The 164,765-nt window shown below is 44.7% G+C and carries 105 protein-coding genes and 4 tRNA genes (1 of these 109 cut by a window edge); 43 read left to right on the plus strand and 66 right to left on the minus strand.

Translation table 11 applies throughout. The annotated features are described in order from the left end of the window. The 14 genes from C7460_RS02805 to miaE form a co-directional block, all read right to left on the minus strand. A protein-coding gene (locus C7460_RS02805) for an SDR family NAD(P)-dependent oxidoreductase (RefSeq protein WP_115866562.1) crosses the window boundary here: on the minus strand, positions 1–383 show its 5' portion. Its footprint begins 382 nt before the window's first position; 383 of the gene's 765 nt are visible here — the first part of the coding sequence; it begins with the start codon at positions 381–383; the stop codon falls past the left edge of the window. After that, a complete protein-coding gene (locus tag C7460_RS02810; RefSeq protein ID WP_221409433.1) occupies positions 373–1,977 on the minus strand; it encodes a BNR-4 repeat-containing protein in 1,605 nt (534 codons plus the stop codon). Before C7460_RS02810 ends, C7460_RS02805 begins: the two co-directional genes overlap by 11 nt. A gap of 57 nt (positions 1,978–2,034) precedes the next feature. Continuing rightward, the gene (locus C7460_RS02815; protein WP_147302835.1) at positions 2,035–2,877 is read right to left on the minus strand and encodes a sugar phosphate isomerase/epimerase family protein; all 843 of its coding nucleotides are present in this window, start codon (positions 2,875–2,877) and stop codon (positions 2,035–2,037) included. A gap of 35 nt (positions 2,878–2,912) precedes the next feature. Further along, positions 2,913–3,671, minus strand: a complete 759-nt coding sequence (locus C7460_RS02820; RefSeq protein ID WP_115866564.1) for a phytanoyl-CoA dioxygenase family protein — start codon at positions 3,669–3,671, stop codon at positions 2,913–2,915. An 84-nt stretch (positions 3,672–3,755) separates the two neighbouring features. Further along, on the minus strand, positions 3,756–5,141 hold the full coding sequence (locus C7460_RS02825) for a SusD/RagB family nutrient-binding outer membrane lipoprotein (protein WP_115866565.1): 1,386 nt from the start codon (positions 5,139–5,141) through the stop codon (positions 3,756–3,758). 125 nt (positions 5,142–5,266) lie between these two features. Further along, entirely contained in the window at positions 5,267–8,722 is a 3,456-nt protein-coding gene (locus tag C7460_RS02830) for a SusC/RagA family TonB-linked outer membrane protein (protein WP_115866566.1), read from the minus strand. A gap of 156 nt (positions 8,723–8,878) precedes the next feature. After that, positions 8,879–9,907 (minus strand): FecR family protein, encoded by a 1,029-nt coding sequence (locus tag C7460_RS02835; RefSeq protein WP_115866567.1) that lies wholly within the window; start codon positions 9,905–9,907, stop codon positions 8,879–8,881. Between the two features lie 144 nt (positions 9,908–10,051). Continuing rightward, positions 10,052–10,705 (minus strand): RNA polymerase sigma factor, encoded by a 654-nt coding sequence (locus C7460_RS02840; protein ID WP_115866568.1) that lies wholly within the window; start codon positions 10,703–10,705, stop codon positions 10,052–10,054. A 143-nt stretch (positions 10,706–10,848) separates the two neighbouring features. After that, positions 10,849–12,522 (minus strand): alpha-L-arabinofuranosidase C-terminal domain-containing protein, encoded by a 1,674-nt coding sequence (locus C7460_RS02845; RefSeq protein WP_115866569.1) that lies wholly within the window; start codon positions 12,520–12,522, stop codon positions 10,849–10,851. 145 nt (positions 12,523–12,667) lie between these two features. Further along, positions 12,668–12,985: a hypothetical protein gene (locus C7460_RS02850; protein WP_147302836.1), complete on the minus strand. Its 318-nt coding sequence runs from the start codon at positions 12,983–12,985 to the stop codon at positions 12,668–12,670. Between the two features lie 266 nt (positions 12,986–13,251). After that, positions 13,252–13,325 (minus strand) — tRNA-Thr (locus C7460_RS02855). A 215-nt stretch (positions 13,326–13,540) separates the two neighbouring features. Continuing rightward, positions 13,541–15,502: a DUF349 domain-containing protein gene (locus C7460_RS02860; RefSeq protein WP_115866571.1), complete on the minus strand. Its 1,962-nt coding sequence runs from the start codon at positions 15,500–15,502 to the stop codon at positions 13,541–13,543. A gap of 55 nt (positions 15,503–15,557) precedes the next feature. Beyond that, on the minus strand, positions 15,558–16,136 hold the full coding sequence (locus tag C7460_RS02865) for a YqgE/AlgH family protein (RefSeq protein WP_115866572.1): 579 nt from the start codon (positions 16,134–16,136) through the stop codon (positions 15,558–15,560). After that, positions 16,136–16,720 (minus strand): tRNA-(ms[2]io[6]A)-hydroxylase, encoded by a 585-nt coding sequence (gene miaE / locus C7460_RS02870; RefSeq protein ID WP_115866573.1) that lies wholly within the window; start codon positions 16,718–16,720, stop codon positions 16,136–16,138. Before miaE ends, C7460_RS02865 begins: the two co-directional genes overlap by 1 nt. 138 nt (positions 16,721–16,858) lie before the next feature. Between miaE and pdxH the strand changes: the two genes are divergently transcribed. Further along, positions 16,859–17,503: a pyridoxamine 5'-phosphate oxidase gene (gene pdxH, locus C7460_RS02875; RefSeq protein WP_115866574.1), complete on the plus strand. Its 645-nt coding sequence runs from the start codon at positions 16,859–16,861 to the stop codon at positions 17,501–17,503. Next, complete coding sequence (locus tag C7460_RS02880; RefSeq protein ID WP_115866575.1) at positions 17,500–18,717, plus strand: glycosyltransferase; 1,218 nt, start codon at positions 17,500–17,502, stop codon at positions 18,715–18,717. The genes pdxH and C7460_RS02880 overlap by 4 nt, the downstream gene beginning before the upstream one ends. Here the strand turns inward: C7460_RS02880 and bshB1 are convergent. The 7 genes from bshB1 to C7460_RS02915 form a co-directional block, all read right to left on the minus strand. After that, positions 18,705–19,451, minus strand: coding sequence for a bacillithiol biosynthesis deacetylase BshB1 (gene bshB1, locus C7460_RS02885; protein ID WP_245986162.1), 747 nt, complete (start codon positions 19,449–19,451; stop codon positions 18,705–18,707). The genes C7460_RS02880 and bshB1 overlap by 13 nt on opposite strands. A 94-nt stretch (positions 19,452–19,545) precedes the next feature. Continuing rightward, on the minus strand, positions 19,546–20,502 hold the full coding sequence (gene trxB, locus C7460_RS02890; RefSeq protein WP_115866576.1) for a thioredoxin-disulfide reductase: 957 nt from the start codon (positions 20,500–20,502) through the stop codon (positions 19,546–19,548). Positions 20,503–20,599: 97 nt separating this feature from the next. Next, complete coding sequence (locus tag C7460_RS02895) at positions 20,600–21,463, minus strand: sigma-70 family RNA polymerase sigma factor (RefSeq protein WP_115866577.1); 864 nt, start codon at positions 21,461–21,463, stop codon at positions 20,600–20,602. Positions 21,464–21,529: 66 nt separating this feature from the next. After that, on the minus strand, positions 21,530–23,665 hold the full coding sequence (gene pnp, locus C7460_RS02900) for a polyribonucleotide nucleotidyltransferase (RefSeq protein WP_115866578.1): 2,136 nt from the start codon (positions 23,663–23,665) through the stop codon (positions 21,530–21,532). Between the two features lie 123 nt (positions 23,666–23,788). Next, the gene (rpsO, locus tag C7460_RS02905; RefSeq protein WP_115866579.1) at positions 23,789–24,058 is read right to left on the minus strand and encodes a 30S ribosomal protein S15; all 270 of its coding nucleotides are present in this window, start codon (positions 24,056–24,058) and stop codon (positions 23,789–23,791) included. Positions 24,059–24,138: 80 nt separating this feature from the next. After that, positions 24,139–25,806, minus strand: coding sequence for an LptF/LptG family permease (locus C7460_RS02910; protein WP_115866580.1), 1,668 nt, complete (start codon positions 25,804–25,806; stop codon positions 24,139–24,141). Positions 25,807–25,865: 59 nt separating this feature from the next. Continuing rightward, the gene (locus C7460_RS02915) at positions 25,866–26,261 is read right to left on the minus strand and encodes an START-like domain-containing protein (protein ID WP_115866581.1); all 396 of its coding nucleotides are present in this window, start codon (positions 26,259–26,261) and stop codon (positions 25,866–25,868) included. Between the two features lie 809 nt (positions 26,262–27,070). Between C7460_RS02915 and C7460_RS02925 the strand changes: the two genes are divergently transcribed. Together C7460_RS02925 and C7460_RS02930 are read left to right on the plus strand one after the other, a co-directional pair. Then, a tRNA-Met gene (locus C7460_RS02925) sits at positions 27,071–27,144 on the plus strand. A 97-nt stretch (positions 27,145–27,241) separates the two neighbouring features. Next, positions 27,242–27,844 carry a class I SAM-dependent methyltransferase gene (locus tag C7460_RS02930; RefSeq protein WP_115866583.1) on the plus strand — a complete coding sequence of 201 codons (603 nt, stop codon included), beginning with the start codon at positions 27,242–27,244 and terminating at the stop codon, positions 27,842–27,844. A 1-nt stretch (position 27,845) separates the two neighbouring features. On the opposite strand, the gene C7460_RS02935 is transcribed toward C7460_RS02930, so the two are convergent. The 18 genes from C7460_RS02935 to C7460_RS03020 form a co-directional block, all read right to left on the minus strand. After that, positions 27,846–29,195 (minus strand): MATE family efflux transporter, encoded by a 1,350-nt coding sequence (locus C7460_RS02935; RefSeq protein WP_115866584.1) that lies wholly within the window; start codon positions 29,193–29,195, stop codon positions 27,846–27,848. 1 nt (position 29,196) lies between these two features. Continuing rightward, positions 29,197–31,401, minus strand: coding sequence for a DUF5916 domain-containing protein (locus C7460_RS02940; protein ID WP_115866585.1), 2,205 nt, complete (start codon positions 31,399–31,401; stop codon positions 29,197–29,199). Further along, positions 31,398–32,837: a DUF3526 domain-containing protein gene (locus tag C7460_RS02945; protein ID WP_115866586.1), complete on the minus strand. Its 1,440-nt coding sequence runs from the start codon at positions 32,835–32,837 to the stop codon at positions 31,398–31,400. Before C7460_RS02945 ends, C7460_RS02940 begins: the two co-directional genes overlap by 4 nt. After that, complete coding sequence (locus C7460_RS02950; RefSeq protein ID WP_115866587.1) at positions 32,830–34,266, minus strand: ABC transporter permease; 1,437 nt, start codon at positions 34,264–34,266, stop codon at positions 32,830–32,832. The genes C7460_RS02945 and C7460_RS02950 overlap by 8 nt, the downstream gene beginning before the upstream one ends. Beyond that, complete coding sequence (locus C7460_RS02955) at positions 34,266–34,967, minus strand: ABC transporter ATP-binding protein (RefSeq protein WP_115866588.1); 702 nt, start codon at positions 34,965–34,967, stop codon at positions 34,266–34,268. Before C7460_RS02955 ends, C7460_RS02950 begins: the two co-directional genes overlap by 1 nt. A gap of 11 nt (positions 34,968–34,978) precedes the next feature. Continuing rightward, positions 34,979–36,436 carry a hypothetical protein gene (locus tag C7460_RS02960; protein WP_115866589.1) on the minus strand — a complete coding sequence of 486 codons (1,458 nt, stop codon included), beginning with the start codon at positions 36,434–36,436 and terminating at the stop codon, positions 34,979–34,981. Positions 36,437–36,454: 18 nt separating this feature from the next. After that, a complete protein-coding gene (locus tag C7460_RS02965; RefSeq protein WP_115866590.1) occupies positions 36,455–38,824 on the minus strand; it encodes a TonB-dependent receptor in 2,370 nt (789 codons plus the stop codon). Between the two features lie 118 nt (positions 38,825–38,942). Further along, entirely contained in the window at positions 38,943–39,857 is a 915-nt protein-coding gene (locus tag C7460_RS02970) for a hypothetical protein (protein ID WP_115866591.1), read from the minus strand. Positions 39,858–39,859: 2 nt separating this feature from the next. Continuing rightward, positions 39,860–40,336, minus strand: a complete 477-nt coding sequence (locus C7460_RS02975; protein WP_147302837.1) for a glycine-rich domain-containing protein — start codon at positions 40,334–40,336, stop codon at positions 39,860–39,862. Positions 40,337–40,727: 391 nt separating this feature from the next. Next, positions 40,728–41,822 carry a bifunctional histidinol-phosphatase/imidazoleglycerol-phosphate dehydratase HisB gene (hisB, locus tag C7460_RS02980; protein ID WP_115866593.1) on the minus strand — a complete coding sequence of 365 codons (1,095 nt, stop codon included), beginning with the start codon at positions 41,820–41,822 and terminating at the stop codon, positions 40,728–40,730. A gap of 47 nt (positions 41,823–41,869) precedes the next feature. Beyond that, on the minus strand, positions 41,870–42,877 hold the full coding sequence (hisC, locus tag C7460_RS02985; RefSeq protein ID WP_317127682.1) for a histidinol-phosphate transaminase: 1,008 nt from the start codon (positions 42,875–42,877) through the stop codon (positions 41,870–41,872). Continuing rightward, positions 42,849–44,204: a histidinol dehydrogenase gene (gene hisD, locus C7460_RS02990; protein WP_115866767.1), complete on the minus strand. Its 1,356-nt coding sequence runs from the start codon at positions 44,202–44,204 to the stop codon at positions 42,849–42,851. The genes hisC and hisD overlap by 29 nt, the downstream gene beginning before the upstream one ends. Continuing rightward, positions 44,204–45,061, minus strand: a complete 858-nt coding sequence (gene hisG, locus C7460_RS02995; protein WP_115866595.1) for an ATP phosphoribosyltransferase — start codon at positions 45,059–45,061, stop codon at positions 44,204–44,206. The genes hisD and hisG overlap by 1 nt, the downstream gene beginning before the upstream one ends. 308 nt (positions 45,062–45,369) lie before the next feature. Then, positions 45,370–46,224, minus strand: coding sequence for a universal stress protein (locus tag C7460_RS03000; protein WP_115866596.1), 855 nt, complete (start codon positions 46,222–46,224; stop codon positions 45,370–45,372). 72 nt (positions 46,225–46,296) lie between these two features. Further along, positions 46,297–47,196 carry a 1,4-dihydroxy-2-naphthoate polyprenyltransferase gene (locus C7460_RS03005; RefSeq protein ID WP_115866597.1) on the minus strand — a complete coding sequence of 300 codons (900 nt, stop codon included), beginning with the start codon at positions 47,194–47,196 and terminating at the stop codon, positions 46,297–46,299. 2 nt (positions 47,197–47,198) lie between these two features. Next, on the minus strand, positions 47,199–48,989 hold the full coding sequence (gene argS / locus C7460_RS03010; RefSeq protein WP_115866598.1) for an arginine--tRNA ligase: 1,791 nt from the start codon (positions 48,987–48,989) through the stop codon (positions 47,199–47,201). A gap of 169 nt (positions 48,990–49,158) precedes the next feature. Then, positions 49,159–50,091: a citrulline utilization hydrolase CtlX gene (gene ctlX, locus C7460_RS03015; RefSeq protein ID WP_115866599.1), complete on the minus strand. Its 933-nt coding sequence runs from the start codon at positions 50,089–50,091 to the stop codon at positions 49,159–49,161. Then, a complete protein-coding gene (locus C7460_RS03020; protein WP_115866600.1) occupies positions 50,088–51,002 on the minus strand; it encodes a dimethylarginine dimethylaminohydrolase family protein in 915 nt (304 codons plus the stop codon). The genes ctlX and C7460_RS03020 overlap by 4 nt, the downstream gene beginning before the upstream one ends. Before the next feature lie 145 nt (positions 51,003–51,147). Between C7460_RS03020 and C7460_RS03025 the strand changes: the two genes are divergently transcribed. Further along, on the plus strand, positions 51,148–52,542 hold the full coding sequence (locus tag C7460_RS03025; RefSeq protein WP_115866601.1) for a type III PLP-dependent enzyme domain-containing protein: 1,395 nt from the start codon (positions 51,148–51,150) through the stop codon (positions 52,540–52,542). 105 nt (positions 52,543–52,647) lie between these two features. Next, entirely contained in the window at positions 52,648–53,400 is a 753-nt protein-coding gene (locus C7460_RS03030) for a polyprenol monophosphomannose synthase (protein ID WP_115866602.1), read from the plus strand. Here the strand turns inward: C7460_RS03030 and C7460_RS03035 are convergent. Next, entirely contained in the window at positions 53,384–54,601 is a 1,218-nt protein-coding gene (locus C7460_RS03035) for an ABC transporter permease (RefSeq protein ID WP_115866603.1), read from the minus strand. The two genes, C7460_RS03030 and C7460_RS03035, sit on opposite strands and share 17 nt — an antisense overlap. Before the next feature lie 43 nt (positions 54,602–54,644). On the opposite strand from C7460_RS03035, the gene C7460_RS03040 reads away from it, so the two are divergent. The 10 genes from C7460_RS03040 to C7460_RS03085 all read left to right on the plus strand — a co-directional run bounded on the left by C7460_RS03040 (position 54,645) and on the right by C7460_RS03085 (position 69,615). Beyond that, entirely contained in the window at positions 54,645–55,805 is a 1,161-nt protein-coding gene (locus C7460_RS03040; RefSeq protein ID WP_245986164.1) for an exo-beta-N-acetylmuramidase NamZ family protein, read from the plus strand. A gap of 48 nt (positions 55,806–55,853) precedes the next feature. Then, entirely contained in the window at positions 55,854–56,303 is a 450-nt protein-coding gene (locus C7460_RS03045) for a hypothetical protein (protein WP_115866605.1), read from the plus strand. A 37-nt stretch (positions 56,304–56,340) separates the two neighbouring features. Then, the gene (locus C7460_RS03050; protein WP_115866606.1) at positions 56,341–60,279 is read left to right on the plus strand and encodes a CUB domain-containing protein; all 3,939 of its coding nucleotides are present in this window, start codon (positions 56,341–56,343) and stop codon (positions 60,277–60,279) included. Positions 60,280–60,398: 119 nt separating this feature from the next. Beyond that, the gene (gene fmt / locus C7460_RS03055) at positions 60,399–61,328 is read left to right on the plus strand and encodes a methionyl-tRNA formyltransferase (protein ID WP_115866607.1); all 930 of its coding nucleotides are present in this window, start codon (positions 60,399–60,401) and stop codon (positions 61,326–61,328) included. Positions 61,329–61,334: 6 nt separating this feature from the next. Continuing rightward, positions 61,335–61,835, plus strand: a complete 501-nt coding sequence (locus C7460_RS03060) for a dihydrofolate reductase (RefSeq protein ID WP_115866608.1) — start codon at positions 61,335–61,337, stop codon at positions 61,833–61,835. A 3-nt stretch (positions 61,836–61,838) separates the two neighbouring features. Further along, a complete protein-coding gene (locus C7460_RS03065) occupies positions 61,839–62,225 on the plus strand; it encodes a hypothetical protein (RefSeq protein ID WP_115866609.1) in 387 nt (128 codons plus the stop codon). Next, on the plus strand, positions 62,218–63,015 hold the full coding sequence (locus C7460_RS03070) for an SDR family oxidoreductase (protein WP_115866610.1): 798 nt from the start codon (positions 62,218–62,220) through the stop codon (positions 63,013–63,015). The genes C7460_RS03065 and C7460_RS03070 overlap by 8 nt, the downstream gene beginning before the upstream one ends. A gap of 4 nt (positions 63,016–63,019) precedes the next feature. Beyond that, positions 63,020–67,150: a S8 family serine peptidase gene (locus C7460_RS03075; protein ID WP_115866611.1), complete on the plus strand. Its 4,131-nt coding sequence runs from the start codon at positions 63,020–63,022 to the stop codon at positions 67,148–67,150. A 208-nt stretch (positions 67,151–67,358) separates the two neighbouring features. Beyond that, the gene (locus C7460_RS03080) at positions 67,359–68,528 is read left to right on the plus strand and encodes a T9SS type A sorting domain-containing protein (RefSeq protein WP_115866612.1); all 1,170 of its coding nucleotides are present in this window, start codon (positions 67,359–67,361) and stop codon (positions 68,526–68,528) included. A 58-nt stretch (positions 68,529–68,586) separates the two neighbouring features. Next, the gene (locus tag C7460_RS03085; protein ID WP_115866613.1) at positions 68,587–69,615 is read left to right on the plus strand and encodes an MBL fold metallo-hydrolase; all 1,029 of its coding nucleotides are present in this window, start codon (positions 68,587–68,589) and stop codon (positions 69,613–69,615) included. Here the strand turns inward: C7460_RS03085 and C7460_RS03090 are convergent. Both C7460_RS03090 and C7460_RS03095 read right to left on the minus strand, forming a co-directional pair. Beyond that, on the minus strand, positions 69,612–70,178 hold the full coding sequence (locus C7460_RS03090) for an EF-hand domain-containing protein (RefSeq protein ID WP_115866614.1): 567 nt from the start codon (positions 70,176–70,178) through the stop codon (positions 69,612–69,614). The genes C7460_RS03085 and C7460_RS03090 overlap by 4 nt on opposite strands. A gap of 23 nt (positions 70,179–70,201) precedes the next feature. Then, positions 70,202–70,909, minus strand: coding sequence for a DUF4197 domain-containing protein (locus C7460_RS03095; protein ID WP_115866615.1), 708 nt, complete (start codon positions 70,907–70,909; stop codon positions 70,202–70,204). 86 nt (positions 70,910–70,995) lie between these two features. Between C7460_RS03095 and C7460_RS03100 the strand changes: the two genes are divergently transcribed. The 6 genes from C7460_RS03100 (at position 70,996) to C7460_RS03125 (ending at position 80,869) form a co-directional block, all read left to right on the plus strand. After that, positions 70,996–72,243: a competence/damage-inducible protein A gene (locus tag C7460_RS03100; protein ID WP_115866616.1), complete on the plus strand. Its 1,248-nt coding sequence runs from the start codon at positions 70,996–70,998 to the stop codon at positions 72,241–72,243. Between the two features lie 53 nt (positions 72,244–72,296). After that, positions 72,297–73,610 carry a dihydrolipoamide acetyltransferase family protein gene (locus C7460_RS03105; protein ID WP_115866617.1) on the plus strand — a complete coding sequence of 438 codons (1,314 nt, stop codon included), beginning with the start codon at positions 72,297–72,299 and terminating at the stop codon, positions 73,608–73,610. Between the two features lie 120 nt (positions 73,611–73,730). Next, on the plus strand, positions 73,731–74,639 hold the full coding sequence (locus tag C7460_RS03110) for a YihY/virulence factor BrkB family protein (protein ID WP_115866618.1): 909 nt from the start codon (positions 73,731–73,733) through the stop codon (positions 74,637–74,639). A 137-nt stretch (positions 74,640–74,776) separates the two neighbouring features. Continuing rightward, positions 74,777–77,017, plus strand: coding sequence for a TonB-dependent receptor (locus C7460_RS03115; protein ID WP_115866619.1), 2,241 nt, complete (start codon positions 74,777–74,779; stop codon positions 77,015–77,017). A 60-nt stretch (positions 77,018–77,077) separates the two neighbouring features. Beyond that, entirely contained in the window at positions 77,078–77,860 is a 783-nt protein-coding gene (locus C7460_RS03120) for a tRNA pseudouridine synthase A (RefSeq protein WP_115866620.1), read from the plus strand. Positions 77,861–77,974: 114 nt separating this feature from the next. Continuing rightward, a complete protein-coding gene (locus tag C7460_RS03125; RefSeq protein WP_115866621.1) occupies positions 77,975–80,869 on the plus strand; it encodes a CHAT domain-containing protein in 2,895 nt (964 codons plus the stop codon). Between the two features lie 391 nt (positions 80,870–81,260). Here C7460_RS03125 and C7460_RS03130 read toward each other — a convergent pair whose 3' ends face one another. After that, positions 81,261–91,640 (minus strand): leucine-rich repeat domain-containing protein, encoded by a 10,380-nt coding sequence (locus tag C7460_RS03130; protein ID WP_115866622.1) that lies wholly within the window; start codon positions 91,638–91,640, stop codon positions 81,261–81,263. 377 nt (positions 91,641–92,017) lie between these two features. Between C7460_RS03130 and C7460_RS03135 the strand changes: the two genes are divergently transcribed. Beyond that, positions 92,018–92,701, plus strand: coding sequence for a class I SAM-dependent methyltransferase (locus C7460_RS03135; protein ID WP_245986166.1), 684 nt, complete (start codon positions 92,018–92,020; stop codon positions 92,699–92,701). 52 nt (positions 92,702–92,753) lie between these two features. On the opposite strand, the gene C7460_RS03140 is transcribed toward C7460_RS03135, so the two are convergent. The 4 genes from C7460_RS03140 to C7460_RS03155 are packed head-to-tail and all read right to left on the minus strand — an operon-like array spanning position 92,754 to position 98,655. Further along, a complete protein-coding gene (locus C7460_RS03140; protein WP_115866623.1) occupies positions 92,754–93,278 on the minus strand; it encodes a hypothetical protein in 525 nt (174 codons plus the stop codon). Continuing rightward, positions 93,275–93,967 carry an immunoglobulin-like domain-containing protein gene (locus tag C7460_RS03145; protein WP_115866624.1) on the minus strand — a complete coding sequence of 231 codons (693 nt, stop codon included), beginning with the start codon at positions 93,965–93,967 and terminating at the stop codon, positions 93,275–93,277. Before C7460_RS03145 ends, C7460_RS03140 begins: the two co-directional genes overlap by 4 nt. A gap of 9 nt (positions 93,968–93,976) precedes the next feature. Further along, entirely contained in the window at positions 93,977–95,449 is a 1,473-nt protein-coding gene (locus C7460_RS03150) for a SusD/RagB family nutrient-binding outer membrane lipoprotein (protein WP_115866625.1), read from the minus strand. Between the two features lie 8 nt (positions 95,450–95,457). Next, positions 95,458–98,655 (minus strand): SusC/RagA family TonB-linked outer membrane protein, encoded by a 3,198-nt coding sequence (locus C7460_RS03155; RefSeq protein ID WP_115866626.1) that lies wholly within the window; start codon positions 98,653–98,655, stop codon positions 95,458–95,460. Between the two features lie 317 nt (positions 98,656–98,972). Between C7460_RS03155 and C7460_RS03160 the strand changes: the two genes are divergently transcribed. The 6 genes from C7460_RS03160 to C7460_RS03185 all read left to right on the plus strand — a co-directional run bounded on the left by C7460_RS03160 (position 98,973) and on the right by C7460_RS03185 (position 103,604). Beyond that, positions 98,973–99,443 (plus strand): helix-turn-helix domain-containing protein, encoded by a 471-nt coding sequence (locus C7460_RS03160; protein WP_115866627.1) that lies wholly within the window; start codon positions 98,973–98,975, stop codon positions 99,441–99,443. 142 nt (positions 99,444–99,585) lie between these two features. Then, on the plus strand, positions 99,586–100,323 hold the full coding sequence (locus tag C7460_RS03165; RefSeq protein ID WP_115866628.1) for an AraC family transcriptional regulator: 738 nt from the start codon (positions 99,586–99,588) through the stop codon (positions 100,321–100,323). Between the two features lie 553 nt (positions 100,324–100,876). Next, complete coding sequence (gene era, locus C7460_RS03170; protein ID WP_115866629.1) at positions 100,877–101,761, plus strand: GTPase Era; 885 nt, start codon at positions 100,877–100,879, stop codon at positions 101,759–101,761. A 29-nt stretch (positions 101,762–101,790) separates the two neighbouring features. After that, positions 101,791–102,003, plus strand: a complete 213-nt coding sequence (locus C7460_RS03175; RefSeq protein ID WP_115866630.1) for an RNA-binding S4 domain-containing protein — start codon at positions 101,791–101,793, stop codon at positions 102,001–102,003. A 104-nt stretch (positions 102,004–102,107) separates the two neighbouring features. Continuing rightward, on the plus strand, positions 102,108–103,100 hold the full coding sequence (locus C7460_RS03180) for an LLM class flavin-dependent oxidoreductase (protein ID WP_115866631.1): 993 nt from the start codon (positions 102,108–102,110) through the stop codon (positions 103,098–103,100). Between the two features lie 27 nt (positions 103,101–103,127). Beyond that, positions 103,128–103,604 (plus strand): hypothetical protein, encoded by a 477-nt coding sequence (locus tag C7460_RS03185; protein WP_115866632.1) that lies wholly within the window; start codon positions 103,128–103,130, stop codon positions 103,602–103,604. A 60-nt stretch (positions 103,605–103,664) separates the two neighbouring features. Here the strand turns inward: C7460_RS03185 and C7460_RS03190 are convergent, their stop codons facing one another. The 9 genes from C7460_RS03190 to C7460_RS03240 all read right to left on the minus strand — a co-directional run bounded on the left by C7460_RS03190 (position 103,665) and on the right by C7460_RS03240 (position 112,712). Further along, positions 103,665–103,868 carry a hypothetical protein gene (locus tag C7460_RS03190; RefSeq protein WP_115866633.1) on the minus strand — a complete coding sequence of 68 codons (204 nt, stop codon included), beginning with the start codon at positions 103,866–103,868 and terminating at the stop codon, positions 103,665–103,667. A gap of 120 nt (positions 103,869–103,988) precedes the next feature. Next, positions 103,989–104,594 (minus strand): DUF998 domain-containing protein, encoded by a 606-nt coding sequence (locus C7460_RS03195; RefSeq protein ID WP_115866769.1) that lies wholly within the window; start codon positions 104,592–104,594, stop codon positions 103,989–103,991. A 249-nt stretch (positions 104,595–104,843) separates the two neighbouring features. Next, positions 104,844–105,332, minus strand: a complete 489-nt coding sequence (locus C7460_RS03200) for a DUF2628 domain-containing protein (RefSeq protein ID WP_170147861.1) — start codon at positions 105,330–105,332, stop codon at positions 104,844–104,846. Positions 105,333–105,552: 220 nt separating this feature from the next. Beyond that, positions 105,553–106,206: a hypothetical protein gene (locus C7460_RS03205; protein WP_115866635.1), complete on the minus strand. Its 654-nt coding sequence runs from the start codon at positions 106,204–106,206 to the stop codon at positions 105,553–105,555. A 199-nt stretch (positions 106,207–106,405) separates the two neighbouring features. After that, positions 106,406–107,116 carry an SIMPL domain-containing protein gene (locus tag C7460_RS03210; protein ID WP_115866636.1) on the minus strand — a complete coding sequence of 237 codons (711 nt, stop codon included), beginning with the start codon at positions 107,114–107,116 and terminating at the stop codon, positions 106,406–106,408. Positions 107,117–108,074: 958 nt separating this feature from the next. Then, positions 108,075–108,920 (minus strand): glycine zipper family protein, encoded by an 846-nt coding sequence (locus C7460_RS23955; protein WP_185148285.1) that lies wholly within the window; start codon positions 108,918–108,920, stop codon positions 108,075–108,077. A gap of 599 nt (positions 108,921–109,519) precedes the next feature. Continuing rightward, positions 109,520–110,698 carry an acetyl-CoA C-acyltransferase gene (locus C7460_RS03230; protein ID WP_115866639.1) on the minus strand — a complete coding sequence of 393 codons (1,179 nt, stop codon included), beginning with the start codon at positions 110,696–110,698 and terminating at the stop codon, positions 109,520–109,522. Positions 110,699–110,852: 154 nt separating this feature from the next. After that, positions 110,853–111,737, minus strand: coding sequence for a hypothetical protein (locus tag C7460_RS03235; RefSeq protein ID WP_115866640.1), 885 nt, complete (start codon positions 111,735–111,737; stop codon positions 110,853–110,855). A gap of 12 nt (positions 111,738–111,749) precedes the next feature. Beyond that, the gene (locus C7460_RS03240; RefSeq protein WP_115866641.1) at positions 111,750–112,712 is read right to left on the minus strand and encodes a vWA domain-containing protein; all 963 of its coding nucleotides are present in this window, start codon (positions 112,710–112,712) and stop codon (positions 111,750–111,752) included. A 249-nt stretch (positions 112,713–112,961) separates the two neighbouring features. Between C7460_RS03240 and C7460_RS03245 the strand changes: the two genes are divergently transcribed. The 5 genes from C7460_RS03245 to C7460_RS03260 all read left to right on the plus strand — a co-directional run bounded on the left by C7460_RS03245 (position 112,962) and on the right by C7460_RS03260 (position 115,455). After that, positions 112,962–113,048: transfer RNA gene (locus C7460_RS03245), tRNA-Ser, on the plus strand. 33 nt (positions 113,049–113,081) lie between these two features. Beyond that, positions 113,082–113,155, plus strand: a tRNA-Arg gene (locus tag C7460_RS03250). 1,693 nt (positions 113,156–114,848) lie between these two features. Further along, the gene (locus C7460_RS23990) at positions 114,849–115,004 is read left to right on the plus strand and encodes a hypothetical protein (RefSeq protein ID WP_221409434.1); all 156 of its coding nucleotides are present in this window, start codon (positions 114,849–114,851) and stop codon (positions 115,002–115,004) included. 77 nt (positions 115,005–115,081) lie between these two features. Next, the gene (locus C7460_RS24345; RefSeq protein ID WP_262511839.1) at positions 115,082–115,207 is read left to right on the plus strand and encodes a hypothetical protein; all 126 of its coding nucleotides are present in this window, start codon (positions 115,082–115,084) and stop codon (positions 115,205–115,207) included. A gap of 77 nt (positions 115,208–115,284) precedes the next feature. Continuing rightward, complete coding sequence (locus tag C7460_RS03260; protein WP_170147862.1) at positions 115,285–115,455, plus strand: hypothetical protein; 171 nt, start codon at positions 115,285–115,287, stop codon at positions 115,453–115,455. Between the two features lie 2 nt (positions 115,456–115,457). Here the strand turns inward: C7460_RS03260 and C7460_RS03265 are convergent, their stop codons facing one another. Continuing rightward, complete coding sequence (locus C7460_RS03265) at positions 115,458–116,015, minus strand: EF-hand domain-containing protein (RefSeq protein ID WP_115866644.1); 558 nt, start codon at positions 116,013–116,015, stop codon at positions 115,458–115,460. A gap of 121 nt (positions 116,016–116,136) precedes the next feature. Here C7460_RS03265 and C7460_RS03270 point away from each other — a divergent pair, with 121 nt between their 5' ends. The 3 genes from C7460_RS03270 (at position 116,137) to C7460_RS03280 (ending at position 117,957) form a co-directional block, all read left to right on the plus strand. Further along, entirely contained in the window at positions 116,137–116,436 is a 300-nt protein-coding gene (locus C7460_RS03270) for a hypothetical protein (protein ID WP_115866645.1), read from the plus strand. A 199-nt stretch (positions 116,437–116,635) separates the two neighbouring features. After that, positions 116,636–117,163 (plus strand): YdeI/OmpD-associated family protein, encoded by a 528-nt coding sequence (locus C7460_RS03275; protein WP_115866646.1) that lies wholly within the window; start codon positions 116,636–116,638, stop codon positions 117,161–117,163. Next, positions 117,163–117,957 carry a PhzF family phenazine biosynthesis protein gene (locus C7460_RS03280; protein WP_115866647.1) on the plus strand — a complete coding sequence of 265 codons (795 nt, stop codon included), beginning with the start codon at positions 117,163–117,165 and terminating at the stop codon, positions 117,955–117,957. Before C7460_RS03275 ends, C7460_RS03280 begins: the two co-directional genes overlap by 1 nt. Here the strand turns inward: C7460_RS03280 and C7460_RS03285 are convergent. Then, a complete protein-coding gene (locus C7460_RS03285) occupies positions 117,949–118,758 on the minus strand; it encodes a DUF3108 domain-containing protein (RefSeq protein ID WP_115866648.1) in 810 nt (269 codons plus the stop codon). The two genes, C7460_RS03280 and C7460_RS03285, sit on opposite strands and share 9 nt — an antisense overlap. A gap of 79 nt (positions 118,759–118,837) precedes the next feature. Between C7460_RS03285 and C7460_RS03290 the strand changes: the two genes are divergently transcribed. The 3 genes from C7460_RS03290 to C7460_RS03300 all read left to right on the plus strand — a co-directional run bounded on the left by C7460_RS03290 (position 118,838) and on the right by C7460_RS03300 (position 120,077). Then, entirely contained in the window at positions 118,838–119,056 is a 219-nt protein-coding gene (locus tag C7460_RS03290) for a DUF3820 family protein (RefSeq protein ID WP_115866770.1), read from the plus strand. Beyond that, a complete protein-coding gene (locus C7460_RS03295; RefSeq protein WP_170147863.1) occupies positions 119,053–119,460 on the plus strand; it encodes a rhodanese-like domain-containing protein in 408 nt (135 codons plus the stop codon). Before C7460_RS03290 ends, C7460_RS03295 begins: the two co-directional genes overlap by 4 nt. A gap of 77 nt (positions 119,461–119,537) precedes the next feature. Next, positions 119,538–120,077 carry a hypothetical protein gene (locus tag C7460_RS03300; protein WP_115866650.1) on the plus strand — a complete coding sequence of 180 codons (540 nt, stop codon included), beginning with the start codon at positions 119,538–119,540 and terminating at the stop codon, positions 120,075–120,077. A 124-nt stretch (positions 120,078–120,201) separates the two neighbouring features. Here C7460_RS03300 and C7460_RS03305 read toward each other — a convergent pair whose 3' ends face one another. From C7460_RS03305 to C7460_RS03340, 8 genes are all read right to left on the minus strand, one after another. Then, complete coding sequence (locus C7460_RS03305) at positions 120,202–138,243, minus strand: Ig-like domain-containing protein (protein ID WP_115866651.1); 18,042 nt, start codon at positions 138,241–138,243, stop codon at positions 120,202–120,204. 102 nt (positions 138,244–138,345) lie between these two features. Next, a complete protein-coding gene (locus tag C7460_RS03310; protein WP_115866652.1) occupies positions 138,346–139,644 on the minus strand; it encodes a hypothetical protein in 1,299 nt (432 codons plus the stop codon). 3 nt (positions 139,645–139,647) lie between these two features. Further along, positions 139,648–140,772: an outer membrane beta-barrel protein gene (locus tag C7460_RS03315; protein WP_115866653.1), complete on the minus strand. Its 1,125-nt coding sequence runs from the start codon at positions 140,770–140,772 to the stop codon at positions 139,648–139,650. A gap of 2 nt (positions 140,773–140,774) precedes the next feature. Next, positions 140,775–144,029, minus strand: coding sequence for an nSTAND1 domain-containing NTPase (locus tag C7460_RS03320; protein ID WP_115866654.1), 3,255 nt, complete (start codon positions 144,027–144,029; stop codon positions 140,775–140,777). Then, positions 144,029–145,534 (minus strand): DUF4062 domain-containing protein, encoded by a 1,506-nt coding sequence (locus C7460_RS03325; RefSeq protein ID WP_115866655.1) that lies wholly within the window; start codon positions 145,532–145,534, stop codon positions 144,029–144,031. Before C7460_RS03325 ends, C7460_RS03320 begins: the two co-directional genes overlap by 1 nt. Positions 145,535–145,564: 30 nt before the next feature. Next, positions 145,565–148,837 (minus strand): cyclic nucleotide-binding domain-containing protein, encoded by a 3,273-nt coding sequence (locus C7460_RS03330; protein ID WP_115866656.1) that lies wholly within the window; start codon positions 148,835–148,837, stop codon positions 145,565–145,567. 206 nt (positions 148,838–149,043) lie between these two features. Next, entirely contained in the window at positions 149,044–149,946 is a 903-nt protein-coding gene (locus tag C7460_RS03335; protein ID WP_115866657.1) for a histone deacetylase family protein, read from the minus strand. A 37-nt stretch (positions 149,947–149,983) separates the two neighbouring features. Next, positions 149,984–150,796 (minus strand): porin family protein, encoded by an 813-nt coding sequence (locus C7460_RS03340; RefSeq protein ID WP_170147864.1) that lies wholly within the window; start codon positions 150,794–150,796, stop codon positions 149,984–149,986. Between the two features lie 243 nt (positions 150,797–151,039). Here C7460_RS03340 and C7460_RS03345 point away from each other — a divergent pair, with 243 nt between their 5' ends. From C7460_RS03345 to C7460_RS23605, 3 genes are all read left to right on the plus strand, one after another. Further along, complete coding sequence (locus tag C7460_RS03345; protein WP_170147865.1) at positions 151,040–153,004, plus strand: PorP/SprF family type IX secretion system membrane protein; 1,965 nt, start codon at positions 151,040–151,042, stop codon at positions 153,002–153,004. A 1-nt stretch (position 153,005) separates the two neighbouring features. Further along, on the plus strand, positions 153,006–156,287 hold the full coding sequence (locus C7460_RS03350; protein ID WP_170147866.1) for an FG-GAP-like repeat-containing protein: 3,282 nt from the start codon (positions 153,006–153,008) through the stop codon (positions 156,285–156,287). 361 nt (positions 156,288–156,648) lie between these two features. Beyond that, a partial coding sequence (locus tag C7460_RS23605; RefSeq protein ID WP_221409435.1) for a LamG-like jellyroll fold domain-containing protein occupies positions 156,649–164,765 on the plus strand: 8,117 nt, incomplete at its 3' end.

A 164,765-nucleotide genomic window follows, 5' to 3' on the forward strand; every position in this document is an offset into this window, starting at 1 on the left:
TCTCTGGCGAGGATAAATGGGGCGTTGAGGTTTACATCGATCACCTCGCCCCAGTAGGCATCTGGATGGTCTGCTGCTGCAGCACGCCGGATAGTGCCCGCATTGTTGAGCAAAATATGCGGTGTATCGTGAGCTGCTCGCAGTTGTGCTATGAACTGTTGTAGACCTGCCCGTTCATTAAAATCACAGCTGTAAGCATCAAATCGCCTGCCCAGTGCGCACACTTGCCGAGCCACCTCATCATCAGGCTGCAAAGTGGCCGAGACCCCAATGATATCTGCGCCTGCTTCTGCCAGGGCAAGGGCCATAGCCTTACCTATTCCTCGCTTGCAGCCGGTCACTACTGCCAATTGACCGCTCAGATCGAATGGATTAGTTTTCATTTGCAATCGGGGTTTGGTCTAGTGGGTCTTCCAACAATTTCTGAGGTTTGGCCTCATCATCTTCCATATACTCCGGCAGGCCATATACACTGCCTTGTTTGTCGGCATAGTAAAGCCTGCTTTTTGATACTTCCCGCGCATGGCCATCTGCCCAAAAGGCATAAAAGTCTGGATGCGCATTCAATGGTTTGCGGACATACGTGTGGTTGTATGCACTGCCCGATGTGAGCGCTCGTTCGAGCTGCCAGGACTCGCCCTGGTCGGTACTCACATACATGCCTACTTCTCCTCCCGGATTGTATGCCTGTGCGCCCTTAAGTGTCGGTGCCATCACCACCCATCGGTCCTCGCGTTCGGTGTAGATGGAGCCCATGTCGTAGTTGTGGTCTGAAGTAGTGATCTGCGAGTGCAGCCACTTCTCACCATTCCATTTGGCCAGCCGCCAGGTACGGGGATCATTGTCAGGACCTGACTCATAGCCTCTACTGGTGAGGTACAGGATTGCAGGATTACCAGCTGCATCGTACACCATGTCTTTCATGTAGACCAGCAAACTATCCGCTTCGTAGGCCTTGACCAGCGCCGGGCTGTTGACGTCTGTTAGTGGCGTTTCTAATGGCTGACCTCCCACTGTTTTCCAGCTATTGCCAAAATCATCTGTCTCCATATAGTAGAGGTTGGTGCGGTAGTTGAGTCCCTGCTCAGGTAGTTTCTTCCGTGGGTGGTAGTTAAACGCCACCCCGGCCTTTTCTCCGTTTTGTGTACTGATGGGGTAGTGTCCTTCTCCTATGGCTCCGATGGTCTGCCACTCAGACCATGCGCTTCCGTTTTTGCTTGTCGCAAAGACTAACGTACGCTGTGCGGGGTTGCCATGTGGTCCCACAATGGTGCCGCCTGCATCCGAATAGCTGCTGAAGAAGGCCAAAAACCCTCGGTATTTTAGATGCCATGGCTGAAAATAGGAAAAGTTATCCATCGGTACTTCTTGCCCATTTTCCATTTTTACCGGACGAATCAGCTCGAACGAATCGATGGAGTAAGGTTTCTTGCTTTTGTGGATATACGCCGGTCGCCAGCTGCCATGCGCTGTACTAAATATCCAGATATAGCCGTCATCATCTATCGAGATGACCGGGTTGTCATGTGCATCGCCTGTCAGCTTGTCCAGCAAGATGGTAGGGCGTGGAACGGTACCCGTTTTGTGGTCAAAGTAGGAAACCATGTGCCAGAGGCGTTCATTGTTTGAGGGTGCTGCTCCTCCGTAAGTGAAAAATGTCTTTTGGGCCTCAGGACTGTAGATGGCAAGTGGGCGATGCTTGGCTGTATAGGTAGCCAGTCCTCCACTGTACTTGTATTTGTACTCGTTATCGAGCGGTTGGTTATGATCCCAGATACCCCGATATCCTGTGTCTTTGACATTGGCCGTAATGGTACCGGGATCCGTACGCGTATCGGTCTCCAGCCCTTCGATGGCATTGCCCTCATAGGTGAAGGTGTGCGGGTCAGGCAATTGCATTGGTCGCCGGACCTTGCTACATGCTCCTGCCACCAGCATTAAAATTGGGAGCAGTCTAAAAGTTGTTTTCCAGTTCATTTTTAAGTGCTTCGAATGTATCTTTTTCTATTTCTTAGCTGATAAAGGCTTCTTTATTCACTGTAAGGTTTTTTCTGAATTAGTCCGTTTCAAGTCGGAGAGAGGCAGCATACTTACCGCCTCTTTCATCTTCAAATTGAGCTCCCATTGATCAGCCAACGGCTGCCCTGTAAAAGGCACTTGTGCCATGTATGGTGCTGGCCCAAACTCCGGGGTGAGGGTAAGGTTTTGTCCCTTGAGGTGTAGAACCTGACTCCACCATTCCATGTGTACGCGTAGGGCTTCCTCGTTTTCGGGTAAGAAAGGATCCACTACCTGAGGACCATGCCGGTGGCCTACCCGCAAATGCAGATGATCGGTGCGTGAAAATGCCAGCTTCAGTGCTTCCGACTGGTCGTGTAGCCATGACTCACAGACGCACGCCCAGTGCGAAAAGTCACCCGCCAAACGCAACTCGGGGTACTTCTCCAAATAAGGTTGAGTTGCAAACGGCGCGAATGAAAACTTGCCCCTATGAGTCTCGTGCACGAGTGTTATTCCTGAGCGCTCAGACCATTCTGCTGCCATTTCCAGCAACTCACAGTTTTGGTCGAAAGTGAAGTAATCCTTCCCTGTTTGAGCGTTGACGAATATGGGCATCAACTCTTCCAATTCAGCAAGTTTACGCTGATAAAGCGATTTGTATTCATCGAAATGCATAGAGGGGGCATTCCAGGGTATGGCCACCTGAGCCACCAGCTGCAACTCATAGTAATCGAGAAGTTGTCGTAACTCAATATTTAACTTACTCCATGTTGGCACTGAAGTTTCTATACCCTTATAGCCGCTTTCTTTCACCAGGCGTAAAAAAGACTCTGGCTTTCGATCATGAAATCCCCATACTGTAGCGTAAAAATTCATTTCACTGGTTTTTATCGACACTGATCATTTAACTCTTAATGGCCATCTCGCCCACTCACCTCATCTGCCTGGATCTGAGTCACTCCATGGATGTCTGTCCATCTGGGATGATCCAATAGTTTCACACGCTGGCCATTTACCTCAGCTATTACATCATTGCGATGAAATTGTACCGCATAGGCCACTCGATTGTCGTTCGTATCGTTTGGACCGCTACCATGCACTGTCAATCTGTCAAATGCGACCACATCTCCTGGCTCCATGTCGAGCACCTGGAAGTCTTCAGGCTCAAAATCGAGTGTAAGGTGATGATCACCTTCACCTGCATTTACCGCTTGCAAGTCTCCCATTTTGTGCGATCCGGGAACCACCTGCAAAGCACCGTTTTTCTCAGAGGTAGTGACAAAAGGGGCCCATATATTGATGCCTGGTCCTTCGAAAGTTGTGTATTGATTGTCCTGATGAAAATGAAACTTACCTCCTCCTCCACCGCTTTTCACGGCCGAGAAAGGTAAATACATCGTAGCCTCACCTCCCATCAGTTGACTAGCAATGCTTTTTAGGAGTTGGCTATTGATGTAAGCATCCAATGTGGAGCCTTTGAGGTACTGCTGCGTTTGCCGCAGTTTTGTATGCCCCAGCCCGATGACAGACATGATATGATCAATGTCTGATTTAATATCCTGAGCCAGAGTTGAAGAAAACACAGTTCTGAGCACGACATATCCATGCTCCTGATAGTGCTTCAAATCATCAGCACTACAGGTGTAGGCAGAAAAACTAGAAGAGTTCATCCGTTGAAATTTTGTGATTAAATGAATTTTGGATTTGGGATATCGTGGGTGACAAAAACTAGCTCTTGTCACCCGCGGTATGAGCTATTTTGCCCACCAAACTTTATCTGCATTCGTTAGGCTTGTAAATGTTTGCCCTTCTAAATTGCTATTGATATCCGCCTCGCTATTAGGCAATGGGAACTTTACAGGTTGTTCTTCCTGATTTGCAGGTATACCCGTTCGCCGAATATCATTGTAGGCTTCTATGCCTTGATACACAAAGAATGACAAAAACTTTTGTCTCATGATATCCTCTAATGCTAAGGCGCTCGCACCAGGAAAAACTTCCGAAGCAGCTGCAAAGGTGGCAATAGCTGCTGCGTCTACCCCAAATGAGTTCATAGACGCGGTAACAGCAGCTTCATAGGCATCATTGGACGCTACGGTATTGCCCTGTCGGAGCAGTGTCTCAGCCTCTATAAATTTCAACTCACTAAAAGTTAACAGCGGCATAGGAGCAGCTGGCCCAAAGAAGGGTGCTTTTGGAGCCGAAAAGTCATTGTAAAGCCCCCCAGACTCTGCAAAACCTATAGCGCCTTTATAGGTATTATCATGAAGTGTCATCCATATTTCGGCACGTGGATCGGTAACACTATCACCGTTTTCAAATTGGAGAAGCGTGTTCACAAATGTACTATGAACTACCAGGTCCGCATTTAGATTGCCGATTGGATTTCGGTTATTTTCGCTGTAACCTGAAAAGACCAAATTGTCATCATTGCTCTGATAAGCTGACGCCAGCGCGGCAATGATCTGATCATCATGATCGCTTCTATTACTCAGCCGATTTAAGTATCGTGCCTTCAGTCCGTAAGCAGTTTTGAGCCAAAGTCCAATATTTCCTCCATAAAACTGATCTACACCAGCAAAATCATCCTCAGCACCTTTTCCTAAATCTGCAATTCCACCTTCTAGCAAAGCCAATACTTCTGCATAAATTGCTTCCTGGGTATCAACTTTAGGGTTTTGAATCTGAGTAGGCTTACCCGTTTCAGAATAAGGGATATCTCCAAACAAATCAGTTGCGACTGCCAGAGTATAGGCTTTCAGCACCTTTGCACACCCTGCAAAATTCCAACTTTCATTCGCTTCAGCACGGGTGATGATTTGCTCAAAATCATTGAGTGTATAGTACATCTGTACCCATGTAGGAGTAGCTGTAAAGTCTGCTCGATAACCATTGTTGGTGGAGTTTGACAGTAGCTCCGAAAATGTAGCGGCTGCCACAGCTGAAGTATTACCCATAACATTGGTCACCAGGCGCTCGGATGCAGCGACCCATACATTGACCGGCAGGACCTGCTGCGGGTTGAGTGCGTTTGGATCCGTATCTATTTCATTGAGCACTTCATCACTACAGCTCCATCCAAAAGTGCTCATACTAAGTATCAGAATGGATTTGATGATATTTTTATTGATCGAATTCATGTCGTTAATATTTTATAATGCGTGCCGAAGTAAGACATTGAAGTCATGAGCCAAACATTCATCCTTCAGGTGATCATGATGTCGAATGATTGAACTCATTACTTCAGGCATTTACATTTAGTTGGTTAAAAAACAAGCTTTAAGCCTCCACCAAAGCTCTTGGTCACCGGATAAGTACTGTACTCGATACCGAATGTCTCGCCTTCGGTCTGTCTCAGGTTTTCCGGATCTGAATTCGGGTAGTCCGTGATGAGTAGCAAGTTTCTCCCCACGATGTATGCCGAAATACCCGAAAACAGCGGTACATCAACCACCTTCGTAAGGTCAAAATCCAACCGCAGTTCACGTAATCGCACAAAAGACGTCTCATAAGTGTAAAACTCATTGTTGCCATCTACGCCACCTCTCCAGGGGGCATCAAAATATGCCTGACCTTTAACGATCGCTATATCGTTAGCCTCGCCGGTAGATACAATCTCCCCATCTACGACACTGCCTTTGACCCCATCTATCACTACTTCCGTTTCTCGATCTTCAGTAAAAGCAAATGTTCCTAAACGTCCTCCTAATCGATTTGGTCCTGAAAATTGATTTCCACCTTTTCTCCAGTCAATCTGAGCGGAAAGCGACACAAACTTGTAAGTAAACCGATTGATAAATGACATTTCAAAATCAATAGGCGCCTCTGCATAAGTTTGTGGGGTTATGGAAGTGAGAGGTATCCCAGTGGAGCTATCTACGATGATACGGCCTTGATCATCTCGTGCGTAGACTCGACCTCTGAGCGCTGGAAACCGCCTGCCTTCTTCCACTACCAGCGACATTCCATTAAAACCAGATTCATTGTAAGCGAGCCTCTTCACACCTGTTTCATCATCCGTTTCTACTCCTTCTGAGGTGATTTCAGTAACTACATTGTTATAGGAAGTAAAATTGGTGGTCAAATCCCAGCGAAAACCATTAGTCACTATCGGAGCTACTGTCAACGAAATTTCATGTCCATTACTTTCTACGGTAGCGGCATTTTCTAAAATGGAGGACGCAGTAGTAGAAGCAGGTAGCTGTCGCTCAATGATCTGATCTTCGGTTCGTGTATCAAAATAGGTGTAATTAAAATTGATTCGATCATTTAGGAAACCAAGGGCCAGATTATATTCCATTCCTTTTGTATTAACTGGGCGTAAATCTGATGCGACAATTCGTTGACCAGAATTGGAAGCCGTAGGTCTGGAAGGTAATACACTGTGCCAGTTTCCATTAAAGGACACCACAGGATTAAAGGTGGCCTGCTGTATGAAGGTATTGGATGGCTGTTGTCCCACTTCAGAGTAATTCAAAGCGATCTTACCGAAATTTAAAATACTTTCATTGAGATCTAGCACTTCCGTAAATACCACACCTGCCCCAATATTGCCATAATTAAACGTACGGTTTCCTTCTGGCATATTCGATAAGTAATCAGAGCGAATGGCTCCATTTAGGAAAAAAGCGTCATTATAATTGAAATCCGCATTGGCAAGAAAGCCTACGTTTCTACGGCGACCGTCATGGGTGGTGGCCCTACCTATCACGTCACCATCGGTGTTGCTTGCTTTGTGCAATCCAGCCACCAGCATTCCTCCATTTAGAGCCGTGAATTGGTTGATTCCGTCATCATGGATAAATTCATTACCTACCATAATGCGAGCGTTGAATCCCGTAAAAAGCTGTTTCTTAAATGTTAATCCGGCAAAAGAGTTGTATTGAATCTGGTTGCTGTTAAACTCTGATATGTAACCATTGTTAGTCAGCGTATTGACTCCATAGTGCAAATTATATTTCTCTCGAACAATAACTCCATTGTCGGCGGCTGAGTTGAAACCGAACCTTACTTGAAAGTCCAGCCACTCAGCAAAATCATATCGCAAATAGGCATTACCGAGGACATTGATCTGCGTATTATCATTATAACGGTTATTGGCCATCCAAATGTTATTTGGAAAGTTTCTCCACCCTGTAGGGCTATATGGCTCCCCAAGCATATGCTGTGAAATACCTCCAAGATCGTAAGAGGCAGGTTTGGAATTAATCAACGCCAAAGGATTGGTGTCGCTTGCCGGCCCTTGATCTATACTTCTTACCTCGCGATGAATGAGTGATACCAGTGTTCCTACTGTCAACTTATCCGTGAGATACAAATCACCAGAAACATTTAGGTTATACCGCTTCATGTAGGTATTCGGTACAATACCGTCTTGATTGGTGTAGGCAAACCCAATATTGACATTGCTGGATTGGCCCCGTTGTTCCAAATTTACACTGGTGTTTAGCGTGTGCCCATTTCTAAAGAAAGCTTCATAAGCATCATAAAATTGGGGCTGAACCTCGCCTCCCACATGATCTAGCGTATAAGCGCCCAGGGTATCCATTCGCGGACCATAGTTGAGACCACTGGTTTGAGAAAATGCCCCATTACTGCCCTGAGCATACGTTTTCTGAAAGTCTGGTGTAACCGCTATCCGATCAACCGTATAATTGGTATTGAAAGTAATTTTTGTGGACCCGATATCCGCTCCTTTACCGCGTTTGGTCGTCACCACGATCACTCCATTATTCGCTGCCACACCATAGAGAGCAGCAGCAGCTCCTCCTTTTAGTACATTGATCGATTCGATTTGAGATGGGTCCAAATTATCTGCATCACCACGAGCACCATCTATGATAAATAAGGGCTTGTTACTACCACCAAAGCTATTCTGCCCCCGGATGAGCACATTATTGAGCCCCCCTCCAGGCTGCCCACTACCCTGATTTACACTAACACCAGCGATTTTTCCCTGCAACGAATTTACCAAGTTTGGCTGAGCGCCTTTAGTAATTGTCTCAGAGTCTATATTCTGTGATGAGTAGGTCAGTGTTTTGGCGTCTTTTTCAATTCCAAATGCAGTTACAACAACCTCTTCCAGAGACGAAAGGTCAGCATACAGTGTGACGGAAACCTCAGAGCGACCTGCTAAGGCTACCTCCTGAGGGTTAAACCCTACAAATGAAATCACGATGACTGCCTCCGGACCTGATACACTAAGCTGAAATTTCCCTTCCAGATCAGTAATGGTGCCATTAGTGGTACCTTTTTCGAGTACCGTAGCACCTGGCAAAGGTTCACCGTCTGCATCATGCACTGTGCCAGACACTTCAGTATCTGGTGAAATGCCTTCCTCTACGGTTTCATGAGAATCATCTTTAGGATAGATGTGAATATTGTCATCTACTCGCTTAAAGCGCAAGGAAGTTTTCACAGAAATTTCTTCCAGCACTTTGCCTAGCGGGCGCTTTTTGGCATGCAAACTCAAACTTTTTTGAGTATCTATCAGGTCATTGTTAAAGGAAAAATGAAAAGGAGTTTTTTCCTCTAAGATGCCCAATACTTCAAGCACAGTGGCTTCTTTCACCGAAACAGACAATTCTATTTCGTAAAGGCTCTTTCCCTGAGCTTTGGTCTCAGACGCCAGGAGCAGACTTGCCGAAACAGTCTGGATTATCATGAGTATGAGTACAAACCTTGACATCCTGATTAGGTCATTCAGTACATAATTTTTCATTAATTTTACATGTTTAGTTAACAATAAGGTTGGCTAAATGCGTGTATTGGATTTTGGGTCGCCAAACTTTGAAATGCAATACACATACATCTGGTGCCGGTTTTCCGGCATCATTTGTTCCGGGCTATCCGGTATCTGGGGTCATCATCTCTTCCATCAGTTTTTGGTTATAATTACACGTTTATCTTCTATCTTATAAGCAAAGCGTGAAGTCACGCCCACACCTTGTAGTATTTTTTCAAGTGATGCATTTTGGTAGCGGCCTGTATATGCCCCTTCTGGCATTCCGTTCGGTAGTTCAAAACTTACCCCATACCATTGCTCTAATCTTTCAAATACCTCAGCTATTGGTGTATTGTTAAATACCATCAACCCATCTTTCCAACCAATCACCTGATCATAATGAAAGTTAGCAACCTTTATGGCGCTTTCAGGTGCGCGTAGAATGGCTTGCTGGGCAGGTAAGAGCGTAGCAGCGCTTCCAGCGCCTCCACTAACCTCCACTTTTCCGGTCACCACCGCTACAGATTCTACTACCTCTTCTGGATAACTTCTTACGTTGAATGAGGTACCCAACACCCGTGTGGTGATATTGGATGCATGGACCAGAAAAGGCTTTTGTTCGTCTCTGGTCACATCAAAAAACGCCTCCCCTGTAAGAAAAACATTTCGTTTTGCCCCAAATGGCTGCTCATATGTCAGCTTGCTTTCTGCATTCAGGATCACCCGTGTACCATCTGGTAGTTTTACTCTTAACTTTTGGCCTTTAAGCGTTTCCTTTACCACGTGTTGGCGCTGAAGTTGGGCTATATCAGAATTTCTCGTCGGCAAAACGTAAACGAGTACGAGAGTGGCACATACCAAAATAGCCAGTGCCGCAGCAGCAGCGAGCCATACTTTTTTGGTATTCGCTTCCTTCCCTGGGTTGGTGTGCTTATGGCGATGGTGAGCCACCACGCTGGTGAGCAATGTGCCATAAGTTTCCTCCGGCATTTGGTACTGGTGCTTATAGCTGGTGGCCTGAATAACATTTTTGGCTTTAGCTACAATCCTTCCCCTGCCTGGATCCTGCTCTATCCAACGTGCCCAATAGTGATCGGACTCTGGGCTGGGCTGGGTCACCCACTTGATAAAGTGCTCATTTTGGAGCAAATCAAGAAAGGTATCGTTTGAAGCGTTTGTCATAGTACCGGGTATTTGGTGCTATAGAGACAGCACTCCCCGAAATGACCATACCTATTTTTACTTTTTTTTGATTTATTTTTCAAAAAGCTACAAATACACCAAAAAACACAGCAAATAAGCTTTGCATTTGATCAATTTTACAATTTAAAGTGACGCTGATCTCAGCAACAAGAGTAAAACAAGTGTGTCTTTGAATGGGGCTAATCGCTTCTGAAGAGATTCTAACGCCCGGTAGGTAAGGGCCCGTGCAGATTTCACTTTGATATCCATGATTTCAGCTATTTCTGCATAGCTGAGGCCTTCGTAAAAATAAAGTAACAAGGCTTCCTTTTGCTGAACAGGCAGCTCGTTGAGGTGCTTTTCGAGTAAGGCATAGTCTTCAGACCGGTCTTCGCTGGTAGATGCCATGGCTAAACCGGCAAGGCTGATTTCGAACATTTCTTCATGCTCGCCCTGCAGCCACATGCGCTCCTCACGCTTTGCCTGCCGAAGCAATCGCCTGCGTAAGGAAACGAATAAATATCCTTTGATCGATTTTACTTCCGACAGTCGATCTCGCCGATCAATAAGATCAAAAAATAGCTCTTGAATGGTGTCAGTGACTAATTCCTTTTGCCTTACGAGCTGGCACCCATAATTATAGAGATGATTGGCATAATGATGATAGATGTAAATCAGGCTTTCTTCATCTCCATGCAAAAACTTTTTCCAAATAACAGACTCATCTTTAATTGGAATCTTTTCGCCATTCACGAGATGTGACGATTCAGAATAGTCGTATAAGGAAGAAACTTTCATCTGAACAACATTTGGGAGCCATATTCGGGCTAAAAAGCCAGAATATTTCACTCGGGTTTAGGTAGGACTTTCACCAATTTGCTGAATTTCAACCCAATAACCAAATGTTGCCTAACCGATTGAATGCTGAAGTCGTGCTATTTTTACTTCTCTCGATCAAAAACCAGTACGTTTACAGATTGAGGTAAGAGCGTGACTTGCTGGCCTGCGTCTAACTGACCAACAGCACTGCCCCATAGCGTACTTTTCCTTTGGGAGGCATCCCCGCTAATGGAATGGTGAGTATACGAATTGCCAAGGTCCATCGCGTCAAATTGGATTGCCAATGCAATCTTTTTGTCAAAATGCCGGTTGATGGCATGAATGTATACCTGCTTGTCATCTGCCGTGACTATCAAATCTACAAGAGCCACCCGCTCTGCAGGCAAAACACCGCTTACCTTGTATGGTTGCGTGTAAAATTGATTGTTTGACAACTCACTTTTCAGTACCACATTTCCGTGATACCGGGAGTAAAGCCCCGTCACCATACCTGATGGGAACAACTCGGGCTCCTTTGTGGCATCATCGATGCGGATGCTGTTGATGTCCCAGCTGTTGCCCACGAGCATCGATTGATTAGCGATTTTGATGTGATCGCTTGCACGCATAAAAGCATGTAAAAACCCAGCGGCCCCAAGGCCTTTGGCATGGAGGGACTCTACCAACTGCTCCTCCTGCACCTGATTGTTTTTTAATGCTAACCATCCATTCCAATTCCATTCGGTAATGGCGACTTGCACGCCGGCCTCTTTCAAATACTCAAAATCCGTATTGATGATTTCCGAAAATCCGGTGGAGGGATTGATTCCCGGCAATGCGATCCAGGCATAATAAAGTTCCTCTTGCGATAGTGCTACCTCCTCACCCTCAGCATTGTAAAAAGCCCTCATCTCCCACGGGTGGTAGATGTGGTGCGCCAGGTAGCTGAACTGACCTTGGAAATGCTGTAGTGCCGGCGCAGCAAACCCCCGTGTACTTCCTTCTAATATGAGCTCAATGCCCGGATCTACACGCTTCATTTCCTGAAGGTATTGAGTGACTGTTTTCACATAGTTTTCCTCTATATCAGCTGGCAATGGTGATTGGTTGTACCGTAGGCCCTCGTCCACATCAAACCAGTTGAGTTCATTCCCAATCTGAAAATAGCGGACGTTGTAAGGTGCTTGTCTGCCATTTTTCATTCGCAAAAGAACATATTGTTCATATTTTGGAGGCAGATGGTCAGAGAGCTGGCCATTGCAGTAAGCCAACAGGGCAGCAGCATATTCAGCACCTTGCATGATAGAAACACTATCAAATAGCGCAAGTTTTAGGTTGGTAACCAAAAGGGGCTCAAAGTCTAATTGCTCAGAAAGCTCCAGAAACTCATCAAGCCCGAGCTCATTATTGGATACCACCACCCCATTGCGGCCGTCATAGGGCGGCCGCTGCGGACTATCTCTATCAGGAGCATTGTCTATGAGCTCTGTCCAAAAGTAAGCATCCACATCGGTACCGCCGGGAAACCTCACAATGGTCACCTTCAGGGAGTCCATTAAGTCTACTACATCACTCCGAAAGGTATTGGCTTTCACATCCCACGCCAGGTCTGCACCAGACTCCCCTGACCAATTGCATTTTTCAAAAAAATGACCAAACACCCGGTCGTCGAGCGTTCCCACTGGCTCATCAGTAATCGTTAATTGCACTTGTGCTGGCAAAGTGGTGACCGTCAGCAGGCAAACTAGCAGCAAAAAACAGGACACTATATGGAGGAAACTTCCTTTTATCGTCATAGGTATGAAGTGATATTTAGCATAAAAATGTGATGATACGCTAAAATAAATAGTATGCTATCCTAGCTTATAGGGTGTGGATTGTCGTTACAGAAGTAGAAAGGGCAAGAATTGATCGCACAACTGTCGGACGCTGACAGTAATGCTATTGGTCTAATTCACGGAAAAACCAACGATGGTCGTTGGTTCGGTAAACGCCGTAAAACAAAAAACACTCCCAATTGCTTAGAAGTGTTTCCCTTATGAGCCCCCAGTCGGATTCTTCCGTAGGAATGCCTGCGGCAGAACCAAACGACCGGTCGTTTGGTTCGGTAAACGCCTTAAAATAAAAAAAACACTCCCAATTGCTTAGAAGTGTTTCCTTAATGAGCCCCCAGTCGGATTCTTCCGCAGGAATGCCCGTGGCAGAACCAACGATGGTCGTTGGTTCGGTAATCGTCTTAAACAAAAAAAACACTCCCAATTTCTTAGAAGTGTTTCCCTTATGAGCCCCCAGTCGGATTCTTCCACAGGAATGCCTGCGGCAGAACCAAACGACTGGTCGTTGGTTCGGTAAACGCCTTAAAACAAAAAAACACTCCCAATTGCTTAGAAGTGTTTTCCTTATGAGCCCCCAGTCGGATTCTTCCACAGGAATGCCTGCGGCAGAACCAAACGACTGGTCGTTGGTTCGGCAAACGCCTTAAAACAAAAAAACACTCCCAATTGCTTAGAAGTGTTTTCCTTATGAGCCCCCAGTCGGATTCGAACCAACGACCTACTGATTACAAGTCAGTTGCTCTGGCCAGCTGAGCTATGGAGGCTTCAATTATATTTTCCGCTTTCAGGATTCAGCATTTTCTTCGTTAAGAAATCGCTGTGCGTATCACCGCTCAGCTGCTGAGCCCTGCCTGCCGGCAAGGCAGGTATGGAGGCCTAACAAGCGATAAACCATCGCTGTGTCATTGTTGCTCTGTGTAAAAGCGAGTGCAAATGTAATCTTACATTTCAAAAATGCAAAGACACTCAAGAAAAAAAATCAAATTTCATTTAACACGTCCAATTGCTTCTTCAAGTCCTCTAGTTCTTGTTCCGCACGTGCGATTTTATCTTTGAAATCGTCTTTGAGCTGTTCTGCATTTTTACTCGCAGCAAAAAACTCCATATTCGTTTTCCAGGTAGCAATATCGTTTTCGATATTGGATATCTTTCGCTTGATAGCTCCTTCCTTACGATGAATCTTTTGTCCACTATGAGGGCTATTCTTCAGCTTGCTCACCTGCACATGCATCTCCAGGTCACTACGCTGACTGTCTGTCAGGTCTTCAAGTGCGATAAGCTTGTTGGTAATCTCATCATATCGAGCATGCATCTTTTTGATGGCATTGCGAGGCACAAAACCGATCGCAGCATACTGATCCAACAAATCATACACCTGATCCAGCTCAATGGTTTCGGAGTTGATATACGCCTCTAGTGCAGAGCAGATATCTTCCTTCTTTTTCAGGTTTACTTCAAACTCCTTGTTGCGGTCATTGTGCTTGGCCCTTCTGCGCTCAAAGAAATGATCACAAGCTGCTTTAAACTCCTTGTACACCTCATTTCTGAATTTTTCTGGCACCGGACCTATCTCACGCCACTGACTTTGTAGTTTCTTAAGTTCGTTGGCCGTTTTATCAAACTCTTCGCTTTCCTTCAGCTCTTCTGCTTTGGCTAGCAGCTCTTGTTTCTTTTTAAGATTTTCCTCACGCTGACCTTCCAGGGTTTTAAAGAAAGCACTCTTATTAGCAAAAAATTGCTTGAAATTTGACCAGAAATGCTTGTTGATGTCCTTTGCCCGATCTCGTGGAAGCCCCCCTATCTTATCCCAACGCTTTTGCAACTCAAGAATCTCCTTGGTCTTGGAGTTCCATTCGGTAATGCGATCAGAATTAAATGTTGCAAAATCGCTGGCTTCATCTCCAAGCGCCTGCTTTTTCTCTGCGTTTTCGGCCAGGTCCTTCTTTAAGTGTTCGAAATAATCTTTCCGCTTCGCGTAGATCTTGTCAGATGCAGCTTTGAAGCGTTGCCAAACCGGTTCCTGATCATCCTTAGGGATGGGGCCTATATGTTTAAATTCCTCATGAAGCTCATTGAGTTGGAAAATCGCATCTTTTAGATTTTCAAGCTCATCCAACGCCTCGGCTTTGGCACAGAGTTCTAGTTTGGACTCCAAATTCTTTTTACGATCCAGCTCCTTCAATTCGAAGTAAATACTTCTGTGATCATAGAAACGGTCGATCAGTGCGTTGTAGTTGGCCCACAGCGTCTTCACGTGTGCCCCAGGCACCTGCCCTATAGATTTCCATTCGTTTTGCAGCTCTTTTAGGGCATTGATAGATGCTGTACTTTCTTCACCATCTACTAGCTCACGAAGACGCTCCAGTAAATCTTCTTTTTTAGCAAGGTTTTCATCCTTGGTTTTCTCTAGTTGAGCAAAAAACTTTGACTTTTTAGACCTTAGTTTTTCGTACAGGTCAAAAAACTCTGTATCGATCGCCTCTCCTTTGAAATCAAAATCAGCAGAGTCATTGCCTTCTATGGCCACAAATGCCTCCAAGGCAGCTTCACGCTCCTTGTCGTATATTTTATCGTAATGAGGTCGGATTTCTTTGAGTGCCTTATCCACTACCCGCATATTTTCTACACTCTCAAACTTTTTGAGGGCATCGAAGAGCTCCTGCTTACTTGGGTCGTGAAAGTCTAATGTCTCCAACAGTTTCTGTTCCTCACTGTCGTGATCATCATGATCATCACTCTCTTCTTCGGTAGCTTCGCCTTCTGCGGATTCCTTTTCAGATTGAGCACTCACCTCTTCAGTGGGTTCTTCTGGTTCTTCAGCTGGTGCAGATGCTGCTTCCTGTGGTTTAGCTTCTTCCGTTGATTCAGCCTGGGGCTGAACATCCTCCTGAGTTTCTTTGGTTTCCAGATTCTCAGTCACTTTATTTTCCTTATCCTCCATCGTTACGATATCTTCTATGTTGGCAACAAACTATAAAATTAATAAATACCCGATACTAATTCAGTCGTGGATCAGTCGGATAATTAGAAATTACGCGGTATTTACCCCCCATGCTTTTGAGGGCCTCTTGCCAAAGCTCGTCAGGGTTTCTATTAAATACCAATTCTGGCGTGGCCTTTTTGTAAACTATCCAGCTTTTTGCTTCCAGTTCTTCCATCAGCTGCCCCGGAGACCATCCAGAGTACCCAATAAAGAATTTCACTCGATCTTTTTCCAACTGATGCGTATTGATGGCAGACAACAATCCTTCAAAATCTATCCCCCAGTAAACGCCATCTACAATTTCCTTATCACCTTTCAACGTGGCTGGTGTATGGTGCAAAAAGTGCAATGTATTCTGCTGCACAGGGCCTCCCACAAAGACCTCAGAGTCAAACCCTTCTGCTTCTTCCACAAGGTCTGGCAGTGAAGTTTGTGCTTTTTTGTTGAGCACAAAGCCAAAAGAGCCGTTTTCATCATGCTCACACAGCAAAATGACTGTTCGCTCAAAGTTTGGGTCCGGCAAATAAGGCTCAGAAATCAGCAAATCACCTCTTTCTGGAGCTATCAATTTATCTGTTGCAAAATAATCCATTAGTGCAGGGCGGGTTTTAGTGGTAAACTATTCAAAACAACAGCTTCATCAGCAGTCATCTCCTCTAGTCTTTTATAGACCGCCGATTCGTCGAAATAGTTGAGAGCCATCTTCACAAATACTTCGCCGTGTTTGGCCTCCGATGCCCACAACTGATGGTAAAATTGTTTTAAATCTGGATCCTCCAACGCTTCATATACCATGCGAAAGCGCTCGGCACCACGTGTTTCTACAAGAGATGCCAGCAGCAGGCGATCCATAAAGCGTTCTTCTCTACCACTGCGGCATTTGTCCAACAGCTGCTTTACATAGATATCCTGACCTATCTCATGAGTCAGCTGAATACCTCTGGATTCCATGATTTCATACACAGAACGAAAATGTTCCAACTCTTCTACTGCAGTATCAATCAGTTCGGGAATGATTTCCAGACGATCGGGATACTTGGCTACAAAGCTCATAGCCATCGCCGAAGCTTTTCGCTCACAATTGGCATGATCCTTTAGAAACTCATCAAAATCTGCCATCACGGTATCTATCCATTCCTTACTGCTGTCTACAGCCAAATCAATTCTCAACTTCATAAAATCCTCTTTCTATATTAAAATCCCTCTTCTTTTCGCGCTCAGTAAGCGTTGAGGTTTTTAGCGAATCTATAACTTTGGTTCAAAAACAAATAAAACAATTTTAAACCTTATTACTCCACGTAAATTTAAATAAGCATGAGTCTGGACATAGCATCTCTGCGAAACGAATACAGTAAGGCCTCACTAGATCTGGACTCTACCAGCAGCTCCCCCATAGAGCAGTTTCTGAAATGGTTTGAAGAAGCCCAAAAAAGTGAAATCACTGAACCAAATGCCATGGTGCTAAGTACTGCTGATCTAAAAGGATACACGACCCAGCGTACTGTTTTATTAAAAGCTTTTGATGAAAAAGGCTTTGTCTTTTACACCAACTATTCTAGTAAAAAGGCACAGCAAATCAGTGAAAACAATCAGGTCTCCTTGTTATTTCCCTGGTATCAGCTAGAGCGCCAGGTGATCATCACTGGAAGAGCCGAAAAAGTAAGTACTGCCGAATCGTTAAAATACTTCACCAGCAGACCTAGCGGCAGCCAACTGGGCGCATGGGTATCACACCAAAGTAAAATCATCACTTCGCGGGGTATTTTGGAGCAAAAGCTTAACGAAATCAAGGAAAAATTTAAGGACGGCAAAATACCTCTCCCCGATTTTTGGGGCGGATATCGTGTCATCCCAAACAGTATAGAGTTTTGGCAGGGACGCCCTAGCAGGCTGCATGATCGTATCTATTACTCATCAGACTCTGATAACAACTGGTCTAAACAGCGTCTCTCACCATGAGCAAAAACATCTACCTGGAGCGCTATGCCTCACCCACTATTCACCACAATGAAAAAATAAATTCGGCCGTAGAGCTTATAGTAGTGCTACCCGCATTCGCGGAAAAACACCTGGACAGAGCACTGGCATCACTACACGCTTGTTCTTTCCCCAAGGAAAAAGCCTGTGTGTTGGTGGTTATCAACGAACCTGAAAATGCCTCACCTTCCATTGTAGCCACCAATGATCACGCACAACAAGCTGCCGATGCTATCGATCAAAAGTTTCAGCAGCTTGTTGTCCGGCTAAAACTCCCCCCAAAAAAGGCGGGTGTAGGACTTGCCCGTAAAATTGGCATGGATGAAGCTGCCCGTTTTTTTGAAAAGCACAACAAAGACGGAATCATTGTCTGCTATGATGCCGATTGTCTGTGCGCTCCCAATTACCTGGAAGCAATCCACAGCTATTTCCAGCGAAAAGATCGTCTCGTAGGCCACCTTCACTACGAACACACACTCAACGGCCCACACCATCATGAAATCGTGCAATACGAGCTCCACCTGAGGTATTATGTAAATGCACTAAGGGTGATTGCGTATCCTCATGCCATCCATACGCTAGGGTCCTGCATCACGGTCACTAGCAAAGCTTACCAAAAGCAAGGGGGAATGAATACCCGAAAAGCCGGGGAAGATTTTTATTTTCTGCACAAAATGGCCCCATTGGGCGGCATGGGTGAAATCAATGGCACAACGATCTATCCTTCTGACCGCACCTCAGACCGTGTACCCTTTGGCACTGGCCACGCAATAGATAAAATCTTAAAAACCGCACAGTACGAAACCTACAACCCGAAAGTCTACGAGTGTTTGTCACCGATCAACGAGGACTTGCAAAGCTGGTTTACAGCACCGGCTTCTCAACTAGATAAGGTTTCAGTTTGTCTGGATGACTTCCTACAAGCCTCCAATTTTCAAGAAGAACTTGATAAGATTATTAATCAATCAGGAAGTTTTGAAAACTTTAGGCAACGCTATTATGCCTGGTGGGATGGATTTAAAGTATTAAAATACATTCACTTTGCCCGGGATCATCACTACCCTAACGTGGCACTACAAGAAGCGCTAGAATGGCTGGGGAAGCAAACAAAGCTCAATCTTCACAAACAGCCCGCCGAACAACAACTTGCCACGCTCAGAGCATATGATCGTACAGCCAATTATCAGATCAGGTGATACAGGTCTTTAACGCCAAGAAACTGCTTTGTAGTAAACCCCTCAGCAAACCTCACTCCTATCCTATGGCCATATTCTATTGCTCTGGCTTCTATCATCTGCATAAATTCAGGCTTTGAAATATAAGTCTGAGGTTCATTACTTTCAGGATTATAAAACTGAGATTTATAGGCTCGGATGGCTTCCATCTTTTTGGCATGAGCCTCGCTGATGTCTACAAAAAAGTCAGGATTTTGTGACACACTCTGGATAGCAAAGTATAGCTTTTTGGGGCGCCAGGCTGCTTGCTCATCACCGTTCTCATCTGTGGTTTTCACCATCTTCAGACCCGCTTTGAAACAAGCTTCTTCCACGAGCTGTGCACCTTTGCCATGATCGGGGTGTCGATCATAAGTAGCATTGGTAAGAACAACATCTGGCTGATATTTTCTGATTTTCTCCACTAAGGCCAATTGATGCGACTCATCATTCACAAAAAATGAATCACGAAAACCCATATTCTCACGTACTGATAGCCCCATAATTTCAGCTGCTGCTTGAGCTTCCTCCTGTCGTTGGGCTGGAGTACCTCTGGTACCCAACTCACCCTGAGTGAGGTCAATTATGCCCGTAGTATAGCCCCGATCGAGGTGACTGATTAGGGTACCCGCACAGGACAACTCCACATCATCCGGATGTGCCGCAATGGCTAAAATATTGATTTTTTGTTGCTCCATTTCGTTTTCCTGATCCATTTAAAATAATGAGCAGATCTCAAACAACCTGTAATAAAAAAGGTCCCGAACACGTCGGGACCAATTTGATTTTTGATTTTAGGGACAATATCTATTAAAGTGCAGCCTCTTGCAACTCCACTTCTTTTTCTGCGATAAACTTCTCAGCATCAAGAGCGCCCATACAGCCGCTGCCTGCAGCAGTCACTGCCTGGCGATAGATCTTATCTTGTGCATCACCTGTAGCAAAAACTCCAGGGATATTAGTTTTAGAAGTGCCTGGGATCGTTTTGATATATCCAGCCTCATCCATATCCAGATAATCTTTGAAAATGTCCGTGTTTGGTTTGTGACCAATCGCCACAAAGAAGCCCTGCACATCTAGCTCGCGCTCTTCTCCGGTCACGGTGTCTTTTAGACGCACACCACTCACTTCTTCGTCACCCAAAACTTCTACAGTCTCAGTATTCCAAAGCACCTCGATATTAGGTGAGTTAGCTACTCGCTGTTGCATGATCTTACTCGCACGCATTTCATCACGCCTTACGAGCATATACACTTTATTTACCAGCTTAGAAAGATAAGTAGCTTCTTCTGCAGCAGTATCTCCTGCTCCTACGATAGCTACATCCTGACCTCTAAAAAAGAAGCCGTCGCATACCGCACATGCGGAAACACCTTTCCCGTTGAGCCGCTGCTCGCTTTCCAAGCCTAGCCATTTAGCTGATGCGCCTGTAGAAATGATAACAGCCTCCGCTTCGATTTCTGTTTTGTTATCTACCGTCACTTTGTGTGGCCATCCGGAGAAATCTACTCCGGTCACCATTCCACTGCGAATATCTGTTCCAAAACGCTCAGCCTGTTTTTGAAAATCCACCATCATCTGAGGCCCCATGACACCTTCTGGATATCCGGGATAGTTTTCTACATCAGTAGTGATAGTCAACTGCCCACCTGGCTGACCTCCTTGATAGAGTACGGGTTTCATACCTGCCCGGGCAGCATAAACTGCCGCAGTAAATCCCGCAGGACCTGATCCGATAATTAGAACTTTTACTTTTTCGTTTGCCATTATATCTTACTCAAATTTCAAACCTCTATAACCAACGTTCAGAAAGACAAAAGGTCTCAATTATCTCCAACAAAAATCCAGAGTGTCTTCCAGATTACTATCCGAGATAGGTTTTGAGTGATTTTGACCTGGAAGTATTGCGCAGCCTGCGAATTGCCTTTTCTTTGATTTGGCGAACACGCTCTCTGGTAAGTTGAAATTTCTCTCCTATTTCCTCCAGAGTGAGTGCCTGACGACCATTGAGCCCAAAATACAAGGCTACCACATCAGACTCACGAGTGGTGAGTGTAGCCAATACACGCTGTACTTCACGCCGGAGCGAGTCACACAGCAGCACATTGTCTGGTGGCGTATCATCATCACTTTCCAGTACATCCAATAGCGTACTCTCTTCGCCTCCGGCGAAAGGAGCATCCATTGAAATATGTCTTCCTGAAATTTTTATAGTGTCAATGACTTCATCCTCTGACACTTCAAGCATTTCGGCCATTTCCACTGGAGATGGCTCACGCTCAAACTTCTGCTCAAGCTCCGAAAATGCTTTGGAAATCTTATTAAGTGAACCTACACGATTGAGCGGAAGTCGAACGATTCGAGACTGCTCAGCCAATGCCTGAAGTATGGATTGCCTAATCCACCAAACTGCATAGGAGATAAATTTAAACCCCCTGGTTTCATCAAAACGCTGGGCGGCTTTGATCAACCCGAGATTGCCTTCGTTGATTAGATCTCCCAACGTAAGCCCCTGGTTTTGGTACTGTTTGGCTACAGAAACCACAAAGCGTAAGTTTGCTTTGGTCAGCTTATCCAGAGCCAGCTGATCGCCTTCTTTGATGCGTTTAGCCAACTCCACCTCCTGCTCGGCGGTGATAAGTTCTACTTTTCCGATTTCTTGCAAATACTTATCGAGAGATTCACTCTCCCGATTCGTAATCTGCTTACTAATTTTTAACTGTCTCATTTATGGCGATGTTTTGTAAAGCTGTGCCTAAAAAGACACAGCTATCGCCAATAAATTTAATCAGCTTTATTTTGCTTTCTCCGGTTTAGGAAGTAAAACTTTTCGTGACAATCGGTATTTACCCGTTTTTTTGTCGATTTCGATAAGCTTCACTTTGATTTCCTCACCTACCTCAAGGATTTCTTCCACGTTTTCTACACGCTCCCATTTGATCTCTGAGATATGGAGTAGTCCGTCTTTTCCAGGTAGTATTTCCACAAAAGCACCGAATGGCATGATGGCTTTCACCTTGCCTTCGTACACTTCGCCTACTTCCGGCACAGCTACGATTGCTTTGATTCTACCTACAGCATCATCTAGTGAACTCTTGTCAGCAGCAAAAACACTTACCATGCCACCCTTTTCAGTTTCTTCGATGGTCACAGTAGCACCAGACTCACGTTGGATTTCCTGAACGATTTTACCTCCAGGTCCGATTACCGCACCGATCATATCACGCTCGATATTGATCTGTACCAGTCTAGGCGCATTGTCTTTCATCTCTTCTCTTGGCGCAGAGAGGGTCTTGTTCATCTCGTTAAGGATGTGAGCTCTACCTCTGTTTGCCTGAGCAAGGGCTTCTTTCAACACATCGTATGACAGACCATCGATTTTTATGTCCATCTGACAAGCGGTAATTCCTTTGTCAGTACCTGTTACTTTGAAGTCCATATCACCAAGGTGATCCTCATCTCCAAGGATATCAGACAGCACTGCGTATCGTCCAGTTTCGCTATCAGAGATCATCCCCATAGCTATACCCGACACCGGGCTTTTCAGGTTAATACCTGCGTCCATCATAGCCAAAGAGCCGGCGCATACAGTTGCCATAGATGACGAACCATTAGACTCCAGGATATCAGACACCACACGTATGGTATATGGGTTATCATCAGTAGGAATCATAGGTTTCAATGCACGCATAGCAAGGTTTCCATGTCCTACTTCACGTCTACCCGGACCTCTGTTTGGTCTTACTTCGCCAGTAGAAAACCCTGGGAAGTTGTAGTGTAGAATAAATTTATTGTATCCAGAGATCATCGCACCGTCGATCATCTGCTCGTCCATTTTAGAACCAAGCGTTACAGTAGTCAATGATTGCGTTTCACCACGTGTAAACACCGCAGAACCGTGCGCTGATGGCAACACGTCTACTTCACTCCAGATAGGTCTGATTTCTTCCAAATCACGTCCATCCAGACGTTTCTTGGTATCTAAAACACAGTTTCTTACTGCGTTTTTCTGTACTTCTTTGAAATACTTTCCTACCAGAAAGCCATCGAGTTCTTCCAATTCCTCCTCGCTGTATTGCGCCAGGAATGACTCTTTTACCGCGTCAAAAGCTTCGCTTCTTTCGGTCTTATTGGCACTTCCTTTCTTAGCTATATCATAGCATGCCTGGTAGCAATGCTCCTGAATCTTGGCTCTAAGCTCTTCATCAGATGGCTCGTGATCGTACTCACGCTTTGTGGTAGCGCCTACTTCCTCAGCAAGCTCCACCTGTGCCTGACACTGTACTTTGATCGCTTCATGAGCAACCTGAATAGCTTCAAGCATTTCCTCTTCAGAAACTTCTTTAGACTCACCTTCTACCATCATGATGTTGTCTAGAGTACCAGCAACGATCAGATCAAGGGTAGCTTCTTCCATTTGAGTAGGTGAAGGGTTAACGATGTATTCGTCTCCCACCTTCACTGTGCGTACTTCTGAGATAGGTCCATCAAACGGAATATCCGACACACTAAGAGCTGCAGATGCCGCCAATGCTGCTAGTGCATCTGGCATTACATTAGCATCGGCAGAGATAAGTGATAGCATTACCTGAGTATCCGCATGATAATCAGACGGGAACAAAGGCCTAAGGGCTCTATCTACCAAACGGCAGATCAGCACTTCATAATCAGAGAGTTTACCTTCTCTTTTCAAAAACCCACCAGGGATTTTTCCTGCTGCAGCAAATTTCTCCTGATAGTCTACAGATAGGGGAAGGAAGTCAACTCCTTCTTTAGCTTCTTTGCTGGAAACCACTGTAGCTAGAATCATGGTATCACCCATGCGTACTACTACAGAGCCATCAGCTTGTTTTGCCAGGCGACCTGTCTCGATAGAGATTTCTCTACCATCAGCCAGTGCCAGTTTCTTAACCGTGTATTGAGGCTTCATAAATGTTGTGTATTAAATAATGATGTGTTTTCAGGAGCCCCATATAATTACTGTCTTGACCAGGCGCCTGAGATAAAAAAAGGGAATCCTGAGTTGAATTCCCCCTTAAAATTGTCCTTAAAATTACTTACGGATACCTAGTTCCGCGATGATTTTTCTGTATCGCTCGATATCTTTATTGTACAAGTAGTCGAGCAATCTTCTTCTTTTACCAACCAATTTCATCAAGCCAAGACGTGTAGAGTGGTCTTGTTTGTTTTGTTTGAGATGTTCCGTGAGGTGGTTGATACGGTGGGTAAAAAGCGCGATCTGTCCTTCTGATGAACCAGTATCTTCTTTACCGCTACCGTATTTGGTGAAGAATTCTTCTTTCTTTTCCTTCGTTAAATACATTCTCTGTTGTTTTCTCTTAATTATCCCTTAAAATCAAAGCGCAAATTTAGCCGGGATTGTATATAAATACAATAATGTGATTATTTTTTCGAAAACCTCGTTTTGAGTTTATCTATCCAAACGTTATAAAAGTCGGTATCAAACAAACGAGCGTCGATTCTTGCCTGCCTTAAAAAGAACAAACCTATGGGCAACAAAGCCAGGTCGGCCACCCACACTGCCAAAACTGGGTCCATTACTCCTTCTTTTGCAGACTTTTCACAAATGATCCCAATTATGTAAAAGACCAAAAAGAATAAGATAGATACGATGACAGGCACACCCAACCCCCCTTTTTTGATGATAGCTCCTAAAGGAGCCCCTATCAGAAACATCACAATACAGGCAAATGCCTGACTGTACTTTTTCCATTTCTCGATGATCCACCTTCGATGGTCTTTTTCCAGGTTTTTCACTCTAGACACCACTGAGGTAAGGTTTACTTTCACATTCTGTGCCTGATTTTTTGCCGTCTGTAACACATCTATTTTCCGCTTGGCAAGTGTGCTGTGCAAGTACTCCCAACTCATAGTGTCCAGCTTTGGCTTGCCCAGCACCACACCATTTGCTAATGAATCTGCATCTATCGCTGTAAGTGTACTGTCCTGATCGTCTTTGATTACCTTCAGCTCAGTACTGGGCAGTTTTGCCTGTAGTCGCATTCCAGCGCCTTCCGGGTCCTTCGCAAGTTTCTTTTGAACGGGGTTTTGAGTCAAAAAACTTAACATAGAAGCCTCTACAACAGACTGCTCGGTGGTATCCGCCTTCACTTCTTCTTTGGCCGGTGGAGCATTAGGCACCTTTAGCTCAGATTCCTTTAAGTGATATGAAAAGAAGCCGCGGGCGTTGGTAATAAATCCTTGCTTCGAAGTGTAAATAGAGCGCCCGAGGGAATCTATATCTACCGTCAGCTCAGAAATATTTTTCATCTGCCGGTTGTTTTGAAACAACTCTTCTTTCGTTCTTTTCAGGTCAAAAGAGGATAGGTTGAACACCATATCCATCCGGTTAAATTTCGTCCGATAAAACTGATCAACGGGTTCTCGAGGTTTGGACTCTTCACTGTAATAGTTGCCATCGTACAGTTCTAGCTTGAGGTACTTGTCATTGTACATCATAAACATTCTACTAGAATCTGCCAGAATTACCCGATTGTTGCCTTTACCATCAGTATGGTCATAGATCAAAACATCTTTCAGCGTCTTATTATCGCTAAGCTTTTCTTTTACTTTGATGCTGTAGTCTGGTATGCCATTGTAAAACACCCCTTCTTTAATGTCCAATGCTGGCTTCTTATGCTTGATATCATACAGCAAGCTGTAGGCTTTTAGGTTGGCGGCAGGCACCACATGGTTCATAAACTGAAACGCCGCGAATGTGAGTATGATGACAAAAAAGAATATAGGCCGCAGGGCTCTCACCAAAGATATGCCTGCACTTTTGATGGCGGTTAGTTCGAAATTTTCCCCCAGGTTTCCGAAGGTCATCAGTGAAGACACCAACACCCCTAAGGGGAGTGCCGCCTGGAGCATGTTGAGACTAAAATAAGTCAGCAGCTCCGCGAACACATCGAAACCGAGGTTTTTACCGACAAAATCGTCGAAGTATTTGAGCATGTACTGTATGAGTAGCACAAAGGTGGCTACCACTGTAGTGAGTACAAATGGCCCAAAAAATGCTTTTAGAATTAACGTATCGAGCTTTCGCATAAACCCCGCAAATATGAAAAGAAATCCTCAAAGGAATACGCAAATAACCCGGGAGAAGTTTATCCTCCTACAATTTCCTTTAGATCATGAATCAAGCTATCATAGAGCTCTTGTTGCTCTTCCCGATCCATATCGCTGTAGTCAGTCACACGAATAAAAACCTCCTGAGTAAGCTCATTCATATCAAGCTTAAATTCCAGGTAGGTAGGGTCGTCATCTTCTGACTGACCTTCTTCATCCAAAAACTCAAAGCGTACGTGAGAGTTGGTACGGCTAGACACCATCTTCGCCTTATTCTCATCTCCATCCCACAAAAAAGTAAACACTTTATCCTCGTTGATATTGACATCATCAGCAAACCACTGGGCAAGGCCTGAAGCTGTACTGAAGTATGGATAAAGCATTTTCTTAGATGCGTTAATCGGATATTCTCCTATAAATTTTTCTTTCGGCATAGGTGAGGAATTTTAGGATAAGGTAAAAAAAAAATTGAAATCATCAATATGCTATGATAAAAAAGAAATCTTCTTACATTTGCACCTCTTTTGAAAGGCAGCGAGCCCCAAACGGGGTTTCGGAGCTGAAATTGAGAGCTGAAAAAAGAAGTTTTTCAGGCGGAATATAGTCAATGAAAGTGGATTATATTCAAGAAATTGAGATTCTAGGTAAGAAAAATTGGTGCAAGAACTTTTCCACCAGGAAGGTCGATTGTTGGATGAAATACTTCTGGTAAATATTACTAAAAAATTCATCTTGAGGATTGGCACCAAAAAAGAAAATACCATGTAATTTCGCCCAGCTTTTTGAGCCATTTATTTAATTCTCTGGCAACAAAGTTGGAAATGGTTAGAGCGTCGGATCGGCACGCGTAGTGTCATAACCCGGAGGTCTTAGCCAGGAAAATATTGTAAGAAGGAAATTTGGCGAGGTAGCCTACCTGCGGTAGGTAAACTCAGACAGATGATTTGAAAAATCGCCAAATGCTAAAAAAAAAGCATCAAATGGGTGCTAATAAATGGTTAGAGCGTCGGATCGGCACGCGTAGTGTCATAACCCGGAGGTCTTAGCCAGGAAAATATTGAAAAATGAAATTTGGCGAGGTAGCCTACCTGCGGTAGGTAAACTCAGACGGATGATTTGAAAAATCGCCAAACGCTAAAAAAAGCATCGAAAGGATGCTAATAAATGGTTAGAGCGTCGGATCGGCACGCGTAGTGTCTTAACCCGGAGGTCTTAGCCAGGAAAATATTGAAAAATGAAATTTGGCGAGGTAGCTCAGATGGTTAGAGCGTCGGATTCATAACCCGGAGGTCGGGGGTTCGACTCCCCCCCTCGCTACTAAAAAGCTCGCAGCAATGCGAGCTTTTTTTGTTTCTATCATTCCCTCAGATTGTGGCGAAGTTCCTGTAAATTCGTATTACACATACCGTGTAATATGAAAAGATCGTGGAACGAACATGTGGAGCTTTTTAATGGCAAGTCCACACCTCCAGCCGCTACCCTTACCAAGGCACTTGAATTACTAAAATCACAAACTGAAAATACTAGTAAACGAGCAATAGATCTGGGATGTGGTAGTGGGAGTGATACAATGGCCTTAATTCAGCAAGGCTGGCAAGTATTAGCAATAGATCAAGAAGCAAAAATCATCCAACACCTGGTTCAGCAGCTGCCTGCGCCACTCCCCTCTCTAACTACAAGATGCACCACCTTTGAAGCACTCGAAACATTACCACCCGCTGATTTGATCAATGCGTCTTTCTCCTTACCATTTTGCAATCCCGCTCATTTTGATCAACTCTGGGATACTATTACCTCCAGTCTGGTCCAGGGCGGTTACTTTGCAGGGCACTTTTTTGGTCCTGAAGACGACTGGGCACCCAACCCAAGCATGATCTTTCACGATACTATGGCTATAGAACAGCTATTCAGGGGTTTCAGAATAGCAGCACACAAAGAAGTAAATAAAACTGGAAAAACAATTTCTGGTGACAGCAAGCACTGGCATGTCCATCACCTGGTAGCCTGTAAACTATAGGTTAAGAAAAAGAGTAAGAAGTATAGGCCCTGGCCTCCCTGCGAAGTATCCATACTGCCAATAGCGCGTAGATAACGTTTTCCAAACCAAGCATATAGTAGATACCAAAACTTCCCCATACTCCTGTAGCAGCCAGCAAGGCAACAAACGGCAAGAATAGTATCACCTGCCTGCCAACAGGCAAAAAGCTTGCTATTTTACTTTGGCCAACGGCCTGAAAGTATATAATAGCGCTGGAGGCCAATGGTAAAAAAGGCAATACTCCAAAGATGACTCTCACGACTGTGCGCTCTCCAGCCATCAAAATTATGTCAGGAATCAACAATCCTACGAACCAGGATGGAAATAGCAATATGGGTGTAATAAGCAAACAAGCAAAAAGAACCCCTACACCTTGAAAGACTTTTAGCGCCTGCAAACACCTCTGCCATTCTCCTGCCCCGAAGTTTACTCCGATTACAGGTTGGAGGGGCTGCATTATGCCCAAAACTGGAACGGCAACAAAGGAAAACAGTCGATATGCAGCACTAAACACGATCAAATCATGAGCACTTCCATACCAGGTAACAAATCGGAAAACCACGAACTGTCGAAGTACATTGGCTAGCTGAAGCAGCAAGGAAGAAACTCCAACTTTGGCCACTTCCATCATCACCTCACGATCCAGGCTTATAGCTACTTTCCCCACCGAAAACAGGGCTTTGCCACATAAAAAGTAAGCATAAGTACCAGCCGAATACACTAACATCGCAACGATACTACTCCAGGCCGCTCCCTCCACTCCCATATTTAGCGTAGTGATAAAAAATGGAGTAAGTACAAGATTGATAGCCACAGCAACCACAGTAAACATCATAGCTTGTTTCATCTTACCCTCAGCACGTATGAGGGCATTGGCCGATAGCCCAAAGACACTAAAAAAGACCCCACAAGCATAAGTTTCGAGGTAAGCTACCCCAAACTGCCTAACAACACCCTGAGCGCCCATCGCATCCATTATTTCTCCCGCAAAGCAGTACCCAACAGCCATCACCAACCCCGAACAAATACAGGACGAGACGATGAGGTTTGGTAAAATCTTCTCTTGAGAAGGCACATCGCCTCTACCTATGGCTCGGCTAAGCATAGATGAAAACCCCACCGCTAGCAAACCAGTAAAACTGCTCACTATCAGTGTAAACGGGAACACCAATGACACGCCAGCAAAAGCTTCAGCACTAAGCAAGTTCCCCAGATAAACAGCGTCAACAAGGGAATTAATGGATAAGACCAACATACCAAGCATACCTGGTACCGAAAGACGTAAAAGGAGCCTGAAAGGAGAATCGCTCAGCAATCTTAAGTCTTTCATCTTAAAATTGCTTCAGAAAGGTGATTTTACCGATGACTTGTTGTTGGCGGTAGTTTCCTTCAAGCAGTTCAGCGTTGGTATCATTGAATACCAGATAAACGAACGATAAAGGACGGTACTCCCAACTACCTCTAACATTCCACCTCCCTTGTTTGTCGAATGAGTTGTACTGATAAAAAGCTGACAACTGAATTCGGGGGTTCAAGGCAAATCGTGCACCAAGTGTTGTCAAATTTGTCTTTAAGTTTTGAAATGACTCCCCCAGATCCTGAAGGTTGTTATACTCATGAGAAGCAGTAAATGCCACATGTGGTATGGGGGCATACCGAACGCCTCCAGTCACAGTCAGTCGTTTTCCATTGTAAAAGCCTCCCCAGCTTAGTTTTCCAGATATCGAAAATGACTTGGACTGATCCGTATTGTACGTGACCTGATGTCTGGTGTAGTAATAGCTATCCTGAGCTATGGGTATGCCTAAAGGTGCAAAATTGAAATTGATGTTTTGCCATGTGGGGTAAAGCGCATACTCAAAAAAACTTCCATCTGTAAAAATCAAATAGATTGGAAACAAATATATACTCGCCTGCTGGAAGTTTCCGGGATCATTGGCGTCATGGTAATAATTAAAAAATGCTCCTGGATCAAACCTCCGAATCCACGAAATGTGTTTTGGCCTGAAAATGTAGTACCCTCCGGGGTTATGCCAGATCACATTTTTTTGGAATACAAATCCCATATCAGGACTGTAATCTTTTGTCACAAAATTGGTGAGCCACCCAAGATAAAATCTATTGGCATTGTAACTGGCGAATACTTTACCAGCCAATCCAAGCGTATCATTTGAATTGTCACGCGAGCCTGACAGTAGATACGAAAATGTGAGCTCACTTTTGGGCCTTATCAGCCCATCCACAGTCAGTGTGGTGTTATTGCTTTGGGAGGTACCCAGCTCATCAGATGCTTCATCTAACCTGTGGGTAAGCATCACTCCTACATTATTTTCTTTAGCGTAGCTCTGCAAATACCTGCCTACTGCAAAGCTGGCCGCAGGACTATTTTCGGTAGCTGACTGATGTATATACAAACCGGCTACTGAGCGTTTGTCATCCCGCTGCGTATACCTCACCCCTGCATCTATTTTTGCGGGCTCAGCATTGAAATCACCCTGCAAGCCAATAGTGCGGCTAAAGAACGGAATCACTGAATAATCCCCCGCTCCAGCCCATAGACCAGAGTTTTCCAGGAAAAACTGCCTTCGTTCGGGAAAGAAAATATTGAAACGCTCCAGGTTATTCACTGCCCGGTCCACGTCTGCCTGTGCAAAATCCGTGTTGAAGGTAAGATCTAGCACCGAACGGGGATTAATTGCCCATTTCACATCTCCGCCAAACTTTACATCTCCATCAGCATTAGTCTGTCCATCACTTTTTACCTGCTCTTGCTGATATAGCAAGTAAGGCTCTACACGCACATTTGCACTGGGTGCAGGTAGTTTCAGGCCTTTGAGCTGCGCGGCATAGGTCATGCGATAAGGCGAGAAAGACTGTGGAATAGCTGGAAATACTGTTTGCTCATAAGCTCTGCGCGCCATACGCGTAAATGTCACTCCCCAGGTAACCGAATCCGGATGAGCTGCTTGCTCATACCTTATAGACTTGAAGGGTATAGCAAATTCCGCAAAATATCCTGTATCGGTCTGATGAGTGCGAACACTCCAGAGCGCATTCCAATTTACATCTGTATGGCTATCGTTGAAGTTTTGAAGGTCTCGTTGATTACCATACGGAGTGGCCTGAAAGGCTACGCAATATTGTTTCAGGTTTTGCGGATCTAACTGAATCCCAAAAACATCATTTTCACCCCATACAAAATCTCTTCGAAGGTCTTGCACCCGAACACCGTCTTTGCCAAGAGAGTCTCTACAATACACTCCCAGATAAAGATTTTTATGATCAAACAGCAGTTTTACCTCCGTCTCAAACTGATAATCTCCGCCTTGTCTTGGTTCGATTCGGAAGAAATCACGAATTATCTGAGCGTGATTCCAAACCGGCTCACTAAGTTTACCGTCAATTTTTACAGGACTGTTGATCGGCTCTGCATAAACATTTTGTGGATTTTCTGGTGGTGAAAAATTCTGAGCATGCTGACTTTTAGATAGGAAAGCAATGCCTAGCAACCCAAATAAAAGGAGACAATTTTTCATAAACACTCCTCTTTTTTGAATTTGACAAACCCGATAGAAAACACCAGAATGGCCGCACAGGCTATGGTAAATATGCCTTTAAAAATAGGAAACCATTTATTACCATTTTGCACCATAGAAAAAACAGGCAGTTGCTCATAGTCTTCCCTGGAAATAGGCCTGTTTTGAAACAGACGACTAAAATAAAAGTCACTGATTTGCTGATGAAAAGAGACCAACTGGTCCTGAAAATGGAGAAACTGCCCCAGGTCTGTATCCACCACTTTCACCAAAACTTCCTGCATATAGGCCGCCGGACTAAGCCATAGATAGTTAGCCGCCCACTGCTGACGTCTGATTACCCCCTCATAATACGCATCTACTTCTTGCCGATGATGAATATCTTTTAAGGATGTAAACGCAGCGTAAGCTTTAGGCAGGAGATTTTCTTCAAGCGCACTATCACTTTTTGCAAGCTCAGGTTTGTGTTCCAAAAACTCATTGATCACGGCCAGCGCTTCCTCTTTATCATCTTCATTTTCCAGCCCCGTTCTGCGAGTCAGATCAGCCAGTGCTACACTGTTTAGCGGGTAGCGTGTAGTCACTATAACGTTTAAGACGGCAGGGACTATAATCAAAAACAACAACCAACAACCTACAGCAGCTATCGCATTAAAAGAAGAGCTTTTGCGAAAGCTGACTATGGCAAACAACAACCCAAACCAAAAGGCACAATATACGATCACACACACCAACCAAACCAGCGCAGGCAACCAGTTTTGTGACTGCAACGGGTTTCCAGAAGTGTATAAGCCAATAATAGATAGCAAGAGACCAAGCCCTACCACAAGTGTGAAATAGCAAAGCATCCGAATCAATAGAACCTTATGAACACTCGTTGCTTGCACCTTTAAGAGCGCAAGGATGCCATGCTCCTTGTCTGAAGCATAAAGGCCATAACCAAATGCTATAATCAGTAGTGGAAAAAGATAAACCAGCACAAAAGCCAGGTCAAAATTTCCAGTAAGTAAATTTCCAGGGTTTGCTAACTCATTTTCAAAAAGCTGATAATACAAACTCATTGCAGTGAGCCGATAGTAATACCGATACAGGTCACGCTGGCCAATAGCCAATGCTGCAAAGTCATGAGGTGGTAAAACAGCATGATACCCATGTCTGTACCATGCATATGCAGGGCGTGATGCTACATCATGCGTTTGCTCCTGCTCCAATGTTTTCAACTCTTCCGTAAAACTGGACTTATATGCATCAAATTCGGACTGCTCCAGTTTCATCACGGCATTTATAGTATCGCGCTGATCAATTATTTCGGCTTGACCATGATAAATAGCATACAGACCAAACAAAAACAGGACCCCCAACATGAGCAGCTGGAATCGATTACGAATGAACACTTTCCATTCGTATTGGATTATTTTTCGTGTCGCCCTATTCATTTATTGGTTTCATTTTTCGGTTGGAATAATACACGAGCACACACAGCACTATCACCCAGGCAAGCAGCGAGATCAGTTCGAGCTTGTAGTACTGGACCACTTGCCATACTCCCGGAGTTTGGTAGGTAAAATCTTCTATTTCATCCCACAGGTCTCGCCCTGCCTTATATTCAAAGAACTTTCCATACGTTGAATTTTGAGCCATATCATGGTTCATTCGACGCACCAGCTCCCTGCGATAGTGCTCCACCTCATTTTCAAAATGAATAAATGTGTGCAGGTCCGTACCGGCCATTGCCATAGACAAGTGTCTGATGGCCAAAAATGGGTTTAACAAACTCGCAATGCTTGCCAGGTGGTTTTGACGATAAAAAAGCTGCCGCAAACGCTCTTGATGATGGTCATAAATTCTATTTCCAAAATCCTCACCAGCCTGCATGCTGATCCCTTCGAAGTTGAAGGGAAGCTGCTGCACATCGTCTACCTGATATTCCTCCAGGTAGCGCTGTTTTAGTTTTTCCTGACGTTCAGATTTTGTAGACTTTCCGTGGAGCCCGTGCGCTTTATCTTCTGCTATGGCTGCTCTAAACTCGCGCATGGAAGGAATTTCATAAATCCTTTCACTCACATTGGCCACAGTTTTTGGCATGAGCACAGTCAGTATGATCCAGCAAGACAGCAATACCAGCAGCGCATTTCTCCCCGAAGAAGAGCGCAATGACACCCAAATACTGAGCATCAGAAAAAAGAACAGGTAAATCGTATAACTCACTATGAGTAGTATACTCCTTAGTCCCAGGTCTGTCATCTTAGCCTGAGCATCACTCAAAAATGCCATAATGATCAATCCTACCACCACGGGTAAGAGTATGCTCAAAAGCAAAAATCCATGAGCAAGCAGCTTTCCCCATGTAATTTGCTGAAACGTAACCCCCTGACTAATTAGCAGCCGGAGTGTACCCGTCTCACGCTCTTGAGTAATGGTATGAAAACTCATAAAAATTATAAGCAGAGGCACCAGTACTTGCAGCACCAATGCGAGGCTGAGCTCTCCAAACCTGATCAAACTACTGTGGTCCTGTGCCGGACGAAACATAAACTCATGCTGATAATGAGCTTCTAAATAAACCGAAGTACCCGTATAGGCATCCAAACCAAAATCAAACAAACTCAAAAGTGTCTTTGGCTTGAATACATAAGTCCCATAATGTGCTGCTATGTGAGGGTGCTTGTCACCTTGCTCCAGCCACTCCTGTCTTTTCTCCTGCTGAGTCTGTACTATAGCCGAGTGCTGCTGTGCATAGACCAAATAACCTGTAACTCCCGCCACAGCTAACAGCACCCATACGATAGCACCCAGTACCAACACGCGTCGCTCTCGAAGTGCAACCAAAACCTCCTTTCTGGCAATAGTTCCGATTACAGACATTAGTTGTGCATGTGTTTGAGGTATAACTTCTCCAAATCCTGGAAGCTCACTTCGTCAGATTCAAACTGCTCGATCAACGTACCTTCTTTCATGATGCCAATATGTGTGCCGGTGTCTTTGGCCCGAAACAAGTCATGAGTAGCCATAAGTGTGGCCACACCTTTATTTTTGAGCTCTAGTAGCAGCTCAGAAAACTCATTACTCGCTTTTGGGTCGAGTCCGGAAGTAGGCTCATCGAGCAAAAGAACCCTGGCATCTCGCGCACGCGCCAAAGCTATTCCCACTTTTTGGCGCATGCCTTTAGAATACTTGCTCACCCGCTGATGAATAAAATCCCGCTGCAAGCCTGACTGAATGAGTAAATCCTCTAACTGGTCTTTGGTATGCGTACGCCCTCCGAGTCCACAAAAGAAATCGAGGTTTTCAATCCCAGTCAGATTTGGATACAGCTTCAGGTTTTCAGGAATATAGGACAGCAGTTGCCGGGTATCCTGTGCATGTTTCGACACGTCCATAGACTGAATTTTCGCAGTACCTGAGCTAGGTGCTATAAAATTCAGAAACAAGTTGATAGTAGTGGATTTTCCAGCGCCATTCGCACCAAGCAAACAAAAAATCTCCCCTTCCTTAACCGAAAGATTGAGCCCTTTCAAGGCAGTAAAATTTCCGTAGCTTTTTGTAAGATCTGTAGCTTCGAGCATAGCCTTATGTATTAGTAAACCTGTACCAGTCCAGTTACATATCCACTAGTGCTGGTGGTCTTTTTGGTCACATCCCCAGTGGAAAGTGAATAGCTATAAAGTGCATCTTCATCACTACCCGCTATTGGAAAAAATACCTCATCATCAGATACTTGCACAAAGAAAAGTGTCCGCGAACCAGCAAAGGTATTGGGCAGTGCAGCATCTAAGGCACCTTGATCTGTAGAGGTGGTAAGATCAAGCTTTCGATAGCTAAATGAAGGCTTATCACCATCGAAACCGAACCAGTTGTCATCATTTTCGGACAATGCCGTAAAAGCTACTCCACCGATAAGGTAAAGGCCGAAACAGGATCCGCCTACCTGATCGGTGAGGTTGAAAAAATAATCAGGATCAAACGCTGTTTCTCCCGCATTGATTCTCAGTATACCACTGGGCTTTCCGCTAAATAGTCCAGATGCCTGTATGTAGATATCTCCATTAGCATCACTTGCCATGATGGATGACGGCAATGTGCCAAACAAGGTGGCTGTACGATCATCAGTGATTACCTTCTGCAAGGTATTAGTTTGCAGGTCCACTACCGCCACTTTAGCTTCCCCACTACTACCAAAATCATTGAGTGCGATAAAAAGTGTCTGGTCACGAATAATCATGTCCGAATAGAACAGTCCATCGCCAGCTTCCGAAAGGTCAATTTCTCCTGTGATTCGCATGTCTGCAGGGCTAAACTGAACAGCCCGAGCCAGACCTCCACCTACGGTGGCATATCCCGTTTGCTCATCTACTATCAGCACTGAGGAAAATGAATTGGCTCCGGGCACAATTATTTCCTGAGTGAGTTCTGCTTCCCCTGCACTATTGAACTCGTACTTACCCATGGTAGCAGGAGCTCCAAACCCGGCCGTATACATAGCCTTTCCGTCTGAAAACAAAGCCGCATACTGAGCCAATTCTGTGCTATTACTGTTACTTACAGTTTCAGAGTTGATATCTACTACCCCATTGAGAAAAGTAGTAGTGACGTCACCCGCACCCGACACCAGAGCCATACCAAAGGAAACAGGCAAAAAGACTTCCACCTCAGCGTCCAGGCTGGATTCATTTCCCAGCTCATCAGTAACAGTAAGTGTAATGGTTTGATAGCCTGACGTAGCTGATGAAGGCTCATAACCAACCAGAACTTCTCCACTTGTAGCTCCCAAAATATCGTCGGAATTATCTATAGTGACTTCTCCTGCACTAGCGGTCACTTCCAGGTCTGCTATGCCTCCAGGTACTGCAACCGTAAACGACACTTCCAGGTGCTCACCACCTCTCACCGCCAACTCACCAGCAACATCGATGACAGGAGCGTCGGGATCGGGACCATCATCTTCCTGACAGGAGGCCAGTACCAGGCATAGTGAAACGAACAGAGACAACAAGATTCTCCCCGAATTGAAAAAATTGAGCATTGGCTTTTTCATAATTGAACGATTGAATTATTAAGGTTTTGTGATATGATATTTTACTTTGACGTGAAACGACCTACCTGGCTTTTGTACTCGAAAGTTGTCGTAAGCCAACACATCAAAAAGATTCTGAACTTCCAATGATAGCGTGAGCTGATCTGCTGCTCCTGTGTACGCCAAACCGATATGCTGCACCCATTGGCTTGGCACTGTTAGCTTATCCTCCTTTCGGCCGTCTATTTCCCAGTAGCGGAAAAATTCCTCTACATAATTAACTGACCACCAGGCCTGTAACTTATCATGGCTCCGAAACAAGTCATCAAAACGAGATTGCACCTCTCCATGACCAAAGAGATAGGGTCTGTTGGGCAACCGGGCTCCCAAATACCTATCGCTGCTCACCCCGGCACTGGCTTTCTCTGATTGATTTCTAATATCCTGGTAGGTCATGCTGGTGCTTACTGAGAGCCATTCAAACGGTGTGAAACTCAACTGACTTTCCACCCCAGCAATTTTGACACGAAGTAGGTTTTCATACTTACTCAGTACCGGTGGCGGTACCGCTTGTAGTATGATGATATCTCTAACCTTACGGTAAAATCCGTTTAACTCTACGCTCCAAAGATTCCTTTTATAGCGCCCACCAACATTTACATTGTGACTTGTTTCTGGCTTCAATGCCGGATTAGCATTGATAGCTGAGCTAAAATCTCCTAGTGACTCTACCCTACCAGGCATCCTGGTGGCGTATTCATAGGATGCTTTTGTCAGTAGGTATCTGCTTGCGTTCCACTTGACCAACTGGCTTATCCCAGGCTGAAACCTCTCCTGAGCTATTACCGAAGGTTCGTCATTTTCTATGGCAAACCCTTCTGACCGATAATGATAGGCCTTTACCGCTGACGCAGAAGTCAATTGCCCTTTAAAGAACTTCTGCTCTAAACTCAGGCCGCTTACCAGTTTTTCGATACGCACAGGCAGCTTGAAATAATCCTCACCATAAAAAGTCGCTGCTATAGGGTCTGTTCCCTTTCTATTAAACCGGCTCGCCATGGCATTGAATACCACCTTAGAAGTTGGAGATAATTTGTAAGTTAAGTTGACACGACTGGCTATATTCTCGCCATTATACTGTAGGTCGTTTTGCGACGTGGTGATCTCGCCACCGTAGGATTTGGTCCCGATTACCTTCCCTTGCCAGTCGTAGATATTACTGGTAGTATCTATAAAAGCTGTGCGAATCTTGTTTAACCCCAGGTATATACTTACATCTAACCTATCTATCAGCTCAGCCTTTTCATATTGGATAGCCGAACTATAACTGCTCGCCAGATTTAAGGCCTTCCCATAGGGTTGGCGCATTTCAAAATTATGTTGGATCTCATCGTATAGCCCCGCTGCTACAAAACTGACCTTCACCTCATCTGCCCACTTTTTATTGAGCAGGCCCAACTCTCCCTTTATCAAATGATTTCGAAAACGGTCGTGAAATTTGGTAGCCGAAATGATTTCTGGGTTTCCAAAGTCATTAATTATTTTTACTTCATCGAGTCGATAGTCGTTCTCCGAGGAAGCAAAGTAAGTGCTCACCGCCAATCTCACTCCAGAATCCCATCGTTTGGCAGCACTAAGGGTGGTTTGCCAGGTATTAAAAGAGCTATGGGCAGCTGTAACTTCTATAAAATCTTGAAATTCTTTTCGTGTTACAATGTTTATGGCTCCACCAAGTGCATCGGAGCCAAGTGATACAGGTACGGCCCCTTTATAGACCTCCATACGTTCGAGGTGGTTTACAGGCAGCATGGCCAAAGATGGTCCAAACCCTAGCTCATCCACTGGAAACAAAAGATCCATAGGAATGCCATCCACAAACATTTTAACCTGATTGCCTGTGAGGCCCTGAATAGACACCTCAGTATCATTCCCCATGCCTCCGCTTTGTCTGACACGTACACCTGGCACAGAATTGAGTAAATCGGGGGCATTGACAGAGCGACTGTGCAGCGCTTTGGCATCAATCAACGAAATGGATGCAACACTTTCTTTCAGCTCTGCATTGATAGATTTTCCAGAAACAGTGACTGTACGCAGCTCAGTAGGCGCTTCATGCAAAACAACTCGAGTGGACATACTTTCTCCAGGCTTTAGGTTCACAGCTTGTACATAAGCCTTGTACCCCAAGAAGCTCACCTGTAGTAGATATTCCCCCGGCTGTATGTTGGTAAATTCAAAAAAACCATCATTATCGGAAGTGGTCGCTTCATCAGACTGCAACTGAACAAACGCTCCGGGCACGACCTCTCCTGTTTCATCAAGCACTTGGCCAGCTAGTGACGAAGACTGACTATACCCCCAGTGAGAGGTGATGATTAAAAGAAAGATGGTTGGGATTCTTGCTTTCATTCTCTTTTATGCAACTTGATTGCAAGTATAGTCATTATAATTAATTGCAACATAATTGCATTATAGTTTCTTCGCTCCTTTTTATAGTTGGCAGAAACAGTGGACGAACGGTCTACTTTCAGAGTTTCAATTCTTGTATCAACCCTTCGGCTTGCAGTTCTTCCAGGACCTTCAGTTGTGGATCAGAAAGATGAGAATCAGTAAGCATACCATCGGCTTTTTTCCAAAGCTCAGCAGCGGCAGCAGTCAGCCTATACCCATCCTTATTACCATTGAGCAAAAACATGTCTCCATTTTGCTTTAGCAGCTGACTCACTTGCTGATTGCGGACGAAGCATTTTGCAGATTCCTGAAGTGGAACCACTTTGCGTTCTTCATTGTACAGCAGGTAGTTGTACGGCTTTAAGAGCAGAATCTTCTTTTCTTCGAAGCCTGCGAGTTCAAACACCTGTACATCCGTTTCCAGCTGTTCCCGTTTTAAATACGAGCAGGCCACAATTTTTACCGGTGTGGGCTCTGGGGAGTGATTCACCACTGTAGCTATTTTCCCCTCTGGCGAGGTATGAATGTCTTTGAGGCTCACATTTTCTACAAAGAAGAAATCATCCTGGGCGGTTTTGGAATGGCGTACCTCCCCACCATTGTAGACCTCTGACACCAGCGTATACCTGCCCAACGGAGCATCATCGGGCAAGGTGTAAGGGAAATAATAATGTCGCCCAGACTGTATGTTTTGTAGAATACCTGCCAGCTTTTCAGGTGAGTGCTGACCACTTAGGTATTCTGCAATGATCAGTAAAGGAAGGTTCTTATTAAGGTACTTTAGTTGATTTGATGGTTTATCAGGAGCGTTGGCAGGTGTAGGTATGCCCAATACATGTCCTTCGAAAAGCATGGTGACATGCCCAGTGGGAGATTTGACACCAATACGCACCCATGGGCATATGTGCACATCCGAGAGATGCGATATATTAAAATTCCAGTGAATCGTAACCGTCTGCCCAGGCAGTGCACGTTTGGGAAAAATACTCATGGCTACTTCCTCAATGCTTTAATTCGCTCTTTACTGTATTTCTCAGGGTATTCCTGAAACCATTTTTTCACTGTCTGTTCGCCCAAATGGTCATAGGTTATTGAAATCAATACTTCTAGTTTCTTCAGGTAATTTTGCCGTGCTGTATCAGCATCCACGGCTAATTGCTTTTTCCTCTCTTGTTTTTCTGCCTTACTAGCAGGAATGTGATGAAAATATCGCTGAAAATACCGCTCACTAAATTCATGATACTGGGGAGTGAATAAGATCATGTTGTGCCACATTTCATCGATAATGAGCAGATCATCTGGAATGAAAGTCCCCGGAATCTGACTGATATAGATAAATTTTAAGGTCTCCTGCATGATTTCCTGGGCCTCACTTTCATTCATCGCATACATGTCAGTGAAACGCGACAGCATGTCCTCATTTTCGTAACTCAACAAATCTTCTAATTGGTTGGGATCTGGCTGCATCATAGCTGATAGATTATGAATAGCGGCAACACTTGAGGTGCTGCCGCTCAAAAACATATTAAAGGGTGTTAGTGCAGTGACCACAGTTACTGCAATGTGAACCACCTACCGCACGCTGTGCTTTGTCAGCAAGAATTTGATTGATGAGGACTTCTTTGTTGGTTTTCATAATTGATTTGAATTAAAATGTATGCCAACACTTGTAAAAGGTAATTGGCTTCACCTTACTATTGCAACAGTGTTGCATATTTAACAAATCAATTATTTTAATGCAACTATATTGCATTTAATCATAATAAAAATCTTACACACCGCTAATGACCTACAGATGATAGCGCACAAAAAAACCCGCACGAAGCGGGTTTTATGTTACTTATCATTAAAAGGTATGTGCCTACAAGACACCCTTTGTACTTGGCAGACTGCTCATCTCCTCAGGGTTGCGCTTTACAGCCATTTTGATGGCCTTGGCCCAGGCTTTGAAGATGCCCTCTATCTTATGATGCTCATTGTCCCCTTCCGCCATGATGTTCAGATTGCTTTTGGAAGTATCTGAAAAGGACTTGAAAAAATGCATGAACATTTCAGTTGGCATCTCTCCTATTTTTTCTCTTTTGAATTCTGCATCCCATACCATCCAAGGTCTACCGCCAAAATCGATTGCCACCTGTGCGAGTACATCGTCCATCGGCAACAAAAAGCCATAACGATTGATGCCTTTCTTATCTCCCAACGCCTTTAAAAAGCACTCGCCCAGGGCCAGTGCTGTATCTTCGATGGTATGGTGCTCATCTATGTGCAAGTCACCTTTCACTTTTACCGTGAGGTCGATTCCACCGTGTTTGCCCAGCTGATCCAGCATGTGGTCAAAGAACCCAAGCCCGGTAGCTATGTCCGTTTTGCCGGCACCATCCAGGTTCACTTCTATGTCGATATCCGTCTCTTTGGTAGTACGCTTCACAGCAGCTTTTCGTGGCTTCAGGATTAGGTATTCATAGATTTCTTTCCAACTGCTGGTGGTGAGCTCCGCATCAGTCACTGCTTCATCAGCAATATGGATAGCCTGGCATCCAATATTTCTGGCAAGCTGAACATCTGTAGTGCGATCTCCCAGCACAAAGCTGTTTTTCAGGTCATAATCTCCCTTTAGGTACTCAGTAAGCATACCAGTACCCGGCTTGCGGTTGGGGTGGTTGTCTGCAGGAAAATGCTCATCGATGTGCACCGTATCAAACTTGATGCCCTGGCTTTCGAGGGTGCGCATGATCAGGTTGTGCACTGGCCAAAAGGTATCTTCAGGAAACGAATCGGTACCCAGCCCATCCTGGTTGGTAACCATAGCCAGCACATAATTGCTCTCTGCCTGTATTTTTCTCAGGTAGAAAAACACATCAGCCAAAAAACTTACTTTGTCAATGTGGTCTATCTGCTCATCTTCTGTCTCATGATTGATAGTACCATCTCTATCTATGAATAAAACTGGACGCATGCTATTTCTTATGGTTTAAGTATCTAAAAGTTCTTTTCTAGCGTTTACTAAGCGTAAAAATCATTGACTAATGTCAAGAAACGTTGGTTTTCTGCTGAAGTACCTACTGTTACACGCAGACAGCCTTCGCAGTGCAGCTCACGCGTACGATTTCGCACAATCACCCCGCGCTCTATCATGAAATGAAACAGCTCATCCGCACGATCAAATTCCACCAATAGAAAATTTGCTGCACTTGGTACGATCTTTCGCACCTGCTCTACACCCTCCAATGCGTGGATTAGTTTTTCGCGCTCGGCGAGCAGGGTCTGTACATGATTTTTTTGCTTTTCGTGATTGGCCATGGCCTCCAGTGCGAGCTGCTGATTGGCAAGACTCAGATTATAAGGAGGTTTGATTTTTTCCAACATGGCTATCACATAAGGATCGCCCATAGCTACCCCCACACGGATACCTGCCATTCCCCACGCCTTACTCAGCGTCTGTAGTACCACCAGGTTGGGGTACTTTTCCAATTCATCGATCCAGCTAGCTTCGGGCGAAAAATCAATATACGCTTCATCTACCACCACTATTCCTGGAAATGATTTGATCAGCTCATGCATATCTTGTCGCCTGAGCAAGTTCCCACTGGGGTTGTTCGGAGAACAGAGAAACAGCAGCTTAGCGTGCTCATCCCATGCAGAAGTAAGTGCAGGCATGTCCAGCTCAAAATCTGGCGTGAGTGGCACCAGCTTATTCTCCACGGCATTGATGGACGCACTCACTTTGTACATCCCATAGGTGGGTGGCAAAGTAATGATGTAATCTTTGCCTGGTTCGCAAAAAAGGCGAATCAATAAATCGATGGGTTCATCACTACCATTGCCAAAAAATATACGCTCCTGGCCTACCCCTTTGAGTGCACTCCACCGCTCCTTTAAGGCTTTGTGGTGCGGGTCTGGATATCTGTTAAAGTGTCCTGAAGCGGCCGAGCCCAACGCATTTTCATTGGCATCCAGAAAGACTTCTGCCTCTCCTTCAAACTCATCCCTTGCGGAAGAGTATGCTTTCACCGTCCTCAGGTGACTCCTTACTAAGTTTTCCAGAGATTCCATCTTCCCGAATTTTATTTAGTCTAACAGTTACCGCATTCTTGTGACCGTCTAGCAGCTCGGCTTCAGCCATACGCTCCACAGTAGGACCTAAAAGCATCAGTCCTTCCTGTGTGATGCGCTGGTAGGTTATGTTTTTTACAAAACTATCCACTGACACTCCGCTATAGGATTTGGCCCATCCATTGGTGGGCAGTGTGTGGTTGGTACCAGAGGCATAATCGCCGGCAGATTCTGGTGTGTACTCTCCCACAAACACAGATCCAGCACTAATCACTTTTTCTGCCAGTTTCTCAGCCTTTTCTGTGCTGATGATGAGGTGTTCAGGGCCATAACTATTGATGATGTTCAATACTTCTTTTCTGCCCTCAACAACTATTATGGAGCTTTCTCCCAAAGCCTTTTCGGCGATTTTCTTCCTACTTAACTTCGAAAGCTGAGCCTCCACTTCGGCATTCACTTCTTCAGCCTTCTTTTTGCTGGTAGACACCAGTACCACCTGGCTATCAGGACCATGCTCTGCTTGTGCCAACAGGTCTGAAGCAGCATAAGCGGCGTTGGAGTTTTTGTCTACCACCACCATTACCTCCGATGGGCCAGCCGGCATATCGATGGCTACATCCTGCTTGGCCAGCATTTGCTTAGCTACGGTAACGTACTGATTACCCGGACCAAAAATCTTATCCACTTTGGGTACCGTGTCTGTACCGTACCCCATCGCAGCTATGGCCTGCGCACCGCCCAGTTTGAGCACACGCTTTACGCCCACTAGCTGTGCCGTGTACAATACCACTGGGTTGATTTGCCCCAGCCTATTGGTAGGTGAAGAGATGATCACTTCGTGACATCCGGCTATCTGTGCAGGCACGGCCAACATCAGAACAGTGGAGAATAAAGGTGCCGATCCGCCAGGCACATACAGCCCCACCTTTTCGATAGGCACTTGTCTGCGGCTACACGTCACACCGGGCATTACCTCCATCACGGTAGGTGCCTGAAGCTGAGCCTCATGAAACTTCCTGATGTTTTGGTAGGCGATCTGAATGGACTCTTTGAGCGTATCCTGCACCTGACCACTTGCGGCTTCAAACTCCTCTTCTGTAACCCAAAGATCATCCAGCTCCACATGATCATACTCCAGTGCCAGTTTACGCAACGCCTTATCACCACCACGCTGCACCTTTTCCAATATTGGCTTCACGATCTTTTCAATTTTTGAAAAGTCATACGAAGGCCGCTGTAAGATTTGCGCCAGCTCGTTGGATGCTGGGTTTTCGTATATTTTAATCATTGAATCATTTTTTCGATAGGCACCACCAGAATACCTTCTGCTCCTGCCTCACGTAGTTTTTCAATATTGCCCCAGAAATCATCTTCGTTGATCACCGAATGAATGCTGCTCCACCCCTCTTGAGCCAAAGGAAGCACTGTAGGGCTGCGCATACCAGGTAAGAGGTCAATGATTCTATCTAAAGACGCATTGGGCGCGTTGAGCAGTACATATTTATTGTTTTTACCTTCCAGCACCGAATTGATTCGGAAAATCAGCTGATCGAGCAATGCCTTCTTGTCATCACTCATTTGCTTGTAGGCCACCATCACTGCCTCCGACTTCATGACGGTTTCTACCTCTTTGAGGCCATTGCTGAGCAATGTACTGCCTGAGCTTACGATATCGCAGATACCTTCGGCCAAACCAATGCCAGGTGCAATCTCCACTGATCCACTGATCATGTGCACTTCTGCATTTACTCCTTGATCCTTGAGGTAATTCTTTAGAATGGTGGGATATGAAGTGGCCAGGTTTTTACCTTCGAAGTACTGAATGCCTGAGTAATCCACCTCACGAGGCACAGCCAACGAAAGGCGGCACTTAGAAAAGCCCAGATGCTTCACTACGTCCACTTCTTTTTGGTACTCATCCTGCACGTTTTGCCCCACTATACCGATATCGGCTATGCCGTCTTCTACATACCCGGGGATATCGTCATCCCGAAGAAAGAGAAATTCGATTGGGAAATTGGAGGATTGAGCTTTGAGCTTTTTGGCTCCATTGTTAAACTTAATACCACATTCTTTGAAGAGCTTCAATGAGTCTTCGCTTAGTCTGCCTGATTTCTGTACGGCTACTTTGAGATTTGACATAAAAGGAAAATGAGTAAAGTAAGAGTGTAATATGAACTATAGCGTGCAATATGCTCGTGTCCCGGGGAGGGCTTGTGCTTAAGAGCAATGATGATGTAGATGATGATGCAGTGCTAGTTTCATATGTTTGAATCTTCGCGACAAATGTAAAACCGAAAACTTTATAATGTCAACCTTACAGTAAAAGAAATCTTAATTGAATAGAACAATCTTTTGCAGTGACAGCATCCTTCATACTGTTTGTTCGTCATACGTACTAGAAAATGAAAAATCCCGGAGAAAATTCCGAGATTTTTGATGTTTAGTATTTATTCCTCCTCTTCTAGCCCGTAAGTCCAGACTGGCCGCTTGGCATGGTTTACCACATCTTCGGCGATGCTTCCCGCCAGGAAGTGTCCAATGCCTCTTCGTTGGCGTGTACCGATAGCAATCATATCTGCGGATATATCTTCGGCATAGGCAATCACGCCATCTTCTTCATTGGAGTAGTTGTAGCTCTCGTAAGTACAGTTTTGTATACCAAACTCTTCAATAAAAGCTTCCATCTGCTTACGGTCATGACGGGTAGAGGTAAAACTTGCAGGTGTATTGATTTTTACCAGTCGCAGTTTAGCACCGAAAACCTGCTGCAACGCTTTCACCTTGTCTACAAACCCCTTAGGCACTTCTTGAAAGTTTGAAGCCATTACAATGTCATTGATACCGTCGGTACTGGCCGGACCATTCAAGGTGATCACCGGGCATTTGGCATAGCGAACCATGCGCTCGGCATTGGAGCCTACGAAAAACTCTTCAGCACCTGATGCCCCTGAGGTACCCATCACTACAAGCTCGATCTTTTCTGTATCGATCTCCTGAGCAAGTTCTTTGAAGGGGTTTCCTAAAACAATTTTGTAGCTCAGGTCTATGGATTTGTAGGTGGGGTCCGACATGAGGTCATTCATCTTAGCCTCCACCGTATCGATCATTTTCTTGATATACAGGTTTTCCATGGGGTCCGGATTGGTCACGCCCATGGTTTTAAATGTCTCCGGGCCGGGCTGTTCGATCACGTTGAAAACGGTGATTTTGGTGCCGGAGAGTTTTTGTGCAATGTCTGACGCGAAGTTGAGGGCATGGTGTGCCACCTCAGAAAAGTCGTAAGGTACGAGGATACGATTCATGATACGAGTTAAATTTTGGTTTTGTGTGATCCTAATATAAGCAAAAGCGGGATCAAAAACGCCACGTAAAAATTATCCCAAATACAAGCCCAGACCTACTAACAGCACAAAGAGAAGCGTAGTAAGTGCAAGCTGCTTCAGGTATGGATCTAACTCATTAGAAGTGGTTTTGGTTTTTACTGCCCAGGCATTGCGCCCTAATAGTGGCAAACACAGCAAAAACACATAGGACTCCCAACTCGCACGCTGGATCATAAAAAACACCACCATACAGACAACCGCCAGCGCCAGAAGCAACCACTGATACCAAACAGCCGCTGCTCGCCCAATTCGCACAGGAATGCTGTATTTCCCAGACAGTTGATCCGATTCGATATCACGGATATTGTTGACATTGAGCACACCTACAGCCAATAATCCGCAAGATGCTGCAGGCAAAAGCACTGCCCAATCCAGTGCGTGGGTATAGAGGTAATAGCTCCCTCCTACGCCCACAAAACCAAAAAACAACAAAACAAAAAAATCTCCAAATCCTGCATAGCCATATGGGTTTTTGCCTACCGTGTACTTAATGGCCGCAGCTACTGCAGCTATACCCAACACCACAAAAACACTCACCTGTGCCCACTGGTCACCAAAGGCCAAAAACGTAAGGTAAAATCCTGATGCTAATGACAAAACCGAAAACACAATTAGCGCTCGTTTCATTGCCTTTTTGGAAATAAGACCCGCTGAAACCGTACGCTTCGGTCCGGTGCGCTGGTCTCCATCTACACCTGAGGTGGCATCACCATAGTCATTGGCCAGATTGGAAAGCACCTGCAGAAATAATGTCGTGATCAGGCTCCAGGCCAGTATGACACCATCAAACATACCCTGACTAGAAGCCAGGAAGCTCCCCAAAAAAATTGAAGAAAATGCCAGAGGAAGCGTGCGCAGCCTAAAGGCCTGAATCCAAGCTTTTAACTCCATGCTTACATTCTTTCAGGGACATGTATTCCGAGCAACAGCATGCTTTTGCGAATGAGACGCGCTACCGACTGTGAAAGAGCAACTCTAAACTTCACCGCTTCTTTGTTGTCTTCGTTGAAGATAGGTACATCCTGATAGAAGCCATTGTAAGTTTTGGCCAACTCATAGACATACTGTGCTATCAGCGCTGGAGAGTACTCCTCGGCAGCCAGGTCCACTGTTTTGGTGTATTCGGTCAGCTTATGAATAAGCTCTAGCTCTTTCGGCAGCAGTGAGGTGATTTTAGCAGGGTCAAATTTTGTACTCACGTCAAGGCCTTTTGCTCTACGCAAGATCGCCGAAATCCGTGCGTGGGTGTATTGTATAAACGGTCCCGTGTTACCCTGAAACTCGATAGACTCCTGCGGGTTAAAAAGCATGCGCTTTTTCGGATCCACTTTCAATAAGAAGTACTTGAGTGCCCCCAAACCTAGAGTACGATACAGCTCCTGAGCCTCATCTTCTGTCAGCCCTTCGATTTTACCCAGCTCGCGCGTTTGCTTTTCGGCAGTATCAAACATCTCCTGCATCAGGTCATCTGCATCTACCACAGTTCCTTCACGCGATTTCATTTTGCCGGATGGCAGGTCTACCATGCCATAAGAAAGGTGATAAAGCCCATCAGCATAGTCTCTACCAAGTTTTTTCATGATAGAAAAAAGCACCTTGAAGTGGTAATCCTGCTCATTGCCCACCACATACACGGACTTTTCGAAAGGAAAATCCTGATGCTTCAAGTCGCAAGTACCCATATCCTGAGTGATGTAAACCGACGTACCATCACCACGGAGCACCAGTTTTTCGTCCAGCTTCTCTTTGGTGAGATCTACCCATACAGAGCCGTCTTCTTTTTTGAAAAACACCTCACTACCCAGTCCTTCTTCGATGATGTCTTTGCCCAGCAGATAGGTATCGGACTCGTAATAGATTTTATCAAAATCGATGCCCATGGTTTGGTAGCTGGCATCGAATCCATCAAACACCCAGCCGTTCATTTTTTTCCAAAGAGCGACCACTTCTTCATCACCGTCTTCCCACTTTTTGAGCATCTCCTGGGCCTGCAGCATGAGGGGAGCCTGTTTTTTGGCTTCTTCTGCCTCCATGCCCTGATGCACCAGGCCTTCAATTTCTCGCTTATATTCCTGATCGAACCGCACGTAATACTTCCCTATGAGGTGATCACCTTTCACGCCTGATGATTCGGGCGTTTCGCCCGCTCCAAAAAGCTGATAGGCCAGCATGGATTTGCAAATATGAATCCCCCGGTCATTGACCAGGTTGACCTTCATCACCTCGAATCCGTTGGCCTCCAAAATGCGCGACACGGCATCTCCCAGAAAGTTGTTTCTCAGGTGCCCCAGGTGCAATGGCTTATTCGTATTGGGAGAGCTAAACTCCACCATCACTTTTTGTCCTCGTGCTGGAAAGTCTCCAAAATTTTCGTTCTGAGCTATCTCATTCAGCACGCCAATCCACGCTGACTCGGCTACCGACAGGTTGAGAAAGCCCTTCACTACATTGTAGTCGGCCACCAGATCAGAAGATTCTTTGAGGTATTCTCCAATCATTTTACCCGACTCCTCAGGGCTTTTTCTGGTTTGTTTCAGGTAAGGAAATACCACCAACGTGTGTGTCCCTTCAAACTCTTTGCGCGTAGGCTGTAGGGAAAAACTATCTACCGAAAGTTCAAAATCAAACAGCTGTTGAAAGGCTTTGACAATCTCGGTTTTTAAGGCTGAATCTATGGTACTCATGAAAATTTTGTTCGCTTTTCGGAATTAGTCCACAAAAATCTCTTTTCAATCGGACTTAACCAGCGAATTTTCCTTTTTTGTGAAAATAGCGCGGCATTTTTATTCCTTCCAATCTGGCAACCGCCCCTTTTGGATCCCAACTCCTCACAATCAGGACTCCTAAATCCAGTTATTTCTTTGGCAAAAAGACTTCTGCCATCATACAGCGCGCACTACCACCTCCCAGGGCTTCGATCGTATCTAGTGAGCTGTAGAGCAGTTTCCCATGTTTGGAAAGCTGTGATTTCTGATCTTCATTAAGAGACTTATAGGCAGACTCAGACATAACCACCAGCTTATTACCATCCTTGCCAGCTACCTGTAGCATATTCCCGGCAAATCGTTCCTTTTGCTCCTCCGTAATGAAAATCACTTCTTTGCCGGTGGTCTCAAAGCTATGTATGAGGCGTTTTTTCTCCAGCTCATCATCAATACTCTGCGCACAAACCAGCGCAAACTCCTCACCCAGACACATCATCACATTGGTATGATAGATAGGTAGTCGCTCACCATTTACGGTTTGGTTTGCCGTAAAAGCCACCACATCGTATCCAGTACGCTTTTTGAAATCTGTAAGTACTTCAGGATTGGTACGCTCTGAGATAGCCGCATAGGCTATTTTGTTTTGCCTGTCCAGGATTAAACTTCCGGTGCCTTCGAGGTACTTTCCGTGATTTTCCCATTCGGTGAAACTAGCCACTCCTCCCACCTTTCTGTGGCTTTTGATAGCCTCTATTAGGTCATCACGACGCTCCAGCCGTCGGTTTTCGGCAAACATCGGATACAGCATGAGGCGGCCATCTTCGTGAAAGCTCACCCAGTTGTTAGGAAAAATAGAATCTGGAGTAGCCGGCTGGCGTGTATCGTCAAACACCAGCACCTCCACACCTTCGGCTCTGAGCTTGCGCACAAACTCATCAAATTCATATAGTGCCTGCCCTTGAATTTGCTCTTGAGAAAGCCCTTCCATTGTTTTTTGGTAATAGTTGTTGACTGCCGTCTGCTCGTTGCGGTGAAACGCCACCGGACGGATCATCATCAGGGTATCAGTGATTTGTTTCATTTTCTTCTCAGTGGTAAAGTAGAACATCTCAACAGGCCTTCCTGTTTGGCGATTTCCGCATAGGGTATTTCCTCCACGGTGATTCCCTGAGACCTCAGCCAGTCATTTAGACGCGTAAAGTTTCGCTCGCTCACCACTACATCTGGTGCAATGCTGAAAATATTGCTCATCATGTCGTACATCTCGTGCTTGGTGATATGAAAAAGGTTCTCTTCACCAAACAGCTCCACCAGGTACTGATAGTCCTTTTCTTGTCGGAATCCTTCCCTATGAATGATGGCTTTGCCCTCACCTACAGGCTGAAAACAACAATCAAGGTGCAGAGCATTGTCTTCTGCCACTGTATTGGATTTAGCCAGATCAAACTCTTTGACGATTTTATTCGGAAAAAACTCTTTGAGGAACTGCACCCCTTCGAGGTTGGTGCGGGCGGTGATGTAATCTGGGTAATCTTCGCCTTTGTAAGTGCCGATAAAGATGTGTTCACCATGTATCATCACATCTCCACCTTCTATGTGAACCTCCTCCGGCGGGGTAATCACTTTGCCTGGAGCGATCTTCTCTAGAATATAACCAATAGCTTCCAGCTCGGGCACCCTGTCTGGCAGGATATTGGATTTGAACAGGTAATCCTCAATCACAAATGCAATATCACGCGTGAAAATCTGATTGATATCGGTCATCAGTTCAGGGCGGTAGACGGTCACACCGTGTTTTTCAAACACAGCATTGAAAGCCTCCATCTCCTGGACCATATCTTCTTCCTTAGGGTAAGTCCCTGCTTTGATGTGTTCTGCCGATTTCGGATCGTAAGCCTCCTCGAGTTTTGGCGTACCTCCGCAGCTTTTGGCCGTACCGAGCACTACAGCTTCCAGCGGAGACATCTCGTCTTTTATATTGAGCTTAATCATGGGGTAATTTGGGTTAAAAATCAGAGCGCAAAAGTACGCGATCATTTCAATATTTATAAGCCTCAAAATATTAAACCAACTATCACTTGCATTTGTCTTTTTTTTGTGAACATTGCGGCTTTTACAACAGTGTGATTCGGAATCGATGAAGAGTTACTCAGACCTTATAGAACAAACCTTCTATTTTCCAACGAAAGAGTTTCGTGTGGAGAATGACCAGCTCAAATTTCATGATGTAGACCTGATGGAAATTATCCGTCAGTATGGCACCCCTCTTAAGCTCACCTATCTACCTAAGATCAGTGAGAACATTCAGTTTGCCAAGCAGATATTTGGTGATGCCATCAAAAAGCACAATTACGAAGGCAGCTACACGTACTGCTACTGTACCAAGTCATCGCATTTTCAGTTTGTACTGGCCGAAGCACTGAAAAACGACATCCATATAGAAACGTCATCAGCCTACGACATTCCTATCGTCCGACATTTGCATGCATCGGGGCTGATAGATAAAAACAAAATGGTCGTTTGCAATGGCTACAAGCGACCGCTCTATGTCCAATACATCGCCGATCTGATCAACGATGGGTTTAACAATACAATTCCTGTACTCGATAACCTCAACGAGCTGCAGTATTACCACGAAAACGTAAAAAAAGATTTCAAAGTAGGCATTCGCATAGCTGCAGATGAGGAGCCAAACTTTGCTTTTTATACCTCCAGACTGGGTATACGCTACCACGATATAGTGCCACACTACAAGGAAATGATCGCTGGCACCAAAGCGCGACTGAAAATGCTTCACTTTTTCATCAATACAGGCATTAAAGACACGGCGTACTATTGGAGCGAGCTGAGCAGGTTTATCTACAAATACTGTGAGCTAAAAAAGATCTGTCCGGATCTGGATACGGTAGATATCGGTGGTGGATTTCCAATTAAAAACTCACTAGGCTTTGAGTATGACTACTCCTACATGGCTGAACAAATCGTCAGCAACATCAAATGGATCTGTCAGAAAAATCACGTACCCGTACCGAACATTGTCACGGAATTTGGTTCGTTTACTGTGGGTGAAAGTGGTGCTACACTGTACTCAGTACTCGATCAAAAACTACAAAACGACAAGGAGCTGTGGTACATGATGGATGGCTCCTTTATCACCCATATGCCAGACGTATGGGGACTCAACGAAAAGTTTATCATGCTCCCCGTCAATCATTGGGACAACCCTCACCATAGAGTAAACATCGGAGGGCTAACATGCGATAGTCAGGACTACTACGATAGTGAAGCCCACATCGGAGAGGTATTCTTGCCGCGTATAGACGATGAAGAAACGCTGTATTTTGGCTTTTTCCACACGGGAGCCTATCAGGAGAGCCTCGGCGGGTATGGCGGCATACAGCACTGTCTCATACCTGCACCCAAGCACATCATCATCAGCAAAGACGAAAATGGGCAGCTTTCGTCCGAGCTTTTTGCTGAAGAGCAAAAAAGTGACGCCATGATGAAAATATTGGGGTACGCAAAAGACTAACCTGAACAGAAACTTGTTTTATTTGCGGTAGGCGGCAATGTTTTGTGAATTGACGCCTACCTGTTATTTTCACAAGTCCGAAGTGTCTTTTCCCAATAGAATACTGTGCATAGAAACCTTGTAATCATACCCACCTACAATGAAAGCGAAAACATCCGCGAAATCACTGCTGCGGTAATGGGGCTTTCCGTTCCATTTGAGCTGTTGATTGTGGATGACGGCTCTCCTGATGGCACCGCTCAGATTGTGCAAGAACTACAGCAGCAATATGAAGGGCGCCTACACCTTATTCAACGGGAGGGCAAACTAGGCCTGGGCACTGCCTACATTCGAGGGTTTCAGTTTGCTCTGGAAAATGGATACGATTATATTTTTGAAATGGATGCGGACTTTTCGCACAATCCCAACGACCTCATCCAGCTCTATCGGGCCTGTGTAGATCAGGGGGCGGACTTATCTATAGGTTCTCGCTATATCAAAGGAGTAAACGTGGTGAACTGGCCTATGGGCCGGGTGCTAATGTCTTACTTTGCGAGCATCTATGTGCGCCTGGTTACGGGCATACCAGTGATGGACACCACCGCAGGATTTAAATGCTACAGTCGCAAAGTACTGGAAACCATCGATCCCGAAAAAATCCGATTTATCGGCTATGCCTTTCAGATAGAAATGAAATTTACCGCATGGAAGCACGGCTTTAAGATTGTGGAGGTTCCGATTATTTTTACCGAACGAGCCAAAGGCAGCTCCAAAATGTCAAAAGGCATCTTTAAAGAAGCCGTATTTGGGGTGTTGGAAATGAAAATCCGAAGCTTGTTTAGAAAATACCAGCCCTACCGCCTTAGTCAAAGCGAATAGCCCGGATAGGCTTAATGCGAGAGATCACCCCAAGGGGTATAAATAGTGCCACTGCTGTAATTCCTACTACAAACAAATTGATCCACAGCACGGCCAGCAAGTCGAAGTTGATAGGCACATGATTCATGTAGTAGTTGGCCGGATCTAGCGGTATCAGTTTGAGGTACTTTTGCACAAGACAAAACCCCAAACCAAACAAGTTTCCCCAAAAAATTCCTTTGAGGATCAGGTTGAGGCCATTGAAAAAGAATATACGTCTCAAAAAACGATTGGCCGCTCCCAGGGCTTTGAGGGTGCCTACCATGTGCGTACGCTCCATGATGAGGATGAGCAAAATAGACACCATATTGAATGCAGCCACAAACAGGACCAGTGTGAAAAAGATGACCACATTGCGATTTACCAATCGTAGCCAGTCAAATATCTGAACGTATTTGTCACTGACCTTGTCTACATACAGATCAGAGCCTGTATTCTCAAAAACGAGCGTTTCGGCTTCATCCATATGGTCAGGATTATCCAAAAACACCTCTATTCCGCCTACAGTCGTCTGCCCCCAGCCATTGATGCGGCGGACGAGGTTGATGTCGCCAAGCACCACCTTCTCGTCAAAGTCTTCCAAACCAGTTTCGTAAATCCCAGTGATTTTTAGCTTTCGCCAGCGAGGCGGGTCTTGCACAAAAAACACCAACACCTCATCTCCTACTCCCAACCTCAGATATTTGGCAATCTTCTGACTAATGGCCACTTCAGTACCATATCCTTTTTCTGGAAATTGAGGAAAATAGCCTTCGCGCATGTGAATAGCAAAGGCAGTGGTATCAAAATGCCGATCAAGCCCTTTCACAATCACACCCTGCACCTCCTCGCCGGTCTTCAGCAATCCCGCCTTGTACGCATAAGTCTGCAGGTAATCCACGCCTGGCAACGCTGCGATGTTTTCCAGCAGCGAATCCTCCGCTATAATGGCTGTTTGTTCAAATGAAGTGGAAAGCGTGTATTTGCTGACAATCAGGTGACCACTAAAACTATAAATTTTTTGCTTGATGGTATCTTCAAAGCCACGGAGGATCATAAACGTACACAGCAGTGCTGCCAAAGCCACAGCAATGCTTACTACGGCAATTTTATTGATGACCGTAGAAAACGATCCGGCATCATTTTTTGTGATTCGCTTGGCTATGAAATACGGAAGATTCAAATATGCTTATTTTTGATCAGCGCAATATTAAATCATATATATCGTGAGACACTTTTTAAACTTAATCTTTTTGCTGCTGATCATCGGCTGCAACTCTCAAAAACCCACCAATCAATTGCTCACCGGAGCAGATCAAATGGACCGCTACCTTCCTCAACTGAAGGATCGGCAAGTGGGGCTATTTGTCAACCACACATCGCTAATAGGTGAAACGCACCTCACCGACAGCTTGCTTGCTCTTGGAGTCAACATCAAACGCGTTTTTAGTCCAGAGCATGGCTTTAAAGGCAATAAACCAGACGGTGAAAAAATCGATAACGAACAATCTGACAAATTTGAACTGGCTTCCCTTTACGGAAAAAACCGCAAGCCAACCGATGAGCAAATCTCAGACCTGGATGTACTGATTGTGGACATTCAGGATGTAGGGGTTCGCTTTTATACCTATGCCAGCACCATGACCTATCTAATGGATGCCTGTGCTCGACTGGACGTACCCGTGATTGTACTGGACCGCCCCAATCCCAACGGCAGCTATGTGGATGGTCCCATGCTTGATGAACAATTTAAATCCTTCGTAGGTCTACATCCCATTCCACTTGTGCATGGGCTCACCTTGGGGGAGCTGGCTCAGATGATCAATGGCGAAGGCTGGCTGGAATCCGGTCTGGCTTGCAATCTTGAAGTAATCCCGGTCACTAATTGGAGTCATGATCAGCCTTATTCTTTACCAGTACGGCCCTCGCCCAACCTACCCAATGACCTCAGCATTGCACTATATCCTTCCTTAGCACTCTTCGAAGGCACGGTGGTGTCCATTGGTCGTGGCACTGATTGGCCTTTTCAGGTGATAGGACATCCGGCATATGATAGCACGTCATTTACATTCACCCCTACACCTAACGCTGGCAGCAAATACCCTCCGCTGGAAGGTCAAAAGTGTTTTGGAGTTGACCTTACAAGCACTGCCCCTACTTATGCTTTCACCTTGAAATACATCCTCGATTTTCACCAAACCCTTAGTGCTAAAGAAATTGAATACTTCAATGCCTACTTTCCAAAACTGGCCGGTACTGATCAGCTCCAAAAGCAAATAGCTGCAGGTATGTCAGAAGATGAAATTAGAGCTACCTGGCAAGAAGACCTCTCTGCTTACAACGTGATGCGACGTAATTACCTGCTCTATCCATTGGAAAGCAAGTGATTCTTCCTAATTTGAAAATCCAATTTATATACCTCAAATAAACAACGAATGAAAAACATCCTAATGTGCGCAATGGCGCTTACTTCCTTACTAGCTTTCTCCTGCAAAACAACTAAATCCGGCAATGAACAAGCGGCCCTGCAAAAGGCCATCTGGTACAACTGGACAGGAGGCATAGCTGGTGTGGGTGGCACCAATTATGAAATCAGTTTTGAAATCCCGGATGGAGCATCCTACGAAGTGCTTTCTGCAACGATCGATGGCAATACAATCCCAGTAGATAAGGTATCAAAAGCCGAAAATGTACTTACGGTATTCCTATCCGAGAACCGCTCTGCCAATCAGCGAAGCAAAGACCAGCCAATGATCAATAACCCCACCCCTAATTACCGAACAGAAAATCCAAAATCTGGACAAATAGAGCTCCTATTCAATGATAAATCCGTGACCATAGAGGTCACCAATTTTGAAAAAACAGATAGTAAAAATTACAAGTAGCACAGCATGCTACCTTTATAGAATCAAAAACTCACATATGAAACGCCGCCTAATGACTACTCTGGCCCTCGGCACTGTGCTGCTGGGCTATTTTGTATTTACTACCCATGACCATGACAGGTCGTTTGCTGACTTTATTACCAATCACGAGTTTCATCCCAACAATAGATCGGTAGCCGAAGTAAACAATATACCCAAGCGGGATCGCCCGGATTTGGCATGGGAACAAAACTTCCTGATGACGCTGGACCCAGCGCTAAAACGCCCAGCTCCCGAAAGACTTTATGAAGCCCGAGCACAAATAAAGAAGCATTTTGATGCACAGGCGAAAGCCAGAACGGGTAGCAGCGAACACCCATGGATAGAGAGAGGCCCCAGCAAGGTAGGTGGACGTACTCGCGCCATCATGTGGGACCCCAATGATGCATCAGGTAAAAAAGTATGGGCCGGAGGAGTCTCTGGTGGGCTTTGGTACAACACTGACATTTATGACGTAAATGAAGGATGGCAAAAGGTAGATGATTTTTGGGGCAACCTGGCCATCACTTGTATAGCAGCTGACCCAAACGACCCCAAAACCTTCTATGTAGGCACTGGAGAGGGATACGCCGGTGCCAGCCGTGGGGCCGGCATATGGAAGTCCACCGATGCAGGACAGACATGGAAGCAGCTCAGTGCTACAGCCAACTATTACTTTGTGCTTGACCTGGTAGTAAGAAATGAAAACGGCTCAAGCGTCCTTTACTTTGGATGTCGTGACTATTACTACCAAGGAAAGTGGCACGATGCGCTCGATGGGCTGCTCAGGTCCACTGATGGCGGACTTACAGTATCACAAGTACTACCTATAGCGAATGGTTATATTGCTTACTCTGCCTCAGACATTGAACTAGATGCTAACAACAACTTATGGGTAGGCTCTATCGAAAACTCTTTCAATGGTGGAGGTGGCACCATCCTGTACTCTACCGATGGACAGAACTGGGAAATCAAAACCCAAAGGAGCAATGCCTCACGAATGGAATTAGCATGTGCACCCTCTGATGCCAACACCGTTTATGCACTGGTAGAGGGTAGCGGTCAGGTGAAAGAAATCATAAAATCCACCGATGGTGGCGACACCTGGCAGGCAGTTTCTAAACCAATTGACGCAGACGATGACATTGCCGCGGATGATTTCTCCCGAGGGCAGGCCTGGTATGATCTGATAGCGGCAGTAGACCCAAATGATGCCAACACCCTCATCGTTGGAGGTATCGATTTGTTTAAAAGCACAGATGCCGGAGCCAGCTGGACTCAACTGTCCCATTGGTATGGAGGCTTTGGTTTTCCATACGTACACGCCGATCAGCATGCTGTCGTTTTTAAACCTGGCTCCTCCACAGATGTCCTCTTTGGCCATGATGGCGGTATAGACCTGAGCACAAACATGACAGGCTCTACTCCATCATTTACCAACAGAAATAAAAACTATAACGTCACCCAGTTTTATGCGGCAGCTATTCACCCTGAAGCTGGAAAAGATTATTTTCTAGCCGGATCACAAGATAATGGCACGCAAAAATTCACCTTACCGGGATTTGGAAATACCACCGAGCCTACGGGTGGTGATGGTGCCTATTGCTTCATCGACCAAACCAATGGAGACATTCAAATCACCTCCTACGTTCAGAACGCCTACTACCTCTCCACAAATGGTGGAGCCACTTTTAACGAATTTGTCTACGATGAAAACAGCGGTCGATTTATCAACCCTGCAGCATATGACAGCCATCAGGGCATACTCTACACGGCGGTAAGCAGCTCTAAAGTTGGCCGCTTTACGGGTATCAAAACAGGTAATGTATCCAGAAATGACCTGGCAGCGAACATGTCTGACATGGCCTCTGCCCTCACCGTGTCACCTTACACCACCACTAGCACCACCCTGTTCGTAGGTACCGGGGCAGGTAGTCTTTACAAGATCACCCACGCGGATGAGAATGCAACTACGACCAACATCACGGGCAATAACTTTCCCGACGGTTATATCAACTGTATAGCTATGGGACAATCAGAAGAGCACCTTCTGGTGGTTTTTTCCAACTATGGTGTCAATTCTCTGTATGAATCCAAAGACGGAGGCAACTCCTGGAGCAGTAAGGAAGGAGACCTGCCAGACATGCCTATTCGCTGGGCGCTGTACAACCCCAACAACTACGATGAAGTGATACTCGCTACTGAGCTGGGTATTTGGCGGTCTACCAACTTCGACACTACTGCCCCTAACTGGTTACCTTCTAATGAAGGACTCGCTAATGTAAGGGTAGACATGCTACAAATACGGTCGTCAGATCATGAGGTCATAGCCGCTACCCATGGCCGAGGGCTATTTTCCAGCTCCGGCTTTTCCACTGAAGAATCACTTACTGCCAGCTTCACGGCATCTTCTACATCAGTCTTCTCTGGAGATCAGGTAACCTTTACAGACATGTCTACAGGAAGTCCTACTTCCTGGTCCTGGACCTTTGAAGGAGGCACGCCCGAAACCTCTTCCGAGCAAAACCCTGTAGTGACATACCAGGACCCGGGTCAGTTTGATGTAACCCTACAAGTAAGTAATCAAAGTGGTGGTACAGACACCAAAACTGTCACTGCTATGATCACTGCAACCCCAGACACTAACGTACCCAACCTGGCAGCTGTAGTACCTCAAGGATGGGACGATGAGATCACACTATATACGGAAGCAGAGGCATTTGGCACCAATGTAGATTTATCTATCAACGATGATGCGTTATTGGCCTACGCCCTAATCAATTCAGGAGTTAGTGATTTGAGCGCAGCTTTCAATGTAGAGATTCAATTAGATGATGAAGTGGTAGGCACTGAAAGTTGGGACGAGCAGATCAATACCAATGCCATCTGGTACAGCTACGACTTTTCGTTGGGACAGCTGAGCGAAGGAGAACATACCATCTCGGTAACACTAGATGTGGATGAAGATATCGAAGAGACCAATGAAAAGGACAATACAACTTCGAAAACCTTCTATGTGCAGCAATCTTGCACGGGCGACAATACACTGACAGAGCTAGAGGGCACCATCACTGATGGCAGTGGCTCAGCTATGTACCTCAACAATCGAAACTGCTCCTGGTCCATAGCACCCAAAAATGCCCGATCTATCACTCTTTCATTTAGCGAATTTGACACGGAAAAATCCGCGGATTTTGTAAACATCTACGATGGCAACAACCTTAACACTCCAATAGCTGAACTAAGTGGCACCGCGCTGCCTTCAGACATCACCGTAGATGCTGCAGAAGTGGTAGTAGAATTTATCACCAACAATACCGAGCGTAGTGATGGATGGACACTCGCCTACGAAACAGAAGTTTATAAACCCGACCTTATGGCGGAAATCCTCAGTGCTGAGCAAGTTTTAGACGAACTTGCCGTTTCTGTAAAAGTCACTAACGATGGGTTTGCTGACCTGGATGAAGCCGCAACTATCACGCTTTACTTATCCAAAGACAATGTGGTTTCTAGTAGTGATACCCAGCTGCATGCATTCAACAGCACTGCACTGGCTTCCAAAACAGACCAAATACTTTCTGCAAACATCTCGCTAACCCAGAGCCTGGAACCTGGAGCGTATTTTGTTATTGCTGTTGCTGATGAAGAAAACCTCATCGAAGAAGAATCTGAAGGCAACAACGAATCGGTCATTGCCCTGGACCTCATAGTATTAGGAAACAACTACTGGAAAGAAATCACTCTATACCCCAACCCGGCAAACAACTACCTCAACATCCGAACACCGGGACCGGAGCCTACTCATTTTGAGTTGCGAGACGTAAGTGGTAAGAAAATTAGTAGTGGTATTTTCTCGAGTAAATACCAGCTTGGAATGGCAGGTTTGCCCTCGGGGGTATACCTACTCAGCCTTTCCAACAACTACGGAAACCATCAGGTAAAAATCGTGAAACACTAACCATAGAATAGCACTATTTCTCCGGCTATCAGCCTCATTAGGTGATAGCCGGAGGGATTTTCACTCTTCCGAAGAATACATTGCTTTTGAAATAATCCTAAAGCACTAGTTTTGCCCCAATGGACAAAAAACTCAGAATCATCTTTATGGGTACCCCGGAGTTTGCTGTACCCGGGCTACAAAAACTAGTAGAAAATGGCTATCAGGTTGTGGCGGTGATCACCGCACCGGATAAGCCCAAGGGTCGTGGCAAAAAACTGGGCACCTCTCCAGTAAAAGACTATGCCGTGTCACAAGACCTGCCTATACTTCAGCCTACCAACCTTAAGGCTCCTGAGTTTTTGGAAGAGTTAAAAAGCTATGAGGCAGACCTCCAGATAGTCGTGGCGTTCCGTATGCTACCTGAAGCGGTTTGGAACATGCCGCCTTTGGGCTCATACAACCTCCATGCTTCACTCCTCCCCGACTACCGAGGTGCCGCACCGATCAACTGGGCCATCATCAATGGCGAAAAGGAAACCGGCGTGACCACCTTTAAGCTCAAGCATGAAATCGATACGGGAAACATCCTCTTTCAGGAAAAAGAACCGATCCACCCAGATGATACGGTCGGCAGCCTTTACGAAAGGCTCATGCACAAAGGCGCTGACTTGATCGTAAAATCAGTGGAAGCTATCAGTAAAGGAGAGGTAGATCTAAAACCTCAAATACTGCCAGAAAAAGAAAAACATGCGCCCAAGATTTTCCGGGAAGATTGCGAAATCAATTGGAGTCAGGATACTGAGACCATCCGAAATTTCACTCGTGGCCTGAGTCCCTACCCTGCTGCCTGGACAACATTGGATGAACTAACCTTCAAAATTTATGGAGCAGTAAAATCTACCGCCAACTATTCCAGTGTACCAGGTACGTTTGAGACTGATGGAAAGTCCTTTCTTGATGTAAAAACCGCCGATGGTGCACTGCGCCTAACCGAGGTTCAGCTACAGGGAAAGAAAAGAATGAAAACCGAAGACTTCCTCCGCGGTTATCAACTAAAAAATAGCTAATCGATTATGAAAATATCTATGATAGCGGCCATGGGAATCAACCGCACCATCGGGAAAGACAATGACATCCCCTGGCACCTGCCTGACGATTTCAAATACTTTAAAGACACTACGGAAGGCCACCACGTGATCATGGGGCGTAAAAATTTTGAATCACTACCGCCTCGATTTAAGCCCCTACCGAATCGCCCAAACATCGTGATCACGAGAAACGACAGTTACGATGCTCCGGGAGCCGAAGTAGTCAACAGCCTGGAGGAAGCACTGGAAATAGCCAAAAAGAATGGGGAACCAGAAGCCTTTATCATAGGAGGTGGTGAGATCTACAAACTGGGCCTGGATGTGGCAGAAATCATTTACCTCACCGAAATAGATGCTACCTTCAACGGCGACACTATCTTTCCAGAGTTTGACAAAAGGCAATGGCAGGAGGTCTCACGAAAGCATCACCCGGCGGACGATCGTCACCAATTTGCTTTTGATTTCGTAATATACAAGAAAAAGTAAGCCATGGACACTCACAAACGCCTCCTCAGCATCCTGCACATTGTGTACGGAAGCCTCCACATTTTATTATTCCTTTTGGGAGCACTGCTAGTCAACACTTTCCTGCCGTTCATCATGGCCGAGATAGCCGAGGCAGATGCCGATGCAGCTATGATCACCGAACTGGCAATCAACTTTGTTAGGGCTTTATTTTTCATTTTACTCTTTTTGATTCCTCTGCCTTCAGTGATAGGTGGATTTGCCCTGCTCAATGGTAAAAAATGGGGCCTCAACTGGCTCATGGCTTCTGGCTGTCTGTCCCTGATCAATGTGCCACTTGGTACGGGATTGGGCATCTATACGATCTGGGTGTTTGTAGAAGTACAAAATGCAAAAAAGAACAATGACTAAGATTAGCAACAATGTGGTAATGATCACCGGTGCCTCTTCTGGTATAGGCGAGGCACTAGCCTATGAGCTGGCAGCCAAAGGCGCCAGATTGATCTTGTCAGCAAGACGAAAGGAAGAGCTTGAGCGGGTAAAAGGCAACTGTGCGAATCAGGAAAATATCCGCATACTTTCGCTGGACCTGAGTGACAGTTTTGCCATAGGGCAAAAAGCCAAAGAGGCAGAATCGCTCTTTGGACAGGTAGATATCCTGATCAACTGTGGAGGAATCAGCCAGCGTGACAAGGTAATCAACACCCAGCTGGAAGTAGACCGCAAAATCATGGAAGTCAACTACTTTGGCACCATTGCACTCACCAAGGCGTTGTTGCCGGGCATGGTAAATAGAAAGTTTGGCCATCAAGTCGTAATCACATCCGCCACAGGAATCATCAGCACACCACTCAGATCATCGTATGCAGCCTCCAAACACGCACTGCATGGTTTTTATGATGCGCTTCGCGCCGAACACCACGATGATGGCCTTCGAGTAAGCATAATCCTTCCGGGCTACGTTCGCACTCAAATCAGCCTGAATGCCTTGATGGGCGATGGCAGCCAACAAAACAAAATGGACGATGCTCAGGATCAGGGCCTTTCTCCTGAAGCATGTGCCAAAAAAATCATTCAAGCCATTGAAAAGAACAAAGAAGAAGTCTACATTGGAGGGGTAAAAGAAGTGGCAGGCATCTACCTCAAACGATTCTTGCCCAGGCTCTTTTCCAAAGTAATACGTAAAGCCGCTGTGACCTAATCGTTTGAAAAGTCTATCGCTATATATCGTCCTATGCCTGGTTGGTTTAGGTCTGTTTGGCCAAAAAGCAAATCCCGTAGCGGGAGTAGCTTATGTAAAGCTAGCACCTACTGAAAGCACTAGTAGTAGTCGTAGGTCTGCTCCTACATTTAGTCTTTCTGATCAGGAAATCCTGAACTATACGCCTCTTAGAAAGCGCAGCACTACTTTGCGACAAAGCTCATCGGTACTCGACGGACTGTACAAAATAGAAGTGAGCAAACAGAAAGACATATTAGCTTTCTGTAACGAGCTGGAGGCTTATGGCAATGTAATTTATGCGGAACCTGTTTTTCAAGAAAAGCAGCTCTATATCCCCAATGACCCATCTGCCGGCAATGGAGATCAGGATTATCTGGAGATCATCAATGCCTATGATGCGTGGAACATTTCTCGTGGTGACAGTACCATTGTGATTGGCATCATAGATTCGGGCATCGACTTCACACATGAAGATATCGATGACAAAATCATCCTCAATGAAGCGGACCCTATCAATGGCATAGATGATGACAACAATGGCTACATTGATGACTATCGTGGATATGACTTTGCCGATGAAGACAATGACCCACAGGCAGACAAAAGCTTTCATGGCAATCGTGTAGGCGGTGTAGCTGCAGCCGAAACGGACAATGAAATCGGAATTGCAGGCGTGGGATTCCATTCCAAAATTGCCGCTTTGAAAATATTCCGCTCTGCGGACAACTTTTCGGGAGGAAGCTATGAAGCCATCGTCTATGCCGCAGATCTGGGCTATGACGTCATCAACTTATCCTGGGGCTCCATGGACTCTTACAATCAGGCTGCACAGGACATTATCACCTACGCGGCAGTAGAAAAAGACGTGGTAATAGTGGCCGCAGCAGGCAATACTCCGGGCAACAACCGCTTCTACCCCGCCAGCTACGATCACGTGCTCTCCGTAGCGGCCAGCAATAACGATGACAGCAAAGCCGGATTTACCAGCTACAATTATGACGTAGACCTCATGGCACCTGGCAGCAATATCTACTCCACGTTTAAAGACAATGGATATGCTACCGACCAGGGCACCAGCTATAGTGCTCCAATGGTAGCAGGTGCGGCTGCACTGGTGAGACATATCTATCCAGAGCTGAATGCCCTGCAGGTGATGGAACGCATCCGATCTACTTCCCACCCAGTGTATGATGTCACGCCTAATGCTGATTTTGAAGGCATGCTGGGCTATGGACGACTAGACATGTTTCAGGCGTTATCAGCCGACTCTGTAAAGGCTGTTCGGGTTTCAGACTTCTCATATTCCAATGGCAGTGGCCCGAATGCTTTTTATGGAGACTCTATCACTTTTGCTTTTAAGCTTACCAACTACCTCATGCCAACTTCTGACCTTAGGCTGCGATTTAGCTCGAGCTCAGAATACGTATCCTTCATTAAGGATGAAATAACCATTGGAAATATGGAAATGCTTGGTGAGCAATTTATTACCGAAAAGCTCTTTGCTCTAGCAGAAAACACACCAAGCCGTCATTCCATTACGGTCAAAATGGAGATTCAGGACGGTAACTATAGTGATTCCCATTATTTTGAACTCACTACCAACTCCGATTTGGTGGAGTTATCAAACGGCGAAGTAAGCGTATCCCTAACCAGTGATGGAAACATCGGGTATGTCAATGAAGGGTTTTCTGAAGGGAATGGCATGATCTACGAAAATCACATTGTTGCAGCAAATATGGGAGTACTGTTCTCAACAGATGGACAACATGTATCTGACAACTTACCAGGCCCCTCTACCAGTAGAGATAGAGATTTTATTGCGATCAACCCAATAAAACTTACTGCTCGGGAATCAGCAGACCATTTGGCTATTAGTACATTTTCAGATGACTCTTCTGCAGCAGCAATTGGCATCACAGTAGACCAGCGCACCATCATCAATGATGCTAGCAGCTACTTAATTTATGAATACAGGGTGATCAATACTGGTGAATCTACCATAGACAGCCTTCGCGGAGCACTATACATGGACTGGAGACTAAAAAATACCAACCTCAACCATTGCTATTTTGACAGCACCACCCATCGGCTAATTGGACTTACCAGTGACAGCTCCCTTTTTGCTGGTATGGAGTATTTTCAAACTACCCCTGGAGCTTATCAGGCATTGGACCTGGGAGGCAGCAACCCTGACGTGGCGTTTTTCAACGATAGTATAAAACACTCGCTCACCTACCAAACACAATTCGACAGTGCCGGATCAGACGCTGGAAATGATGTAGCAGCACTCCTGGCCAGCCCTACTGTATCACTCGCACCAGCTACAGATGTAAAAATGACTTTTCTGGTCGCCATTGGAAAATCACCTTCGGACCTAAAAACGCAGCTAGATAACGCCAGAAATGCCTATTCTACCTTTCGGCAGTCTCCACCTGTTTTAGAATATTTTACGAGTTGTTCGGGTGCATCTTTAGAGATAGACCCTGCTTCAGGTGACCTCTTCCGGTTTTACTCGGATCCTAACCGTGAGCATTTTTTAGAAGAAAATGACACACTCCACACCGGCGAGATCACTAGTGATACCGTGTTTTACGCCGTAAACATAGACAACTACCCAACGGAAGTTCAAAAGCTAGTTGTTCAGCTCGTAGATGATGTAGCTGATTTCAAAATATCCACAGATACTTTGTACTTAGACCATGATGTGAATCGCGTTCAATTCACAGACTTAAGTTTTGAGGCCAATACCTGGACGTGGGACTTTGGCAATGGCATTCAATCGAGTATTCAAAACCCTGCAGTAAATTACTCCGAGCCGGGCACCTACAGCATTACGCTTACAGTGACCAACGATCAAGGTTGTACTGGTACATTGAGCAAAACCCTCCACGTGGCCAACCGCCCTGCCAAACCGGTGATCGAGGCTCCTAGCGTATGTGCTGGAGAAGAGGTGACAATAGTCGCCAGCAACACCGATCATATCGCTCTGTACACGGATTTACAACAAACGAACCCGATAATATCCGGAGCCGAGCTAACAGTAGGTCCACTGAGCAGTGATACGGTGCTTTATTTTACTAACCTCCAAAACGGTTATGAGAGTTTAAAACAGGAGGTCTCCCTGAATATCACTACCATAAAAGCATCCTTCACCTATCTACCCAACCCCAACTCTACAGCTCATGAGGCCCTCTTTATAGCTACTGCTACCAATGCAACCAACTCAACGTGGGTTTTGGAAGGCAACACACACCATAAAGATACGCTCATCATAGAGGCTACTCCCGACCCATTCCAGATACAACTGATAGCTAGCAATAAGACCGGCTGTAGCGACACCTTACAGCGCACCATCAACTTCCGGAAGTCCCCTACTCCGACACTACCTGCCTCCATCGATGTATGTCCGGAAGACTCAGTGACCATTGTCCCCGAAGGTGGGTCAGCTTTTGGATTTTATGCGGATGCTGCACTCACCCGGCTTTTACAAAAAGGCAATACTATGACCCTCACCTCGACAGCAGCAGACACATTGCTTTATGTAGTAGGGCTGGACAGTATATTGCCTTCAGATCCTGTTATGGTAGCTATTGGTTTACACGATACTGCATTTGATATTGCTTTAGATCCCGACACTTTAATCCTTTCCCAGCAGCAAACTATTACACTTAGCTCGCAGGGAGTGGAGTTAGCTCAAATTGCGTGGTATCTAGACAGCATCTTTTTAGACACACACCCTTCACCGAAAGTGTTTTTTGATCAGGAAGGGGACTATACTGTTTCGGCTGTTGCCAAAACAATCCACGGATGCTCCGTCACTGCACAAAAGAAGTTGGTGGTCCGCAATGACCTCTCTCAAGAAGATCCATTGAGCAGCTCTCTCGGGCAGACTGTGATCTACCCCAATCCCACCCAAAACACGCTGACCATCCAGGTAAATGAACCGACCAAAGCCACCTTATTCACACTAGACGGTCAAAAGATTAACTCATGGGATATCAACGACTTAGCGAAAATAAATTTGTCGCAATTGCAAAAAGGCGTATATTTGCTTGTACTTGACGCTCCGGCATCAGGCACCCTCCAGCTACAAAAAATCATCCTCACTAACTAGCGCATTGCTTCCACTGCACTGAACCGCCATATTCAGGTCCGTCCCATTTTCCAAACTAGCAAGCAACAGGTTTCTATTCTACATCCATAAGAAAGAGCCATTACGTATGTAATACGCAAATTCTTAAGTCAACCTAGTAGGGTATTAGCCTTATTGACCGTTTTTCTCAAGAATTGTCCAAGTTAAAGTTAGAACCTGATTTCACCACATGAAAACTTCTTCCCAACATATCACTTTGATTACCCTGCTGTTAATACTAGCATTTGGCTCCCAGCTGCATGCTACTTCCATTCCCGGTTGCTCTGGAGGAACAGTCGAAAACAACGTAGAAGATGGCGTAGAAATCAAAAACGGAGACTGTGGCATACTGTCGTCCAATATTGGAACTATTGAAGGCAATATTGAGATTAAAGGCGGTGGAGAACTAACAATAGATGGTAATATCAACACAGTGGAAGGTAACATTACCATCTGTACTTCATGTACATTGATCATCAATGGAGATATATCTCAAATGGATGGAAGCATTACCAATAATGGCACACTGATCATCCGTGGAAGTGTGACATCAGAAGGTAAACTGGAGATCAAAGGCAAAGGAACTACTACACTGGACGGAGGAAGTTTTACCAGTACTAATGATACCGTAGAGCTCGGACCTCAATCTAATTTGGACCTTCAAAATGGCAGTTCTATAAGTGTATCAAAAGAAATTGTAAATAAAGGCACCATCACCTCCGATGAAACAGGCAACACTATCTCTGGAGGGATAGACAACTCTGGAGGTGGCACCTCTCCTACATTTACAGGATGTGGATCAGGTGAGTGTACCGATAATTCTACACTACCCATTACACTAGGAAGTTTCGAACTGACAGCTCAGCAGAATACCATTCTACTATCATGGACAACACTATCCGAAATAAACTTTGAATATTTCGAGATTCAACGAGCCAGCGCCGATGGGGATTTTGAAACGATAGCCACACTAGCAGGCAATGGCACCACTTCACAACCTGTAGCCTATACCTGGACTGATGAAGCGCCTCTATCAGGCATTAACTACTACCGCCTGATCAGCAACGATTACGATGGATACAGAGAAGTTTTTGAAGCGAAAGTGATTGAATTCAACGTGCAGTCAGCTAAGAATGAGTGGAAAATGTTCCCTTCGGTTATTTCTCCATATGAGCATGTTTCAATTACTGGCCTCAATATGGACGCTCAAATCGCAGTTTATTCCACACGTGGACAGGTCGTTAACCATCGTTTTGAAAACGGCCAAATAGAACTTACAGACCAAGTACAAGCTGGCGTATACATCGTAAGAGTTTCCAATAACGGAATCACTTCCACCAAACGCCTGGTTATTCGCTAAATTCCCTTCGAAAAAACTTGGTTATCTTCGTGGCGTTAACCTAATAGTGCGAAGAAGTATGCTTCTGTGGATTTTTGTGATATTCCTGCTGCTTGCAGGGGGCATTTTGCTCATTGGCTGGAGTTTTTCTACCCCAGGTCATCAAGGGCCAGCCACACCTCATTTTGATGGCAAACAATTTAGAAACAAGAGTGGAGCCAAAGCCAGAGGGTTTGCAGCTGTACTCCAATGGATCATCAAACGCGACCAGGGGCCATGGGCTAAAAACTACGAAACTACACAGGGAGAAGCACCCGTAAGCAGCTCTGACCAAATGCGGATCACATTTGTCAATCACAGCACTTTTCTCATTCAGTGGAACGATCTCAACATACTTACTGATCCGATATGGAGCGAGCGCTGTAGTCCTGTAAGTTTTGCAGGTCCTCAGCGCATGCGTCCCCCGGGCATACGCTTCGAAGACCTCCCCCCTATAGATGCTGTATTGATTAGTCACAATCACTATGACCATCTGGATATCCCATCGATCAAAAGAATTCAAAAGGAATTTGCGCCGGTATTCGTAGTGCCCCTGGGAGTAAAAAAGCATTTGGCTCAGCTCAATATTGAAAACACCATAGAGCTCGACTGGTGGCAATCTGCCCACATCGGAATGGAAATAAAAGCAGTACCTGCACAGCACTTTAGCGGTAGAGGCATGTTTGATCGTGACCAGACACTCTGGGCTGGATATGTGATCAGTGATGGTATCAAAAAAATCTATTTTGCAGGAGATAGTGGCTATGCCCCGTTGTTTAAAGAAATAGGCAAGAAAGAAGGCCCGATGGACGTATCGCTCATCCCCATTGGAGCCTATATGCCTCAGTGGTTTATGTCGCCCGTGCATATCTCTCCCGAAGAAGCCATTAAAGTTCATCAAGATGTGCGTTCGCGTCAGAGCATCGCCATGCACTTTGGCACCTTTCCCCTTGCAGACGAGGGACAGGGCAAAGCAGAAGAAGATTTGATTCTTTCACTTGCAGCGCACCAAATTCCTCAGTCTGAATTCATCATACCAGAAGAGGGGGAAGTTTGGACTGCTGATTAGTTTGAATTAGACTCCCAAAATCCAAACAGCCAGTTTCCTTTGGCATTTTCATCATCGCTACGGAAAAACTCCCGTATGGCCGAAAGCAGCTCGTCAGCGCTGATATAATCATCGTGATCTAAGTCCAGTTTAGTAAAAGCCTTTGCCGAATAGCGAATCTCAATCCTATAAGCCATAAAAAGGTCCACATATTCATTTAGCGAGATATATCCATCCTGATTGGTATCAAAAAAGCCAATAATTTCTTTCGCAAGCTTATTGATATGGCGTTCATAGAGTTCTTCATCTCCATTGACAATTACCTTATCGGCAAACTCTAGCCACTCCTCCATGGTAGCAGTGCTATCATATGGTTTTCCCATAAAATCACAGAAATCCTTCCAGGTACCTTCACAGCGATGCAAACAAGCAGTATATGCCTCGGTACCTTCACGAAACCCCCATAGCACACACAGGTTTTCACCGATATTGATAAAGTCATCACGTTCTAGCACTCCATTTTTATCAAAATCAAGAACATTGAAATAATGGGCTAGTTTTCGTTTTTGCAGGGAAGTCATCATATAGTTGGGAGTAAGGGTGTAAGTTAGTCTTGTTGGGCGAAAACCTTTTTGAGTAGCTCCGTGGTGCGTGCCACAGGATCCTGACGAATCTTCTTTTCCTCCTCAGCCACTAGCTTAAACAGTCCGTCTAGTGCCTGGGATGTTGCATAGTTCTCCAAATCAGGATCCACATCATCCGTAAAAGGTATCTTGTTATAAGTTTCAACAATATCACTATAATATTTCGTAGCATTGGTCTTTTTCAATGCCTGGCTAATTACAGGTTTAAACCTGGCCCTCAATTGATCTGAAGTTTTTTGCTTTAAATATTGAGTAGCTGCATCGTCACTGCCTTTTAAAATATTCCAGGCATCCTGGATTGTCATGGATCGTATCGCTGATACAATAATCGGTTTCGCTTCTTTGGCTGCCTCCTCTGCTCCTCTGTTGAGCGTTTTCAAAAACTTATCCACCTGTGCTCCCAGACCAATATCCCGGAGTTTATTTTCTACTTTTACCACATCCGGTGGAAAAGGAATTCTAATCGCAGGATTTTTCCAATATCCATCCAGCTGAGCGGCATTATTGGCCCCTTTGCTGATGCCCACTTCCAGTGCTTGCTTTAGCCCTGCTGCTACTTGCTCGGTGGTTAGCTGTTCACTATCCAGATAATCATCCAGTGTTTGTTGAATTTGCTGCACCGTGCAGGCACTTATCATGATCAGTACCAATATGAAAGAAACAAGTCGCATAAATTTCCAGATTTATTAGCGGGTTGATTACCTAAATCTAAGGGAATAACCCATAATTTTAAAAGTAAAAATTCAGTTCTTAAATAATGCCCACATACGCAGACATAATCTCCATCGGAGACGAATTACTTTACGGTCAAACACTCGACACCAACGCACACTGGATCAGCGGCCGCATGGATGAAATCGGCATCAAAGTAAAGCGAAGAATAACTGTAGCTGATGACGAAAGTGAAATTCTCAAAGCGTTTCAGGAGAGCGAAGACCGATCAGATATTGTACTCATTACCGGAGGCCTGGGCCCCACCAAGGATGATCTTACCAAACCACTTTTGGCCAGGTATTTCAACGTGAGCTGTATCCTCAACGAGTCGGCACTGGCAGATGTTACTGAATTTTTCAAAAAAGCAGGACGTGAACTTACAGAAGCCAACCGCCAACAAGCAGAACTACCCGCCAACTGCACAAAAATCACCAATAGAATGGGTACAGCTCCCGGCATGTGGTTTGACGAGCGCAACACCATCTTTGTCTCCATGCCTGGCGTGCCCTACGAAATGAAAACCATGATGGACGAAATCATCCTTCCAAGGCTCAAGCAAAAATTTGTAGGAGGAGTGATACACCACCGCATCATAAAGACCATCGGCATAGCAGAATCCACTCTAGCTGATAAAATAGCAGACTGGGAGGCTGCCCTACCCCCTCATATGAAGCTCGCATACTTACCCAGCCCCGGCCAGGTAAAACTGCGTATCACTACCATGGGTAATGACAAAGACTCACTTCGAGCGGAAACCAACCAACAGGTGGAACGGGTACTCCCCCTGATTGAGCAATATGTGTATGGATATGATAATGATGAAATTGAAAGTGTAATAGGCCAGAAACTTATCCAAAACGAAAAAACTCTGGCCATTGCAGAAAGCTGCACCGGGGGGTATTTATCACACATGGTCACGTCTATACCCGGGAGTTCTGCCTACTTCAAAGGCAGCCTCGTCTCCTATGCCAATGAGATCAAAGAAGGTATGTTGGGTGTAGATTCCCAAACTTTGGAGCAGCATGGGGCAGTGAGCGAAGAGGTGGTTTTGCAAATGGCAAAAAACATAAGAGCACAGTTCAACACGGAAGTAGGACTGGCCATTAGTGGCATTGCTGGCCCCGATGGAGGCACCGAAGAAAAACCTGTAGGTACCGTATGGATAGCATATTCTGACTCGCAAAAAACGACAGCTAAAAAATTTAATTTTTCCAAGAGCAGAGTACTCAATATTAAATTAAGCGCACTTAGTGCTTTAAATATGTTTAGAATTCACTTTTTCAGCAATTAGCGGAATTATTTATCTTTGTGTAACCCAAAAATGAACATCTAACAAAATATTCTATGGCTTTAGTGGAAATGGTAATGCCTAAAATGGGCGAAAGTGTAATGGAAGGAACTGTACTTTCCTGGCTTAAGCAAGTAGGCGATACAATAGAAGAGGAAGAATCACTGCTGGAAGTGGCTACTGACAAGGTAGACACGGATATCCCAGCATCTCACGCTGGTGTACTCAAAGAAATCCTGGCGCAAGAAGGAGATGTAGTAGAAGTTGGCAAGCCGATAGCACGAATAGAAACAACAGGTGAAGCGTCCACTGAAGCGCCTAGCTCCACTCCAGACCCTGAAAAAGAACCCGTAAAAGCTGCTGAGCAGTTGGTAGAAAATGCCATATCAACGGTAAGTGATGAGCCTATACCTGCCAAATCCGGCGACAAGTTCTTTTCACCTTTGGTCAGAAATATAGCTAAGGAAGAAGGTGTGACCGTGGCAGAGCTAGAAGCACTGCAAGGATCTGGCAAGGACGGCCGAGTAACCAAAAAAGACATCCTGGCTTATGTAGACCAAAAGAAAAGCGGGACTACTGCCCCATCTACCGCTACTACTAACGGCCAAACAGCGCAGACATCCGTTCCTAAAATGGAAGGAGTACCAGCCACCATCAGTGGTGAAGACGAAATCATTGAGATGGACCGCATGCGTAAAATGATTGCTGATCGCATGTTGGCATCCAAGCAAATATCACCACACGTTACCTCATTTGTGGAGGCGGATGTATCAGAGATGGTACAATGGAGAAACAAAATGAAGGGTGTCTTCAAGGAGCGTGATGGCCAGATACTGACATTTACGCCCATTATGATAGAGGCAGTGGTAAAAGCCATCAAGGACTACCCAATGATCAATGTACAGGTAGATGGCAATCGAATCATTCGTAAAAAACACATCAACATAGGTATGGCGGTGGCTCTACCCACAGGAAACCTCATTGTACCTGTGATCCATGACGCAGACCAGCTCAACCTCGTGGGGCTTACTCAAAAAGTAAATGAGTTGGCTCGAAAAGCCCGAGAAAACAAACTGAAGCCAGACGACCTGCAAGGCGGCACGTATACGGTGTCTAACGTAGGGTCATTTGGAAATGTAATGGGGACTCCCATCATTATGCAACCGCAAGTGGGTATTATGGCATTGGGAGCTATAGTGAAAAAACCTGCTGTAGTAGAAACTCCTCAGGGAGACTTCATCGGCATCCGTCATAAGATGTTCCTGTCGCATAGCTATGATCACCGCGTGGTAGACGGGGCACTTGGCGGCATGTTTGTGAGACGGGTAGCAGACTACCTGGAGCGATTCGACAAAGAACGAACAGTCTGATATCAGACTACCCTAATAAAAGATAGGCATTCGGGCTTCCGAATGCCTTTTTTGTTTCTCTGAAAATCAAAACAAAATGTAGTGCGGAGCCATTATTACCTCAACAAAGCGTTGATTTTCATGAAACATTCCTATCGGTCCATTCTCCTTTTGGTACGCAAAGCCATCACTAAATACATCAAAGACGATCCGATTAGACTTTCGGGTACCACAGCATTTTTTATGTTATTGGCCGTGGCACCCATCGTCATCATAATGACCAACATGGCAGGCATGCTAATAGACCAAAACCTTGTCACCGAAAAAGTACTGGCGCAAACCGAAGCGATGATTGGCCCTCAAGGCCGTGAGTACATACAGATGCTCATAGAAAGCTCAGGCAAATCAAAAGATCAATCACTGGTGAGAAGTCTCGTGGGAATCGGAATCTTTATAGGCATCAGCACCACGCTTTTTCATGTAGTGCAAAACGCCATCAACTACATCTGGCGAGTACGTAGCAAGCCTCAAAACAACCTCTTGCAAACCTTAAAAGACCGAACGCTATCCTTTGGACTGCTGCTAAGCATCGGGCTGATCATGCTCATTACCTTACTATTAGATGCCGGCATCTCCCTGTTAGATGACTACCTAAGCGCTACTTTTCCTACTGCGACGGTCATTCTCATTCGGTCCTTGCATTTGATCGTCTCATTTGGAGTAGCAACTCTTATTTTTGCACTTATTTACAGGTTTTTACCAGATGCTCGAATCAAATGGCACGTCACCTGGATTGGCGCATTGATTACTGCCGCACTTTTTACCATAGGCAAGTTCATCATTGGCGCATTGCTGGGCAGCAGTGGACTCGCTGATCTCTACGGTGCTGCAGGATCAATAGTCATCGTGTTGCTCTGGTTCTTCTATTCGTCCATCATCTTCTATTTTGGTGCCGAAATCACCCAACAGTATGGTGAAATCTATGCCAAGGACATTCAACCTCAAAATCATGCTGTTCGCATAAAGATCACCGAAGTATCTGACCAGTAAGGCTTTAAACATTCGCTTTTCACCTACACTTTAGCTTTCGCTAATTTTTAGATTAATCTAAATTTTGTTTGTGTTAAACCTAATTAATAGATTTGTATTACTTAACCATTTAATTAGGACCACAATAGACGAATGCAATGAAGAAATTCCTATTTTTAATTTGCCTCACCCCGTCAATACTTTGGGCCCAAAACAACATTGAAGGAACAATTAAGGGCACTGATGGCACCATCCCTGGCGCTACTGTACAGCTGCTCAAAACCTCGCATGCCACCATTACCAATGAAAAAGGTGAATTTGCATTCGACAATCTACCCAATGGGGCTTACGAAATGGAGGTTCGCTTTATTGGCTACAAGCCTCATGTAGAAAAGGTGAGCTTGCCCGGCACTACTTCCGTCGAAATAGCACTTCAAGAAAGCACACTTACAATAGATGAAGTGGTGGTAACCGGCACCATGAACCCCACGTTTGTATCGCAATCACCCGTAAAAATAGATGTAGTGACGTCCACACATCTCAACACTTATCTCCCCACAGCTGCCAGCAGTTTGGTAGAAGGTATTTCTCTAGTCAATGGCATACAGGAGGTAACTGCCTGCGGGGTATGTTTCACCAATAGTATTTCTATAAACGGACTTCCTGGCCCTTATACGGCAGTCTTGATGGATGGATCTCCAATTTATGGCAACCTCGCTTCCGTATATGGACTTAATGGCATACCCAGCATGATCATTGATCGATTTGAAGTCATAAAAGGCCCAAGCTCCACTTTATATGGATCAGAAGCGGTAGCGGGAGTTATCAATATCATTACTAAAGACCCTTCCAGACAGCCACTATTCTCCATAGACTTGATGGGTACCTCACACATGGAATCATTTGGAAACCTGGCCTTCGCACCGAAAATCGGAAAACACTCTGGATTTATTGGTGCCAATTTCGCATATATCAACGATTTTGATGATCGCAATGCTGATGGGTTTAGTGACAATGTCAATATGGATCGCATTTCGCTTTTCAGCAAATGGAACATTCACCGAAAATCTGGAAAGCAGTTTACCTTTTCGGCAAAATACTATTACGAAGACCGCAGAAATGGGGTTCAGGAATTTTTGAACGACCGTAACTATCGTCAATTACGCGGCAGCAGCTCGGTATACGGTGAAAGCATCTACACCAACAGGTTTGAAGCATTTGGAACCTACGAACTACCATATATCGCAAACCTCAAACTCGATTTTTCGGCAAGTACCCACAGTCAGGACAGCTATTATGGTGCGGACTACTATCAGGCCTCGCAAAACATCGTGTTTACCAACCTCGTTTGGAACAACACTTTTGGCAACCACCAGGTGATCTCTGGACTAACCAATAGACTACAGACTTATGACGATAATACCGTAGCCACCACTGAGGGGGCTGATCGGCAATATATTCCAGGAGTCTTCGCTCAGGATGAATGGGCTCTCACAGATAGGTTTAGCCTGCTGGGAGGAATACGCCTGGATCATTACAGAGATCATGGACCCATATTGGCACCACGCCTCAATGCCAAGCTCAAAGCTGATAAATGGACTACATTAAGAGCCAACTTTGGTACCGGGTTTCGCATAGTCAATCTGTTTACTGAAGACCATGCCTTCGTCACCGGCCAACGAGAAGTAGTGATCGCCGAAAAACTTAACCCTGAAGAATCCTTCAACTACTCCATGAATATCAACCACGTATACACCCTATGGAATGGACAAGGCATGGTGGATATAGATGCTTATTACACGTATTTTAGCAATAAAATCACACCAAACTACGACCAGCCAGAGCAAATCACCTATGAAAACAGTGACGGACACGCCACTAGTAAAGGGATAGGTATAAATATACAACACCAACTAAACATACCACTGAGCGCCAACCTGGGTATGAACTTTCAGGATGTAAGTGAAACAGAAAACGGCCGGAAGCGTGCCATAGAATTTTCGCCTCGGTGGTCTGGAGTGTTTACCGCCAACTACAATCACCGCCCCTGGAAAACTACAGTAGCTTACACAGCTCGGCTCACAGGGCCTATGGCACTACCCGAAGTGTACGACCTCAATGAGCAAGGCGAGCCACAACCCAACCCCAGACCTACTCTATCTGAGGCTTTTTCCATACACAACCTTCAAGTGCAAAAGGAACTAAATAACGGATTTTCAGTCTATGGAGGCATTCAAAACATCTTCGATTACATACAGCCATGGTCTCCTCTTGTAGGATTCAATGACCCTGGTGCCAACCCTGGATTTAGCGACAACTTCGATACAGCATATGCCTACTCTCCCATCCATGGACGGGAATTTTATCTTGGAATTACCTGGAATATGACTAGAAAATGACCTTTCCGGAGAATCAGGAAGCACAGTTCTGCTAGCTTTGTAATTTATAAAAGCTAATTAATGGGTCGCTGGAAGCATTTTTACATAGTTCGCATTCAATTTTTGGGGTTTCGCTATCATGGCTGGCAAAAGCAACCTGACGTAAAGAGTGTCCATGAAATGGTGGACAAAACCCTTGCTTATGCACTGGAAAACGATGCCTACAAAACCCTTGGGTGTGGGCGTACGGACGCAAAAGTTTCCGCCGAAGATTATGCTTTCGAACTATTCGTAGAGCGCCCTATTGCCGATGATTTTCTAACGGTATTTAATCACAACTTGCCTGCCGACATTCGGGGCCTGTCTGTACAAAAAACGGATGCATCTTTCAACATCATCCAACATACCAAAGTCAAAGAATACCGCTATGGGTTTTCATTTGGCGAAAAACCTCACCCCTTTACAGCGCCGTTCACACAGGCATTTGGCACATACCTCAACCTGGGTAAAATGAGCGAAGCTGCTGCACTGTATGAAGGCACGCATAACTTCCAGCACTTTGTAAAGAAACCAGGTGAAGGTACCATCCTCACAAGGGAAATTCTGCTATCCTCTATTGAACCTAACAACTCCGGTTGGCTAAGCGCATCAGGCGTTAACTCATTCATATACAGAGTAAAGTCGGCTGGATTTATGCGATACCAGGTGAGGCTTATGATGGGTGCGTTGATCCTGGTAGGAAAGGAAGAATGGACGTTAGAAGACTTTCAAAATACACTGCAAGGAGCTCCACCACCTACCACCCTACACCCTGTGCCAGCATCTGGACTCGTCCTGCATAAAATCTGGTTTGAAAACCAATAAACCACCTAACGAAATATAGACCGGCTAGCCGTGTGATCTGCCCGACTGAACGAGAAGCTCATCCACCAACACTACTCAAAACGTAGATTTATAAACAATTCATTAAAAATAGTGATGAAGCTCAAACTGATTATTGCAGGGATTCTATGGTGCAGTGGCACGCTCTTTACTCATGCTCAGGACTGCCTGGCAATACTCGAAGCTGCCAAAGAAGCCCAGGATACTGATATTGTTAAAACATCACAGCTACTTGACCAGCTCGTCGCACTGTTAGACTCCAATTCTTGCGAACTGGATATCGGTTATCCTCAAACATACAACAATGCGGCGCTTATCTACCAGCACCTCGACATTCAGAAGCGTGCACTCTATGCCTTTGAAATGGCCACAAAACTTCAACTCAAGAAGTCTGATAGTCTGGACATTGAGATGCTTCCCTATTACAATCATCTGTTCGATTATTACCGAACCAACAGAAAATATGGCCAGGCCAGCACTTATCTAAATCTGGGTTTTGATGTATTGAATGCTCACACCTGGGAAAATAAGGCCTACCTAAACCACCTGGTAAAAGCTGGGATATTTTTTAAAGAAATGGGCTGGCTAGACCAAAGCCTTGACAAACTCAATGAAGCAAAAAAGCTGGCAGAAAACTCTCAGGTCAGTGACTCAGTAAAAGGCAGTGTTCTGATCGAATCCGGCTCACTGCTCACCCTTATAGGCAACTACTCAGAAGCTGACCGGGACCTCAAAAGAGCCATTTCCATCTTGAGATCCAATCATCCGTTTCTTCATGCGCGTGCGGTGGACCGAATGGGCAAGCTGCTCCTGGAAAATGGTAACCTTCCAGATTCTGAAAGCAACCTACTGAGCAACATTCATTTTAAGAAAATGAATTTTCCCACAGACACACTTTTACTTGTAGAATCTCTCAACAACCTGGGCAATCTATATTTTCGCATCAATGACCTGATCAAGTCCTCAGAATATTTTGAAGAGCTAATAGCCATCGGTGTGAAATACCCAATGGTGCGCCCCTATGGCCTCAACAACCTCGGAGCCATCTATCTCAGACAAGGCCGACTACTCGACGCTGAGCGTTGCTTCAAAGAAGCTGCTGACTACTTTGCATCAAAGTTTGGCACACTACATCAGGACTATGTGAACACCCTTAGCAACCTGGCAGCCACAGAATATCAACGAGGACTTAATGATGTGGCTCTTTCTTTATATACCAGAGTACTGGATTTGGATAAAAACCTCTACGGAAGTAATCACCCCAAGGTAGCTACCAGCATGACCAACCTGGCGCATGTATACGCTGAAATGGGCTATCGCGAAATGGCCCTCAAACTGACCGAACAATCTGCAAAAATCAAACTTAACTCACTGGGGGAACATCATCACGAGTTAGCCAAAAACATGGACGACCTTGGACTCATGCAGCTTTCTCTGGGTGACACCACGGCCGCTCTAATGTCTTTTGACAGTGCGCTGGTGATCAATATCAAACACATCAAAAAAGTATTGCCAGTACTGACAGATGCCCAACGTGCCTTAGCCTTTAAGCAAATCAAGTACAACCTTCGAAGATTTTCGTCATTGGCATTTCAGAAAAACCGACTGAATGGCATTTGGGCAGAAAAAGCCCTTAATCATACCATTAGTACCAAGAGCATATTGTTTTACGCTTCAGACAAAACCCGTCGTGCTTTGGCCGAACTTAATGACCCGATTTTAAATGGGCTGTATTTTTTATGGAGAAGACAAACGGTCAAACTTGCCAAAGTCTACTTAATGACAAAGGCTGAGCGAGAAGCTCAAAACATCTCCATACATGACCTGGAATCAGAATACTACGACATAGAAAAACGCATCGCTCAAAAAATCAACCGCTTCTATGGCAACCGGGCTCAGAAATGGTCTACAAGTTGGCGCGAAATTTCAGGAGTACTTGAAAAGGGACAAGCTGTCGTAGAAATCATCGGCTATCAGCCATACGAATTACGTCTGGATAGCTCTGGAGTGACACAGGGCTTCACTTCCAATACGCGTTATGTTTGCTTTGTCATCAAACCAAATGGGCTTCTGGAAACCATCGACTGGGCTCCTGAAGTGGACTTTGAAAAGGCGTTTAGCTATTACAGAAATACGCTCAAATACAATATCAGTAACAACCAATCTTATGACCTGTTGTGGAAACCAATTGATCAGCACTTAACCGACATAAATCACATTTACTTTGCTGCTGATGGTGCATGGCATGAACTCAACCCACAGGTGCTGTATGATGTCACCAATCAGGAACATGTCATTGACAAATACCAAATAGTACGAATCACAAGTGGTAAAGACCTGACCGAAAGAAGAAAGGATCAGTTTTCAAAAAATGCCCTGATCTTTGGCAATCCAGATTTCAGTGCCCACAGCGAGGCAGATCTGGATGCTCTTCCGGGAGCTGAGAAAGAAGCTTTAGAACTCACCAAAATCATGAAAGCCTGGCAATGGAGGTCACAAGCATTGATCAATAATGAGGCAGATGAACGTACGTTTAAAATTCTAAGCAGTCCCGGAATTATCCATGTAGCGACTCATGGCTTTTTCACACAAGACAACCCTGACCAACCTCTTGTAAATAGTGGTATTTACTTAACGGCCAACAAGAACGAAGATGGAAAGCTTACAGCTTATGAAGCCATGAACATGGATTTGCACGAAACCTTGCTGGTTGTCTTGTCTGCATGTGAAACAGGTCTGGGAGAAGTAGAAAATGGTGAAGGCGTCTATGGACTTCAGAGAGCCATTCTCACGGCAGGCGCAGAAAACCTGGTAATCTCCCTGGTGAAGGTAGACGATGATGCTACGATAGACTTTATGCGATTGTTTTATGGTTTTCTGATGAAAACCGAGGACGTACAAGGGTCGTTTTTTGAAGCACAAAAGGTATTTAGGAAAATCTACACTAACCCCTTCAATTGGGGGGCATTTGTCTTGATATCAAAACATTGACGAACATGTAGCCATGCTCAAGAAGAATGTACATTCTTCTAATTCACACATTATTATCCGGGCAATAACCCTACAGGATAGATGTCATAGTTGCACCCCACCAAAAAATAAGGAAAGGGCAAAAAAAATGCTCCGAAGAAACTTCGGAGCATTTTTACTTACCTCTATTTTTTTCACCTAACCTAACCAATCTTAGAGGCAAGTCATTCACTATGAAAAAACCTGATTCAAAGATGGTGGCTTATCAGGTCTTAGCTAGGACATTCTCGTTCTAAGGATACGTCGCATCGCTGAATGACCTAAATCGCCCGATAACTGGTAGTGTATAAAAAAAATGCTGCTCCCTGACCAGGTCAGAGGCAGCATTTTCCTGATCGTGAATCATCAGACGTTATTCTTTACTAACCTTTATCTGATGGCGGAAGGTTCCCGCTTCATCTGTAAACTCAAGGAAATAAACACCTGTGGTATAGTTCGTCAGATCTATTTTGGCTTGATGTGTCCCCTGCTGATGTGCTAATGGCAGTTCAAATAGCTTGAGTCCACGAGCATCCAACACGTTCATCTTCAAATCATTCAACTTACGATAGACCAGAAAATCAGCGTACAGCACATCCGTTGTAGGGTTAGGGTATAGTACTACGTCCTTGATGTAAGGCTTTAGGCTAAATAGCACCTCCTCAGACTCCACCTGTATCCCATCTTCGGTGATTACCGCACTAATCTGGAAGAGCTGGTTTTCACGATCTCCACCGACTACAAACTCTACTGCCGAGCTGGTATCCATCGGCACTCCAGGGTATTCTATGTAAAGTCTGTAAGTACCCTCCTCAATGTCCGTGAAATTAAACCTTCCTTCATCATCGGACTCCACATATGCATATAGTTCATAAGTACCATCTTCCTGTCCAGATCTGCCTCTACGTACAAACCTCCTCATAGAGCAACCAGCCCTTTTCACCTTACGACGAGCATTTATTCTTGCCTCCTCATCCACCAAAGTATCTGTGATAGTCGTTTCCACGAACCCTTCAAAATCAGCTCCAGTTGGCTCTGGCTCTGGCTCTACATAAAAGATCATTTCAATATCTATCCCTTCTATTTTGCTTCGCACTTCTAGTGTGGTTGCACTGTCGTAGAACTCCGCCTTTTCATAATAAGTAGGAATAGTATTAGGGAATATGGATCTGTCTGGCCTGGTCTGAGCAATAAAATCCCCCAGCACCACATCTTCAAAGGAGTAAAACCCAGCTCCATCCAGAAGGGTGGTGTCCTCTGCCACATACGGACCTTCAGGGGTCTGACGATAGAGAATCACCTCTCCATCTGTCAATAGCGTACCGCTACCATCAGCGTATACCGTACCCGCGATTTCGGTATCTGCCCATATGTTACGGTTACGACTGGTGATGGTCAGCCCGGGAACTTGTGGGTGTGTGATCTCCACGCGATACGTTCCCATCTTAGCATAATCGATATTCTCAATGAAATAACGTCTGGAGTTGGCATTCGGAATATCTACCACATTGTTGTTGAACATTTGACCAGGTATAAATTGCCCGAATTTCCACTGATACTGCAGACCCGTGCCCGACATATTGATACTCACCACATAATCCTGACCGGCAGCCGTGGTGTCATTGATCGTGACATCATACCTGCGCTGAGGAGCATACACGATAGCCTCTCCAAGTCCCACATTGGGTACGATATCTCTAAATGCGAGTCGGTTATTGCTAATATCTACACTTGCTACGCTTGGCCAGTTGGAGATATTGGGGAATGACCTTAAGAAATTGTCTTTTAAGTTTAGTGTCTCCAATCCGCTCAAATCGACAAAAGATAGAGGCACTTTACCATCAAGAATTCTACTTTGATCTCCATCGCTTAGGTCGGTATCGATCACTGCGGGTAATGACAATTCTGTCACACGGTCATTCGTCACTGTTACACCTTCCCAGTCGCTCGTCAGTTCACTTTCCTCCGACCATCCAGAAGGTGCATATTTTACCGCTCTGGTGTCTACGGCTGCTATAAATTCCAACAAGGCCTGTTTGTCTCGCTCCAACGAAGACAACTTGAGGTTAAATGGTCGGGTCACCAACTTCATTCCCGGATATTCCGAATTAGTCACCGTCAGCACATACTCCCCTTGTTGCGGGGTATCTGGATTCGTAATGGTTATGATATCCTCAAATATATCCAGTCCATCTACTGAATCTGCCGGCTCTCCATTCAAAGTCCAACTGTAGGAGTTGAAGGCACCCTCCACTGATCGCACAATCTCAATAAACTGCCCCACCTCATGAAGGCTATCGATACGCATGTAAAGGGAATCTTGAGGGCTTACCAGAAGCCTGCCTGAGGAAATGAGGTAATCGTTACGCTCAAAATCTCCAAAATCAAAGGAATTGTAGCGCGCAAAGATCGTATCCGCAGAATTATCAAACAGATCAGATAGATCCACCAGGTTGTTATGATCCACATTTAGGTAGCGAATGGTGTCCAAATCCGCCAAAGGTGCCAACGAACCTTCTATTTGGTTGTTGGAGATATCTATATACTCTATCCCTGTCAAGCCACTAAGTGCTGCAGGCAATGTTCCTGTAAACTCATTGTTTTGAGCATGAAGCTCCAGCAGCTCGCTTAGCTGACTCAGCTCTGCCGGTAAGCTTTCGGTGAAATGGTTATTGTTTAAGCTCAAGATCCTTAAACTACTCATACCACCCAGACCTGCTGGCAGTGGTCCTTCAAAGTCATTGTGATCCAATCGTAAAATCTGAAGATTGGCCAGAGTACCAATCTCAGCTGGCACAAATCCAATAAACCCATTGTTTTGTATCTCAAACTGCCTCAAGGCAACCAACCCGCTGAATGTTCTGGGAAGTTCACCCTGAAAGTTGTTATTGAAAAGGTCAAGGTTTTCCAGCTTTGCAAGTGTACCTACAGTTGCCGGAATCGTTCCTTCCAGCATGTTGTCATTCATGGAGATGTTTACCAACTCGGTCATGGCTCCCATTTGAGCAGGTAGCGTTCCGGTAAGTTCGTTTCCACTAAGATCCAAAATTTTCAATGCAGAAAGGCTCGTAATGGTATCCGGAATTTGACCCTTGAGCCCATTATCATTCAAAATGAGTGATACCAGACGTCCATCTTTATTGAACACGGTTCCATCCCAGGTGAGTGGAGACTCTACCTTCCAGCCCTGCTGGCGCTCCCAGTTCACACCATCCAGCGAATCATAGAGAATCGCCAATACGGCCGAATCTAGTTCATTTACAGTAGGTCCGCTCGCTTCGGGCACCTCTACCATGGTAAACTGCTGATTAGCGGCCACATCCACCGCGTGGGTAACGAGTCCTGATGGCCACTGTACCGTAATACTATCCGCCTGAATGGCCGACCCTAGTCCAAACTCTGTATCGAGACTGTTTCCACTACTGATACCATTTTGTGTAACCACCGTTTGGTTTTGCCAACTACCATTGGCTTTCACCCATACCCTGGCACCGATACCGTAACTATTCGATTCGATGCCTTTCAGTTTCACTGTGATCCAGTTGTTGCTATTGCCATTGTTTAGATAAACAAAATTATGCCCATCAAAACGCTGGTTAGGTAAAAAGACATCCTGAAAGCCATCGTTATTGATATCTGCCACAGAAATATGAGAGAACCTGTTGGTAATTGGGAATGCTTGCTCATCTTCCATAATCGGCAAAAACCTCAAGTTTCCTTGATTCAATCCCAAATAAGCACGATCCTCAATGGTCCAGATGATATCTAGCCAACCATCGTTATCGTAATCCAGCGTGGTGATTCCTCGTCCGAAAAAGAGGTCCGATTCAGCGCCTTCTGAATTATCATCAGTAAGATCAGTCAGCATAATTAGCTCGTTCACTGGCACAAATCCAAAATCCAGGTTGCCTAGATTCACATAAAGTCCAAGACTACCATTTCGCCATTCACCTGTGATCAAATCCACTTGACCGTCATTATTAAAATCACCCCAGGTATAGCCTCTGCTACCTATTTCAGCATTAGATATCACGTTAGACTCATACATGTATCCGCCTGCCCCATCGTTGATAAAGAGCATATTTTCGGCGTTTGAAGTGATATAAATGTCCTGAAAACCATCATTGTTTACATCCACATTGCTGATGGTCCAAAAGTAATTTTCGTGGGCAGTGAGTGGTCCTAGAGGAGTTTCGAGGGTATCTCCCAGTGCTAATGCTCCCGAGCCATCATTGGTAAAAACAAATCCATTGGAGGTAACCAAATCCAGGTCTCCATCATTTTCGACATCTACCCACACTCCTGCTTCAGATGGGCTCCAGTCGTGCCTGGTATCAGATACGACGGTGTTGGTAATTTCAAAACTTCTACTTCCAGTATTGCGGTACACGCGATCGCCGTAATCCCTGCTACCCGGCACAAACAGGTCTAGAAATCCATCATTATCATAGTCTCCCCAAACAGCAGTTCGGGTAAAGCCAATCTCAGTAGTGGCCACAGTTCCTTTTACTTTAGTGAAAGTTCCATCTCCATTGTTTTCGTACAAAAAGTTAGCAGCTAGCTCAAAAGCATTTGACACATAGAGGTCGTCATCTCCGTCTCGATCAAAATCACCCCATGCACCTCCATAACTAGTACGGGTAATGTCGGTAGTTACTTCGTTTTGTACTGGCTCAAAAATTGGTTGCTGATGCTTCAAACTCACATCAATAGATGGGTAACTCTCACCCTGACTATTGGATGCAATGACCCTGTAGAAATAATTTTGACCATCCAAAGCATTCACATCGTTGTAAAAGAACTCACCCTGACCTACCGTATCAACGGTAGTGAAGACCGTGCCTGAACTGACGCTACGCTGTACAATATAACTTTCTAGAGCACTGCCACCTTCCCAATGAACCTGTACCTGACTGCTGCTTTGCAATTCTGCAATCACTTCCTCAGGTGCATTTGGACGAGACGTACCAAATCCACCCTCCTGCTCTCCAATCACGTAGAGTTTGGATAAACCATGGATCCCATTTCCGTCATCGTGCCAATCTATATACAAAGTATCTGAGGTATATTCCATCCTAAACCTACTTACCATGCTGTGATGTGGGTGTGTCTTAAAGGAGTCACACTTTTGTACAAACTCAGCGCCTTCTTCATGGTAGAAAAACATATCATACCATCCTGCCGTAATGTCACTGATAAAATAACGACCGTATTCTCCCCATTCTACAGGAGCTATGATGATCTCCTCTCGCACACCAGTATAAGTGGAGTCCATATATTGAGCCGAACTCACCCCTTTCCAAACTTTATCATCCGGGAAATTAGGAATACAGTTTCCAGTCTGCAGTACATTCGAATAGGCTGAAGAGATTCCTTGAGAAGAGTATACCGCCTGTGCCCTATAATAATAAGTACCTGGCTGTACTTCATCAAAGTACCATCCTCGATAGTAGATACTGTCTATCACATTGAAGTTGGTACCATCAATACTTCGCTCAATGCGTATGTAGTCTGCAAGTGATGGGTTCATCACTTCGATAAATAGTCCATTCTCATTGATAGAAGTGTATTCATCGGAAAGTACAGGTGGCAATACTCCACTACCTGTATCACCTATTTCTACAGCATCTACTGACCCAGTAGTTACTTGTAACAGTACTTCCCTGACTGCAAATGAAGTTTTAGTGAAGGTGATTTCATTGTCGTAATAATAGATTTCTCGACCAATATTAAATGAAGCCTCCTCACCCCCTGCTCCTTTCAGAATCATCTGCCATACGAACAGCTCGTTTGCGGAGTGCAACCTCACATAGTTAATCGGAATAGGATCATTGTCATAAAACAGCCTCAGCGTATCCATAGCTGGCTCTGAGCCGTTTCTCCACCAGTTGGTAGTAGCCCACCACGGCCACACATTCGGTGGTAGATCAGGCAAGCCTACAGCGCCAGTCATGCTTCCTGCCGTTCCTGGCGGTATTTGAGCAGACTCCTGACGCGTAGCAAACCGATGAGCATGAGGAGTCACTACGGCATGATTACTCAAAAATTCCTGATCACCATATCGATAGTTCGGATTTCGTACGGCTACTAAATAGCTTGTCTGATCAAAATCTTCGGTAATCTCGAACGTGAGCAAAGAATCAGTTCCTGTGTAGGCTATCTCGAAGAAGTACGGGTTAAATTGATGGCTATACTTATCCTTTTTGTACCAATAAAACTCATCATCCGGATGGAGCCGCTCTGCATGCAGTGTGACTGTATCTCCAATATTTGCACTACCTGTCCATGTCAGTAGACGTGTCGGTGACTGCAAGCCGAATCCCTGATTATTCTGCACTTCGTTACCAAGGGTGTTCAGCAACTCCTCAAAGGTGAAATTATTGAACGTTAAATCCACTCCTGAATAGCGGATGGCATTGATAATGCTATCAGGCAAGTCGTCAAATCTGTTGTAAGAGATATTGAACCATCCGAAATCATTATTGGCTAGACCCGCAGGAATACTGCCCTCAAACTGGTTGCCATGAATACTCAGACTGGTCAAAGCAGAGAGGTTTCCAAACTCGGCTGGCAGTTGCCCATATAGCTGGTTGTAACTCAGATCCAGACTACCCAGGTTCACAAGGTTTGCTATGGAAGCATCAATCTCGCCTTCCAAATGGTTATTATCAAGGTACAGCCCATACAGTGTGGACAAACCAAATATGGCAGGATCTAAAGTTCCGGTAAATCCTGCCCCTGACAGGTTCAAAAATTCAAGGTCAGGTAGAGCCGCCAGCTCTGCTGCTGGTAATGGCACTGACGTGTATCCATGATAATCCAGCCCAACAATTCTACCTCCATAGGCAAATACGCCCTCCCAACTTTCTACAGGACCCTCGCCCCAGCCATATGGCAAATAGGAATTAGGATCTGCCTCAAGTGCCTGATAGAATGCATAGAGTGCTGTAGAGTCGGCACTAGGAATAGATTCTACAACCTGGAAATTGATAGGATTGAGGTCTAGATTTATCCCTAACCAGTCACTAATAATGTCATGTCTTACATATGCCTCAATATATGCATCCGACTCTGGGTTGGTAACGTTTGGCAAAACCAGCTGATTGGTAGTCACTGAATCTATCCAGTTTCCATTGACATACCATTCTATATAGGAAGCCGAATCCAACTGCACGTCCATGGTGATCGTCACCGTATCTCCTACCGAAGCTGTGAGCAGTCCACCAGAACCAAAAGACTTCATACCCCAGGCATGCAGATTGATAAGCCCATTTTGCCACATCTCGAAGAATGGGCCCAAGTCTACAAAGTCAAGATAGTTGTCACCCAGAGAAACCGTGGACAGCTTCGGCAAATCAAGTATACTTGAAACATCAGTTAGCTCATTGCCATAGACATAAATACGCTCGATAGATTCTGGGAGTGCCGGCAAAACACCAGACAGCATATTGCCTCCAAGATGTAAGTGAATTAATGAATCAGGAAGATTAGCAATGCTGGAAATTTGGTTAAATCCGAGATGCAAAGTCCGAAGGCTGTCCAGGCTGGCAATCTCCGTAGGAATTTCGGTAAGGCTCAGGCTGTTCATAGACAGGGTACGCAAATTCGAATATTGCCATACAAATGACGGCACCTGACCCTGATAATTTGGATTGGCTCCGATGTTTAACGCTTCCAAATTATCATTGAGCGGCAATGCGCTGAGATCCATTGGACTGCCGTAAGCATAAAAACCAGTAAAACTTGTAGTCGGAAGATTTTCGATTCCCCCTGTGAAAGCTGTGCTGCCAATATTGAGAAATTTCAAGCTGTCTAGCGTGGACATGGCCACTGGCAGATTACCTGTCATATTTGGGTTGTCTGACAGCCAAAGCGCTCTTAAGTCCTGCAATTGTCCGATTTCTTCCGGCACTGAGCCCTGGAAGTTAGTCGAATACAGCCCCAACGCCTGAAGCTTGGTAGCATTAAAAAGTTCTTGGGGTATTCTCCCTGAAAACGGATTTCTACCAAGATAGATTGAATCTAAAACATCCATCTGTCCGATAGCCGGCGAAAGGCGCTCCAGACCTGTGTTGTCCAAATCCATGTAATGAAGCTTTGGAAGGCCATACAGCTCTCCTGGCAAATAACCAATCTCGGGGTTGTTCCAAAGTGAAAGCCATTCCAACCCATCCAGATCACCAATAACTGGGGGGATACCCCCAACCAGGTTTTTATTAAATAAATCCAGCTTATAAACGCGTGTATCTTTCAAGTGAACGCCCTCCCACATCACTACAGGAGTGGTCAGCCAGTTTTGTGCTTCATTCCAATAAGGACCATCTGTAGCATCATAGATTTCCACCAAAGCCAACGAATCCTGGACCGAAACAGGCGCCGAAAACCATACATCAAAATTGCCCGAGTAGATATGCAGTCCTGTAACGCTTGAAACCGAATCGTTCCATATCACACACCAGAAGGTACCCGCAGAATCTATATCCACGGATTCTATAACCAACTGACCATCATTTGCCCCTTCCAGGTAATTCCCGTTTTGGTACCACTGATAATTATTGGCTGAACCACCGATCGACGCATCCAGCGTCACCGTAGCACCAATAGTGGTTTGAATAAAATCTCCACCAATCGGATACTGAGGATCAACCTGAAAATCATAAGCCGGTGTTTGCATCAGCGGCTCCAGATCACCAAAATTTAGCGCATTCTCAAAAGCTCTAAACGTCTCCAGCTGATACAATCCACTCCAGTCTGGCAAGCCAGTGAAGTGATTGTTCTCGATACCGATATGTCTTAGTTGCGTAAGGTTCGCCAAAGAAGCAGGGATATCTCCCTCAAACTGGTTGTTGTCCAGATAGATACTCTGAAGGTTTATCAGGTTGCCAAGCGTGTCTGGCAAAGTACCCGAAAGCAGGTTACTCCCTACCCCCAACGACAACAGTAGCTCCAGCTGCCCAAAAGACTCGGGAATGGTGCCCGTAAATGAATTGCCATATATATGGATCTCCCGTAGGTTTAGGTTATCCCCCAAAGCTTCTGGGATAGGCCCTTCAAAGTTGTTGTTGCCTGCGTGAAAATATTCCAGCATTGGCAGATTGCCTAAACTTCCGCTAATGCTACTGAAAAAATTATCATGAAGGGACAGCCACATCAAACTAGAACTACCAGTACCTACCGAAAACTCACCCGATAGTTGATTTTCTCCGACATCTACTCTAGTCAACATAGGCAGCTCTAAGACTGCAGGGTCAATACTAGTAAACTGATTGTTTTCCAGGCTCAGGTTGTAAAGTTTTTGACAGTTGGCTAATTCTGCCGGAATGTCCCCTTCGAGCATATTTCTACCTGCTGCCAGCGACTCCAGGTTTGTAAGACTCCCTACTCCTGTGAGTGTCCCGAAAATATTATTATTCCAAAAATCAATGTGTCTTAGACTGTCCGACACCAAAAGCTGAGAAAATGGAGCAGAAATCCCACAATCCCAGAAATACAGCCCCTCCAACTTAGTGTAGACTGAAAGATCTGGAAATGACGATAACATGTTCCCTGAAACATTCAATTCCACCAGTTCAGTAAGATTGGACAATTCCGCAGGCAATTCTACCAAGTCATTGTATTCCACGTTTAGCCATTTCAGCTTGGTAAGCTGACCAAACTCAGTAGGAATAAACGAAATGTAATTTCCACCTAACCCGAGAGATTCCAACGCACTTAAATTCCCAATTTCGGCAGGAACACTTGACAATTCATTGCCCCATAGTTGCAACATGCGGAGGGAATCCAAATTCTGAATCTCAAATGAAATATCAGAAAGGCTATTGCCCCCCAAATCCAGATACCTTAATTGTGAAAGTCCCCAAAAATCTACGGGCAACTCATAAATACCATCAGAAATAAAATTTCCAAAATCATCAATTTCGCGGTTCCACAAGTGAAACCCGGTCATGTCTGACATCATCCCAATTGATGCAGGTACAAAGTCTATGAAGTTACCTCCCAGATCAAATGTGGTAACCTTGGAAAGGTTGCCGATACTATCAGGAATCGCACCAGTGATCATATTATAACCCATGTGGAGGTTCCGCACAGAATCCAGATCACAGAGCTCAGGTGGCAGCATTCCGTTTAGGTTGTTATCGCTGAGATGCAAACTGGTGACGTGATACACATTGCCAAACGTAGTATCGTTAATTTGGTAAACGTATGGTGTCAAATCCACTCCATACCAGGTATTGACAGGCCCTGTTTTCCAGCCTGAATTGTCATTCCAAAAATCACCATCAAGGGCATCATATATAGCTACCAGTGCCAGCGAATCATCATACGACATACTATCTCCTGCAGCCAACATATACGTGGGTTGCTCCCACGACTGAGCCTTGATCGTGGCGATACGTTCCTGTCGTGCCCGCTCTTCTACAGGCTGACGCACCTGCTCAGGCTGATTCGATAGCGTTTTATAGTCAATAGGTGGATGCTCCACCTTTTTCTCGGTACGCTTCACGGAAGCAAATTCCTTACCGTCTACGGCGTGCAAGCCTGAAATAGCTGCTTCTTGTTCTTTTAAGTTTTGCTCATGAACATTAATCTTATGTCGGTAGAGCTCCTCCATTTCCCGATACTCCGGCGCGATTTCTTCCGTTTTGGCCGGAGTGTCCTGAGACTCGGCCTTGAGCTGGCCTACTTTGGATGGCTGCTGAGCCTGCCGGATAGTAGGGTCAATTTCATGTCTATCGTAAAAGTCCTGGATCATCTGCTCAAACGTGGGAGCAGTTGATTCCTTCTTTTTTGCCGCCTGCTTTTCGATGAGAGCTGAAGCAGTAGTCGATGCTTTAGGCTCGCTCGTTTCTTCTATTGTCTCACCTTTTAGGGGTATTTGATAAGCTTCGGGGCGTTTAACTTCTTGTTTTTCATACTTTTAGGGCAGGTTTTGGGCATTTACGCAAAGCACTCCCAAGGTCAACATTGTTAGGATGGCATTTCTCATAATATGGCAGAATTGGTGATAATGATGTAGCAATATACCGAAATCAGGTACCCCTACAAATACCTAATTATCGGTAAATCAACTTCTTACACAACGACACCCCACTTCGCCTTTCTACTTTATCTTTGCCAGAAAAGATTCCATTGAAAGATTTACACGGCCAAGCCATCCGGGATTACTACCGCAATCAAACCACCCACCCCTTAGTATTGCACAACTCTTATGACGATCCGGAGGAAATGTCTGTGGAAGTATTTTTCAGAGAAGAAGAAGATCTGAGCGTACTGGAACACCTCGCGCTGATCGAAGCAAAGGGAAGCGTCCTCGACCTGGGTGCAGGAGCAGGTGCCCATGCGCTAATCCTGGAGTCTCGAGGCTTTGATGTCACCGCCCTGGAAAACTCCCCAGGCTGTATAGAGGTGATGAAGCAATCAGGAGTGACCAAAGTAATCGACCAAAACTATCAGGAACACTCAGCCACCTACGATACCGTGTTGGTACTCATGAATGGTCTGGGGCTAGCGGGTACACTACAAGGACTCACACCATTTTTACGCAAGTGTAAGTCACTGCTACGGCCGGGTGGTCAGCTGCTGATCGATTCATCAGACATCAGCTATTTGTATGAATGTGGTGTAGATCGACCCAAAGGGTATTACGGTGAAGTACGGTATTGCTACGAATACAAAGGCGAAATGGGCGAATGGTTTGACTGGCTCTATGTAGATCAGAAGACACTCGCTACCTATGTGCGCCAGGCAGGTATGCAACTCGAGATTCTTCACACGGAAGAAACCGACCAGTATCTAGCTCGAATTACCCTGTAAAAAAAGAGGTCACTCGACGAGTGACCTCCAGGTAAACGTCGTGAGTAAATACTTATTTAATCTCCACAGAGAAATCATTGTATCCATAGCCCTGCAGATCATTCCAACTCCAAAAAGCATAGTTGATGTGATCTCCAGAGTGAAAATCCTCTCCATCGGCATCTTGCTCAGGGACGGTAATGGTCAGCGAAACTGCTTCGCTCCCAGCTCCAAAACTCATAGACTCGAGTAGCTTGTAATCTGCATCATCATCGGAGCTGAGTCCAAACGGTGTGCTCGTACTATACAAGTATTCGCTTACTTGTAGACTCGCCTCGTCTGCGCCCTTTCCGGTTATCAGTGTGGCGGAAACCGTCAACACATCGCCCGGATCTACCATCACATAGCGCCAATGCGAAAGACTGTCCCTCGAAATGGCCACCCCATTGATTTTCAGATCTGTCACTCGAGCAGTTTTGGCAAAAGCCTCCTCATGCTCACGCAACACCGCATTGTCGTCATTGCCGGTCACGCAGCTGGTAGCCAATGTAAGCAGCACCGCCGCTAGTATGTAGAATAGTTTATGATTCGTTTTCATTGCTTTGTCCAGGTTATGGGTCCAAAATTTCCACAGCAGCCGATGAATACCGTCCATTCAAACCCTGTTAGGGTTAGGTTGGCATAGGTACCGTCCGCAGTGGTGTTTACATTACCGAAAGGTCCAGGTTGATCGGGCATAATCAGCGCATTTCCGCCATTGTGAGCGAAAGTGGCCACTATGCCATTGCCGCTACCCAGGATATCCGTCACACGGTACCATCCCGGCGCTACCTGGGTCACGGGCTTTGGAGTAGGTGCACTGCTAAAACCCGTACCCAAATAAGATCCCGATAGATCTGTAGTGGTTACATCCTCGGAAGTCACGTTTACAAACCGGCTGGCCGTCACGGTACTTTCCTGATCCAGCGAATTGATCGTGGTAATGCTATAAACCACCGGATATACGCCTGCGGTGTTCACATCCACATTGCCCGAGACCACTACCTGATCTGACACGTCTTCTGATCCCAGAGTAGCCACTACACCCGGATCATCATAGCTACTAATCGTACCCGCCTCAAACGTCACATATTGTTCCCCATTCAGGGTAATGCTTGGAAAGAGTATTTCGCCCGTCTGTACCTTAAGCGTAGTTTCAGGAGCTTCGAAATACTCACATGAGACTCCTAAACAGGCCGTTACCACTAGCAGCAACAACCGTATTGTATATGTTTTTAAATGTTTCATATGCTTCAGTTATTTATTCCACCATACTGGATCACCGATGTTGCCATTGGGCAATGAGTTGGTGTTCGTTGAGATTTCGGAAGACGGATAGAGTGCCCTTTGCGGAAAAGTGCTTCCATTGAGTGAAGCTCCCGTACCTGCCACCGATGGTGAAAGGTCCAGGTAATCGGCTCTTCGGAGCTCCGCCCACGCTTCTACATTCATGATACCACAGAGGGCATACCACTTCTGAGTAGCGATGGTTTCCAGCCGTTCCGCACTGGTGGCGGGATATTCATAGGCTCCATTCAAGAAGGAATTTGCATCCGCAGCAAATCCGGTAAACCGAAATGACTCGGTAACTGCGGCATTATAAAGTTGCTCGGCATCTCCCGTACCCCAGCCGCGCTCTGCCGCTTCAGCCTGCAAAAACAAACTTTCGGAGGCCGTCATCAGGTAAACAGGTGAATTTGGCGCAATGACATTTGTGCTACTAGGCACTGAATTGTCGGTCTGTGGCTGACTGCCTAGCTGCGTGGTACCTTCCCCTTGTGGGATGCCTACCTGAGCGCCTGCAAACGTTCCTGTTTCTGCCGGATCGAAGAAGAAATCCACTCGTGGATCATTGTTATCTACCAACCGCTGAATGATCGCCGCACTTCCATTAAGGTTGACACCCCCCAGCCCATTCGGGGAGATCTCACCTCTATAGAGCGGGTTTTCATTGTTGGACCCTCCGGGGAAGGGCACCATGGCATCATCACCAAGTCCTACAAACTCCGCTCCTGCGGCGTAGAGGGCATCGATTCCCTGCTCTGCCACTGAAGGTCGGGCTTCAGACTGGCGCATATAGATGCGCAGCTTGAGAGTGTTGGCAAAGCGTACCCATGCCGCCATATCGCCTCCATACAGAAAGTCATCTGCTCCAGGGGTGATGGCCATCGCTCCGGGGTTGATCAACTCCAGTGCCTCGTCGATATCCGCAATCAGGCCGTCATAGATGGTCTGTCCATCTTCATACACCGGATTAAGGTTGCCGCTTTTGCCTCCGAGCGCTTCCGAATATGGGGCGCTATCCCAGACATCCACAATGACCTGATAAGTATACACCGAGAGCAGCCTGGCAATAGCCGCATAGTTGGGCGTACCATCTTCCAGAGCTTTCTGCTCTACATAGTTGAGGTCCTCCAACACCCACGCATAAGCATGCAGCCAGGCCGTAGACGTTTGATTTCCATTGTAGTTATACTGATCATAGACCTGATACTGTGCTGCCTGATAAGCCTGGGTCCAATACTGACTCAAAAAACCAGTCATGATACCAAGGTCGAGGTTGAGCATGTATGCAAGGGTGGTTTGAGCCACCGGCAAAGTAAAGGCCGTAGTAGATCCCGAAGGACTGTTTGGAGACTCATTGATATCCAGTGCATCATCACATGCACTCGTACTCCCTCCTATCAATGCCAAAACCAATAGTGCTTTGAAATATATCTTTTTCATCATGATTTCATTTAAAGGGTGATTCGCAAACGGATGCCGTAGGTACTGGTGCTTGGCACCGTTCCAAACTCAAAACCGGTTAGGTTTCCTACATTTTGGTTGCCCCCTGTGAAGGAATTGACTTCCGGGTCTATGTAGGTATTGTCATCCGGGGTATGAATCCACAGGTTTCTGCCAAATACGCTGACATTGACCTCCTTGAACGGCACCTGAGCCAGCAGGGCCTTGGGCAGCCGGTAAGACAAAGTCATCTCCCGCAACTTGGTAAACGTGCCGTCGATGATCAGGTATTCGCCATAGTTATTGATCTGATTCCAGTACTGCCGGATATTGTTACTGCTATAGGTGAGCACGGAAGTATTGGGCACAAAATTGCCTTCGCCATCATCCACTACAGAAAACGGGATAATAAAGCGCTCCCTGTTATTGAATCCCGTTTCCACAGCGGTGCCATTGAAGTAGATCTGACCAATGGTACGTGAGTAAACTTTCCCTCCCTGCCGGTGGTCTATCGTTGCAGAAAACGTCAGGCTTTTGTACCTCAGTGTGGTAGTAATGCCCCCTAGCCAATCTGGCTGCACGGTACCAAACCTGGCAGGATCTGGTGCCTGCTGTGGGAGTCCATTGCCGTCTACAATCAGCCTACCATCATCGGTGCGCAGCGCAGTAGGCGCTTCAAACACCCCATAGGGCTGCCCTTCGATAGCCTTCAGCTGATAGTTGAGCAGGCCGGTACCTATCGTGATTTCCCCTGAGGGCAAATCTGTGATCATATTATTGATCTTGGTATAGTTGACCGACAAGCCCCAGGAGAAGTCATTGATTTTGATTGGCGTGGTAGCCAAAAGAACTTCCCACCCTTTGTTTTCGATCGTTCCTGCATTGATGACCTGTGAGGAAAACCCAGAAGAGGGTGCAGCCTGTGCGATCACGATCTGATCCTGAGAGGTTTTGTGGAAGTAGGCCATGTCCAGATTGATGCGTCCATTAAAGAGTCGCAGATCCGTTCCCACTTCATATTCCTTGCTGAGCTCAGGTTTCAAACCCGGATTGCCTATGCGGTTACCTTCCGTAAATCCAGGCACTCCGTTGATCGGAAAGTCCACCCTTCCGAAATTGCCCTGAATGGCATTGGTCGTGCCTTGCGGTGCAAAAAACACCGAGGACGTCAGGTAGGTAGGCGCATCATTACCCACCTCTGCATAACTCGCTCGGATCTTCCAAAACGACAGGATATCGCTAATTCCAAAATCAAAAGCATCCGTAAGTACAATACTCGTATTTACTCCAGGATATCCAAATGAATTATTCTCCAGTGGCAAGGTAGAAGACCAGTCGTTGCGATAGGTGGCTCCCAAAAAGACGAAATTTCTAAAGGATACATCTAGCTGTCCATAAACGCCCATCAGCCGGCGCTTGTAGCTCGTTTCTGTTACAGTCGGGTTTACCGCCCCATTACTGATGTTGTTGAAATCAGGAATGGACGTCTGATCCACCGAAGCGGTGAAATCTCTACCATCTCTTTGATTGAAATTGTAGCCAACCAGCGCATTCACATTAAAGTCCTGATTGATGTCATAATTATAGCTTGCTATGAAGTTGGCATCCAGCTGCCGATCAGTATAGGCTTCATCGCGGATAAAGCCCGGCTCATCTGCAGATCCATTCGGGCTAATGGCCGAGGCAATCCTACGCTCCTTTACGCGCTTGCGGTCATCAGAGATCACATCAGAGCCGACACGTGTGGTCAGGGTGAGGTTTTCTACAGGTTTGTAGTTGATTGCAAAACTGCCATAGATCCGGTCCATGTTTTTCACATAGGAGTCGTTGAACAGGTTGTAATATGGATTTTGGATAAACGGCGTATAGAACCAATCCACACTGTTGTACGGATTGGATAGGTCTCGCTGCTCGATGATACTCATCGAGCGGCTGGTCTGTAGCACCTGATTGTAGGGAGACTCCCCACCCTGCCCGTTGATGGCCAGGTCGCTGTTTTGCTTGATGTAGTTGACACTTCCGGTAAAATCCAGCTTATCATTCACTTTGGTGGAACCCGATAGGGCAACTGTGTTCCGCCTCAGCTCGGCATTGGGCACCACGCCACTTTGGCTAAGGTCCGAAAGCGAGAGCCTGAAGGAAGCATTTTCGCTACCTCCACTCAATGCGACGCTGTTTTGCCAGGTCCTTCCGATCTTCCAAAACTCCCGAATATTGTCCGGCAATGCCTCATAGATCTTGGTGCGTTGGGTATTGAAAAACGGGCTACTCGGATCGCCTATCGCTATACCATAGGGTCGCTCGGAGCCATCAAACCGATCTCCCCAGCTCTCCTGATCGTTCAGAAATCCCAGGTTGTCTCCTTGCTGCCCCTGGCCAAACTCGTTTTGCAACTCGGGCAGCATCAGCACGCGCTCATAAGTCAGTGAGGTGTTGTAATCCACACTCACCTGGCCGCCGGTATTGGCTCCTTTCTTTGTGGTGATGATCACCACGCCATTTGCAGCCCGAGACCCATAGAGCGCCGCTGCTGAGGCGCCTTTCAGTATGGAAATGGATTTGATGTCTTCGGGGTTGATGTCATTGGCGCTATTTCCACCATCTACAGCTCCGGTAAGCACCCCGCCACTGTTGTTTTGCACGTTGTTGATGGGCACGCCATCCACCACAAACAAGGCCTGATTGCTACCTGTGAGCGAAGATGTGCCCCGCAAGACGATGTTGGTACTGGCTCCCGGTGCCCCGGATGCGCCTGTGATCTGCACCCCTGCTACTTTTCCCTGCAAGGAATTGATCACACTACGCTCCTGACTTTTGGTGAGCTCGTCGGAGTTGAACTCCTGCACGGCATAACCCAGCGCTTTTTTGTCACGCTCCACTCCAAAAGCGGTCACCACCACCTCTGTGAGCTGCTGCACGTCCTGCTCCAGCGTAACATCCAACACAGAGCGCTGACCGAGCTCCACCTCTTTGGCTTGCATGCCAATAAAGGAAAAAACAATAACCGGGTCTATATCAGCGGGTACAGCCAGCCGGTAGTTTCCGTCCAGGTCTGTAATGGTCCCCTGAGTAGATCCCTTTATCACCACGTTTACTCCAGGAAGGGCTTCGCCATCGTCGCCCACTACTTTCCCGGAAACGGTACGTTCCTGAGCATACAAGATGCCCGACAGCATGAGGGTACATGCCAGTAGTAGTAGTTTTCTCATAGATTATGATTTGGTTTAACACTGTATTTATCAGTGTAATCTTAGGGGAGAGAAAAATCGAATAATTGTAAAAAAGAAGGCCTCAGGGGATAAGGGTAACGAACGACAGGAGAAGCATCCGATGTGAATAACCACCTACAAACAAATAAGACCACTGACAAAGACAAGTGGCCTTATTTCAAAACAGTTAAATATAAAGAGGTACCACGAAGTAAGGGTTTATGCTGCCGAAGGAATTGTAAAAAAGAGTGCAAACCGAAAACTTGTAAAAAAGAATTTGGTCGAAGTTGATATTGAGGGCTTATTTTGTTTGCGAAATGGATTTTAGCGGAATATTATTTTTACTTACATCACTCCTGCTTGCCGGAGGACTACTGGTATTTCTATTGAGAAAACGAAAGCCTGTAATCATCGCAGATGAAGTAGAGCTGCTCAATGAAAAAGAGGCGGCCTTTCGGAAAATTGATCACTGGATAAAGAGCGATAAGCGTTTTCTGGACCCGGCCCTAAAACTGGATCGGGTGGCCCGGGGGGTTCATCTCTCTGAGCGGGAAGTATCCTCGGCCATCAACACCATCGCTTGTGAAAATTTCAACGCCTACATCAATCGCTGGCGTATCAAAGAAGCCAAATGCCTCCTAACCGATGACAGCCACAGCCACTTTACCGTCGATGCTATCGCCGAAATGGTCGGGTTTGCTAACAAGGTGTCTTTTTACAAAGCCTTCAAACGGGTAACCGGAACCTCACCCACGGAGTTTCGAAGACAAGTAAAACAAGCCACTTAGCAAAACCCTTAGTTGCCGACCTAAAAAGGTTGTAAACAATCACGAATGTTTACTTAATCATCCGGTTTGTTTACATCAGCAGGCCAAAATACATAGGTAAACAGCCAACCGATCCGTCTTAAAGAGGAAAAAACTCAGGACTATGATTTTTCCTCAACTAGCTTCAAAGTCCACACCTGTGGCATCCATCAACCAGTTTCACTATGCTGGCCAGCCAAAACGCGTAGCGCTTTTTCCAGACAACTACGTAGAACTTCTACTATGTACAGGGAGCCCAATTACACGCCGGATGATTGGCTCTGTGCGTGAGCTCACACTGGACACCGGCCAGGTGATGATCTCTGCCTGCCGCAGCAAGGGAGTGATCCTCTATGCCGAAAACCTCTCCTATGTCTCTGTAAAAGTGCACCCGGAACTCTCCCGAATGGTATTTGGAGATAATGAACTGGAAGAGCGCGATCTGATCCACATTTTGGACCTGCAACTCAAAGATGCCGGTGAGCTGCAGCGATTTACTGTGGAGCTGGTAGCAGACTCCACCCTGGCAGAGGATGCGGTGATCCAGCAGGCGGTTTTTTATGCCCGCGACACTCGAGGCGAGATCAAGGTGAAAGAACTCCTAACGCTGCTGGAAGTGAGCAAGTCATTTTTGGAGCAGCATTTTTTCAAACACGTGGGACTGACGCCAAAGGAGTTTTGCAAAGTGGAAAAAATGCAAAATTTCATCAACTACTATCGGCAGTATCAGGATACGCTCAACCTCACACAACTCACTTTTAAATCTGGCTACTACGACCAATCTCACCTGATCAAAGATTTTCGCTATTTCATGGATAGCCGTCCAAGAGACTTTATCAAAACTTATGGGTTCACGCTTTAACAGGTACTGGGTGCAGGTTTGCCAACTTGCCCCTGGTTTCGAGCTGGTACAGCGTTTGATGATCGTGAATCAAACACTATTTCTTTATACTTGCTTTAGAAAGTTCAATAGTAACTTTATCAGTAAGGCTCTACCCTCACTCGTTGCTAATAGCTTTCAACAAAGCATGTTATGGAGTATTTCACCCCTCCTTTTCCTTTGATGAAAAGGAGCAAAAATCAAGGGCTGAGTTCATTTCTTAACGCTTTTCCAATTGAAAATCAGCAAATAAATAAACTCGCATTTTCGTTCCCAAAAAGATTTTTATGTTGAGCAAATGCTCAGACAATATTTATTTGTAACCTGATTTCCAATCGGAAAACCTAAAATGAACTAAGGCCCGTCTTTCTGTAAATCCTGTTCTCTCCAAGTTTCTGAGTTGATCCATGACCGTTAAGAAGATGTGCACAGTTATTGACAAGCTTTAACCGAGATTAATAATCAAACTTATGGGTTTACGCTTTAACAGGTACTGGGTGCAGGTTTGCTCAGATTTTGCGAACTTGCACCCCAAATGAATGACAGCAACAATTTTAAGGCAGGATTTGTAACGATCATGGGCAAACCCAACGTGGGCAAGTCCACCCTGATGAATGCCCTCACCGGCGAAAAACTATCCATCATCAGCAAGCGTGCCCAGACTACCCGTCACCGGATATTTGGGATCATCACCACCGACGACCACCAGATCGTCTACTCCGATACGCCGGGCACGCTAGACCCCAGCTATCCGCTCCATGAACGCATGATGACTTTCGTGAAGCGCTCACTGGAAGATGCCGACGTGATCCTCTACATGGTGGAGCTGGGCGAAAAACACCAGGACAATACCTGGGTCGAAATGGCCAAAAAATCCGGGGTGCCTGTGCTCTTTGTGATCAACAAAGTGGATCTCAACAAAGGCTCTCAGCTTACGGATAAAATCACCTACTGGAAAGAACAGCTTCCCTGGGTGGAGCCTATCGCCGTATCCGCATTGGAAAAAATGGGACTGGCCGAGCTGGAGGAGCAAATCCTTTCGCACCTGCCCAACCACCCACCCTACTTCCCTGAAGATGAGCTTACCGACAAATCGGAGCGGTTTATCACTTCTGAGATCATTCGCGAAAAGATCTTTATGCAGTACAAGCAGGAGATCCCCTACAGCTCTGAGGTGGTGGTGTCTTCCTTCAAAGAAGATGAACAGATCATCCGCATATCGGCCGAAATCTATGTGGAACGCAATAGCCAAAAAGGCATCATCATTGGCAAAAAAGGGGAAGCCATCAAAAACCTGGGCATTGCAGCACGCAAGGACCTGGAGGAGTTTTTTGGCAAACAAATACACCTGGAGACCATGGTGAAAGTAGAAAAAGACTGGAGAAACAATGAGCTTAAGCTCAAGCGATTTGGCTACTAAATCACCTGCCGACTGTTAACTTTGCCCTTATGGAAAAATTTACCCTCAGACCCGATGAAGACTATATCCAACTCAATGACCTGCTCAAGGTCCTCAACTGGGTAGGTTCCGGCGGAGAAGCCAAAATACACATCTCGGAAGGCCTGGTAACGGTAAACGATGAAGTAGAAACGCGAGTCCGCAAAAAAGTTCGTACCGGTGATCGCATCAGCTTCAATGGTCAGGAAGCCACGGTTGCTTGATTGGGACAAGTCGAATGCTTCTTTCCTTTTGCAGGGACAATCCTTTATTTTACCAACTCTTTACTTTATGCTTCGTTAGGTAGATGAAGTCTAACTAAAATACTATGCAACTCGGCATACTGGATCAGTCCATCGTCCACCACAGCTACACCTCTACCGACGCACTACAAGAAACGCTGGAGACACTCCAACTAGGAGAGCGACTAGGCTACAGGCGCTTTTGGGTATCCGAACACCACAACTCGCCACGAGTAGCCGGCAGCACGCCCCCTGTCCTGATGGCCTACCTGGCGGCTCATAGCCAGTCCATACGTATAGGGTCTGGCGGCATCATGCTCCCCAACCATAGTGCTTACAAGGTGGCGGAAGATTTCCGCATGCTGGAAACCCTATACCCCGGACGCATAGATCTGGGCATGGGACGCGCTCCTGGTGGTGATCAGATCGCCGCCCGCCTGCTCAACCCCGCTAATACCTTCCAGGAGGCCGATTACTTGCAGCAGCTTCAGCACCTGGGTCACTTTTTCACCGATAGCATAGGCACCGACAAAGGCCCCATCTACGCCATGCCTCAGGCTCCAGGTACTCCGGAGCAGTGGATCCTTAGCTCCAGTGGGGGCAGTAGCTCCATAGCCGCCAAACTTGGCCATGGACTGGCCGTAGCCCGCTTCATCAATGGCTTTGCTCACCCGTCTATTGTGGAGACCTATAAAAACGAGTTTCAACCATCAGCGGCTTTTGAGCAACCACGTGTGATGCTCTCCATCGTAGCCCTGTGTGGTGAAACATCTGAAAAAGCAGCAGCGATGCGCAAATACGTAGATTTTATGTTTTTGCAAATGAACCGGGGCGACATGCACACGGCACATCCTTATGAGGAGATCATGGCGTATGAGTTTACCCAGCGCGAGCAGGACATACTGGGCAAGCATCAGGGCCGGGTGGTATCCGGCACACCCCATGAGGTAAAAACTCAGCTCACCGCATTGGCGGAAAAGTTTGAGGCCGACGAACTCATGCTCACCAACATGGCTTGCCCGAAGGAAGATCGGCTAAAATCGTTTGAATTGATCGCAGAATCCTTTCGGGAAGCTTAACATTGCCTTGCGGGAAAACCTGAACCTATGAAACCAGCAACCATCAGTGAAATCAAACGCGAGCTTGCACTCAAGTCAACCGAAGAACTGCGCGAGCTATGCCTCCGGCTGGCGAAGTTTAAAAAAGAAAACAAGGAGCTCCTCACCTATCTGCTCTACGAAGCTGGTGATGAGGCAGGCTATGTGCGCATGGTCAAGCTGGACATAGAAGAGGACTTTGCCGACATCAATACCACAAGCTATTACTTCATCAAAAAGAGCATCCGCAAAATTCTTCGCAACACCAAAAAGTACATCCGCTATAGCCAGCGCAAAGATACTGAAGTGGAACTCCTTCTCTATTTCTGCGAGCAGATGAAAGCCTTTTCGCCGAGTATCAACCGCAGCACGGTGCTCAAAAACCTGTACATCCGCCAGCTACAAGCTATTGAAAAGCTCCTCAAAAAACTTCCCGAAGACCTACAACATGATTTCGGGCTGGAGCTGGAGCGGTTGAAAGAGTGAGTGTGGTGTAGGGGCTTTTGAGTGAGTGGATGGAGGCAGTTTCAGTCCAACGAACTTCTTTCATTTCAGAATATCTCGGACAGAAGTATGGGTAGTCAGGTTCTCTTCCGGTTCTGCATCAGCGATACTCAATAGCTCAACAATTGCTGGTGGAAGGTCATCCAATGATAATTTCTGTATACCTGCAATTTGATCCAGGATTACTTCATCTTCCAAGTTCGTAATCCAGTTGATAAGCGATATCTTTTTCTGTTCGATCGTCATGATATAAAGTTAACGAATTCTATGCTGTTGAGATATGTCGACTCTAACAACTGAGTACAATGCTTCATACCGGCACTGCACCCCAACTAAGCTACCCGTGGCTCGTGTAGACTGAAAGACCTAAACAGAACGCTTAGGTGTAATATGCTTTTCAGAAATGATCAATTGTACTGACGTGATAGCTATCCACCCAAACACTACAGCAAAAATCAAGCGGTGAGTAATGGGCATTGACCAGGCTCCCAGCACGAATCCGATTATTGCAATCAACAGGAATACTGCGGAGCAATTAGCCATATTTCTAGTCCTTTTTGCTATTCTTTGGCTATACCCCAGACGTGAGAGGCCAAACATCCAAAATGCCAACCCCAGACAGATAGCAAGGACGTGTGCCTTGGATACAGGAGCATCTGCCAATTGTAAATCAACAGGTATGGCCGTAAAGCCAAACCCTAATCCAAACAGTGATAGCAGAAAAGACAAAACCTTGTCATTCAGTAAAAGTCCATAGCTAAGACCAAATACAAAAAGCAGCAAACCAACCAACACGAAAGTAACCAGATTAAACCAAAATGCGTAAGGCTCTCCCCTAGCGCCCAGTTCACTAATGAAATCGTTTAAGAAACTAAAGTTGTCATTCGCAAAGCCAAATACAAGCAGTGAAGTCACCAGGATAATGACTGATGAGAGTCCGACTGTGCCTACTACTCTTGCTAATTGCTTCATAATCTTTCCTTTGTATGACCTCTGCCCCATCAATTTTGGATATCTAAGGTCTCATGGCATACTAAAATAGAGTATCTGCCAGTGCTTCCAAAGTATCAGAATGCGTCGCACCAAGAACGATGAAAAACTCCTGCGAGAGTCGCCAAGCAGTATAAAATTATCTTGGCGGGCTTACGAAACGGTCGAGTTCCGATGCAGAATGTAGAAAGCACTCATGCACATGCCTTCATACATATTATTGGAGAGCGTTTATTCAAAATAGCCTTGTTGCCCAAGAATTATTAGGATGATAATTAGCACTACGATAATTAGATGTGGAAGTAAGGTCGTCCCACCAGATATTTCAATTTTTTTATTAGTTTCTTCTTCGGAAAGGTTCAACGATTTGATTTTGGTAATTTTTCGATTAGCCTGTCCTATATAAATTCGATTTCCGAACAAGCCCAAAAGAGTTCCCCAAGCAATCATTGATAGCCTGTCAACTAATGTCTCCGTTCCACTTGAGGCGTTCATTGCCGTTAAAATCAATTGTTCGATGATAACTTCAACAAAAAGAAGAATTGCGACGACTAAAATTGGAATATAGAGTTTTCTGTATAGCATCCAAAATAGTCCAAAAAAGAATGAGAAAATGTTAAAAACCACTTTCTTGCCAGATTCAAAATCCTTCACTACGTCTAAATAGTAGTCTGCCTTTTTCCCAAAGTAGAGTTTGTAGTGTTCTTCAGAATGTTTCATGCTCATTTGGCGGTATGATTGTACGCTCTCTAACGCTCAGGTAAAATGCTGTGTGGCCCGAGCTTTATTAATGGCACTAAAGTAGCAATTCTGGTTCCAACTCACAACGGTTCAAATGCAGCACGTTCCACAATCATTTTTCCGAGTGGCAGAAAGAAAAGTAGAAAGCGCTGAGACATATGCCCTATCAGCGTCTTTTGGTATTTGTTACCCACTTTATTTAATTTAATTCTTCCCAGTTTTCTGAGGATTCTAGAATAGACAGTGTTTCAAGATCTATGAATTTGGTTAAAATCAAAATAGAGTCTATAGTCGTATTTAATTCCCCAACTTCTTCTGGTTCAGGGTAAACTTGAAGTTGATATCTTAACTTTTTATCTGAATCAAAAATCGAATATGATATTCGTTGTGAATATAACTCACTAAATGATGCTACATCAATGGTTCCTAATAGCTTATTGTTTTTTATGACAGTCAATTTGCCTACATGGCTAGCTTTTTCCATATCTACAAACTCATGAACTGTTATTATGAAGAACAAGCTATCATTAGATATTTTATAGGAGTGTAATTTAATGGGATTCCCATCAGAGTAATCAAATTTTAGTTTCATCATAAGGGTATCCGTTAATAATGGAAGATTTGCCCAATTATCCATTAAAGGGTCAATACCAATACTTGAACTTTCTAAGGCCGGTCCGATACTTTGTATGTCAGAAACAAGGATTACATCTTTTTCGGTTTTAGAACCTTCATATACTAAATCAGGCTTTTCAATCTCATCATTTGATACTTTTGATTCTATATTGTTACATGAGAATGTAACAATCGTAAAGTATAGAACGATCAATATATTATGTAGCTGTATTTTCATTTTGATCTATGTGGGTAACAACCATGCATAATGCATACATACACCATACCGGCATTGCTCCCCACTAAACTACCAGATTTTGAAGTCGTGCCAAACCACTTAATGCAATATGTCGGTAATTGTGGCCTGCTGGAGACAACTCCAGCAGGGGCCATCGGCTAATTCACAAGGAGTGACAGTACCTTATAAAGCTCCCCTCCTACCCATTGGGGTGCTCTAGCGCATAGATCACTTTCACATCCACGGTCACGGGAATTTTGCGTAATCCCTCTGGCACATCGGCACTGCTCACTGCACGGCTGACTGCTCCGGTATACTCTAGCCCTCTCCTGATCACCATGGGGTCTGTGGAATATGACTCGTATGGCTGGCTGTTTTCACTTTCTCGAATGAGGATGGTCTGACCGAGCGCTTCACCCTGACTGGCTGCCATGATCTCTGCTTTCTTACGCGCATTGTGCATGGCCATTTTGGTCACTTCCAGCTTCATGCTGTCCAGACTGGTGTACTCCAACTTGGCGATCTCCACCGTGGCTACACCTGCCTCTAGCAGATCCAGCATCAGGTCGGTAAGCCCATCGGGTGTGTTTCTGCGAATCTCTATGCTTTTGGACAAGCGTACCTTGTTGCCATTGCCACTGTAGCTGCCGCGAGAAGCGTCTATCTCCAGTATGGCAATGTCTTCCTCCTTGATTTTCCAGGACTGCAGCACACGAGCGATGGCTGCCTGTCGCTCCTCCAGCTCCTCTTGCTTGAGCCGCTCATAGCGCGCAAAGTGTACATGTAGGTAAATCTCATCCGGTGCTACCTCTGTGGTGGCAGAGCCATAGACGGTGATCGATCGCCCTTCAAACTGGGCCTGAACAATAAACGGTAAAATGATGAGTAAAAGAATGGCGGTGTGTTTCATAGTTAATTTATGGTATTATTTTAATATTTATTTGATTAATACCAATAACCATGAACTGGTAACCCGGGGTTTTCTTTTAGGTGTTAAAACAACAGGTGAGTGAAGGTAGGTCTGGCCGGTTCGGCTAATGAACAACTCCTAAAATATTTTGCTTAGGATATATGCGTAAACGAAAACTTCAGTATTCCGTTAATAACGACTCGTATGGAATTTTGAGTTTCTCGTGTAAGTTCCGGATCATTTTAAGTGTCAACTTTCTTTTGCGAGTCAATACTTCTGTGACACGACTCTTATATCCAATTATCTCTGCCAAATCCTTCTTTTTCATGTCCAGCTGTTCCATTCTGAATTTGATAGCTTCAATTGGATCAGGGCTTGCAATCGGATAGTGATCATCTTCATACTTTTCTATGAGTATAGAAAGCACCTCTGCCTCATCGCCTTCTTTAGTGTCGGCGGGCGCATGAAATATTTCTTCCAGCCTGGCTAAGGCCAGTTCATAATCTTCGTCTGTTTGATCTCTTTAATATTCATCAATTCAAATCGTATTCGCATCAATATTGTCATAATCTGAGTGCGTTCCAGTGAACCTTATAAATATCTGCGCCATGAAGAGTTATTATCTATGACGCCTTGATAAAATGAGTGCGTCCACACAGGCCAAAGACCAGGACGCTTCGACTGTCTTCTTATTTTCTACGAAGAAAGTAGGCGCATTCATTTTTATCTATTGTCATGGGCTTTGTATAATTTGATCACATAAGCGAGAGCAAAAATTCCCAGAAACCAAAATACAGTAGCTCCAGTAAATGAAGCATAAAACCTCCAACCATAGCAATTACAGTTCAAGTATTCGTTAAAAATCTTTGCCGACCATACCATCATAAAGATTAATGGAAGTAAAGATAACAGGCGTGCAACTATTTGCTTTTTCTTTTTATTAACCATTGGAATTGTCTTATGTGCACGGTAAGCATTCATATTCAGGGCATTTAGGTTGTCCACACCCACTTCCACCTGCACCGCAAAAAGTTGCAGCTCCAGTTAAACCTCCTGAAATGGCTCCTACAACTGCTCCAGCGGTAGTACCTATAAATGGAATTAGAGAACCTGCGGCACCACCGGCAAGCAGTCCCGTGCCGGCTCCACCTACGGTGCCAACCGCGCACTTACCCCAAGAATCCCACCAACTCTCTTCACACTCAGGTTTAGAAGGCTGGCAATTATCCTGAGCAGACCTACCATTAGACTTCACTTCAAGGGGACTGATAAGATCGTAGTTATCAATAATGAAATCTACAGCTACAAGTTGAGAGGTTAAATAGATTATTGCCTGTTCTTTCTCATTTATTTCAACGTCAGCCAGATCGACTTCTTCTAATAACTCTGTTAGTTGGTTTTTATAGTGTGTAGGACTAGACGAGCTCACCCAGAGGTCGTTAACCTTTGTTATCAAATTATAATCGAATTCTGAAAAGTAAATTTGTTCTGAACTAATTCGAGCATTGGTGTGTAGACCTACTATTGAAGCCGATCTTGAATACCCATTACTGAAAGTTTCAAGAATTCTTTGATCATTCTTGTAATTCATTTGCAACATACCTGAAGCAATCTTGCTGACCATCTCAGCATTAGAAAAGTCACTTTGATTGCTTCTCATTTGAGTCGCTATCTGATTAAGGTTAGATTTTAATTCAGATGAAAAAGCTTCATAGTCAATAGTTGGTTCAATTGCATTTTCCTGCTCCTGACAAGAAAAACTGATTATTAAAATCAGTAACGTGAGTAAATACGATTTTTTCATTGTTTAAAAATTTAATTCTTAATGCCTTACTTCTTTTTAGGTAACGTTTAGGTCAAATTCTTCTCCGGCTATGAACAAGAGTCTAGTTCTGTACTTGTCAAAAGGTGAATACCATACTCCCTTTGGTCTGGCCCAATTACCCATAACCTCTTTAATATCTGACACTTATGAACTATATCCGTCTTGTACCAACTAAACTACAAGGTTTTAAAGTCTCATCAAACCATTCAATGCAATATGTGAACTTGCCTCAGAAGAACGCCCGAGCTACACAAAAGACTGATAAACAGTCCCATGTAGAAAAAATAGCCCTGGCAACTAAGTAAAAAATGAAAAAACGGAGATTAAACGGCTTTTCGAAGCCTGACATCAAGAGGACCTGAATAAGAACAAACTTAAAGTGCAGTGAAACTGCCCCGCCTGACTCCAGTGCATAAAAAAAGCCTGTTTGCGTTCCAAACAGGCTTTTCAATTCCCAACCAAGAATCCTTTATATTTCCCAACCACGGATTCTTAAGGCTAAAGTAATGTGCCAGTGGCTGGCAACTCACCGTACTCGGTGAGTGAGCACAATTACTCGTTAAAGTCTGGCGATCGGTTTACAGTCGCTCAATCACGATGGCCGAGGCGCCACCGCCACCGTTGCAGATGCCCGCCACGCCTATGGTGCCGTTGTTTTGTGAAAGCACCGAAGTGAGCGTAGTGATGATGCGCGCTCCGGAGGTACCCAGCGGGTGTCCTAAAGCCACAGCGCCACCGTTTACATTTACCTTGTCAGCATCCAGCCCGAGTTTTTGATTGTTGGCAAGCGCCACTACCGAAAAGGCCTCATTGATTTCGTAAAAGTCTACATCGCCCTTCGCTACGCTTGCATGCTTCATCGCTCTGGGGATGGCCTCCGAAGGTGCCGTAGTAAACCAGATAGGCTCCTGCGCCGCATCCGCAAAGCCGCGGATTTTGGCAAGTGGCTTTAGTCCGAGCTCGTCAAGTTTCTTTTTGCTTACCAGTACCAGTGCCGCAGCACCATCATTGATGGTAGAGGCATTGGCAGCCGTGACCGTACCGTCTTTATTAAATACCGGACGAAGGCCGGGGATCTTCTCAAAGTTTACGTTTTTATACTCCTCATCAGCGTCCATCACGATGGGATCGCCCTTGCGCTGAGGGATTTCTACGGGGATGATTTCGTCTTTAAACTTGCCCTGCTCTGTGGCAGCAGCTACGCGCTGGTAGCTATTGATGGCATATTGGTCCTGCTCCTCGCGGGAGATGTTCATTTCTTTGGCCGTGTTGTCTGCACAGCTCCCCATAGGAAAGCCATTGTACACCTCCCAGAGGCCATCGTGCATGAGACCGTCCAGCATTTGGGCATTACCAAACTTGTAGCCAAACCGAGCCTTGGGCACATAGTAAGGGATGTTGGACATGCTCTCCATGCCGCCGGCTACTACCACGTCGTTGATGCCCAGCATGATGGACTGAGCGCCAAACATGACCGTTTTCATTCCCGACGAACACACCTTGTTGACCGTAGTGCAAGGTACATTATGACCAAGCCCTGCGCCTATGGCGGCTTGTCTGGCAGGCGCCTGGCCCAGTCCGGCCGACACCACATTGCCCATAAAGACTTCATTGACTTGAGCTCCACCCACACCGGACTTTTCCAAAGCTCCTTTGATGGCTTTGCTGCCAAGCTCCACAGCCGTAAATCCTGCGAGACTTCCTCCAAAACTACCGATCGGGGTGCGAACGGCCGCTACGATATACACTTCTTCCATTTGATTATTTGGGGTTTTATGTTGTTCTAAAGTTCAAAACTAACCAATAGCCTGCTGGCATACTTTGGTTGTCCTTCAAAGTTGCTGGTTTTCGATCAAAAAACGCAGCTATGTACTAAATAAGCAGGGGTGGACTTTTGTTTGCAAAAGGGGATCACCAATCGGGCTTTCCGCTATCCTGCTGTTTGGTAGGGCGCCTACGCTGCTGCTGAATGTATTGCACCTCGTTGTTTTTCATCGCCTCCAGGATCATGCGCGCCTTTTCCTCGCTGATGTTCATCTCCTGCAGTTTTTCCTTGGTGCTCATGTTTTGGTTTTCCTGCTCTTCGCCTTCCTGCTCCTCTCCTTCCTGAGGCTGCTGCTGTTGCTCGTCGCTCTGCTCACCGTCTTCTCCCTCCTGCTGGTCTTGCTGCTGCTGTTCCTGATCCTGCTGCTCGTCACTCTGCTCACCCTGGTCTTGCTGATCCTGATTTTGCTGCTCTTCGTTTTGTTGATCCTGCTGGTCCTCGTTTTGCTGATCTTGATTCTCCTGATCCTGGTTCTGCTGATCTTCGTTTTGTTGGTCCTGGTTCTCCTGATCCTGATTTTGCTGGTCCTGTTGGTTTTCCTGTTGCTGATCGAGCAGTTTTTTCACCACCTCATAGTCATAGCGTGCACCTTCATTGGTAGGGTCGGCTTTGAGTGCTGCTTTGAGGTACTGTAGGGATTCGTTGAGGGTTTGGGGAGTCTTAGCCATCACACCCAGCTGCTGATAGGCTATGGACTTAAGTTTTCTGTTGTTGTACGATGTTACCGACTGGTATTTGAGCTTGGCATTGGCCGTATCTCCCAGTGCATAGTAGCTGTGCGCTAGGTTTAGCGCTATGGCCGGGTCCTCCACCCCCATGGAGTCGTACAGCGTGCGGTAGTTGTTGCGAGCTACCTCATACTGTCCATGCTCAAAAGCCGTTTCAGCCTTTGACTTCAGCTTGTTTTGGCGCGATATCTCCACAGGATCGGTAGATCCGAGCAGTACCAAAAGTATCAAAAGCTTTTTCATACCCACATCTTTTTAGATTCGTATCACTTTCACACCTATCATGGCATCACATAGCATCAGCACCAGTGCCAAAATGAGGAAATAAAAGTATTTGTTGTCTTTGGAGTCTAGCTGCTTAGCGTCACGAAGCTCCCCTTCTATGTCGTTGATAGAGTTGATCAGGCGCTCCACATCATTGCGCGAAGCATTGATCTCAAAGTATTTACCACCAGTATCAGACGCCACCTTTTTCAAAGACCGATCATTGAGGCGGCTCACCACTTCCTCGCCCTTATTGTTTTTCTTAAAACCTCTTCGCGTCTGAATCTTACTTCCTCTTTCCGTACCTACGCCCAGCGTAAAGAGTTTGATGCCACTGCTTTCTATCTCTTCAGTTTCGGTTTCCTCACCAAAATCCTCACCATCACTGATAAGCACGATGATTTTCGATTTTTGTTGTGTTACCGAGGATTCTTCGCTGGTGAGTTTTTTGAGCGCCATGCGCAAAGGCGGACCAAAATCCGTTCCGCTATTGGGCACCAGATTCGTACTTAGTGCCTGTATAAACAGGTTGAGGGCATTGTTGTCATAAGTAAGTGGGCACTGCATAAAGGCTTCGTTGGAAAACATGATCAGCCCAATGCGGTCGGAGCTAAAAGCCTCCACGATGTTTTTGAGTTCAAATTTGACCTTTTCCAGTCGGGTAGGCTGTACATCAAAGGCATTCATGGATTCCGACAGGTCTACGCATACAAAGATGTCTTTACCTACAGATTTGATCTCACGCTTGGTCTCGCCAAAAGATGGCCCCAACAGTGCGGCGATGATCAGTGCCACATATAGCGATCGTATGGAAAACTTGATCAGCCACTTGCTGATAGGGATATTAAGTTTAGCTTTTATCCGCGCCAGTCGGATGACGTATAGCAGATAAAAGAGTGCAAAAAGCACTAATAGAATAATTTCGAATGTGTCGATGCTGTAAGCCCAATTCATAAGCGGCCCAAAAATACATAAGCGGGTGATATTGCCCAATTTGACGCAGTTTCATTTAACGAAATTTAAGGATCAGAGATATGTGGATATTTTTAGGATGCAAGGGTTAGCATTTTTAAAACGAAATACTATATTTGCAGTCCTTTTCAGGGTCAGCAGGCCGAAAGGGTGACGAAAGAGATCGTCTTTTGTCGAATAAATCAAGAAGAATAGCTTTATTTTTAAAGATAATTCAGAGTGAAAACTCACGGAGAGGTGGGTGAGTGGCTGAAACCACATGTTTGCTAAACATGCGTGCGGGAAACCGTACCGGGGGTTCGAATCCCCCTCTCTCCGCTTTTAAAATCTAAACTGGTTTGACCAGTCGGCGGTTCCATAGCTCAACTGGATAGAGCAACTGCCTTCTAAGCAGTAGGTTCCAGGTTCGAGTCCTGGTGGAATCACTTAGTTATCAAGCACTTACAATAAATATTTTGTAAGTGCTTTTTTTGTTTACATACATTTTGCTTTATCTGCCCTCTCTCCACTTTTAAAACCTAAACTGGCTTGACCAGTCGGCAGCTCCATAGCTCAACTGGATAGAATAATTCCTCCTAAGCAGTAGGTTACAGGTTCTGCCGCAGGCATTCCCGAGGAAGAGTCCTGGCTTGGGCAGCCTCACCTAGCCGGTCGCACCTAGGCGGCCCCGAGGAATCACTTAGTTATTAAGCACTTACAATAAATATTTTGTAAGTGCTTTTTTTTTGTTTTCATACATTTTGCTTTATCTGCCCTCTCTCCACCTTTAAAACCTAAACTGGCTTGACCAGTCGGCAGCTCCATAGCTCAACTGGATAGAATAATTTCTACTAAGCAGTAGGTTCCAGGTTCTGCCGCAGGCATTCCCGAGGAAGAGTCCTGGCCTTGGCGGCCCCACCTGGGCAGCCCCACCTTGGCGGCCCCGAGGAATCACATCATATTAAAGCACTTTCGTTAATTCGAAAGTGCTTTTTTTGTTTACATACATTTTGCTTTATCTGCCCTCTCTCCACCTTTAAAACGGATCTATCTGAAAATCTGTGGTGAAATTGGATTTAAAGAGGGACGGGCCTTAGTTCATTTTAGGTTTTCCGGATGAAAATCAGATTACAAATAAATACTGTCTGAGCATATGTCAAATATCAAAATCATTACGGAAACGAAAATGCGAGTTTATTTATTTGCTGATTTTCATTTGGAAAAGCGTTAAGAAATGAATTCGGCCCTAGATTTTTGCTACTTTTCATCAATGGAAAAGTAGGGCCTCATAAACTAATTATTGAAAGCTAAATGCAATCAGTAAAAGGACAGACCCTTACAAACAAAGGCACAATTAAACACACTGAGCTATGGTTTGACCCGGCACCCCTGCGGAAGAGCCCTGGCTTGAGCAGCCCCATCTAGCCTGTCGCACCTAGCCGATCGCAACTGGGCGGCCCCACCTGGCTGGTCGCAAGAAATCACATCACACTAAAGCACTTTCGTTAATTCGGAAGTGCTTTTTTTGTTTACATACATTTTGCTTTATCTGCCCTCTCTACGCTTTTGAAATCTAAACTGGTTTGACCAGCCCCGATCGAGCGCGATTGCATCGCGATCGTAATGTCAGTATTTAAGCTGCTGACTAGAATGGGAAGGGAAGAAAATAAGTAATAAAAAAACAGTTCGATCTGAGATTATGCTGGCATAAAGAGTTTAGTAGATATAGAAATAATTGAGTAGACAGCTTTGCATGCCAAGGTTTGTGCACGCATTGCAAATGCGCGCGGACAGGGTGGTTCTACAGAGCCACTGACTTGTAATCAGTTGGTCTCAAATTCTGCCGCAGGCATTTCCGTGGAAGAGTCCTGACTTGGGCAGCCCTGCCTGGGCGGCCCCACCTGGGCGGCCCCACAGCACTTTTCACAACTTTCGGAGGACACGTGAAGATAAAAGCACCGCGCAGCTACTTTCATCACCTCATAATACAATACAGGCTTACTTTCGTTCAATACAACCTGCTTATCGAGCATATTTAGCGTCTACCGAATTCTACCTGCCAATCATCGACTTTTACTCCCATTTTGAGAAAAGAACAAACATCTTAGCATTATCAATTTCAATTAAACAACAATTAAAATGAAACAAACAGCTAAACAACACGCCCCCGTACAATCGTCCATTGGCTTTTTCTTATCAAAAAAAGAAGTCAATAAAATAAAGACAAATGCTATTTTATCTGTGCTCGTTATTGCGCTTGGTCATATCATAGAATCTATAGACAAATTCATTTAATCAGTTTCTTTCCAATGAAACCTTCTCAAAAAACCATATCAAGCAGGCCTTTCGTCCAATATTCTAAGGAAACTACTGTGAAGCATTCTCAGAACGATTGGAAGCTCACGTCCACACAAAAGCAAGGATTGGAAAAGGCTCTGCTGTGGATTCAATGGTCTATCATGATTCTGATGCTGGTTAGCGGACTTTTCAACCTCTAATAAGCCAATTACAGAATACTTTCCCAACAATATTCAGTTTTATCATGTTATACTACTATTTCAACGTGTATAACATTATGAAAACCTCTTACGACCCCAACAATACTACGTCTTACATCAAGAGAGGCGCCAGACTCAAAAGTTCGGACAACAAACTTTTGAAAGTCCAGCTTACCTCCAGTCTATATTGGATTCAGTGGCTAACCACCCTCACTTTTCTTTGGATAGCGCTAACAGAGGCGCTGTAGGTTTATTCCCAATTGCCAAAGATCCAGTTACCTGGCTGAGACGGATCATCTGACAGTAAGAACACCTCAAACGCGTGTAGCAACTCATTACGCGAAAGCTTATCATCCTTATTGAGATCCAGCTTTAAGAAAGACTTTGCAGAATACTTAATATCTATTCCGTAGACAACAAACATATCTACGAACTCATCAGTGGATATGTACCCATCATGGTTTTCATCAAACAAGTCAAACAGAAAACCAATAATAAATTCTTTAAACTCTTCCAGCACCTCTTCATTCCCTTTGGAGATGATTTCCTCCTCCACGAAGTTCACCCATTCCTCTTTGGTGATGACCTGGTTTCCATTATGTGGTATAGCATTGAGGAAAGCATGAAAAAACCGTGTTGATTTTTCAGCCAAAAATTTATGTTTTTCACCTCCAGCTTCATACCCTATTCCCATTCGGATACGTTCTGCGATTTCCGAAAAATCATCTACGTGCAAAAATCCATTTTTATGGGAGTCTAGAAGCTCAAAAAAGTGCGCCAGTTTTTTACGCTGTACTTCAGTTATCATGGTTAGGTTTCTCTTTTAAACTATCAATATTCCGCTCCAGGGGCAAGAGCCCCGAAACTTAAGTAAATTTGGTGATTAGTGCAGCAGATTAATGTAACTATCAATCATTAAATTTATAGCCATGGACTATCAAGATGCATATTTACCCGTAGACCCTGACTTTGAAGATCTCATTGGTAAGGTGAAAGCACTAAACAAACCAGTGAAAATACATTATTTCGGACCTAAAGATACCATAGAAGTAGCATCAGGAGTACTGGGAACCCTCACAGGTAAGCAGGATGAGTACCTGAATGTGGATAAAATGCAAGTAAGGCTGGATAAAATCATCACACTGGCAGGACGCCCGGGGCCGGCTTATGACGCTTATGACAGCTATGCGAATGCTTGTCTGACGTGTGAAGATCTGGGGCAGTTTTAGAAACTGCCCACTTTTATGGTTTTACAATACCAATTTTGCGATGGATTAATTTCAAAAGAAATGTTCCAAGGCTTTCGTGCTTGGGGCTCTCCCCTCTTCCTTTCTGCTTCATATCACCTGTTTTTAAAATGAATAAATTGCTTTTGTTTTAAACCAACGAAGCAACCAGTCCCCTTATTGCCACCATAAATTCAATCGCATGAAATTCACTTCATCCCTTGCTCAGTTTACAGGGCCATCAGCCAAAGTTTATAGCCTACACATTCCCATCCCCGCAGATATAAAGGAGCAAATCCGAGCACAAGGCTGGAAAAGGGTAATGGGCTCTATCAACGGCAGCCCAGGCCACCAGTTTGGCATCATGCATAGTGCTGCATATGATTATATATTAGTTAGTAAGAAGTTTACCCAAAAATTAAATCTTGTGGTAGGTACTGCGCTCACCGTGGAGCTTCAAAAAGACGAATCTACCTATGGCATGGAGATGCCCGAAGAACTGAGTGAAATGCTTAATCAGGACCCTCTGACAAATGATTATTTTCACAACCTAACACCTGGCAAGCAACGAAACTTGATTTATTTAGTTACTCAAGTAAAAAGCACAAAAAGCAGAATGGCCAAAGCCCTGGCTATAGCAGATCATTTAGTAAATGCACAGGGCAAACTGGACTTTAAAGTGCTAAATGAACGAATCAAGTTTTACAATCAACAAAATAAACTGAAATAATGGGTGCCTACGACTTTGCTTCATATCGTGTGTTTACTGATCTCAAAAAAGGCTTGTATGGTAATGTGAGCACAGTAGTGCGAATACCTTCGGACACTCCAGAGACTCAATTGCAACAAATAGCTGCAGATCTGGCACAGCCCGCCACTACTTTTCTTTGGAAAGAAGAAGACACATGGAAAGTGCGGTGGTTTGCACCCGACAGTGAAATAAAACTATGCGGACATGGCGCCATGGCAGCAGTCGCCTACGCTATGGATTTCCTGCAAGCAGACAACTTCGAGATGCACTATTCTTCTGGTAAAATCAGTGGAGGAAAACACAACCAAACTTCCTGTTTCACAGATTTAAAGCCTATCCCCACGGAGCACGCCCTGGAAATACCAGAGTACTTACCAAAAGCCCTGGGCATACCTGTGGAAGCGTTTTACAAAACAGCCAACAAGCATCTAGTAGTGGCAAACTCAGAAACAGAAGTCCGCAATATGCGTCCGAACTTTGAGCTATTGAGGTCTTCAGATATTTTTGGATATGTAGTCACTGCACCGGGTAGCGAAATGGATTTTGTCAGCAGAACGCTCGTGCCGCATGTACAGCAGTTGGAAGATCATGCTACAGGTTCATCACATGCGATACTTATGCCTTATTGGAGTCAGGTTCTCAACAGGTCACACCTTACAGCGCAGCAGCTGAGCAAAAGAGGTGGTGCCTTTCAAGGAAAGCTTATCGGCTCTTCTGTGAGACTAATCGGTCAGTTTCAAAAAATCAATCAGGGAAAATTATGTTCACTTTGACGAAATTAAGCGCTGGCCTCTCACCTTATACTCTTTCAGTTCACAGCGCACCTTACCTATTTTCATTTCCGCCTCTATGCGAACGGGAATCCCCATGCCGTCTCGCTCCAGGATCCATACTTCTACAGCTTTCTCCTTTGGAAAAGTACCTGATACAGGAAACAAGCCGTAGAATTTGTGGGTGATTACTTTTTTGCCGTCAAACTTTATTTTGTCCACTCCCCCGTATTCCATTCCAAAATCATAGAGCTTATCCACCCAATAAGTCTTCAATAGTAGTGAATCGCCTGGTTCAAATCCTGACCAAAGTTTGCTACGCAAATACATATACGTCCCATGCAGGTCATAAGTATCCGCTGTGAGGCCTACCGTGAAAGATTTCAGCTTACTGTCTCCATCTCGTTGTTTCACCACTTTCACATCAGTATCCATGCGTTTGTAGTCAAACACATTCCATTGGTCTTCTTTCCCTTTTCGGTCATTGATATGTTTTTCAGACTTGATCGTTTTGTAATTATCCACATTCACCAGGCCTGAATAAGAATTTTCTATACCAGCTAGCCAGCTAAACAATCCTACAGTACCTGCCTGGATGGTATTCTGATAATAGTGCTGGCCGTCTACTTCCACCAAACTATCGCCCAGGCTCATGCTAGCTTCCCCTAAGGCAAACCACCCATACGAAATCTTAAAACGTATTTCTTCCCCTAAAGCAAAATCTTGATTTACATACTGTTGTCCAAACACAACTTTCGTCGATAAGACGGTCAGAAAAAATGCCAGATTCAATATTTTCATCATATTTACATTCTTGAGGACTGGTGGTACAAAAACTAGGCCTTATTTTACAACAGCGATAATTAACCAGCAATATACCATGATGGACCCATCAATCCTGATCGAATTAAAATCATTTAAAATGCCTTTTGGTAAGTACAAAGGCATGCCCATTTGTAAACTACCTGAAAACTATCTGGTTTGGTTTAAATCCAAAGGATTTCCTGAAGGTAAGTTAGGCATGCTACTAAATACCATGTACGAAATCCGGCTAAACGGACTGGAAGACCTTCTTGTAAGAATAACGCCTCCAAGATCGTGAAAGCTACAAACATCATTTCCCTGACACTACTATGGGTAGTGGCCGCATGTTCGTCTCAGCAGAGTAAAGAGAGTGCAGCATCGAGAGTAGAGTCTGTAACTCCCGAGGAGTTTAACACGTACCTGCAGGATGAGGAGTTACAACTGATAGATGTCAGGACTCCTAGAGAATTCGCAACCGGCTATATAGACGGGGCTGTCAATATGGATGTCACCTCTAAAAACTTCAGTGTTCAAATAGAGACACTAAATAAGGATAAAGCTGTAGCAATATACTGTGCCAGTGGAGGCAGGAGCAAGCGAGCAGCAAGCAGACTAGAGGCTTTTGGGTTTACCAAAATCATCGAATTGAATACGGGTATCAACGGCTGGTCTGCAGCTCAATTCCCATTGAAGCGGCCATAGGCCACATTCATACAACATTTTTTCACAATGCAAAAACTGGACTGAATTTTGCATTGTTGTATTTCAAACTTACAAAAATGAGAAAAATACAATTATTTCTATTTATATTCTCAACCCTGACAGTTTCATCTGTTCATGCACAAGACGCAGAAGAGTCTCTTGGTGCCACTATCGATAAGCTAACTTATGCCTGGGACCTTGAAGCTGAAAACTTAAAAGACTATGAAGGCCTAACTAACTTCTGTGTAGATAAAGCATATCGTTTTGAGCTCATAGAATTACTGGAGGACATCCACCATTACGATTCTGTGCTTTACAAGCGGTTAGTGAAAGCCTCACGCTTCAACAAAACTCGAGAGATCAAAAAAACGCTCAAAGAAATCGAGACGTTCGAGGAAGAATATAGCATGAAGACGTTTATTCACTTTCTTCATGAGGAGTGTAAAACCCGATCTGAGATAGAGTCACACAGTGAAGAGCTAAGAAATGACATTGGCGCCAACTCGTATGATGGAAAAATATACATGGTGGAGACAGAGCTAAATAAGTTTATCAAACACATTACCAAGCGTTTGGACCACATTCGCGATCACGTGCATCACCTTCATATTGAATAGTTTCAAGGTTGGTATTCTGATGAACCGATATCATTGAATGCCCGCCACAAAAGCACTAAAGTATAGCATATAAAAAAGCCCGGCTGATTTGAATCAACCGGGCTTTTTTGTGTGCCACCCTCTATTAGTGAACGATAATTAGTCGTTGCGGCTGCCACTGCTCATCATCCGAGAAGAAGTGAATCATATACACTCCACTTGGCAGTTCTTTCGAGGTTATTTCAATTTCTAATTCACCTGGCTTCACAAATCCGAATAACGCCTCACGGCCTACCTGATCATACAGCACCCATTTCATAGACTGTCCAGGACTCTTTTCAAACTGCACACTGAAGCGCTTGTTTGCAGGGTTTGGATAGATTGTAAAGTTATCAATGTTGTCAAGCCTATTCGCCACGCTAGTCACGGTAGGCAGTTCTTTGCCAGTGATTTCGGCATAGCCAGACTGCAATATCAGTCGGTTTCTAACTTCCGGAAGCTCAGATGTAGTATTGTCCACCTGTACAAAAACGACTACAGCTAGCTGACCCGGATCAAAAACATCAGACACTTCCCAGGAGACACTCACCTCCTCTGAATCACCAAAGAACACACTTTGTCCTTCTGAAACTGCACCTACGTATGTCAGCCCACCAGAGCTTGGTAGCATCTTACGTAGTACGTTGTATAGTGGCTTACCTCCATTCAAATCAAGTATTGACTGATCGGTAATTTCACGCTCGATAATCGCAAAACGGAATGACACTTCACTACCGGCTGGCAACTTCACCTTAGAAGTAAAGCTAGTGCTAATATTTACCGTATATGGATCTCCTGAAATGTTGATATCACCAATTTCGAATAAAGCTGCATCCAGAGATATTCCATTGTATTGATTGACATTCCATCCTGGTTGCTGGCTTTCAGCGGTATTAGCTGCATTGAAGACTGTTTTACCAGTAAGTACTGTTGTTGGACCCTGGTCTACCCCATAGTAAACAGAACGGGCACCTGGGTCACCAAGATTTCTTTGGCTAATCGGATCTTCTACATCACTCAGTCTAGGGTAGTAATTCAACCAAATGGCATCTCGTTCAATTTCACTATTTACACGACTAGATATCGAGTCATTTGCAGCAATACTTCGGGCATCTCCCAGTTCAGAAAACTGCTCAATCAGCACAAATTTATCCTTGTTGTATATCGTGAAGTTATCAAATGCAAACCCATTGAGGGCGTTGCCCTGTTGATCTTCCTTGGTACCAGCCGTAGAGGCCAATGCAAACCTAAAGCGTATTTGACCAAGGTTTTCAATCGGCTCATTAATACGATGAGCTGCAATCACCCACGGTGAATCGTCACTCCATCCATCAGCAGTAACATTAAACTGTTGTATCCCTGGTGCTTTGTTTAGCTGCTCGGTAGTATACCAGTTTTTACCAGAGGCAGTAGCCGTAGAAGCATCATAATCACCTAACAGCTTCCACGTAGCGCCATCATCCAATGTATATTGAACCGCTACACCATCTGTAAATGCCAGATCCGCTGCAAAATCAAACCCTATTGTAGGTTGCTCCATTGCAGACAAATCAAACGAAGGACTAAGCACCCAGGCGTCTTCATCGGCCAGGTAACTAGTACCTAAACCTGTAGCCCAATATTGTGAGGCATTTATTCCTACCTCTTGATCTGCTCCTACTGAATAATCAACGTCCTCAGTACCTACCTGCCAGGCAAGATCGGTGCGGTTTGAGTACCCTAGTTCCGCGTCAGAAGTAGAGTAAACCAGTGAGTCTACGACCCAACCAGATGCTCCACTTTCGAAATCATAGGCAATATCACCGCTCCAAACGATGTGATCTAGTATGGTTACGAATCGTGTAACTGTAGAATCACACAATGAATTGGAAAGGAAAGTAACCTGCACTTCATAGGTTCCGGCATTTGCAAAGGTGTACTCCATCGAACCAATGTTTGACCGAGTTACTGACAACTCACTTTTAGTCAAGCCTTGTATTACTCCAAGTGCTGGAATCTCAAGTGTCACACTGTCGATTCGATAGGTGTTGGAAGTCGTGTTATTATTATCTGCGAATTGGAAAGTAGTTGGATTTCCCTCCGTAATACCTGACCATCTAAATTTCGGCTGAGGAGTAGTACCAATCTCTATTTCCTGACCAGTGCTCGCTACACAACCTTGTAGGCCATCCGGTCTGTTTTTATCCGATACCTCTACGATAAAGTAGTTGTTACCAGGTTCAAAAGAACTCGCCGAGAATGAATACTGAACTACCCGATCACTTATTTTCATTTGATTGCCATTGATCACATTGGCAGCAGCTTCCGCCTCTGTTCTTCCGCCTTTCCATGTAAAGTCCGCAGAATCAACTAAAAGATTTGCTAACTCCACTTCAATGACCATTTGCCCGTTATCACAAGCTTGAATTTTAGTAATCTCACCACCTCTTGCAAACACAGGAATAGGCTCTACGGTAATTGTGACTGGAGTAGCTGGGCTGCTACAACCTTCAAAACCACTTTGAGTATAGGTAATCTGCTGCACGTAAATCGTTGTGTCCCCTATGAATCCGTCATCCACCATGCCTTTTACAGCTGATATGTTAAAAGTAGACACATCGGTAGGATCACTTGCAGTTACTTCCTGCTGCTCATTGAGGTCAGCATCCAGGAACTTAAAGGAAGATGTAGTCCCTGCAGGAGTACTTACTCCTGAGTACCTAATCACTGTAGAGGTAGTGGTAACATCCACATTACACTGAGGAGCTACCTCCTCAACTACAGGGCCTACTGGCACTTCATAGATCGTCACATTAATTTCCACAAAGTCGCTCGTACAGCCTTCAAAAGTAGCTACGCCAGCTCCAATATCCTGTGTTTGAGTCACCTTGAAGGTATAATCCCCTGCAGCAGTTAGGCCAAGGTCCGCAGCGGTAGCTACTGAACTATTCCCAGTTGGCGTCTCATCATACACCAGGTTATTGTCTTCATCCCACCAGTTGTATCTAGCTCCTACTTCTCCATTTACAGTTATATCTGCTATTGGGTCTCCTTCACAGTAAAAATACTGCACAGTAGAGGTAGTCGGACTTACAGGAATATCATAGACGTGTACTGTGAGGAAGGCCATGTCCTCAAGTTCGCTTTCACATCCTTCAAATGTATTGCCAGAGCGATCTTCAGCGCCATCAGGGTTTACATTGTTGATCTGAGAAACCAGAAAATGGTAAGTACCCTGCCCAGCATTTGTAATCAACAATGCTGCAGCCGTCACATCTGCATTTCCATCAGCATCGATTTCCCCACCAAATAAGCTCACAGCCGAACTCGTCTTCACTTTGGACGCAGAAGCACTGTAGTAAACAAATTTCGAATTAGGGTTACCTGTAATCGGGAATTTCACATCTCCCAGATCGCCTACACAATAGCTCACTTCGAGCTCTTGTGCCCCTGAATCATCAAAAGTTAGATTTTTCGGATCTTCATATGTCTTGATCTCAATTTTTAGCGGATCACTTTCACACCCTAAGAATCCAGAAGCTTCGTTTCTGTCGGTTCGCTGTGTGATATAATAAACATATGTGCCCGGTGTATCAAAGGTATCTGTGGCGTAGGCAGCTTCCAGCTCTACTTGAGTTGCTGATCTACCGTCATTTCCTGCAACTGCAATTGGATTTGCATAATCAGGGTTACCAGAGCCATCGTCTTTGTACCACTGGTAAATTGTACCAGCAGCTCCAGGAGGTCTAAGGTCCGGCAGCTCATCCCCAAAACACCTGTAATAGGTCGCTACTCCGGCATTATCATAAGCATCACTTAGATCATAAACTTCTAGCGCATCAGGGAAAGCATGTACACTGATTTTGAATGGTCTCTTTTCACTTTCCACTCCATTAAACGGAGGGTCTGCGAGGATATTAGGATTGTTATTGACATCATTGTCAAAATCAGTTCTTGAGATATAGAATGTCTTGGAAGAATCTGCAAGCGGTGCAAAGTTTAACAAAGAATCAACTGTGACATCAATGGTATTCACCGTGAAGGTTTTAATGGCCGTACTACCATCCGAATCATAGATCGTCCAGTAGGACTCCTCATTTGCCTCAGTAGACAGCCCAGTACTCATTACAATATCTCGAACAGACGCCTCTGTACCTGCATCTGCACAATACTCATATACATAGGCCCCATCATCCAAACCAAGGTTATCACTATCCTCAACTTCACGAGGATTTGAGCTACTGATCGTACTTATATCAACGGAAGGCTGATCAGGAATAGCATAACTTTTTACATCGATTTTTATTATATCAGATCTACATCCTTCATAATCCGCTCCATTGAGTTTGACATAATCGTACTGTGCAAGGTATACTGTTTTATTAGTGCGACCTGCTGGCGTAGACCCTCCAAACAGTTGATCCTGGGCCTTCAAAGTTTCAGACTTATTAAACGTCTCACCATAAGCCGTCACACTGGTCCCTTCTACATTCGTAGAAATCTGAACCTGCCCCAGTGGATCTGAATACCACTCCAACATTTGATCATCGGGAGTACCTCCTGCAAATTCTGCAGTAATGTCCAAAACGGATTCCCCTTCTGCATATTCAAACAAGTAGTTATCAGAACCCGACTCCTGTCCTCCTATTAGATCATAGCCTGTAAGTGACAATGTTGGCACTGCCGGTTTTTCTAAAATCTCAAGATTTACATAAGCCGTATCTAAACAGTTTGCTTCTGTACGCTCTGGGGAAATGTACATCAACCGGTAGTCACCGAAACTCAGGTTACTAGGGTCAAAATTTGCACCCGAGACTGCAGTGGTATCTACACCCACTGAAATGCGGTAATAATCACTCAATGTTAACGTTTCTGTGCCTTCTGCCGATATCACTTGCGACTCAATAGTCACGGCAGAACCGTCATTACAATAGTAAGGATCAACATTGGTGATACTCACTGTAGGTGTACGGTAGATATCTACTACTTCCTCCGCCAGTTCGGTTTCATTGCCTGTATTTTCATCTTCTATCACGTACACAAACAACAAAGCCTGACCATATTTACTCGCCAACTCGCTATCTAACGTACCTGGATCAAACACCCAGCCGGTGGTGTCATTGGGCTGTCCCGCAACTTTAGCAGGAATTGATGTAAGTACGGTAGAAGTCACCTCAGTTCCCCTGGTACTGTTGATAGAATCATATAGATACACCCTAATCGTTTTAAAATCAGGATCCGAGTCATCAGCTACATCGGCATGATCTATTCCAAAAGGTGATACCACATTGAAAGTAACAGCCTGATCATAATTACAGTAGTTTAGATCCTGGCCTGCAGATAATACACGATCAGATTCTATCACTAAAAATTCTACTTCATAACTCGCTGCAACACCTTCGCTGTTGGTTAACTGGTAACTTACTGTGGTAAAGCCCTGTCCAGCAGCTGATGGAATAAATTTGAATGAATAACCATCCTCTACAGGTTCAGTGAAGTCATCATCTGCTTGAAATCCAGTTAACCCATTTCCTGTCACAATGACCGAATGGTCAGCTGGATTGGAAAATTTAAGCGTTGTACCAGAACTATTATTTACAGCAAACCCTGTCTTCCCTTCGCTATTTTCATAACGAATGATCGCAACTGAATATTTAATAGCTTCACTTTCACAGCTATTGCCGTCTGTAGTTGTTACCCAAAACGTATTGATTCCCGCAAGAGTATCTGTAGGAGTAACTAATCCCAGATCAAGTAATGTTGGGATATATCGATCTTCTGTACTGATAGCCACATAATTAGCTACTTGAGTACTCAAGCTTGCATCGGAGTATATCGTAACCTCATCACCTAGACTCGGAAGTCCGATCACGAATGGTGTATTTGTGGTCTCAACCTCCCTTTTATCATATACCACTACGTCATTGCCTCGGACATCACCACGCACTGTACTATCATTTTCGAAAAGATAGGGAGCACTAAAAGTAGCAGGCTCTGAAGTAACTATCGACAGTTTATCGTAAGGAGCCACAGTTTCAAATCTTGCAAAAACAGTTCCATCCCCGTCATTAGCCAGGTAAATATTTCCATTTCCACCAGAACGCTTTAAAGTATCCAACTGTGCACTTGCGCCTGTAGCAGCAATTTGAATTCCTGAAATTGTAAGCACATCAAGAGCAGAAGTACTGTTCGCATTATTATAAGTTACAGAAAGTACAGAGGTTCCTACATAGCTAATTCCTATTGCAGACACGTCTCCTCCATTATCCGTTACCGAACCAGTTGAAGTATTGAACTCAAAATCCGCAATTCCATCTCCATCAATATCAGGAAGCTCTAATCTTAGGTTTCTATTAGCATTAGACCCCACAAAATCAGTTGGTATGGATTCTGTGATGACAATATCACCCAAAGCATAATAATCCCCCTCCAAACATACATCTGTAATGTAAGGAGCTGTGACCAACACCCCTCCAGATTTGACATTTATTAACTCTGGAGCAGATAGGTTATAATCTGGATTAATTTCGTCTTGAGATACCAGATAAAAATCATAATCAGTAGTATCCGCAGGTAACGTCAACTCAATCAGATAAGTAACTCCCGCCGTAGCAATAACACTATCTGCTTGTATCGCTCCTGTGATTACTCCTCCGGTTCGGGCTTCTCCTTGAACCTCTAAACTATCCACAGAAGTACCGTCTGGCACCAAGGCATAATAAATTACTCCTTTTTCTGATTGACTGACATTCACTGTAAGGTCTCGACCAAATAGGGTACTGCTATAGGTTAATATCGGTGCGACATCATCGAAGTTGATCGTAAAGTCAGTAGTTTGAATCGTGTTACCAACAGAATCCACAACACCTTCATCCGCCATTCTTACAATGACTGTTGCGGTTTGGTTGTTGTCAGGATCGACTATGAAGGTGTATTCATCTCCAGCTGCCGAAGTAGCAGTTAAATTGGAAATTGAGCCATTACCTCCAACTATACTCAAGTCGCCTAAAGCAAGATCCTCTATTCCCTCACTGAATTGTGCTGAAACAGTAAATGGATCTTCATTGGTTGGGTTGTCAACGACACTAAAAGTCACTATTGGATTCGTATTGTCGATAACAGCTGCCCCTACCGCATCAGCTTCCGTTAATTCAGTTCCTGAATTGCCAGCTTTATCCTGATAATTGATCTCAAAAGTTACCGGACCGTTTACATCATCCCGATCAACCGTTATAGTTGCCGTCCACTGATCATTCAGTCCGCCTACTTTCGCTACATCAATGGCATTTTTCATAAAAAAGCCTCCACTCCTCATGATCACTGAAGGAGCCGAACCTAAATCATCATTGAAATCCATGCTGATCACAATATCATCCGCTGTATCTCCCCCTGAGTTATGAGGATCTACCCCTTTGAATGTACCGTTACTAATTGTGAGGGTTGTGATTGCAGGGTTATCCGTATCTATGACGATATTCTTACTTCCTGCCAAAGAAGAATCTGCGGCTATTCCCGGAAGCGTGAGCAAAGCATCGTTACCGTTAGCAGATTGATCTTTTATCGTGGAAACACCAGGCAAGGTAAGACTAGAAGTATTGGAGTAATTCAAATCCAGTGAATTGTTGCCTGGTTGCACCGTATAATTAAAAGTCAGAGAACTGGTACCGGATCCGCTGGTTAGATTTACATTTTGCCCTGCTCCACCCGTAGCCAGATTCAGAATTGGTTTACCACCACTCTCGTCAACTGTAACAAACTCACTAAAGTTGACTATGATAGGAATCACATCTCCAGCATTGTATGCAGTATCTGCTACAGAAGACGTTACCTCCATTACAACTGGAGGGGCTTCATCACTAGTAGTGAGCGAGACATCTGATGGAGCAATGTTTCCAGCTACATCCGCCAGAGTGAAAGGTCCATTATTGTATGAAAGTGTAACGAGTGATGTACCTGAAACAGATACGTCCAAAGTGACATATTCATCCGCATCGTTGGCATCTAAAGTATTATTCGCTGGACCACTCAGCAACACACCATTAATACTGGAACCACTACCCCCGATTCCGAAATTACTAATGGTCACAGAATTTTCATCCACTTCTTCACTTAGCTCCAATACAATTTCATCTATATCGCCATTAGCATCAGTATCGAATTGATAAGCCGTTAAGATTTCCGGCAAAACACCATCAATTTCTAAATCTTTCAACGTTCCAAGTGAATTGGCTGATACTAATCCAGGCAAAGTAATATTGGCATTATTGCCTGACGTATCTTGAATAACTCCTCCATTCAATAGTAATGCTCCAGTACCCGTATAGTTCAGGTCAGCACTATTGTCGCCAACTTCTACCGTGTAATTAAACAAGAGCGTATCACCAGTTACCGAGGTAAAAGCCACCGATTGATCAGTATTTCCAGTCTCTAATCGAATTGTTGGAGTTCCACTACCAGTGTTAACCTCCACATCTTCACTTAGCGCAATTTTAATTCCTATTACGTCTCCGTTTTTATACAAACCATTCGCCACTGAAGATGTGACTGCCATAACCTGTGGCACAGCTCCATCCACCGCATTTATGTCAGCATTTCCCAATGCAGCGTTTGAATCTTCATCTTCTATGGAGCCAGACCCTAAATATGCTATTTGAGCTACAGCTGTTCCAACTACACTGTCAAGTATGGTTATAAATTCATCTGTAGCTGTTAAATCCAACCCATTAGAACTTCGCACATTCAATACGTTATCAGGAGTAACCCCATTTACAGTAAAGTCTGCGGCAACTCCTCCTGAAGTTTGCGGTTCACTAAGCTCTATGACAATTTCATCAATGTGTCCATTATCGTTTACATCTAATTGATAAGCATTTAATAACAATGGAGGTGCCGCATCAACGTGAAAAATCCCATTATCATTAGGTGCGTCATTATCTGCCATATCTGTTATCTCATCAGCTCCACCGGCAAACCTGTTATAAGTTATTTCGGCCGGATAGGTACCATCGATCAGTACCTCTAATGTCGCATACTCATCTTCGTCCGTGGCGTCCAGGATATTTTGAACATAATCAAATCCCCCATCGTCATTGAGGGCAAGCCCAATGATTGAGCCATCTGCTAGCGTAAAATCGCTTTCTTCAACGGTTGTCTCATCTATCTCCTCGCTAAACTGAAAAGCAATTTCATCTACATCCCCATCCGAATCTGTATCAAAAAAGTATGCTGCAAGGAATACGGGGCTTGCCAAATCAATGGGCTCAATATAGCTATCGTTTGCTGCAGGGTTACCCGCAAGGTCCGTAACAACAGTATCAGCCCCTGCTGAAGCATCATATGCAACAGATACAGTATCCGTTCCTTCTATATATACATCCAGGGTTACATAAATATCTGTATCAGACAAATCATCATCAAATGCAGCATTATCCCAAGTAAATACACCTAACACAGTTTCCGCTCCACCATCTAGTATAAAATCATTAACATCAATAGTGTTTGGTGAAACTCCTTCCGAAAACTCTAAAACAATCTCATCCAGATATCCATCTCCGTTGGTGTCAAATTGACCTGCTCTTACGATTGTAGGTACGACCCCATCTACTCTAAGCTGTTTGTTCCCAGACAAGGAAGCTGCCGCACCTGGAGAAGGTAATGAAACATCTGCCTCGTTAGTATTAGCAGATTGATCCTCAATGGTGATTGAACTGGAAGGATTGATTACTAAAGAATTCGTGGCAACATAGTCCAGGTGATCGCTTTCATTTCCGGCCTGCACTGTATAATTAAATGACAAGACAGACGTACCCGTTCCTGATGAATAATTCAATACTTCATCAGTTGCACCTGTTTCGAGTGTCAACGTAGGTATTCCCGTCACATCCACATCTTCACTAAAAGTCACATCTATTACAATAGATTCACCTATAATCAACGTATCAGGATCTGAATGAGCGGAACTTACCCCTGTCACAACCGGTACAGCAAGATCAAGCGCTGGAATGTCAGCATATGCTGGTGCGTTATTAGATCGGGTAGAAGCATCCTTGGTTGGAGTAGAAGCATCATAGTCTACTCTGGTAGTATCTGTACCGGATACATCTACAGATAAGGTTAGAAACTCATCAAGAGAACCCTGATCTTTTATATTGCTTGCCGTGGTATGCGAAACAAAACTTGTAGAACTACTCCCTACGACATTATAAGATGAAACATCGGCTGAAACATATCGCACTCCTTCAGTAAACTCAATAACGATTTCGTCCAAATCACCATCACCATCCGTATCGTATTGGTGGGTCGTTTTTACCAATGGATCTGCATAATCTATTTCTGTATTTGTTTCAGCAGTATCTAATAAGTTCCCTACTAGATCTGCAAGTCCTCCTGATGATGGTTGTATATAATCCACATTGGAAGTAGCAGTACCTGTGTAACCTACCAAATCAAATGTCACCCAACTATCATCGGGATCATCACTGGCAGCAAACCTATGGTCTATTACGCTAGCCACAGATGCAGAAGACGCACCACTGAACACAAAATCATTTACATCTACGGTAGCATCTTCAATGGCTTCTGTAAATATTATCAATACTTCATCTATGTTTCCATCAGGGGTGGCCTCCGTATCAAAGAAATATACTCCTGAAATTTGAGGAGGTGTTTGATCAAATCGAAGGTTATTTGTAGCTATCCCTTGATTACCAGCGGCATCCGTTGCTGTAGCTTGAATGGTATAATTACCTTCGGTAACCAGATCATCTATTGTATTGTCTGGAACCTCCCATGTATAAGGGCCAGTTCCCGATACTACTGCTGTATCTGTTTTCCCATTCAGCGTGACCAGCACTGTCAGATTCTCTTGAATAGTACCTGTCAATGCCGGAGAGGCATCGTTGGTGCTTAAAGCATTTACAGTAAGTACTGGTGCCGTTTGGTCTATTGTAATTATTGAAGAGTTCTCCGGACCAATGAATTTGTTTCCAGCCGCATCTTTAATGGTATCAGTTGGGTTACTTCCAGGGCCATTATCAACGGTAAACTGAACCGTTCCATCCCCAACTAAATTATCTACCTGAACCCTGTATGTCTTACTATTTACCTGAGATATAGAAAATGAAGGGGTAGATGCCAGATCTTCGGTGATACCTATTCTAAATTTATTGAAATTGACTACCTCCTCATTGAAGGCCAGATTGAAGGTGAGTTTATTGTCACTTGTAACTGACGTAGATCCATTGGTAGGCTCTTCGATCGTAATGGTCAACTCTGGGCCAACATCATCTACATCCGTGGTGAAGTTGTATACTCCAGCGGAACTAATACCTCCAAAGGCATTGCCATTAGCATCCAAAAAGGAATTAGTATCTATAAACATGTCGTAAGTCTCACTACCTGCGAAAGCATTTGGAGCGCTGATCGTCACGACGTTGTTAGAAATACTCACAACACTAGAATTATCTGCGGTGAAGGACTGCAGGTTTGAGGCCACTGTACCTACCATGGATATCTCACCAAAACTGGCAGTTACATCTTCAGAAAAGGTCAGTACAATATCAGAGTTAGTAGCAACTCCTGTAGCGTCATCTAATGGATTGAATACACTAATTTCGGGACGTTTATTGTCCATTGCCTCATTATCGCCTCCCACGGCAGATGCATTGTTGCTTACGGCACAACCCGCTGCAGCATCTGCGTCATCATGCACGATCACGGTTACATTGAGATTTGATCCTGCATCAATAGTACCTGCTGTGATGGTGTAGGACGCTTCATACACACTATCAGATGGGGTAGCATCAATCACACTACCACCTTCGAAAGCACTGAAATCAAATTCCACATGCTTGATGTCATTGTTTTTATTTCCTCCTGTTTTGTTATCGTAGGTTGCAGTGATTACATCTCCAATCACAAATATTTCTCCAGGACCACTACCCGTTGTTGTGATTTGAATAGCGCTAGCAGTCACGTCCGGAGGAGTCACATCACAGGTAATGTTAAAGGGATCACTTGCCACGGTATTCGCCAGGCTACCTCCAGTAGTTCCTAAGGTTTCAGACGTTTCAGTAGACGAAAAAATAATATCACTTACTGTTGAGGTACCATTGGAAAACGTCCCTGATGTTTGGGGCGTCCCCTGGAGAGACGTGCCTGTCGTATTAACTGTTATCGTCTCTGAAGCAACATAATCTACATCTCTGTTACCATTCACATCTTGCGCTTCCACAACTACCGCGGGAGACATGACCTGTCTGGCTTCCGTGGCTGTAGGGTGTTGAGCAAACCCATATTGCGTGGCGTCTACATCTAAGACGATGTTGGGACTTGTTACATAATTATCAGAATTGGCGAAGGCCGTCCCTGATGCATTGAGCACACGCTCGACCCCTTTGTTTGGTGTACCAAAACTTCCTCGGTTCACTTGAAATGAAAATTCTGTATTATCAATAGAAGCAGAATCCGGCATATCTGTTCTAAGCCAAACTCTTAAAGCATATTCCCTATCAGAGTTTTGAACGATATATCCCAAATCACCATTATTGCTGGCAGGAATTCCAGAGAAGACGATACTATTGTTATTAATCGCTGTATGATTTACTGATCTTCCGTCCTGATCAATAATCTGGGCTCCTGCAAAAACTCTAGTCCAGTCCACAGCATTTCCATTTTCTATTGTGATTTGATTGATTTGAGTCGGGTTACTGCTATTTGTCGAAGTAGATCCCTCCAAAATATTGAAATAAAATACGCTAACAGCATTCGCTTCCGTTGTAGCCAAACTGCTAATACTGTCTGGTGAATTATTACATGCAGATGGACTCAATTTACCGTTATAATTATTTCCCGACTCTTCGTCAAGTCTGTAATCATGAGCATCGCACACCTGAGGCTGGATGTTATTAGCTATGAAGTTCAGATCTGTATTATTAGAAATACCATCATAAGAAAGCGTGGGGTTTCCAAGTTCGTCTATCGCATCAGCGGAAATTTGAATGGAATATTCAGCAAGTGTTTCCAGATCAGCAGCAGGGTTGATTATGACTGAATCACTAATTATGGTCACCTCCGTATCTAGAGGCGATAAGTTGTATGTATCGACGATGGTTACGGATGGCGTTAATTTTCTTAAGACGATTTCTCGAGTACCAGATCCACCAACCTGAATGTCCTCAGAAAATACAAGCACGATATCGGCGGTGGGATTAAAACTCTGTGAATTGTCCGGAGGAAAAGAACTCGCCAAAATAGGTGCAGCCTGATCGTTCACCGTTTCACTATCATCCCCTGCAACTGTCAGCAAGTTTCCAGCGCGATCTTTCCACAGCCCATCAATATTGTCAATCTTGGTTTCACCTGCTCCTGTATTAATCGCTATCTGATCTGTAATACCTGTAATGGATACGGTGTTAGAAGACAAATCTGGGTCGCTTATCACCCCAGAATTAATCTGAGTGGAGTCAGGCATCAGAAGATTACCTAAATCTAAAAGTACCGGAGCAAACCCATCATCAGTGTCTATAATCTCACTGAAAACAATATCAATTCGATCGATAAAACCATCTCCTGGTACGTCTGTATCATAAATGACGAGTTCATTTACTTGAGGCGGCGTATTATCTACCGTATTTTCATCACCTGCGGTGGATGATGTGGCATTTACGGTTCCGATGACTGAAGTACCTACACCAGGTTGACCTACATCATCTACTGTAAATCCAAATTGTCCGTCACCAGCAGTTTCTAAAGAAACATAGACAGAAACATTGGCTGTATTACCATCAGTGATCGTCAGATTACCTGAAATATTCAAAGTGGCAATAGAGTCTGCCGGGTTAAACGTAGCCTCCGCAATGAATGAAGAACCTTCGTAAAGCCCAACTGCTTTTAAGTCTGCCACCGCTCCTTCATACATTTTGAGATCTACAGAACTAACAACTGTTGGCAATAAGTCTCCGGCATCATCGGTCACTACAAACTCAAAGACTTTTATTGCATTCGAAGTGGTAAGACTTCCGCTTGCTCCATTGTAAGTGGAGCTATTGAAAAAGCCCGCCTCCGATGAAGCAACAGCTGTTACTGACGCTCCATTCCCTGCCGTTCGCACATTTGTTGGGCCATTTGGTGATGCAGCCCCATTAGCTGGGTTTTCATCATCCTCAGCAAATACATATATATCGTAATTGGTATCTGCTGTTAAGCCTGACACGGTAAAATCATGATCGAAATTCCCCGTACTCACTGCTTGAGACCCACTTGCAAAAGCTGCTGATCCGCTGGCATTGTTTCCTGCCTTTACCTGTGCGGTATCTGGAGGAGAATCTCCATCTGCCACTACTACATAATAAATCGTGCCAGGCTCATCTAAATCCACTGATAGCGTGAAACCCGACGCACTAATGGCTGAAACAGCTGGGGTGCTATTTTCAAATACAGGTGGCACTTCATCTAAACCATCTCCCGTAAGGTTGATGACATAAGGACTGTCTGCATCGTTAGAACCCAGTGTTACAACATCGGTATAATTCACTGCAGTATCCGGTGCAAACCGTACCGTCAGGTCAATGCTATCATTAGGAGCCACATTGGTGGCTGCACCATACGGTGCTATAAAGGCATAGGTAGTATCATGAGTAAGCGCGGGTACATTCAGCACCAAATCACCTAAGCCTTCATTGACTATCGTAAATGTGGTATCGGTGGTCGTACCATAGGGTATGTTTTTAAAGCTAAATGTAGCATTGTCAGCTATTGGATTATCCGAAGCATCAAATACTGATACATTGCCCAGAGTGGCCGCAGAACTTGAAAATGCAGCAGATGCTACCCAGTTAGAAGATGTACCCGAGAGTCCAAAGGAAGCATCAAGATTAGCATTAATAGAACTTGCCGAACGATCAGGAATGACCGTATAACCATTATTGGTAAGTCCAGGTTTTCCAACGTTCATATCCAGATATAATTCCAGAGATGGAACAGAAACAGGGTTAGACATGCTCATGGAAGCGTTTGATCTAACCTCGTCAGCAGACCTTTCGGATGACCAATATTTTATTTCATCCAAGCTACCACTCCAAAAATCTTGAGGACCACCTGAAGGATGTTCGCTTCCTCCCAAAATCAGATCATTATCGGTAATGATATTGCCCACAGCCGTTAAAGGAATTGTGCTTCTTATACCATCAACATATAACGCTATTATGCCTTGAGTAACATCTCTTACCCCAGCAACATGGTGCCAATTATCATCCAAAAGATTACTTTGTACACTTGTTAAGTTATCTTCATTTCCAGCATTATCACGCAAATTAAATATTAGCGATTGGTTGTCTGCGGAAAAGTAAAATCTATAGAGATCAAGTTCATTTCCACCAGCTGATGTGCCCTGTCCATAATTTGATATTAGAAATTTATTCTGATTAGGAATAGTGCCGGAATAGTTCGATTTAAACCAAAACTCTATGGTAAACCCACCTGTTCCCGGCTGCAGGGTAGCATTATTCGGTATATAAGCAAAATCATCTACCCCATCAAAATCCAATGCATTTTCCACCGAATACAAGGTGACAGTGTAAGAATCGAGGGAAGGGGTAAAACCATCATGCACATTAAAATCAAACTGCTCTGTACCCGCGGCATTTGTACTGACATAAGTAAGGTATCCTGCATCCAATTCTGTTTTTGTGATTGTGTCACCGTCCGCCAATATTTTTTCATCCGCTTCACGATGCCCGTTGTTGGAAAGGGTCCCATTATCAAGAAAGAGAGAATCAGAAGGAACCGATACATTACTCAGTATGATGTATTGCAAAGGCTGAGTATCGGAGTATTTTAGTGCTGCTGTATTGATGACCAGGGCATTGTTACCAACCGAAACCGCAGTATCAATATTTACTGCTGTGGGGTAATCGTTATCGTTTGGAGCTCCCGGTGTAGGTGTAGCTGCAACAAAACCTCCAGTTGCATTTGGATTTCTTCCCAGAGACTCATTCGCTGCATCCGCATTTGCCGCTTCATCTACACCTGTCACTCCACCAAAAGCAGCCTCCAAATTTGATCGATCTGTATCTGCCGATCCATATACCAAAACATCTACCAACCCATCAAGCCTAACTGGATCACCATTAACAAAATCTGATCCATTGCCTACGTATAGCGCTATCGCATCTGATCCGTTTTGTAGAGAGGTACTCCCCCAGTCCAGGTCAAGATTGGTTACCCCCGCATCCCCAATGACCAGGTAGCCATTAGCGTCAGCAAAATAACCGTCTAAGTCTTCATCCTTATAGCTAACACTCCCAGATCCATTAAACAATACCAGGACCAGACTATCCATTTCCAATCCTCCAACTGCGGAATATAATTCCACAAACTCTCCTGTTACTTGCGGGTCACCACCGGTGTCTGTTGGATCAGCTTCATTGATCACAATATCATCTGGGGTCACGAATATTTTGAATGTCTGATCTGGAGACTGGTTGTCACCACCATTGGCCGTTCCTCCATTGTCTGATAGAGAAACGGTCACAGTCGCCCAACCCCACTTACCTGCTGAAGGTGTAAATGTCAAATCACCGGATGTACTATTTATTGCCGGAGCTGTAGAAAACAAACTCGCATGATCATTCGAAACATTAAATGTCAACGATTGAGTATTTCCGTCTCCATCACTGATACTTGACGCAAACCCATTAACAGTCTGGAGCCCCACATTTTCCGTAACCGTTACATTTCCAGCCAAACTAAAGGAAGGCTCATCATTCACAGCTGTAACGGTAAGACTTGCCGTAGCTGCCGAAGAACTATACGCTGTAGCACCTCCATTGGTGCTAATATCTACTCCAGTACTTCCATCCGAACCAGCACTTATGTCCCAGGCATGGAATGAGATATTTCCTGAATTTCCGTTGTAATCACTATTGGGAACAAATCTTACTGCATTTACAGCCCCTATACTATCTAGAAGTAGGGCATTGTTGATATTGACACCAGTAAGTGCATTCCACACAGATCCGTCAGTTGTGTATTCCCACGAACCATTCGTTTCGTCCACTCCGACAATGGCAATTCCAGCTCCAGGTCCATCTGGATCCGTATATGTGGCATTCAAACTAGTCAGAATGGACTTTATCGGTGTTCCTGAACTGTTCGTTTCATCTTCCAAAATGGAAGTCATACTCGCCGATCCACTTATGGTCGGAGCATCATTGACAGCTGTCACAGATACTGTACGTGTATCATTAGTAGACTCAATACTGTTATCCGTGGCTATTACGGTGATAGTTCTATCTAACTCAGAAGGATCATCAGAAGTATTTCGATAACGAAACGATTGCAATACCTCTTGCACTATTGCATTGGTCGCATCTGGATCAAAAGTCACTGTGAGTATAGCACCATTGTTAACTATTCCACCAGCTTCATTTAGGTCTCCTACATCTGTACCATTAGCCAATATATCGATAGCGCTAATGGTGATGGTAGTACCATCTGCATCCTGATCATCAATGCTTAGTTCATCACTCGCCTCGTTGTTAGCCGTAATCTGAACAGAAAGTGTACCCCCATCCCAATCTGCGTCTCCATCAGGGTCAGATACCGTTCCTAAAGGATCGATCAGAGTGGCTGCGGCATTTTCTGTGTAGGCTAGAGTGGAGTTGTCTAAAGAAACCGTAGGTGCGGTATTTGGAGCCAAAACTCCTACCTCGAAGAGCAAGTCACCTGGAACGGCAGAACCATCCATATATAGCCCTCCATCTGCATAAGTATTTGTAGGATTAGCTCTCCAGGTCCCAGTAAAAGTACCGTTAAAATAGAAAGTATACCGTGTTGATGCAGATAAAGAGATTCCAAGTGAAGACACATCCACCACCTGATAGTCTGTATCGTTGGCTGAAGTGCCTAGATTTATCGAATTCAATGACCCAAGATTGCTTCCAGCAGTTCCTTCTCCAGCATATACTGTCAAGGTAAGATTGGTCTCGCCACCGGTAATGACACCAATACTGTTTAGGTCCCCACCACAGGAGACCTCAAAACTTTGCCCAATTGCAGTAGTCGGGAATGCATCTGTAACTCCGCTGGGCCCATGAGATGTCGTACATTGTGCATGAAGCCAAAGCGTTCCTGCTATAAATACTGTTAAGGTTAGGATGATTCGTTTCATATACTTGGCGGTTTCAAACCTTTAAGTAAAAATCTAAAATGTTCTTCAAATATTTCTATTAAGAATCAGCCACAATTAAATCACTGATTCTTAAGAACTTGACTAATCTTTTAATTCTCCGTATCTGTTGAGTCTGAGTAACCCGACCATTTTGGTGCCACTACCAAAATCAATAGTAGTAGCTACCAGAACATCTCCTCCGGGCAATGCCAAGACGGCATTTCCACGATCATTTCCTACGGTAGTTCCATAGTTTTGATCGCCTCCTACTATTCTTCCAGAAAGTCGATGAAGTCTACTGACAAAGACTTGCTCTAGTTTGTTAACTCCAGCACCATCTCCTGTAGGAGCAAAAACTGGAATACTTCCCGTGACCATTAGTTCGCCATAGGCTGTCTCAGCCACATCTATGGCCTGGCAGGCCAGGTTGTAATCATTTTGTAGAATGAAGGTCTTATTTTCTAGTTGTTGACCACTCGCATTCACGGCTATATGAAAGCCCACCTGCCGACCGTTTTGATCCAAAGTACTGCCCACAATAGAATACCCTAAGGAAGTTTCGGCTACTCCAAGAGGTATATCATCAGCTGAAGGCGATGCTCCTTCACCAGATGTCGCGCTCGACGCATTGTACACATCTCCGCCCTGATCGTTGGTTCCATATCTATTCGTTTCAAACACATACACTCCACGATTGCTTCCTTCGGATGCTTCACCCACAGCCAAGATACCTCTTTGGGGGGTTTCAAAGAGCGCAAGCCCAAACTCGTTTCCGCTAAACCCGTGAGACTTTACCCAATAGGTACTATCCTCATCATCCTCTTTGGTGAGTATAATTTGATAATTGCCATTTCGGATAATATCAGATGAATAGATTTTTCTTGAATGACCAATGATCACATATTTGGCTATGCCATCATCTTCTGTGGTAGCAATTATATCCACCGCTTCCACACTATCAATTACATTGAAAAATTCTGAGCCGCTTTCAGCACTGCTGACCACTTCCAAATTCACATTGATACGCGCCCAAATACCATGAATACCCGTTTCGGTACTCATTTGACCCACAATCAAAAACTCATCATTACCTACAGCTTTGATCTTTTTGGGTTGATCTTCAGACCCGTCACTACCATCAAGAATGCGAGAATCAACCTCATTTCCAGCTTCATCCACCTTAACAAGGTAAAAATCAGCATCACCATCTTCCAGTTGGTTTTTGGCCAAAATGATTACATCTCCCGTACTGGTGCGTTGTAAGTCCACTGCCTCGTTACTTCCACGCCCGTAAAATTTCACAAACACATCCTCTGGTGACGGATTGTCATCTTCAGTAAGACCACATCCCGCACAGAGACTCAAGAATGCTAAGAGGTATATGGTTGGTTTAAAAGACATAGGTTATTTGGTTAACTTTTTCGGTTGGTAAACAGAAAGGGTATAGCCCAGCGTCACTGATAAAAAGTTCAGAGACAGGTCTGGCTCCACAAAGGCAAGGTCAAAAGTAGATTCATCATTTTGGTATCGATTTTCACCATTAATGTAATTCAGCTGACTCATGTCGTACCTCAATTCAAAAGTCAAAAAGTGGGTACCTACCCGCATTTTTGTTCCGACTCCTCCGAAAAAAGAATAGTTGTATTGGTTCACCTGATTGCTGGCAATCAGATCACTAGAACTAATAGAGTAAGCCGTACCTCCTGCTCTATTTGCCTCTGTATATTTAGCAGTAAGCAAGTAGTCAAACGCGCCTCCTAAAAAGACGTATGGCAACCATTTCTGGTCACGGTTGTCATAATTTAAAGTATACCTAAATAACACCGGAAGGCGTATGTTCAACTGTTGATTGGTCAAAGAAGAATTTAGGTCAGGCTGATTGACATAGGAATCGGTATTGTACTGAGACAACCTGAGTTGTGGCCCAATGCCAAGCTCAACGCCTTTGCCCAAATGTGACTCAAATAGAATTTCACCCTGAAAACCGAAACCTAGCCCACTTAGACTATTGTAATCATTAGATGAAGAATCCCCCTCTACCACATAGGAGTCATTCCCCTCTCGGTCTTTACCATTGTGAAAGTTGGAATGGGTATGTAAATTAAAGGTCCCATACCGCTCTATAATGTTTGGAGACGAACTATTTATCCCCGCTCGAAAAGCAATCCTAAATATGGGGGCAGTCCTAAACTGGTCATAAAGAAAGAACAATTCAGCAGGATCTACCTGAGGATTAAGCCTGTGTTCAGGGTCTTCTTTCAGCAAGTTGATGAGTGCCCCCTCAGCTTTGGCCTCCTGGTCAGTAAAAATATAGACCAGAGTAAGTAGTCTACGGGCACGCACAGCTTCTTCTTTGGAAAACTGCTCACTTTCCAAACAACGCTCTATCTTATCAGGTATAGCACTCAAACGACCGGCCTCATAGTCATCTTCAGCATCGTTGAGCCTTTGCGTACAGCTTTGACCATAAGTGGTTATAGAGGCCATCATCAAAGCGGCTATCAATATGGCTAGGTAGGTTGGTTTCATAATTATTCGATTTCTTGGCCTTTAGGCAATCCCTCACAGGTGAGTTCATAAGGAATCTGCTCAGGATCCCCTACATACTGTCTCCATTCTGTATCTGACATATTTCTAGTCACTAATCCGCAAATCCGATCTGCATATGCGTCTGGTAATGTTTCAAAAAGACGAATAAATCCGTCAGCAGAACCTGTAGCAAAACGCTTTCCATCGGGGTGAAAATCTAGTGACCAAACCCAATCGCGATGATCATCAAACACCGTAGGCAAATCATAGATATTATTCATATCCCACATTCTAGCTGTTTTGTCTTTGCTTGTAGCAGCTATTAACTGATCATCGGGGCTAAAGTGCACATCAGAAATTGGAGAAGTGAAGCCTGTTAGCGTAGGTCCCCAACGTTTCTTAGCTTCCAAATCCCAGATAATCAAATCACCGTTATCATCTCCAAAAGCCAGCTTATTACCACTATGACTAAAGTGAAGAGCATGAACAGCGGCTCCATTTTTTCGATAAATATTTCTCGAAGCGAAATCTTCATCATTTAGATCAATGATCATTACATCTCCATTGTCTCCAGCGGCTGCCAACATACCGCCATCAGGTGAGATAGCGAGGGTTTTTGCCTTGTCGCTAGTCTGGGCGATCACCACTGTTTGTTTATTTCGCAAAGAGTGCATGAGAATACGACGATCAGCACCAGTACTTATGAAAGATTGGTTGTCCGGTAAAAACACCAAATCATAGATCGTACCACCCACGTGTCCATCGATCTCCATTGGTTCCTGGTCACGCTTTTTCAGGTCAATCACGAGAATGTGGTTATCGTCTGTACCCAGCGCCAAATAGCGCTCGTTAGGACTCACGTTTACCACCCGGTTGACATGATTCTTGTTATAAATTTCAGTGTAATTTCTTTGGCCATTCGTCATGTTCCACATCAATAGTCGGCCGTCGCTACCTGCCGAATACATTCGGTCTCCGTCAGCTGAAAAGACCACCGAACGAACAGCAACTACGCGTTCCTCTCCAGTAGTTTCGTTGGTAACAGGCAGATGTCCATGAAACTGATTTAAGACAGAATCTCCATTATTTAAGTATACTTTTTCACCATTGTCATCAACTTCATAATCGCTCAGCACCCCTACTAATCCAGAATAAATACCCGCATAGATATCACCGTTGTAGGGTTTGTTCGGGTCTCCGTACTTCTTGTAAAAATCATAGGCTTGCTTGGCCACCACCGCCTTAAGCTCTCGCTCTGGAATATTATCCGCCTTTACGGCCATAGATTGGGAAACAGACTGCATCCTCAAATTTTCAGCGCGATCTCTTGCCTGCTGCGCCAGAAGTGTCTGTTCTTCTGCTTTCTTTCGTTGCTCGTCAGCCAACTCCAGGTTCGTTTGAGCTTCAGCCTGCGCTTTTTCTGCCGCTGCTTGAGCTTGACGAGCTTCTTCTGCTCGTTGTTCAGCTTGAATGGAGGCAAGTCGAGCTTTTTCTGCTTCTATGCCGGCGAGCTTAGCTTGCTCATCAGCCCTCGCTGCCTCCTCTACTGCACGTGCAGCAGACTGCTCTGCCAATTCCTCCTGCCGCTTGGCGTTGGCCTCCGCGATTTGAGCAGCCTTTAGGTTGTCTTCTGCTACGATAAGGTTTTTCTCAGCTTCGTTTGCTTTGATCTGACCAAATACCACAAAAAACAAACTAATCAGCGCAGCACCTCCAAGAAAGATCGCACTCATTCGCATGCGTCTTACCTGTCGTTTTTGAAGCAGTTCTTTATTGCGCTGTTCGGTTACATAGGCTTTTTCGGAGGTTTCCAGAAAGACCATCGTGCGTTCGAAGGCCGGATTGTAGCGTTGGCCCCAGACCAATGTTGGTCTGTTTTCTTCTCGCCAGTTTATGGCTAATTGCAAATCAGGCATTTTCCATAAAGAGGCTTTCCCTTCCTGAAAACGCTCTGCAGCCTCTGATAGCTTCAGATACATTTCAGCAGCTTTCGACTCCTCGTCCAACCAGCGCTTTAGTCTGTCCCAAATACGCATCAAGCTTTCATGCGAAATATCTATAACCGTGTCGGACTCTAGTTTCACACCATAAGGAGGCATAAGCAACGACCTGCCAGGCTCACGAAATTTCTCCACTACGCGGGTCACTTCATCTTCAGAGACACCAGCAATAGTGGCTATGGTACCTAGCTTAGTGGGCCTTCTTATTCCCTGGTTTTCACTACCTCGCTCGGTCAGTGACTTAAACATCACCTCACATATTTCTTTTTCACGCTTTGATAGCGAGTCGTAGGCCTCATTGGCATGCTGAGAGAGGGCTTCTTTTAGTGTACCTATGGCATTGTAATGCCGAAGGTCCATGGACTCACCAGTCTTACGTGTATCTACCCAGTTGCTCCAGGTACGCATGAGGGCATGCTGGAGAATGGGCAGCTGATCTGGGTTATCCCCCACATCATTGAGTAGCTGCTGGGTGAGTCTTGGTGCTATTTTACCCCCTCCCACGGCTACAGGGCCTTCTATCGCCATTCGCTTTTGATCTCTGGTCATTTGAGGAATCAAATAGTGGGAATCATTGATCATCTGCGTAAGATCAGGAAACTTGGCACACTCCCCGATAAAATCCGAACGCATGGTTAGCGCCACGTAGATAGGCTCTTCGTACTGATGTATGGCTTCTAGCAGCAAATTGACAAAGGCTGAAGACTCATCCATGTCAGATGTAGCTGCCTCAAGCTTTCTAAATCTAAAGAGCTCTTCAAACTGGTCAATGACCACCAAAATGTTTTGATCTTTATCCGTTTTGAGCTGTTTTACTACCTCTACCAAACCTAGAGAGCTACTTCGTAAAACGGTACCGAGAATGGTTTTCTTGATCAGCTTATCCTCTTCAGACAGGTTGGAATATTCCTGATCTTTGATCAACAGGGCTTCTGCCAGGTTGTCTATCGGCCCTCCTCCGGGACGAGCCACCACCACACGCCAGTTTGATCCAGCATCGGTCATAAACCCTCCTACCAAACTAGGAACAAGTCCGCAATACATAAAGGAAGATTTACCAGAACCAGAAGCTCCGAGTATACCTACAAATTTGTTTTCTGCAAGCTTTACCAGCACCTCATCACTTTGTCCTTCACGACCGAAGAACAGATGCCCCTCTTCAATTCCAAATGGCCGTAACCCTGGAAATGGGTTGATCAGCTCAGTGATATCTACGATATCCTGACCTTGCTCGAGTTTTACATCTTTTTCACTCATTAGTTTTCTAGTTTGGTTAGAAAAGGTTTGAGGTGCTCAGGCTTAAAGCCTCCATTGTTGCCCAGCACCAGGGCATTGTTTTTCTTATAGTGGTTCAAGTCCACATCTTTCTGTCCATCAAAGTAGACAGCTTTTGCCTGCATTTTTTTCTGTCGCCCAAAACCCGGCGCTTTTAGAAGGTCTTGCAATTTTGTTTTGATCCAGGCCTCCTTGGCATTACCAAAGTAGATGATGGAAGCATCGCATCTACGAAGATTTTCTTGATGAACATACCTGATATCCACCAAATCGCCTTCATAACTTGGCTGGACCACCTTAAATCCAGCGTTTTCTAAAAAGCGCTTAAGTGGATCTGTTTGCTTGAGGTCACTCTTATCCTGGATGAGGTAAATAACTTTATTACCTGCATCATCTAACTGATCATAACCTTCGATATCACGTTTTACCTTCTGGAATCGCCCTCCAGTCACCAATTCTTCACGAATAATGGACTTTAGCTCTTGTAGCGTAATCTGAAGCACTTCTGCTTCTTCTAATGCGGCTGCATCACTCTTTAGGTCTTCAATAAATATCTTCTGTCGCTCTGTTACATTTTTCAAATCAGGTGATACCCAAATCAATCGACTGAATGGCTTGGGTTCTTCAGCGCCTTTATTGTACTCCACCATTTCATAGGTGTGGTCTGAAGCAATTCGGTTTTGAATATCTACTACTGAAAGATCCGAGCCTTTTGGCTTATAGCCATAATCTTCACCTATAAGGTGAATAGACAACCTGCATTTATGCAAATCATCTTTGATCATTTGCTCTAGCTGAGTCACGTCTTTTGCCAGCGTGTGTTGAGGCAGTACTTTATACCCATGCCGTATGAGTTCACGTTTTATTATGTCTCGCTGTATGACCATATCCACACCTGTACTGGCCAGATATACTGTTTTTTCGCGAGGTATAGCGTCTTCTTTTTCTTCGTGGGTAGTACTCACAGTCTCAGACAATATCTCATTGATATCATATGCCATGTCCACGAGTTTCATCCAGTAGGAGCGCTCTGCATCACTTCCAAAAAATCGCTTAAACTCCTGTGCTTCACCAGACAGTGGGTCTATCATGTAAAAGTCATAAGAGATCACGTCTTCGAGGCTAGGCAAGTAAGCATCTTCTATAAATGGTGCTTTGTGCACCTTAAATACCCTAGGCACACCTTTTACTACCAGCTGATTGTTTCTTTTCAACTCTTTGGTCTGTTGATCTATTTTGTCAATCAATGCCTGGTTCTTCATCAATTGGGGGGTGCAGACCAAAATCACTGCTGCAGCGTCTTCTAAAGAAAATTGTTCGTAATTCGATTCTGACACCAAAATGACTTCAGGGCTATCCTTAGATATTTGAAACAGCAGTGTAGATAAGAATTTATGGAAATTGGATACCCAACCTTTCAGACCCCCTTCTATTGGTTGGTTATCTTCTTCCGAGAAGCACAACAGTATCTCTTTTTTAAACTCCATTATTATTTGGTTAGGCAGTAATTCTAATTTCTAAACGCTCAGAAGGATATCTGCAATTTCTTCCTCTTCTTCCTGATCAAACTCTCTTCTATTCAGAATATCGAGGTAGGACTCTACGATTTCGATGTGTTTAGACATCAAATCTAATAGCTCTTCTTTCCTCAATACCAATAGTGTACATGTACCTCTGGCTAGCGCTGTATAATCAAAAGATGACGACTCTAAAACCAACTCATGGCCAATCAAATCACATCTGTTTTTTTCTAATATTAAGGTGTCTTTTTGATATACATCTACTGCACCTTCCACCACAATGTACATAGGAGCATTACCTGTTTCTCCCTGCTCTATCAGGGTAGTCCCCTCTGGCACTCGAATTTCATCTAGTTGCTCTGCTATGTAGGTTATAAGCTCACCAGATATACGCTTAAACTCTTTGATTTCTTTCAAAATCAACACGCGCTGAATCAACAACAGTTTATGATGATAGTCTTCATTCTCACCTCTAAATACCGGAGGAACTATTGCCTTATCCAACTCTTTCTTCACATTTGGCTTAAGGCGTTTGGTGTGTTGGTGATAGGCCGCTTGATCTATAGAGTATATGGTAAATGCTGCAGTCTGTAACAGCAATGGGTCTGGGTTAAACAAATTGGCAATCAAATCTGCAGTCACCTTACTTTCGGGCATTCTACTGATCTTATAAAAAGCCAGGGCTTTGGTATAGCGATTTATTCTATTATAATCCCTGTTGATGATTTGCAGCAGCAAATCATAGTAAGATTCAAAATGCTCAGGAGGGAAGAAATTTTGAAGCTTGGCCAATCGTTCATCCACTTTTAGCTCGTCCAGTACTGGTATTAGTTTGGGCTTCAACTCCTCTTCTATAAATATATCCAGCATTTCCACGGCAAACGTGATACTGTCGGTGGTACCATCTTCTATATTCTCGCGAACAAGCATTACACTTTGAGGATCATAAATCATGCTCAAGAGCATAAAGATGTTATCGTAATTTTTCTTATCCTCTTCTCTAAATGCCTCCCGAATCATTACATCTACATCATCCTCCTCGGGTATGTCTAGTAGTGCTTTGATGTTCCAGGCGATATCCCCTATTTCGGATTCTACGGCGATTTTAATTCGGGCAGCCTGAAAATCACGTGCTTCAAAGCCTATGTAACTCAACGACAGCAAAATTTCAGATACGATTCGTTTATCCGGAAAATCGATTTTTTTCCACAGCAAGTCAGTGGCAGACCTACCTCCTACACGACCCAGCAACTGAACAATTCTGAGCATGGTCTCTTTGTACTGCCCTGTTTTGTAAAAAGAAGTATCAATAGTATGAAAGCCACTCTCTCCTGAATGCGTGAGTGCAGACATGGCTGCATTTCCATATGTCGCCAAGTGTAAGTTCTCTACAAGAATTGGCCATATTTCAGGGCGCTTCATTTTACCGGCAGCCGTCATAGCTGCTATTCTCACCTCTGGGTTGATATCTCTAAGAAGCTCCAACATGTACGGCAGGTGCTTATCCTCGACAGACTTTACCAGTAATCTGGCGCCTTTAATACGATTTTTGTACTCCGTAGAGCGGATTAGCTGCCGTATACTCGTATCATTTAGCTTAAAGTTGGCTGCTTCTTCCAGATTAGCAACACACTGGTTTGCAACAGCTAACACCGCCTCATTCCCTTCGGTTTTTAGTTCTTTCTTGATGATATCCAGTGCTTCAAATACCAGGTATTCATCCAGTTTTTTATAGGCATACTCACGAATGCGCCCATGCCGGCTGCCCAACAGGTCTAGTAATGTAAACTCAAACTGAATTGGCTCTAAGCGCTCCAGAATACGTAGGCCATTGATGATTTTTTCAGGATCAGATGACTCTATTTCAGCTTTTATCACACGAGTAGTATTGTGCTCGTTGCGTTTACCCTCTCCCTTCAGTAGTCGCTTCTGATCTTCCAAAGTCTTTTTAAGCGTAACCTTGTACTGATTAAATAGCTTTCCAGATAGGAAAACGACCATTCCTGCGAGCCCTAAGACAAAGTAAGAAAAGTGAATAAGTTCAAAAAACACCAACAACCCGAGACCTATCTGAGCAGCACCTGCCACCAATGTGGCCAACTCATTGATAACCCCTTCTATTCGCGTTTGAATATCGAAGCGGATTTTGATGTCAATAGGAAGGAAGAAAAGTTTAAAGGCTGGACTTTCCAAAGCATCTTTTAGGGAAGCGGTAAAGGCTTTGGCACAGGCGGTAAACATAAAAAACAGAATAAACTCTTCTGTTTTGATTTCATATCCGAAAATATGCCCAGAAATAATGCCCCCTACTGTAAAGAGTATCAAAATCAAAGGCATAGTCATCAAGGCTACTTTCAGACCGAACCTTCCAATAATGATATCATTGACAAAACTTTGGATCAGAAAACTCATGATCATCACTGTCCCACTAAAGAATGACAAGAAATTTGTCAATTCGTCTTCGTCGGGATACATGATCTCTGTGGCCGAATAGAAAGTATAATCCACAAATACACTTGCCCCCATCGAAAAAATCAAAAACAGCGATAGCATTCGAAGGTATGGGTCCTTCATCAGGTCAAAGAAGCTCACTTCTTTGGGTTTTTCAGTATCGGTTTTTTCCTGCTTTGTAGCCTTGTCTACATTAAAATCTTTGATGATCCAAATGGTAAAAAACAGCACACCAAACGACGAAATAGCTGAAACAAAAAGCAGATCATAGGTGTCATCAATAAATGGAAGCTGGGTAATAAACGGAATGGAGAAAAAAGCAATGATTGTAGCCGTAAGTGCACCAGTATCTATTCCGCCTATGATACGTTTGGATGCCCTCAGGTCAAACATACGTCCAAACAACCCCCAAAACCCTAAAAGAGTAATCGCACTAATGGGCCCAATCATCACAAACATTGTGAATGGCAAAATCTGAAATCCTCCAGCATCGCTATCGTAGTTGGTCAGCTCAAAAGCTGCCCGCATACCTGCCATAAACAGGAATATCAAAAACAAATTGGTGACAATGAGCGTTGAGTAATTCACACGCTTTTGTAGGTAGACAAAAAGCAGCGTAGATATTATACCTGCTCCTCCTGCAGCAAAGAAGGCAACATCAAGGTATGGTTCCCCGAGTACGTCCAAAAATAACGACTCAGACCCTACCTGATAGGTAGCGAGGAAAATCCCCATAAAGAAGCCCATACCTAACAAAAGCAACATGGGTTTTTCCTCTCCGGGTTCCCCTCCAAGGAATGCTAAAAACGATTTAATCACAATTGCCCAGTTTTATCTCTTTTTAAAAATACCGATAAAAATAATGGTATTCAACCTATATCTGTTCAAAGAATAGGTTCCTTGTCTAGGGCTGGTTAAGTAAAAGTAATGAGATTCACCGGAAAGAGAGTGCTTTACCTTCGGAAAATACAAAGAATACCATATTTAGGTGAGGCCTCCTACCCTAAATAGTTAACCACCAATCACTAAAAAAATAGTTCTTGAGCTGCCCGGTAGGTATTAGCATGCGCTTCTATAATATGGCTTAGCTTACTCGAATACCCCCCTCCCATGGTTACTACTACAGGAATTCCTGCTTTTTGCAACGTATCCAATACAAAATAATCTCGCTGTTTGCATCCATTTAAGGTCAACCCCAACCGACCAAGCTTGTCCGATGACAACACATCTACTCCAGATTGGAAAAACACAAAATCAGGAGTCAATCTTTTTAGTAATATTTTCAAATGTTTCTGCAAGATGAAAAGGTATTCATCATCTGTGGTTCCATCATTTAGCTCAACATCTAAATCAGATTTTTCTTTATGTAAGGGATAATTATTAACACCATGCATACTGAAGGTAAACACATTGGGTTCTTTTCCGAATATCTCTGCCGTACCATTTCCCTGATGCACGTCCAGGTCAATAATCAAAATTTTAGAAGCTAACCTGTTCGCCAGCAGGTAGTTTGCCGCCACAGCTTGATCGTTAAGCAAGCAAAAACCTTCACCCCGATCAGTAAATGCATGATGTGTCCCACCGGCAATATTCATAGATATGCCGTAATCCAATGCGAACTGAGTGCATCTAACCGTACCACTGGTAATCAGCAGCTCTCGCTCTACTAGCGAATAAGAAAGTGGGAAACCTGTACGGCGTACTTCAGACCTGGATAGGCGTAATTGGTGTAATTTTTCCACATAGTCCTCATTATGAGTGGCCAATACTACCTGACGGTCGATAAGCTCTGGTGTGAAAAAATTCTCTTCTGCAACTGTGCCTTCGTAGAGTAGCTGCTCGCGAAGCAAATCATACTTTATCATCGGAAACCGATGATTTGGTGGCAGTGGATGGTTGTAGTTTTTAGCCCACGCTATTTTCAGCATAAGAAGTCAACCAAAATCTAAGAAAAGTGTCTAGCAATTATTTCTTTTTCTTTCTTCGCGTTTTATTAGACTCCTTTATCGTACTCATACCTTTGCTCTGGAGCTTCACATCGTATTCGAACAGATAAGCAAGTGTAGCAGATATCGTATGGTTACGATAAGAAAACAGCTCTTTGTACCCTGTACCTCCAAACTCGAAATCAGGGTTATCATCAAAGCCCATGTTCGAATGACCAAAAGTGTATTTTAAATCCATCAAGAGCCTGCCGCCAAACCGCAAATCTAAGTAAGCACCTCCACCCAAAACCAGTGCAAACTGCAATCGATTGGCATCAGGCACCGCGTAAATATTGTCAGACATTTTCGACTTGCTCTGATCAAAAACCAGCTTAGACCACCTTGGCTGCTCCAGACCGAATTCATCAAAATCATCAAGATTGACATGACCACTTCCACCAAGCCAGTAGCGTACTTTTGGCCCACCACTCAAATAGTAATGCACCGGCTCACGCCCAAAGCTGATTCGAAATAAAACTGGTGCAGAGATAAATGAGTTGGCTGTAGAGCTTCTCACATTTACAGTAGAGTTACGATCCCCGTTAAGTTCTTTTCTGGCACGTTCATAAAAAAGTTCTCCCTGTACAGAAAACCGTTCGGTAGCCTGATAGATCATCACGGCACCTACCTCAAAGCTGTAAGTAGGATCCACACGAAAAGAATCCAGGTAATCATCATCCTGATACTTAAAAATATTGTAATTGGCCCCTCCTTTTGGTCCAAACCAATATTGCGCTGAGGCACTCCACCCTGCGAATAACCCAAATAAAATGATCAGGAGTTTTAGTCTCATTACCATTAGATAGTCATGTATAGAATGTAATAATACGAAGAACTAGAAGCAGATTCAAAGGCAAAACACCAAAAAATCCAAATTGAATCCAATTCAATCTATCCAGTGCAATTATGGTTTTCACAACATCTTTTAAAACAAATCCCACAATTATTTAATATTTTAGCCTTATTAATAGATTTGGAACTTGTCTGTATCAAGGCTGGTCATCCAGATCATCGTCAAACAATGTACGTTAGGTGTATGAGACAATTTCTTTGGATACTTTTGGTTGGTTGGCTGCCATTGTCGGTTTCAGCTCAACAGGTCCCGAAGGTTTACAATCAATTTTTCATGAACCCCTATATCTACAATCCGGCATTTGCAGGTGTAGAGGGGCATTCAGTGATTTTTGCAACCTATAAAAAAGACTGGATGAACATTGACGGGGCTCCCACCACGTACAATGCCAACTTTCACGTACCGCTCAAAGGTGGTCTTTCATTTGGCGTGATGGCTTACAGCGAGCAAACAGGTGCCTATCAACAAAGTGGTGGAAAAGTCACCGCAGGATACCTGATCAGCATAGACCGAGAGCACTTCTTTAGATTTGGAATGTCTTTGGGTGCCGGAACCAACTCCATTGACTTTGACAGAGTGGAACCAAACGATCTGGCTTTCCTTGACCTCAACAACAGTTCCTTTCTGATAGGTGATGTAGGTATGGCCTACCACTTTGGACACTTCAATGTGGGATTGGCATTGCCTAAGCTTTTTGAAAACGAATTTTACACAGCAGAAACATCTCCAGAGTTTAGTTTCAAACCTCAAAACCATGTGTTGCTCAAAATGAACTACCGTGGACACCTGGGCGATGACATGGCTATAGAGCCGCACTTGCTATACAGATACAACAAACACCTACCTGACCAGCTCGAGGCAACCGTAATTCTTCACTTGCTTCACATCGTGTGGGTAGGCGGTGGATACCGTCAGGATGCAGGGTTTGTAGGGCTTTTGGGAGCAAAATTTATGGAGAAAATTGGGGTCGGATATGCTTATCAGTACGGGAACCCCACTACCGCTTCGCTCGCTGGCCCTTCGCATGAAATCCACATTGGCTACCACCTTGGAACACGGAAAGAACATGCCGAACACGTATCTTCTTTTATCAAATCGCACCGTAAATCTGCTGAGCAGCGAGCACGCGAGGCGGAGTTGGAGCGCCAAAAGCAGCTACAAGCTCTTCAAAGAAGCCGACAAGCAGCGCAAGAAACTGATGAGGACGATCTGGGTAGTCTGCTAGGTGGAGCCAAACCTGTTGACGAAACCAAAAAAGCAACCAACTGGAACTACGAGCAAGAAAATGAGCCCGTGGTACGAATCAATAAGTTTGGTGAAAAAGAACGCGGTATAAAGTTTGATCGGGTAAACGAAAAAGGAGAAAAAGAAGTAGTCTTCAGCTGGCTACCACCTCCACCTCCCGGAGCTACAGAAGAAGTGTATGAAATCGCTAACCCGGACGAGGAGCCACTGATCAGAACCAAGCCAGATGGCACCAAAGAAGCAGGGATCAAATGGGTACGCACCATCGATGGAGGCGAAAAAGAAACACTGATTATATGGGATGAAATCCTCACGGAATCAGAAGCTGAGACTATAGATCACAATCCAGCGGTGGCTAAAGAGCTAAAAGATGCCAAAATACGAATCACAGCAGACCCTGTAGCTGAAGAACCCGCCGAAACAGAGCCAGAACAAGCACAGGAGCCAGTGATTCAGGAGCCTGAGCCTGTAGAAGAAAAACCTGCAGAGGCAATAGAAGAACCTGCAGAAGTAATAGCGGAAGAAAAGCCACAACAAGAAACCCGTGATGAGGAAGAAGCCAAGGGTGACGTATCGCTTACTGATGACTTTAGAACGCCTGAAGAATTAGTAGAATCTGATGAGCATCTAGAAGTGAGACGCGGAGGACATATGCTGGAACTTCCTGCAGGTAATTATGTAGTGGCAGGTGTGTTCGAAAGTTTTGAAAATGCCGAAGACGAAAGTGACCGCCTGTTTCAAAGAGGCTTCCACGACACCAAAGTGGGCTTCCTTACTGCCAGAGGCTATTACTATGTTGTCATATATCAGTCAGATAGTCTTTCGAAAGCCAATAGCGAGAAAAACAGAATTAGAAATAGAAGTGGCCTCTCCGATGTGTGGGTACTAAAGGTGAATGAATAACATGAAATATATCTATTCAGCATTATTCCTGGGATTGTTCAGTATAGCGCTAGCGCAAAAACCAATAGTGGTGAGTCTGGACAAATACAGTGCTACCGTAGATGAAACTATCTTCATCAATGGAGCTAACTTTCCCACCAATGTGGCAAATGTTTCTGTCTTTTTTGGAAATGGTAAGGCAACCGTTACCTCTGCAGCAGAAAACCAGCTGCAGGTAACCGTAACGAATACAGCCACCTTCGGTCCTGTTAGAGTTGTCAACACCTCCAATGGTCTAGCAGGAGCTTCTGGACAGCCTTTCATGCTTAGTTACTCTGGTGATGCGCTAGACGCCAGCAAATTTGTAAAAAGAAGTACTACCACAAGTGAGCAGGGAACCTACGACGTTTGTGTTTGTGATTTTAATGACAATGGTAAATTAGATGCCGCCGTTGCCAACTTCAACAACAGAAATATCAGCATCTTCAACAACCTGACCACCTTTGGTAATCAGGCCTCATTTAGTAAAAGTTCGCTAGACAATGTATCTCCTACTATTAGCGTAGAATGTGGCGACCTTAACGGAGATGGGCTCCCTGACCTGGTGGCTACCTCCTTTTCAGGAAGTGCTCCACAACATGTGAAGGTGTATCAAAACAATGGTACAGCAGGCATATCGTTTACCAAGGTACTGGAATTTAGATTGCCCAATCTTTCCGCATCGGTGCCACGAAACCCACGTAAAATCAAAATAGCAGATATGGACCTGGATGGGAAAAGTGACCTCATCATTGGATCTGAAAACGACAACTCTATATTTATCTATCAAAACACGACCACAGGAGGCACTTTATCCTTTGCATCAAGCCCTGAATCAATTACCGTTTCAGGTGCTGACAATGCCGCATCCATAGAAATTGGTGACCTGAACAATGATGGTTTACCAGACATTGCGGCTGTAGCACTAAACATCCCGAATTCATCCGTTTTTGTCATTCGAAATCAAAGCTCTCCCGGAAGTTTTAATTTTATTCAGGCAAGTACTATAAACGATTCCAATCAACGAACAAATGTCTCTCTAGTAGATATAGATGGTGATTTCAAACCAGAAATCATCACCACCAACAACCTTAAAAACGATGTAGACATTTTCGAGAACACTACATCAGGTATAGAAATCACTTTTGACAACAGCCCCACCACATTATCTGTACAACGACCATGGTCTGTGGCCAGTGGAGATCTGAATGGTGATGGCAAGGTAGACCTGTCTGTGGCGACACTTTCGGCAGACATCTACGTGCTAGAAAACACTACCAGCAATGGCTCTATAGCCTTCACCTCTTCTACATTTAGTGCTACTCCAGATAACCGCAACATTGAGTTAGCAGATATAGATGGAGATGCCAAACCGGACGTTATTACCACCAACAACACTGGAGAAACAGCCACAGGGTCACTGCTGGTGATGCTCAACCAAAACTGTACAGTGTCAAAAATACTCCCTGAGGATTTGACGTTTTGCCTAAACGAACCCATTACTTTACGTGCCACCAACACCAGAAATGCTACCTATTCGTGGGCCATCACATCTGGCAATGGCAACATAACGGGAAGTGGTCAGGAAGTACAGGTTACCGTTACTAGTGGTGAGACCGCCACTGTTCAGGTCACTACTGCAGCCAATGATGGCTCATGTTCTGAGGCATCTTCTCAGGTATTTAGCCTAACCGGAGGGACGCCCCCTCCCACTCCATCCATCTCCAATTCTGCCTCCGGAACCATCTGCTCTGGAGACAGCTTCACACTTACGGCCTCTACCGCTACTGCTGACGAATACTACTGGGTAACTCCTTCTGGTGACCAGATAACCACTACTACAAATACGCTCGAGTTTAGTGATGTATCGTCTGCAGATGCAGGAAACTACACCGTACGAACTTTTACATCAGGAAGCTGTACCAGTGCAGAAAGTCCCGCACTTACCGTTGCCATAGACGAACCACCATCAGTAGTAATTGCAAGTTCAGCGTCTACTACATTTTGTGCAAATAGTACGATAAACCTGATAGTGCCCGACTATGATGGCTACAGCTATCAGTGGCATAAAGATGGTACTGACCTAACAGGCGAAACCGCGAATACCTTTACGGCCAATGCTAGCGGGTCTTATACCGTCACATTGACCAGTAACGCTACAAGTTGTAGCAAAACGAGTGGGGCAATTGCGCTTACAGCCGTGGAACTACCTGTTGGAAATATTGCCTCCGAAGATGAAATCTGTGTCAATGCAGAAATAAGTTTTGATGGCAGTGGCAGCACAAGTGATCCGAATGGTGAGCTCACTTATTCCTGGGACTTTGGAGATGGCAATACTGCTGACACAGAAACAGCTAATCATACGTACACTACAGATGGCTCATACACCGTGACTCTCACTACTGGATATAGTAATGTCAACAGCTGTGAAAGCACGACCCAAAAAACTGTAGAAATCGCAGCCTTACCTTCCAACGACGAAATAGCTGCAGCACTCACTCCTGACCCATCCACAACTCAAAAATGTCCGGAAGATTCTCTGACCCTTTCTTTGCCTACAAACTACCTGGCTTACGAGTGGACGGTAGATGGGGATGTAGTCAGCACCACCAATTCGGCTAAAATAGGTACGGCTCCAAAGTCCAGCTCCACAGATGTGACCATAGATGTGACCACAGACCTTGGCTGCGTGGTAGACGCCACTGTGATTACTGTGTCCAACCTGGCCAATGCTGGGTTTACTTTTTCATCGCCTGATGCTCAAATAGTAAACGATACCATTACACTTGATGATCGTACGGCCGAGGTGACTTTGCAAGTTTCTAATGGAACCGACTTTACCTGGTCACCTGAAGAAGTGATAAGCTCCACCAGTGGAGAAATGATCGATGTATATCCAAGAAGCCAATACACGACGGTCACAGTAACTGGTACTGATACCGAGGGATGTACTAACACCTCACAAATTACAATTGTATCACCGGGTTTAATACCGAGAAAATCCTTCTCGCCAAATGGAGATGGTATTGGCTATGAATGTTGGGAAATATTAAATTCCGAAAGCCTCACTGGATGCACAATCTTTATCCTTGATCAAAAAGGTAGTCATGTACTGAAAGCTGAAGCTCCATTTGTAGACAATTGTGTGTGGAATGGCAATATTGATAACGGCACATCGCCAGTCCCCGAAGGAGTTTACTATTACATCTTAAAATGTGATGATGGAGCGGATAGCTCTACAGGTACCATTATGTTGGCCCGCTAAGTTTTTCATCCCGTTAGGTTGTGCATTGTTCGGGTTGACACCAAATTAGTTTCAAACAGAAAAAATATAAATATTTTTATTCTAAGGTTTAATTAAATGATACCAGCCATAATGAAGCATAATGACACCGATAATTAATCACGGAATTATTACAATTCGAATAGAGGATTTCACTTCTCTAAGAGAGATGAATTAAAATAATTCAATTTTTTATTGATATAGTTATGCTGTAATTTAGTTCGTTCATTGGCTTCATCGATTAAATCTTTGGGTTTATTACCTGTTTAGGTACATTGCCAGATGGGTTACTTGAGCCATTTAATTGGTATGTATGGATAGTTTATCACCTTCTTGCTTAATTATGAAAAGTTTTCGGGGACGAGTACTACTGTTAATAATTACTGTAATGACTCCATTGCTATCATTTGGACAGGAAAACTGTGCGGATGGTATTGACAATGATGGAGACGGACTGGTTGATTGTTACGATTCGGAATGTTATAACTCAACTTCCTGCGATGACCATTATGTAGGTAATTCGGTGGTATGTTTTGAAGAACCCAGTACCGCCCCTGCATTTGCGATGGTAGAGCAATGGTCCTCTGCTGATCAAACTGCCGATAGTTACGGCACCCCGATGGTAGCCGATCTGGATGATAATGGTATCCCCGAAGTTATCACCATCAATCACCTCAACCAAAGACTATGGGTACTGGATGGAGCTACAGGAGCAGAAGTATGGAACCAGCCCACAGAAAATACTTCAGGAACCAATTTCACACCACATTACAATCCAGCAGTAGGAAATGTAGACGACTCGGAATGCGCGTGGATTTTCGTAACTGCAGAATCAGGAACTCAAATATCTGCCTACAATTGTGAAGGTGTATTGCAATGGTCTTCCAACGCAACTCAATCTGGCCTGGGTACTCCAGGTTTAGCTGATTTTGATCAAGACGGAACTCCAGAAGTTTATTACCGCGATGAAATTAAAAATGCCCTGGATGGCACCACATTGGTAGCTGGCGGTGGCGACTGGGAAGATGATATTGCCTACGGGGCACTTGCTATAGACGTACTTCCTGATTCTGACTGTGCTGACTGTGCTGGTCTTGAACTGGTGACAGGTAAAAACATTTATGCTGTAAACCTGTCTGCAGGAACTCTTACAAGTCAACGAAACATTTCAACTGACTATGGAAGCACCATAGACTTTGTGGTTTACTACGGCAATCAACGTGCGACCATTTCTGCAGCAGATTACAATTTGGATGGCAATCTGGACATCATGTTGCCTGCAGAGCGAAGTAACAAAACAGCAGTATACTTCTGGGATGTAGCAAACAGTAGCGTTTCAGAATATAGACCGAGCAATGACTGGCACTGGGGTGCTGGCCGTATCAATATTGCTGACATTGATAATGATGGTCTGATGAATGCTGTTTTTGTTTCAGGTAAAAAGCTATGGGCATTGGATGAGAACTGGAACAGAATCTGGGATATTGACATTCAAGAGCAGTCATCAGGGTTTACAGGCTGTACACTTTTCGACTTTAACGGCGATGGTGCCTCTGAAATCATCTATCGTAGTGAGTACACGCTCATCGTAATCGATGGTAATGGAAATCAGAACACCGCTCAATCGAAAACATGTAGGTCACGAACAGCTGGTGAATACCCGGTAGTGGCCGATGTAGATGGCGATGGTGCCAGTGAAATTTGTGTCTCGTGTTTTTTCGATGACTCTGACTCTCCCAACACCTGGACCAACACACGTTATTCACACGTTCGGGTATTTGAAGCCGACGGAGAAGTATGGCAACCCTCTCGTTCTGTTTGGAACCAACATGCATATTTCAATGTAAACGTAAACGACAATCTCACCATCCCTCAGGTTCAACAGGACCACACACGGATATTTGGCACAGTAGATTGTAACACAGGAACGGCTAAGGATATTAGACCGCTCAACGGCTTTTTGAACCAATCCACAATAATCGACTCTACAGGTTGTCCATCATATGTCTCACCTGACATCAATTTTGCTGGAAACATGAGTGCTACGGCATCTGTTTGTCCTCAAGCAGGATTTGAAGTAACCTTTGACATATCGAACACTGGAGATACTGATATTGCTGGTACACTACCCGTTACATTTTATGATGGAGACCCAAGAGTAGCTGGGTCTACAAAACTTAATACAGTAAACCACAGTTTGTCCAATCTGGAGGTGGGTGAAACAAGAACCATTACCCTTGACGTGGAGGGATCAGGAGGAGCATTTGATTTATACGTTTCAGTCAACGACTATGGTGGGACCCCTCCTATCACTGAAGGAGCAAATGCTGGAATTGTGGAATGTGAATCAGGCAATAACATTGGAAACATTCCAGTGGACTACACCCCATTTTCATTAACCCTCAACAAACTAGCCGATAATACCAAATGTGATGATGCTAAGCCCAACAATGGTGCAGCGGAAGCTTACTTTGAAGGGACCATTCCTGCCGGAACTGAAACTATATGGCTGGAAGACTTTGGTGATCTATCTTATGGTGATAAATCTGATAACTCAGGTGACTCCCAGTGGACATCTACCCATACCTCAGGCTACACCCCTGATTTCTACGGTGTAGGCACTCATTGGTCAGACAATGCTTTTGAAGGTGATGATACGGGTTCATATTGGGAAAGAGGTCCCGTGACATGGACTTCCGAATCCATTGACATCTCCGGATTCTCCAATGTTACACTCAGTGCGGATTTATTATCCACCAGCAACTGTGACTATTCCTCTTCTAGCTATAGGGATAGAATTTACTTCACGTACATTCTTGACGGTACAGAATTAGTCTTTGCCGACGAGTATGGTGCTTTTGAATATCTATCGCCTTCCCTAAACATTGGGACTGGAAGCACTCTGGTATTGAAAGCTACGATCATCACTTCCGGTAATGACGAAATCATGGGTATTGACAATATCCGAGTGACAGGAGATACCCCAGAGGTGACTCAAAAATTTACTGAAGCAGATGGCTATCAGTATGACTGGTATGAGGGCACTGATTTCTCTACAGTCGTACACAGTGGCATGGAATACAACACCATGGCTGAAGGCACCTATTCAGTAGTAGGATACAACATCGCAGCAAATTGTTATTCGGATACTTTAGATGTTACAATCAATCGCAATGATCAGCCTCAATTTTTAGTTGGAATTTACCAAATTCAAGGGCAGACCAATTGTGTGAATCCTGATGGTATCCTTACTGCATTTGCCTATACAGACACTTTAGCTAATGGAGACCCGGCAGACACTTTGACTACCGGTTATTCATTCAACTGGTACATAGGATCAGACTTATTATCCGTAATCGGAACTGGAGATACGCTTGACCAATTAGAAGGGGGCGGATATACCGTAATAGTAGAAGAAACCGTAAGTGGGTGTACGAACAGTTCTACGGGTAACGTAGATCCCCCTCTTGTAGTCCCTCCCGCCCCGGATGTGGCAGTTACCAATATTACAAGTTGCGGGGGCACAGGAAGTGCTTCGGCTACTGTTGGAGGCTCTACTACTGGGTATGACTTTGAATGGTACATTGGTGAAAGTATCAAACCGACTGCTGACTTCACAACCTCAACCGTTACTGGACTATCCACAGGGTACTATATTGTCAGAGCAATCAGTCAATCTACTTCTTGTAATTCTGACACCACTAAAATCCAGATCGTTGACAATTCAACACAACCGACACCAGTAGCTTCTCAGTTCGCCGAAAACTCATCTTGTGACACCTTCACAGGAGTAGCCGTGGCAGATGGTGATGGTGCAGGTACCACTTCAGGGTACACGTTTGAATGGTTTTCTGGCAACAATACCGCAGCTGAAAACAGACTTCCAGGTGCCATTGCAGGAAGTAGTCTTTCGGATGGAGATTCGCGAGCATCAGGGCTACCCGCAGGTATTTATACAGTGAGGGTTACTAAAGATGGTTGTACAGATACTGACACCGTACTTATTACGAATAATTACAGCGAACCAGAATTCAATGCAAGTACTCCTGTGGATACAGACGAATCCATCGTAATGGATCGGGATGCCTATGTGAGTCTACCACAGCTTTTTGGTACAGGAAACCCCATTACAGGAGCAGTTACCATCAGTTACTGGGCCAATTTTTCCACTACCAACTACAACAATGACGAGCGAACATTTTCGTCCGGAGCAACTGGAGAAGATCAGGTATTACTTTGGTCTGACAATCATAACGGGCTCGCTTTTGTATTGCGAACGGATGATAACTCCAGAGGACGAATCAATAGTGGATATAGTGCCACTGGCTGGGCTTTTGTAACCGGCACCTGGGATGCAGCCACTGGCGAGATGAAACTCTATGTCAATGCAGTAGAAATTGGCTCTACCACTCATGTAGGAAGTGGGGTAATTAAAGACACTGGAAACAACATGTATCTAGGGCGTGATAATGCAAGCTCCAAGAAATTCGGAGGTGAACTAGATGAGGTCCGATTCTACGACCGGGCACTTAGTCAATCTGAAATTTTCCAATCAATGTGCGGTGAATTGACTGGTACAGAAGCTGGCTTGGTAGCGTACTATGACTTCAATAACATTGCCTCAACCACTACAGGTACCACTGTACCAGACATCACTGGAAACGGACATGATGGATCACTTCAGCAAGACGGTGCGAATATCAGTTTTCAAACCGCCACGATCACTTGTCCAGTAGCAGGTGTGACTAACAACACTAGTTGTGACGCCAGCAATCCAAATGGAACAATAGATCTTACCGGACTGATCACCCCAGCAGGCAGCTATACTTATACCTTGTACGAAGGGTTTTCTACCTCTACCCAGCTAGCCCAAAATACGAGTGGAGTATTTTCTAGCCTGGATCAAGGCTTTTATACCGTAACCGCAGAAGATGGAACCACCAGTTGTATTACTACTCCTGCCACACTATCGGTAGGTACTGCTGAAGACCTCCCTGCCATTGTAACCACACCTACGAGCGATGCAGGCTGTGACGGCACTGGGTCCGGTCAAATTGCCGTAACTTCTTCAAGCAGCGGTGCAGAACCAACTGGCGGATATACCTACCGCATCTATGATGGCTGGAACAGCACCACACAGATAGGAAGCGATGTAACAGTAACTGACGGAAGTGTGGGACACACCTTTACAGGTCTGGAAGATGGGCAGTACCGCATAGAAGTTATCAATAACGATCTGACTTGCTCTTCTTACTATGATGAAGAAGTAGACGATAACTCCTCGATACCTACAGTAAGTAGTGTCACCACGAGAAATAATAATTATTGTGTTGGAGCTAATGGATCTATTTCAGCTCAAATGCCTGATGCCAATTCAAATTATACGTTTACCTGGTACTATGGATCAATTGTTGAAACAGATTCATTGATTTCAGGAGAAACAGGCAGCACCTTAAACGGAATAGATGAAGGTCAGTACACCTTTGTAGCTACTAGAAACGCTACGAATTGTACCAGTGCCCCTATCACTCGTTCGATCAAGGATTCTGTAATTGCTATTTCGGTAACCATACGCGAACAGCAACCACAATCTGGCTGCGGAGCTGGGGCCGGTGCAGATGGAATTGCTGAGGCAGGTGTGGATGATGGCCTTGGTGGACTTACTACCTCAGGACACACCTTCGAATGGTCAGATGTTTCGGATTTTAGCAACATTCTAACGTCCACCGAAACCGCCTCCATAAGTGAGTTGTCGGGACTAGAGGGAGATAATACTTACTACCTGAGAGTTACAGACGACAATTCCGGATGTACGATCGAAAGAAGTGTTACCATTAGCAAATCATCCATTGTTCCTATTTTGACTGTAAACAGTAAAACGGCAAACACTGGATGTAATGCTTCGAGCTATGATGGCTCAGCTATCATAGATTTAGAATTCGATGGAAGTAATGTCTCAAGCCCATCAGGGGCTGGGTATTCATTTGAATGGTACTATTCAAGTGGAGTACAAGTAACAGATGGAGGCACCATTTCAGGCAGTAGTACCGAAAGCATTTCAGGACTTATTGACGGAACATACAAAGTAGTTTCTACAGCTCCGAATGGTTGTACATCCGACACTCTATCCGTAACAATTGACCTTAATGAAAACAAACCAGCTGCTACTGCTTCCGAAGACGAACCTACCACAGGGTGTAATATTGGAAATGGACGCGCTATAGCTGATGGAGATGGTGCTGGCACCACCTCTGGTTACACTTTTGAATGGTTCATGGGCAACAATAACACCAATGAATCTGATACGCTACCTGGTCCGGCTAACTCCAACGCTTTTCTTGTAAATGATGAACCTTACCACCTGGGAGGTTTAGATTATGGATACTATACCGTTCGAGTGACAAGTGACGCAAATGGCTGTTCGGAACTAGTGTCTGTATACATTAATGATGACAAGGAGGACCCACTTCAAATCGACACCACAAAAATTGTCATTTCTGCTGCGACGAGTTGTGACCCTTCCAATCCTGGAGGATCTGTAGATGTATCTGACATTCTCGCTAACCCTCAAACTGTAGAAATAAACAACATCAATGGCAGTTTTGAAAACCCTCATATTACTACGGCTACCAATCACCAACAATCTTTTAATGGAGGAAGAATAAAAACGTTTGATCAATCTGATATTTCTGGATGGTCTACTACGGCCTCAGATGATCGAATAGAAATTTGGCATTCTTCGAATACAGCTCGAAATCACCCAGCCTATGAAGGTGACCAGTGGGCAGAAATTAATGCAAACCAAACAGCAGCTCTTTACTTTGACCTCAACACGCAACCAGGCGTAGAAATGATATGGAGATTTGCTCACAGAGGTAGAAGCGGTGTGGACTCGTTAGGGCTTTACATAGGCCCATCAGGAGGTACACTCTCAGAAATCACAAGAGTAGGTACAGACAACTCGGGATGGGAATTGTATGAAGGAACTTATACTGTCCCAACAGGTCAATACTTCACGCGATTTGAGTATCGCGCAATTAGTACGGCTACAGGTAGTACGAGTGTTGGAAACTTCATTGATGGGGTTGAATTCTACATGGATCCGTATACTTATGAAGGATATCTAACTGGCGCATCTGGAGCTATAGAAATTAATGCAGCTGGAGTCTTTGATAGTCTGGCTGCAGGTTCATACTCTTTCTACGTCACGGACAACTACACAGGCTGTACTTCTGACCTAGTCAACATTGAAGTAGCAGACAGCACCTCTAGCCCGCAATTTGAGGTTGATGGAACGGGAACCCAAAACAACGCCGTATGTGATGTGAATATAGCAGGAGCATACTCTGGGCAAATCACCGTGGCCAGACAGGATGGAAATACAGACCTGTCGAATTTTACCTTTGCCTGGTATGATGGCACAGGTACCAGTGGGCCAACAAATTATGATGATTCCACTCCAGGAGTCTACAGAAACCTGCCTGGTGGCAGTTATACCGTCGTAGTGGAAGACCAAACGACAAAATGTGATACGACGTTTACCTATACGATTCTTGATGAGTATACCAATACGATTAACAACTTCGATCTAACTGGTGACCTGGACGCTACTGACGACACTTCGTGTAACTCCGACAATGGCACCATCACACTTACAGCTGCTGGAATCACTGCACTCAATGCGGCCGGTGGATTAGGCGACTATAACGTCAAATACTATATCGGTACTTCAGTACTCACTACTGCTACTGATTCGGTAGACGTTACTTCCGCTGGACCGGAAACGTTCGCTACTGCTCTGGCTTCAGATGACTACACCGTAGTGGTCGTCGACAACTCTTCAGGATGTGCGACTCAGCCTTACACCGTATTCATCGATGAAGTGCCTGCTAAACCGGAGTTTGAGCCGGCTACAATCGCTTCCGGTGACACCAGAAACAACTCCGTCTGTGATGAAAACCTGGCAGATGGTTCCTTCAATGGACAGATTACCGTTAACCTCACTGGAGCAGGGGCAATCACTGATTACTCCTACGCTTGGTTCGATGGAAACTCCACTTCTGCTCCGGCTACTGCATACACCGTAAACAACAACGTCCTCTCTGAGGTACCTGGGGGTACATACACCGTACAAATAACCAATACTGCAGGTAATGGATGTGATACCACCATCACTGTCTCCATCACTGATGCAATCAATACAACATTCACTTCATTCGATCTGGATGGAGATATCACAGCCTCTGACGACACTTCGTGTAACTCCGACAATGGCACCATCACACTTACAGCTGCTGGAATCACTGCACTCAATGCGGCCGGTGGATTAGGCGACTATAACGTCAAATACTATATCGGTACTTCAGTACTCACTACTGCTACTGATTCGGTAGACGTTACTTCCGCTGGACCGGAAACGTTCGCTACTGCTCTGGCTTCAGATGACTACACCGTAGTAGT

Source organism: Marinoscillum furvescens DSM 4134, assembly GCF_003386095.1.
Classification (GTDB): domain Bacteria; phylum Bacteroidota; class Bacteroidia; order Cytophagales; family Cyclobacteriaceae; genus Marinoscillum; species Marinoscillum furvescens.

Bases quoted from the DNA above. Each gene is read 5' to 3' on its own strand.
- C7460_RS02810 (WP_221409433.1), bottom strand. From the start codon at position 1,977: ATGAACTGGAAAACAACTTTTAGACTGCTCCCAATTTTAATGCTGGTG.
- C7460_RS02815 (WP_147302835.1), bottom strand. From the start codon at position 2,877: ATGAATTTTTACGCTACAGTATGGGGATTTCATGATCGAAAGCCAGAG.
- C7460_RS02820 (WP_115866564.1), bottom strand. From the start codon at position 3,671: ATGAACTCTTCTAGTTTTTCTGCCTACACCTGTAGTGCTGATGATTTG.
- C7460_RS02825 (WP_115866565.1), bottom strand. From the start codon at position 5,141: ATGAATTCGATCAATAAAAATATCATCAAATCCATTCTGATACTTAGT.
- C7460_RS02830 (WP_115866566.1), bottom strand. From the start codon at position 8,722: ATGAAAAATTATGTACTGAATGACCTAATCAGGATGTCAAGGTTTGTA.
- C7460_RS02835 (WP_115866567.1), bottom strand. From the start codon at position 9,907: ATGACAAACGCTTCAAACGATACCTTTCTTGATTTGCTCCAAAATGAG.
- C7460_RS02840 (WP_115866568.1), bottom strand. From the start codon at position 10,705: ATGAAAGTTTCTTCCTTATACGACTATTCTGAATCGTCACATCTCGTG.
- C7460_RS02845 (WP_115866569.1), bottom strand. From the start codon at position 12,522: ATGACGATAAAAGGAAGTTTCCTCCATATAGTGTCCTGTTTTTTGCTG.
- C7460_RS02860 (WP_115866571.1), bottom strand. From the start codon at position 15,502: ATGGAGGATAAGGAAAATAAAGTGACTGAGAATCTGGAAACCAAAGAA.
- C7460_RS02865 (WP_115866572.1), bottom strand. From the start codon at position 16,136: ATGGATTATTTTGCAACAGATAAATTGATAGCTCCAGAAAGAGGTGAT.
- miaE (WP_115866573.1), bottom strand. From the start codon at position 16,720: ATGAAGTTGAGAATTGATTTGGCTGTAGACAGCAGTAAGGAATGGATA.
- pdxH (WP_115866574.1), top strand. From the start codon at position 16,859: ATGAGTCTGGACATAGCATCTCTGCGAAACGAATACAGTAAGGCCTCA.
- C7460_RS02880 (WP_115866575.1), top strand. From the start codon at position 17,500: ATGAGCAAAAACATCTACCTGGAGCGCTATGCCTCACCCACTATTCAC.
- bshB1 (WP_245986162.1), bottom strand. From the start codon at position 19,451: ATGGATCAGGAAAACGAAATGGAGCAACAAAAAATCAATATTTTAGCC.
- trxB (WP_115866576.1), bottom strand. From the start codon at position 20,502: ATGGCAAACGAAAAAGTAAAAGTTCTAATTATCGGATCAGGTCCTGCG.
- C7460_RS02895 (WP_115866577.1), bottom strand. From the start codon at position 21,463: ATGAGACAGTTAAAAATTAGTAAGCAGATTACGAATCGGGAGAGTGAA.
- pnp (WP_115866578.1), bottom strand. From the start codon at position 23,665: ATGAAGCCTCAATACACGGTTAAGAAACTGGCACTGGCTGATGGTAGA.
- rpsO (WP_115866579.1), bottom strand. From the start codon at position 24,058: ATGTATTTAACGAAGGAAAAGAAAGAAGAATTCTTCACCAAATACGGT.
- C7460_RS02910 (WP_115866580.1), bottom strand. From the start codon at position 25,806: ATGCGAAAGCTCGATACGTTAATTCTAAAAGCATTTTTTGGGCCATTT.
- C7460_RS02915 (WP_115866581.1), bottom strand. From the start codon at position 26,261: ATGCCGAAAGAAAAATTTATAGGAGAATATCCGATTAACGCATCTAAG.
- C7460_RS02930 (WP_115866583.1), top strand. From the start codon at position 27,242: ATGAAAAGATCGTGGAACGAACATGTGGAGCTTTTTAATGGCAAGTCC.
- C7460_RS02935 (WP_115866584.1), bottom strand. From the start codon at position 29,195: ATGAAAGACTTAAGATTGCTGAGCGATTCTCCTTTCAGGCTCCTTTTA.
- C7460_RS02940 (WP_115866585.1), bottom strand. From the start codon at position 31,401: ATGAAAAATTGTCTCCTTTTATTTGGGTTGCTAGGCATTGCTTTCCTA.
- C7460_RS02945 (WP_115866586.1), bottom strand. From the start codon at position 32,837: ATGAATAGGGCGACACGAAAAATAATCCAATACGAATGGAAAGTGTTC.
- C7460_RS02950 (WP_115866587.1), bottom strand. From the start codon at position 34,266: ATGTCTGTAATCGGAACTATTGCCAGAAAGGAGGTTTTGGTTGCACTT.
- C7460_RS02955 (WP_115866588.1), bottom strand. From the start codon at position 34,967: ATGCTCGAAGCTACAGATCTTACAAAAAGCTACGGAAATTTTACTGCC.
- C7460_RS02960 (WP_115866589.1), bottom strand. From the start codon at position 36,436: ATGAAAAAGCCAATGCTCAATTTTTTCAATTCGGGGAGAATCTTGTTG.
- C7460_RS02965 (WP_115866590.1), bottom strand. From the start codon at position 38,824: ATGAAAGCAAGAATCCCAACCATCTTTCTTTTAATCATCACCTCTCAC.
- C7460_RS02970 (WP_115866591.1), bottom strand. From the start codon at position 39,857: ATGAGTATTTTTCCCAAACGTGCACTGCCTGGGCAGACGGTTACGATT.
- C7460_RS02975 (WP_147302837.1), bottom strand. From the start codon at position 40,336: ATGATGCAGCCAGATCCCAACCAATTAGAAGATTTGTTGAGTTACGAA.
- hisB (WP_115866593.1), bottom strand. From the start codon at position 41,822: ATGCGTCCAGTTTTATTCATAGATAGAGATGGTACTATCAATCATGAG.
- hisG (WP_115866595.1), bottom strand. From the start codon at position 45,061: ATGTCAAATCTCAAAGTAGCCGTACAGAAATCAGGCAGACTAAGCGAA.
- C7460_RS03000 (WP_115866596.1), bottom strand. From the start codon at position 46,224: ATGAATCGTATCCTCGTACCTTACGACTTTTCTGAGGTGGCACACCAT.
- C7460_RS03005 (WP_115866597.1), bottom strand. From the start codon at position 47,196: ATGGAGTTAAAAGCTTGGATTCAGGCCTTTAGGCTGCGCACGCTTCCT.
- argS (WP_115866598.1), bottom strand. From the start codon at position 48,989: ATGAGTACCATAGATTCAGCCTTAAAAACCGAGATTGTCAAAGCCTTT.
- ctlX (WP_115866599.1), bottom strand. From the start codon at position 50,091: ATGAAACAAATCACTGATACCCTGATGATGATCCGTCCGGTGGCGTTT.
- C7460_RS03020 (WP_115866600.1), bottom strand. From the start codon at position 51,002: ATGATTAAGCTCAATATAAAAGACGAGATGTCTCCGCTGGAAGCTGTA.
- C7460_RS03025 (WP_115866601.1), top strand. From the start codon at position 51,148: ATGAAGAGTTACTCAGACCTTATAGAACAAACCTTCTATTTTCCAACG.
- C7460_RS03045 (WP_115866605.1), top strand. From the start codon at position 55,854: ATGAAAAACATCCTAATGTGCGCAATGGCGCTTACTTCCTTACTAGCT.
- C7460_RS03050 (WP_115866606.1), top strand. From the start codon at position 56,341: ATGAAACGCCGCCTAATGACTACTCTGGCCCTCGGCACTGTGCTGCTG.
- fmt (WP_115866607.1), top strand. From the start codon at position 60,399: ATGGACAAAAAACTCAGAATCATCTTTATGGGTACCCCGGAGTTTGCT.
- C7460_RS03060 (WP_115866608.1), top strand. From the start codon at position 61,335: ATGAAAATATCTATGATAGCGGCCATGGGAATCAACCGCACCATCGGG.
- C7460_RS03065 (WP_115866609.1), top strand. From the start codon at position 61,839: ATGGACACTCACAAACGCCTCCTCAGCATCCTGCACATTGTGTACGGA.
- C7460_RS03070 (WP_115866610.1), top strand. From the start codon at position 62,218: ATGACTAAGATTAGCAACAATGTGGTAATGATCACCGGTGCCTCTTCT.
- C7460_RS03080 (WP_115866612.1), top strand. From the start codon at position 67,359: ATGAAAACTTCTTCCCAACATATCACTTTGATTACCCTGCTGTTAATA.
- C7460_RS03085 (WP_115866613.1), top strand. From the start codon at position 68,587: ATGCTTCTGTGGATTTTTGTGATATTCCTGCTGCTTGCAGGGGGCATT.
- C7460_RS03090 (WP_115866614.1), bottom strand. From the start codon at position 70,178: ATGATGACTTCCCTGCAAAAACGAAAACTAGCCCATTATTTCAATGTT.
- C7460_RS03095 (WP_115866615.1), bottom strand. From the start codon at position 70,909: ATGCGACTTGTTTCTTTCATATTGGTACTGATCATGATAAGTGCCTGC.
- C7460_RS03100 (WP_115866616.1), top strand. From the start codon at position 70,996: ATGCCCACATACGCAGACATAATCTCCATCGGAGACGAATTACTTTAC.
- C7460_RS03105 (WP_115866617.1), top strand. From the start codon at position 72,297: ATGGCTTTAGTGGAAATGGTAATGCCTAAAATGGGCGAAAGTGTAATG.
- C7460_RS03110 (WP_115866618.1), top strand. From the start codon at position 73,731: ATGAAACATTCCTATCGGTCCATTCTCCTTTTGGTACGCAAAGCCATC.
- C7460_RS03115 (WP_115866619.1), top strand. From the start codon at position 74,777: ATGAAGAAATTCCTATTTTTAATTTGCCTCACCCCGTCAATACTTTGG.
- C7460_RS03120 (WP_115866620.1), top strand. From the start codon at position 77,078: ATGGGTCGCTGGAAGCATTTTTACATAGTTCGCATTCAATTTTTGGGG.
- C7460_RS03125 (WP_115866621.1), top strand. From the start codon at position 77,975: ATGAAGCTCAAACTGATTATTGCAGGGATTCTATGGTGCAGTGGCACG.
- C7460_RS03130 (WP_115866622.1), bottom strand. From the start codon at position 91,640: ATGATCCAGGACTTTTACGATAGACATGAAATTGACCCTACTATCCGG.
- C7460_RS03140 (WP_115866623.1), bottom strand. From the start codon at position 93,278: ATGAAAACGAATCATAAACTATTCTACATACTAGCGGCGGTGCTGCTT.
- C7460_RS03145 (WP_115866624.1), bottom strand. From the start codon at position 93,967: ATGAAACATTTAAAAACATATACAATACGGTTGTTGCTGCTAGTGGTA.
- C7460_RS03150 (WP_115866625.1), bottom strand. From the start codon at position 95,449: ATGATGAAAAAGATATATTTCAAAGCACTATTGGTTTTGGCATTGATA.
- C7460_RS03155 (WP_115866626.1), bottom strand. From the start codon at position 98,655: ATGAGAAAACTACTACTACTGGCATGTACCCTCATGCTGTCGGGCATC.
- C7460_RS03160 (WP_115866627.1), top strand. From the start codon at position 98,973: ATGGATTTTAGCGGAATATTATTTTTACTTACATCACTCCTGCTTGCC.
- C7460_RS03165 (WP_115866628.1), top strand. From the start codon at position 99,586: ATGATTTTTCCTCAACTAGCTTCAAAGTCCACACCTGTGGCATCCATC.
- era (WP_115866629.1), top strand. From the start codon at position 100,877: ATGAATGACAGCAACAATTTTAAGGCAGGATTTGTAACGATCATGGGC.
- C7460_RS03175 (WP_115866630.1), top strand. From the start codon at position 101,791: ATGGAAAAATTTACCCTCAGACCCGATGAAGACTATATCCAACTCAAT.
- C7460_RS03180 (WP_115866631.1), top strand. From the start codon at position 102,108: ATGCAACTCGGCATACTGGATCAGTCCATCGTCCACCACAGCTACACC.
- C7460_RS03185 (WP_115866632.1), top strand. From the start codon at position 103,128: ATGAAACCAGCAACCATCAGTGAAATCAAACGCGAGCTTGCACTCAAG.
- C7460_RS03190 (WP_115866633.1), bottom strand. From the start codon at position 103,868: ATGACGATCGAACAGAAAAAGATATCGCTTATCAACTGGATTACGAAC.
- C7460_RS03195 (WP_115866769.1), bottom strand. From the start codon at position 104,594: ATGAAGCAATTAGCAAGAGTAGTAGGCACAGTCGGACTCTCATCAGTC.
- C7460_RS03200 (WP_170147861.1), bottom strand. From the start codon at position 105,332: ATGAAACATTCTGAAGAACACTACAAACTCTACTTTGGGAAAAAGGCA.
- C7460_RS03205 (WP_115866635.1), bottom strand. From the start codon at position 106,206: ATGAAAATACAGCTACATAATATATTGATCGTTCTATACTTTACGATT.
- C7460_RS03210 (WP_115866636.1), bottom strand. From the start codon at position 107,116: ATGAAACACACCGCCATTCTTTTACTCATCATTTTACCGTTTATTGTT.
- C7460_RS23955 (WP_185148285.1), bottom strand. From the start codon at position 108,920: ATGAAAAAATCGTATTTACTCACGTTACTGATTTTAATAATCAGTTTT.
- C7460_RS03230 (WP_115866639.1), bottom strand. From the start codon at position 110,698: ATGGAAGAAGTGTATATCGTAGCGGCCGTTCGCACCCCGATCGGTAGT.
- C7460_RS03235 (WP_115866640.1), bottom strand. From the start codon at position 111,737: ATGAAAAAGCTTTTGATACTTTTGGTACTGCTCGGATCTACCGATCCT.
- C7460_RS03240 (WP_115866641.1), bottom strand. From the start codon at position 112,712: ATGAATTGGGCTTACAGCATCGACACATTCGAAATTATTCTATTAGTG.
- C7460_RS23990 (WP_221409434.1), top strand. From the start codon at position 114,849: ATGAAACAAACAGCTAAACAACACGCCCCCGTACAATCGTCCATTGGC.
- C7460_RS03260 (WP_170147862.1), top strand. From the start codon at position 115,285: ATGAAAACCTCTTACGACCCCAACAATACTACGTCTTACATCAAGAGA.
- C7460_RS03265 (WP_115866644.1), bottom strand. From the start codon at position 116,015: ATGATAACTGAAGTACAGCGTAAAAAACTGGCGCACTTTTTTGAGCTT.
- C7460_RS03270 (WP_115866645.1), top strand. From the start codon at position 116,137: ATGGACTATCAAGATGCATATTTACCCGTAGACCCTGACTTTGAAGAT.
- C7460_RS03275 (WP_115866646.1), top strand. From the start codon at position 116,636: ATGAAATTCACTTCATCCCTTGCTCAGTTTACAGGGCCATCAGCCAAA.
- C7460_RS03280 (WP_115866647.1), top strand. From the start codon at position 117,163: ATGGGTGCCTACGACTTTGCTTCATATCGTGTGTTTACTGATCTCAAA.
- C7460_RS03285 (WP_115866648.1), bottom strand. From the start codon at position 118,758: ATGATGAAAATATTGAATCTGGCATTTTTTCTGACCGTCTTATCGACG.
- C7460_RS03290 (WP_115866770.1), top strand. From the start codon at position 118,838: ATGGACCCATCAATCCTGATCGAATTAAAATCATTTAAAATGCCTTTT.
- C7460_RS03300 (WP_115866650.1), top strand. From the start codon at position 119,538: ATGAGAAAAATACAATTATTTCTATTTATATTCTCAACCCTGACAGTT.
- C7460_RS03305 (WP_115866651.1), bottom strand. From the start codon at position 138,243: ATGAAACGAATCATCCTAACCTTAACAGTATTTATAGCAGGAACGCTT.
- C7460_RS03310 (WP_115866652.1), bottom strand. From the start codon at position 139,644: ATGTCTTTTAAACCAACCATATACCTCTTAGCATTCTTGAGTCTCTGT.
- C7460_RS03315 (WP_115866653.1), bottom strand. From the start codon at position 140,772: ATGAAACCAACCTACCTAGCCATATTGATAGCCGCTTTGATGATGGCC.
- C7460_RS03320 (WP_115866654.1), bottom strand. From the start codon at position 144,029: ATGAGTGAAAAAGATGTAAAACTCGAGCAAGGTCAGGATATCGTAGAT.
- C7460_RS03325 (WP_115866655.1), bottom strand. From the start codon at position 145,534: ATGGAGTTTAAAAAAGAGATACTGTTGTGCTTCTCGGAAGAAGATAAC.
- C7460_RS03335 (WP_115866657.1), bottom strand. From the start codon at position 149,946: ATGCTGAAAATAGCGTGGGCTAAAAACTACAACCATCCACTGCCACCA.
- C7460_RS03340 (WP_170147864.1), bottom strand. From the start codon at position 150,796: ATGAGACTAAAACTCCTGATCATTTTATTTGGGTTATTCGCAGGGTGG.
- C7460_RS03345 (WP_170147865.1), top strand. From the start codon at position 151,040: ATGAGACAATTTCTTTGGATACTTTTGGTTGGTTGGCTGCCATTGTCG.
- C7460_RS03350 (WP_170147866.1), top strand. From the start codon at position 153,006: ATGAAATATATCTATTCAGCATTATTCCTGGGATTGTTCAGTATAGCG.